This window comes from Curtobacterium sp. 320, from assembly GCF_031455235.1.
GTDB lineage: Bacteria > Actinomycetota > Actinomycetes > Actinomycetales > Microbacteriaceae > Curtobacterium.
On the sequence record NZ_JAVDSI010000006.1, the window covers coordinates 1 to 220,000 of the forward strand.

A 220,000-nucleotide genomic window follows, 5' to 3' on the forward strand; every position below is an offset into this window, starting at 1 on the left:
GGGGGCCGCGCCCCCCCCCTGTGACCCCCCCCCCCATCGGGGGGGGGGTTTTTTTGGGGGGGGGGGGCCGCCCCCCCCGCCCGGGGGGGGGGGGGGGGGGCCCCCCCCCCCCCCCGCCTCCCGAGCTGGGCACCTACGCCTCGCGCGTCTTCGGGCTGCTCTCCTCGGTCTTCGCCGGGTCGCGTTCGACCACCGAGCCGAGAGCGTCGTCGATGCGGGACAGCAGCTCCGCGGGGATCGTCACCCCGGCAGCGCCGGCGTTGTCGTGCACCTGCTCCGGACGCGAGGCGCCGATGATCGCGGACGCCACGTTCCGGTTCTGCAGCACCCAGGCGACCGCGAGCTGCGCCATCGACAGGTCCAGCTCGTCGGCGATCGGCTTGAGCTCCTGCACGGCGGACAGCACCTCGTCGCGCATGAACCGCTCGATCATCTTCGCGCCGCCCTTGTCGTCGGTGGCGCGGGAGCCCTCCGGCAGCGGCTGACCGGGCTGGTACTTCCCCGTCAGCACACCCTGCGCGATCGGGGACCAGACGATCTGCGAGATGCCGAGTTCCTCGGACGTCGGGACGACCTCGCCCTCGATGACCCGCCAGAGCGCCGAGTACTGCGGCTGGTTCGAGATGAGCTGGACGCCGAGGTCGTCGGCGATCTCGTGTCCCGCGCGGAGCTGCTCCGCCGTCCACTCGCTCACGCCGATGTAGAGCGCCTTGCCCTGCCGGACGACGTCGGCGAACGCCATCATCGTCTCTTCGAGCGGCGTCTCGTAGTCGAACCGGTGCGCCTGGTAGAGGTCGACGTAGTCGGTCTGCAGTCGCTCGAGCGAACCGTTGATCGACTCGAGGATGTGCTTGCGGCTCAGGCCGGTGTCGTTGTGCCCCTTGGGTCCGGTCGGCCCGAACACCTTCGTGGCGATCTCGAGCGACTGGCGTCGCTCCCCCTTCAGTGCCTCGCCGAGGACGGTCTCGGCACCGGTGTTGGCGTAGACGTCGGCGGTGTCGAACGTCGAGATGCCGACGTCGAGCGCTGCCCGGACGCAGGCGATCGCCGCGTCGTTCTCGACCTGGGAGGCGTGGGTGAGCCAGTTGCCGTAGGTGATCTCGGAGACCTTGAGGCCCGAGTTGCCGAGGTAGCGGTACTCCATGTGCGTGTCACTCCTGTCGTGGCCGCGTCGGTGCGGCTCCGTCGGCGACGGTAGTCCCGAGGCGGCACACGGACCTGGAGGTGCAGGATCGGAAGAGTTGCGGTGCAGTGGTGCACCGCCGGGAGCGAAGGAGCGTCCATGTCGGGAGCCAGCGTGCTGTTCATCGGCGGCAGCGGGGTGATCAGCGCCTCCTGTGTCCGCGAAGCCGTCGAGCAGGGGTTCGACGTCACCGTGCTCAACCGGGGGACCACCGGGGGCAGGCCGATCCCGGAGGGTGTGACGCGCCTCCAGGCCGACGTGTCGGACCGGAGCGCCCTGGCGGAGGTGGTCGGCGACCGCCACTGGGACGTCGTCGTGAACTGGATCGCCTTCACGCCGGACCAGGTGCAGGCCGACGTCGACTTCTTCGCCGGGCGGACCAGGCAGTACGTGTTCATCAGTTCGGCCTCGGCGTACCAGACCCCGGCGACGCACCTGCCGATCACGGAGTCGACGCCGCTGAAGAACCCGTACTGGCAGTACTCGCGGGACAAGATCGCGTGCGAGGAGCTGCTCATGGCGGCGTACCGGGAGCAGGACTTCCCGGTGACGATCATCCGGCCGTCGCACACCTACGACGAGACGAAGCTCCCGTTGACGGGCGGCTGGACCGCGGTCGCACGGATGCGGGCCGGCAAGCCGATCATCATCACGGGCGACGGCAGCTCGCTGTGGACGATCACGCACAGCCGGGACTTCGCAGTCGGGTTCACTGGGCTGCTCGACCGGGCCGAGGCGATCGGCGAGGCGTTCACGATCACGAGCGACGAGGCGCCGACCTGGAACCAGATCGCGCACGAGATCGCAGCGGCAGCAGGCGTCGAAGACCTGAAGATCGTGCACGTGCCGGTGGATGCGATCAACGCCGTGGACCCGGAGTGGGGTGCGGCGCTCCTCGGCGACAAGGCGAACAGTTCGGTCTTCGACAACAGCAAGGTGCGGTCGCTCGTGCCGTGGTACCGGCCGCGGACGCCCTACCGGCAGGGCGTGCGCGAGGTCATCGCCTGGTACGAGGCGAACCCCGACGCGCAGGTCGTCGACGAGCGGCTCGACGCCCTGATGGACGAGCTGGCGGCGCGCTGGGCGGTGTGACGCACGGGGCGCTGCGGCGCCGCCGTGCTTCGTGAGCAGAGATGGTCGGGTCGCCCGAGGGCACCCGACCATCTCTGCTCACGAAGCGAGCGCGGGGCTCAGGACCGCGCGCGCAACACCTCGGCGAGGGTGCCGATCGCCAGGCGCACCTCGTCGTCGGTCACGACGAGCGGCGGCGCGAAGCGGATCGTCGACCCGTGCGTGTCCTTCACGAGCACCCCGCGGTCCGCGAGGTCCTGCGCGATCTGCTTGCCCGTGCCGAGCGCGGGGTCGATGTCGATCCCCGCCCAGAGCCCGGCGACCCGGTGCGAGACGACCCCGGAGCCGACCAGGTCGTCGAGCAGCCCGCGCAGCAGCGGTTCACCCTCGAGCGCCCGCTGCTGGAACGTGCCCTCGCCGAGCATCGCCACGACCTCGGAGCCGACGGCCGCCGCGAGCGGGTTCCCGCCGAACGTCGACCCGTGCTCGCCCGGACGCAGGACGCCCAGCACGTCACGCCGACCGACCACGGCGGACACGGGGACGATCCCGCCGCCGAGCGCCTTGCCGAGCGTGATGAGGTCCGGGCGGACCCCGACGCGCTGCACGGCGAGGGTGTGGCCGGTGCGGCCGAGCCCGGACTGGATCTCGTCGGCGACGAACAGGGCGCCGAACTCGTCGCAGATCGCCCGGACGTCGGGCAGGTAGGACGGCGGCGGGATGACGACCCCGCCCTCGCCCTGGACCGGCTCGAGCAGCACCGCGACGACGGTCTCGTCCATCGCCTCGCGCAGGGCAGCGGCATCGCCGTACGGCACGGTGCGGAAACCGGGCGTGAACGGCCCGAAGTCGTCGTGCGCCGACGGGTCGTCCGAGAACGAGATGATCGTCGTGGTGCGGCCGTGGAAGTTCCCCGAGGCGACGATGATCGTGGCGCGCTCAGCGGGGACGCCCTTGACGCGGTAGCCCCAGGCACGGGAGACCTTGATCGCGGACTCCACCGCCTCGGCACCGGTGTTCATCGGCAGGACCATGTCGGTCTCGGTCAACGCGGCGAGCGCCGAGGCGAACGGCCCGAGCTGGTCGTTCACGAACGCGCGCGAGGTCAGCGTGACCCGGTCGAGCTGCGCCCGCGCGGCGTCGAGCAGCCGGGGGTTGCCGTGACCGAAGTTCACGGCGGAGTAGGCGGCGAGGCCGTCCAGGTAGCGCTTGCCGTCGACGTCCGTGACCCACGCGCCGTCGCCCGATGCGATGACGACGGGCAGCGGGCTGTAGTTGTGGGCGAGGGAGCGTTCCTCGACGGCGAGCGCCGCAGCGGTCCGCGAACCGAGCGACGAGGCCGTCATCGCGCGACCGAGGTGCCGGTGCCGACCGGGTGCAGGTCGAGCGTGCAGCACTTCACGCCGCCGCCGCCGAGCAGCAGCTCGGACAGGTCGACGCCGATCGGGTTGTAGCCCTTCTCCTGCAGCTGCTCGGCGAACCGAACAGCCCGGGCGGCGATCACGACGTTGTACCCGTCGGAGTAGGAGTTGAGGCCGAGGATCGCGGCGTCCTCCTCGGTGGCGATGATCGCGTCCGGGAAGCGCTCGCGCAGGATCGCCAGCGACTGCTCGTCGAAGGCGCTCTCGAGGTACGCGATGTTCGACGTGCCGTCCGCGGCGGGCTCCGGGTCGAGGACCGCGATCGCCGTGTCGAGGTGGTAGAAGTTCGGGTTGATGAGCTTCAGGGTGACGACCTCGCGGCCGTAGATCCGCGCGAGCTCCTCGTGCGAGGTGCTGTCCGAGCGGAAGCCGGTGCCGGCGAAGATGGTGTTCCCGATGAGCAGGAAGTCGCCCTCGCCCTCGTTCGTCTCCTCGGGCTCGGCGACGGTCAGGCCCGCGCTGCGGAACCAGTCCATGTACGCCGGACCCTCGGGCTGACGCTCGGGGTACTGGAACTTCGCGCCGTACGCGACGCCGTCGAGCACGAACCCGCCGTTGGCCGCGTAGACCATGTCCGGCAGGCCCTCGATCGGCTCGATGTACGAGATGTCGAAGCCGAGCTGCTCGTAGACGTCCACGAGGGACTGCCACTGCTCGACGGCCTTCGACGTGTCGGTCGGGTCCTCGGGGTGCATCCACGGGTTGATCCGGTAGCTGACCGTGTAGTGCGTCGGCTTGCACATCAGGATCGTCCGCTTGGTGGCGGTACGGGCCGGTGCATCGGTGGTCGAGGGTGCGGTGTTCGACATCAGTCCTCCTGGAGGGACCGGGGCCCGAGCCTGCCAGGAACCACCACTGAAGAAGAGCTCCGGTGAGATGCAGGCTCACTCACCGCAGCGGACCAGGTCGACGCCGCGTCGATCCTCGCACACACCGTCCAGCACGTGCAGTCCCCCACGCTGCGGGTCAGTGGCACCCGTTCGGGTGACGCACGTTTCGTGCGCAGAACCCACCGGGCGTGCAAGAAGTCCGCGTACCATGGGTGCAATGGATTCGCTCGACCACCGCATCCTGGATCAACTCCGGGAGAACGCCCGCGCCGGCTACGGCGACATCGGGTCGGTGGTCGGACTCTCGGCCTCCGCCGTGAAGCGTCGCGTCGACCGGCTGGTGGGCGACGGCGTGATCCAGGGCTTCACGATCAAGGTCGACCCCGCCGTCGAGGACCGCGGCACCGAGGCCTGGGTGGAGCTCTACTGCCGCGGCACGGTCTCCCCCGACGAGCTCCGCACCCTGCTCGACAGCGTGCCGGAGGTCATCGACGCCGGCACCGTCACGGGCAGCGCCGACGCCGTCGTGCACATGCGCTCGAAGGACCTCTCCGCGCTCGAGGAAGCCCTCGACAAGGTCCGCCTCGCACCCCAGGTGGACCACACGCGGTCCGCGATCGTGCTCTCCAAGCTGGTCAGTCGCGAGACCGCGTAACGTCCCGCACATGGGATTGACGGCGGCCAGGAGGCGCGGATCGCCTCCCACGGGTTCGCGCACCGCCCGCCGTCTGGTCACCGCTGCGAGCGTCGCCTACGTCGCGAACTGCGCCTGGGGCACCGCCGTCGCCGTGCGGCTCATCCGGACGAGGAAGCTGCGCGTCGTCCACCACGGCCTGTTCGTCGTGACCGCCACGCTGACCGGTGTCGCGGCGACCACCCCGGTCTGGACGCGATCCCGATCGGCGCTCTTCCTGCTCCCGGCGCTCGTGCCGCTCGCGGTCGCACCACGCACGAACCCGCGCTCCGGAGCACACTGGCAAGTCGCGGTCGCCGCGGCGCCGTCCTACCTGGGGGCGTTGCTCGCGGGCCGCCGAGCAGAGAGGTGAGCAGTGGAGCTCTTCGAGGCGATCAGACGCCGGCGGACCACCAACGGACCGTTCCTCCCCGACCCCGTGTCGCCCGAGCACCAGCGGCTGCTCATGGAGCTGGCCGGCCGGGCACCGTCGCAGCTCAACAGCCAGCCGTGGCGGTTCGTCCTCGTCGAGGAGCGCGACACGATCGACCGCGTCGCCGAGATCAGCGGCTCGTCGATGACCCGGACCATGGCCGAGGGGACGTTCTTCGAGCGGTACAAGCCGTACTTCCGGTTCTCCCAGGCCGAGATGGGCGAGCGGCGCGACGGCATGCTGTTCGACAAGCTCCCCGGCCCGCTCAAGCCCTTCACGAAGCAGGTGTTCACGAAGCGCGGTCAGCTGCTCATGAACACGCTGCGGGTGCCGCACACCCTCGGTGAGGAGAACCGGAAGCTCGTCGCCGGGTCGCCGCTGCTGCTCGGCGTGCTGCTCGACCGGCACGAGTACCGGAAGGAGGAGCTCTCCGGCTTCTACTCGGTGTTCAGCATGGGTGCGGCGATGGAGAACATCTGGCTCGCCACGACCGAGCTCGGCCTCGGCATCCAGTTCGTGTCCTTCCCGATGGAGACCCCCGGCGCGTGGGAGCAGATCGAGGGACTGCTCCACGTCCCCGAGTCGCTCGAGCTGATGGCCGTCTACCGGATCGGCTACCTGCCGCCCGAGCGCCGGCGTCCCGCGATCGACTGGACGTCGAGCGAGCGGAAGCGGCCGTCGCAGTACGTCTTCCGGGGGACCTGCGACACCCCGCAGCAGGGGTGGGACGACGCGCCCGTGGCGGGGCACATCGCCCCGGAGGCGACCACCTCGTGACCGCGGCCGTGCCCGCCGGGGGCGACCCGCGCCTCCAGGCCGTCGCCCCCGGACTGACCGGACGCCCCTGGATCTCGCAGGACTGGCTCGACGTCGTCTTCGTGCACTGGCGCGTCGACGTCTCGGCGGTTGCGCCGCTGCTCCCCGCCGGGACCCGGCCGGACACCCTCGATGCGGACGGCACCGACGACGGGGCGACCACGTGGGTCGGCCTCATCGCGTTCCGGTTCGAGGACACCCGGTTCCCGCCGATCTCGACGGGGAGGATCGGGGACTTCGTCGAGGTGAACGTCCGCGTCTACACGATCGACGACGAAGGGCGGCACGGTGTGGTGTTCCTGTCGCTCGACGCCGGCAAGCTCCTGCCGACGATCGGCGCGCGCGTCGCGACCGGTCTGCCGTACTGGTGGGCCGTTGCCGAGACGCGGAACGGCGACGGCCGCGTCGGGTACGCGATGCGACGACACGGGACGCACCTGCGGTCCCTCGTCGAAGTGCGGGTCGGTGCGGAGGTGACCGAGCCGACGGCCCTCGAGACCTTCCTGACCGCGCGGTGGGGCATGCACGTGCACCGAGCCGGCCGGACCCGGTTCTGGCCGAACGAGCACGAGCCGTGGCCGCTCCACCGGGCCTCGGTCGTGTCGCTCCGGGACGACCTGATCGGTGCCGCGGGGCTGCCGTTCGCACTGGCCGAGCTCGAGCCGGACTCGGTGCTCTACTCGCCCGGCGTCACGACGCGGTTCGGTCTCGGGCGCTGAGCGGGTCGTCGCTCGGCGGTTCCTGACCGCGGACGTCCGGCTCCGTGCCGTCGAGGTCGGCGTCGGTGGCCTTCGATGCAGCGCGCCAGTGCAGCACCGCGAGGATGACGGTGAGCGGGACGATCACGACGCTCCACCCGACCCACCGCGACGAGTACGTCTCGTCGACGGCCGGGACCGTCAACGCCACGACCGCGAACACGGTCGAGGCCACCGCGACACCGGCGACCGCCACGGAACGGCCCCGCAGCTCGAACCGCGTCGGCTCGGACTGTCGTGCGGACCGGAGGCCGATCTCGACGGCCCCCAGCGCGAACAGGAGGGCCTGCGCCCCCACCGCGAGCGCGAACGCCGCCAGGCAGACCCCGGCGGCGCCCCACACGGTGACGCGCGTGCGGTGCAGGCGCCACGCGGCTGCACGACTCGGGTACCAGTACGCCCGCCGTCCGACGGCTGCGAGCACCACCGCGCCGGCCAGCACGACCACGCTGACGAGGATCGCCACGGGCAGCGCCGCGCGCTGCAGCCAGATGCCGATCGCCAGGACGACCAGCACACCGGCCACCTGTGCCGCCGGAGGACCCCACCACTGTTCAGGGAGGATCGGCGTCCGTCGGACCCAGCGCGGCTCCGGCTCCTGCTCCGCGTCCGGCCCGGGCTCCGCGGGGTCGACTCGGATGTCCACCCGCCCATCATGCTCGGTCCTCGGCGACAGTGCTGGCTGGGAGGACCGGGTGACCGGGTCGGTACGGTGCGCTTCGTGACTGCTGCACCTCGTGACGTCCGCCGCCGTGCCGGCTGGCTCCCCGCCGACCAGGCCCACCTCGAGTCCTGGTTGCGGGGCCGCCGCGAGCGCCTCGACCAGCGCGATCCCGACCAGGTGCTGCACCCGTCGGTCGCCGCGTTCCGGGACGTCGTCGAGGGCGACCCCGTGCTCCGGCTCGAGGCGCACGAGATGATCGCGCAGGTCCCGTCGTCGGGGGACTACGCCGAACGCCACCTCGAGAGCTTCGACGAGCTGCTCCTGCTCATGGACGAGGTCGTCCGCAGTGCGCCCGAGTACGGCGAGCAGATGGTGATGACCCCGCTCGACGGGATCCTCGACTGGACGAAGGCAACCCCGGCGGGGTTCGCGTTCTACCGGGACCCGCGCGTCAACGCCGCGCTGCGCGACGTCCTCGACGCCTGGTGCACGTTCCTGTCGGCCGAGCAGTCCCTCGAGGTGATCGTCGACGCGCCGGGCGGCTGGCGGAGCGATGCAGCTCGACGTGCTGTGGGCATGGACCAGTTCGAGCACGACCCGGACGACGAGCACTGGGGCTTCACCTCGTGGAACGACTTCTTCACGAGACGGTTCCGGGAGGGCGAGCGGCCGGTCGCGTCGCCGGACGACGACGCGGTGGTGGTCAGCCCGTGCGAGGCCACGCCGTACCGGATCGCCCGGGGCGTCCGACGCCGCGACGACTTCTGGGTGAAGGCCGAGCCGTACTCGCTCGACGAGCTCCTCGCCGGGGACGAGTCGGTCGACGGATTCGTGGACGGCACCGTGTTCCAGGCCTTCCTGAGCGCCCTGGAGTACCACCGCTGGCACAGCCCGGTGGCCGGGACGATCGCTCGCGCCTGGGTGCAGCCCGGGACCTACTACTCGGAGGCCGACTCGCAGGGGACCGAGGCCTGGGAGCCGACGGTCTCGCAGGGGTACCTGGCGCACGTCGCCACGCGTGCCGTGGTCGTCATCGACGCCGACGATCCGGCGATCGGCCAGGTGGCCGTCGTCTTCGTGGGCATGTCCGACGTGTCCTCGTGCGTCATCGGGGACGGCATCACCACCGGCACGCACGTGGGCAAGGGCGACGAACTCGGGTACTTCCAGTTCGGCGGGTCCTCGGTGTGCGTGTTGTTCGGCCCGGACGTCGTCGAGGCGTTCGCACTCGGAGCGATCCCCCAAGCCCCGGACGAACGCCCCTCGGTGCTGCGGGTCGGCTCGCACCTCGCGACGGCCCGTCGGGGGACAACTGCTGGGTGAGCGGCTCGAGCGCCTGCGTACAACTGGGCGCATGACTCGAGTGGCAGTGGTGACCGGTGGTTCCGCAGGACTGGGACGGGCGACGGTGCGGGAGCTCGCCGCACGGGGGTGGGACGTCGCCGTGCTCGCGCGGGGGCGGGACGGGGTCGAGGCCGCGGTCGCCGAGGTCGAGGCGGCCGGACGACGAGGGCTGGCGCTGGTCGCGGACGTGTCCGACCGGGAGGCCGTCGAGGCAGCCGCCGACCGTGTCGAACAGGAGCTCGGGCCGATCGACCTCTGGGTCAACGGCGTGATGGTCGGCGTGTTCGGACGGTTCATGGACACCGCACCCGAGGACTTCGAGCGCGCACTGCACGTGACCTACCTCGGCTTCGTGAACGGCACCCGGGCAGCGCTGTCCCGGATGGTCCCGCGCGACCGCGGGCAGGTCGTCCAGGTCGGTTCGGCCCTCGGCTTCCGGGGCATCCCGCTGCAGGCCGCGTACTGCGGGGCGAAGCACGCGATCGTCGGGTTCACCGAGTCGGTCGTCTCCGAGCTCCTCGAGCAGGGCAGCAAGGTGCAGGTCTCCCGCGTCGACATGCCCGCGCTCAACACCATCCAGTTCCAGTGGGTGAAGTCGAAGCTGCCGCACCAGCCCCAGCCGGTCGCACCGATCTACCAGCCGGAGGTCGGCGCACGGGCGATCGCCGCCGTGGCCGAGCGGCCCCGTCGCCGCACCTGGGTCGGGGAGTCGACGGTCTACACGATCCTCGGCAACCGGATCAGCGGGCGGTTCGCCGACTGGTACGCCGCGAAGACGCTGGTGTCCGGGCAGCAGGACCCCGAGAAGGACGGGTCGGCGATCGGCGTGAACCTCTACGAACCGGTTCCAGGGGACCACGGGGCGCACGGGGTGTTCGACGACACCGCGCACGCCTGGTCGCCGCAGACCTGGTGGGTGGAACACCGCCGGCTCGGGAACGGGCTCGTCGGCGCGGTGCTGGCCGGTGCGGCGGGAGCCGTGGCGCTGGCGGCGGGACGACGACGATGACGTCGGGCTCCGGTGTCGAGGCCGTCCGGGCCGCCGTGGGGATCGGGCACGCGGTCCGGGCCGCACGGGGCGGTGGGCAGCCGGTGCTGGACGTCGTGCTCGCGGCGCGGCAGCTCGCCCAGGCGGGGCTGGTCGGTCGCGCCCGGACTCCCGACGCACACACGCTCAGCGCGGTCGTGGACACCCTCCACGGCCTGACGATGGTGCCGCTGGCCGTCGCGGACCGGCGGCGGCGCCGGTTCGCCCTCGGCCAGCTCGGGATCTCCCTGGTGTTGGTGATCGCCGAGTGTGCGGCCGTCGGCAGCAGACGACGTGCTGTCGGAGGTGCTCGGTAGCGTCCCGGGCATGAGCACGACCTACTCCGTCGCGTCCTCGCTGGACGGGTTCGTCGCCGCGCCCGGCGACGACCTCGACTGGCTGCTGCAGTTCGGCTTCGAGCCGTTCCAGGAACACCACGACCGCTTCTTCGCGGGCGTCGGTGCCCTCGTGATGGGTTCGACCACGTACGAGTGGCTGCTCGCCCACGACGACACCTGGGCGTACCCGGACCTGCCGACCTGGGTGTTCACCACGCGCGAGCTGCCCGTGCCGGACGGCGCCGAGGTGCACTTCGTCTCGGGATCGGTCGCGGACCACCAGTCGGTCCTCGAGCGGGCGGCGGGCGAACGCGACGTGTGGGTCGTCGGCGGCGGCCTCCTCGCGGCGCAGTACCAGCAGGCCGGGCTGCTCGACGAGCTCCGGGTCACGGTGATGCCGATCGCGCTCGGCGCCGGTGCGCCCCTGCTGCCGGTGGCCGCGCCCACGCCGGTGTACGAACTGGTCGGCACGACGCCGTTCGTGGGCGGCGCGGTCGAACTGCACTACCGGTCGACACCGGCGGCCGGTGACACGGACCCGCACTCCGTCGGCCAGGATGCGCGCACCGACGCCTGACGCCCACCAGCCGCGGCGTAGCGTCCGTGCCATGAGCGACAACGAACAGACCGAGCCCGTCATGGACGGCGCCACCGAGGCGACGAACCACGAGAAGCTGCACGGCCTCATCGAGCAGGTCGACCACGACCACGCCGGCGAGGGCGCCGGAGCGATGGCCGACCACCTCCGTGACCGGATGGACGAGACCGGCGTCGTGGACGAGGAAGCCGGAGACACCGAGGACTGAGCCCCGCCGGACGCCACCGCGCGCGTCCGCGGACGGTCCCCGTCGGTCAGGCGACGTCCGCGCGGAAGGTGCGCAGCGCCTCCAGGTCGTCCGCGTCGAGACCGGCACGCTCGACGAACCGGTCGACGTCGAACGCGGCGAGGGCCGCGCGGAACGCCCCTTCGACCGTGGTGCCGTGCTCGGCGCACAGCGCCTCAATCTTCGCCTCGTTCGAGGGGACGCCGATCGAGGCGAGCAGCGCCGGGGCGTTGTCGACCGTGACGAGGTGGTCGGCGACGATCGCCTCGGGTTCGACGCCGGCGAGGGACAGCAGGACGAGCGCGATGATCCCGGTGCGGTCGCGTCCGCCCGCGCAGTGGAAGAGGACACCGCCCGGTTCGGCTCGGGCGATCGCACGCAGGACGGAGCCGGTGCGCTCCGGCAACTCGGCGAGGTGCGGGCCGTAGTACAGGGGTGTACCGACGAGCCCGGTCTCCCAGTACGCCTGCCAGAACGCGGGAGCCGCGTCGAGTCCGTCGTGGTCGATCACGACGGTCGTCACCCAGTCCGGACGGGTACCGGTGTCCTTCTCGGTCTCCCACGGCGCGCGCAGGTCGACCACCGTGCGGACCCCCGCGTCGCGCAGCGCCTGCCAGCCGGCGGGGCTCACGCGGTCGACGTTCTCGGACCGGAAGACCTGCCCGGACGGGGTCGCCCCGCCGTCCCGCAGCGGGAGCCCGCCCAGGTCGCGGGCGTTGAAGAGCCCCTCGGCGTGCAGGGTGCGGTCGACGTCAGACATGCAGCTCCGCGAGGTCGGGGTCGAGGTCACCGAAACGGTGCGCCGTGATCGACACGGTCTGTTCGCGCAGGAACGGGAGCATCTCGATGATCCCGGCCTCGACCACGGGGGCGTCGTGGATGGCGACGTCGACGCTGGCGCCCAGGGCTTCCTCGAGCGCGAGGGGGTCACCGCCCACGAGCCGGATCCGGGCGCCGGGTCCGCCGAACGCTGTGTGCGCCGGGCGGTCCTGCCCCTGGGCGAGCACGGCGTCGAGCGCGTCCTGCTCGACCTCGTCGCCGGAGGACCAGTCCGGCCGGAACAGGTCACCGGAGGCGGCACGGCGGAGGAACTCGTCGTCCGACTCGACCAGGTGGTCGACGACGTGCAGCGGCGATCGGCTCGACGCGAGCAGCTGCGTGAGCGGTCCGGGGAGCGGCCGAGCCGTGCTCACGAGCAGGTCGGCCCGGGCGGCGGTCGCGGCGGCGAGCACGCGCACGAGGTCGCCGGACGAGGCGCCCTCGGCCTGCCGGACGATGACGGACTGCGGCCGCCAGCGCAGCACGTTCCGCTCGACGACGAGCCCGGCCGGGTCGTGCGCCACGCCGAACTCGGACTCGCGTGCGCGGACGTCGCTCAGTGCACCGGCGCGCACCTGGTCGAACTCCTCGAACGACAGGCCGCTGCGGGCCGCCTCGATCACGGCGGTGACCCGCGGCGGCAGGCCGTGCAGCTGGATGCTCTTGTGCACGGTCCGGGGCGTGGGCTCCCACCGACCGAGCGTCGCGACGGACATCGAGCCGCCGGGCTTCGTCCCGGTGCCGACCGACGAGCGCTTCCACCCGCCGAACGGCTGCCGGTGGACGATCGCGCCCGTGGTGCCGCGGTTGACGGACAGGTTGCCCGCGCGGACCCCGGCGATCCAGTCGGCGACCTCGTCGGTGTCGAGAGAGTGGAGGCCGGCGGCGAGACCGTGGTCGGTGCCGTTCTGGATCGCGATCGCCTGGTCGAGGGTGTCGGCGCGCATGATCCCGAGGACCGGGGCGAGGTACTCGGTCTGGTGGAAGTCGCTGCCGGGCCGGACACCGTCGCGGATCCCCGGCGACCACAGCCGGCCGGAGTCGTCGAGCGGGACCGGCTGCACCAGCCAGGACTCCCCCGGGCCGAGCTCGGTGAGCCCGGCGCGCACCGTGCCCTCGGGCTCGGCGATCAGCGGCCCCACCTGCGCCGTCGGGTCGTCCGGCCAGGCGACACGCAGGGTGCGGGTGGCGTCGACGAGCTGTCGGCGGAAGCGCTCGCTCTCGCCGACCGCCCCCACGAGGATCACCAGCGAGGCCGCGGAGCACTGCTGCCCGGCGCGACCGAACGCCGACCGGACGATGTCCTGCACGGCGAGGTCGAGGTCCGCGCTGGGAGTGACGACGATCGCGTTCTTGCCGCTCGTCGCACCGGTGAGCGGCAGACCTGCACGCCACCAGCGGAAGGAACGTGCGGTGTCGGCCGAGCCCGTGAGGACGATCCGGTCGACCGCGGGGTGCGCGATGAGGTCGCGGCCGAGCTGGTCCTCGTCGAGGTCGACGAGCTGGAGCAGGGAGTGCGGGACCCCGGCGTCCCAGAGCACGTCGGCGAGCACCGCCCCGGAGCGCTTCGCCTGGGGCGCGGGCTTCAGGACTACCCCGCTGCCCGCGGCGAGGGCGGCGAAAACGCCCTCGGCCGGGTTCGCGACGGGCGACGTCCACGTCGGCGCCACGATCGTGAGGCGCGGCGGCACGTACCGGGCACCGTCGCCGTCGAGCACGGCCAACCGCCGGGCGCTGTCGGCGGCGTGGTGGGCGGAGTCGATCGCGGCGCTCACGTCGGAGTCGGCCTCGCTGAAGGTCGTGCCCGTCTCCGCCGCCGACACCTCGATGAGGTCGGCACGCCGCGTCTCGAGCTCGTGCGCGATGAGGTCGAGGAGCTCGGCACGGTCGGACGGGTCCTGCCGTCCCCAGTTCACCCCGGCCTGCGCCGTCCGGGCGACGATTCGCTCGAGCTTCGACCGGTCGGCGACCTTCGAGCCGCGGATCGTCTGCGCACCGAGCTGCGAGCGCGGTACCCGCCGGAGCACGTCGATCGCCCACTCGCGGTTCGCTGCGGTCGACGGGTCGGTGTCGGGTGCGTTCGTGAAGGCGTCGCGGTGCACGGGGTCGCCGATCGGGGCACGGCGGTCCTGCGTCCGGTTCGTCGCCGGCACCGGACCGGGAGCGTCGAGGGCCGCGACCGCCGCGAGCCACCGGCCGCGTTCACGCTCGAAGACGCTCTCGTCCTGACCGATGTCGCCCGCCGAGGCGACGAAGCCGTCCGGACTGGCGCTCTCCTGCAGCCGCCGGGCGAGGTACGGGATCGCGGCGTCGAACTGGTCGGGGTGCACGACCGGGGTGGAGACGACCACCCGTCCGACGTCGGCACGGACGGCGTCGGCGGACGCGGACGCCATCCCGAGCAGCACCGCGACGTGCACGCCGTCGGTGACGCCGCGGCGCTGGGCGAGGGTCCACGCCGTCGCGAGGGTGAAGAGGTTGTGGCTCGCGACCCCGATCCGGACCGCGTCGATGCGCTCCGGCGTGAGGGCGGCGTCGAGCAGCCGGAGGTGGGCGGTGTCGGTCTCCTGCTTCGACCCCCACGTGGCGAGGGGCCACCCGTGCAGGATCGCGTCGACCCGTTCCGTCGCGAGCGAGGCGCCCTTGACGAGTCGGACGGTGATCGGCGCGCCGCCACGGGCACGCCGCTGCTGCGCCCAGGCGGTCAGGGAATCGAGTGCGCCGGCGGCGTCGGGCAGGTACGCCTGCAGCACCACACCGGCGTCCAGCCCGAGGAACTCGTCGCGGTCGAGGAGCGTCCGGAACGCAGCGAGCGTGACGTCGAGGTCGCGGTGGTCCCCGGCGTCGAGCGTGACGGACTTCGGGGTCGGGGACGACGCGGCGAGCCGGTACAGGGGGACGAGCCGGTCCACCACCCGTTCGACGGTCTGGTCGAACGCCCACGCGGACATCTGCGGCACGACCGACCGCACGCCGATCGACACGTGGTCGACGTCGTCACGCGCCAGCAGGTCCATCGTCGCCTGCAGCCGTCGGTCGCTCTCCGCGCTGCCGAGCACGGCTTCGCCGAGCAGGTCCACGTCGACGACCACACCCGGGCCGCCGACCTTCGCGAGCGCGGGCCCGAGCTTCGCGTCGGTGGCGTCGACCACCAGGTGCCCGGTCATCCGCCGCAGGATCTTCCGCGCCGTGGGCACCACGGCCCACGGAGCCATCGTCGCGAACCCGCCGCCGAGCGTCACCGCGCCGCGCAGGGACCAGGACAGGAAGTCCGGGACGTCGCGGCTGACCTGCTCGAGGTTGCGGGCCACGACGCGTGGGTCCTCGGGGCGGATCACCTTGTCGACGAGACCGCGCGTGAAGTCCAGCCCCCGGTCGTCCCGCAGGGCCTCGGCGAGGCGGACCGCCCCCGCGTCGGGCTTCGTCCCCGCGGACGCCGCCAGCCACCGCCGCACGAGGGCGACGGCGTCGTCGGTGCAGTCCTGCAGTCGGGCGCTCGGCATGCACCGATCGTATGCTGCGCCACCGACCGCACCTCGGAGCGAGCCGTGCGCCACCGGCGAGTCATCCGAGCGGATGATCATGCCGTCGAAGCGTCCGGAGGTCGATACGCTGACGCCATGTCGAACGAGGGCGCCGAGGGCCACGACTGGGCGACGTGGGACGCCTACCACGACGTCTGGCGACGCCTCGACCGCGCGCTCGACCATGCCGTCCAGCACGGCGCAGGCATCTCGATCCCCGAGTTCGAGATCCTCATCGGACTGCACCGCGAACCGGACCACCGGTTGCGGGTCCGCGACATCGCGGCCGGCATCGGCTGGGAGAAGTCACGCGTCAGCCACCAGGTCACGCGCATGGTGGCGCGCGGCCTCGTCGAGCGTGCGGACTGCCCCACCGACGGACGGGGCAGCTGGGTGGAGATGACCCCGGACGGTCGCCGCGCGGTGCTCGCCGGCATCCGTGCGCACACCGGTGCGCTCGAGGACCTGTTCTGGAGGCCCGTGGGGACCGACGCGGACACGCTGCGGTCCGTCAGTGCTCGCGTCGAGGCCGCGATCGGCCCCGACGAACCGGATCCGGACAGCGCCGACTGAGACGACGAGCACTGAGACGACGAGCACCGAGACGACGACACCCCCGCCCAGGGACGGCCGGGACGGGGGTGCGACGTGCGGGGGGTGTTACTTGATCTTGGCGGTGATGGTGGCGGTGCCGACGAGGAGGCCGGACTTCACGGCGTCGGTCTTGAAGGTGCTGTTGAGCAGCTTCGCGGCGTCACCCGAGACGTGCACCGTGGTGCCGGTCAGGATCGCGTTGTCACCCTCGAGCTGGAGGGGCTTGAGCGTGCCACCGTGCAGCGAGAACAGGTACGCGTTGTTCACCGCGACCTTGCCGTTGACCAGCACGTCACCGTAGAGCTTGGACGAGCCCGGGTTCACGACGAAGTTCTCCAGCGTCACCGTCGTCGAACCGGCGGTGAGGGTCAGGCCCGAGTCGTCGTGGTTCAGCAGACCCTGCACGTACGGACGGTAGTCACCGTCCGGCGACCAGTACGTGACCGAACCGGACGTGATCGGGAACGACACGGACCCGTCGGCGAGCTTGGCGTCACCGGAGACACCCGGGGTGAGCTTGAGCGCGGTGAGGGCGTCGGTGAAGCCGGAGTCGAGCTTCACGGCGGTGTCGCCACCGAGGACCTCGGGCACCGATGCGACGGGGCCGGGGATCTTCGACGAGGACGACGACACGGTGTGCACCGACGGGGTCGAGGCCTGCGCCGAGGTGATGCCGAACGCGGCACCACCCAGCACGAGCGCACCCGTCGTGGCGAGCGTGATGGAGGTCTTCAGGGACTTGCGCATGGTGATCGTTCCTTTGCTGTAGTCGCGCTCGGCGCGGGCTGCTGTGTGCGCGCCGAACACACCCTGGTGCAGGGTGGAGAACCAGCGATCTGCGGCTGGTGAGCGCCTCCGGGGTGTTCCCCGGTCGATGTCAGTGATTCGGCACCCTCGCCCAGCCGGATTGGTCCGGATCGGGATCCGTCAGAGATCGACGTCCGCGAGCACCCGATCGTCGCCGCGGAGCCGCACCTGCACGCTGGCGATGTCGTCGCGCTGCACGTCGGTCGAGGCGGACAGCCCCCGGGCGTCCTCGCCCGCGGCCGACCACGACGCCACGGTCTGCACGGACCCGTCGTCGCGCACGACCACGAGGTCGTACATCACGGACCCGTCGGCGGCCCAGGACTTCCCGCCGTAGGAGCAGCCCCAGTCGAAGCGGGTGCCCCACGGCTCGCCGCTGACGGACAGGTCGACGTCGAGGCCGCGCTCCCCCACGAGCGCGTACCGGTCGGCCGACGCCGTGGCCGGGCCGGCCTGGACGGACGGGTCCACCCGTGCGGTGCCGACCGCGAGTCCGCCGAGGACCGCGGCGACCACCGCGGCGGCGGCCGTGGCCGCGACCCAGATCCGGCGGCGACGACGGCGGTGTCGAACGCGGTGCGCGACGGAGGCGAGGGTGCTCTCGGAGCCGGTGTCGCGCCTCCCGTCCGGGTCCGCGATCTCGACCGCCTGGTCGGCCGGGAGCTTGGACAGCAGGCCCGGGAGACCGACCAGCTCGGCGACGGCTGCCGCACAGCGGTCGCACGTCTCGAGGTGCCGCTCGTACTCGAGCCGCTCGTGCGGCGGCAGGGAACCGAGCACGTAGGCGGCGTCCCACTCGGCGTAGCGGTCGTCGCTCATCGCGTCACTCCTCGTTCCTGCAGTGCGAGCCGGAGGGCCCGCAGCCCGTAGTGCAGCCGCGACTTCGCGGTGCCCTCGGGGATGTCGTGTCGTCGGGCGATCTCGGGGACCGTGTGCCCGAGCCAGTAGGCGTCCACCACCACCCGACGGTGGTCGGGGCTGAGGGAGGCGAGGGCGTCCGCGACGACGATGCGGTCGAGGACGGCATCGGTGCGGTCCGCCTCGACCCGGTCGACGGGGGACTCGGTGCCGTGCTCACGGCGGTTCCGCGCGGACCGGGCATCGTCGACGACGAGGTTCCGGGCGACGGTGAAGAGCCACGCTCGAGCGCTGTCCGGAGCGCGTTCGAGCACGGCCGGCCGCTGCCACGCGCGGACCATCGTCTCCTGCACGACGTCCTCGACCGTGTGGCCGTCCCGCGTCAGGTGCCGGACGTACCGGGTGAGTGCGTCGCCGTGCTCCCGGTAGAGCGTCGCGAGCAGCTCGTCGGCGGATCGGCCCGTGGCCATCACTTCGCCAGGTCGAGGGAGAACTCGACGGACCCCTTCGGATCCACCGTGACGAAGCCGAGGGACGGTGCTTCGACGCCGTAGTCCTCGAAGGTGATCGGGATGCTGCCGGCGACCTGCACGGTGCCGTCCTTCGCGACGGCGACCTGGGCGTCGGCGGTGACGGGCTGCTCGACGCCGTGCAGGTCCATCGTGCCGGTGAGCGTGACGTCCTGCGTCGAGCCGTCGAGCGCCCCGGACACGTCGACGGGCTTCGTCAGCGTGAACGTCGCCGTGGGGTGCTGGTCCGTCTGGAGCGCGGTGTCGCGGAAGTAGGCGTCACGGGCGGACTCGGGCGTGGTGATCTTCGCGACCTCGACCGTGACCGTCGCCTTCGTGAGGGAGCCGCCGCTGACCTCGGCGCTGCCCTCGACGTCCTTCGTGCGTCCGACCACGTTCACATCCTGCCCCTGGAGCTTCTCGTGCACGCGGTAGCCCGCGAACGAGTCGCCGGTGCTGGTCCAGCTGCCGTCGGCCTCGGCGGCGGTGAGGGTGCCGGAGCCGCCGGACGGCGCGGCGCTGACGGAAGGGGCCGCGGCAGCCTGCCCGTTGACGGTGTTCGCGTAGATGGTCGGTCCGGCGATGGCTGCGGCCGCGCCGACGACCACGACGCCGGAGGCGATGCCGATGATGACCTTGGTGCGTGTGCGGAGTCCCATGCCCTGACGACGAGACAGCGGGCCGGATCGTTCACCGGCGTTCGGCATGATGGGACGGTGGACATCGTCATCGCCGGCTGCGGCGACCTCGGGATCGAGACCGGCCTGCGCTTCGCCGCCGCCGGGCACCGCGTGGTCGGACTCCGGCGGCGGGGCGAGCTGGTCCCGGCCCCGCTCACCGGGCGGAGCGTCGACCTGCGCCGGTCGGCCCCGGAGATCCCTGCGAGCACGGCGGTGGTGGTCGTGGCCGTCGCCGCGGGGAGCCGCGAGGTGGACGAGTACCGCGCGACGTACGTCGACGGGCTGCGGAACGTCCTGGACGGCATCGACGCGTCCGGAGCGAGCCCGCGCCTGGTCGTCGTGTCCTCGACCGCGGTCTACGACGTCGACGACGGCGGCACGGTCACCGAGGACACCCCCGCGGACGGCGGTTCCCCCACCGCGGACGTCCTGCTGGAGGCCGAGGCGCTGCTCCGCGAGCGAGCCCCGGGGGCGGTGCTCGCTCGGCTGTCCGGTGTGTACGGTCCCGGGCGGGAGCGCCTCATCGACCAGGTCCGGGGCGGAGGGGCTCGGTCGGCTCCGGCCGACGGGTCGTCCCCGCACACGAACCGCATCCACCGGGACGACGCGGCCGCGGCCCTGGTCCACCTCGCGACGCTGGACGACCCCGCACCGACGTACCTCGTGACCGACGACGAACCGGCTCGGCTCGACGACGTGTACGCGTTCCTCGCCGCCGAGCTCGGGGTCGCGGTGCCGCCGAGGACCGAGGCCGGCGCCGGCGCCGCCGGCCGGCAGGGTGCCGGTGACAAGCGCCTGTCGAACGCCCTGCTCCGCTCGACGGGCTGGGCACCGCGGTACCCGACGTTCCGCGAGGGCTACCGCGCCGTCCTCGCCGGCGTCGGCACCCGGCATCCCTGAGCCGCCGCGCTCGGTACGATCCGGACGTGCACGAACTCGCCGTCCGGCCCCACGCCACCCCCACGCTCGTCGTCGCCGTGGCGATCCTGTCCATGTCCGGGACGGCGTTGGCGTTGCTCTGGTCGGTCATGTGGGTGCCGGTGCTCGTCACGGGGACGGGGGCGTCGCTCTTCCTGTGGCCCCTCGTGCTGGCGTCGTCGCTCCTCCCGTGGGGCGGGGTCGTCGTGGCGCTGGTGCTCGGTGTCGTCGCGCGCCGGCGTGCGGAGACCCGCGGGTCGACCGCCGTGGTCGTCACGAGCGCTGTGCTGTCGGGGGTCGCGCCGATCGCGCTGTGGTTCGGCGGACCGTTCTCGGCGGTGGCCTGACCCGCGGAGCGGCCGGGCGCCGGCGCGGCGCGGCGCTCCGCACAACCAAAGGCACGTTGCACCACGCGGATGCACGGCTCGGGCGCACTTTGGTTGTGCGAACGCCTCCGGCGCCAGCGGCCCGGCGGCGCGCCAGCGCGCGGCGGCGGCGCGGCGGCCCGCCGGAGCGCGGCCGCGGCGCCACGCCCCGCGGCTCAGTGGTACCGGTGGTCCTGGATCGTCAGGCGCGGCCCGAACGACGGCTTCCGGAAGCCCGACCCGCCGATGAGCCGCACGACCCGCTCCCGGTGCCCCCGCCACGGCTCCAGCAGCTCGAGCATCCCGTCGTCGTCCACCGGTCCCCCGGTCAACGCCCACCCGACGAACGCCGGCACGTGGAAGTCCCCCACGCTCGGGGAGTCCGGATCGCCGTGGGCGCGCTGCGCGGTCTCCGCCGCCGTCCACTTCCCGATGCCGGGGACCGACTGCAGCCGCGCGGACACGAGGGCCCCGCCGCGGCCGAGCGTCAGCGTCCGTTCGAGCGCCGGAGCCACCCGGACCGCCCGCATCACCGTCGCCGATCGACCGGGCTCGATGCCGGCGCGGTGCCACTCCCAGCTCGGGATCGCACCCCACCCGGCAGCGGTCGGCGGGACGAACATGTCCCCCGGGGCCGGTCCGGGCGCCGGTGTTCCGTACCGCCGCAGCAGGTACCGCCAGGCGCGCCAGGCCTGGCGCGAGGTGACCTTCTGCTCCATGATCGCGGGCACCAGGGCCGCCATCACGGTGTTGGTGCGGAGCAAGCGGAGGCCCGGTTGCCGATGCCGGGCGTCGACGAGGAACGGATGCCGGGACACGTCGAGGTCCGACCAGTCATCGCCCCGGCCGAGCAGTTCGGGAGCGTGCGACACCGCCCACTCGGCACCGTCGCCCCACGCCGAGACCGCGATGGCGTCGGGACCGGCACGGCGCACGAGCACCGAGGCCGGACCCTCCGGCGTGCGGAGCGCGAGCCACGTGTCGGAGCCGACCACGCGGAAGGCGGGGTCGCCGGAGCCGCGCTGCAGGGGCCGAAGGGTCGCGCGGACGTCCACCGCGCCTCCTGGCCGGTAGACGGTGTCGACACGCGACACGGCCTCGCCGACCCGCGGCACGGCCTCGCCGACCCGCGCCGCGGCGCCCTCGACGCCACCAGCGGCCGAGGACGGAACGGTGAGGGACACACGCAGGATGGTAATGCGGAACCACCGTCAGTCATGATGGGCGTGTCCCACTGCACCCCGACGACGGAGTTCCCCATGCGCATCGGCATCCTCACCTCCGGAGGCGACTGCCCCGGCCTGAACGCGGTCATCCGCGCCATCGTGCTGAAGGGCATCGCGATCTACGGACACGACTTCGTCGGCTTCCGCGACGGGTGGCGCGGCGTGGTCGACGGCGACATCGTCCCGCTCGGCCGCAAGGACATCCAAGGCATCGCCAAGCAGGGCGGCACGATCCTCGGCACGAGCCGGACGAACCCCTTCGAGGGCCCGAACGGCGGGGTCGAGAACATCGAGCGCACTCTCGAGCGGCACGGCATCGACGCCATCGTCGCGATCGGCGGCGAGGGCACGCTGGCCGCCGCGAAGCGCCTCACGGACGCCGGACTGAAGATCGTCGGTGTCCCGAAGACCGTCGACAACGACCTCGGCGCGACCGACTACACGTTCGGCTTCGACACCGCCGTCGCGATCGCGACCGAGGCGATGGACCGCCTGCGCACCACGGGCGAGTCCCACTCGCGCTGCATGGTCGCCGAGGTCATGGGCCGGCACGTCGGCTGGATCGCCCTGCACTCCGGCATGGCCGCGGGTGCCCACGCGATCCTCATCCCGGAGCAGAAGACGAGCATGGAGCAGATCGCCGCGTGGGTCCGGGCGGCCTACGACCGTGGTCGGGCGCCGCTGGTCGTCGTCGCCGAGGGGTTCGTGCCCGACCACGAGGACAACGCGCACACCGAGCGCGGCCTCGACGCGTTCGGGCGTCCGCGGCTCGGCGGGATCGGCGAGCGCCTCGCACCGCTCATCGAGGAGATGACGGGCATCGAGACGCGTGCCACCACGCTCGGCCACATCCAGCGCGGCGGCACCCCGACGGCGTACGACCGGGTCCTCTCGACGCGGCTCGGCCTGGCGGCCATCGACTCGGTGGTCGAGGAGCGCTGGGGCCGCATGGTGGCGCTCCGGGGCACCGACATCGAGCACGTCTCGTTCGAGGAGGCGCTCGGCGAGCTGAAGACCGTGCCGCAGGCCCGGTACGACGAGGCCGCCATCATGTTCGGCTGACACGCGTCCGCAGGTCGGCCGGTCGTGGTCCTGGAGGCGCGGGTAGCGTCCGACGCGTGACCCGCGCAGTCCTCGTCTCCAGTTCCGCCCCGCCCACCGTCACCGAGGTCGACGTCGCCGACCCGACCGAGGGCGAGGTGCTCGTCGACGTCACGTACTCGAGCGTCAACTACAAGGACGGCCTGGCGCTCGCCCGGAACCCCGGCGTCGCGCGGGTCGACCCGCTCGTGCCCGGCATCGACGTCGTCGGCACCGTCTCGGCCCTCGGACCGGGCGTGCACGACGTCGCGATCGGCGACCGGGTCGTCGTGAACGGCGCCGGGCTCGGCGAGACCCGGCACGGCGGCTGGGCGGAGCACGCGGTGGTGCCGTCGGGGTCGCTCGTCGTGCTGCCCGGTTCGATCGACGACTCCTTCGCGGCCGCGATCGGGACCGCGGGGTTCACCGCGATGCTCAGCGTGCTCGCTCTCGAACGGTTCGTCGAACCGGGCAGCGGTCCCGTCCTCGTGACGGGTGCGTCCGGCGGCGTCGGCACGGTCGCGATCGCCCTGCTCGCCGCCCGTGGGTACGAGGTCACTGCCTCGACCGGACGCGCCGCGAACGAGGCCTCGCTCCGGGCACTCGGCGCGACCGACGTCATCGACCGCGCGACCCTGTCCGAGCTCGGCCGGCCGATGCAGCGGGCGCACTGGGCGGGCGCTGTGGACAGCGTCGGGGGTGCGACCCTCGCGAACGTCCTCGCGGCGACCCGGTGGGGCGGGGCCGTGACGGCGTGCGGCCTGGCGCAGGACTCCGCGCTCCCGACCTCGGTGATGCCCTTCATCCTGCGGGCGGTGTCGCTGCTCGGCATCAACTCCGTCGACGCCCCGCTGCCCCTTCGTCAGCAGGCGTGGCAGCGGCTCGCGACCGATCTCGACCCGGCGCTCCTGGCGGGCGTGACGCGGGTCGCCGGGCTCGAGGAGGCCATCGCCGTCGGACCCGAGGTCGTCGCCGGCAACGTGCACGGGCGCACGGTCGTCGCGGTCGATCGCTGAATACTAAGATTTCACAAGCGTTTGCATATTGACACGTTAGGATTTGAGTACAGAACACCTGAGCCTGTGAGGAGTCCGGCATGCCGGTACCCAAGTCCACCGTCGAGAACTCGCCGCGGAAGCTCCTGCGCGACGTCGTGCTCGAGAAGATGCTCGCCGCGATCCAGGACGGCACGCTCCAGGCGGGCGAGCGCCTCAACGACGACGAGCTCGTGCAGTGGCTCGGGGTCAGTCGCACCCCCATCCGTGAGGCGATCGCCAAGCTCGTCGACTACGGCCTGGTCGAGATGGAGGCGAACCGGTACACCCGCGTCGCCACCCCGACCGGCAAGCAGGCCGCCGACACCACCCAGGTCCTCGGCGGGTTCGTCGAACTCGCTGCGCGCTGGGGCGTGCCGAAGCTCGACGCCTCCGCCGCCAAGGCGCTGACCGAGCACCTCGAAGCCGTGCGCTCGTACTCCGAGCAGCAGGACAAGCGCATGGACGCCGAGCTCGAGACGGTCATCTCGCTGCTCGTCGACGCCGCCGACAACGAGCTGCTCGACAAGTTCGCCGAGTCGCTCCTGCCCCGCGCACGGTTCCTCTCGCTCGCCCAGGGTGCGTGGCAGTTCTGGGACTACAAGCACTCGGTCGACCCGCTGCGTGCGGCCATCGCGAAGCGTGACGGTGACGCCGCCGCGGCCGCGATCCGTGCGCTGACCGCGACCGCCGAGCAGCAGGCGGACGAGCTCCGCGCCGCCGGGACCGCCGCCGCCGGCTGACCCGTCCAGCGATCCCCGGCCGCCTGGGCCACGATGGACCCGTGAGCAGCAACGACGACGTCCTCATCCGAGCGGCCGGGGTCCGGGTGACCCGGTCCGGCCGGGACCTCCTGCACGACATCGACCTGACCGTCCGGCGCGGGGAGCACTGGGCGCTCCTCGGGCCGAACGGTGCCGGGAAGTCGACGCTGCTCGCGGTCCTCGGCGCCACCGGTCACCCGACGGCCGGCACGGTCGAATTGCTCGGCCGACGACTCGGACGCGTCGACGTCCGGGAGCTCCGCGAGCACATCGGCCACGTCGACCCCCGCCACCGGATGCTCTCGCCGTTGACCGTCCTCGAGACCGTGCTCACCGGGCTCACCGGCACGACCGACCTCATGATGCGGTGGGAGCCGACGCCCGCGCAGGTGGCCACCGCCGAGCAGCACATCGCCGACGTCGGGCTGACGGCGCGTCGGGACGCCCGCTGGCCGGTCCTGTCGCAGGGCGAACGCGGACGGACGCTCATCGCCCGGGCGCTCATGTCCGAGCCGCAGCTGCTCCTGCTCGACGAACCGGCGACCGGGCTCGACGTCGCCGCGCGCGAACACCTGCTCGAGACCGTCGACGCCCTGCGCCACCGGCACCCCGAGCTCGGGAGCGTGATGGTGACGCACCACCTCGAGGACCTGCCCGCGTCGACCTCGCACGCGATGCTGCTGCGCGACGGGGTCGCGGTAGCCCAAGGCACCTCGGACGAGGTCATCACGTCGTCGGCGGTCTCGCACGCCTTCGACTTCCCGCTCGCGATCCTCCGGGCCGAGGGGCGCTGGGCCGCCCGCCGCGCGTCCTGAGCCGCGGCGCCCGAGCCGCAACCGCGCAGCCCGACGACGACTGCGCGCGCTGCACCACGAGCACTCGTCGCTGCGCTGTGCACGTCGCGCCGCACGTCCCCGGGGGCGGCGGACGGGAGGCGCGGGTCGGGCCCGACCCGCGCCTGGCGTCAGGCAGGTGGTGGCGTCACGCCGTGGCGCGCGCGGCCGCCTTCGCCGCGGCCGGCAGTGCGTCGAGCACCCGTCCGACGGCCCGGTCGTCGTGCGCCGCCGTGACGAACCACGCCTCGAAGACGCTCGGGGGCAGGGTCACCCCCGCGTCGAGCATGGCGTGGAAGAACGGCGCGTACCGGAACGCCTCCTGCGCTCGGACGTCGTCGTAGTTCCGCGGGGCGGTCTCGGTGAAGGCGAACGAGAAGAGGTTGCCGGCGTGCTGGACGGTGTGGGCGACGCCCTCGGCGGACAGCGCGTCGCTCGTCGCCGTCGCGATGGTCGCCGCGGTCCGGTCGAGGTGCGCGTAGACCTCGGGCGTCGCGGCCCGGAGCGTGGCGATGCCCGCGGCGACGGCGAGCGGGTTCCCCGAGAGCGTGCCCGCCTGGTACACGGGGCCGAGCGGGGCGAGGTAGTCCATGACCTCGCGCCGACCACCGAGTGCTGCGAGGGGCATGCCGCCGCCGATGACCTTGCCGAACGTGACGAGGTCGGGCTTCCACCCGGCGCCGTCCGGCACGACCTTCGACGCCTCGAGGCCCCACCACCCGGCGGAGCCCACCCGGAAGCCGGTCAGGACCTCGTCGACGATGAGCAGCGCGCCGTGCGCCTGCACGATCTGCGCCAGGGCCCGGTTGAACCCACGCTCGGGGGCGAGGACGCCCATGTTCGCGGCCGCAGCCTCGACGATCACGCCCGCGATGCGCTCGGAGTGCTCGTCGAACGCGCGGCGGACGGCGTCGAGGTCGTTGTAGGGCAGCACCAGGGTCTGCGCGGCGGTCTCGGCGGTGATGCCGGCACTGCCGGGGAGCGCGAGCGTGGCCACACCCGAACCGGCCTCGGCCAGCAGGGAGTCCGAGTGGCCGTGGTAGTGCCCGGCGAACTTCACGAGCAGGTCGCGACCGGTGTACCCGCGGGCGAGCCGGATCGCGGTCATCGTCGCCTCGGTGCCCGTGGACACCATGCGGAGCTTCTCGATCGGGCCGTCGCCGCCCACCGACACCCGCTGCTTCACGAGCTCGGCGAGCTCGGTCTCGCCCGGGGTCGACGCCCCGAAGCTCAGCCCGTGCGCCGCCGCCTGCTGCACGGCCTCGACCGTGGCAGGGTGGGCGTGCCCGAGGATCGCGGGCCCCCACGAGGCGACGAGGTCGACGTACTCCCGCCCCTCGGCGTCGGTGACGTAGGCGCCCGTCGCGCTCGTCAGGAAGCGGGGCGTCCCGCCGACGGAGCCGTACGCCCGGACCGGCGAGTTGACCCCGCCGGGGATGCTGTTCTTCGCACGGCCGAAGAGCTGGTCGTTCGTGGTCATTCTGGGGCCTTCCCGGTCGAGGCGATGCCGTCCACGGCACTGGTGCTGCCGGAGGTGCGGAGGCCCGCCTCCTCGTTGAGCTTGCGAGCGATGTCGACCGCGAAGTAGGTGAGGATCGCGTCGGCGCCGGCGCGCTTGATGCCGACGAGCGCCTCCATCGCCGCGGCGTCGCGGTCGATCCAGCCGTTCTGCGCGGCTGCGGTGATCATCGCGTACTCGCCGGAGATCTGGTACGCCCAGACCGGCACCGGCGAGGTGCGTGCGGTCTCGGCCAGCACGTCGAGGTAGCTCATCGCCGGCTTCACCATGACGATGTCGGCACCCTCGGCGATGTCCTGCTCGACCTCGCGGAGGCCCTGCCGACCGTTCGCGGCGTCGATCTGGTACGTGCGACGGTCGCCCACGAGCGAGGAGTCGACGGCCTCGCGGAAGGGTCCGTAGAACGCGCTCGCGTACTTGGCCGCGTACGCCAGCAGCGCCGTACCGCTGTGCCCGGCCGCGTCCAGCGCGTCCCGTGCGGCGGCGATCTGGCCGTCCATCATGCCGCTCATGCAGACGAGCTCGGCACCGGCCTCGGCCTGCACGACCGCCATGTCGCGGTACCGCTCGAGCGTGGCGTCGTTGTCGACCGAGCCGTCCGCGGCCAGGACGCCGCAGTGCCCGTGGTCGGTGAACTCGTCGAGGCACAGGTCGGACTGCACGACGAGAGCGTCACCGACCTCTTCACGGGCGACGCGGATCGCGACGTTGAGGATGCCGTCCGGGTCGGTCGCGCCGGATCCCTGCGCGTCCTTCGACGTCGGCACGCCGAACAGGTTCACGCCGCCGATCCCGACCGACGCCGCCTCGTGCAGGGCACGGCGGAAGGAGTCGAGCGAGTGCTGCTGGACCCCGGGCATGCTCGTGATGTCGATCGCCTCGGTCGCCCCCTCGCGGATGAACATCGGCAGCACGAGCTCGGCGGGGTGGAGCCGGGTCTCGGCGACGAGTCGACGCATCGCGCCGGTCGCGCGGAGTCGTCGGGGGCGGACCTGGGGGAAACGGCCGGTCACTTCGGTGCCTTCCTGTTCGGGGCGGTGGGGTTCAGGGACTCGACGACGGCGTCGAGCAGGGCTTCTGCGGATCGGGTCCGGGCGACCACGTGCACGGGCAGGTCGGCGGCGCGGGCTTCGGCAGCGGTCCCGGGTCCGATGCACGCGATGACGGTGCGGGGGTCGAGCGGGGTCATCCGCCGGGCGATCTCGCGAGCGACGCTGCCGCTCGTCACGAGCACGGCGGCGGGCGGGGAGTCGAGGACGACCGGCTCGTCGCCGGTCCCCACGGTACGGTACGCGACCACGTCGTCCACGTCGATCCCGCGGGCGCGCAGGGCGTCGACGACGGTCGGGGCAGCGAGGTCCGAGCGTGGGAAGAGGACGGTGCCGGAGGTGTCCGGCAGCGCGTGGGCGAGCGCGGCGCCCGAGGACTCGGACGGCACCAGGTCGACGACCCAGCCCGCGGCACGCGCGGCACGGGCGGTCGGCTCGCCGACCGCCGCCACCCGCAGGTCGGACGGGAGGCGCGCCACCCGTTCCGCGACCACCCGCACGGCCGTCGCACTGGTCACCACCATCCACGCGTACCCGGCCACGTCGGTGCCGTCGGAGCGGGCGGCGCCGTCGGTGCGGTCGGTGCCGTCGGTCGCGGGTCCCGAGCGGGCACGATCCGGCCCGGTCGACCCGGCCGGGTGGCCGGTTCCGCCCGCTCGCCGGCCGGCGGACGGCGTGTCCTGCCCGCTCGTCGACGGCGCGTCCTGCCCGCCCGCCGGCGGCGGACCGGACCCGGCCGGCGGAGGTGCGTCGTGCCTCCTGGACCCACCGGACGCGATCAACCGGTCGACCGCAGCCTCGAGCGCGGACCGATCCGTGGGTGCCGCGTCCGCGATCAGCGGGACGACGAGCGGGTCGAGCCCGCGCTCGCGAGCGGCCGCGGCGACCCGGTCACCCCACGCCCCGCCGCGCGGGACCAGGACGACCGGCTGTCGTGCCGCGTCCGCGGTGCTGACGTCGGGGTGCGTGGCGACCGCCTACTCCGCCGAGGTCGCGAGGTCCGCCAGGTCGGCCGCACCGTTCTCGAGCAGTTCGGTGGCGACCCGGCCACCGAGCTCGAGCGCCTCGGTCAGGCGGTCCTGTGCGGAGCCGTCGAGCACGGCGGCGTGTGATGCGGTGCGGTACTCGGAGCCGTCGGGCCGGTAGACCGTCGCGGAGACGAGGAGCATCTCGGCGTCGACGATCGCGGTGGCACCGATCGGGGCGGAGCACCCGGCCTCGAGCTTCGCGAGCACCTCGCGCTCGGCGGACACGGTCAGGCGGGTCGGCGCGTGCTCGATCTTCCGCAGGGCGGCGAGGAGGTTCCGGTCCGTCTCGTCGGCGCGGGTCTCGATCGCGAGCGCTCCCTGCCCGGGGGCACTCGGCCAGAAGCCGAGGTCGAGCAGTTCGGTCGCCGCGTCGAGCCGGTCGATGCGCGTCAGGCCGGCGGCCGCGAGGACCACCGCGTCGAGGTCGTCGTCCACGCGTCCGAGGCGGGTGTCGATGTTGCCGCGGATGTCCACCACGTCGAGGTCGGGACGCTTGGCCCTGAGCTGCGCGACGCGGCGGGGCGAACCGGTACCGACCTTCGCGCCCTCGGGCAGGGTCTCGATGGTCGCGGCGTTCCGGGCGACGAGGACGTCTCGGGCGTCGGCACGCTTCGGCACCGCGGCGATCGTCAGCCCCGGGTACGGCGCGGTCGGGAGGTCCTTGAGGGAGTGCACGAGGACGTCGACCTCGCCCGCGACGAGTGCTTCGCGGAGCGCGCTGGCGAACACACCCGTGCCGCCGAGGCTCGCGAGGGAGGCGCGGTTCGTGTCGCCCTCGCTCGTGACCGTGACGAGCTCGACCGGTCGACCGGATGCCGTCGCCAAGCGGTCGGCGACGTCCTGCGACTGGGCGACCGCGAGCCGGCTGGCACGGGTGCCGAGCCGGATCGGAGCCGGGCCGTCGGGGCTGCCGGTCGGCGCGGACGCGTCGGTCACGGGGCGAGCCCGGCCGCGGCGGGCTTGAACCCGGCGCGCACGTTCTCGCAGCACCCCGGACGGCAGACGTCGTACCAGGGACCGAGGTCGGTCAGGTGCGGGCGCTCGCTCGTCGGGGTGCCGTTGACACGCTCGAGGACGAGGTCCACCAGACCGGAGACGTAGGCCGGGTCGACACCCGGGGTCTGCGTGCGCACCGACCAGAAGCCGAGCTCCTGAGCGGTCTCGGTTGCTTCTTCGTCGAGGTCCCACATGACCTCCATGTGGTCGCTCACGAAGCCGAGCGGGACGATGAGCACGGCACGGGTCGGGCCGCCCTTGAGCTCCTCGTTCATGTAGTCGTTGATGTCGGGCTCGAGCCACGGCTGCGTCGGGGGGCCCGAGCGCGACTGGTACACGAGCTTCCACGGCGGCGTGCTGGTGCCGCGGAGCGACGCGTGCTCGGGCTGCTCGAGCAGCTCCGCCCACGCCTGGTCGAGGACGACCTGCGCGACGGCGAGGTGCTGGGCCTCGTACGCGCCGTGCTCGTCGAAGCCCCGGTAGTCCGGGCCGGACTTGGCGGCGTCGGTCGACGGGATCGAGTGCGTCGAGAACAGCACGTGCAGCTCGGTCGCGACGTCGAGGCCGTCGTTCTCGGCGATCGCACGCGCCATGCCGTCACGGACGCCGTCCACGAACGGGCGGACGAAGCCCGGGTGGTCGAAGAACTGCCGGACCTTGTCGATCTGGATGGTGTCGATCAGACCGGTCTCGGACAGCACGCGGGCGTAGTCCTCGCGGTACTGGCGGCAGCTCGAGAACGACGAGTAGGCGCTCGTGGCGATCGCGATGAGCTTGTTGTAGCCCTTGTCGGCCGCCTCGGTGAAGGCCTCTTCGAGGTAGGGCTCCCAGTTGCGGTTGCCCCAGAGGACCGGCATGTCGATGCCGCGCGAGGCCAGCTCGGCCTCGAGCGCGGCCTTGAGCGCACGGTTCTGCGCGTTGATCGGGCTGACGCCGCCGAAGTGCCGGTAGTGGTGGGCGACCTCTTCGAGGCGTTCGTCCGGGATGCCGCGGCCCCGGGTCACGTTGCGCAGGAACGGGATGACGTCGTCCTGGCCCTCGGGTCCGCCGAAGCCGGCGAGCAGGATCGCGTCGTACGCGACCGGGACCTCGACGTGCTCGGGACCGTCGGCGGCCGCGGGGGTCGCGGCGAGGACGGCCTGACCGTTCGTGATCATGCTGGTGTCGGTCACGAGAGCACCTCCGGCAGCTCGGTGGTCGTCACACGACGACCGGTGAAGAAGGGCACCTCTTCCCGCACGTGCATGCGGGCTTCGGTGTAGCGCAGGTCGCGCATGAGGTCGACGAGGTCGACGAGGTCCGGGCTCTCGAGCGGCAGGATCCACTCGTAGTCGCTCAGCGCGAAGGTGGCGATCGTGTTCGTCAGCACGCGGCGGTACTTCGCCCCGGCGATGCCGTGGTCGCGGAGCATCTTCGAGCGCTCCTCTTCCGGCAGGAGGTACCACTCGTAGGACCGGACGAACGGGTAGACCGTGATCCAGGCCTCTGGCTCCTTGCCGCGCAGGAAGGCGGGCGTGTGCCGCTTGTTGAACTCGGCTTCGCGGTGCATCGCCATGGCGTGCCACACCGGCTCGGCGTCCTGGAAGAGTGCCGTGCGGCGGATCTCGCGGAGCACCGCCTGGATCGCCTGCGCGTCGTCGCCGTGCAGCCAGACCATCACGTCGGCGTCGGCGCGGAAGCCGGACACGTCGTAGAAGCCGCGGATCGTCACGCCGCGCTCGGCAGCGGCGGCGATGACGGCGTCGAGCTCGGCCACCGCGTCGTCGCCGACGGTGTGGATCGGGCCGAGCGGACGGCGGAAGACGGCCCACAGGGCGTAGGCCGTCAGCATGTTGGGGTCGATGCCGTCGGGGGAGGTCTCGTGTGCGTCGTGCGTGGGCACGGTGGAACTCATGTGTCCATTGTCCTATCGGTCACAAAGGTGACGCCGCTCCCCTTTCGACGGCGAGCGCTACCGCCGTCGGAGCACCGCTACGACGATACCCCCGACCACTGCCACGCCCGCTGCGAGCCCGGCCAGGTACGGCACCGGCTTCTCGTCGATCCCGCGCTTGACCTTCGACGCGGCGATGCCGATCTGCTTCGGGACGTTGAGCTTGTCCTCGATCGCGTCGAGGGTGTCGAACAGCTGGGCGCGGGTCGACGCGACGCGGTCGGCCAGGTCGTCGTGCTGATCGGTCACGTGGGTCCTCCGGGGTGTGGGGTGGTGGACGGGGCGGTCGTCGCTAGAAGCGGCCGCCGACGTCGGGCTTGCGGGTGCCGTACTGGGTCGGCGGGGTCGGCTTCTTGCCGAGGCCCTTCACCGCGTTGACGTCGTTCTTCACGCTGTCGATGGTGCGCTTCGGCGTGATCGGGAGCCCCTTCTTCAGGCGCTTCCAGCCGAGCAGGCCGAGGATGCCGGCGACGATGAGCATCACGACGGCGATCACGAGTGCTGCGAGCCACGCGGGCATCACGGTCGCGAGCCCCATGACGGCGGCGGTCAGCAGCACGCCGATCGCGTAGAGGACGATGACGAGCGCGCCCACGAGCAGACCCGCGGCGAGGCCGAAGATCTTCGCCTTCGTCAGCATCTCGGCCTTGAGCAGGTTCAGCTCACCCGTCACCAGCTCCTTGACGAGCTTGGGGACGTCGCCGACCAGGCCGAACAGCGAACGCGGCTTGCGGTCGCGGGTGTCTGTCATGAGGCCTGGCTGTCCTTCTTCTGCCCGACCTTGCGGACGACCTTCTTCGTCTGCTCACCGACGAACTCGGCGACGTCGGGGGTCTTGTCGGCGATGAATTCCTCGGCGACGTGGACGCCCTTCTGGACGCCGTTGCTGTTCCAGATCTTGCCGCTGACGGTCTTGATCTGCTCGTACCGCGCCCGTCCGGCTCGCGATCCCAGGACGTACCCGAGAGCGGCGCCGGCGACGAACAGGAGCTTGCCTCGCATGTGCGATTCCTCCGTTGGGTCAGTGTGCGTGGTCATGCGCCGATCGGAATACGTCCGGCGTTCCTGCAACAGTAGCCCTCTCCCAGTGTGCGGTCCGCTCAGGAATCCAGGATGTGCTCAGCGGCGGTCCGTGCGGCCGCGACGATGCCGGCCAGCCCTCGGCCCGTCGACGCCTCGCCGATCCCGACGACCCCGTCGGCGAGCCCCGCGGCGGTCGTGTCCGGACCGTGCCACCGGACACGTGCGGCACCGACCACGGCGGACGGCGCGATCGGCACGCCGAGCAGGGCGGAGGCGTCCTGAGCGGCGCGGGTACCGATCGCGTCGTACGGGTCGACCGGGAGGCTCCTCCCGGTCTCGACCGCGTCGACGGCGGCTCCAGGGGTGGTCGCCGCGACCCCCGTATCCGTCGTCGCGTAGCTCAGCCGCAGGACGTGCCGGCCCCCGGCCGCCTCGGCCAGCCACGGCCACTTCACCGTCGCGTGCGTGATCGCCTTCGCCCGGACCCCGGGAGCGTCCGGGTGCACGAGCATCCCGGTCCCGCGCGGCGCCGCGTCGAGCTCGTGCTGGTCGACCACGAGCGTCACGAGCTCGATGCCCGTGCGCACGGGGCCGGCCGTGCGGGCGGGGTCCGCCGTCGACGCGAGGACGTGCTCGGCCACCAGTCGCTCGGTTTCGCCGTCGTCGGTGCGGACCTCGACGGCGTGCTCCTCGATCGCGGTGGCCCGGGTGTGCAGGCGGACGTCGACCCGGTAGGTCTCCATGTCGGCCACGAGCTCGTCGACGAGCCGCACGGTGCCGCCGCGGATGCCCTGCACGGCGGACCCGGCCGTCGCACGGGCCCGGAGTGCGAGGACCGCACGGGCGAGGGAGCCCTCGCGCAGCAGCGCCGCCCGGAGCCCGGGAGCCACCCGGTCCGGGTCGAGGTCGTCCGGGTGCGTCGAGTGCACGCCGGCCACGATCGGGACCACCAGGTCGTCGAGGACCTGCTCGCCCATCCGCTTGCGGACGAGCTCGCCGAGCGACGGCGCCTTCGACCCGACGAGGGACGGCAGCAGGGAGTCCATCTGCGCGCGGAGCGCCGCCTTCTGCCCGACGACCGCGAGGACGTCGGCCGCCATCGGGCTCCCCGGGATCCCGAGCAGTCCGGTCTGCGGGATCGGGGACGTCCGACCGTCGCGGGTCATCAGCCACGCACCGCGCAGGTCCGGCGTGGTGACCTCGTTGCCGAGGCCGAGTTCGATCGCCAGCCGACCGACGGCGTCGTTGCGGGTCGCGAACGAGTCCGCCGCCATGTCGAGGTCGAGTCCCGCGACGGTGTGCCGACGGACCATGCCGCCGAGCACGCCGGAGCCCTCGACGAGGACGACGTGCGCGCCGCCCTTCGCCAGGTCCCGCGCCGCGACGAGTCCGGCGACCCCGCCGCCGACCACGACGACGTCGGTCACGCCCGCACTCCGGTCGCCGCGGCCGTCCCGTCCCCGAGCTCGTGGACGAGGGACACGATGCGGGTGAGCACGGTCGGATCGGTCTCCGGCGGCACACCGTGCCCGAGGTTGACGACGTGCGCCCGGGCCGCACCACCGCGGCGGACGACGTCACGCACGTGGGCCTCGAGCACCTCCCACGGGGCGGAGAGCATCGCCGGGTCGATGTTGCCCTGCACGGTGACCCCGGTGCCGACCCGGCGCACGGCCTCGTCGAGCGGCAGCCGCCAGTCGACGCCGACCGCGTCGACGCCGACCCGGTCCGTGCCGAAGGTCGTCATGTCGCGCAGGACCTCGCCGCTGCCGACGCCGAAGTGGATGCGCGGGACGCCGAGGTCGGCGACGTGGGCCAGGGCGTCGGCCGAGTGCGGTGCGACGCGGGTGACGTAGTCCTCGCGGGAGAGCGAGCCCACCCACGAGTCGAACAGCTGTGCGGCGGAGGCCCCGGCGAGCACCTGGGCCCGGAGGAACGCCCCCGACACCCCGGCGGCCCAGGCGAGCAGGCGCGACCAGGTCTCCGGGTCCGAGTGCATGAGCGTCCGGGCGCGGATGTGGTCCTTCGACGGTCCGCCCTCGACCAGGTAGGCCGCGAGCGTGAAGGGCGCCCCGGCGAACCCGATGAGCGGGGTGTCGCCGAGCTGTTCGACCGTGCGCGCCACGGCGTCGGTGATCGGGGCGAGGGCAGTCGCGTCGAGCTGTCCCAGTGCGTCGACGTCGGCCGGGGTGCGGATCGGGGACGCCAGCACCGGCCCGCGCCCGGGGACGATCTCGACGTCGACGCCCGCGAGCTTGATCGGCACGACGATGTCGCTGAAGAAGATGCCGGCGTCGACCCCGTGCCGTCGGACCGGCTGCAGCGTGATCTCCGACGCCATGGCCGGGTCGAGGCAGGCGTCGAGCATGGCCGTGCCGACGCGCAGTTCGCGGTACTCCGGCAGGGACCGGCCGGCCTGGCGCATGAACCACACCGGCAGGGTCTCGGGCCGGTCACCGCGCAGCGCCCGGACGAGGGGCGATCCCGACGTCCGCCCGGAGACGAGCGGGTGCGAGGCGGGGAGGGCGGTCGTGGATGCGTCGGTCACCGCACGATTCTCCCATCGGCGAACGGGACGTATCCCGAGCACGCACGATCCGAGCAGGAGCCCGGCGCAACGCGAGTTACCATGGAAGACGTGCTCATCTGTCTGACGGCGTCGCATCGCAACGCCAGCTTCGATCTCCTGGAGCGACTGAGCATCGGCGCACCGACCGCCGCGAGCCGTCTCGTCACGGACTCCGACGTGCTGGACGGGGCCGTCGTCCTCGCCACGTGCAACCGCTTCGAGGCCTACCTCGACATCGCCGGCGACGACCGCGACTCCGCCGTCTCGGCCACCGTCGACGCCGTCGCCGCCGCGAGCGACCTCGACCCCGCCGAGGTCCTCGAGTCCGTCAACGTCCTCGGCGGCAAGGACGTCGTCCAGCACCTCTTCGCCGTGTCGAGCGGCCTCGAGTCCGTCGTCGTCGGCGAGACCGAGATCTCCGGGCAGGTCCGCCGCTCGCTCGAGGACGCCCGCTCCAACGGCACCACCACCTCGGACCTCGAGCGGCTCTTCCAGGAAGCCGCGCACACCTCCCGCGGCGTCAAGACCCGCACCCGCATCGGCGCCGCCGGCCGGTCGCTCGTGCGGCTCGGCCTCGAGCTCGCGTCCTCCCGCGTGACCGACTGGGGCCGGACCCGGGTGCTCCTGATCGGCACCGGCAGCTACGCCGCGACGACCATCGCCGCCCTGCGCGACCGCGGCGCCGACACCATCCAGGTCTTCTCCCCCTCCGGCCGGGCGCCGTGGTTTGCCGCGAAGCACGACCTCGTCGCCGCGCACGACCTCCGGCAGGCCATCGGTTCGAGCGACGTCGTGATCACCTGCACCTCGAGCGAGGTCCCGGTCGTCGAACCGGCCGACCTCGACGACGGCGTCCGGCGCATCGTCATCGACCTCGGACTCCCCCGCAACGTGGACCCCGACGCGGCCGACGTCGACGGCGTCGAACTGCTCGACCTCGAGACCATCAGCATCCACGCCCCGATCGCCGAGCTGAACGCCGAGTCCGAGGCCCGCGCGATGGTCGAGGACGCCGTGTCCCGCTTCCGCGCCCAGGCCCTCGAGCAGTCGACGACGCCCGCGCTCGTGGCCTTCCGCAAGCACGTCTTCGACATCCTCGACGACGAGATCGACCGCGCGAAGCGTCGTGCGGACGGCGACGACGCCTCGGCCGAGCAGACCGAGCGCGCCCTGCGGCACCTCGTCGGCGTCCTGCTCCACCGTCCCTCGGTGCGCGCTCGCGAACTCGGTCGCGCCGGTCGCGGCGAGGAGTTCGTCGGGGCGCTCGACGCCCTCTTCGGTGTCCGTCCCGAACCCGAGGCGGAGCTGCCGTCGCCGGTGGTGCCGCTCGCGGAGCGCACCGCGCCCGAGCGGATCGACCGCGACCGCACCGACGAGGCGGACGCGAGCTGAGCCTCCAGGGCCACCCCGCGACCCTGCGTGTCAGTGCACTGCTGCTGGTGCGCGACCGCCGCGTGCTCATGGTGCGCGCGCGGATGCGCGACGTTCTCTACCTCCCCGGGGGCAAGGCGGAGCCGCACGAGAGCGACGTCGAGGCCGTCGTCCGCGAAGCCTTCGAGGAGACCGGCCTGCGGCTGACCGCCGACGACGTCGAGCCGTTCGGCACCGTCACCGAGCCGGCACACGGGCAGGCCCCGGGCACGATGGTCGCGATGGCGCTGTTCCTGGCACGCCCAGGAGGCGCGCTCGACTCCGCCACGCCGGTCGCCTCGGCAGAGGTGGACGAGGTCGAGTGGGTCACCTCCGCGGACGCGGACCGGTGCCCGCCGGCGGGCGTCGAGACGCTCCGCCGCCTCGTGGCGGCGGAGCTGGTCGACTAGGTCAGACCTGGTCGCGGTCGGTGTAGTGCCCGACCTCGCCGTCCGGGGTGGGCTCGGCCTCGCCGGGGATGTCCGACTCGACGTACTCGCCCTCGCCGTCGCCGCCCTCGGGACGGGTCTCGCCGGGGATGTCGCTCGAGACGAACTCGCCCGCGGGCTCGTTCGACGCCACGGGGGGCTCGCCCGGGATCTCGCTGTCCGTGAAGGAGCCGGCACGGGGCTCGACGCCGTCCGACCTGCCCTCGTCGCCGCGTGCCTGTTCGTGCTTGCCTGCCATGTCGACCTCCGTTGCTCGTGCGCTGGCGCGTGCCCTGGAGTGTCCTCGGGGCGGCTGGGCGCCACCCGAGTCGTGTACCCCGGGGCGGTGGTTGCGTTGGCTCATGCAACGTCGCGCTGGTTCCCCACTGCTCGTCGCCGTCGGCATCGTCGCCGTCGGTCTGCTCGCCGGCTGCTCGTCGGGCGGCGCCACGACCCCGTCGGCCACGACGACGGAGACCGTCACGGCGACACCGACGTCGGCACCGACGCCGTCGTCCGCGTCGTCCGGCTCGGCGTCGTCGCCGAGCGCGTCGGGCGGATCGTCCGGTGGTTCCTCGGGTGGTTCCTCGGGTGCAGGGTCCTCGGGCGCTGGGTCCTCGGCGTGCGCGACGTCCTCGCTCGCCGGGAGCATCGAGGCCGGCAGCGGTGGCGCTGCCGGGAGCACGTACGTCCACCTCGTCCTGCGGAACACCGGGTCGTCGACCTGCACGCTGCAGGGGTGGCCGGGGGTGTCGTTCGTCGGCGACACGAACGGCACGCAGATCGGCAACGCGGCGACGCTCGACCGGGCGGCACCCCACCCGACCGTCACGCTGGCGTCCGGGCAGGAGGCAGTGGCGCCGCTCAAGGTCACGAACTCGGAGAACTACCCGGAGTCGACGTGCGACCCCACGTCGCCCGACGGCTTCCGGGTGTACCCGCCCGGGTCGAAGGAGTCCCTGTTCGTCCCGTACACCGCGTTCGCCGCGTGCCGGTCGGAGGACGTGACGGAGCTCGACGTGCAGGCATTCGTCCCCGCGGGGCAGGCCGCCGACTGACGTCTGCCACGATGGGACCGTGGTGGTGATCGCGGAGGAACGACCGGGCGGGGACGAACTCCTGGCGCTGTACCGCGACGTCGGGTGGACGGCGTACACGCGGGACCCGGAGACCCTCGTCGCCGCGGTCCTCGGGTCGCACCTCGTGCTGACCGCCCGGGACGCGACGGGCTCGCTCGTCGGGCTGGTCCGGACCGTGTCCGACGGCGTGACGATCGTGTACGTGCAGGACGTCCTCGTCGCACCCGAGCACCACCGGGCAGGCATCGGCGGGGCCCTGCTCGACGGCCTCCTCGAGCGGTACGCACACGTGCGCCAGACCGTGCTGACGACCGATGCCGAACCGGGGCAGCGGGCGTTCTACGAGTCGCGGGGCTTCGTCGAGGTGCACGACGTCGCGTCGGCAGCGCTCCGCTCGTTCGTCCTGCTCCGCTGACCGGAGTCGCTCAGGACTCGGGGTCGTCCATGAACGCGCGGACCTCCTGCGCGCACCGGCAGGCCGCTGCGAACCGGGCAGCCCACACCAGGGCGTCGTCGCGCGTCGGGACGTCGAGGATGCAGAAACCCCCGATGAAGGTGTCCTTGCCGGGGCGGACGGCCGGGTCGTGCACGGTGCCGTCGGTGTCGACCAGGGCGCCGGTGTCGGGTGGGAGGAGTCCCCCGCCGAACACCCACACGCCGGCGGCCTTCGCGTCGCGCAGCACCGCGTGCGTCGCGTCGGAGACGGCCTGGAGATCGGCCACGGGGAACACCATCGTGCCCTCGTCGAAGGAGATCAGGTACTCGGTCACGAGCGTGAGGGTACGCTCAGCGGGCCGCGGGCTCGTGCACCGTCTCGAGCACCTCGGTGCCCATCGTCCGCAGGGCGTCGATGACCGCCAGCCGCCGCTGCAGCGAGTCGTCGTCGAACGTCACCGTGACGGCGTAGCTCACCGACGACCCGGGCCCGCGCAGGATGCCGGCCTCGGCCCGCACGCCCGTGCTCGACCCGGTCGCCGAGACGACCTGCAACCCGTGGTCCAGTGCCCGGTGCGCGAGCGGGTCCAGCCCGAACGACCCCGCGACGAGGCTGAGGTCGGACGCGAGGGACAGCCATCCGAGCACCCGGTTCGACACGGCCTCGTCGACGACCTCGCCGAGTGCCAGGCCCCGCATGAGCCAGGCGAGCTCGCCCGTCGGCGCGACCGAGGCGTCCGGAGCGTCGTCCGGCCCGCGACGGTCCCGCACCCGGTCGATGAGGGCAGTCCGTTCGATCCCGAGCGACTCGGCGCGCTCGCGGACGGCGTCGATCCCGACGGTCGAGAGCAGCGCGTTCATCGCCCAGGCGTCCGCACCGGCACCGACGAGGGTCGCCAGGTCGGACACCTGCATGGTCGGCTCCTGCAGGAACTGCCAGAGCCCGGCACCGGTCGCGGTGTCGCGCGCCATGCGCTGGAGCCGGTCGCCGTGCAGCCCGCCGTCCTCGAGCCGCGCCGCGACCTCGACGAGGAGCAGCACGCGGCCGAGGCTCGCCACCGGTTGGACGAGTGTGTCGTCCACGGCCAGCAGGGCCTTGCCCGTCGAGGTGTCGATCACCGAGGCGCTGACGGAGGCGCCGTCCCGGGCGATGGCGCCGAGCGCCTGCAGCGTCGCGGCGAACCGGTCGTCGGCACCACCGCGGTGCCGCCCGCGAGCACGCCCGTCAGCCCCGCCGGCATGCTGCCGTCGCCGCGACCGGCGAGCCGCTCCCGGCTCCGACGACGGAGCCGCGTCCGGCTCGGCCATCACCAGATCGAGACGCGCTCGGCCGGGTCGAGGTACATCGCGTCCCGCTCGGTCACGCCGAAGGTGTCGTAGTAGACGTCGATGTTGCGGACCACCTGGTTGCAGCGGAACTCGGTCGGCGAGTGCGGGTCGATGCTCAGGAGACGGGCGGCTTCCTCCGGACGGATCGCCATCCGCCAGGCCTGCGCCCAGCTGAGGAAGAAGCGCTCGGCACCGGTGAGGCCGTCGACCACCGGCGGCTCCTGCCCGTCGAGGGACAGCAGGTACGCCTTCCACGCGATCGAGAGCCCGCCGAGGTCGCCGATGTTCTCGCCGATCGTCAGGGCACCGTTGACGTGGCCGTCCGGGACCTCGGTCGGGACGAGCGCGTCGTACTGCGCGATGAGGGCCTTCGTGCGCTCCTCGAACGCGGTGCGGTCCGCCTCGGTCCACCAGTTCTCGAGTCGGCCGTCGCCGTCGTACTGGGAGCCCTGGTCGTCGAAGCCGTGCCCGATCTCGTGCCCGATGACGGCACCGATCGCGCCGTAGTTCGCGGCGGCGTCACGCTCGGCCTCGAAGAACGGGAACTGCAGGATCGCCGCCGGGAACACGATCTCGTTGAACCCGGGGTTGTAGTACGCGTTGATCGTCTGCGGGGTCATGAACCACTCGTCGCGGTCGATCGGCTTGCCGATCTTGCCGAGCTCGCGGTCGACCTGGAAGCTCGCGACGGCACGGACGTTGCCGATGAGGTCGTCGGCGGACACCGGCAGCGCGGAGTAGTCCCGCCACTTGACCGGGTACCCGATCTTCGGCGTGAACTTGTCGAGCTTGTCGAGGGCCCGCGCACGCGTCTCGTCGGTCATCCAGTCGAGGGCGGTGATGCTCTGCCGGTAGGCCTCGACCAGGTTCGCGACGAGGTCGTCCATCGTCGCCTTCGAGGTTTCGTCGAAGTGCTCCTGCACGTAGATGCGGCCGACCGCCTCGCCCATGGCACCCTCGACCAGCGAGACCCCGCGCTTCCAGCGCTCGCGCTGCTTGGGCGCACCGGTGAGCGCGGTGCCGTAGAACGAGAAGTTCGTCGCCGAGAAGGCACTCGTCAGGTAGGCCGCGGAGGCGCGGATCACCTGCCAGCGCAGCCAGTCCTTCCAGACGTCCAACGGCTGGTCGCGGAGCAGCTCCGCCAGACCGGTCACGAACGACGGTTCGCGGACGACGACGGTCTCGAAGGCGCCGGCCGGCGCGTCGATCGCTTCCCACCAGAGGCGGAGGTCGATGCCGTCGGCGAGCGCCGCGACCTCGGCCCACGGCAGCTTGTTGTAGGTCTTCTGGCTGTCGCGGGTGGTGACGTTGTCCCAGTGCTTCGACGCCAGTGCGGTCTCGAGGGCGATGACGTGCTCGGTGCGGTCGCCGCCGTCCTCGAACCCGGCGAGCGGGAACATCGCGGCGACGAACTCGCGGTACTTCGTGCGGATGTCGGCGAAGCGGTCCTCGCGGTAGTACGACTCGTCGGGCAGCCCGAGGCCGGACTGTTCGAGGAAGACCACGTAGGACTCCGGGTCGCCCGGGTCGTTGTCGACGAAGAGCTGCAGGAAGCTCGGCAGGCCGAGGCGCTCGAAGCGTCCGACCATGCGGATGACGTCGTCGACCGAGTCGACGGCGGCGATCTCGGCGAGCAGGGGCTCGATCGGCGCGGTGCCCAGGGCCTCGAGCCGGCCCTCGTCGGTGAAGGAGGTGAAGAGGTCGCCGACCTTGCGGTCCTCGGTGCCGGGCGCGGCCTGCTGGGAGCGCTCGATGATGTCCCGCACGGCGATCTCGGCGGCCTCGGCCAGCACCGTGAACGAGCCGTACCGCGCCTTGTCGTCGGGGATCGGCGTCGATGCGATCCACGAGCCGTTCACGTGGCGGTACAGGTCGTCCTGCGGGCGGACCGCGGCGTCCAGCTCGTCGGTGTGGATCCCGGAGGTGCTTGCGACGTCGGTCATGCGGTCAACGATAGCCACCGTCGCCCTGATCGAGCAGGACGGGTGCCGTCACCTGTGGACGGCTGCCGGTACGGTCGTCGCATGGGACTTCCGTGGAAGCTGCACGGGGACGGCGCGACCGTCTCCGCGACGACGATCGTCGCGCCGGACGAGCGCCTCACCTGGGGCCGGACGATCGGCCTCGGCGTGCAGCACGCCGTGGCGATGTTCGGCGCGACCTTCCTCGTGCCGCTGCTCACCGGCTTCCCGCCGGCGACGACGCTGCTCTTCAGCGGCATCGGCACGATCCTGTTCCTGCTCATCACCGGCAACCGGCTGCCGAGCTACCTCGGGTCGTCCTTCGCCTTCATCGCCCCGATCGCAGCCGCGACGAAGATCGGCGGCATCCCGCTGGCGCTGTCCGGGATCATCGTCGTCGGGGTACTCCTCGCGGCCGTCGGCGCCGTGGTGCACCTGGCTGGCGCCGGGTGGATCGACCGCCTCATGCCGCCCGTGGTCTCCGGCGCGATCGTGGCCCTCATCGGCTTCAACCTCGCTCCGGCCGCCCGCGACAACTTCACGAAGGCCCCGGTCGTCGCGGTGATCACCCTCGCCGCGATCATCCTCGTGACCGTGCTCTTCAAGGGGCTCATCGGGCGCCTGTCGATCGTCATCGGCGTGGTCGTCGGGTACCTGGCGGCACTGATCGCCGGCGAGGTCTCGTTCGACGCCGTCGGCAAGGCCGCCTGGATCGGTCTGCCCGAGTTCACCGCGCCGGCGTTCGACCCGTCGCAGCTCGCGATCTACCTGGCGTTCGTGCCGGTCGTCCTCGCGCTCATCGCCGAGAACGTCGGCCACGTGAAGGGCGTCGGACAGCTCACCGGTCGTGACCTCACCCCGCTCACCGGGCGAGCACTCTTCGCCGACGGCATCTCCACCGTCCTCGCGGGCGTCGGCGGTGGCTCGGCGACGACCACCTACGGCGAGAACATCGGCGTGATGGCCGCCACCCGGGTCTTCTCGACCGCGGCGTACTGGGTGGCCGCGATCGTGGCCGTCCTGCTCGGCCTCTCCCCCAAGGTGGGCGCCGTCATCTCGTCCGTCCCGCCGGGGGTCCTCGGCGGAGCGACCACCGCGCTCTACGGGCTCATCGGCGTCATCGGCATCCGGATCTGGGTCGAGAACCGCGTCGACTTCGCGAAGCCGAAGAACCAGCTGACCGCGGGCATCGCGCTCATCATCGGCATCGCCGACTTCACGTTCTCGTTCGGTCAGGCGAGCTTCGGCGGGATCATCCTCGGCACGGTCGCGGCGATCGTGGTCTACCACGTGATGGACCTCGTGGGCCGTGCCCGCGGGACCGACGAGGCGACGCCCGAGGTTCCGGACGCGGCCCACGCCGCCACCGGCGGGGTCCCCGCCGAACCGCGCGCTGACTGACGCGGGTACCCGCCGGACGGGAGGCGCGGGTCGGCGCCGACCCGCGCCTCCCGTCCGACCCGTCACCGGTCCGGGCGTGCGCGCACCACGCGTGGTCCGCTTCGCCGCCAGAATGGGTCGGTGCCCGGACCGACGCGACCCGCAGTGACCACCGAGCGGCGCGCGGTCGACCGCGACATCGTCCGCCTCGCGGTGCCGGCGCTCGGTGCGCTCGTCGTCGAACCGCTGTTCCTGCTGACCGACACCGCGCTCGTCGGGCACCTCGGTGCGACGTCCCTCGCTGCCGTCGGCCTCGCCGGCGCCGTCCTGCAGACCGTCACGGGGCTGCTCGTCTTCCTCGCGTACTCGACGACCCCGGCCGTGGCCCGCGCGCTCGGCGGAGGCGACCGACGCGGGGCCGTGCACGCCGGCATCGACGGGATGTGGCTCGCGCTCGTGCTGGGCGTGGTCCTCGCGCTCGTGGGCTGGCCGCTCGCCGGACCGCTGGTCGACCTGTTCGGCGCGTCGGCCGACGTGTCGGCGGCGGCGACCGCCTACCTGACGGTGTCGCTCATCGGGCTGCCCGGGATCCTGGTCGTCACCGCCTCGACCGGGTTGCTCCGCGGACTGCAGGACACGAGGACGCCGCTCGTCGTCGCCACCGTCGGGTTCGTCGCGAACGGGCTGCTCAACGCCGTCCTCATCTACGGCGCCGGCTGGGGTGTCGAGGGGTCGGCCGCCGGCACCGTCATCGTGCAGTGGGCGATGGCGATCGTCTACGTCCGGATCGCGGTCCGCGCGGCGCGGGCCTCGGGGGCACCGCTGCGGCCGGGCGCCTCGGGTGTCGCGCGGGCGCTCCGGTCCGGTGCCTGGCTGTTCCTGCGGACGGCCTCGCTGCGTGTGGCGATGCTCGCGACGGTCGGCGCCGCCGCGGGGCTCGGGACGACCGGGCTCGCGACCACCCAGGTCGGGTTGACCGTGTTCTCCACCCTGGCGTTCGCGCTCGACGCCCTGGCGATCGCCGGGCAGGCACTCGTCGGACACGGGCTCGGGGCACGGGAACCGGCGCGGGTGCGGCTGGTGACGCGGCGGCTCGTCCTGCTCGGGATCGCCGGCGGTGTGCTGCTCGGGGTGCTGACCCTCGCCGTGAGCGGGGCGCTGGGGCCGGTGTTCTCCGACTCGTCCGCCGTGCGTGGCGCGCTGCCCGTCGTCCTCGTGCTCATCGCCGTGGGGATGCCGGTCGCGGGCTACGTGTTCGTGCTCGACGGGGTGCTGATCGGCGCCGGGGACGCGCGGTACCTGGCGATCGCGGGTGGGGTGAACCTCGTGGTGTACCTGCCCCTGCTCTGGTGGGCGGGTGGGACCCTCGCGGGGCTGTGGGCCGCGTTCGCGCTCGGGTACATCGGGGTGCGGGCGGTGACGCTCGGGATGCGGGCGCACCGGCGTGGATGGGTCGAACAGGCGTTGGCGCGGTGAACGTGCGTCCTGCTGCCGCTCCGGCCGCGGCCTCGTCCGTCGCGTCGTCGGCCCTGCTCGCCACCGTCGGCATCGGGGTGCAGGGCGTCGCGAAGCTGCTCGTGACCGTCGTCGTCGGCCGGGTGTTCGGCACCGAGACCCTCGGGCAGACCACCGCGCTCCTGTCGCTCTCCGTCTTCGTCGCCCTGCTCTGGCCGAACGCCGCCGGCAACACAGCCTCGCGGTACCTGGCGATCGCGCTGCGCGGACGGCACTCCGACGCCGCGGTCAACCGGCTGCTCGGGTTGTCGATGCTCGTCTCGACCCTGGTGCTCGCCGCCGTCACCGTGCCGGTCGCCCTCGCATGGGGCAACGGCCCGGGCACGGTGCTCGGCGGGGTCGCGGTCGTCGTCGGCTACGGGCTGTACTGCTACGCCCGCGGAGCGCAGCTCGGGTACGGCCGTGCTCCGAAGGTCGCGCTGTGGGACGGCGTGACGAGCGTGCTCGCGCTCGGGCTGCTCGTGCTCGCCTGCGTCGCCCGGCTCGAGCCGTTCGTGCTGCTGCCGCTCGCGATCGGGTACACCGTCTTCGCCGTCGCCTGCTGGCCGCGGGGGAACGGGTTCGGGCCTGCTGCTCGCGAACCCGTCGGCGGGGTGCTCGGGTTCGCGGGGTGGAACGTGCTCGCGGTGGTGACATCGAACGGGTTGCTCCAGCTGACGATGATCTCTGCGCAGGTCACCGTCTCCGCCCACGACGCCGGCGTCTACGCGGCCGCGTTCACCCTGGCGACCCCCGCGTCGATGCTCGGGCAGGCGCTGGGGCAGGTGCTCGTGCCGGCGTTCGCCCACCGGACGGACGGCGGGTCGCTCCGGTCCCGCGGGGCCGTCCTGTTGGTGGTCGGCTTCGCTGCCGGCACCGCCGTGGTGTTCGGCCTCGTGGCGCTGCTCGCCGGGTGGTTCCTGCCGATCGTCTACCCGGCCGAGGGCGCTGCGGCCGTGGCGGACCTGCGGTACCTGATGGTCGGAGTGTGGGTGTTCACCGTCGGGCTCGTGCCGGCGGCGCTGTTGCTGGCGGCGGGGCGGTCGCGGCAGGTGGCGCTGGCGTCGGTGGCCGGGTTCGTCGTCGGGGCGGTGCTCATGGCGGTGCTCGGGCCGGTCGCGGGGGGGGGCCGGGGGGACGACGGGGTTCCTCGTGGGGAGTGCGGTGAACCTCGTGGCGGTGGTGGGGCTCGGGATGCGTCGAGGGAGTCCGTAACCTGCCGTCGGCGACTCGTACCGTGGGCCGATGGACCTCGAGCGAATCTGGCCGCTGTTCGGATTTCGGCTCACCACTCCGCGGCTGGAGCTCCGGCCGCTGCGCGATGACGACCTCCCGGGCCTCGTCGACGCAGCCCTGTCCGGCGTGCACGATCCCGCTCGCATGCCGTTCGGTGTCCCGTGGACGGACGCCGAACCGGACGCCCTGGCTCGTTCACTCGCGCAGTACCACTGGAAGCTCCGGTCGGGGGTGACCAGCACCGCGTGGGGCGTGAGCTTCACGGTGCTCCACCACGGCACACCCATCGGCGTGCAAGAGCTCCACGGCCGTCGCTTCGCGGCGCGGAAGACCGTCGAGAGCGGTTCTTGGCTCGCGCGGCCTCATCAGGGCCTCGGATTCGGCACGGAGATGCGGGCTGCGCTCCTGCTGTTCGCGTTCGACCATCTCGGTGCCGAATGGGCGGAATCGAGCGCGGCGGCGTGGAACCACCCGTCGCTGCAGGTCTCGGAGAAGCTCGGCTACCTGACGAACGGTGTGACTCGTGCGCAGACGCGCGACGACGAAGTCGTGGACGAGGTCCGGGTCCGGCTGAACCGGGACGAATTCGTCCGCCCGCACTGGACGCTGCGGACTGCGGGGACTTCAGCCGCGATCGAACTGCTGCGGTAGCCTTCCGTTAGGACGACGGAGGTACGGCCGCCGAACCGGAGGTCCACTCGCGGGCGAGTGCCGACATGATCACCTCGTCGTGGAAACGGCCGTCGTGGAAGGTGGCGTCGCGGCGCACTCCCTCCTCTTGGTAGCCGAGCTTGCCGTACACCGCTCGCGCCCGGTCGTTGAACGTGTGGACCCGGATCTCGATGCGGTTCAACCCCATCTCGCGGAACCCGTACGCCGTCAGGAGACGGACCGCGTCGGTCCCGTACCCGCGTCCGACGTGCTCACTGCCGATCATGACGGCCAACGTCGCAGCTCGGACCGGGAGCGTCGCGCCGAAGAGCGTCACGTGCCCGACGAGCTCGCCCGAGGTGCGGTCGACGACGCTGAACCCCACCTCTCCGCTGCCTTCGCTCCTGCTCCAGCCCCGGAACACGTCGACGACCGTCTCTTCCGGTCTCGGGCGAACGATGAGCTGCTGCAACACGGCCCACTCCGGCTCACGCCACCAGCGGACCAAGTCGGGGAGATCTGCGTCGTCGAGCGCGCGGAACCGGACCCGTTCCCCTTCGAGCAGCGTCTGTCCGTAGCGTTGTGCGTCGGCGGCCCCGGTCCACGTCATGCAGCGACTCTCTCACGAGCACCGCGTGGCGGTGTCCGGGCTCAGGATGTGTCGCTCTCGACGGGCGCGGGTGTGGCGGCAGGACCGAGACGTCGGGCTCAGCGCCGCCGGAGGTCCCGCAGGACGACGACCAGGGCGAGTGACATCACGACGAGGAGCGGGAGCCACGACCCCACCCGCTCGGTGTTCACCACGAGGTTGACGAGCGCGAGCGCGATCATGAGGCCGGCCACGACCACGAGGGACCACCCGAAGGGCGCGGAGAGCCTCGAGGTCCTCCCGAGGCGAACGGGTGGGACGTCGGTGGCCGTCTGCCGGTCCGGATCCCGACCGTTGCCCGGTACGGCGTCGTGCAGGAGACGGATGTCCCGTTCCCCCTCGCCCCAGTTGAAGAGCGTCAACGGCATCACGGGGCGCGTCTGCACGACCACGTCCGTCCCACCACCGGTCGGTGTCAGGACGATCGAGATCCGCTCGCCCCACGAGAACGCGTTGCCCTGCACCGACGCCTCAATCGTGTCGCCAGGAGCCGACGTCAAGCGGGCCCGGGACGACTGCGCGATCTCCTCGAGCAACCGCGCACGCACCGCGTCGACGGGTGCTGGGGCTGTCCACCGAGCTGTGGAGCGTGCGGCGCGCGTCCTGACTTCGAGCATGGCCCCATCCAACCGGCTTGTCGGCAGCACCGGCCGGATCAGTGCGAGCCCCGGAGCGACGACCATGACCTCATCGAGGCGACGGCGATTCCGCTCGACCAGGGAGACCTCCACCGAGGCGGTCGTCATCCGGTCGGACTCCCAATGGTCGCTCGAAGGGATGGTCGGCACCCACCGAGCAGTCGCACCGTACGAACATCCGCTCGGCGGTCCGGGTCAGGACGAACACCTCCACGTGCTCGACCACGTCCTCTCCACGTCGATCCATGCGCCACGCTCCTGCCCTCGAACCGGCGTCACGGTGGCCTTCCCCACCCGAAGGGAAAGGCCACCGCTCCCGCACCGGCGCACTGCACCGGCGGGATCGACGGTAGGCAGCCCGGTCAGCCGACGCCATCCACCGGACGCGGTGTCACCGTCGATGAACGCGGAACCGCGCACGAGCGACCGGATCCTGCCCGGTAGAGTCGCGCCATGACCGGGGCGCCAGCGGAGATGTTCGCATCGCACCCGGTCGCAGCCAGCACGACCGCGGACGAGGCCGCAGCGGTGCTCAGCGAGGTCTTCCTCCCGATGGACATCGCCCCCGCGGACGGATCTCCCGACGTCCGCATGCACCTCAACGCGCTCACGCTCGGACGGATCACGTTCGGGTACATGCACTTCCGCGAGGCCGTCCAGATCCGCACGACGGAGCCGGTCGACTACCACCTCGACATCCCGGTGCGTTCGCGGATGACCGCGCGCGCAGCCGGGAGCGCACCGGTGCGCGGCACCGCACAGACCGCCGGGGTGTTCATGCCCGGCCGACCGGTCGATCTCGACTGCGGCGACTGGTTCGCGCAGGTCTCGGTCATGATCCCCCGCCGCGACCTGCAGACCGAGCTCGAGCTGTTGCTGGACGCGCCGGTGTCCGAACCCGTCGAGTTCGACGCTGCCTTCGACCTCGAGACCACGGGCGGTCGAGCCGTGTCGCAGGCACTCCGACTCGTGGACGAGGGATCACGGCAAGCGCGAGGTCCGCTCACGCATCCGCTCGCGGTCCGCAGCCTCGAGCAGGTGTTCCTCCACAGCCTGCTGCTCGGACAGCCGCACAACCACTCGGCAGCGCTCGACTCGCCGCGAGGCGGAGCCGGTTCGCGATCCGTGTCGCGAGCCGTCGAGCTGCTCCGCGACGACCCTGCGCGGCCGTGGACGGTGGCCGACCTGGCGTCCGCCGTGTTCACGAGCGTCCGGAGCCTCCAGGAGGGCTTCCGCCGAGCGCTGGACACCACGCCGACGGCCTACCTCCGGCGCCTCCGGCTGGAACGGGCACGCGAAGACCTCCTCGCCGTCGGACCCCAGCGCGTCTCCGTGAGCGAGGTCGCGGCTCGCTGGGGGTTCCTCCACGTCAGCCGGTTCGCTGCGGCGTACGCCCAGCGGTTCGGCGAGTTGCCGTCGGAGACGCTGCGGCGCACGCAGCGACGCTGAGTCACGGTGCCGGCCGGCAGCTCGATGTCCGGGCGCGAGCACGTGCCCGCGCTCCGACCTGCAACCGGCCTACGAGCCGGCGGTCTCGATCATCGCGAGCACGTGTGGGGCGCTCCAGCGCAGGAGCGCCTCGGACGGTGGCGCTCCGAGGTCCTCGCCCCAGATCGCGACGGCCGCCCCCGACATCGGACCCGCCAGACGTGCGCCCGAGTTCCCGTCCCAGGCCCGGAGCGACCAGTGCTCGCGGAGATCGGCGACGGTGTACTCACTGTCGGCCGGATCGAGGTCCCTCGGCACCTCGTACAGGTAGTACGAGTCGTAGTTCAGCAGGTCGATACCGGCCGCGTACAGGTCGTTCGCACCCGCCCGTCGCTCGCGGCGCTCGCGGCGTTCCGTCGCGTCCTCGGTGTCGCCGTCGAAGCTCCAGTAGGTGACGTGGATACGCGGATCCAGTCGCCCGATCGCAGCCCGATCGATCCCGTCGTTCCACGCCCACACCGCACGGTTGCCGACGGCCGCCGCCATCGTGTTCAACCATCGGACGCGTTCGTCGGCGGTGACGTCGTCGCCCCACTCGTCGCCGCCGATGTGGACGGTGCGGCTCGACGGGAAGGTCCGCGTGACCTCCTGCAGGAGTCGTGCGGCCAGCGCGGAGCTGCCGGGCGCCGATGTGTCGAGTTCGCTCTCGCCCGAACGGATCTGGTCCACCCACTTCTTGCCGTGTCCGGCCTCGAGGAGAGCGAACGCCGCAGCCATGTGACCGGGGGTGTCGATCTCGGGAACGATCGCGATGCCTCGCTGCGCGGCGTACCGGGAGATCTCTCGCGCTTGTGCCGCGCTGAGGAACGGCCGACCGGTGATCCGACTCGTGTAGACGCCGTCCCGGAGATCGGCGTTCGCGAGGGTCTGGCCGAGGACCTCGCTCTCGATGCCGACGTTCTGGTCGTCGGTGAGGTGGAGGTGCAGGAAGCGACCACCGTGATCCGCGAGGAGCGCGATGTACCGCTTGATCAACGCCACCGGGTAGTAGGCGCGAGCGACGTCGAGCATCACGCCGGTGTCGGGACGAGCTCGGGTCGCGCGGGCGGTGGTGACGGTCGTGGCCGAGGTGCCGCACTTCGACAGGGAGAACGCTCCCGTGCACGCGAGGACCACGTACCTCCCGGCCGGCGCACGAGGAGGCGCGGTGTGCGTCGCGTGGATCGTCGCGCTCGCACCGGCAGCGAGTGACTGCACCGAGACGTGTCCGAGCGTGTACCGCTTGCTCCCGGCCGTCAGCGAGAGCCACGCGTCGGCTGCCGGCTTGCGCGCCACCGAGGTGTTCTCGACCGTCAGCGTCGTGCGCACCGTGGTGCGTGTCGACGTGGTGGTGCTGCTCGCGGTGACCTTGGTGACCACCAGCCGGGGAGCTCCGGACGTGACGGCCGCCCGGGCTGCGGGTGCATCGGGTACGGCAGGCACAGCCGATCCGCCGAGCGCATCGCCGATCAGGACTGCCGCGCAGATCGCGACTGCCAGACCGACGACGAGGTTCCGCGCCACGGGCCGGGATCCGCGGTCGCGCATCCTGCGCGTCACCGTCCACCGGATCCGGTGGGACGCAGCCCGTCGACGACCAGGTCGAGCAGGTGCGGCACCCGATCCGCGGCCGACGCCCCGAGCCGCCAGAGGAACGCGACGAGCGCCAGGAGGTCCGCCGGCTCGACGTCGGGTCGGAGTACCCCGTCCCGAGCGCCGGCCTGCAGCAGCGCCCCGATCGCACTGCTGATCTCGTCGTACTGCTCGTCGTGCAGCTGCTGCCGGGTCGCCGCGTCGAGCACGTCCGCCAATGCGTGCTTCTGGTACCCGAAGGCGGCGAGCTCGTCGAGCCACGAGCGGAGCGCGCCGTCCTGCGACGGTCGGGCGGCCAGCTCCCGCGCCGAGGCGACCAGTCCCAGGAAGTCGGCGCGGTAGACCTCGGCGAGCAGCGCCTCCCGGGTGGGGAAGTGCCGGTAGAGCGTCCCCTGGCCGACCCCCGCGAGTCTGGCCAGCGACTGCATCGTCGTGGCGGCGTCGGAGCGCAGCGCGTCGCGCGCAACGTCGACGAGGCGAGCGCGGTTGCGCTCGGCGTCGGCGCGACGGGGCGATTGCGAAACGGACATGTGTCCGCTAGCCTCCTCGATGAATCGGACGGGTGTCCGTTTCAGACTACAGGAGGCATGCACATGGACGGCATCGCAGGGAAGGTCGTCGTGATCACGGGCGCGTCGAGCGGGATCGGCGAGGCGACGGCGCTGCACCTCGCGGCGCGCGGCGCGAAGGTCGTCCTGGCCGCGCGTCGCGCGGAGCGGCTGACGTCCGTCGTCGCGCAGATCACGGGCGCGGGTGGCGAAGCGATCGCGGTCGAGACCGACGTGCGCAGCCGGGAGGCGCTGCACGCGTTGGTCGCGTCGGCGCGGTCGCACTTCGGTCGCCTCGACGTGCTGCACCAGAACGCTGGCAGCATGGCCGTCTCGCCGTTCGACGCCCTCGACGTCGACGGCTGGCAGCAGATGGTCGACGTGAACCTGGTCGGCGTGCTCAACGGGATCGCTGCGGCCCTCCCGGTGTTCCGCGAGCAGGAGTCGGGGCACTTCGTGCACACGGCGTCGACCTCGGCGCACCGCATCGTCCCCGCACAGGGGGTCTACGCGGCGACGAAGACGGCGGTGCGGGTGCTCAGCGAGGCACTGCGGCAGGAGGCAGGTCCGGGGCTGCGCGTGACCGTCGTCTCGCCGGGGTTCACCGCGACCGAGGGGGTCACCAAGACCGACGACCCCGAGCAGCGCGCGGCGCTCGAGGCTCGTCGTGACGCGATCGCGATGCCCGCCGACGCCGTCGCGGTCGCGGTGGCGTACGCGATCGCGCAGCCGGCCGGGGTGGACGTCGGCGAGGTCGTCGTCCGACCGACGGCGCAGGACTGACGCGTCCCCTCAGCGGCTCCGACCACGTGCCCGCCGGAGGGCGGACAGTCCGGCGATGCCCAGGACGAGGCCCACGACGCCGCACAGCATCCCTCCGAGGTACACCGCCGCGGCACCGAAGTTCACGCCCCCGCCGATCGGACTGAGGATCACCCAGACCGACCCGGCGGCCGTCGCGACGAAGCCGATCCCGAGGACGATGACCCCAGTCATCACGAGTCTCCGGCCGTCAGTCACGGTCGGCTTCACGAGCTGCACGCTTGGCAGCGCGACGGGCTCGCGCCTCGGCGTCCTGTTGCTCCTGGAGCGGGCTCTTCTGCATCGATCCCCGCGCTGCGAGCACGATCATCACGACGACCAGCACGAGCACGACCGGGACCAGGAAGGTCAAGAACACGCAGCGCCCCCATCGATCACGAGGCCCGTGGTCGAACCCCTCGACAGGAGCGTAGTCCGGCCGGGAACACCGACACACCGTTGTCGCGCAGCCGTCCGAGGGTGGGTACATGACCGACAACGACACGCACGACGTCCAGGCCCGCACCGCCCTCGACCAGTGGCTGGTGATGTGGAACTCCGACGGGGAACTCGCCCGACAGCTCTGCGCGGACGACTTCCGCATCCGGTTCGCCGTGACCGAGCCCGACGGATCCACCCCGGCCGACGACATCCGGAGCGCCGACGACTTCGCCGAGTACCTCGACTGGTGGCGCGGGCAGCACCCCGACGCGGTCTTCACCAGCATCGGTGACGCACTCGACGGCGACCACGGGCGGCTGATCTGGGACATGGAGGCCGGCGACGTCCACGTGGGCGGCGTCGACGTCTTCGACTTCGACGACGCGGGACGCGTACGGCGGGTCTGGTCGGCGGGTGGCCAGCGGAGCATGCGGAGCTGAGCCGCCCGGTCGACACCGGCATCTGTGAGGATCGGACCATGAAGCGAGCCGAGCGGCACTACGCTCTCGTCGACCTGCTCCGCGGGGTGCGACGGCCGTGGTCCGCCGCTCGGCTCGCCGCCCACTTCGAGGTGTCGCCACGGACGATCGAGCGCGACGTGGCCGCGCTCCAGGCCGCCGGGGTGCCGCTCTACGCGGACCACGGTGCCGCGGGCGGGTACTCGATCCTGCGCGAGTACTCGCTCCCGCCGCTCAACCTCACCGCGGCCGAGTCCCTCGCCGTGCTGGCCGGGCTCGGCCTGCTGGAGTCGTCGCCGTACCAGGCGGCGGCGCTCCGCGCGTCGGCGAAGATCCACGCGGTCATGCTCGACGAGCACCGCGCGCCGGTGCTCGAGACGCTCGGCATGATCCGCGTGATCGACGCCGTCGCGCCGTCGGACACGGAGCCCGTCCCGCTCGGGATGCTGTCGGACGCCATCGCGGCCCGCCGCGTCGTGCGGCTCCGGTACCCCGGCGAGGACGCCGACGGCCAGCCGGACCGGGCCACCAGCACCGTGCGGGAGGTCGAGACGATGGGCCTGCTCCGAGCCGGCGACTCGTGGCTGCTGGCGGGGTGGTGTCGGCTCCGCGATGCGGTCCGCGGCTTCCGCATCGAACGGATCACCGAGCTCGAGATCCTCGACGAGGTGGCTCCGCCCCGCGACCCGTCCGTCTGGGAGGACGACCTCGCCCGCTGGCCCACCCGACGGCTCGGGTGACGCCGGCCCGTGCGGGTGCACCGACCCGACGCCGGCCGCCGGGCACCTACGCCTGCGGCGGCCCCGTCGTGTCACCGATGCGGAGCTCCGATCGGAACGCCGCCGGCTGGGGCTCAGCCCCTTCGAGCATCGCCAGGGCAGCACGGGCCGCCGCCTGCCCCTTCTGCACGAACGGCTGCACGAGCGTGGTCAGCTGCCGGATGCGCGTGCGGTGGAACAGGCTGTCGTCCACGGTGATGCCGTCGAACCCGACGACGCTGACGTCCTCGGGCACACGGAGTCCGGCGTCGAGGGCGGCCGAGATCACCCCGACGGCGAGGACGTCGCTCTGCGCGATGACCGCGGTCGGCCGGGGTCCGTCGACCGCGAAGAGCGCGGTGCCGGCGATCCGGCCTTCCTCGACCGAGCTGCCGGCAGCCTCGATCGCGACCGAGTCGGGGTAGACCCCACGGACCCCGCGCAGGCGTTCGAGGGACGTGAAGGCGATACCGGCGGCCTCGCGCTCGGCGTCGATCGGCCCGCGGCGGCGCGCACCGTCGAGCGGCAGCGACACGATGGTGACCGCCTCGTGCCCGAGGTCGCGCAGGAATGCTGCCGCGCGGCGGGAGGCCTCGCGGTTGTCGAGCTGGATCGGAACCGCACCCTCGATGTCGTCCGCCTCGATCGCGACGACGGGGATCTGCCGGCGCCGGAGCACGGCGACCGCGGGATCGATCCGCACGTTGCACCCGACGAGGACGACGGCGTCCATGGGGGCGTCGACGAGGGGGACGGCACCCTGTTCGTCGTCGAGGGGGCTGCGGACGAGCAGCAGCGAGGCACCGGCGGCACCGGCCACCTCGGCGATGCCGTCGAGCGTCAGGACGTTCACCGGGTCGCGGAAGGCATCGCTCAGCCGTTCGTCCATGACGACGCCGATGACGCCGGAGCGACCGCGGCGCAGCGAACGGGCACGCGGATCGGGCCCGCCGTAGCCGAGCTCGGCGGCGGCGGCCAGCACACGGGCCTTGGCGTCCTCGGAGACCGGGCCGCTGCCGCTGAACGCGAGCGAGGCCGTCGAGGGCGCGACCCCGGCAGCGCGGGCCACCGCGGTGAGGGTCGGACGTCGGGGGCGGACCGGGACGGGCCCGGCCGGGACCGCACCGGCGCGCGGGGCATCGGCGGCGTCCTCGCGGTGGTGCTCCGTCCGCGACGCGCCGGGTCCTGTTGCCGGTTCGTCCATCGCCCGTTAGCGTAGCCGGAAACAGCGGTCGAATCGATTCGACCGAGCCGCGACACGCACGGCAGCACAGCAGCGAAGCACGATGGGACCAGCCATGACGACGACGTCCGCCCGCACCACACCCTCGACACGGGCCTGGATCACCGCGGTGTTCGTCGTGTTCACCCTGTCCGGCCTCGACATCGCGACCTGGCTCGGTCGGATCCCGAGCGTCCGCGACTCCCTCGGAGCGAGCACCTTCGAGATGGGCCTGCTCGTGCTCGGCATGGCGGTCGGCTCGATCGGCGGCCTGACCTTCGCCGGGCACATCGTCGCGAAGCTCGGGGCTCGCCGGGGCGTCCAGGTGGCCGCAGCGTGCCTGGCCCTCGGGATGGTCTTCGCCGGGCTGGCGGTGAGCCTCGGGTGGGGCTTCGCCGCCATCTGGATCGCGCTCATCGCGTTCGGGTTCGGCAACGGCCTGTGCGACGTGTCGATGAACGTGTCCGGCGCCGCGGCGGAGAAGGCCGGCGGCCGCACGATCATGCCGCTGTTCCACGCCGCGTTCAGCCTCGGCACGCTCGCCGGTGCCGGCCTCGGAGCCCTCGCCGAGGCGCTCGAGGTCCCGGTCGCGTGGCACTTCATCGTCCTCGTCGTCGTGACGAGTGCCGCGATGCTCGTCGCGGTCACGCGCTTCCAGGACGAGCACCGCTTCGAGGAGCACGTCGCCACCGACACCAGCCCGGTGCCGACGCCGGTCAGCCGCTGGCAGGTCTGGGCCCAACCGTCGACCCTGCTCATCGGCGTGATCGTGCTCGGCATGGCCCTGGCCGAGGGTTCGGCGAACGACTGGCTGCCACTGGCCATGATCGACGGGCACGGCCTCGACAACGCCGCGGGCGCCGCCGTCCTCACGGTGTTCCTCGCCGCCATGACCGTCGGCCGGGTGGCCGGCAGTCCGCTCATCGACCGGTTCGGGCGCGTGCCGATCCTCCGCATCAGCGCCGCCGTGGCGGTCGTCGGCCTCGGCATGCTCATCTTCATCCAGGACGTGCCGCTCGCGATCGTCGGGGTCGTGCTCTGGGGTCTCGGGGCGAGCCTCGGCTTCCCGATGGGCATGTCCGCCGCGGCCGACGACCCCCGGACCGCCGCCGCCCGGGTCAGCGCCGTGGCGACGATCGGGTACGTGGCGTTCCTCGCGGGACCGCCGCTCATCGGGTTCCTCGGCGAGCAGGTGGGGCTGCTCGGTGCGCTCCTCGTGGTCTTCCTGTTCATCATCGCGGCGGGACTCGCGTCGGGCGCTGCCCGTGAGCGCGGCGCCGCCGCCCGGCCGACCCGGCGGGGCGGCGACGTGGACGGCGGGGGCGAGCCGCGCCTCCAGGCCCAGCGCGCCGACGCGGCGACGAGCGCCGACAGCACCACGGGCGGTCGCGACGCCGGTTAGGCTCTCCGGGTGCGTCTCGTCATCGCCCGCTGCTCCGTCGACTACGCGGGCCGGCTCTCAGCCCACCTGCCGCTCGCGACCCGTCTGCTCATGCTGAAGGCCGACGGTTCGCTGCTCGTCCACTCCGACGGCGGCAGCTACAAGCCGCTCAACTGGATGAGCCCGCCGTGCTCGATCGAGATCACCGAGCCGGACGAGGAGCAGTCGAGCGCCGGCATCACACAGGTGTGGACGGTCACGCAGAAGAAGACGCAGGACAAGCTCATCGTCTCCCTGTACGAGGTCGTCTCCGACGAGTCCCACGACCTCGGCGTCGACCCGGGCCTCGTGAAGGACGGCGTCGAGGCGCACCTGCAGCAGCTCCTCGCGGAGCAGATCGAGCTCCTCGGCGACGGCCACACGCTGGTCCGCCGCGAGTACATGACCGCGATCGGCCCGGTGGACATCCTCGCCCGCGACGAGGCCGGGGCGAGCGTCGCCGTCGAGATGAAGCGGAACGCCAACATCGACGCGGTCGAGCAGCTCACCCGGTACCTCGAGCTCATGAACCGCGATCCGCTGCTGCGGCCGGTGCAGGGTGTGCTCGCCGCGCAGACGGTGGCGCCGCAGGCACGCACCCTCGCCGAGGACCGCGGGATCCGCGTCCTCGTGCTCGACTACGACGCGATGCGGGGGATCGAGGGCGGCCACACCCGCCTCTTCTGAGCGGTCGGACTGGAGGCGCGGCTCGCGTCCGCCGGTGCCGTCGCGCCCGCCGGGCGGTCGCCACCAGGGCCCCGGCTAGGCTGAGTGGGACATGACCAGCCCGTTCTCCGCCATCCTCTTCGACCTCGACGGCACCATCAGCGATTCCGCGCCGGGCATCCTCGAGAGCCTCACCCACACGTTCCGGAAGGTCGGGGTCCCCGTGCCGGACCACGCGACGCTGCTGTCGTTCGTGGGCCCGCCGATCATGGACACCTTCACGACGGCGATGGGCATGGACGCCGAACAGGCCGAGCACACGCTGTCCGTGTACCGCGAGCACTACTTGTCGCACGGTGCCCTCGACTCGGCGATGTTCCCCGGGATCGACGTCGTCCTGCGCACCTTGCACGACGCCGGGCTGCCGATCTCGACCGCGACGAGCAAGCCCGAGACACCGGCGACGTACATCCTCGAGCACTACGGCCTCACCGGCGACATCGACATCATCACGGGTGCCAGCGACGACGAGGTCCGCTCGTCGAAGGCCGACGTGGTCGAGGAAGCCCTGCGCCGCCTCGACGCCCGCGGGTTCGACACGAGCCGCCCGGTGCTGATCGGGGACCGCCTGCACGACGTCCAGGGGGCGGCCGTGCACGGTGTCCCGACGATCTTCGCCGAGTGGGGCTACGGCTCCCCCGCCGAGGCCGAGGGCACCATCGCGCAGGCCGCGACCCCGCTCGACCTGCTCCCGATCCTGCTGCCGTCCTCGTGACGACGGGGGCGGGCGGCCGGGCGGCGGCGGGACTGCGCGGTGCCGCCTGGCTGCTGCCGGCAGCCATCGTCCTCATCGCGCTGAACTTCCGCGGGCCGATCGTCGCGACGGCCCCGGTCATCGGCGACGTCCGCGTGGACCTCGGCCTGACCGCGACGGTCGCCGGGCTGCTGACGACGATCCCGGTCCTCTGCTTCGCGCTCGCGACGCCGTTCGCCAGCTGGGTCATCGCGAAGGCCGACCCCGAGCGCGCGGTGTCGCTCTCCCTCGTCATCGTGCTCGTCGGCACCGTCGTCCGCTCGATGCCGTCGTCCGCGGCGCTGCTCGTCGGCACCGCCGTGATCGGCATCGGCATCACGATCGGCAACGTCGTGATCCCCGTCGTGATCCGGCGGGACACCTCGCCCGAGCGGGTCGGCCTGGTCACCGGTGTGTACACGTCCGCGCTCAACGTCGGGTCGATGATCACCTCGCTCGGCACCGCGCCGATCGCCGCGAGCTGGGGCTGGCCGGTCGCGATCGCGGTCTGGGCGGTGTTCGCCGTGGTGGCCGGTCTCGCCTGGACCTACGCGGTCGGTGCCCGGGCCGCGTGGCGCCGCCCGACGGCGTCCGAGCCCGTCGTCGAGACGGGACCGATCGACCAGGTGCTCGGCACGGGTGCGATCCGGACGGTCGACGGCGGTGCGGGGTCCGCGCAGGTGCGCCCCGCTCGTCGGCTCATCACCTGGGGGCTGACCCTCGCGTTCGGCGGCCAGGCGTTCTCGTACTACGCCCTCACGGCGTGGATCCCGACGCTGCTGCACGACGAGATCGGCTTCTCGAAGGCGTCCTCCGGGGCGAGCTCGTCGGTGTTCCAGATCCTCGCGGTCGTCGGGGCGCTCGGTGTCCCGGTGCTCGCGGCGAAGTGGCGTCCTCGCGCGATCATCGCCCTCGTCGCGTTCCTCTGGCTCGCGATGCCGCTCGGGCTGCTGTTCGCCCCGCAGCTCTGGCTGCTCTGGTCCGTCCTCGGCGGCGCGGCACAGGGCGGCGGCATCACGGTGATCTTCATCGTGATCGTCCGGATCGTGTCGAGCGACGCCGACGCGCGGCGGATGTCCGCGTTCGTGCAGGGTGGCGGGTACCTGCTCGGTTCCGCGGGGCCGCTCGTCGCCGGTTCGTTGCACGGGATCACCGGAGACTGGACGGCACCGTTGCTCGTCGTGCTCGTCGCCGTGCTGACCCTCGGGATCGTGGGGACGTTCGCGGCCCGACGGGTGGCCTGAGACAAGGTTCCGGCTCGACCGGGGATCCGCTGGTGCGGCCCGGTCGCACCCGCACGTCGTCTCAGCGCCGCGCGTGACTTCGGGGCGAGCTGGCGGCACCGTCCCGGCCCACCGTCATCCCGGGCGGCCAAGGTCCGGAGGGTGGACACTCGACGACCCGCACGGTGGCGGGACCAGCCGCTCGCGGCACGCTGCGCCCTGCTCCTGATCGCGGCGGGCATGACCGTGCTGCTCGGGTGGAACCTGGCCCGCGGCGGTGACTCCGGGTTCTACGAGGCGTCCGCCCGGTCGATGTCCGAGTCGTGGCCGGCGCTCTTCTCCGGCGCGTTCGACCCCTCGGCGACGGTGACCCTCGACAAGCTCAGCGGGTTCGCCGTTCCCCAGGCGCTCAGCATCCGGCTGTTCGGTGACTCCACCGCCGCACTCGCACTCCCCCAGGTCGTCGAGGGTCTGGTCACGCTCTGGGCCTGCTCGCTCGTCGGACTCCGGTGGGCCGGGGTCGGGACGGGGCTCGTCGCCGCGGCGGCAGCGGCGACGACGCCGATCTTCGTGTCGATGTTCGCCCACCCGATGGAGGACGGCATGGTCACGGCGGCCCTGGCGGTCGCCCTGCTCTGCTGGCAACGGGCGGCGATCACGGGCCGGTGGTGGTCGCTCGTCGCCGCCGGGCTCGCGGTCGGCGTCGGGTTCCAGGCGAAGATGCTGCAGTCGTGGTTCGTGCTGCCCGCGCTGGTGCTCGGGACCCTCGTCGCCACGGCCGGCCGGGACGGCACCCGGCTCGGCACCGGCGCCCGCATCGGTCGCGCGGTGGTCCTCGGTGCGGTGTCGGTCGCGGCGTCGCTCGCGTGGGTGGTCGGGCTGGCCCTCACCCCGGCGGGCGCCCGGCCGTGGATCGACGGCTCGACCGACGACAGCCCGTTCGCGATGGTGTTCGGCTACAACGGCATCGACCGGTTCCTGCCGGGAGCGGTGCCCGGCTCCGTCAGCACGACCGAGGGTCCCGCCGCCCGGCCGGCACGCCTCGGCGGTCCGGGCGGTGTGACGAAGCTCCTCGAGCCGCACCTGGCGTCGCAGGTGGCCTGGCTCCTCCCCGCAGCCGTGTTCGCCGTCGTGCTCGCGGCCGTGCTGCTCCTCGTCCGCCGGTCCGGCACGCGGGTCGGCAGCGTCTTCGGTCGGGCGTTCGACACCCGTGCCGGTTCGGCCACGCTGCTCGTCGTCACCGTCTGGCTCGTGACCGCGGCCGTCGTGCTGTCGGTGGCGAAGGTGCCGCACACGGCGTACGTCGCTGCGGTCGGTGTGCAGCTCGCCGTCCTCGCAGCCCTGGGGTGGCGCGGCGCCGTCGGCCTGGTCCGGGCGCAGTCGGCGTGGCTCCGGGTGGTGCCGGTGCTCCTGGCGACCGTGCAGCTCGCGTGGTGGGCGTTCCTGGCCCGAGGTGCCGCGATGCCGGCGGTGCTCGCGACGCCGGCCCTCGTCGTCGGGGTCGCGGCCGTGCTCGCGACGGTGGTCGCGTTCCTGTGGCGACCACGCTGGGAGGGGACGCGCGGGCCGGGCCGGCACCGCGCCTCCCGGGCCGCGATCGCCCTCGCAGCCGGACTCGCACTCGTCGCCGGCCCCGCGGCCTTCTCGCTGCAGGCGCTCGACGCCGCACGCGACGGGAGCGGGAGCGACGCCTCGGTCGGCTCGTGGGTCCCGCGCTGGCGGGTTCCGGACGGTCGGGCCGAGGCCTTCCGGGTCTCCCGGCCGGACTGGTGGGGCGGGTCCTCGGCGCCGTACCCGGTCGTGTTCCGGCACCTCGTCCGCACCGCGCGGCGCCTCGACGGGTACCGCGACAGCGTGCCGCTCTTCCTGACCGACACGTGGCGCATCTCGTCGCCGGTGATCGACGCGACCGGGCTGCCGGTGCTGACCGACGGCGGGTTCTCGGGGACGGTGCCGGTGTTCACGGCGCGGCAGGTGCGGCAGCGGATCGCCGGCGGGCTCCGGGTGCTCGTGGTGCAGGCCGGGGCGCCCCGGACCGATCCGGTGCTGCGGGCGGCGCTGGCGGGTGGATGTCGGGCGGTCGCCGACGTCGACCCAGGGGCGCGGGTGCCGGCGCACCCGTGGGCGGTGACGGGCATCGGGTGGACGGTGTGGCGGTGCGGGCTGCCTGGCGCGTCCGTGGACCGGCTGGGCGGGCCGGCGGCGCCGCGGGCGGGGGCGCGGTCGGCGGGGTCGCGGGCGGGGTCGAACCACGGTTACGACATCGAACCGCGCCGATCACGTGGTTCGGTGTCGGGATCGTGGTTCGACACCCGACCCGCCGCCGCCGGCGCGGGCACCGTCAGCCGGCGAGCAGCACCTCGCGCAACGACATCGGCCGGCGCCCCGTGACCCGCTCGACATCGCCCGACACCCGTGCGAGTGCCCCCTCGGCGATCGCCGTGTAGGTGCTCACCCATGCGTCCGCCTGCCACGGCTCCGGGTTCCACTGTGCGCGCGAGGCGTACGCCTCCTCGAGCGTCTCCGGGTGGTACGTGACCTCGCGCCCGCGCACCTCGGACACGGTGGCAGCCGCCTCGTGCAGGGTGATCGCCGCGGGCCCCGTCAGCTCGTACGTCCGGTCGAGGTGCGCCGCCGGGTTCCGCAGGACCTCGGTCGCGACCCGGGCGACGTCGGCTCGCGCGACCGCTGCCATGGCCCCGTCGCCCGCCGGTCCCCGGATCACGCCGTCCTCGCCGACGAGGTCCTCGACGAAGTCCAGGTAGAAGGAGTCCCGGAGGAACGTGTGCGCCATCGAGGTCGCCCGGATCGCCTCTTCCGTCGCCCAGTGGTCGCGACCGAGCGTGAAGGTCGCGTCTGCCGCCGCGCCCACGAACGACGTGTAGACCACGTGCCGGACGCCGGCCGTCGCGGCAGCGGAGACGAACGTGCGGTGCTGGGCGAGACGGTCCACCGCCTCGGCGCCGGAGACCATGAGCAGCAGGTCGATGCCCTCGAGCGCCGCGCGGCTCGCCTCGGCGTCACCGAACGACGCGACCGCGACCTCGGCTCCGGGGAGATCCGGCGCCCGGGAGGCGTCCCGCACGATCATCCGGAACGGCACACCGCCGTCCGCCAGGGCGCGCGCCACGGCGCCGCCGATCTTGCCGGTCGCGCCGGTGAGTGCGATGGTCATGGTCGCTCCTGTCGTGGTCGTCGCTGGGGTCTCGTGGTCACGTCCGCACGGTCCTGGAGGCGCGGATCACCGTGGGTGCGACCCGCACCGCGTTCACACCGTCGACCTCGACCGCCCAGGTGCGGGCCGCCTCGTGGTCGCGGCCGTGCCGCATGTGCCGGCCCACCAGACGATCGACGCGCACGGTGTCGTCCACAGCGCAGAACCACGTCTCGGTGAAGAGGTCGGCGAGCGCTGCCCAGGGACCGCTGTCGTCGAGCAGGTAATTCCCCTCGGACACCACGAGCCGGGTGCGCTGCGGGACGGCGATGCTGCCCGCGACGGGTTCGTCGACGCGCCGGTCGAAGTCGGGTGCCCACACCACGGCCTCGTCGCCTGCGACCAGCCGACGGACGAGCGCGACGTAGCCATCACCGTCGAAGGTGTCGATCGCGCCCTTGCGGTCGTGGCGGCCGAGGGCGTCCAGCGCCGTGTTCGCCAGGTGGAACCCGTCCATCGGGACCTGCACGGCGGTGCCGGCACCGAGCGCTGCGTCCACCCCCGCGACGAGCCGGCGGGCCAGCGTCGACTTGCCGGCACCGGGAGCGCCGGCGATGCCGAGCACGGTGCGCTGCCCGTCCGTGGCGAGCCGGATCGCGCGGTCGACCGCGTCGTCGACGGACATCTCGGGCGGGAGCACGGCTTCATCCTGGCAGAGCGCGCCGACACCGGTCCCGGGTGGTTCACTTGCCGCATGGTCGATGCGACGAAGGCGTTCAGCGGGTTCTCGGTGCGTGACGTGCCCGAGGCGAAGGCGTTCTACGAGGACGTCCTGGGGGTCGAGGTCACCGAGGACCACGGCATGCTCTTCCTGCAGCTCGGCGACGGGCACGGCGTGCTCGTCTACCCCAAGGGTCCCGCGCACGAGCCGGCGTCCTTCACGGTGCTGAACTTCCCGGTGCCGTCGGTCGACGACGCCGTGGACGAACTCGCGGCGAAGGGTGTGACCTTCCTGCACTACGAGGGGATGACCGACGAGAAGGGCGTGAACCGCAAGGGCGGCCCGCTCATCGCGTGGTTCACCGACCCCTCGGGCAACGTGCTGAGCGTCCTCGAGCAGTAGCGGGAGTCGCGCGACATTCTGTATGCAGAAAGCTCGCGCCCTCGTGCGTGGCTGTCCTACGCTCGCTCTCCCGACGAAGGAGAGAGCCGTGGAGATCCGGATCGTCAATCGCGACGAACTGCGTGCTGAGCGCGCGGAGTTGTACCGCAAGTGGAACCTGGACGAACGCGAGTTCGCCCCCGTCGAGGCGTGGCGCGACCTCGACGAAGACGAGTACTGCGCTCGTGAGGCCCTCGCTGACATCTCGTTCGTGTTGGGCGACCGATGATCGCCGAGTTCGTCGACGCTGCGACGCTGCAGATCGATCGTGCTCAGGTACTGCTCGACGCGGTCCTGCCGGACCACGGCGCCGAGCTGAGCGTCATCCACGAAGTACCGAGCAACTCGATCATGCTCGGAACCGGCGATGAACGCGGTGCCGCCGCGATGCTCCACGCGGGGGGCGAGCACGTCGCCCGGCTCCGGATCTTCTTCAGGTACCGCTGGCACCCGCATCATGCCGTGCTGGCAGTGGAGGAGAGCCGGTTCACGCTCTTCCTCACGACCGACCGGCAGCCGCTCGTCCGCTTCGAGTTCCAGGACGCCCTGACCAACACGCCCCCGTCGCACTGGCACCTCCATGCCGAACGTGGGTCGTTCAGCGCTCTCCTGTCGCGCACCGGCGACCGCGGGGCCGGGCGTCGTGATCCGGCACGGCTCTCGTCGCTGCACTTCCCGCTCGGCGACCCCCACTTCCGGCCGAGCCTCGCGGACGTCGTCGAGTTCGTGGTGACGGAGTGCGGCGTCGACGCTCGTCCGGGCTGGGAGCGCGCCGTGCACGAGTACCGGAAGCACTGGCGGCGAGACGAAGCCGCTGCGACCGCTCGGCAGTTCTCGGCCGAGACGGCAGCTGCTCTCCGGTCGCTCGGGTGGCAGGTGCGCCCACCCGTGCCGAACCACGTGCCGGCGCCGTTCGTGAGTCTGCTCGCGAGCTGACGAACGGGCGGTCAGCGGGGCAGGACGCCGGCCCAGCCGAGGGCGATCGGCACGACGAGCCCGTGCCGACGGAGCGGCAGGTCCGCGATCGGGATCCACGCGGCCTCGTCGGTCGACCCGTCCTCCTCGGAACGCAGCGCTCCGCCGGTGATCGACGCCCGGAAGACCACCTGCACGGCCTTCATCGCCCGGCCGTTCGCGTGGATGCGGCGCTCGGCCGGCACGATGTGGTGCCGCACACCGAGCAGTTCCCCGACGGACGCCTCGTACCCGGTCTCCTCCCGGATCTCGCGGACGACGGCCTGCTCGACGCTCTCGTCGAACTCGACCCCGCCGCCCGGGAGCGTCCACGTCCCCGCCTCGGGGATCCGGAGCTTGGCGAGGAGCACCCGGTCACCGTCGGTGATCACGCCGTAGGCGGCGAGCCGCGTGTCGTAGTCCGTGTACTCCATCAGCCGACCATGCCAGGTGCGTGCGCCGACGTCGGCGAGCCGCGCCGCGCCTCCAGGACCGACGCGCCGGGACCGGACTACCGTGCCCCGTACCGACGCTCTCCCGGACGGTGACGATGACGACCTCGACCCCGACGCCCCTCGGCGCGATCACCTGCCTGCCCGCGAACGAGGCGGCGTGGACGGACCTCGAACTGGTCTTCGGCGAGCGCGGCGATCCGGCGCACTGCTGGTGTCGGTGGTTCAAGGCCTCGGCGGCGGGGTTCCGGGCGATGCCGAACGACGAACGCCGCGAGCGCTTCCACCGGGAGACCGGCTGTGACGACTCCGCGGCACGCACGACGACCGGAGTGGTCGCCTACCGCGACGGCGAACCGGTGGGGTGGGTGGCGGTCGAACCCCGGCCTGGGCTGGTGCGGCTGCGCGGCGCGAAGGTGCCGTGGAGCGGGCGTGACGAGGACCCCGACGACCCGGCGGTCTGGGTGGTCTCGTGCTTCGTCGTCCGGCGGGGCTTCCGTCGGCAGGGCGTCAGCCGCGCGCTGCTCGGCGGGGCGGTTGACCACGCGCGTCGATCGGGTGCGACGGCGGTCGAGGGGTACCCGACGGAACCTGCTCCGGGTGCGACGGACGGCGGCGGCGCGATGTTCGTCGGGCCGCGGTCGGTGTTCGAGTCGGCGGGCTTCACCGAGGTGTCGCACCCGACGCCGCGTCGCTGGGTTTACCGGAAGGACTGCTGACGACCAGGCCCGTGTCCGCTCAGACGGTCGCGGCGGCAGACGCCCAGCCGACCCGCATCCGTGCGACCGCGCGGTCGAACCCGGCGAGGGGATCGGCGTCGTCGCGCAGGAGCGACTGCAGCTGCAGCCCCTCGTAGAGGGCGACGAGCTGCTCGGCGGCGTGCCGGGGCGAGGTGCCGCGCGGCTCCCGTCCGGCGACGACGTCCCGCACGAGGGCGAGCGTCACGTCCTCGAACGAGCGGGTGTACTGCCCGCGGAACCAGCCGGCGGCGGGGTGGTCGGGGCTCGAGGCGGCGCTGAGCAACGCGACCCGGAGCCGGACCAGTGCGGGGTCGTCCCGGCCGACCTCGAGTCGCGCGCGGAGGTACGCGACCGCGCCCGAGCGCTCGGCGACGACCCACAGCGCACGACGGCTGCCGTTGTTCCACCGGTCCATGACGGCGACGACGAGGAGCTCCCACAGCGGGTAGACGCGTCGGACCTCGGCTTCGGGGACCTCGGCGTGGGCGGCGACCTCGGCGGGACCGACGGTGTGGAAGTCCGACGCGCGGTACGCCTCGATGGCGCCCGTGACGATGCGGGCGCGCAGGTCGGCGTCGGACTCGGGCATGCCGTCGATTCTCCGGGGGACCCGGCGGCCCCGCGAGCCGCCAGTTCAGGGGTGGTACCAGGCGCACCGCGCCAGCCCCGCCGGAGGGGCAGGTACCAGGCGCACCGCGCCAGCCCAGCCAGAGGGACAGGTACCCGGCGCCCCGTCAGCCCCGGTCGAACGTCAGCGTCTCGTCGTCCGCCGCGGTGACCCGGCCGGTCCGCGCGAACTCCGCCCAGATCGCCCGGAAGGCCCGCCCGCGCCGCTCGACCTCGGGCCAGTCCCGCTGCGGCACGAAGCGCGAGCCGGCCCAGGCCTCGCGACCGCCGAGCAGCAGCGGCAGGTCGCTCATGTGCACGGCCCCGGTCGGCTGCACGGTCACGCCGCGGTGCAGCCGGTAGGAGGTCGCCCGACCACCGGCGGCCCGGTGTCGCGCCGCGAACCGACGGACGTCCCGCCCGTAGATGACCTCGGACAGCGGGCGCACGAGCAGCCAGCGCAGCAGCGGTCGCACGGCTCGCACCCGGGCGAGTGATCGCAACCCGGGGATCAGCGGCACGTACATCGCGGTCTCGTCCGCACCGGAGCCGATCAGGACGTCGACGTCCGGAGCCGCGGCGCGCCAGGCCTGCCCGGTGTCACGCTCGGCGGGGAGCGGCGCGAACCCGTACTGGGTGCCGTAGGGCATGCCTCCGGGCAACCCGAAGGGCGCGGCGGCCCGGCTGCCGAGGGCCTGGCGATCGAGCACCTCGTCGAGCGGGGTGTCCGGGAGCACGGCCCCGACGGCCCGGACCATCGCCCGGTTCATCCGCGCCCGACCCCGCGACAGCCCGAGCGGTGCACTCTGGACGATCACCCGCCGGAAGAGGCCGGCTGCTCCGTCGCTGATCATGAGGTGGGCCGCGGCGTCGCCCCCGGCGGACTGCCCAGCCACGGTGACGAGGTCCGGGTCGCCACCGAAGGCCGCGATGTTCGCCTGCACCCACCGCAGCGCCTCGACGAGGTCGAGCAGACCGAGGTTCGCCGGGACGGTCTCCCCGTCGCCGAGGAACCCGAGCACACCGAGCCGGAACGTCACCGAGACGAACACGACCCGCTGCTCCGTGACGAGGTCGCGCGCGTCGTAGATCGGCAGATCACCGCCGCCGATGACGTAGGAGCCGCCGTGGATCCAGACGATGACGGGCAACAGCTCGCCCGGCCGGGCGTCGGCGGGCAGCGTGATCGACAGCCGCTGGCAGTGCTCGTCGACGGCGAGGCCCGCCACCGGGTGGAGCAGCTGGTCGACGAAGGTCGCCTGCGGCTGCGGGGCCACGGGCGACGGGGTGGTCGCCGGGAACGGCTCGGCGAACGCGGGGGCCGGCTCAGGGACGGCGAAGCGATCGGCGCGGGCGTAGGGGATGCCGAGGGCTCGGACGACACTCCCGTCCGCGACGCCGGTGATGCGTCCGGCAGGTGGGTCCCAGGTCAGCGAGGCGGCGTCGAGCATCCGTCCACGCTAGCCAGCGTGACCAGTGGACGGCCTGGAGGGACGGTGCGGGCCCGCACCGCGCCTCCCGTCCCGCAGTCCCTCCGTCACTCGCGGCGCACGACGGGCCGCAACGAGCCGGACGCGGCGAACGCCGCGACGAACAGCACCGCCACCAGCCAGAGCGCGCTCAGCGCGCCGACGTGCTCCGCGATCGCACCGATGACGGGCGGCCCCGCGAAGTTCGCGAAGTACCCGATCGAGGCGACCACGCTGACACGGGCCGCCGGGTTCGGACCGCTCTGCGCCGCCGCCGACATCCCGAGCGGGAAGCCCATGGAGACGCCGACCGCCCAGAGCACGACGCCCACGAGCGTGAGCCACCAGCTCCCGCCGACGATGAAGAGCACGGCGCCGACGATGCCGAGCGCGGTCGTCCACCGCACGGTCCGCACACGTCCGAGCCGGTCCACGACGGGTCCGGCGAAGACACGGGTGGCCGCCTCGGAGACGGCGAACACCGTGAAGAACAGCGCACCGACGGCGGCGGTCTGCCCGTGCCCGTCGGTGGTGGCGAGGGCAAGCCAGTTGTTCGCCGAGCCCTCACCGAGTTCGACGCCGAGCATGACCACCCCGATGAGGAGCAGTCGGACGTCCGCCCACCCTCGTGCCCACTGCCGGAGTCGCTGCCGGGGTGTGAGCGTCGTGTCGTGTTCCTCGGCACGGGTACCCTCCGGGATGCCCCGCATCGCGAGCACACCGACCACGAGGATGACGACGGCCTCACCGAGGAGCTGCGCCGACGGGGTGATGCCGAGCCACGCGCAGAGGGCGGCGATCCCGGCGCCGAGGGCCGCGCCTCCTGACCAGGCCGCGTGCATCAGCGGGAGCAGCGTGCGACCGGCGAGCGCCTCGATCGCCGTGCCCTCGACGTTCGCCATCACGTCCAGCGAGCCGATGCCCGCGCCGGCGACCACGAACCCGACCGCTGCCAGCGCGACGGAGTGGAGCGCGGCTGCCGTCCCGATGACGGCGATCGCGACCGGGACCAGCACGACCACCGCGGTGAGCGCCCGGCGCCCGCCGAGTCGGCGCAGCAGCGGGGCCGCGCTGAGCAGGCCGCCGATGGACCCGATCGTGACCCCGCCGAGCATGAGCCCGATGGTCCCGACGTCCACACCGAGCTCGAGCCGGAGCTCGGGCAGCCGCGGACCCCACGCTGCGAGGCTCACCCCACCGATCGCGAAGGCGATGACGATGGCGTTCCGCCACCCGGCGAGCTGTCTGCGGTCCTCGTCGACCCCGAGCTGGTGCATCCGGCTATCGAACCCGCTTGATGGGGATCACCACAAGGGCGCCGAGGAGTGCGACGACACCCGCGGCCCAGCACATGAGGACGTAGTTGTCGGCGTGCGAGCTGCCGATCGACAGGAAGAAGAGCGAGATCGCCGGCGCGAGCGACTGGGGCAGCGCGTTCGCGATGTTGATGACGCCGAGGTCCTTGCCGGGACGGTCGGCGTTCGGGAGCACGTCGACGACGAGTGCGGTGTCGATCGCGGAGTAGATGCCGTAGGCGAAGCCCATGATGACCTCGGCGACGTAGAAGCCGTTCACGGTCTCGGCGTGCGCGAGGACGACGAGGCCCACCGCGAAGAGGGCCGTCGAGCCGCCGACGAACACCTTGCGGCGACCCAGCTTGTCGGACGCCCACCCCGAGAGCGCCGCGCTGACCAGGAGCGCGATCGTGTAGAGCAGCACGCCGAACGCGACGGCCTCGGTGGCCTGCTTCGCGTCCTCGATGCCGATGTGCTCCTGCATGTAGAGCAGCCGGTACGTCGTGAACATGAACGTCGCGAGGATGATCAGGAAGCGCGACCACCACGCGAACGCGAAGTCCGGGTTCTTGATCGGGTTCGTCCAGAACGACGAGATGAGGTTGAGGAACGTGAACTTCTTGAGCGTGTACGTCGGCAGCTCGTCCCGGGCGACGACCGCGTAGACGGCGACCAGGATGATCGCCAGGATGCCGGGCGCGATGAACAGCACGGGCAGGTTCGCGACGAAGAACACCGACAGGTAGGTGCCCGCGAGCACGGCGAGGTTCTGCGCGAGCGCGATGATGCTCGACGACCGGCCGCGCTGGAGCTGCGGGACGTTGTCGGCGAAGCTCGCCAGCAGGGTGGCGAGGGTCGCGTTGGCGGCGAGCTGGGCGAGCAGCCACGCGAGCGTCAGGTTGAGCACGTCGGGTGCGTAGGCGATCCAGGCGAGTGCGATCGCGAAGACGACGACACCGCTCATGAGCCACGGACGACGCCGGCCCCAGCGGGTGCGGGTGCGGTCGGACAGCGCGCCGGCCAGGGGGTTCATGATGAGCGCGCCGAACGCACCGATCGGCAGGACGGAGCCGATGACGTTCGCGGCGTCGTCCCCGACCAGGGCCTGCGCCTTGAGCTGCATGCTCACGTAGACCGGTGCCATGAGCGCGACGAAGAGGCCGAACTGTCCGAGGAACAGCGCGATCTGGTAGCCGATGCCCACCCGCATCGTGCTGACCGGCTGCGTGATGCCCTCTTCGGGGTTCAGCAGTGCCGGGCTGCCGGGTTCGGGTGTGCTCATGACGCCTCCTTGAGTCGATGCTTCGCCGTCCAAAACCGTCTTGCGCACGGTTTTGACTGGCTGAGCATACATCGACAGGTGTCGTTCATGCAGCGGCGTGCGTCACGGAGCGCAGCAAAAACTACACACCGGGTGGTTTTTGGGGTAGCGTCGTCATCGATCTCGCCGTGGAGCATCGCTCCTCGACGGACTGCGACACCTGGTGCTGCGACACCCGGTGCCGCGACACCCAGTCAGGACCGAAGGAGCCTCACGCAATGCCCACCACCTCTGTGCAGCTGTACTCGCTGCGCGACGCCATCGCGGAAGACCTCGACAAGGCGATCGCCCGTGTCGCCGAGATCGGGTACGAGAACGTCGAGCCCTACGCGTTCGTCGAGCGTGCCGCGGACCTCGAGCGTGCCTTCGCCGCCACCGGCCTGAAGGCCCCGTCCGGCCACGTCGCCGTGATCGACGCCGAGGACACCGCCCCGATCTGGGACGCGGCCGAGCGCCTCGGCATCCAGACCGTCATCGACCCGTTCATCCCGACCGACCGCTGGCAGACCGCCGACGACGTCGCGAAGATCGCCGAGCGCGTCAACGTCCTCACCGCCGAGGCAGCCTCGCGCGGCCTCAAGTTCGGCTACCACAACCACCAGTGGGAGTTCACGAACAAGGTCGACGGCCGCACGGTCTACGACCACTTCGTCTCGCAGATCAGCCCGGAGACGGTGCTCGAGCTCGACACCTTCTGGGCGACCGTCGGTGGCGCGGACGCCCCCGCCGTCCTGAAGTCACTCGGCGACCGCGTCGTCGCGATCCACGTCAAGGACGGCAAGGTCGACGGCGACATCCTCACCGCGCTGCCCTCGTCCGAGAGCGCACTCGTCGTCCCCGAGGCGCTGCAGCGTGCCTTCGAGAACCAGACCCCCGCCGGTCAGGGCGACGTCGACGTCCCGGCCATCCTCGCCGCGGCGCCGCAGGCCATCCGCGTCGTCGAGTTCGACGCGTACTCCGGCGACGTCTTCGAGGGCATCACCGAGTCCCTCGCCTGGCTGAAGGACAACGACAAGTGACCCGTGTCGGGATCGGCATCATCGGTGCCGGCAACATCTCCACGCAGTACCTGGAGAACCTGACCAAGTTCGCCGACGTCGAGGTCCGGTTCGTCGCCGACGTGCTGCTCGACCGCGCAGCGGCCCAGGCAGCGGAGTACGGGGTCGGCGCGTCCGGCTCGGTCGAGGAGCTCCTCGCCCGCGACGACATCAGCATCGTGATCAACCTGACGATCCCGGCGGCCCACGCCGAGGTCGACCAGCAGATCATCGACGCCGGCAAGCACGTGTGGAGCGAGAAGCCGATCGCGACCGACCACGAGTCGGCTGCCGCGGTGCTCGCCTCCGCTGCGTCGAAGGGACTCCGGGTCGCGACCGCTCCGGACACCGTGCTCGGCGCGGGCATCCAGACGGCGCTCCGTGCCATCGCCCGCGGTGACATCGGCGAGCCGCTGACCGCGACGACGCTGTTCCACGTGCCCGGACCCGAGGCGTGGCACCCGAACCCGGACTTCCTGTTCGCTGAGGGCGCCGGTCCCCTGTTCGACATGGGCCCGTACTACGTGACGACCCTCGTGCACGCGTTCGGCACCGCCAGCCGCGTGCAGGCCGTGTCCTCGAAGTCGCTCGACCGTCGCACGATCGCGTCCGGCCCCCGCGCCGGCGAGACGTTCCCGGTCGAGGTCCCCACGCACCACGCCGCCCTGATCGAGTTCGCCGGCGGGCAGTCCGCCCAGTCGACGTTCTCGTTCCAGCACGCACTGCCGCGCATGGGCTTCGTCGAGATCAACGGCACGCTCGGCACGATCTCGCTGCCGGACCCGAACACGTTCGAGGGCTCGTCGCAGCTCTGGCGCTACGGCCAGGAGGAGCCCGAGACCCTCGAGGCGATCGGCTCCACCTGGGGCCGTGGCACCGGGGTCGTCGAGCTCGCCCGCGCCATCGCCGAGGACCGTCCCGAGCGCGCCTCGGGTGCGGTCGCGCTGCACGTCCTCGACGTGCTGCTCGGCATCCGCGACGCGGCGGCGTCGGGTTCCGCCGTCGACATCACGTCGACGGTGGACCGTGTCCCGCCGCTGCCGGAGGACTTCGATCCGTCGGCTGCGGTGCTCACCGCGTAGCTTCTGCGCTCCGCAGGACGGCCGGCTCCGACAGGGGCCGGCCGTTCTGCGTGCTGGGGCCGGGAGGCGCGGCGCGGCTCCGGTGCGTCGGCTACGGCCGTGCGGTCGCGAGCCGCTCGTGGAACGTCGGGCCGGAAACCGGCAGAACTCGGCCTCCGGCGGTCTGTATCGACGACTCACACGAGGTCCAAGAGGTCTAAGCGCGCGCCACCACAGGAATGCGCGTCGCGAGCAAAGTACTCGGCCTCGTGTCGATCGTGTTCGGCTTCACGTTCGTGCTCCCCCTGATCGATTTCATCCTCGGCATCGTAGGGCTCCGCTGGAAACCCCTCTGAATCAATTCATCGCCAACTGAAAGATGAAAGCTGTCGCCGAAAGTGCAATGACTAGGCCGAGAACAACCCAAGTGCCCGGAGTGACTGGCTTTTGCGGTTTACCCTCGACGCGATCTCGTGCAGCATTTCCCCATCGAGTTGCACGAAATGTTATCAAAGCAGCAACTATCACCAAAACGATGATCCCAAGGACAGCGGTCATCGAACAGCCTTTGCGATTTTGCCAACGGTGAGGAGGAAGTCTCCATAAGCCACACCATTTCCCGCTCCTACTGAAACGGTGTCACTAATATATTGAGTGCCTACATTGATCGCACAACCCACGGCCGCCTCGCCAAGTGCTGTGGCAGGCGTGTAAGAAGTTCCCAATGCAAGGCCGATCCCAAAGCTGGTCGTCGCTCCCAACGCACATCGTAGTCGTGCGTGACGGCAGCCATGCTGCGAACGGCCTGGTCCATCGCCCGCGCACGCCATCAGCGCCGTGCAAATACGGAACGCTCCTCCGCGCAGCCTCGCGCGGCCCACACTCCCAATGCACTCATTCTTTTCCTAGATTGCGCCGACGCACGAACAGGAAAACCGTCCCCCAGATTGCAAATACGAAAGCAAGAATAAAGGAAATTACTGAGAATCGCGCCCAGTTTGCGTTCACAAGCGGCAGGACAATAAATAGAACGGATAAGAAGTATGTGCATATGGTCACAAGGAGACTCAGAGAGGCCCTTCGATCCATCGCTGATTTTGCCATATATTCCCCTTACAGGAAGAGAGCTGCTCCGCCGACTGCAATGCCGCCCGCAAGGGCGCCGATCGCGGCACCTTGCCAGAGTCGAGTCCCGACTTGCCCAGCACTCTCACCTTCAAGCACGCCCACTGATGCGTTCCCAACGGCCGTTCCAACGGTAGAGCCTGCGACCGCACCCAGTGCGCAACCAGTGCCGAGCGTCTCCGCACCCGTCGCTACGCAGATACTTCCTGCGACAGCTACTCCGACTACTCCACCAATGACGGTACTTGCAAGATCTTCACCGAACCCACGGCCCGTTGGATCCGAGGAATTGATCGGGTCATCGCCTGCAAACGCGTAGCGGTTCGCGTTGGATGGGCTGAGGGGTGCGTCGAGGGTGTCGCGTTCAATCCACCCGCCAGTCGCGCTGTTCTGCCACCGGTACCCGAACTTGGTGAGCCCGTTCTCGGTGCTGCTTGAGCGGAGCCCGGCCTTGAACCCGTACGGGTTCTGCAGCCACTGCGCACTCGTGCCGCCGTTGACGGTTTCGGCGCCGTAGGGGTCGTAGGAGACGGTGTACGCGGTGTTTCCGGTGTCCGCGATCGCTGCTGCGGGGTTCCCGACCCCATCGATGACCCACATGCTCGTGACGCCATCGGTGGTCTGCAGGTCCATCGGCTGCCCGGTCGTCGGGTCGCTGATCACCGACGCAGTCCCCGTGCCGGCGACGGTGCGGCTGGTGATCACTGGGACGCCGTTCTGGTCGGTGGTGCCATACGTGTAGTCGTACTCCGCTCCTCCGTCCGTGGACTGCTTGAGGAGCTTGTTCATGTCGGCGCCGGCGTACTCGTACCGGGTCGTGACGCCGTTCTTCGTCGAGGTGGTCAGCTGCTGCGCGTCGTTGTAGGTGAACGTCTCACCCGGTGCTGCGGTGAGGTTCCCGACCCCGTCGTACGCGTACCCGGTCGAGGTGATCTGCCCGACCGCGTTGTACGTCAGCGTCTGCGAGCTCGTGCTGACGCCGGTCTGCTTCGCGGTGAGCCGGTTCCCGGCCGCGTCGTACGTGTACGCCCACGTGACATTCGTTGCGCCCTCGGCCTGCGTTGCCTTGGTGAGGCGACTGTTCGAGTCGTACGTGTACGCCGTCGTCTGCCCGGTGGTGTTGTCCTTGACCCACTGGATCTTGTCCGTGTCGTTCGCGCTCTTCACTGCGGAGCAGTCGCCACCGACGGCAATGCCGGTGATGTAGCAGTACGAGTCGTCGACGACGGCGGTGGTCTTGTCGCTGCCCTGCCACGCCTGAATACGGGTGATCTTGTTCGACGCACCGTAGGTGATGTGCTGGTGGGCCTGCCACGACGTCGGATCCTTGGTCGGGTCCGCATTGGCGGTCGCGTTCAACCACACGTCGGTGCGGCGGCCGTGGTCGTCGTTGGTGTACAGCTGCTTCGCGGTACCGCCGTCGCCGGTCGGGTACGTCGTCGCGGTGAGCACGTTCGCGGCGTCGTAGTCGTGCGTGACGGTGCCGTGCTGATCCGTGACCCGGACCGTGTTCCCGGCGAGGTCGTACCCGTACGAGACGGTTCCGCCGCCGGCGGTGTTGACCGTGGAGATGAGGCGGTTGCGCTGGTCGAACGTGTTCGTCACGGTGCCGGTCGCGGACTGCTGGGTGAGCTGGTTGCCGTTGCCGTCGTACGTGTTCGTCACCGTCAGAGCGCTGTCGGCGAACGTCGTCGTGAGGAGCCGGTCGTCGTTGTCGTACGTGTACGAGGTGACGCCGCCACCACCGTCGGTGTGGGACGAGACGCGGCCGAAGTCGTCGTAGGCGTACTTCTGCTGTCCGACCGTGTTCGCCGGCGCGTCGATGGTGAACAGCTGGTTGTACTGGTCGTAGCCGTAGGTCGTCTTGACCGTGTTCCCCGGTGCGGTCGCGGACTTCACCGCACCCCAGGCGTACTTGTCGACGTCCTTCTTGTTGTACTCAAGCTTCGCCTCGGCAGCTTCCGGACCGCTGCCGGTGCCGGTCGAGGTCTGGTTCCCGGGGCCGTCGTACCCGTACGTGGTCTTGTTGCCGGAACTGTCCGTCGTGGAAGCCGGCAGGTACGCCGTCGGCGACTCCGTCCCGTACGTCGCGGTGTTCGTGCTGCCAGAGGCAGACTGCGACTGCGTCAACGACTGCCCGTTGTTGCCGTCGAACTTGTTGTTCGTCGTCGACGCGCTCGTCCCGGACCCGACCGTGGAACTCAGCACGCCGTTGTTGGTGGACTTGTACGTGCGCGACTGATCCCGGCCGGCAGCGTCCTTGACGTCGGTGACGAGGTCGTTCACGTCGAGCGTGTACGTGGTGTGGTCCGCGGTCGCGACGGGCTGCGACTGGTTCGAGCGCGGGTCGGCGACCTGCGTGGTGTCACCGTCCGTGTACGCGAAGCGGGTCACCGCGGTCCCCGGGGACCCGGCGGTGGTGTTCGCCTGCGACACCTTCGTGACCCGCTTGGTGGAGTCGTACGTGAACGAGGTCACCCCGCCGGTCGGTGCGGTGATCGAGGTGAGGTCCCCGCTCGTGTACCCGAACGTGGTCGTCGCTCCGGTCGCGTCCGTGTACGTCGTGATGTCACCCGCGGCGTTCTTCGTCCACGAAACACTCCGCGACGACGAGCCGGACGTCTGCGTGAACGTCGTCGTCCCGTTCGCGTACGACACGTTCGCCGTCTTCGCGCCATCGGTGCCGGCAGTGGAGACCAGGGTGCCGAGCGAGAACTTGTCCGCCGCCACGTTGAAGCTGACCTGGTTGCCGTTGCGGTCGTTGACGCTCTTCGGCTGGCCGCCGAGGGTGAAGTGGATGACCTGGTTCGTCGTCCACGACGTCAGCGTGTACTCCCGCGTGTCCGCGTTCGCGACCCGCGCCAACGTCATCTGCAGGCCTGGCGGGGACGTGAACGCACCAGCGGTCCCGGTGGGCTTGAACTGCCATGCCGTCCCGACCGCGTCCGTGTAGACCACACCCGCGGCGTTCGCCGACAGGTCCCCGGCACCAGCGAGGGCGTACTGCCACCGGTTCGCTTCCATCGTGTTGCTGTTCGCCGTCGTCGTCGACCGCGAGTTGTACGCAGCACCGATCGTCGTGCTCTGCGTCACACCCGGCAGCGTCAGCGCACTCGTGGTGACCAGCAGGTTGCCCGTGCCGACGTCGACGCTTGCGTTGGTCTGGTCCGAGATCGGGAACGGCAACGTCGTCGCGGACGTCCGCTGCCCGGTGACGTTCGTCGACACGGGTCCACCCGGCAGCCAGTTGTAGGTGCCCTGCAGGTCGAGGACGAAGTCCGTGGTCCCCGAGGAAACGTTCTGGATCCGCACCTTCCCGTTCGACCCCACGGGCAGGATCGCCGTCGTCGTCCGGATCGACGACGTCGGCGCGTACCCGATGACCGCCCCGGTGGGCTCGGAGGAACCGTCCGCCCATGCCTTCGCGTACCCGCCGGTCGTGCCCGAGTGGATCGCCGTGACCGTCACCGCGACCGCCGACAAGCCACCCTCGACCGTCCCGATCCCAGCAACTCCCGCGACCTGCACCGCGACCGACGCATTCGCCCCGACGCTCGAGGACGTGCGGGTGTCGACGATGCGGCCCGTTCCCGGAGTGAACCCGCCACCCGGATTGCTGGGGACGAAGTACCCCTGCACGTCGACCTGGATCTGCACCGTGCCACCGTCGGGAGCGTTGTCGATCGTGACCTTCCCATCGGAGCCGACGGCGACCTGCGCGCTCATCGCCGTGGTCAGCTTCGTCGACGGGTAGTTCAACGACCCCGTGCTCTTCGGCCCATCGGACGGCGACGGACGCACCCACCCGGCCCCACCGCCGGTGTTCTGCACCACGACACTGACCGCCACCGCGGCCGCGTTCGTCGGAACGCCACCCTTGCCGGTGACCTGGAACGTGATGCTGTCCCCACCCGACAGGGCACCCTGCCGCACGTTCGTGCCGTCCGCCGTGTTCGCGATCCGGGTCCCGGACAGCGGAACGAACCCGCCAGCGCCGACACCGTTCGCCGTGGACGTGTAGTAGCCGGTCACGTCCAGGATCACCCGCGACTGCGCAGTCGTCGTGTCGATCCGGATGGATCCGTCGTCCCCGACCGCGAGCAACGACGTGTTCGACGTGTTCCCCGCCACTCCGCTGCCGTAGATCATCAGCAGCGTCGGCCCGTCGCTCGACTCCGCTCGACCCTTCAGCTGCCCGGTGCCGTTCGCGTCCGCGACCGTCGCCAGCACACTGATCGCGCCGACACCGTCAGCGGGGATCCCCTTCACCCCGGCTACCGGCACCGTCGTCGACGAGCCGGCAGGCGTGGCGCCGTCGAAGATCCTGGCGTTGGTCGGCAACGGCACGAACTGCCCACCCGTACCCGTCGCGACCGCCTGTGCCGGAGCAGGTGGCGAGGCCACCGCCAACAACGACCCCAGCAGCGCCACCAGCGTGACGACGGCCAGCACGACCCAACGAGAACGAACAGACAACGGCGACGTCGCGAACACGCGCAGAACCCCTCAACAGGTCACCACCAGCGAATCCGCCCCCATGACGGCACTGTGCAACCACACAGAACGCTACGGAGCATCCCTCACCACTGCTCCCCCACTACAGGGGGTAGAAAGTTCCGCGTCCGAACCGATAGGGCTCCGGCCCTACCGGATCACGAGGTCGTCGAGCCGAGCACGAGTGTCCGTGATCCGGACACCGCTCCTCGTGGCGGACCCGTTGAAGCCGTCCGCGCTGGAGTACACGGCGGGACCGTCGACGTAGACCTTGATCTTCGCGCCGTCGGCCCTGACCCGCACGGTCGAGCCGGGCTTGACCTCGCGGCTCAGCGCCTTACCGATCTGGATGAACCGCCCGTTGACCCGCTTGTAGACCTTCGCGTTGCCCGTGCCCGACCCGTGGACGTCGAGCACGAAGTAGTCCTTGGCGCTGCTCAGTCGCCACACCGGCCCCGCACCCTTCGCGGAGATCGCGGTCATGGTGAGGCTGATGTCGACCGCAGCTTTCTTCGTGTCGACGGTGGCCGCGGATTCACGAACGGCTCCGCTGCTGGCTCGGTAGGCACGGCCACCAGAGATGCCGTACTTCACTCCGCCGACCGTGGAGTAGGACCGGCCGTGCAGGTCCTTGCCGAGTCCGGTGACCATGTCGGGCCGGTTGAACGAGTCGTAGCGAACCGCCGGCGCCGGCGTCAGGACGTTCTGCCCCTCACGGAGCCGCACCCCGCTCAGTGCTGAGGTGATCGTCTCCGTGATGTGCGCCTGCCCGACGTCGTTCGGGTGCTGCCCGTCGGGCCCGATCATCGTCGCCTTGTTCCATCCGGTGAAGGCATCGGCGATGATGACCGATCCGTCCTTCGGGTACGCCGCGACGACGCTGCGGAGGTAGCGGTTGTACCGGACGACGTCAGCGTCGGTCGGGGGTGACGGGTACCACGCGTAGCCCTTCGTCGTCGACGGCGTGTCGAGCACGATGACGATCGTGGGTGGGAACGGCCCGGTTCCCCGCACCCAGTCGATGAAGCCCCGGACGTTCGCCTTGAACGTGGCCTCGGGGACGTGGCGGCCGACGTCGTTCTGGTTCCCGAGGTACGAGACGACCCCGTAGTCGCCGCGGTTCCACGTCGAGCGCGCGCGGTCGAGTATCTGCGCCGTCGAGGCCCCGCTGATGGTCTCGTTCGACCAGAGCGTCGGATCCGCGCCGAGGCTCGTCCGGACCATGGACGGGTACATCCGGCTCGGCACCGAATCGGAACCGAGTTGGACCTGTCCGAACGAGTGACCGTACGCGGCGTACCGCACGCCACGCAGCGCGTCGTTGCCGGGCGACGGAGCGGCCTGCACACCGCTCGGTAGGAGCGCACCGATGACCGCGAGGACGGCAGTGGCCGCCGTCATCACGGCAGAGCGGTGGCCTCGGGTCGTGCGCATGTTCGTCCCCCTCCGGACGCCCCATGCGCCGCGACAGATACGGGCGCATCGATCGCACCCGCGCCCACGCTAGGGCAGAAACAAGCTCACCTTCTGCTCCCCGTTCGCGTGACACGCAGAGGAACGGGGCAACGCACCGCCTAGAGATGACGACCGGACCGGACCGTTCGGTCGGGCGAGCGCTACTGGCCCCGGGCTGCGAGCCACTCGTGGAACGTCGGGCCGACCACCTCGACGTCTCCCGCGGGCAGGAGCGCTCCGTCCCGGAACGCCCGGCCCGTGCGGCCCGGGATCAGCATCGGGACGGGCGCCACGCCCGGATGCGGCAGCGCCGTCGTCATCGCCCACAGGGACGTCGTCTCGGGCCCGGCGACCTCCACGACCGGCGCGGACCGCCGGCCCGTCGCGACCTCGGCCACCACCGTCGCCACCGCTTCGAGCGACACCGGGGCGATGGTCATCCGCGGCACGAGCGCGATCGGCCCGACGCGCAACCGCTCGAGGTTCTGCGCGGCGAACTCGAACCACTGGGCCGAACGGACGATCGTGGCGCCCCGGCCCGCCGCTCCCGCTGCCTGCTCCTGTGCGGTCTTGCCGGCGAAGTACCCGTAGCCCTGCACCTCGGACCTGGTGCAGTTGAGGATGGACAGCAGCACGTGTCGCGCCCCGGACCGTTCGGCCGCCGCGCCGACCACCGCCGTCGAGCGCGTGAAGAAGTCCGTCGCACGCCGCCGACTCGTCGTGAACCGCCCGGTCGCCTCGACGATGACCTCCGGCCGGACCGACGCCAGCCGATCGACCGCGTCGTCCGCGAGCACGTCGAACCCCGATGACCGGGACAACCTCGTGACCGAGCAGCCGTGTGCCCCCAGCGCTGCCTCGATCGCGACTCCGGAGATCCCGCCTCCGACCACTGCAACCCGCATCCTGCCCCCTTCGGCTCTACATCCGTAGAGAACACTACGATGGTAGAGGCGAGAGGGGAAGAGCATGGGGCGACGCGAGGACCTGGCGGACGCGGGAGTACGGCTCACTGCTCGCGGTGGGGTCCGAGCCCTGACGCACCGGGCAGTCGACACCGAGGCCGGCGTGCCCGCCGGGTCGACGTCGTACTACGCGTCGACGCGGCGCGAACTGACCGCGCTCGTCGTCGCGCGCATCACGGAGCAGCTGTCGACGGAGCTGGGCGCGTTGCGTCTCCCCGAGCCGCTCGACGACGCGACGGTCGTCGAGGTCGCCGCCACGTTCCTCCAGGGCCTCGCAGAGCGGGCGGAGGCGCAAGCCGCTCGCCTGGCCCTCCTCCTGGAGCTCCGGGACGACGAAGCGCTCCGCGCACCCCTCACCGGCGCCGACCCGGTGCGCGCCGCGCTGCTCGCCACGGCGGAGGACCTGCTCGTCCGCATCGGCGTCGACCACCCCCGGCGATCCGCGGTCGACCTCGTCGGACTCGTCGATGCACTGCTGCTCTACCGCGTCGCGGGGGTCGCGCCCGTGGACGACCGAGCGGTGCTCGGCGCGTACCTCGCAGGGCTCCCGCGCAACTGAACGCCCCCTCACCGACTCGCAGCTGCACCGGGCGATCGGCGGGTCCACCCCCTGCCAGGATGAGCGCCGTGGGGAGACGTCGGCTCGTGCTCGGAGGGGTGGTCGCCGCCGTGCTCGTGGCGGCCGGCACGGCGACGGTGGTGTCGGTGACGCACGCGCAGACGTTGGCCGCGCGACTCCCGCCCGCGAGCGCGTCCTCCGAACAGGTCCTCCGCGTCTACCTCCGGGCCGCGAAGGCCCACGACTGTGCTGTCACCGAGGCCCTCACCGACGACAGCGGCGGTCCGGACGCGGCCTGGTGCGGCGGACGCACCCCGTCCTCGTGGTTCGACGACCACCCCGACCTGCTCGGCTACCGGCACATCGGGGCGGTCTCGCGACTGAGCGCGAAGGAGACGGGCCGATCCGCGGAGGAGTGCATCCCGGTCGACGTCACCGAGACGAACATGACGGGCGCCGAACCGGGCGACCTCCCCGGGTGGGGGTTCTGCTTCCGCCACACGCCGGCCGGCTGGCGCCTGACCGACGAAGGCTACGGCTGACCCGACGACGTCGCCGGTTCCCGAGAGCCTCAGTCGGGGCGGACCGGTCCCGCCGCGAGATCGCCCACCACGGTCGTCCACGGTCGCGCGGTCCACGACGTCACGAGTCCCCCGGTCACGTACGGGTCCGTCGCCGCGAACGCCCGCGCACGCTCGAGCGCGTCGTCGCCGACGAAGACGATCAGCGCGGTGAACGGTCCGGTGCCCTCGCCGACCGCACCGCCGAGGAGCAGCTCGCCGCGCTCCGCCGCAGCCCAGGCCGCCCGGAGGTGCTGCTGGCGGAACGCATCTCGGCGCTCGAGGTAGTCGTCGACGTAGGTGTACTCGAGTACGGCGTGCATGGTCCTGCTCCGATCCGGTCGTGCGCGGGACCCACGGCCCCGCTGACACGAGTGTGGCAGGACCGGCGGGTCCGGTCAGCCCGCCGGCGGCACGATCTGCTCGAGCAACCGCAGCACCCGCTCGCCGTCGACCGCGTCGGGGTCGAGCAGCCACTGCACCTGCAGTCCGTCCGACGCCGCGATGCTCAGGGACGCCAGGTCGACGGGGTCCAGGTCGGCCCGGATCCGCCCGGACGCCTGGTCCGCCTCGATCAACTCCGCCAGGTCCGCCCGCAGCCGGGTGAACCGTTCCCGCATGAACTCCCGCGTGGCGGGGTGCCCCTCCTGCACGGCATCGGCCGCCAGGGTCGTGTACAGCTGCACCAGCCCCGGGACCGCGCGATTCCGCGAGGCGCTCTCCCGCATGTCCCCGATCGCGGACTTCATCCGGTCCGGTGCCCCCTGCTCGCGGACCTCGTGCTCGCGGTAGACCGCGAGCAGCAGTTCGTCGCGGCTCGGGAAGTAGTGCCGCAGCGCCGCGTGGGTGATCCCGAGGGCGTCCGCGACGGATCGCAGCGAGGACGCGTCGACACCCTGCTCGGCGACCATGCGGATCGTCTCGTCGAGGATCTGCGTCCGTCGTTCGGCACCCTTGCGGTAGCCGCGTCGCGGCAGGGCCGCGTCGTCGTCGGCAGGGTGCGTCATGCGCCCAACTTACCGCTGGAAGGTTTTTTCCGGGAGGCGCGGCTCGGCGCCGCTACGGACCGCCCGGTTCAGGAGTCGTACGGCTCCGCGTCGCCGTCCGGGTCGACCGTGTACTCGTCGACGGGAGCGTGCGCGCCACCGACGAGGGCCTCGGTGATCTGGACGAGGCAGCGTGCGAGGACGTCGTTCTCCTCGGAGGACAGGTGGTCCATCACCTCGACCACGGCTTCGTGGAAGCGTGCGTAGGACGCGTCGATCTTCTTCGCCGCCTGCACCGTGGGCTCGAGCACCTGTGCCCGACGGTCGGTGGGGTGCGGGGCGCGGACGAGGTCGCCCTTCTCGACGAGCCCGTCGACGATCTTCGTCACCGACGCGTTCGAGACGTTGAGCATGACGGCGAGGTCCTTCGGGCCCATGGCCCGGCCGTCCCGGTGCGCCTGGAGCATGTACCGGACGGCGAGGAACTCGTTCTTGGTGAGACCGCTCTCCGACCGTGCCTGTTCGAGCTGCTGTTCCTCGGCGTGCTGCAGGCGGAGGAGCGCGTCCACGGCGCCCTTCGCGGCGCGCGACCGGGGTTCCCGGGCGTAGAGGTGCATGTGCTCGCGGCGGACGACGGTCAACGGCATCTGGTCGGGTGTGCTCTCTGCCTGGTGCGGATCGGGGGTGCGGGGCCTACGCCGCCGGGACCGAGAAGAAGTCGGCGTAGGACGGTTCGGAGCGACCGGACAGGAGCGACGGGTCCTGGATGCGGCGCTCGACGTAGGCGTCGATGATCGCGGGGTCGGTCAGACCGACGCGCGTGTGGGTGCCGCCGAGCCGTGCCTGTCGCGGCATCCCGGTGTACGTGCTGTGCATTGCGATACCGCCCCTCGTCGTCGTTGCTGTCCCCATCGGACGCCCGAAGTCTTTCACAACGTGAACGATCAGCAAAACGAACAATTCGTGTTCTGTACGGTTCACGCACTGAACAGTCAGCCCAGCCGAACTACATCTCTGTCATTCACCGTCGCCGGGGATCCCCGGCTCCGAGGGGATTCCGAGCGTTCTTTTGGCACTCGCCAGGCTTGAGTGCTAAAACATGTCGCAGTTGAGTCGAGGGGACTCAACACCAGACACGAAGGAGTTGACACCGATGACGATGAACTTCGATCCGTTCCGCGAGCTGGACCGTCTCGCCGGCTCCCTCCTCGGCACCGCGGGCCCCCGCTCGATGCCGATGGACCTCTACCGCACGGGTGACCACTACGTCCTCGACGTCGACCTGCCCGGCATCGACCCGGGTTCCGTCGACATCGACGTGGACGGCTCGGTCCTGACCATCCGCGCCGAGCGCACCCTCGGCGCTCCCGAGGGCTCGCAGTGGCTCACCCGAGAGCGCCAGCCGGGCACGTACGTCCGTCAGCTGACGCTCGGCGACGGCCTCGACGCCGAGCGCATCACGGCCGGCTACGACAACGGCGTCCTGAGCGTCACGATCCCCGTGAAGGAGTCGGCGAAGCCGCGCAAGATCGCCGTCACGACGGGTGGCGGACGCGAGCAGCTCGCCGTCGGCAGCGGGGAGTAGGAGCGGCAGCCGTGTTCGACCTCGTCAACGCCCTGGCCGCGCTCGCCGCCGTGACGGTCGCGCTCGCGCTGTCCAGTCTCGACCGACGGACCGCGGTCCTGCTCGGGGCGACGGGTGGCCTCGCGGGGAACTTCCTGACGTGGCTGGCCGTCCCGTCGCTCTGGGACCGGTGGGCCGTGGTGCCGTGGGTCGCCGCCGTCGCCGGCACCGTCCTGCTCATCGCGGGGTGGAGCGCCGTCCGGGCGTACTCGGGCCTGTTCGAGCCGCCGCGTGCGGACGAGACCGACACCGGCGCGCTCCTGACGGTCGGCGGGAGCGGCCACCGCAGCTGATCGAACCGACGACGCCTCGGGCTCGGTGCACGACGTGTGCCGAGCCCGAGGCGTTCCGGGCGTAGCGTGACGGCGTGGACCTCGAACTCAAGAACCGTGTCGCGCTCGTCGTCGGAGGGAAGGGGTACATCGGCGCCGCCGTCGCCGATCGACTCCGGGCCGAGGGTGCGACCGCCGTCGTGGCCTCGCGGAGCGCCGGCGACTCCCCCGACAGCGTCGCGATCGACACCGCCGACCAGGCCTCCGTCGACGCCGGAGTCGCGCGGGTGCTCGAGCAGCACGGCCACATCGACGCCCTCGTCGTGACCGCGGCCCCGAGCGCCGGCACCCTCGACCCGGCGAAGAAGTCCGACCCCGAGCAGGTCCTCACCGCGATCGACGGCAAGGCACTCGGGTTCCTCCGTGTCGCCAACGCGGTGCTGCCGGCCCAGCGCGAGGCCGGGTTCGGACGCGTCGTCGTGATCAGCGGACAGAACGCCTACCTGTCGGGCAACATCACCGCATCGCTCCGCAACACCGCGGTGAGCGTCATCGCGAAGAACCTCGCCGACGAGGCCGCCGGCTCCGGCGTCACGGTGAACGTCGTCAACCCGGGGCTGGTGACGGACACCCCCAGCACCGAGGTCCGCCCCGGCCGCCCCGGCGACTCGAGCCCGCAGCAGATCGCGGACCTCGTCGCGTTCCTCGCGTCGCCGCTGTCGGTGGTGTCCGGTGAGTCGATCTCGATCGCCCACCGCGTGCTGGGCCAGATCACCATCTGACCGACGGGCGGGTCCGACAGATCGGTGCGGCCTGCGGGCCAGGAGGCGCGGTGCGGGCCCGACCCGCGCCTCCTGGCCGCCACCCGGCACCACCCGCACGGAGCGACGTCCGTCGTGCGTCAGCAGGGTTGGTCCTTCCGGGGGATGCGTAGACATCTGATGTTCTACATTCTGAATGGATGCAGACGTTCCGTTTCCGGCTCACCGGCGCCGCACTGGCGGCGACCGCAGCCCTCGTGATCTTGACCGGGTGCGCCACCGACCCCACCGATCCTGACCACCGCGCCGACGGGTCGACGACGTCGATCCGTTCAGCTGCTGACGAGTCGTTCGGTGTCGGCGGACAGGTGGTCACGGCGGAGGACGGTCACATCGCCGACAGTGCGCCGATCACGGTCCTCGCCGACACCCCGGCGATCGCGAACCTCGATGCCGACCTCCGCGACGCGGTGACCCGCGCCAGCGAGGCCGCGGCGAACGAGGGCATCGAGGTCCTGGTCAACTCCGGGTGGCGCTCGAAGCGCTACCAGCAGGCCCTGCTCGACCAGGGCGTGGAGGAACACGGATCGCTCGCCGAGGCACGCCGGTGGGTGAACACCCCGCAACGGTCGACGCACGTGGTCGGTCGCGCGGTCGACCTCGGGGCGATCGACGACGTGGTCTGGATGCAGGAGAACGGCCGCGAGTTCGGGCTGTGCCAGACGTACGAGAACGAGTCCTGGCACTACGAGCTGTCGACGACGACCGGTGGCGAGTGCCCGGAGATGCTCGCGGACAGCAGTGCCGGGTGAACGTCGGTTCAGCCGAGGGGATGAAGCGGTTCAGCCGTGCGCCCGATGCCCGGCGCGCGCCGCTCGGCGAGGCTCGGAGCATGGAGTCCTCGACGAAGCACACGATCGCCACCCTGCTGGTCTGCGCCGCGATCGTCACGGTCACGGCCACCGCCCTCATCGCGATGTCGCCGGTCCCGTGACCGGCGGACGACGCCCCCGTGCGATGATCGTGCCGTGACGGAACGGCGCACGTTCATCCGGCCGCTCGCCACCCGCTCGATCATCATCGACGTGGCATGGGCGGTCTTCGCGGCGTTCGTCTTCCTGCTCCCGATCGACCTCGAGCTCGAACACGCGAGCTTCTTCGCGGTCCTCGCCGCGGCCGGGGCGATCGCGCTCCGACGGGTCTCGCCGTCCGCGGCGATGACCATGGTCGTCGTCCTCGGCATCGTCCAGGTCGGCGGCGGCGAGCGGCCGTCGCTCGTCGACGTCGCCATCTTCGTGGTCATCGGCACGGCGGCGGTCGTCGGCACGCGCGGTGAGGTCATCGTGTCCGGCCTGCTGGCGTTCGTTGCCGGCATCAGCGCGACGCTCTACCTCGCACTCACCGGCTTCCGGTTCCTCGTCCTCATCAACGGCCCGCGCGACCAGGCGTTCCTGGCGATGGCCGCACCGGTGACGGCGCTCCTCGGGGTCTGGGCGGGCGGGGTCGCCGTTCGGGCCTTCCGTTCGCGGGACCGCGAGTCCGAACGCCGGGCGGACGCCGAGGCCGCGGCGTCCCGAGCCGAGGCCGTCGCCACCGAGGCCGAGGCCACCGCCACCCGGGCCATCGACGTCGCCGAGTCCGAGCGTATCCGCGCGGACATCGCCCGCGACGTGCACGACGTGGTCGGCCACTCCCTCGCCGTGATCATCGCGCAGGCCGACTCGGTGCCGTTCCTCGCCGACGAGGCCCGCATCCGCGAGGTGAGCGCCACGATCGCGAGCACTGCCCGGAGCTCTCTCGTCGAGGTCCGCCAGGTCCTCGGGCACATCGACGGCTCCGGCGCCTCGACCGACCCGGGGTCGCTCGAGGAGATCGTGCAGGGCATCCGCGAGGCCGGGGTCGACGTCGACCAGGCCGTCCGCGGGGTCCCGGTGGTGCTCGGCCCGGAGAGCGGGACCGCCGCCCGCCGGGTGCTGCAGGAGATGCTCACGAACGCGCTCCGACACGGTGCCCCCGGGATGCCGGTGACGGTGCGGGAGACGTGGCGGTCGGCCGACCTGGTGCTCGAGGTCGAGAACCTCGTCCCGACCGCCGGCACCGTCGGGACGGCCGCGCCCGGCGCCGGCACCGTCGGGACCGGCCCGGTCGCCGTCCCGCCGGTGAGCACCCGCGGGTCCGGCCGTGGCCTCGCCGGCATGCAGTCCCGGCTCACCGCACTCGGCGGGTCCTTCGACGCCGCCGTCCTCGACGACGTGTTCGCCGCACGTGCCCGCATCCCGTTCGACGTCCTTGGGGGGACCAACCGATGACCGATCCGATCCGCATCCTGCTCACCGACGACCAGGCACTGTTCCGAGCCGGCCTCCGCGTCGTGCTCGACGCCCAGGACGACATGGTCGTCGTCGGCGAGGCGTCCGACGGTGCCGAGGCCCTGGCGCGCATCCCCGAGCTGCGACCGGACGTGATGCTCCTCGACATGCGGATGTCGGGCATGGACGGGGTCGAGACCGTCCGGCAGCTGTTCTCCGGCGCGGTCGAGGGGCCGCTCCCCCGCGTGGTCGTGCTGACGACGTTCGGCCTCGACCCCGCTGCCGCCACCGCGATCCGCCTCGGCGCGAGCGGGTTCCTGCTGAAGGACACCACGCCGCCGTTCCTGTTCGCGGCCGTCCGGGCGGTGCACGAGGGGAGCTCGGTGATCGCGCCGAACGACCTCTCGCAGCTGTTCGGCGCCGACGTCGAGCGCGCGCCGGCTCCGCAGCCCGAGGCGTTCCAGTCGCTGACGGACCGGGAGCGCATCGTGTTCGGCTGGGCCTCGCGCGGATTGTCGAACGCGGAGATCGCGGCGAAGGAGTTCGTCACGGAGTCCACGGTGAAGACGCAGATCTCGAGCATCCTCGGGAAGCTCGCGCTGCGGGACCGGGTGCAGCTCGTGGTCTACGCGCACGACCACGGGCTGGCGGGCGCTCGCGACGCCTGAGCGGCAGGACGGCTCAGCGCCCGTCGAGCGCCGCCACCTCGTCGAGGATCGTGGCGATCGCCGCCGGGTCGTGCGCGAACCGCCCCAGGAACAGGCCGCCGATCCGCCCCTGCCCGCGGGTGAGCAGCCCCGGCCCGGCACTGCCGCCGTAGATCACGACCGACCCGGCGAGTTCCGGCCGCGTGGCCAGGTGCTCCTCGATCCCCGCGAGCACCCCCACGACGTGCTCGTCGGGCGCCGGTGCCGGGGCACCGATGGCCCACACCGGCTCGTACGCCACGACGAGCGGCCCCGCCAGTCCGTCCGCGACCGCCGTCGAGACGGCCCGGTCGAGCTGCGCGGTCACCTCGGCGACGGTCTCCGCTCGGGAGGCGCGACTCGCCTCCCCGACGCAGACCAGCGGCCGCAGGTGGTTGCGGAAGGCGGCGTGCACCTTCCCCGCGACCTCGTCGTCCGTCTCGTGGAACAGGGAGCGCCGTTCGGCGTGGCCGATCTCGACGAGGTCGACGCCGATCTCGCGCAGCTCCGCACCCGTGACCTCGCCGGTGTACGCCCCCGCGTCGGCCCACGACAGGTCCTGGGCGCCGAGCAGCACGCTAGCACCGGCGTCGGTCAGGATGCGGCGGACGGGGACGAGCGCCGGGAACGTCGGCACCACGAAGAGCGACGCGGCACCGGACGTCACCGCGGGGTGCCGCCGGGCGACTTCCGCGACCTCGGCCGCCCACGACAGGGTCCGGGCGTGCGAGAAGTACGTCTTGAGCGACACCCCGATGGTGATCACAGCGCGACGGCCTCCACGATCAGCGCGAAGGACGCCGCTCCCGGGTCGACCGTCCCGACGGCGTGCTCGGCGTGGGTCCTCGCCCGGCCCTTCCTCGGCAGCAGCTCGGCGGTGCCCTGCGCAGCGTCCTGCGCGGCGGACACCGCCGCACGCCAGGCATCGGCGAGCGCCGCATCGTCGTCGACCCGCGAACGGAGGGCCTCGCGGAACGGGACGAGCGCGTCCACCATCGTCTTGTCCCCGGGCACCGCGCCGAAGGCGAGGACCGCCTCGGTCGCCGCACCGACGGCCTCGACGACGTCCGCACCCGTCGGACGCGAGTCGTCCCCGAGCACGCGACCCAGTGCCTCCAGGGCCGCGCCCCAGATCGCACCGGATGTGCCACCGGCCTTGTCGGACCAGGCGTCGCCGGCGATCCGCAGCACACTGCCCGCACCGGCTCCACGCGCGACGGCGTCGGACGCGGCCTCGGCAGCGGCGTGCGATCCCCGCTGCATGCCGATGCCGTGGTCCCCGTCGCCGGCCACCGCGTCGATGCGGCCGAGTTCGTCGGCGTGCTCGTCGATGACCGAGCGGACCGCGGCGAAGCCGGCGGCGACCTGGACGGCGACGGCCCGGGAGTCCTCGCTGGCCGGGCCGACCTCGTCGGGTGCCGCGTCGGCCGCCACCACGGAGGGTGCGACACGCTCCGCGGGGACGGCACCGCCCTTGCGGTACGCGGGGGTGTCGGCCGAGGCGGCCCAGAGCTCCTCGAGCTCCGCGTCCAGCCAGAACAGCGTCAGTGAGACGCCGGCCATGTCGAAGCTCGTGACGAGCTCCCCGACCTCGGGCTCGACGATGACGACGCCCGCGTCGACGAGCCGGCGTTGCACCGAGCGGTAGACGACGAACAGTTCCTCGTACTTGACGCTCCCGAGCCCGTTGAGGATCGGGACGACGCGGGAGCCGGCGGCGGTGACCCCCGCCGGCAGTTCGTCGAGCAACCGGTCGACGAGCAGCGCGGCGAGTCCGTCGGCGCTCGGGACGTCGGTCTCGTCGATGCCGCGTTCGCCGTGGATGCCCATGCCGATCGCCATGCGGCCCTCGGGGACGGTGAACAGGGGTTCCTCGGCGCCGGGCAGCGAGCAGCCGGAGAACGCGACGCCGAAGCTGCGTGTGCGGTCGTTCGCCCGCTCCGCGATCGTCGTGACCGCGTCGAGGTCGTCACCACGCTCGGCGGCGGCTCCGGCGACCTTGAACACGCAGAGGTCCCCCGCGATCCCGCGCCGTTCGTGCGCGCGATCGGCGGGTGCGCTCACCACGTCGTCGGTGACCCGCACCGTGCGGACGCTGATCCCAGAGGCCTCGAGCGCGCGTGCGGCCGCGTCGAAGTTGAGGACGTCGCCGGCGTAGTTGCCGTAGCTCAGCAGCACCCCGCCGCCGTGCTCGGAGGCCGTCGCCACCGACGTGACCTGCTGGGCGCTCGGGCTGGCGAACAGGTTCCCCATCGCCGCACCGGCCGCGAGCCCGTGCCCGACGAGTCCGCCGAACGCCGGGTAGTGCCCGGATCCGCCGCCGATCACGAGCGCGACCGTGCCGTCCGGCGACGTGGTCGACCGGGCGACCCCGCCGTGGACCTTCCGGACCCACCGCTCGTTCGCGGCGACGAACCCGTCGGTCGACTCGTCGGCGAAGTCTGCCGGGTCGTTGAAGAGCCGGGTCATCGCTCGTCCCCCTGGGTGCGCACGTGCGTCGTGTCGAGCAGCTCGTCCGCCTTCGCGCCACGGAAGTACTTCGTGCAGAAGATCATCACCGCGGCCACGAACGCCAGGACCCCGAGCGACACGATGCCGAACGCTCCGCTGTCCGTGGGCACCACGTCGTTGATCGCCGTGCGCATGATCGGCGCCACGAACCCGCCGAGGTTGCCGAGCGAGTTGATGAGCCCGATGCCCGCGGCCGCTGCGGCCCCGGTCAGGAAGGCCGTCGGGTACGCCCACGTGATCGGTCCCACTGCGAGGAAGCTCGCGACCGCCAGCGTGATGAACAGGATGCCGAGGATCGGCTGCCCGTTCGCGCCGGCCCAGGCGGACCCGAGGATCGACAGGCCGGTGGTGATGTAGAACCAGGTGCCCCAGCGTCGACGACGCCCGACGGTGTCCGCCCGCGAACCGACGAGGTAGCAGGCGACGAGCCCGACGAGCCACGGGATCGCCGCGACGAGTCCGACCTGCCAGCCGACGTCCTGCCCGAGCAGCGACGAGACCTGCTGCGGCAGGTAGAACGTCGTGCCGTACACGGCGACCTGCAGGCAGAAGTAGATGATCGTGAAGTACCAGACGCGGCCGCTGGCCAGCGCCTTCCAGATGCCCGTCGGGCCGTCCTCGCTGCGGGCGGTGTCCTCGCGGGCCATCGCTGCCGTGAGCGAGTCCTTCTCCCCCGGCTCGAGCCACTTCGCCTGCTGCGGACTGTTCGTCAGGAACACCAGGGCCGCGATGCCGGCCAGGACCGCGAGGAGTCCCTCACCCGCGAACATCACCTGCCAGCCGTGGAACGGGGTGGCCTGGTCGCCGAAGCTGATCAGTCCGCCGGACAGCGGTGCGCCGATCATCTGCGAGAACGGCTGCGCCAGGTAGAAGATCGCGAACATCCGCACGCGGACCTTGTTCGGGAACCACTCGGACAGGTACATGATCACGCCGGGGAAGAGCCCCGCCTCGGTCACGCCGAGGATGAAGCGCAGGATGATGAACATCGTGTCGTTCGTCGTGAACGAGAACAGCGCGGCGACGATGCCCCACGTGATCGCGATGCGGGCGAGCCAGAAGCGTGCACCCAGGCGCTTGAGCAGCAGGTTCGACGGGATCTCGAAGATCGCGTAGCCGATGAAGAAGATGCCGGCACCGAGCGCGAAGGCGGCGTCGGAGATGCCGCGGTCGACGCTCAGGGCCTCCTCGGCGAACCCGACGTTGGTGCGGTCGAGGAACGCGACGAAGTACAGGATGACGAGCATCGGCATGAGGTGCTTCGTCGCCTTGCCGATCGCCGACTTCAAGGCCGGGTCGTGCGTGGACCCGAGCGCGGGGGCAGGGGGAAGTGACACGGGTTCGCTCCTTTGCGAGCACGGTGCGGTGGTTGGGAGGGGACGGTGCGGTGGGTTGGGAGGGGACGGTGGACCCGTCAGTGCATGTACAGGCCGCCGTCGACGTTCAGCGTCTGGCCCGTGACGAACCCGGCGTCCTCGCTGATGAGGTAGGCGATCGCGGCGGCGATGTCCCTCGGGGTGCCGATCCGCGGCAGCACGCCGTCGGCGGCCATCGCGGTCTTGCGCTCCTCGGTCAGGGTGCCGCCCATGATGTCGGTGTCGATCGGACCGGGGGCGATCGCGTTGACGGTGACGCCCTGCGGCCCGAGCTCGCGGGCGAGGCCACGGGTCAGACCGATCACGCCGGCCTTCGCGACCGTGTACGGGGTCTTGCTGAACGTGCCGCCGCCGCGCTGGGCGGAGACCGACGACAGGTTCACGATGCGGCCGTAGCCGTTCCGCACCATCGACTCCGCCGCCCGCAGGCTCGCGAAGTGCACGCCGTCGAGGTTGATCGACAGCACGCGGTGCCACTCCCCCTCCGGGAGGTCGAGGTACGCGTGCGCCGAGGACACCCCGGCGAGGTTGACCAGGGCGACGATCGGGTCGAGCTCGGCCTCGATCGTGTCGAAGGCGGCCCGGACGGCGGTCTCGTCGGCGACGTTCGCGCCCACGCCGACGGCCCGGACGCCGTGCTGCTCGCGGATCTCGGTGGCGACCGCCGCGCTGGCGTCCTGGTCGAGGTCGATGATGCCGATGTCCCACCCGGCCTCGGCGAGGTGGTGGGCGGTGGCGCGGCCGATCCCCCGGGGCGATGCGGCCCCGGTCAGGACGGCGGTGCGGTGCTGCTGTTCGTTGTCCATGGTGTTCCGCCTCAGTGGATCGGGGCCGGGCCGAGCTCGTCGAGGAGCTTCTGCATCGCGACGTAGGCCTTGTTGCGGTAGGCGACGAGTTCCGGCGTGCGGTCGGCGGGCACCTCGAGGTACCCGGCACCCGACTTCGTGCCGAGCTCGCCCGCATCGACGTGCTGCTGCAGGGACGGCGGGGTCGCGAAGCGCTCGGGCCAGCGGGTCTGCAGCGACTCGAAGCAGAACGCGTACACGTCGAGTCCGGCCATGTCGGCGATCGCGAACGGGCCGAAGAACGGCAGGCGGAAGCCGAACGTGGTCCGCACGATGGTGTCGATGTCGTCGGGGGTCGCGATGCCCTCGTCGGCGATCTTCGTGGCTTCCTCGAACAGTGCGTACTGCAGGCGGTTCAGCACGAACCCGGTCGAGTCCTTCACCCGCGCGGACTGCTTGCCCGTGGCCGCGACGACGGCCTCGCCGACCGTGATCGCGTGCTCGTTCGTCGTCGGGTGCGGGATGAGCTCGACGCCGGGGATGAACGGCGCCGGGTTCGAGAAGTGCACGCCGAGGAACCGCTCCGGACCCACGACGGCCTCGGCCAGCGACTCGATGAGGATCGTCGACGTGTTCGAGCCGATGACGGCGTCCGGGCGGGCGGCCTCGCTGATGCGCCGGAGCGTCGCGTGCTTGATCTCGAGCTTCTCGGGGACGGCCTCCTCGATGAAGTCGGCCGAGGCGACCGCTTCCTCGATCGAGGCGGCGGCGCTGAGGTGGGCCTCCACCCGCGACACGGCATCAGCGGGGAACAGCCCGTCCGCGACGAACTGCTCCGTCTCGGTGATGAGCCGGGCGCGGTTGGACGCGGCGATCTCCGCCGAGACGTCGGCGATCCGGACGGTGTGACCGGCGAGGGCGAGGACCTGGGCGATCCCGCCGCCCATGTAGCCGGATCCGACGACGGCGATGTCGAGGGTGCTCATCGGGTGACTCCTTGCTTCGTCGCCCCGACCACCGAGGTGGCGAGGACGGAACGGATGTACTGCTGGTTGGTGGCGCAGACGCCGAGGCTGTCCCCGCCGTACTGCTCGGTCATGACGATCCCGCGGAAGCCGTCGACGACCGCGTCGCGCAGGACCTGGCGGTAGTTGATGAGTCCGGCCTCCATCGTGCTCGGCGCGCTCGTCGCCCAGCTTCCGTCGCCGGCCTCGTCCCGCGTGTAGTTCTTCACGTGGAGGTAGTTCGTGTACGGCAGGGTCTTCGCGAACAGCTCCTTCCAGTCCTCGACCGGACGGTGGAGGCGGATGAGGTTCGCGACGTCGGCGTTCAGTCCGACGTTGTCGAGGCCGATCTCCTCGACGAGTCGGACGGCGCTATCCGCCGTGCCGAGGTAGGTGTCCTCGTACAGCTCCAGCGCCATCGGGAGTCCGACGCTCGCGGCGTGCTCGCCGAGCTCACGCAGACGGGACACGGCGGCGGCACGGACCTCCGCGTCGTCCGGGTCCTTCGGGCCCTGCGCGGTCCAGAACCAGAGCGCCTTCCGCTGGGCCTCGTTGAACGGCTGGTGGAGCCCCGTCGAGAACACCTGCATGCCCCACTCGGCCGCCGCATCGATCGTGCGGTGGGCGTAGGCGAGGTTGTCCTCCTCGTGCCCGGGCTGGACTACGCTCTTGCGCTGCAGGTGCACCGACGGGATGCCGACGCCGTGAGCCTTCGCGATCGCGAACAGCTCGTCGCGGCGGGACCGTTCGAGGTCGGCGGGCCGGATGTGGCTGTCGGCGAGTTCGGCGAGCGAGAACCCGACGGCCTCGATCTGCGCGAACACGTCGTCCCACACGGCCGGGTCCGCGTCGTGGAAGGCGACGCCGTCCCGCGTGACCGGCGGGAACCCGTGCAGACACGTCGCGATCGGCCAGGTGTCGGCCGTCCAGCTGCTGGAGTCCCAGTCTTGGTCGACCCAGTCCTGCGGTGTGCTCACGGGATGCTCCTTCGCATGTCGGGGTTCATCGTCGAACCTCTTTCCTATAGGAAAGATACTCCGTCGTCGGAGATTCGCAACCGATCGGACCAAACCCCTCGTCCGGGGGGCTCCGAAGGAGGGCGGGCACGGAGGATCAGGACGCCCGTCCCGTTGACCCGAACCTCGGGACGGGCGTCCGCCCGGGCCGGATCAGGCGGTGTGCGACGCGTCCGCTCGCGACCGGAGCCGCACGGCGTCGATGTGGTGCCGCATCGCCGCGACCGCCGATGCGGGGTCCTCGGCCAGTGCGTCGAGGACGGCGCGGTGCTCCTGCACGGCACGGTCGGTGTCGTCGCCACCACCCTCGACGATCTGCCGCATCCGGTGGACGCGGGTCGTGATGATCTCGGACATCTCCTCGAGGAACGGGTTGCGCGTCGCGTCGAAGACGACCTGGTGGAACTGCCAGTCGGCACGGAAGAACCGCGCCATCAGCTCCTCGGACGCCGCACCCGCACCGATCGCGGCGATCTCCTCGGCCACGGCCGCCTGCTCGGCGAGCGCCGTCGCCAACCGTGACCGCAGGGCGGGGACGTCGCCGCACGCAGCCAGCTCGACGGCCCCCGACTCCACGATGAGTCGGGCGTCGAAGAGGGCCTCGAGCTGGTCGCCGGCGAGCGGCGGGGACACCCGGTACCCCTTGTTGGCCTCACGCGTGACGAGCCCGGTGCGTTCGAGCTGCACGAGCGCCTCGCGCACCGGGGTCGGCGAGACGCCGAGGGAGCGGGCCAGTCCGTCGATCGACAGGCGCATGCCCGGTTCGACGTCGTGCCCCATCAGGACCTCGAGCACCCGGTCGTAGACGCGGTCGCGCAGCCCGAGCTGTGTGATGCGCTCGGTCCCGAAGCCCGGCATCGTGGTCGACATGCATCGATCCTAGAGAATCCAGGATCACGGGCGCCTCGCCCCGGTCCGGATCAGTAGAGCGCGTCGATGCCGATCAGGTCGCCGAGGCCGAGGGTCCGCTGGCCGGTCTCGCACGTCGTCGACGCGGGCTTCATCACGAGGCCGCTCGTCGCCGCGGTGTGCCCGAGGCCGTACGCGTGCCCCCACTCGTGCGTGGCGACCCCGCGCAGGTCGAAGCGCTTCCCCGAGCAGGTCGACGCGGCGGACCAGTCGACCGACGTCGAGTACCGCTGATCGGCCTCGACCGCGACGCCCGAGCGCGACCAGACGCAGGTCACCGCGAGGGTCCCGGCGCGCAGCGATCCCCACCCGACCATGTTCGAGCCGTCGGACGCGCCGCAGCCACCGGTGGCGGTGACGCCCATCGCGCGCTTCCGGCTGCCGAGGGGCGTGTCGTCCGCCGTCGACTTGACCGTCCGGCCGCACGCCGACGTGGTCCCGGTCCAGGCGTCGGCACCGGCGCCGATGGCTGCTGCGCCGGACACCTTCTGGTTGTTCGGGTTGTAACTCCACTCGACGGTGTTGGCCCAGCGGAACCCGAGCTTCGTGTACGCCGTCGCGGAGCAGCTGGACGACTTGCCCGTGGCCGCCGTCGACGATGCCGCTCCGCCCGTGGCCCGGAGTCCGGAACCGCCCGGGAGCGTCCGGTGCGCGAGGGCGGCACGCTCCTGGCGGATGGCTGCCGGCGCCCCGGACCACTGGTCGTGCACGAGGACCGCGACGCCCGCGCGGCCGGTGTTCGTCACCGACACGTCCTCGTCGTCGGCACTGCCCGCTGCGCCGACCGGCATCGCGGAGACCGTCGTCCCGACCGGCGGCACCCGGAACTGCCGACCGTCCGGCAGCACGACTGTGCCGGACGACACGGCACACCCCGACGACAGCGCGGCGACGGTGATCCGGTCCCCGCGGCAGGACGGTGCGGCATCGGCGTGCGGGACGCCGACCGACGTGGTGACGACCGCGGCGAGCGCGATCCCGAGCACGACCGCCCCTGCGGTCACGGTGGACATCCGCACGTTGTCGACCCTCCTGGTCCCCTGTACCGGCAGCCCCCTGCCGGGCGCAGTCAGTGTGCGGAACGGGCTGCGGTGCGGTCAACCCCCCGAACTGGCCGTGCACGACGACCGAGGTCGTGCGCACCCCGCGCGACGATCGCGATCAGGGCACCTGCACGAACCGGAGTGCACCGCTCTCCCGCAGCCGGAACCCGAGGCGCTGGTACAGACGGATCGCCCCGGTGTTGCCGGCGGCGGCGTGCAGGAGCGGTGCTTCGTCCCGCGCCCGGATGCCGTGCACCACGTCGAGCACCAGCCGCCGTCCGAGCCCCTGCCCGCGGAACGCGGCGTCCGTGCACACCGCGCTGATCTCGGTCCAGCCCGGCGGGTGCAGGCGCTCCCCGGCCATCGCGACGAGGCGGCCCTCGCGCCGGATGCCGACGTAGCGCCCGAGCTCGATCGTGCGGGGCAGGAACGGCCCGGGCTTCGTGCGGGCGACGAGCTCGAGGATCTCAGGGACGTCGTCGGGAGTGAGTTCCACGGCTTCGGCGTCGGCCTCCCCCTCGACGTCCTCGCCGGTGAGCTGCACCCCACGCATGCCCTCGGCCGCGGGCCAGCCGTCCGGGACCGTCGCCGAGGTCCCGACACGGACCACGGCCCCGGGTCCGAGGAGCGCGCGCACGTCCTCCCAGTCCGCGGCAGTCGGTCGCTCCGGGATCCCGGTCCAGACCGACACGTCGGGCAGGTACCTCGCGATGTCGCCGCGACGCTCGGCGAACCGGGCGTGCTCGCCGTTCAGGGACGCGAGCGCGGGGTTGTCGAGCAGCCGGGTCGGGGTGCCGTCGTCGGCGATCGTGAGGTCGAGCGTCCGCACCGCCGCGCCGCGGGGGTCGCCGCCGCGGAAGCCGAGGTCCTCGAGGCGACGCCGGTCCCCGTCCTCCCAGCCGGCCGTGTCCGCGACGACGACGGCGGCGTAGGTGTTGCGGGCGTGGTCGACGACGGCCTCGACGTCCGTCGCGGTGGTCAGGACGACCGCTCCGGGTCGGGTCAGGTCGGTCGTCGGGGCATCGGTCGTCATGGGTCCATCCTGCGACGCCGGGGACACCGACCGCACATCGTTGCACCGCGTGACGCGGCGCCCCGGGGCCGGCGGCCGACGGCCGGCGGCCGGCGGCCGGCGGCCGGCGGCCGGCGCTACGCCAGCCGCGCCGCTACGAACGCCACCATCCGCCGCACGAGCTCCGCGCGCGACGTGGCCCGGCGGTACTCGTGCCCCTCGCCCGCGAGCTCGAGGTACTCCACGTCGTGCGACCTCGCCGTGAGCGCCTCGACCACCTGGTGCGCCTCACCGATCGGCACGTTGGTGTCGAGCTCGCCGTGCACGACGAGCAGCGGCGCGGTGAGGTCGTCGATCGCTCGCATCGGCGACAGCGAGTCGAGCAGCGCGGCGTCGTCCACGGGGTGCCCGTACTTCGTCGCGGCCGCCGAGGCGATCCACGGCTCGGTGTCCCGGTAGAAGGTCGCGAAGTCGCTCATCCCGCACACGGCGACCCCGGCCGCGAAGACGTCCGGGGTGAAGGCCAGGGACGCGAGCGTCGCGTACCCGCCGTACGAGCGGCCCTCGACAGCGACGCGGGAGCGGTCCGCGTACCCGTTCGACACGAGGAACCGCGCGCAGTCCACGACGTCGGCGAGCGCGTTCCAGCGCAGCCCGAGGTCGTCCGCGTGCACGAAGTCGCGCCCGTACCCGCTGGACCCGCGGATGTTCGGCGCGAACACGGTGATGCCCGCGGCGGCGAGCGCCTGGTGCTGCGGGGAGAAGGTGGGTCGCTCCTGCGACTCCGGTCCGCCGTGCAGGTGGACGAGCGCTGCGCGCGGCTCGGGAGGCACGGCACCGACGTCGGGACCACCGCCGGTCGACGGCGTGGCCGGCTCCACCGCCCGGTACAGCCAGCCGGTGATCTCCAGTCCGTCGCGCGCCGCGAAGCGCTCGAGCGTCGGCTCGACCAGCGGCACCTCCGGCAGCCCGGGGACGCCGGTGACCCGGCTCCACGTCAGCGCGTTCGTGTCGAGGCGCCAGAGCTCCCGGGGCCGCAGGGGTCCCTCGACGGCGAGGAGCACACTGCGCCCGTCGCGGCTGAGGACCGGGTCGGTGACGACGTACCCGGGCAGGTCCGGCACGGGCGTCCGCGAGGCGTCGTGCGTGTTGATGAGGTCGAGTTCGCTCCGGCCGTCGACGTTCCAGACGAGCAGCAGGGTCCGGCCGGCGTCGTCGGCGTCGAGGTACTCCAGTTCGGCGTCGTCGCGCTCGGTGATCCGCCGGGGTGCGCCGCGCCAGCCGTGCGGGCCGACCGGCTGGGCGACGAGCCCGCGGCGGGGCAGCCCAGCCTCGGTGGCGACGTAGGCGACGAGCGGACTGGTCTCGCTCGCGGGTGCCGGCCGGAGGAAGGCGATCTCCGCCGAGCCGTCCGGCGAGTCGGCGAGCAGCGCGTGGCTCTCGTCGGTGAGCCGGTCGACGACCACGACGAACTCGTGGCCGCGCTGCCCGTCCCGGAGCACGACGAGGCGCTCCTCGACGCTGAGGTCGAGGATGTGGATGAGCTCCCCCACCGCGAGGTCGTCGCGGTCGCCGGAGACGGGGTCGACGAGGTACGAGCGGGCGGGCTGGTCGGCCTCGGTGGACGGCAGGGTGATGACGACCCGGTGGCCGCTGCGGCTCCACGGCCCGAGTTCGGCGTGCTGGTACCGCGACCCGGCGATCTGCGCGGCGTCGGTGCCGTCGGGTCGGACCACCCAGACCTGCTGCTTCACGCCGCCGTCGGTCGCGATGGCCACGGCGAGCCACTCCCCGTCGGAGGACCACGTCACCCGGATCACGGGGTCGTCGGACAGCCGGATCCGCACGGGCTCGGGTGCTTCGTCGCCGACGACGACGTCCTGCACGAAGACCTCGGGGGTGCCGTGCCGGTCGCTCACGAACGCGACGCGGCGGGCGTTCCGCGTCATGGTGGGCCCCCACGATCCCCACGCCGCGACGAGGCGCTCGCCCAGGTCGGCCGCCTGCCGGGCGCGTGCCGACGGCTCGAGGTGGGTCGCGCCTCCTGGCCGCACGGCGGGCCCGCTCACCGCACCCCCTGCTGCTGCAGCCACATCTCGATCAGGCCGAGCTGCCAGAGCGCGTTCGCGCCGATCTCGGTCCGCGTGCTGTTCGGGTCCTGGAGCATCCGCTCGACCGTACCCGGATCGAAGAGCCCGCGCTCCCGCGCCTCCGGGGCGTGCAGCGCCTGCCGGACGCGCTCGAGGTACGGACCCTCGAGCTGCCGGATCGCCGGCACCGGGAAGTACCCCTTCGTCCGGTCGATGACGGCGTCGGGGACGATGCCGCGGGCCGCGCGCTTCATGACGCCCTTGCCGCCGTCCGCGAGCTTGAGCTCGGGTGGGATCGCGCCGGCGAACTCGACGAACTCGTGGTCGAGGAACGGCACGCGGGCCTCGAGTCCCCACGCCATCGTCATGTTGTCGACGCGCTTCACCGGGTCGTCGACGAGCATCGTCATCGTGTCGCTGCGGAGCGCGGCGTCGACGCTGGTCTCGGCGCCCGGCACGGCGAACGCGGCGTCCACGAACGCCGAGGGCGTGTCGTCGTCGCTCCGCCAGCGTTCCCCGAGCAGGGGTTGGAGTGCCGGCCACCGGCGGTCCATGAACACCGAGCGGTAGACCTCGGCGGCCTGATCCCGCGGGACGGACGCGAGCGGCGGGTACCAGCTGTAACCGCCGAGCACCTCGTCCGCACCCTGCCCGGACTGCACGACCTTGACGTGCTGCGACACCTCTTCCGAGAGCAGGTAGAAGGCGACGCAGTCGTGGCTGACCATCGGCTCGCTCATCGCGCCGATCGCGCCGTCGATGCCGTCGAGCAGGCGGGACGAGGGGATGCGGATGCGGTGGTGGTCGGTGCCGAAGTGGCGCGCGACCTCGTCGGAGTACTCGAACTCGTCGCCGGACTCGCCACCGGCCGACTCGAAGCCGATGCTGAACGTGGCGAGGTCCTGCTGCCCGGCCTCGGCGAGCAGTGCCACGACCAGCGAGGAGTCGATCCCGCCCGAGAGCAGCACGCCGACCGGCACGTCGGCGACCATGCGGCGCTCGACCGCGGTGCGGAGCTTCGCGGTGAAGGCCTCCTGCCAGTCCTGGTCGGTCCAGTCGGCCTTGTCCGGGTCGCGCTCGAAGCGGGGCTCCCAGTACGTCTCGTCCCGGGAGGTCCCGTCGCGCTCGATGACCCGGACGGTCGCGGGCGGCAGCTTGCCGACGCCGGACAGGATCGTGCGGGGCGCCGGGACGATGGAGTGGAAGGTCATGTACGACGCGAAGGCGACCGGGTCGATGCTCGTGTCGACGCCACCACCGGCCAGGACAGCGGGCAGTGAGCTCGCGAACCGCACCCCGCCGGGGACCTCGGCGACGTAGAGCGGCTTGATGCCGAGCCGGTCGCGGGCGAGCACGAGCCGGCCGCTGGCGTGCTCCCAGATGGCGATCGCGAACATCCCGACCAGGTGGTCGACGAACCGGGTGCCCCACTCGGCGTAGGCGGCGAGGATGACCTCGGTGTCCGAGGTCGAGAAGAACTCGTGGCCACGGCCGCGCAGCTCGTCGCGGAGCTGTCGGTAGTTGTAGACCATGCCGTTGTAGGCGATGGTCAGTCCGGCACGGGGGTGCACCATCGGCTGCGCGCCCGCGGTGGACAGGTCGACGATCGACAGCCGTCGGTGCCCGAGCGCGACCGGTCCGCGTGCCCACAGCCCGTCGCCGTCGGGGCCGCGGTGCACGAGGCAGCCCGTCATCCGCGCCACGGCCGCGACGTCCGGCGCCGTCCCGTCGAACCGGAGTTCTCCCGCGAGTCCGCACATCAGCTGTCCCCTGCCGTTCCGGTGATCCAGGTGTCCTTGGCGCCGCCGCCGCGCGAGGAGTTCACGACCATGCTCCCCTCCGGCGCGACCCGCGTGAGCGCGACGTCGGCGAGGTGGGTGTCGTCCGGCCCCGTGCCCGTGACGTAGACGAAGGCACGCAGGTCGACGTGCCGGGGGTCGAGGCCGGCCGGGCCGATGGTCGGGTGCGACGACAGCTGCACGACCTCCTGCCCGACCCAGCGGTCGGGGTCCGCAGCGATCGCCCGGCGCCGCTCGGCGACCTCGGGAGCGCTCGCGCTCGGACCGATCAGGACGTCCCGACCGCCCTCGCCGTCGACGGGCTTCGTCACGAGCTCGCCGACGCGGTCGAGCACCGAGAGCCGTTCGCCCTCGATGCTGGTCCGGTACGTGGGGACCGAGTCGAGCAGCGGCTTCTCGTCGAGGTAGTACCAGATGAGGTCCGGCACGCTGACGTACATCGCCTTGTCGTCGACGAGCGCGTTGCCCGGCGCGTTCGCCAGGTGCACACCGCCGGCCTCGGCGACGTCGAGGATGCGCGCGCCGAGGTCCGGTGCGTGCTCCGCCGCGAGCGCGCTGACGTCGCGGTCGATGCGCAGGTACAGCCCGTGCAGCACGTCACCCGTCCGCGCCTCGACGACGTGTCCGTCGCGGACGTCCAGGTCCGAGCCGGCCAGGAGGCGCAACCCGGCCCCGTCGGCCAGCCTGCGGTGCTCGAACCACGCGCCGGCGGCGGGGCCGTCGCTGATCAGCGCGATCACCGGGTCCGGTTCGCCGGTCACGGCGGTCGCGTTCGTGCGGAGCGTGTCGCGGAGGCGGTCGACCACCCCGTGCGGGTCGAGCAGGTGCTCCGGCCGTGGGGCGTCAGGCACCACCTCGTCCATCAGCTCGCGGAGCGCGATGCCGTACGCGACGCCGGAGGGCGACCGGACGTTGTCCTCGAGCACGCGCCACCCGCCGAACTCGTTCCGGACCAGGTCGAACCCCATCACCGGCGCACGCACGGCGTCCTGCGGCAGCCGGGCGGCCGCCGGGTCCCACCCGTTGGCCCCGACGAACTGGCGCTCGTCCATCGCGCCGTCCGCCACGATCCGCCGGCGCCCGTAGGCGTCGCGGAGGAACAGCTCGATCGCGCGGGCGCGCTGCCCGAGGCCGGCGGCGAGCTGGCGCCACTCGTAGGCGCTGACGGTCCGCGGGACGAGGTCGCAGCCGAACGCCTGGACGCCGCCGTCGACCACGAAGCCGACCTCGTGCTCGCGGGTCCAGGTGTCGCGGGCGGCGCAGCGTTCGATGGTGGTCTCGGCGTCCCACCCGCGGAAGAACACCGCGAGGTCGCGGAACGCGGGGCGGGGCCGGGCTCCCGGTCCGACGGCCTCGTCACCGGCGCGGACGCGGTACGACGGCAGCGTCACGGTCGGGTGCTCGGTGCGGCCGGAGGGCGTCCCGGCGGTGTCCTCGACGACCGAGGCCACGACGTCGTCGAGCTCGCCGCGCTCGGCGTACGCGGTGCGCTGCCGGTCCGTGGAGTTCCCGCGGGCGAGGGTGTCCTCGACGAGCTCCGCCACCGTGCCCCAGTCGCCGAGCTCCTCGAGCTCCGGACGGAGCCGTGAGACGAGCTGGCGGACGGCGGTCTCGGCGGGCAGCCGCTCCGGGTGCTGCCCGAGCCCGAGCAGTTCGCCGGTCAGGCCACCGCGGGCGGCCTGCCACATCGCCGCCCGGTGCAGGGGCTCGCTGCGCGGTCGCCACTCGGCACCGGACTCGACCGCCTTCTCCGCCTTGCGGACGGCGGCGCGGAACAACCCGGCGATGAGCACGGCGTCGTCCACGATCGGCGTCGCGTCGCACACCCGGAGCTCGAGCGTCGGGGCGTGCGAGGACGGCCGCACGTCGAAGTACGCCATCTTCTTGTCGGCGATCACCCCGGACGCGATGAGGTCGTCGAGCATCGCGTCGTACTCGGCGGCGTCCTTGACGCGCCCGAAGCTGCCCGCCGAGGGCCACCGCTGCCAGATGATGCTGCGGAACGACGAGTAGCCGGTGTCCTGCCCGTTCCAGAACGGACTCGAGGCACTGAGCGCCAGCAGCACCGGCAGCGCCGGGGCCACCCGCTGGGCGATCTGCACCGCCAGGTCGCGGTCGCTCACGCCGACGTGCACCTGCAGGCCGCAGATGAGCTGTTCGTCGACGAGCATCCGGTACTGCTCCTGCATGCGGCCGTACCGTCCACCGGAGGTCAGCTCGAAGTCGGCGTACTCCGACCGCGGCGCGGTGCCGGCAGCCGCGATCGTGACCCCGGCGGGGGCGATCGCGGCGCTCAGCTCGCTGCGCAGGTCGACGATCACCCGTCTCAGGTCGTCGAGGGTGCGCACCACGGGGGTGTTCGTCTCGATGGTCGTGCGCTGGAGTTCAGCGCCGAACCGGTCGGCGGGCAGTTTGGGCAGAAGGCGCGGGGCCTTCGCGGAAAGTCGTCCGGAATCGAGGTCGATGAGGTGCAGTTCTTCCTCGGCGCCGAGCGTCAGCTCTGCACTCATGGGCCGAACCTATCGCCGCACCTTGTGGAAGGCCCCGCCCGACGGCAGATCGTCGCATGCTCGAAACAATGCCGCACGGGGTACACCCCGCTGGGAGCGCCGGCGCCGCGGCACGTAGGAACGAAGGATGCCCACCACCGTGTTCTGCCTGCACGCCCTCGGATCGAGTTCCGAGGAGTTCGTCGGGCTGCGGTCCCGCCTCGCCGGAACGCTCGACCTGGTCGGCATCGACCTGCCCGGGTTCGGCACCAGCACGGCCGCGACCGGCACCACCGTCGAGGAGATGGTCGTGCTCGTCGAGCGTGCGATCGGCCGGAGCGGCGTGACCGACTGGGCGCTGATCGGACACTCGATGGGCGGGAAGGTGGCGTCCGTCGTCGCCTCGCGCACCGTGGACGGCAGCAACGGCCTGTTCGGCCTGCGCGCCGTGGTGCTGCTCGCCGCGTCGCCGCTCTCCCCGGAGCCGATGGACGAGGAGCGCCGGCAGACCATGCTCGACTGGGCGTCGGACGGCGAGATCGGCCCCGACGAGGCCGATGCGTTCGTCGACGCCAACACCGCGTCCCGCCTCGACCCGGAGCCGCACGCGATCGCCGTGCACGACGTCGAGCGCGCCGTCCCGCAGGCCTGGACCGACTGGCTCGTCCGCGGCAGCCGCGAGGACTGGTCGACCGTCTTCCCGCCGAACCCGGTCCCCGCCCTGGTGCTGGCCGGTGCCGAGGACGGCGACCTCGGTCCCGAGGCCCAGCGGACGCTGAACCTGCCGCACTGGACCGCGGGCGAGTTCGACGCGGTGCCGGACGCCGCGCACCTGCTGCCGTGGGAGCAGCCCGACGCGGTCGCCGACCGCATCCGCGACTTCTGGCACCGTCGGGTCGACCACGGTCCGCTCGTCCCCGCCGAGACCGCCCGCGTCATCGCCTCCCCCCGCGTGAGCACACGGACCCGCGGCATCCTCGCCGTCCGAGCACTCCCGGACGCCCCGGACCGCGAACCGCGCGCCCTCACCCGCGAGCAGCTCGACACGTTGCGCGCCGTGGCCCGCGCCGTCGTCCCGCAGCCGGGCGACCGCCACCTCGACCTCGCGCTCCGCGTCGACGACCAGCTGGCCGACGAACTCGGCGACGGCTGGCGACCGGACGGCCTGCCCGCCGACGTCGAGGCCTACCGTGCCGGACTCGACGCACTCCGCAGCGAGGCCGCGCAGGGCGACGAGCACCTCGTCGGGGTGCTCGACGCGGTCACCGCGGGCGAGTACACACCGACGACGGGTCCGCTCGACGGTTCGCAGCTGCGAGCGTGGCTCGAGGACGCCAGCGTCGACCTCGCCAAGCAGTGGATGGCGCACCCGGCGACGATGGCCGCGATCGACTACGACGGCTTCGCCAACGGCGGCGACGGGCTGCGCAAACAGGGCTTCCTGCTCCTCGGAGCCGGCGAGCGCGAAGCATGGGAACCGACGGGAGCCGGACGATGAGACTCGACCACCAGCGCCACCACAGCGAGGACGAGGTCGTCGACGTCGTCGTCGTCGGGACCGGCGCGGGCGGCGCACCGCTGCTCGCGACCCTCGCCCGCCGCGGCCTCAGCGTCGTCGCGCTCGAAGCGGGCCCGAACACCGACCCCGAGCAGTACACGCCCGACGAGGTCGAGGCCCCCGGGGACATCAACTGGATGGACGAGCGGATCAGCGGCGGCAGCGCCCCGACCGCCTTCGGCCCGAACAACAGCGGCACCGGCGTCGGCGGCTCGACCCTGCACTGGGGCGCGTTCACGCCGCGGCCGAACCAGCACGACATCCGGCTCCGCACCGACTCCGGGCAGGGCGAGGACTGGCCGATCGACCACGCCGAGCTCACCCGCTGGATCGAGCAGGCCGAGCACGACGTCGGCGTCGCCGGACCCGCGCACTACCCGTGGGACCCGGAGCGCCGCTACCGCATGGGCCCGCCGCCGCGGAACGCCTCGTCGGACATGATGATCCGGGGTGCCGCCGCCGTGGGCATCACCGCCACGGACGCCCCCGTCGGCCTCACCACCGAGGACCGGCACCAGGAACACCACGGGCTCCGCCAGGCCTGCGTGTCCTGCGGTTCCTGCCACCAGGGCTGCCGGAACGGGGCGAAGGTGTCGATGGACACCACCTACCTGCCCGCCGCCGTCGCGTTCGGTGCGGAGATCCGCGCCGAGGCGTTCGTGCACGGCATCGAGCTCGACGCCAGGGGCCGGGTCGAGGCCGTCGTCTACCGCCAGGACGGCCGCGACCACCGGCAGCGCTGCCGCACGCTCGTCCTCGCCGCGGGTGGCATCGAGACTCCGCGCCTGCTGCTGCACACCGGGATCGCGAACAGCAGCGGCCAGGTCGGCCGGAACTTCACCGCGCACGGGGCCACCCAGGTCTGGGCGACCTTCGACGAGTCGATGCGGTCCTACCGCGGGTACCCGTCGTCGATCATCACCGAGGACTTCGTCCGCCCCGCCGACGCGGACTTCGCGGGCGGCTACCTCATCCAGAGCCTCGGCGTGCAGCCGCTGACGCTCGCCACCTCGCTCGTGCGGGGCGGTGGGCTCCGCGGTGCCGCGCTCGTCCGGGCGCTGCAGGACTACCCGCGCATGGCCGGCGTCGGCATCAACGCCGAGTGCCTGCCGTACGACGACAACCGGCTCGTGCTCGCCGACGAGGTCGACGCGAACGGGGTGCCGAAGGCCCGCGTCACGTTCTCGCCCGGGTCGAACGAGGAAGCGATCACCCGCCACGCGGTGCGCACGATGACCGCGATCGTCGAGGCAGCGGGCGGCACGGACGTCCGGGTCCTCGACCGCACGGCGCACACCGTCGGCACGGCGCGGATGGGCACCGACGCGGGGAACTCGGTCGTGGACGCCGCCGGCCGGTCGTGGGACGTGCCGAACCTGTGGGTCGTGGACAACTCGGTGTTCCCGAGCTCCCTCATCGCGAACCCGGCGCTGACGATCATGGCGCTGTCGCTCCGCACCGCCGACCGGCTGCTCCGCGACGACGCATCGGCCGACCGCGAGCAGGCCGCGACCGCCGTCGCCTGACGCGCGAGCCGAGGGACGGGAGGCGCGGTGCGGGCTCGCACCGCGCCTCCCGTCCGTCATCGGTGGCGGTCAGGAGTCGGCGGGTGCCCGGTCCTCGACCGGCACCACGACCGGATCTGCCCGCCGCGCACGCATGCGCGCACGGCGGTCGACGTCGAGGTCGTCCTCCGGAGGGTCGTTCGCGTCCGAACCCACGAGCCAGGTGAGCCCGCGCAACCCGCGCCGGTCGTCGGAGACGAGTGCGATCGACCAGAGCGCGCCCTCGTGCTCGGCGGCGCGGCGCTGGGCCCAGTCGACGACCTGCAGGACGTCGGCCTCGAGCAGGTCGGTCGTCTCCGTCGCGAACACGTCGCCGTCGGGGCGTTGGACGTACACGCGGAAGCGCGGGCGCGGGTCCTCCCACGTGCTGTCGCGCTCGTCGACCTCGATGACGTCCATCCGCCGAGCCTACGAGTCCGGGTCAACCGCGGGTACGCGCCAACCGCCGGTTCAGCGCCCCGTTCAGCAGCGCCACGAGCAGCCCCACCGCGAACACGAGCGTGCCGAAGCACAGCACCTGCGGCGGCATCCCGGCCTTGGCGGCGCCGTACACGAACAGCGGGAACGTGACCGAGGGCCCGGCGACGAACGAGGTGATCACGTAGTCGTCGATCGACATCGCCAGCGCGAGCAACCCCGCGGCCAGCATGCCCGGCGCGAGCAACGGCAGGGTCACGAGCCGGAACGCCTGCAGCGGCGTCGCCCCGAGGTCCCCCGCGGCCTCCTCGAGCGCCCGTGACGTCCCCGCGATCCGCGCCCGGAGGACCACGACGACGTAGGCGACGTCGAACGCCACGTGCGTGAGCAGGATCGTCAGGAACCCGGTGCCGAGCCCGACCGACAGGAAGAACGACAGCGACGCGGACCCGACGACGATCGACGGCGCCGCGATGTCCGCGAAGACCACGGCGTTCACGGCACCGCGCCCGGGGAACCGGTAGCGCTCGAGCGCCAGGGCCAGCGGCAGGCCGATCGCGACCGAGATGATCGCGGCGAGGAACGCGATGACGACCGAGGTGACGAACGCCTGTCCGAGGCCGGAGACGTTCACGAGGTTCGCGTACCAGTAGGTCGTGAACCCGTTCCACGCGAACGACAGCCGGTTCGTCGGGGCGTCGTTGAACGAGTACACGATCATGTAGACGATCGGCACGAGGGTGATCGCGATGGTGACCCAGTAGACGATCGCGAGCCACGGCCCGCGGCGGTTCACCCCGTGCCGACCGGGTCGGCGCGCGGCCGTCCCGGCGGCGGGTGCGGCGGGAGCGGTGGCGCGGGGCGGTGCGACGGCGGTCATACGAGGTCCTCGAGGTCGTCGGTGCCGGAGACGCGGGCGTAGATGAACAGGATGATGCCGAGCACGACCATGAGCACGGTCGAGAGCGCCGCGGCGACGTTGTACTGCTGGTTGCCGGAGTAGGCGTCCTGGATCGCCTGCCCGATCGTGTACGTGTTCGTGCCGCCCAGGAGCGCCGAGTTCACCGGGTCGCCCACGCTGTCGATGAAGACGAGCAGGACACCGGCGAAGATGCCCGAGCGGGACAGCGGCAGCGTGGTGTGCCAGAACGCCCGGACCTTGCCGGCGTAGAGGTCGTTCGCCGCCTCGCCGAGTCGGGGGTCGATGCGTTCGAGCGCGGCGTAGATCGGCAGCACCATGAACGCCAGGTCGTTGTAGGCGTCGCCGAAGATCACCGCGCCACCGGTCCCGAGGACGTGGAAGTCCTTGCCGGCCAGGCCGATCGCCTGCAGCGCCGTGACGACCGGCCCCTGTGAGGCGAGCACGAACGCCCACATGTCGGTGCGGATGACGAACGACACGAGGAAGCTCACGAACACGAGCATGAGGAGCGGGTTCTTCCACCGTGGCGACACCCGGAAGGCGATGAAGTACGCCACCGGGTACCCGACGATGATCGTCACGACGGTCGCGGCCGCGCCGTACCAGAGCGACCGGCCGAGGAACGTCAGGTACGGCACCTGCGGGTCGATGAACAGCGAGCCGTAGATCCCCCAGTTCCACGTGAACGTGTAGCCGTCGTCCGGGTTGCCCGACATGAGCGAGACGATGAGTCCCGACACGAGCGGGATGACGAAGAACACGGCCAGGTACGCGGTGCCGACGACGGCGAGCAGGAACGGCACCCGCAGGCGACGACCGTGCCGCACGGGCGCGGGTCCCGGTCCGGCCCCGAGACCGGCGGTCCCGGCCGTCCCGACGGCGCTCACGACTGCACCACCGCGTTGAAGATGCCGTTCCACTCCGAGTACTCGTCGTAGTTCTCGAACACCCGGAACTCGTGCGACTTCTCGAGCACCTCGGCCGAGGGGAACACCAGCGGGCTGTCCGCCACGGTGGGGTCGTCCAGCTCGTCACGGACGTAGTCCTCCGCGGCGGGCACCGGGCAGACGTAGTTGACGTAGTCCTCGACGATGCCGGCGATCTTCGGCGTGTAGTAGAAGTCCATCCACTCCAGGGCCGACACCGGGTTCGCCGCCTGCCGGGGGATCATGAGGTTGTCGTGCCACATCATCTGGCCTTCCTCGGGCGTGACGAACTTCAAGTGCTCGAACCCGGACTGCTGCGCCTGGAACACGTCGCCGGACCACGCCTGCGTGATCCAGGTGTCGCCGTTCTCGAGCTTGTTGATGTAGCTCTGGTCGTAGAACCCGGTGACGCTCGGACGCAGCTTCCGCAGCCAGTCCTGGGCCGTCCGCCAGTCCGCGGGGGTCGAGGTCTCCGGGGCGATCCCGTTCGCGAGCAGCCCGAGGGACCCGAGCTCGGTGTTGTCGCTCATCAGTCCCACGCGGCCCTTGAACGCCGGGTCGAGCAGGTCCTGGAACGACGTGATCTCGCGGTCGACGTACTTCGGGTTGTAGGCGATCCCGGTGAACCCGGTCTGCCACACGACCGAGTGCTTGTTCCCGGGGTCGTAGGTCGGGTCCTTCACGGAGTCGCCCGCGTTCGCCGCGAAGTTCGGCAGCCGCGAGTGGTCGAGCTCGCACACGAACCCGTTCTTGATCATCTGCGTCAGCTCGAAGCCGTTCGTCATCACGACGAGGTCGTAGCCGGTGGCCCCCTGCGCGCGGAGGATCGGCGACACCGTCGCGTAGAACGTCGCGTTGTCCTGGATCACGGCCTGGTAGTCGACCGAGATCCCGGTGGCCCGCTCGAACAGCTGGATGGACTCGGACTTCCCGTGGTCGGAGTCGATGTAGAGCGGCCAGTTCGCGAAGTTGAGCTGCTTCGTCGCCTGCTGGTCCTTCCAGAACCGCTCCCAGTCCACCGGGTGTTCGGCGAGCGACGCCGCCGACCCCTTGATGCTGCAGCCGGCGAGCAGGGCGGCGACCGCGGCGGCCCCGCCGCCCGCGAGGAACCCGCGACGGCTGACGCGTGCGGACGTCAGTCCGCGCACCAGGTCCGGCCGCGGACTCACGCGACGACCCCCGCGGTGGCGGGTGCGGACTGGAGGCGCGGGTCGGCTCCGGCGGTGACGGTCACGTCGGACGCGGGGTGCGCCTCCAGGCCGAAACCGTGGTCGACGCCCCACGTGAGCCAGACCTCGGTACCGGTGGCGATGCGCGGTCCGCCCTTGGAGTTCTGCGCGAAGACGGAGACGCGGCCCGCGCCCGGCACGTCCACGAGGTACTGGGTGCTGACGCCGGAGAACGACACGTCGACCACACGGCCGGGGCCGAGGATGTTGCGACCGGCCTCGGGTGCCGGCTCGGCGGTGCGGATCTTGAGCTTCTCGGGACGGACGCCGACCACCACGCGTCCGGTCGTCGCGACGGCCCGGTCGGTCGGGACGGCGATCGTGCCGGCCGCGGTCGCGACGACGAGGAGGCCGCCGTCGGTGCCGCGGACCTCGCCCTCGAGCAGGTTCGACTGCCCGAGGAAGTTCGCGACGAACGCCGTGCGGGGCAGCTCGTACAGGTCCTGCGGGCTGCCCATCTGCTCGATGCGGCCGCCGTTCATGACGGCGACCGTGTCGGCCATCGTCATCGCCTCCTCCTGGTCGTGCGTGACGTGCAGGAAGGTGAGACCGACCTCGGCCTGGATCGTCTTCAGCTCGAGCTGCATCTGGTGCCGCAGCTTGAGGTCGAGGGCGCCGAGGGGCTCGTCGAGCAGGAGCAGGGCCGGGCGGTTCACGATCGCGCGGGCGAGGGCGACGCGCTGCTGCATGCCGCCGGACAGCTGCGCCGGACGCTTCGACGCCGAACCCTCGAGCTCGACGAGCCGCAACGCCTCGGTCGCTTTCGTCATCGGGTCCGGGATGCGCCGGCGCTTCAACCCGAACGCCACGTTCTCGAGCACGCTCATGTGCGGGAACAGCGCGTAGTTCTGGAACACCGTGTTGACCGGCCGCTGGTACGGCTTCGTGTCGGTGACGTCCCGTCCGCCGATCGTGATCGTGCCGCTCGTGGGCTCCTCGAGGCCGGCGACGAGCCGGAGCGTCGTCGTCTTGCCGCAGCCGGACGGCCCGAGCAGCGCGAAGAACGAGCCGGCCGGGACGGTGAGGTCGAGGGCGTCGACCGCGGTGTGGCCGGGGAAGGACTTGGTGATCCGGTCGAGCCGGAGATCGGCTCCCGATTCGGCGAAGGTGCCGGTCATTGCCATGGTGCCTCCTGCTGCTCGTGCTGCTCGGGTTCGGGTTCGGGCTCAGCCGATGTAGGACATGACGTGCTTGATGCGGGTGTAGTCGTCGAACCCGTACTGGGACAGGTCCTTGCCGTAGCCGGAGTGCTTGAAGCCGCCGTGCGGCATCTCGGCGACGATCGGGATGTGGGTGTTGATCCACACGCACCCGAAGTCGAGGTCGCGGGCGAAGCGCATCGCCCGCGCGTGGTCCGTCGTCCACACCGAGCTCGCCAGGCCGTACTCGACGCCGTTCGCCCACGCGAGGGCCTGCTGCTCGGTCGAGAAACGCTGGACGGTCTGCACCGGGCCGAAGATCTCCTGTTGCACGGCGCGGTCGTCCTGCCGGAGCCCGGAGACGATCGTCGCCTCGTGGTGGAAGCCGCGGTCGCCCAGACGGTGTCCGCCGAGCTCGATCGACGCGTGGTCGGGGAGGGTGTCGATGAACGACCGGACCTGGGCGAGCTGGGCCGCGTTGTTCACCGGGCCGAAGTACGGGGTCGGTGCGTCCGGGCCGGTCAGCGCGTCGGTCCGCGCCGCCTCGGCGAGCGCCGCCACGAACTCGTCGTGGATGCCGTCCTGCACGAGCAGGCGGGTGGCGGCGGTGCAGTCCTGCCCGGCGTTGAAGAAGCCGGCGGCGACGATGCCGGCCACGGCGGCGGGGACGTCGGCGTCGTCGAACACGATCACCGGGGCCTTGCCGCCGAGTTCGAGGTGCGTGCGCTTGAGGTCACCGGCGGCGGCGCGGGCGACCTCGATGCCGGCGCGGACGGAGCCGGTGATCGACACGAGCTGCGGCGTGGGGTGGTCGATCATCGCGGCACCGGTCGTCCGGTCCCCCACGACGACGTTGAGGACGCCGGGCGGCAGGAACTCCGCGGCGACCTCGGCCAGCAGCAGGGTCGACAGCGGGGTGGTGTCGCTCGGCTTCAGCACGGTCGTGTTCCCCGCGGCGAGCGCCGGCGCGGCCTTCCACACCGCCATGTTGAGCGGGTAGTTCCACGGGGTGACCTGGGCGACGACACCGATCGGCTCGCGCCGGACGAACGACGTGTGGTCGGTCATGTACTCGCCGGCGCTCCGCCCCTCGAGGTTCCGGGCGGCGCCGGCGAAGAAGCGGATCTGGTCGACGGAGAGCAGGATCTCGTCCTCGACGAGGGTGGCGCGGGGCTTCCCGGTGTCGAGCGACTCGAGGTCGGCGAACTCCTCCGCCCGCTGCTCCATCGCGTCGGCGATCCGGAAGAGCGCGAGCTGTCGTTCCGCGGGTGTGGTGCGGCCCCACGTCCCGAACGCGGTGCTCGCCGCACGGAAGGCCGCGTCGACGTCGGCGGCACTGGACACCGGCGACGTGCCGTAGACGTGCTCGTCGGTCGGGTCGATCAGGTCGAAGGCCGCGTCGGCACGGACCTCGACGGACGCGCCCCCGATGAAGTTCCGGACCTCGCTCGTCTTCGTGGTCTCCCGCATGGCGGCGATACTGGCACGGAAAAAGCCGGTTCGGAAGACTTGTAACAACGGAAATCGTCGTGAAACACGGTGTTCACAACGGATTCCCTTGCTTTCTGGGCGATGGCGCTGCAATGCTGTCCGGCATGGCGGCAGCACCACGACGTCCGGGACCGATCGACGACACCTCGAAGCGGATCATCGAACAACTCCAGGCGGACGGGCGCCGTCCGTACGGCGAGATCGGCAAGGCGGTCGGTCTCAGCGAAGCGGCGGTCCGGCAGCGCGTCCAGAAGCTGACCGAGACCGGCGTCATGCAGATCGTCGCGGTGACGGACCCCCTGCAACTCGGGTTCCACCGCCAGGCGATGATCGGCATCCGGGTCAGCGGCGACACCCGAACCGTCGCCGACGAACTCGAACGGCTCCCGGCGGTCGACTACCTCGTCATGACCGCCGGGAGCTTCGACCTCATGGTCGAGGTCGTCTGCGAGGACGACGACGACCTGATCGAACTCCTGAACGGCACCATCCGGGCGATCCCGGGCGTCGCCGGCACCGAGACCTTCGTCTACCTGCAACTCCGCAAACAGCTCTACGACTGGGGAACGCGATGACCATCTCCGAACGACCCACCACCCGTCTCGGCTCGTACGACCCGTTCGCACCGGTGGACGACGCCGCGCTGCAGCAGAAGTCGCGCGACCACCTGTGGATGCACTTCGCCCGGCACGGTGCGAACCAGGCCGGTGCCGACGTGCCGATCATGGTGCGCGGCGAGGGGCACCACGTCTACGACAGCCACGGCAAGGAGTACATCGACGGGCTCTCCGGCCTGTTCGTCGTCGCCGCGGGCCACGGCCGGAAGCGCCTGGCCGAGATGGCCGCCAAGCAGGCCGAGACGCTGTCGTTCTTCCCGATCTGGTCGTACGCGCACCCCGCGGCGATCGAGCTCGCGGACCGGTTGGCCGACCACGCCCCCGGCGACCTCAACAAGGTGTTCTTCTCGACCGGTGGCGGCGAGGCCGTCGAGACCGCGTTCAAGCTCGCGAAGTACTACTGGAAGCTCCGCGGCAAGCCGATGAAGCACAAGGTGATCTCCCGCGCGGTCGCGTACCACGGCACCCCGCAGGGAGCACTCGCGATCACGGGCATCCCGGCGATGAAGCAGATGTTCGAGCCGCTCGCGCCGGGTGGCTTCCGCGTGCCGAACACGAACTACTACCGCGCCGCCGAGATGGGCTTCGCCGGCGAGAGCGAGGAGGAGTTCGGCTTCTGGGCGGCCGAGCGCATCCGCGAGATGATCGAGTTCGAGGGACCGGACACCGTCGCCGCGGTCTTCCTCGAGCCGGTGCAGAACTCCGGCGGCTGCTTCACCCCGCCGCCCGGGTACTTCCAGCGGGTCCGCGAGATCTGCGACGAGTACGACGTGCTGCTGGTCTCCGACGAGGTGATCTGCGCGTTCGGTCGGATCGGCACGATGTTCGCGTGCGACACCTACGGCTTCGTACCGGACATGATCACGTGCGCGAAGGCGATGACCTCGGGCTACTCCCCCATCGGCGCGACGATCATCAGCGACAAGCTCTTCGAGCCGTTCTCCACGGGCGACACGACCTTCTACCACGGGTACACGTTCGGCGGGCACCCCGTCTCCGCCGCCGTCGCGATGGAGAACCTCGACATCTTCGAGGAAGAGGGGCTCCTGCAGAACGTCCAGCAGAACGCCCCGCTCTTCAAGGCCGAGCTCGACACGCTGCGCGACCTGCCCATCGTCGGGGACGTCCGTGGTGACGGGTACTTCTACGGCATCGAGCTCGTGAAGGACAAGGCCACCAAGACGACCTTCGACGACGCCGAGTCGGAGCGCCTGCTCCGCGGGTTCCTGTCGAAGGCGCTGTTCGACGCCGGGCTGTACTGCCGTGCCGACGACCGCGGCGACCCCGTCGTGCAGCTCGCACCGCCGCTCACCATCGGGCAGCCGGAGTTCCGCGAGATGACCTCGATCCTGCGGAGCGTCCTGTCCGAGGCCTGGACGAAGATCTGACCGTGACCGGCTACCGGGGCGTCTCGTTCTGGCTCGACGCGCTCGTCACGAGTGGCCGCGACGACCTGACGCCCCGGCCGCCGCTCGACGGCGACACCACCGCGGACGTCTGCATCGTCGGCGGTGGACTGACGGGTCTCTGGACCGCGTGGTACCTGCACCAGGCCGACCCGCGCCTCCAGGTCGTCGTCGTGGAACGCGAGATCGCGGGCTTCGGCGCGTCCGGACGCAACGGCGGCTGGTGCTCCGCACTGTTCCCGCGGTCCGCCGAGGCGATCGCCCGCGAGCACGGCCGAGACGCGGCCCTCGCCCTGCGTCGGGCGATGCGCGACACCGTCGACGAGGTCGGGCGCGCAGCGTCCGAGGCCGGAGTCGACTGCGACTACGTCAAGGGCGGCACCGTCCTCTACGCGCGCTCCGCCGTGCAGGAACGCGCGGCCCGCGACGAGGTCGCCGCCTCGGCCGCGTGGGGCGACGACATGACGTACCGCGACGCACGCCCCGGCGATGCCGCCGGATCGGCCGGTGTCGCGTGGACGCCGGACTGCGCGCGGGTCCAGCCCGCAGCGCTGGTGCGCGGCCTGGCGGCGGCCCTGGAGGCGCGGGGCGTCCGGATCGCGGAGCACACGCCCGCCGTCTCGTGGGGTCCAGGGCACGTGGTCACGTCGCGCGGGACCGTCACGGCCGGTGCCGTGGTCATCGCGGTCGAGGGCTACGGCGCGCAGCTCGAGCAGACGAAGCGGCGCATCCTGCCGCTGTACTCGCTCATGATCGCGACCGCTCCCCTGCCGGCCGCGGTGTGGGACCGCATCGGCCTGGAGCACGGCCAGACCTTCTCGGACTACCGGCACCTGCTCGTGTACGGGCAGCGCACGGCGGACGACCGACTGGCGTTCGGCGGACGCGGAGCCCGCTACCACTGGGGGTCAGCGATCACCCCCGGCTACGACCGGGTACCACGCGTGTTCGAGCACCTTCGGCGGTCCCTGGTCGAGCTGTTCCCCGCCGTCGCCGACGCACCGGTCACGCACACGTGGGGCGGACCCCTCGGGGTGCCCCGTGACTGGTGCGCCTCGGTCACGTGGGACGGCCACGTCGGGACCGCCGGCGGCTACGTCGGCGACGGCCTGTCCACGACGAACCTCGCCGGACGGACGCTCGCCGACCTCGTGCGGGGTGTGTCCTCGCCGCTGACCGCGCTGCCGTGGGTGAACCACCGGTCGCCGGACTGGGAGCCGGAGCCGCTGCGGTTCCTCGGGGCGAACGCCGGGCTCGTGGCCACCGACCTGGCCGACCGCGAGGAAGCACTGACCGGGCGGCCGAGCCTCGCCGCCCGCCTGATGGCACCGCTGACCGGAGGACACTGATGGCTGCACGCGATGCCGACGTCGTCGTCGTGGGGGCCGGGGTCGCCGGGCTCGCCGCTGCTCGAGCGCTCGTGCAGGGCGGGCAGCGCGTCGTCGTGCTCGAGGCCCGCGACCGCATCGGTGGCCGCACCTGGACCGACGACGAGATCGGGGTGCCGGTCGACCTCGGCGCCTCGTGGATCCACGGCATCGAGGGCAACCCGCTCTGGTCGCTGGCGTCCGCGTTCGGGATCGAGACCGTCGAGTTCACCGTCGGCAGCTTCCAGTTCGACGGGCGGCCGATCGGCTGGCACGCCCCGTCCGGACGGCGGTTGACCGCGCCCGAGGCCGCGTCGTTCGTCGCGGACCTGCACACCGTCGACGCGGCACTCGCCGCGGTGGTCGCCGACGCCCCGCCGCCGGCGACCTACGCGTCCGCCGTCGACACCGCGCTGCGGTCCCTGCAGTGGCAGGGCGACCGGGCCGCACGGATCCGCGAGTACACGGCGCACCGCTCCGAGGACCTCTGCGGCGCCCCGGTCACCGTGCTCGACGCGCACGGGCTCGACGAGGAGCACGTCGCCGGCGACGAGGTGGTGTTCCCCGGCGGCTACGCCCAGTACGCGCACGCCCTGGCGGCCGGGCTCGACGTGCGCCTGTCCGCCGTCGTCGCCGCCGTGCGCTCGTCGTCCTCGGGCGTGGTCGTCGGGCTCGCCGACGGGACGACCGTGTCCGCTGCGGAGGTCGTCGTCACGGCGCCCATCGGCGTGCTGCAGGCCGGCGCGATCACGTTCGAGCCACCGCTCGAGCCCGCGGTGCTCGACGCGATGGGCCGACTCGGGATGGGCGTCTACGACAAGGTGTTCCTGCGGTTCGCCGAGCGGTTCTGGGGTGACGACTGGGTGGTGCGGCAGCAGGGTCCGGCCGGGGTCGACTGGCACTCCTGGTACGACATGTCCCGGGTGACCGGCGAACCGGTGCTCGCGGCGCTCGTCGGCGGTGCCGGCGCGCGCCGGATCGAGTCGCTGCCCGATGCCCTGGTCGTCGACGAGGCGGTCGAGGCGCTGCGTCGGATGTTCGGGCCCTCGGTCCCGGAGCTGGAAGGCGTGCGGATCACCCGGTGGGCGGCGGACCCCTTCGCGCGCGGGTCGTACTCGTACCTGCACGTGGGGGCGTCACCGGACGACCACGACCTGCTCGGCACCCCGTCGGGGCGGGTGCAGCTCGCCGGTGAGGCCACGTGGGGCGAGGACCCCGCGACGGTGCACGGGGCGCTGCTCTCCGGGCTGCGGGCGGCGGGGCGGCTGCTCGGGCACGAGGTGTCGGCCGGGTCGTTGGCGGGGCCGCTGCCCGGCTGACGGGCGGGGCCGGAGTCGGCCGCATCCGGCCGGCACCCGCCGCCCGGTCGGGCGTGACGCTCCGTCAGTCGAAGGCGGGGGTGTCCGCCGAGCACCGCACCGCGTCGCCGGGCCGCGCCGACGTCTCGCTCGCGATCTCGCGCTTCCCGTCGAGCAGGATCCGGCACGTCGCCGTGGCACCGGCGCCCGGCGTCGCCCGCACCGACGCCCGCTGCTCGGCGAGGACGATCGCGTCGTGCTCCCAGCGCGACCCGTCGCCGTCCGAGGACCCGGTCTCCTGCGCGTCGAGCCGGTGCACCGCGGGTGCTTCGCCGCGCCGCTCGGCGCCCTCGACCCGCACGTCGGCGAGGGCGGCCCCGCTCGGCTGGTCGACGCGGACCTCGTAGGTCACGGACCAGGCATCGCCCGTCTGCTGCTGGACGAAGCTGCACCCGGTCGCGAGCACCGCGACGGAGCCGGCGACCACGGCGGCGGCGAGGAGACGGACGGTGGGACGGTTGCGTTCGGACATGCCACCAGCCTGCGCACCGACCGCCCGCGGATCGTCCCCCGGGCGACGCGACCCCGTGCGACATCGGATCGATCCCGGGTCCTCCGAGCGGTTGACATCGGCTCCGTCCGCCCGCGCGGTCAGTACCGTCGACCGCATGGGAACCGTGCTGCCAGGCGTGATCGCGTTCGTCGTCGGGGTCGTCCTCGCCGTCGGGGCGCTCGTGCCGTGGACGGCGTGGGAGTACCGCCGTCACGGGCAGCTCGGCTTCCGACGCTCGCTCGTCGCGTTCGGCACGCTCGTCTACGCCCTCGCGCTCGTCACCTACACGCTGCTGCCCCTGCCCGACGACGTCGCGACGATGTGCCGGAACGCGGCCTCGCCGCAGCTGACGCCGTTCGCGTTCCTCGGGGACGTCGCGAAGGAGGGCGGGATCTCCGGACCCCGGTCGCTGTTGTCCAACCCGGCGTCCGCGCAGGTCCTGTTCAACGTGCTGCTCTTCGTGCCCCTCGGTGCACTCGCCCGGCACGCGGTCGCCCGGAGGCGCGTGTTCGCCGGCCTGCTCGTCGGGCTCGGCGCCGGGTTCGTGGTGTCCCTGCTCATCGAGACGACGCAGCTCACCGGCGACTGGTTCCTCTACCCGTGCTCGTACCGTCTCTTCGACGTCGACGACCTGCTCGCGAACACGACCGGCGCCGCGGTCGGCACGTTCCTCGCCCCGCTCGTGGGGCTGCTCGCGGGGTCCGGGCGGACCACCGACGCGGACGCCCCGCGCCCGGTCACCGCGGCACGACGGTTCTCCGGCCTGCTCGCCGACGTGCTGGCGATCTGGCTCCTGTCCGGCACGCTGAGCGTCGGGACCGCCCTGGTGTGGGCGATCGCTGGGCGGGACGACCAGGACCCGGTGCTCGGCACGCTCATCACCGCCGGTGCACTGGTCGCCCCGTTCGCACAGCTCGTGGTCGTGCTCGCGACGGGCCGGACCCTCGGTGAGCACGTCGTCCGGCTCCGTCCGGTGCCGACACCGGGGACCGGGAGGCGCGTGGTGCGCTGGGCGCTCGGCTCCGGCGGGTGGGCGGCACTGCTCGCCCTGGACGTCCCGTTCTCCGCGTTCCTCGCGTTCGTGCTCGCGGTGACGTCGGTCATCGCGGTGTGGGCGACCCGCGGCCGGCGCGGGTTCGCGCTCGCGGTGATCCGGGCGGAGGTCGAGGACGACCGCGTACCGGCGCGCGTCGGCTGAGCGGGTCCCGACGGGTGTCGTACTGACCGGACGCTCACGGGTCGCACGGGCCCGGAACGGTGTTCGAGTGCCACACTCGGAGCCGTGACGACGACGCGGACCACACCCCGGCACGAGCACCGCGGGCCGGTCGCCGTCGCCGTGCTGGTGAACCTCGCGCTGAGCCTGTTCCTGCCCGACGAGGTCCTGTTCTTCCCGTCCTGGGTGGTCCCGCTCCTCGGGGTGCTGCTCCTCACCCCACTCATCGTGTTCAACCCCCGGCGGCTGACCCGTGAGACCACCTGGTCGCGGTGGCTGTCCACGGGCCTCGCGGTCCTGCTGACGGTCGCGAACCAGTTGACCGTCGTCCGCACGATCGACGAGCTGCTGCACGGGCACCCCGACGGCGGCGCGGTGCTCCTGACCGCCCTGCAGGTCTGGGTGAGCAGCATCATCGCGTTCGGGCTCGTGTACTGGGAGCTCGACCGGGGCGGCCCCGTCGCCCGACGGCAGCCGGGGCTGTGGGTGACCGACCGCGCCGACTTCCAGTTCCCGCAGGAGACCGACCCGAAGACGGCGGCCTGGCGGCCGGTGTACCTCGACTACCTCTACGTCGCGCTGACGAACATGATGGCGTTCAGCCCGACCGACACGATGCCGATGACCATCCGGGCGAAGATGATCATGGCCTACCAGTCGATCGGCGGGTTCATCCTGCTGGCGCTCGTGATCTCGCGCGCGGTGAACATCATCAGCTGACCGAACTCCCGACGAGCGACTCCGACACGTCCCAGAGCCGAGCGGCGTCCTCGTCACGGAGCAACGGTGCCCACGGCTTCCGACGGCCGGCCGGTCCGCCGAGCTGCCCGGGTCCGGTCGGACCGACGAAACCGCCGTCGAGGTCCGCGTCGGTCGCCGCGAGCAGGGCCGGCTCCGCCGCCGAGGCCGGTGTCCCGACGAGGAGCCCGCGCGCCGACAGCCAGCGGATCAGCCGGACGGCCACGGTGTCGCCCGAGCGTCCGATCTCCGGGCGTGCGGCGAGCAGGCTCGTGGGTGCGACGCCGGGGTGGCTGACCGCACTCGTGATCCCCCACCCACCGGCCCGGCTCCTCCGACCGAGCTCGAGGGCGAAGAGCGCGCACGCGAGCTTCGACTGCCCGTACGCCCGCGCGACGTCGTAGTCCCGCTCGGACTGCAGGTCGTCCCACCGGATCGAGGCACGCTGCGCCGCCACGCTCGACTGCATCACGACCCGACCGTTCGCGGCACGGAGCAGGGGGAGCAGGGCCGCGACGAGTGCGACGTGCCCGAGGTGGTTCGTGCCGAATTGCAGCTCGAAGCCGTCCCGGGTCGTCTGCCGCTCCGGCGGGTTCATCACGCCGGCGTTCCCCACGAACACATCGATCGGCATGCCCTCGGACCGCATCCGCTCCCCGAGCGTCGACACGGACTCCAGCGAGGACAGGTCCAGGTCCTCGAGCAGCACGGAGGCTCCCGGGTGCTGCGCGGTGATCCGGGCGACGGTCGCCGCTCCCTTGTCGCGGTTGCGCACCGGCACGACCACCTCCGCCCCGGCGCCGGCGAAGCGCGCGGCGATCTCCAGTCCGATGCCGTCGCTCGCTCCGGTCACCAGGACCCGGCGTCCGCCGAGGTCCGGGAGGGTGAGTCGTTCGTTCCGTGCCATGGTCTGCCTCTTCCGTCGTGGTGAGCACCCGATCCGGCACCCGAGACGATCGTCGCTGCGTCGTGCACGCGCAACCACGGCCTGACGATCCGTGGCTGCGGTCGACGCCCCGGGAGAGGATGGGCGCATGATCGACCGAGCGTCCCTCGCGGACTTCCTCCGCAGCCGTCGGACGGCCCTGCAGCCCGAGGACGTCGGCCTTCCCCGGGGCCAGCGCCGTCGCACGAGCGGGCTGCGGCGCGAGGAGGCGGCGCTGCTGAGCAACATGTCCGTCGACTACTACGCGCGGCTGGAACGGGAGCGCGGACCGCAGCCGTCCGACCAGATGCTCGCGTCGATCGCGCAGGGTCTGCGCCTCACGATCGCGGAGCGCGACCACCTCTTCCGCCTCGCCGGACACGAGCCCCCGACCGCGGCGTCCGGCGGCGACCACGTCAGCCCCGGCATGATGCGCATCTTCGACCGGCTCGCCGACAGCCCGGCCGAGATCGTCACCGAGCTGGGCGAGACGCTGCGGCAGACGCCCCTCGCCGCCGAACTCACCGGTGACGCCAGCGGCCGACGGGGCGACGACCGGAGCATCGGGTACCGGTGGTTCGCCGACCCGGCGTCCCGGGACGTCCACCCGGTCGAGGACCACCCCTTCCTGTCCCGGATGTACGCCTCGGGTCTCCGCACCGTCATCGCTCGCCGCGGTCCCGACTCCCGGGCCGCACACCTGGCCGAACGGCTCCTCGCGACGAGCGAGGAGTTCCGCGAGGTCTGGGCGCGCCACGAGGTCGGCATCCGTCCGCGTGACGTGAAGACCTACCGCCACCCCGAGGTCGGGCTGCTCACCCTGCAGTGCCAGGTGCTGCAGGACCCGGACAGCTCGCAGAACCTGCTCGTGTACACCGCCGAACCGGGCAGCGAGACCGCCGAGCGACTCCGGCTGCTCGCCGTGGTCGGCTCGGCGGTCGGTCGCGCCTGACCTCGCAGGTCGTCAGGCGCCGTGTGCCTCCTCGGCCACCGGCTGCCACTCGCGCCAGGTCGCCAACCGCGATTCGTAGTCACGCTCCGCGATGCCGAGCGGCGCCTTCCCGAAGAACACCCGCAGCGGCGGCTCGTCCGCGTCGACGACCTTGAGGATCGCCGACCGGGTGGCCTCCGGCTTGCCCGGGTCGGCAGCGGACGGGCGCCTGGACGCTGCCTCGCGCACGTCGGCGTACGCGGCGATCTCCTCGCTGTGCTTCGAGGACGGACCGGACCAGTCCGTCGAGAACCCACCGGGCTCGACGAGGGTGACGTGGATGCCGAAGCCCGCGACCTCCTGGGCCAGCGACTGCGAGATCCCCTCGAGCGCCCACTTCGACGCGTGGTACGCCCCGACCGTCGGGAACGCACTGATCCCGCCGATGCTCGACACCTGGACGATGTGTCCGGACCCCTGCTCGCGCATGATCGGCAGCGCCGCCTGGGTGACCCAGAGCGCACCGAACAGGTTCGTCTCGAGCTGCGCGCGCACCTCGTCCTCGGTGAGCTCCTCGACCATGCCGAAGTGGCCGTAGCCGGCGTTGTTGACGACGACGTCGAGGGAGCCGAAGTGCTCGGCGGCACGCTGGACCGCGGCGATGTCGGCCGCACGGTCGGTGACGTCGAGCTGCAGCGCGAGGAACGTGTCCGGGTACTGGTCGACGAGGTCGTGCACGTCGTCGGGGTTGCGGGCGGTCCCGGCGACGGAGTCCCCGCGCTCGAGTGCCGCTTCCGTCCACTCGCGGCCGAAGCCCTTGGACGCGCCGGTGATGAACCAGGTCTTGCTCATGTGTCCTCCTGTTGTCTGACCGGATCAGCCAACGCCCGGGGCACGGGTGTCACCTCGACGCCCGGGGGACGCGCGCGCCGACCGGACAGTCAGGACCGGGTCCAGCTCCGCGTCGCGTACCAGGCGATCACGCCGAGGAACGGTGCGACGAACACCGCGATCATCCACCCGACCTTGCCCTCGTCGGACAGGTACGGGTCACGGAGGATGGACCGGACCGCAGCCACCCACAGGCACACCAGTGCGACGAGCAGGGCGACGAGGGAGAGGGAGGCTCCGGTCCCCATCAGGTTGTCGAGCATGCCGTGATGCTCCCAGGACGGCGACGGCGCGGACAGCCCCTCTTGCGTGACACACCCGCCGAACGACCGTCAGGGTCGGGGCGCCGCGAATTCCAGGTTGACGTCGTCCGGGTCCTGCACGGACAGGATCACGAGCCCGAACGGCGGCAGGTCGGTCACCTCGCCGTGCTCGATCCCCGCCGCGTCGAGCCGGCCCACCGCGGCGTGCAGCTCGTCGACCGATGCCACTCGGAACGACACGTGGTCGAGGCCGACGCGGTCCGGGTCGAACCGGTCCCCCGCCGGCGCGACCGGCCGCAGGCCCAGCGTCTGCCCGCCGAACGTGAAGGAGCACCCGCCGTAGGTCCGCCACGGGTCGTCGTGGATCGTCGGGTCGTCGATCTGGTGGCTGAAGTCGCTCCCCGGTGGCATCCCGAACAACTGCTCGTAGAAGGCCTTGCTGTGTCGGATGTCGGTGACCGTCAACCGGACGTGCGAGAAGCCGAGCGGCGTGACGATGGGTTCGCTCATGCGTCCACACAACACCTCGAGGGGGTTGCGCTCGTTGATCGCGCGATCAACAATGGCGTCATGGACGTCATCACCGGCACACCGCAGCCGTCTCCCCTGCACGAGGACACCGGCCGACCCCGACGCCGGGTGCACGTCGGCCTCGTGCAGTCCCGGTGGCTCGAGGATCCCGCTGCCCACCGTGCCCAGCTCGCGGACGGCATCGCGACGGCAGCGGCGAACGGCGCCACCGCGGTGTTCCTCCCCGAACTGACGCTCTCGCGCTACCCGGGCGACACCCCCGCGACCGGCGCACCGAAGGAGTCGGCCGAGTCGCTCGAGGACGGCCCGACGGTCGCCTTCGCCCGCGCCCAGGCGGCGGAGCACGGGATGTTCGTGCACGCCTCGCTGTACGAGCGCCCGGCCGCCGACGACCGGCCCGAGGACCCGCGCGGCTACAACACGGCCGTCCTCGTCGCCCCGGACGGCACGCTGGTCGGACGGACGCGCAAGACGCACATCCCGATCAGCGCCGGCTACTACGAGGACACCTACTTCCGCCCGGGCACCGACGCCGACGCCTTCCCGGTGTACGAGCCGGCCGGACTCGGCGCCCGTGTGGGCCTGCCGACCTGCTGGGACGAATGGTTCCCCGAGGTCGCGCGGTCGTACGGTCTCGCCGGCAGCGAGGTCCTCGCGTACCCGACGGCGATCGGGTCCGAGCCGTCGTTCCCCGCGTTCGACACCGCGCCGATCTGGCGGCAGGTCATCGTGGCGAACGGCATCACCTCGGGGCAGTTCATGGTGGTCCCGAACCGCTGGGGCGACGAGGGCGACATCACCTTCTACGGCTCCTCGTTCATCTCCGACCCGTTCGGCCGCGTCCTCGTCGAGGCACCGCGGGACGCGAGTGTCGTGCTCGTCGCGGACCTCGACCTCGACGCCCGCACGGAGTGGCTCCGGCTCTTCCCCTTCTACGTCACGCGCCGTCCGGACCTGTACGGCACGCTCGTCGCCCCCGTCGACGAGGAACGCCACGCGTACGGCGCACGCGACGCGATCGACGCGGCCATCGCCGTGGCGGCGACCCCCACCGGACGCGAGGTGCGCGCATGACGTGGGCCATGCCTCCCGAGACCGCCCCGCAGGAACGCACCTGGATGGCGTTCCCGCGGCCCGGGCTGACGCTCGGTGACGACCCGGCGAGCGCCGAGGCGGCGCGTGCCGTCTGGGCGGCGACCGCGAACGCGATCAGCGAGTACCAGGCCGTCACCGTGGTCGTCGACCCGGTCGCGCGCGACGACGCCCGACGCCTCCTGTCCGTCGCCGTGGACGTGCTCGAGGCGCCCCTCGACGACTTCTGGATGCGCGACATCGGTCCGACGTTCGTGGTCGACGCCGTGACCGGGGCCCGTGGCGCGGTGGACTGGGTCTTCAACGGCTGGGGTGCGAACCCGTGGTCGACGTGGACGCGCGACGCCGAGGTCGCCGCCACCGTCGCCGCGGCCGCCGGTGTGGAACGGATCCCGTCGCTGCTCGTGAACGAGGGCGGGGCGATCCACGTCGACGGCACCGGACGCGTCCTCGTCACCGAGACGGTCCAGCTCGATCCCCGCCGGAACCCCTACGCCGACCGCGCGCGGGTGGAGCAGGAGCTGGCACGGACGATCGGCGCGACCGACGTGGTCTGGCTGCCCCGTGGCCTCACCCGCGACTACGACGGCTTCGGCACCCGGGGGCACGTCGACATGGTGGCGACCTTCGCCGGCGCCGCGATGGATACCGTCCTGCTGCACGCCCAGCCGGACCCCGGCCACCCGGACCACCTCGTGATGCCGATCGTCCGACGGGCGATCGAGGAGGCGACGGACGCCACCATCGTCGAGCTGCCCGCACCCGCGACGCTCGCCGACCCCGACGGACCCGTCGACTGGAACTACGTGAACCACGTCGTGGTGAACGGCGCGGTGATCGCGTGCGGCTTCGGGGAGCCGGCGGCGGACGAGCGGGCGCGGGGGATCCTCGCGGACGTGTACCCGGGGCGGGAGGTGCGGACGATCGATGCGCGTGAGGTGTTCGCGCGGGGCGGTGGGCTGCACTGCATCACGCAGCAGGAGCCCTCGGCTCGCTAACGATTACTCTGGTAGCCAGTAAGCACCGTAATGCGTACTGTAGTGACCATGAGTGACCAGGATCCGCGACTCGCACAATCCTTCCCGGCAGCCGTCACGCGTTCCGCGCGAGCGATCGGAGCGGACCTCGCGGGGTGGCGGAAGATCCTCGGGCTGACGGCCGAGCAGGTCGCCGATCGCGCCGACATCACGCGGGCCACGCTCAGGAAGCTCGAACACGGCGACCCGTCGGTCGGATTCCACGTCGTCCTGCGGACAGCACGTGCGCTGGGGGTGCTCGACACGCTCACCGAGGCGCTCGACCCGTTGCAGACCGACCTGGGACGAGCGCGGGCGGACATGCTGCTCAGGAAGCGGATCCGGTGAGCGCCCGCGACGGCGTCGAGGTCCACGTCGAGCTCGACGGGTCGACCGTCCTCGCCGGGCGGGCACAGTTCCAGCGGAGCCGCGGTCGACTCCAGGGGACGACCTTCCAGTACGAGACGGAGTACCTCGCCCGGCCGACGTCCTACGCGATCGACCCAGCACTGCAGCTGACCTCCGGCACGCAGTACACGGCCGGACTCCCGGGATCGTTCGCCGACTCGGCTCCCGATCGGTGGGGACGCAACCTGATCCGCAAGCAGGAACGAGCACTCGCGGACGGATCAGCGCGCGCTGCGCGGGTCCTCGACGACGTCGACTACCTCATCGGCGTCAGCGACGTGACCCGACAGGGGGCTCTCCGATTCCGGGGGGACCCGGACAGCCCGTTCCTCGACCCCGATCACCAGGTCCCCAAGCTGCTCCACCTCCCGGAACTCCTCCGTGCTGCGGACAGCGCCTCCGGGGACGCGGACGACCACGCGGCGGTGAAGGCGCTCCTCGCGGCGGGGACCGGTTCCCTCGGCGGCGCACGACCGAAGGCATCGGTCCTCGGTGACGACGGTCGACAGCTCATCGCCAAGTTCCCGCACCAGACCGACGAGTGGGACGTCATGGCGTGGGAGGCAACGGCCCTCGATCTCGCTTCGGCAGCGGGCGTCAACGTCCCGCCTCACCGGCTCTCCCGCGTCGACGGACGCCATCTGGTCCTGCTCGACCGATTCGACCGCTCCTCGACCGGCAGGATCGGGTACGTCAGCGCGATGACCGTCCTCGAAGAACGCGACGGAGCCTCCGCGGACTACGAGGACATCGCCGAACGGATCCCGGAGATCAGCGAGCAGCCGAGCCGGGATCTGCGTGAGCTCTTCCGACGAGTCGCAGTGAGCGTCGGCATGAACAACACGGACGATCACCTCAGGAACCACGGTTTCCTCCGCCGGCGCAGCGGCTGGGTGCTCAGTCCGGCCTTCGATCTGAACCCGAACCCCGATCCCGAGCTCCGGCAGACGTCGCTCGCCGGCGCAGCATCACCGATCGACGAAGCCGACGGCCTCGTCTCACTTGCTGCGTCGTGCCGCCTGTCGGCACAGCAGGCGCAGGACGAACTCCGCGCTGTCATCGCAGCGCTGGAGGGGTGGCGCGAGGTCGCCCTCGCGAACGAGGTCCCGGCGTCGCAGACCAAGCGGTTCGAACGCTCCTTCTCGGAGGGCCTCGACACCCTTCGTCGAGCCTCGCGGTGACTGCATCACGCAGCAGGAGCCTGCGGCTCGGTAGACATCAGGCCGCCGGCGCCCCGAGCCCCACCCGCGGCTGCAACCAGTCGAGCCCCGCGGCGAGCGCCGCCCGCGCCGTCACCCAGCTGTGCCGCCCACCCGGCACCACCCACGTGGCGACGTGCATCCCCGCTGCCCGCGCCCGCTCGGCCATCACGGGCATCACGGGCCCGTAGGTGGTGTCGAGGGCCCCGGCCGCGAAGAACGCGTTCGAGTCCTGGAACGGCGCACCGGCGCGCAGCAGTGCCGCCGGCTGCGCAGCCGCCCACGCCGCCCGGTTCCCGGCGAACCCCTCGTCGACGGTCTTCGTCTCGCTGCCGAGCGTGGGACCGTCCTCGCCGGAGACGTCGATGAGGTTGCCGAACCGCGAGGGGTCCCCCGCCCCGAGCTGGATCGCGCACGTCCCACCCTGCGAGAACCCGCCGATGGTCCACGCGGAGGCCGCGGTCTGCACCCGCAGATGGCTCGTCACCCACGCCGGGACGTCCTCGGTGAGGTAGGTCCGGCTGTTGCCGAGCGCCCCGTCGACGCACATCGGGTTCGCCGACCGCGGGCCGAGCTGGTCGGGGACGACCACGATCGGTGCGAGGCCGCGGTCGACGGTCGCGAGTGCGTCCATCGTCTGCTCGATCGACCCGCCGGTCTGCACGTCCTCGGGACCGGCCCCGCGGGACTGGCCGGACAGGAGCACGTCGACGGGCAGCGCCGGTGGGTCGGCGGTGAGCGCGGCCGGGGGCAGGTACAGCAGGGCCTGGCGTGCGACGAAGTGCGATCGCGTGGCCGGGATGGTCACCCGGAGCAGCCGCCCCTGCGTCGGCAGGTCGGCCGGTGCGGTCCACGTCCTCGCCAGGTCGACGCTCGCCGGCGCGGGAGTGGACCCGGGCGCCTCGGCAGCGGGGATCCCGCCGGCCGCGGTCGCGATCGGGGCGTGCGCGGAGGGGCGGACGCTCGGCACGGTCGTCGCGCGGGCCGTGGAGGCGCGGCTCGGCTCCGCAGCGACGGGCCGCCCGGCAGCGGCGGAGCCCGTCCCACCCGCACCGGTCGCGTGGGCGACGCCCCACCCACCGGCCGCACCGAGCGCGAGGCCGACCACCAGCCCCGCGGCGATCAACCCTCGTGTCCGTGTCATCGGTCGTCCTCGTCCGTCGGCGTCCGGCCCGGTGCCGGTCGTGCCGAGCCGATCGTAGGGAGCCGTGCCGGGAGTGCGCCCGCGGTTCCGGCCCCGTGGCTGAGCATCTTCCCGGCCGGTCCCAGGCTCCGATCGGCAAGCGACACCGCGTACAGCCCTGCGTCGCATCGTGTACTCCGTGGCGGGTCCGACGCTGCCCGCGGCGTCGGTATCGTCAGCGGATCGGTCCACCCGATCAGGTCCGCGCACCGCCGCGCGGACCCCGGCCCCCGCAGCTCCGGCTGCGAGCAGGAGGGAACCCCCATGGCGTCACCGACCATCGTCACCGCCCCACCCGGCACCGCGCGTGGTGGGTCCCTGAAGCGGAGTCTCGGGTTGTGGGCGATCGTCGGACTCGGCCTCGGGTACATGACGCCGACCGTGGTGTTCGACACCTTCGGCATCGTCTCCGGCGAGACGAACGGCGCCGTGCCGAGTGCGTACCTCATCGCCCTCGTGATCATGCTCCTGACGGCGATCAGCTACGGGAAGATGGTCCGCGTCTACCCGGCCGCGGGTTCGGCCTACACGTACGTGCGGGAGTCGATCCACCCGAACGCCGGCTTCATGGTCGGCTGGGCGTCCCTGCTCGACTACCTGCTGCTGCCGATGGTGAACGCGCTCATCATCCGTCTGTACCTCGAGCAGGTCTTCCCGGCACTGCCCGCGTGGGTGACGGTGGTCGTCTACACGCTGTTCGTCACGACGGTGATCTGCCTGTCGATGCGCGGGACGTCGAACCTCAACATGGTCCTGCTCATCGGGGCGATCCTCGCGATGATCGCGTTCGTCGTCTTCGCCGTGATCGAGCTCGTCGAGGGTGCCGGTGCCGGCACGGTGGTCAGCGCCGAGCCCTTCGTGCACGACGGCGTGACGATGTCGGCGCTCCTCACCGGCGCGACCGTCGTGTGCTTCTCGTTCATCGGGTTCGACGCGGTGACGATGTACACGGAGGAGGCGAAGAGCATCCGCATCATGCCGAAGGCGATCCTGCTGACCGTCCTCATCGGCGGGCTCATCTTCCTCGTCTCGGCGTACTTCGCCCAGCTCCGCTTCCCGACCAACGCCCCGTTCGGCGAGTTCACCGACGACCCGCTGCCCCAGATCGGGCTGCTCGTCGGCGGCAAGGTGTTCCAGGCGATCCTCGTCGCCGCCGGGTTCGTCGCCGCACTCGCCTCGGGCCTGGCCTCGCACGCCAGCGTCGCCCGCATGCTGCTCGTGATGGGCCGCAACAACGTCCTGCCGAAGAAGGTCTTCGGGTACGTGAGCCCGAGGACCCGCACACCCATCCCGAACGTCGTCATCGTCGGGGCGGTCACGCTCCTCGCGATGACGTTCTCGCTCGACACCATCTCGGCGTACATCAACTTCGGCGCCCTCATCGCGTTCACGTTCGTCAACCTGACGGTCATCGTGCACTTCGCCTGGCGCGAGGGCCGCCGGCACACCGCCCGCGACCGGTTCACCTTCATCGTCCTCCCCGGGGTCGCGATGCTGCTGACCGGTGTTCTCTGGTCTCAGCTGCACGCCGACGCCCTCATCGCCGGCGGCGTCTGGGCCGCGATCGGCTTCGTGTACCTGCTGGTGATCACGAAGGGGTTCCGGATCCAGCCGAAGGGCTTCGACGAGAACCAGCCCGTCACCGGCGTCAACAAGCAGCTGACCGACCAGGTCTGAACCACACAGGAGACACGATGAACGACACGGGTACCGTCTACGCGGTCACCGACCCGGCCACCGGCCAGACCCTCGCCACGTTCCCGACGATCACCGACGAGGAGCTCCGCGCGGCGATCGACACCGCCGACCGCACGCACGCCCAGTGGTCGCGCACGAGTACCGTCGCCGACCGCGCCGCGCTGCTGCACCGCGTCGCCGAGCTGTACCGGGAGCGTCGGGACGACCTCGCCGCCACGATCGTCCGCGAGATGGCGAAGCCGATCGACCAGGCCGTGGGCGAGGTCGACTTCTGCGCCGACATCTACGACTACTACGCCGACCACGCCGAGGAGTTCCTCGCCGACCAGCCGATCACCCTGGCGGACGGCAGCGAGGGCAGCGCGTTCATCCGGAAGTCCTCGATCGGCGTCCTGCTCGGCATCATGCCGTGGAACTTCCCCGCGTACCAGATCGCCCGGTTCGCCGGTCCGAACCTCGTCATCGGCAACACCGTCCTGCTCAAGCACGCCCCGCAGTGCCCGGAGTCCGCACTCGCGATCGAGCAGGTCTTCCACGACGCGGGCTTCCCCGAGGGCGCTTACACGAACGTCTTCGCCACGAACGACCAGGCGGCCGACGTCATCGCCGACCCGCGCGTCCAGGGCGTCTCCCTCACCGGCTCCGCACGCGCCGGTGCCGCCGTCGCCGAGATCGCCGGCCGCAACCTCACCAAGGTCGTCCTCGAGCTCGGCGGCTCGGACCCGTTCATCCTGCTGTCGACCGACGACCTCGACGCCGTGGTTGAATCAGCCGTCGCCACCCGCCTCGAGGGCAACGGCCAGGTCTGCAACGCCGCGAAGCGCTTCCTCGTCGCCGACCACCTTCACGACGACTTCCTGGCGAAGTTCACCGACGCGATGGCCGCGGTCTCGCCCACCGACCCGACGACGCCCGGTGCCGAGCTCGGTCCGCTGTCCTCCCCCGCCGCAGCCGACCGGTTGCAGGAGCAGCTCGCGGCCGCGACCGCCCAGGGCGCCACCGTCGTCACCGGCGGCCAGCGTCAGGGGAACGCGTTCACTCCGACGATCCTGACCGGCGTCACGCCCGACAACGACGCGTACCGCGAGGAGTTCTTCGGCCCCGTCGCCGCCGTCTACCGGGTCGAGGACGAGGACGCCGCGATCACGATCGCGAACGACACCCCGTACGGCCTCGGCTCGTACCTCTTCACGACCGACGCCGAGCAGGCACTGCGGGTCGCCGATCGCATCGAGGCCGGGATGGTCTACGTGAACATCGTCGGCGCGGACAGCCCGGAGCTCCCCTTCGGCGGCGTCAAGGCGAGCGGCTTCGGCCGCGAGCTCGGCCCGCTCGGGGCCGACGAGTTCGTCAACAAGAAGCTGATCCGCATCGGCGGCTGACACCCTGGACCCGGCCCACGGACGGACGGGAGGCGCGGTGCCAGCCGGCACCGCGCCTCCCGTCCGTTATATAAGCGGGTGTATAGTCGTGGTCTGCACGCACGGAAGGAGCGGACACGATGACCGTCACGACGATCGACCTCGACCAGGCGGTGCTCGACACCGCCAAGGAGCTCACGGGCGCACGCACGAACCGCGACGTCGTGAACCGCGCGCTGCAGACGCTCATCGCGGTGCGGCGCCAGCCCGACGCCGTCGAGCGGATCGTGGGCCGGACGTTCACCGACGAACAGACGGGTGCCCCCGTCGAGCACTACTCCGCACCGGGAGTGCCCTCGGACGAGGCGTGAGCGCGTACATCGTCGACAACTCGGTGTGGTGGAAGGCCGGGCGTCATCCCGCCATCGCGACACGACTCCGTGCGGTGTCGACGCAGGACCTCATCCTCACGTGCCCGCCGCAGGTGCTCGAGTACTGCTTCTCCGCACGCGATGCGGCTGAGCACGCGGAGTTCCGACGCGACATGGAGGTGTTCTTCCCCGCCGAGGAGCACCCGAGCGCAGCCGACGTCCTCACGCTGCAGAGCGCACTGTGGAACGGCGGGTACGTCCGTGGCGCCGGAGCGGTCGACTCGCTGATCGCCGCGTACGCGATCGCGAACGAGGCGATCGTGCTCACGGCTGACCGCGACTACGACCACATCGCTGCCGTCGTGCCGGACTTCCGGCACGAGTACCTGCCGGAGCGGTGAGCGGGCGCGACCGCACTGCTCCCGCATGACGGGAGGCGCGGTGCCAGCCGGTACCGCGCCTCCCGTCCGCCGCCTGGTCTAGACCAAGGCCGTGAACGACGCGTCGCGCACCAGCACGGTCGACGCGTCGTCGCCGACGGCCTGGTCCGGGTCGCTCGACAGCCCGAGGGACCAGCGCCCGCCGCCCGGCTTCTCCGGCAGGGTGAACTCGACGGTGGTCTCCGACGCGTTGAGCAACACCGCCACGGTGTCGTCGCCCTGCTGCAGCACGAGCATGACCGCCCGGTTGCCGCCGTCCGCCCAGTCGGCGTCGTCGAACCCCTTCGCGTCGGCACGGAGCACGTCCACCGTGCACGCCGAGTCGCTCGGGGCCGTGCGGTACCACTCGGGACGCAGGGACACGTGGTCGCGGCGGAACGCGATGGCCTCGGTCGTGAAGGCCAGCAGGTCCCGGTCGGCCGCGGCCCAGTCGAACCACGAGATCTCGTCGTCCTGGCAGTAGGCGTTGTTGTTGCCGCCCTGCGACCGGGCGATCTCGTCGCCGCCGAGGATCATCGGCACGCCCGCCGACAGCAGCAGCGTGCCGAGGAAGTTCCGGCGCTGCCGGTTGCGGTAGTCGTTCACCACGCCGTCGTCGGTCGGGCCCTCGACACCGCCGTTGAACGAGGTGTTGTCGCTCTCGCCGTCGTTGTTGTCCTCGCCGTTCGCCTCGTTGTGCTTCTCGGCGTACATCGTCAGGTCCGCCAGGGTGAAACCGTCGTGGGCGGTGACGAAGTCGACCGAGCACAGCGGGGAGCGCCGAGAGCCCTCGTAGACGTCCGGGCTGCCGAGCACGCGCTGCACGGCGTCACCGAGGGTGCCCGCGTCGCCGCGCCAGAACGCGCGCAGGTCGTCGCGGTACTTGCCGTTCCACTCCGACCAGTCCGCCGGGAATCCGCCGACCTGGTAGCCGGCGGTGTCCCACGGCTCGGCGATCATCTTCACCTCGCGGAGCACCGGGTCCTGGTGGATGATGTCGAGGAACGCCGAGTGCTTCTCCGCCTCGCCGTCCTGGCGGGTGAGCGTCGTCGCGAGGTCGAAGCGGAAGCCGTCCACGTGCATCTCCTCGACCCAGTAGCGCAGCGAGTCGGTGATGAGACCGAGTGCGGACGGGTGCGACACGTTGAGGCTGTTGCCCGTGCCGGTCGTGTCGAAGTAGTTCGCCTCGTCGCCCTCGACCAGGCGGTAGTACGACTCGTTGTCGATGCCCTTGAACGAGAGCGTCGGGCCCATGTGGTTGCCCTCGGCCGTGTGGTTGTAGACGACGTCCATGATGACCTCGAGGCCGGAGGCGTGCAGGGCCTGCACCATCGCCTTGAACTCGGCGACCTGCTGGCCGGCGGTGCCGGACGACGAGTACTCGTCGTGCGGGGCGAAGAACCCGATGCTGTTGTAGCCCCAGTAGTTGCGGAGGCCCTTGTCGGCGAGGGTCGAGTCCTGCACGAACTGGTGCGTCGGCAGCAGCTCGACAGCGGTCACCCCGAGGTCGGTGAGGTGCTTGATCGCCGCCGGGTGCGCGAGTCCGGCGTAGGTCCCGCGGATCTCCTCGGGCACGTCCGGGTGCTGCTTCGTGAAGCCCTTGACGTGGACCTCGTACACGACCGTGTCGGCGAGGGCCGTGCGGGGCCGCGCGTCGTCGCCCCAGTCGAAGTCGCGGTCGGCGACGACGGACTTCGGCATCGCAGCGGCCGAGTCGGTCTCGTCGATCTGGTCCGGGTGCTGCATGTCGTGGCCGAACAGCGCCTGGCCCCACTCGTACGTGCCGTCGACGGCGGTGGCGTACGGGTCGAGCAGCAGCTTCGCCGGGTTGTGACGGAGGCCCTTCGCCGGGTCCCATGCGCCGTGGACGCGGAAGCCGTAGCGGGTCCCCACGGTCACGTCCGGGACGACGTCGTGGAAGGTGTAGCCGGTGCGGTTCGTGAGCTCGGTGCGGTGTTCGGTGCCGTCCTCGTCGAACCGGCAGAACTCGACGCGCTCGGCGGTGCTGGAGAAGAGAGCGACGTTCGCGCCGCCGTCGACGAGTGTCACGCCGAGCGGGGTGCGGGAAGAAGTGGTCATGTCGTCGTTCTACCGGTCGGCGACTGTGTCCCCGGCTCGCCGACGTACCCCGTCGCCGAGCGTGGTGCGCAGCGCAACTCCGGTCCTAGGATCACCACGTGACCACCGGTGTCCCGCGCTCCCGCCCCGTCCTCGTGACCGCTGCCGTCGTGCTGTGGCTCGTGCTGTTCGCGTGCGACCTGGTCACACGGCTCGTGGACCTGCCCGGAACGGTGTCGTCCGGTGGCCCCTGGGGCTTCGTGCCGGTCGCCATCGGCCTGGCGATCCTCGGCTGGTTCGTGTTCGGTGCACTGCGCGTCGGCCGCGGCTCCGGACGCGCACGGTTCTGGATGGCGGTGCTCGGTGTGGTCGGAGCCATCAGCGCCCTCCTGCCGCCGTACGGACTCACCACCGCGAACGGCGTACTGGGTGCCGTCGCCGCGTTCTTGCCGTACCTGCCCGCTGCCCGCGGGTACTTCCCGCCACGCCAGCGCCCTGCTGCCCGGGTCGCGCAGCCGCGGGTGGTCGGTTGGGACCCGGACACCGGTGAACCCATCCGCGCCGCAGACTGACGAGGGCGCGGACCAGACGCTGTCCTGCTCCGGGTCCTTCGTGGCGACTGGACGAGGCGCAGGAGGACTGGAGGCGCGGTGCGCGCCGACACCGCGCCTCCCGTCCGTCAGCTGGTCGCGTCAGACCGCGATCCGGCCACCGTCCACCGGCAGGACCGCGCCGTGCACGAAGGAGGCCGCGTCGGTGGCGAGGAAGACGATCGCCTCGGCGATCTCCCCGGCCGTGCCCGGCCGTCCGGCCGGACCGGCAGCGGCGAGCTGGTCGAGGCTCTCGCCCATCGCCGCCGTGCCCTCGGTGCGGGTCGGACCGGGACTCACGGCGTTGACGCGGACGCCAGCGGGGCCGAACTCCGCCGCCCACGACTTCGTCAGCAGGACGAGCGCCGCCTTCGTCGAGCCGTACAGCCCCATGCCGGCCGCACCGAACTCGGCGACCATCGTCGTGACGTTCACGATGGCGCCCGTACCGCGCTCCACCATGCCCGGAGCGAGAGCAGCGACCAGGAAGTACGGCGCCTTCACATTGACGTCGTAGACCTCGTCGAAACCTTCCGAGGTGGTGTCAGCCGTCGCGCCGAAGGGGAAGATCCCGGCGCTGTTGACGAGCACGTCGACCCGGCCGCCCCCGATCGCGAGTGCCGCCTCGGCGAGCTCCTTCGCGCTGGTGGCGTCCCGCAGGTCTGCCCGGGCGAAGTCGGCCGTGCCGCCGGCAGCGCGGATCCCCCGCACGACCTCGTCACCCCGCTCGGTGTTCCGGCCGGAGACGACGACGTGAATCCCCTCCGCGGCGAGGCGTTCGGCGGTGGCGCGGCCGATGCCGCTGGTGGACCCGGTGACGAGGGCGGTGGTGGTCATGGTCGATGTCCTAACTGAACAGATCGGTTTGGTTGAATCGCTGGTAACTGTACAGATCAGTGCAGTAAAGTCAAACCATGTCCGACACGTCGACTTCCCGAACCCGCCGCCGACCCGCGTACGAGCGCGCGGTCGCCACGGCCGACCGGCTCTTCTACGAGCAGGGGATCCACGCGGTCGGGGTGGACCAGGTCGCTGCCGAGGCGGACATCTCGAAGGCGAGCCTCTACACGCACTTCCGGACGAAGGACGACCTCGTGCTCGGCTACCTGCAAGGACGGAGCCGGTCGTGGCAGGAGCACGTCGCCGCCGAGCTCCCCGGGCGCGGGAGCACGCCGCGCGACCGCGTCCTGGCGGTGTTCGACCTGCTCGGGGAGTGGTTCGTAGCCCCGGGCTACCGGGGCTGCCCGTTCATCAACGTCGAGGCGGAGTACGGCGCCGGGCACCCCACGCACGAGGTGACGCTCGAGCACCGCACGTGGGTCCGGGGACTCTTCACGTCACTGCTCGCGGAGGCCGACGCAGCCGATCCGGACGGCACGGCGCTGCAGCTCTGCCTGCTCTACGACGGCGCGATGGCGAGCGCGCAGGCTGATCCGTCGCGGCCCTGGGCAGCGGCGGCGCGGGCGGCTGCCGAACGGCTCGTCGGCGCCTGACCGGGCGGGATCCGCCGGAAAGTACCCGGCGTCAGAGTCGACCCGGCACGAGACGCAGCCTCGGCGGCCGGAGCTGTGCCAGCGTGCTGTCGGCAGCGCACCGGTACCGGATGACGTCGTCGTCGATGGGGGCGGAAGCAGACCCGGCCGGAACCCACAGCAGCTCGTCCCGGTCGTCCCGACCGCACGGCCGGACCGCTGGGCGCTCGAGGATCGCCGTCCAGACCTCGGAGACCCGCTCGGCGGCCCGACTGTCCAACACGACGCGGAACCCTCCGGACTGCAGCGAATCCGTCCGCCCACGGCGCCGGAGCCGGATCGGCACGTCGAAGGCCGGCCACCAGTCGGAGGCGGCGAGGTGCTGCAGCCAATCGTCCACCGGGAGCCGGTCGATCCACCGGAAGGCGATGGTCGAGTTCGCAGCGACCACGGCCTGGTGGCGGTCGACGCCGTCCACCAGGAACACCCCCTGGTTCCGCAACGGGAACCGCACCTGCCGACGACGAAGTGCGTGTGCGGTCGCCAGCACCTCACGCGATGAGTGGTTGACGAGGCGTCCCGAGACCACCACCTCGACGTGCAGGCGCTCGTCGCGTGCTCGTTGCGGTGAGACGCCCTCGCCCTGAACGAGGCCGGGGTCCGTCGCGGCGCCGGACTCCCAGACCTCGGTGTCGGTTGCCCACCGGTACGTGACCGCGTCGAGCACCATGTCGACGGTCGGTTGCCAGGAGCCGACCCACGCAGCGTGCCCGAGCTGGTTCTGCTGATCCGCCGCGCACTTGGCCGCCCGACCCGCCCGCCATGCGACGACGGCAGACGCGACCGCCACCGGGACACTCACCGCCGCGGCCACCGCACTGATCGCCGCAGCGGTCGTCTCGTCCATGCCACGATCATCGCAGGGGCCGCCGACGCCGCGCGAGACGACCAGGGCGGACTACTGCGGGTCCGCCGGCTCGCCGCCCGAGTCGTGGTCGCTGTCCTGCTCCGGGTCCTTCGTGGCGTCGCCCGAGGGCGAGCCGTCCGGCAGGTCCTCGGTGTACTGCCGCTCGGCGTCGGTGGGGTCGCTGGTTCCGCTGGTGTCGCTCATGTCCCGGACCGTACGCGCGCTGCATCCGGTGTCCGTCCAGGACGGCTACCCGGCCAGTGTCCGGACGAGGATGAGACTCGGCCCCGACCAGTCGAGTCCGTCGTGTTCCTCCAGCGGTGTGAAGCCGACCCGTCGGTAGAAGGCTCGCGTCCGGGCGTACGGCATGTTCTCGAACGAGGGGCCGACCGTGTGGACGGAAAGCATCGCGCAGCCATCCGCGGCGAGGTCTGCCGCCACACGCTCGACGAGGAGCCGGCCGACGCCGCGTCGGTGAGCGGTGGGATGCACCGCGAGGAGGTGGAGCTCCGCGGACTCGGGGAAGTGTCGTCGCGTGAGTGCCACCCCCACGACGACACCGTCCTCGACAGCGAGGAGGCTTCCGTGACGGCCGTCCTCAGCGGCCGCCACGTAGTTGTCGATCGCTTCCGGGTCACCGAACCAATCGGGCAGGGCTTCGAGGATTCGATGCACGTCGCTTCCGCTCCGGCCCGCAGTGATGGTGACGGCCATGACGACGAGGCTGCCACACGCTCAGCGGACGAGCCGCACGGTGGAGCCGATCGGGCCGAAGCTCGACGTGGCGCCGTCCGGGACGAATCCGTTCCGTCGGTAGAAGGAGTGGGCACGCGGGTTGTCCTCGGCGACCCACAGGGATGCCGGACGGTCACCGAGGACCGCGTCGAGGAGCGCTTGACCGCTGCCGTCGCCGTGGGCGCGCCCGAGCACGTACAGCATCGTGAGTTCCTCGGGTCGGACGGCATCGGGCTCGGTCGTCGCCTCCACCGCGGCGAAGCCGACGATCCCGTCAGCGCTGTCGGCCACCACGGTCGCGAACGTCCCCTGGGCGAGGTTTGCGCGCCACATGTCGAGTCGCCGGCCGAGGTCGAACCACGGGTCGGTGTCCGGGTCGTCCACGAACCGGCCGTAGGTCTCGCGCCACGATGTGGTGTGCACCCTGGCGATGCCCTCGGCGTCGTCGGCGGTCGCCGGGCGGATCACCACGGCCTCGTCGTGCTGGTCTCCCATGGGACGACCGTACCGGCCGAACCCACACCGATGACGGACGGGAGGCGCGGTGCCAGCCCGCACCGCGCCTCCCGTCCGTCTCGGCGTGGGCCTACTGCACCGCCGGCTGCGGCAACGAGGCGAGGATCTCGGCCGCCGCTTCGCGGCCCATCCGCACCGCCCCGTCCACGTGCTGGTACCCGTGCCCGGCGAGGTCGCTCGACGCGAACCGGATCGGGCCGACGGCAGCGCGCTGGTCGGCGCCGTACCGGACGAGCCCGCCCAGGTCGAAGCTCGCCGCGTAGGCGCCACGGGTCCACTCCTCGGTACCCCAGTCGCTCTCGTAGTAGACGACCGGACGGCGTGCCTCGTCGCCGTAGTAGTGCGCGAGCGAGTCGAGCACCCGGGCCTTGCGCTCCTCGGCGGAGAGGGCGAAGACGTCGTCGGCGTGCTGGTCGGACACGAACCCGACGAGCGTGCCCTGCTCCTGCCCGTACGAGGTGTTGTCGTACGCCTCGTGCACGAGCTCGTACGGGCTGAACGCGGTGCCGGACAGCCCGGCGCCGCGCCAGAACGGCCGGTCGTAGACGGCGTGCACCTTGATGACGAACCCCATCGACAGGTGCTGGTGCAGCTGGTGCTGGCGACGCGGTAGCGGCGGCTCGTACGAGATGCGGGAGTACAGGGGCGGCGGGACGGCCACGAGTGCCTGGCGGGCACGGACCTCGATGCCGCCGTCGGCGAGCGCTGTGACGCCCTCGTCGTCCCAGCGCAGGGTGCGCACCGGGGCGTTCAGGTGGACGTCCGCACCGAGCCGGGCGGCGAGCCGCTCGGACACCTGCTGCATGCCGCCGACGACGCGCTTGTCGAGGATGAAGTCGGCGTCGACGAGGTTCGAGAAGCTCCCGGCCGAGGCGGCCATGAGCAGGGCCTGCAGGGCCGAGAAGGCGTGCGCGGGCTTGGTCAGCATGGCGCCGGCGATGAAGAGCTCGACGTTGTCGGTCGCGACCCGGTCGTCGCTCAGCGTGTGCAGCCAGGCGCGGAACGAGGTCTCGTCGAGTGCGGCGGCGTGGGGTGCTTCCCAGGGGCGTGCCGGGTCGACCGTCGCCACGTACTCGTCGACGACGGCGACGAGCCGTTCGATCTCGGCGGCGGTGGCCTCCGGCAGCGGGAAGATGTCGCCGGTGTACTCGGTCCGGGTGCCGTGCTCGTCGATGTAGACGCTGGAGCCCTCGCGGTAGCGGTCGTACGTCTCGAGTCCGAGTTCGTCGAGGGTCTCGAGCAGGGCGGTCTGGTCCGGGGAGACCCACTGGCCGCCGATCTCGAGGGTGACGCCCTCGATGTCGTTCGTCCACGTGCGGCCACCGACGCGGTCGCGGGCCTCGAGCACGGCCACGCGCTTCCCCTCGGCGACGAGGCGGTTCGCGGCGATGAGGCCGGTGACCCCGGCGCCGATGACGACGACGTCCTTCTCGATGGTCATCGCTGCGCTCCCTTCGTGCGCCCGAACGGGTCGGGCGTCAGCGTGTACATGGTCTCGAGGTACTCGGCGATGCCCTCGCCGCCGCCCTCGCGTCCGAGGCCGGACTGCTTGACCCCGCCGAACGGTGCCGACGCGTTCGAGACGACACCGGTGTTGAGCCCCAGCATGCCCGTCTCGAGCCGTTCCGTGAGGCGCTGTCCGCGCGCGGGGTCCTCGGTGAACGCGTAGCCGACGAGCCCGTACTCGGTGTCGTTCGCCGCCGCGACGGCCTCGTCCTCGGTCGAGAACGTCCGGATCGCCAGGACGGGTCCGAAGATCTCGTCGCGGAGCAGGTCGCTGCCGGGCTGCACGTCCGTGATCACGGTGGGCGCGTAGAACGTGCCGGGGCCGTCGACGGGGTGGCCGCCGGTCCGGAGGGTCGCACCGCGGTCGAGGGCCTCGGTGACGAGCCGGTGCGCCTTGTCCACGGCGCGCTGGTCGATGAGCGGGCCGATGGCGACGCCGTCCTCGGTCCCGCGGCCGACGGACATGGCCGCGACGCGGTCGGTGAGCCGGCTGGCGAACTCCTCGGCGACGTCCTCGTGCACGAGGAACCGGTTGGCCGCGGTGCACGCCTGCCCGGTGTTCCGGAACTTCGCGGCGAGCGCCCCCTCGACGGCGAGGTCGAGGTCCGCGTCGGCGAACACGAGGAACGGGGCGTTGCCGCCGAGCTCCATGCTCGTCCGCAGCACGTTCTGCGCCGCCTGGGCGAGGAGGGTCCGGCCCACCGGCGTCGATCCCGTGAACGAGAGCTTCCGGAGTCGCGGGTCGGCGATGATCGGCTCGGACAGCGCACCGGCGTGCGTGGTCGGCACGACGTTGACGACCCCGGCCGGCACGCCCGCCTCGACCAGCAGGTCGGCGAACAGCAGGGTGGTGAGCGGGGTGAGTTCGGCGGGCTTCACGACGACCGTGCACCCGGCGGCGAGCGCGGGGGCGATCTTGCGGGTGGCCATCGCGAGGGGGAAGTTCCACGGGGTGATGAGGAACGCCGGGCCGACGGGCTTGTGGCTGACGATCGCACGGCCGGTGCCCTCGGGGTTGGTGCCGTAGGAGCCGCCGATGCGGACGGCCTCCTCGGAGAACCAGCGGAGGAACTCACCGCCGTAGGTGACCTCGCCGTTCGCCTCGGCGAGCGGCTTCCCCATCTCCAGCGTCATGAGGAGGGCGAAGTCGGCGCGGCGCTCCTGGAGCAGGTCGAAGGCGCGGCGCAGGACCTCGGCTCGCTCGCGCGGCGGGGTCGTCGCCCAGCCGTGCTTTGCCGCTTCGGCGGCGTCGAGGGCCGCGACACCGTCTTCGGGGGTTGCGTCGGCGATCTCGAGGAGCGTCTCGCCGGTGGCGGGGTCGACGACGCCGAACGTGCCGCCGTCGGCTGCCGGTCGCCAGGTGCCGTCGACCAGGAGGCCCGTGGGGACCTTCGCGAGCAGCTCGCGTTCGGCGTCGGTGCGCTGGGTGATCTGCTGGCTGGTCTGCTGGGTGTCGGTCATGCTGCTGCGAGTCCTTCCAGGACGATGTCGAGCCCCTCGTGGAGCAGGTCGTCGTCGATCGCGAGCGGGGGGAGGAAGCGGAGGACGTTGCCGTACGTCCCCGCGGTGAGGGCGATCACGCCGTGCTCGTACGCGTACCGTACGACCCGTCCGGTGAGCGCGGCGTCGGGTTCCCCGGTCGCCGGGTCGACGAGTTCGATCGCGATCATGGCGCCGCGGCCACGGACGTCGCCGATGCGGGGGTCGGTCGCCTGTGCGGCGCGGAGTCGTCCGAGCAGCACCTCACCGATCTCGGCAGCGCGCTCGACCAGGCCGTCGTGCTCGAAGGCGTGGATCGCGACGAGTGCTGCGGCGCACGCGACGGGGTTGCCGCCGTACGTGCCGCCGAGTCCGCCGACGTGGGCGGAGTCCATGATCTCGGCGCGCCCGGTGACGGCGGAGAGCGGCATCCCGCCGGCCATGCCCTTGGCGGTGGTGACGATGTCGGGCACGATGCCCTCGTGCTCGCTCGCGAACATGGCGCCGGTGCGGGCGAACCCGGTCTGCACCTCGTCGGCGATGAACACGACGTCGTTCGCGGTGGTCCACTCCGACAGGGCGGCGAGGAACCCGGGCGCCGGGACGACGAAGCCGCCCTCGCCCTGGATCGGCTCGACGAGCACCGCGGCGGTGTTCTCCGCGCCGACCTGCTTCTCGATCTGGCTGATCGCGCGCTTCGCCGCCTCGGCACCGGACAGTCCGCCGTCGCGGAACGGGTACGACATCGGGACGCGGTACACCTCGGGCGCGAAGGGACCGAAGCCGTTCTTGTACGGCTGGTTCTTCGCGGTGAGCGCCATCGTGAGGTTCGTCCGCCCGTGGTAGGCGTGGTCGAACACCACGATCGCCTGCCGACCGGTGTGCTTGCGGGCGATCTTCACCGCGTTCTCGACCGCCTCGGCCCCGGAGTTGAAGAGCGCGCTCCGCTTCTCGTGGTCGCCGGGGGTGAGCCGGTTGAGCGCCTCGGCGACCTCGACGTACCCGTCGTAGGCGGCGATGGTGAAGCAGGTGTGCGTGAACGCCTGGACCTGCTGCTGCACGGCGTCGACCACGCCCGGGTGCGCGTTGCCGACGCTCGTCACGGCGATCCCGGAGCCGAGGTCGACGAACGAGTTGCCGTCCGCGTCGACGACCACGCCGCCACCGGCTGCGACGACGGCGATCGGTACCGCGACCCCGACGCCGGACGCCACGGCGGCGGCCTTGCGTTCGAAGAGCGCTCGGGAGCGGGGGCCCGGCACCTCCGTGACGAGCCGCCGTTCCTGGGGCAGCGAGGGGCCGCCCGCGGCGGCGCTGGTCGAGGGTGCGACGGTGGAGGACATGCCGCGATCGTAGGAGCCACTCCCCTGTGGCGCCGCTGTCCACCGTGTACACCGGCGGCCACCTCGATCGACGCAGCGGATAGGATGCACCCATGCCCGCGACCCTGCGCTCCCTGCTCCACCGCGCCGACCTGCGGCTCCGGCTCCTGACGGCCACCGATGCAGCCCTCGATGCGCCGCTCTCCTGGTTGCACAGCTCCGACCTCGCAGACCCGACGCCGTTCCTCGCCGACGGGCAGGGGCTGCTCACCACCGGCACGCAGTTCGGCGACGACACCGAGGTCACGGCGGCGGTCGCGGACGCATACGTCGCCCGACTGCTGCGCCGGGGCGTCGTCGCGCTCGGCTTCGGGGACGAGGTCGTGCGCACCGGCACCCCGCCGCAGCTCGTCGACGCCTGTACGGAACAGGGACTCGCACTCTTCGAGGTCCCGTACGAGACCTCCTTCATCGCCGTCGCGCAGGCGAACGCGGACGCCGTCGCCCGTGACGCCAACGCCCGCAACGCCTGGGCCCTCGCCGCGCAGCGGGCCATCTCGCTCGCGGCCATGCGCCCCGACGGCCTCGGGGCGACCATCGCCGAGCTGTCCCGGCAGCTCGACGGGTGGGTCGGCCTCTTCGACGTCTCCGGACGACTCGACCGCGGTCACCCGGCCGACGGTGTCCCCGCCGAGGACCTCGAGGTGCTCCGGACCGAGGCGCTCCGGCTCCTCCGGGCCGGCCAGCGGGCGAGCCTGCCCGTGACGACCGAGCACCGCACCGGGTTCTCGCTGCAGACCCTCGGCAGCGGCGGCCACCTCAGCGGCGTGCTCGCCATCGCGAACGGCGGCGCGCTCGACCGGGCCGGCCGCGAGGTCGTCACCGCCGTGATCGCCCTGGCCGGACTCGCACTGCAGCAGAACCGCGAACTCGCCCGCGCGCGCGGGCTCCTCCGCACCGGGCTCCTCACGATGCTGTCGGTGGGCGACCCCGCCGTCGTGGACACGACCTCGCGCGAGGTGTGGGGACCGCTGCCGGCCGAACCCGTCCGGATCGCCGCCGTCGACGTCCCCGACCAGGACCTCGACACCGTGGTCGACTGGCTCGAGCTGTGGGTGCAGGACCGCCCCGGCCGGCTCTTCTTCGCGGCGGACGACGAGCTGTTCCTCTGCGTCGGCGCGGAGGACACCGCGATCGTCGAGGAACTCGTGGACCGCTTCGACCTGCACGCCGGGCTCTCCGACGGTGCCTCGTACCGGTACTTCGGCCGTGCGCGGACCGAGGCGGTGCAGGCTCTCGACCGCCGGCGCGAGGGGCGACCCGGCACCACCGAGTTCGGCGACCTCGCCCGCGAGGGGGTGCTCGCCCACCTCGCCCACGTGGACGTCGACGCCGGTGCCGTCGCCCGCGCGTTCCTCGCACCCCTGCTCGACCACGACCGGACGGCCGGCACCGAGCTGACCCGCACAGTACGCACCTGGCTCGAGCAGAACTGCGAGTACGACCGCACCGCCCAGGCACTCGGCATCCACCGGCACACCGCCCGCGCGCGGGTCGAGCACGCGGGACGGCTGCTCGAACGGGACCTGTCGGTGTTCGCCACCCGCGCCGACCTCTGGGCGGCGTTCGTCGTCGAGGGCGCGTGAGGCGCGCCTAGGCTGGCGTCGTGCCGACCACTCCGACCCGCCGGCGCCTGAGCCCGGCCGAGCGGGAGGCCCAGATCGCCGACGCGGCCGTCGCCGTCGCCCGCGCCGAGGGCCTCGCCGCCGTGACCCTGCGCGGTGTCGCCGCTGCGATCGGCGTGGCACCCTCGCTCGTGGCGCACTACCGCCCGGTGATGGAGGACCTCGTCGGCGACACCTTCCGCACCGTCGCGAGCGCCGAGGTGGCCGAGGTCCGCCGGATCGTCCACGAACGGTCCGACTCGACCGCACGCCTGGAGGCCCTGCTGGCCTGCATCGCCGACCCCACCCGCGACGACGTCGCCGCGCTCTGGGCCGACGCGTGGAGCCTCGGCCGGACCAACGGTGCACTCGCCACCGCCGCGCGCGACGTCATGGACGACTGGCAGGCGCTCGCGACCCGCGTGGTCCGCGACGGCGTCCGCGACGGGGTCATGCGCACCGACGACCCGGACGCGGTCGGCCGGCTGCTGTTCGCGCTCGTGGACGCCACGAACGGGTACGCCCTCGTGGACTACCTCGACCGGCCGACGCGCGAGGGTCTCGTCCGCACGACGATCGCGCACGCCGTCGGGCTGGACGCCGCTGCCCTCAGCGCTGCAGCGCCGCCCACTGCAGGAGCATGATCGTCTTGCCGTCGGCGATGCGCCCGTCGGCGACCATCGCCAGGGCCTCGTCCAACGGGAGCTCGAGCACCTCGATGTCCTCACCCTCGTCCTCCAGCCCGCCGCCGGCGTGCACGAGGTCGGCGGGCGTGTAGGCACCGACGTACCCGTGCACGCGCTCGGTCACGGACCCGGGGCTCATGAACGCGTCGAACACCTTCGTGAGGCCGCCGAGCCGGATGCCGAGCTCCTCCGCCGCCTCGCGCCGCACGGCCGTCTCCGGGTCGTCCTCGTCGAGGAGTCCCGCCGCCGCCTCGACGAGCATCCCGTCCGGGTGGCCGTTGACGTAGGCGGGCCAGCGGAACTGCCGGGTGAGCAGCACGGTGTCGCGCTCGGGGTCGTGGGGCAGCACGGCAGCACCGTTGCCGCGGTCGTAGGTCTCGCGCTGCTGCCGGTCCCAACGACCGTCACGGCGCCGCACGTCGAGCGTCGTCCGGCGGAGCACGTGCCAGCCGTCCGAGACGACCTCGACGTCACGGACGACCACGTCCGGGTTGCGGTCGAGGTCGCGGCCGACGGCGTCGAGTCCGGTGCGACCACGGGCGTCCGGGACGGTGGTGCCGGGTCGGGGTTCGGTCGTGCGCGCGTCGTCCACGTCGTCACGCTAGCGTCCCGCCGGCGCGGGCGGGCCGCCGGTACGATCGTCACGCCGCACCAGGGAGCGGCGGGGACGGGGAGCACATGACGACGACGGACGACCTGCGACGTTCCCGACCGACCCCGCCTCCGGTCGTCCGGACGGCGGTCGTCCTCTGGGCCGTCTGGCTGGTCGTCGGCGTCGTCTCCACCGTCGTCGTCTCGGCGTCCGGGTCGGGACTGACCGGGGTCGGCGGCGTCCTCGCACTCGTGCTGTCGTTCGTCGTCTGGGCCGCCGTCGCCGCTGCGACGATCCTGGTGCTCCGCGGCTCCGCGGCTCCGCGGTGGCCCGTATCGTGCTCGTGGCGATCGCAGCGCTCCGTACCGTCCTGAGCATCACCGACGGGGGCCTGTCCACCGTCCTGATCCTGGTCTCGGTCGTCGCCGCGGTGCTGCTCTTCCTGCCCAGCGCACGCCCGTTCTTCCGGCGCGCCGACGGTGTCGAGCCGAGCCGCGCCTCCAGGCCGACGAATCCCGACCACCCTCGGAACTGACGCCGCTGCGGAACGCGAAGAGGCCCCCGGATCTCTCCGGGGGCCTCTTGCGTTGTCTGGTGCGCGAGGGGGGACTTGAACCCCCACGCCGTTTCCAGCACACGGACCTGAACCGTGCGCGTCTACCAATTCCGCCACTCGCGCCAGCCCGAGAACACTACCACGCACAGACGCTGCCAGACGCCAACCACTACCATGCAGAGGTCGACGACCGAGAACACTGGAGACCCATGGGCCTGTTGGACAGCTTCGAGCGAGGGCTGGAGCGCGCCGTGAACGGCGCGTTCGCGAAGACCTTCCGCTCCGGCGTGCAGCCCGTCGAGATCTCGAGCGCCCTCCGCCGCGAGCTCGACACCAAGGCAGCCGTCGTCTCCCGCGAACGCATCCTCGTGCCGAACGAGTTCACGGTGCGACTCGCGCCGCCGGACTACACGCGCATGAACGACATCGGTCGGCCGCTCGTCGACGAGCTCTCGCAGATGGTGCAGCAGCACGCGGTCGCGCAGAACTACTCCTTCTCCGGACCGGTGACGATCCGCCTGCAGCAGGACGGCACCCTCTCCACCGGGATCCTGCAGATCGACTCGACGACGGTCCAGCGCGACGTCGCCTGGGTCGCGGTGCTCGACATCGGTTCGCAGCGGCACAAGCTGCAGCGCGGTCGCACCGTGATCGGTCGCGGGACGGACGCCGACATCACCGTCGCCGACACCGGCACGAGCCGCAAGCACGTCGAGGTCATCTGGGACGGCAAGCACGCCCAGGCCAACGACCTCGGGTCGACGAACGGCTCGAAACTGAACGGTGAGCGCTTCCAGCAGGCCATCGTGGAGCCGGATTCCACGATCGAGATCGGTCGTACCCGTATGGTGTTCCGGGTGATACCCGAGAACGACGGAGGTACCAGGTGACCACAGGGCTGACCCTGCTCGTCCTGCGCTTCGCGTTCCTCGCGGTGCTCTGGCTGTTCGTGTTCGTGATCGTCTTCGCCCTGCGGAGCGATCTGTTCGGCCAACGCGTGCGCACGATCCCCACCGATCCGAAGGCCGGTGCGTCGGGTCCGACGACCCCCGCGGTGCCGGCAGCAGCGGCCCCGGCGGCCGCGTCAGCCGGTGCCTTCACGGACCTCATCGGTCAGGCGACGGGGGCGCAGCAGTCCGCCACGCCGGCTGCGACCCGCCTCGTGATCACCGAGGGCTCGCGCGAGGGCATGGAGATGCCGCTCGGTGGCGGCCCGATCACGATCGGCCGGTCGAGCGAGTCCAACGTCGTCATCCGCGACGACTACACGTCCACCAACCACGCCCGCCTCGACCTCCGGGCCGACGGCTGGCTCCTCACCGACCTCGAGTCCACGAACGGCACGTTCGTCAACGGTCAGAAGGTGACCGTTCCCGTGATCATCGCGGAGCGGACGCCGATCACGATCGGGACGACGACGTTCGAGCTGCGGCGGTAACCCGGGATGACCGCTCGCACGCTGAGCGCCGCTGTGTCCCACGTCGGACGCATCCGCGCGAACAACCAGGACTCCGGCTACGCCGGACAGCACCTGTTCGCGGTGGCCGACGGCATGGGCGGGCACGCGGGCGGTGACGTCGCCTCGGCGATCGCGATCCGCCGCATCCGGGAGGTCGACCGCGAGTTCCCGTCGGCGCACGACGCCGAGTTCGCACTGCAGTCAGCGCTGATCGCGGCGAACCAGCTCATCACCGAGACGGTGTTCGAGCACCAGGAGCTCACCGGCATGGGCACCACGGTGTCCGCGATGATCCGGGTCGGCGAACAGATCGCCATCGCGCACATCGGCGACTCGCGCATCTACCGGCACCGCGACGGCGAGCTCCAGCAGATCACGTCCGACCACACCTTCGTGCAGCGGCTCGTGGACAGCGGCCGGATCACGCCTGAAGAGGCCGCGGTGCACCCGCGACGCTCCGTCCTCATGCGGGTGCTCGGCGACGTCGACGCCGCGCCGGAGGTCGACACCGCGATCATGGACATCCAGCCGGGCGACCGCTGGCTGCTCTGCTCCGACGGACTCTCGTCGTACCTGGCCGAAGAGCGCATCCGGCACGCGCTCGCGTCGAACATGGACGCGAACCAGGTCACGCAGCGCCTCGTGAAGGAGACGCTCGACCACGGCGCGCCCGACAACGTGACGGTCGTCGTGATGGACGTCACCGACACCGAGCCCGACGACGATGACGACGCGGCCACCACGGTCGGCTCCGCGGCGGCACCGCTCACGTTCGAGGCGTCGACCGGCCGCAAGCCGATCCGCCTCCCCACGATCCTGCTCCACCCGCTCAAGGTCACGACCGCCCCCGAGGACTCGCACTTCGAGCCCGAGTCCGACCAGTTCTTCGCCGAGCTCATCGCCGAGGACCGCCGTCGCCGGATCCGCCGTCGTGTCTCGTGGACCATCGCGCTCGTCGTGGCCGTCGCCGCACTCGTCGGCGCCGTCTTCCTCGGCTGGCGGATCATCCAGGACCACTACTACGTCGGGACCGACCGCGGCACCGTCGCGATCTACAAGGGCGTGCAGCAGTCGATCGGGCCGATCGCACTGTCCGACGTGTACGAGGACACCGACATCTCGGTGTCCGGGCTGCCGGAGTACACCCGCGAGAACGTCCGCTCGACGATCAACGCGCAGTCGCTCGACGATGCCCGTGACATCGTCGACCGGCTGCGGAAGGCCGCCGAGACCGGTCAGGACCAGGCGGGCACCGGCGGAGACGGCGGATCACCGTCCCCGACGCCCTCCTCGTCCCCGACGAAGTCGCCGTCGCCGTCACCAGGGGCGAAGCGATGAGCAGCGCCACCGCCCAGTCCTTCACGCAGGCGATCACGATCAAGCTGCGGGAGCCCGCCCGCGCCCGCAACCTCGAGCTCGTGCTGCTCGTCATAGCGTGTGGCATCTGCGCCGGCGCGATGGTCCTCGTGCAGCTCGGCACGAAGGGCAAGCTGTTCGACACCTCGGTGCTCTGGGTCGGCGCCGGCATCCTCGGGCTCGCGCTCGTGATGCACGTCGTGCTGCGCATCGTCGCGAAGAACGCCGATCCGTTCATCCTGCCGGTCGCGCTCGTGCTGAACGGCATCGGGATCGCCGAGATCTACCGCATCGACGTCCACAACGGCCTGACCGGCTGGGGCGCGATCGGCGTGAAGCAGATCGTCTGGACGATGCTCGCGATGGTCCTGGCGATCATCACGGTCTCCGTCGTCCGGAACCACCGGTTCCTGCAGCGGTACCGCTACATCTTCATGTTCCTGACGATCGCGCTGCTGCTCCTGCCGATGCTGCCGGGCATCGGACTCAACGTGAACGGCGCGCGGGTCTGGATCAAGCTCGGCTCGTTCACCTTCCAGCCGGGCGAGCTCGCCAAGATCACGATGGCGCTGTTCTTCGCCGGCTACCTCGTCACCGCACGGGACTCGCTGTCGATCGTCGGCCGGAAGTTCCTCGGCATGACGTTCCCGCGGGCGCGCGACCTCGGTCCGATCCTCGTGATGTGGGCCGCTGCCATGGGCGTCCTGGTCTTCCAGCGCGACCTCGGCACCGCACTGCTCTACTTCGGCCTGTTCCTCGTGATGATCTACGTCGCGACGGCACGGCTGAGCTGGGTCCTCATCGGGCTCGTGTTGTTCGTCGGCGGCGCGCTCGTCGCACAGTCCGTGCTCGTCTACGTGCACGGTCGGTTCGAGCAGTGGCTCGACCCGTTCAACCAGGAGATCTTCACCAGGCAGACCCAGGGCAGCTACCAGCTCGTGCAGGGCCTGTTCGGCTTCGCGAACGGCGGGATCACGGGCACCGGTCTCGGCCAGGGGCGTCCGTACATCACCCCGGTCGCCAACGCGGACTACATCATCGCGTCGCTGGGTGAGGAACTCGGCCTGATCGGCGTCTTCGCGATCCTCGCCCTGTTCATCATCCTGGCGTCCCGGGGCCTCCGCGTCGGGTTCATGGCGCAGGACGACTTCGGCAAGCTGCTCGGCGTGGGCTTCGGCTTCATCATCGCCCTGCAGGTGTTCGTCGTCGTCGGCGGCATCACCCGGGTCATCCCGGTCACCGGCCTCACCACGCCGTTCATGGCGGCCGGTGGTTCGTCCCTCGTCGCCAACTGGATCATCGCCGCGATGCTGCTGCGCCTGACCGATGCAATCCCCGCCGAACAGCGCGTGCAGCAGGGTGCGATCCCGGCTGCTCGTGGTCGCGGGACGACCAGGAAGGAGCGCAGCCGGTGAACCGACAGCTCCGCGGTGTCTCGACCGTCATCGTGCTCATGTTCGTCGCACTGTTCGTGTCGACGACCTCCATCCAGTTCTTCTCGGCCGACTCCCTCCGCGCCGACTCGCGGAACTCCCGGACGATCCTCGCCAGCTACTCCACGAAGCGCGGCGCGATCCTCGTCAACGGCAGTCCCATCGCCGAGTCGACCCCGGTGGACGACCAGTACCAGTACCAGCGGAAGTACACGAACGGCGACCTGTACTCGGCCGTCACCGGGTACTTCACGATCGGCCAGGGCAACTCCGGCATCGAGGGCGCCGAGAACACCGTGCTCTCCGGCAACTCCGACGCCTCGTTCTTCCAGAACCTCAACGCGATCCTGACCGGCCAGGACGTCCAGGGCGACAACGTCAACCTGACGATCGACCCGGACGTCCAGAAGGCCGCGTACGACGCGCTGGGCGACAACACCGGTGCCGTCGTCGCGATCCAGCCGAAGACCGGCAAGATCCTCGCGATGGTGTCGAAGCAGAGCTACGACCCGAACACGCTGACGTCGCACGACACGCAGAACGTCATCGACCAGTACAAGGCGCTCGAGTCGAACGCCGCGAAGCCCCTGCAGAACCGGGCCATCGGCGGCGACCTGTACACGCCCGGGTCGGTCTTCAAGCTCGTCGTGGCGTCCGCGGCGCTCGAGGGCGGCAAGTACAACCTCGACTCCGAGTTCCCGAACCCGTCGCGGCTGCAGCTGCCCGGGACGAGCACGTACATCAACAACGCCGAGGGCGGCTCGTGCGGCGGCGGCGACAAGGTCAAGCTGCGCACGGCGATCCAGTACTCGTGCAACATCCCCTTCGCGGAGCTCGGCCAGAAGCTCGGCTACGACGCGATCAAGAGCATGGCCGACAAGTACGGCTTCGGCGACGCGATCGAGGTCCCGATGCGCGCCACCGCCAGCCAGTACCCCGACGTCAGCGACGACACCGCACAGCTCATGCTGAGCTCGTTCGGCCAGGCCAGCGTCCGGGTGTCCCCGCTGCAGATGGCCATGGTCTCCGCCGGCATCGCGAACGGCGGCAAGGTCATGCAGCCCTCGCTCGTCGACTCGATCACGACGAGCGACCTGAAGACCGTCGAGTCCTTCTCCCCGAAGCAGTACAGCGACCCGCTCTCGGCCTCCGAATCGAGTGACCTCACCGAGGCCATGCAGAGCGTCGTCAGCTCGGGGACCGGCACCAATGCCAAGATCGACGGTGTCGACGTCGCAGGGAAGACGGGCACGGCCGAAGGCGGCACGGGCGATCCCTACACACTCTGGTTCACGGGCTTCGCCCCGGCGAAGGACCCGGAGGTGGCCGTCGCGGTCGTCGTCGGGAACGGCGGCGGACTCGGGCAGTCCGGAGTCGGCAACACGGTCGCGGCCCCGGTCGCGAAGAAAGTCATGGAGGCGGTGCTGAACAAATGAGACCCACCAGCGGACTCACCTTCGGTGGGCGGTACCAACTCTCGTCCCGCGTCGCCATCGGCGGCATGGGAGAGGTGTGGCAGGCCACCGACCTCGTCATCGGCCGGACCGTCGCACTCAAGATCCTCAAGGACGAGTACCTCGGCGACCCGGGCTTCCTCGAGCGCTTCCGCGCCGAGGCCCGTCACGCTGCGCTCGTCAACCACGAGGGCATCGCCAACGTCTTCGACTACGGCGAGGAGGACGGCAGCGCCTACCTCGTGATGGAGCTCGTCCCGGGCGAGGCGCTCTCGACCATGATCGAGCGGGAGCACACGCTGCCGGTCGACAAGGTCCTCGACATCGTCGCGCAGACCGCGAACGCCCTGCAGGCCGCACACGCCGTCGGTCTCGTGCACCGGGACATCAAGCCGGGCAACCTGCTCATCACGCCGGACGGCCGCGTCAAGATCACCGACTTCGGCATCGCGCGCATCGCCGACCAGGTGCCGCTCACCGCGACCGGACAGGTCATGGGCACCGTGCAGTACCTCTCGCCGGAGCAGGCGAGCGGGCACCCGGCGTCGCCGTCGACCGACATCTACTCGCTCGGCATCGTCGCGTACGAGTGCCTGGCGGGCCGTCGTCCGTTCACGGGCGAGTCGCAGGTCGCGATCGCCATGGCGCACATCAACGAGCAGCCGCCGGCGCTCCCGGGGGACATCCCGGAGCCGGTCTCCGCCCTCGTGATGTCGTGCATCGCCAAGAAGCCCGCCGACCGTCCGGCGACGGCGGCGAACCTGGCCCGTGCGGCGCAGGCGCTCCGCCGTGGGGACGTCGCGGCCGCCACCGTCGCCGTCCCGGCCATCGCGGCCGGCGGAACCGTGGCGTTCAACCCGCCGCAGACGCCGGGGAACGACGCCGCGACGGCGCTCATCGGCACACAGGCCGGTGCGGTCGCGGGCGGTCCGGGCACCCCGGGCTCGCCGGTCGACGGCGAGGACGAGGAGCCGAAGAAGAAGCGCGCCTGGATCTGGTGGGTCGTGGGCATCGTCGCGGTGCTCATCATCGCCGGTGTCGTCGGCGCGTTCGCCCTGAACAGCAACGGTCAGCCGGAGCCGACGAAGTCCGCGACGTCGCGCAGCGCGACGCCGAAGCCGTCCAACACCCCGACGCCGTCTCCGACCGAGACCCGCGTGACCGTGAACTCGGCGGACTTCGTCGGGCTTTCGGTCGCCGACGCGCAGGCCAAGCTCGAGGCGCTGAACCTCACCTCCCGCGTCGAGGACGGCGACCCCGCCCCGAAGCCCGAGCAGGCGAACACCGTCCAGTCGATCAGCCCCACCGGCAGCCTGGCTCCCGGCTCGCTCGTCGTGCTGCAGCAGTACACGGCGCAGCCGACGGTCAACCAGCCGAACTCGGCGTCCCCGGGTGCGGTGTCCGCCGACGGCGTGGTGACCTTCAGCTGGGCGGCGGCGACGTGCCCGACCGGGTACACCGTGTCGTCGTACGCGTACACGATCACCGGCGGCAAGGACGCCTCGAGCCAGACCTCGGGCACGCTCGACGCCGACCACCGATCGGTCACCGTGCAGATCGACAAGATCGACACCTCGGCCTCGCTGAGCTACACCGTGACGTGCGGCAACCTCGCGGCGTCCGCGGCGTCCGAGGCCGCGTCGAGCGACGCCTGGCAGGCCACGGACGAGCCGACGACCGACCCGACCGACGGCAACAACCCGAGCCAGGCACCGCAGGACGGCAACTGATCGACCCCCGGACGGGGGCTCGCGACACCGTTGCGTAACGGTTCGGTCGAGCCCCCCGTCACCAGCGTCTCACCAGCGAAGCCTGCCGTACACTTGCCCGGACGGACATTCGGAGGAGTACGTGCCAGAAGGTGTGACCGCGGGGATCACCCTCCTCGCCAACCGCTACGAGATCGGTGACGTCATCGGTCGGGGCGGCATGGCCACTGTGCATCTGGGCAACGACACCCGGCTCGGACGCAAGGTGGCGGTGAAGCTGCTGAAGCCCAGCCTCGCCAACGACCCGGCGTTCCGCACGCGCTTCCGGCAGGAAGCCCAGGCGGCCGCCCGCATGGCCCACCCCACCATCGTCCGCGTCTACGACGCCGGCGAAGAGACGGTCACCGAGACCTCTGGTGCCGAGGTGCAGGTGCCCTTCATCGTCATGGAGTACGTCGAGGGCCGTCCGCTCTCCGACATCATCGGCGAGGGCCCGGTCGCCCCGGACGAAGCCGTGCGCATCACCGAGGGCATCCTCACCGCGCTCGAGTACTCGCACCGTGCCGGCGTCGTGCACCGCGACATCAAGCCCGCGAACGTCATGGTGACGCACTCCGGCCAGGTCAAGGTCATGGACTTCGGCATCGCCCGCGCCATCACCGACACCTCCGCGACGGTCGCCCAGACGACCTCGATCCTCGGTACCGCGTCGTACTTCTCCCCGGAACAGGCCCGCGGCGAGACCGTCGACGCCCGTACCGACGTCTACTCCACCGGTGTCGTGTTCTTCGAGCTGCTCACCGGCCGCCCGCCGTTCCTCGGGGACACCCCCGTCGCCGTCGCGTACCAGCACGTCAGCGAACAGCCCGTCGCGCCGTCGTCCCTCACGCCCGAGGTCTCGCCGGCGCTCGACGCGGTCACGCTGCACGCCCTGGTGAAGGACCGCACGCGCCGCTACCAGAACGCGGCGGAGTTCCGGACGGAGCTGCAGCAGGCCGCGGCGGGCAAGGTTCCCGCGTCGACCCGCAAGCTCCAGCAGCAGGCCGCCCACGACGCCTCGACGGTGCTGTTCGGTGTGAACCCCCGGACGACCTCGAACCCCGCGGTGGCCTTCCGCGAGCTCGACGACGACACCGCCGAGCACCGTCCGCAGCGCACTCAGAACCGTCCGCCCGTCGCCTGGATCTGGGTCGGCATCATCCTGACCGCGGCGGTCATCGTGGCGGTCGTGTTCTTCGTCGCGAACCTCGGTCCGGGCAAGCCTCCCGTCACGTCCTCGGTCAGCGTGCCGAACGTCGTCGGTGCCACCTACGACTCCGCGGCCTCCGCGCTCGGCAAGAAGGACCTCGTCCCCGTCAAGGTCGAGGAGAACTCCGACGACGTCGACCGGGGATCGGTCATCCGCACCGAGCCCGGCTCCGGCACGAACGTCGCGCGCAAGCAGAACGTCCGCGTGATCGTCTCGCTCGGCCCCGAACAGGTCGCCGTCCCGGACCTCGCGGGGCAGGCGCAGGACGCAGCGCAGAAGACCCTCGAGCAGGCGGGCTTCGCCGTCGGTGCGATCAACTCCGACTACTCGCCCGACGTGCCCGAGGGGACGGTCATGAGCACCGACCCCGCCGCCTCCTCGCAGCACACCAAGGGCACGGTGGTGAACCTGACCGTGTCGAACGGCAAGGTCGAGTTGCCGAACGTCACCCAGCAGCCGTTCTCCACGGCGAACGCGACCCTCGCACAGCTGGGGCTGAAGGTCACGCCGGCGCCGTCCTACTCGTGCATCGGCGGTACCGTGACGCAGCAGAGCGCCCCCGCCGGCGACATCGCGCAGGGCAGCACCGTGACGCTCACGTACTGCGCCGGCTCCGCGCAGCCCTCGCAGCCGCCGGCGACGGATGCACCCGCCGATGGTGGCAAGGACGGCGGCGACGACGGTCAGTGACCTGACCGCGTCCTGACGGATGCTCCGTGACGGGGGTGCGCCGCGCCTCCCGTCCGTCGTCGTGTCGGCCTGCGTTCCCGGAGGCGCGGCTCGACCCCGCCACGTCCCCACCGTCCCGCAGGGCGGTCGCGTCAGTGGCGCGCCGCTGTCAGGCCCGGTGCGCCGCGATGAGCGGGTTGAGGCCCGCAGCGCGTTCCGCTGCACCGGCGAGGCCGGTCGTCTCGAGCCAGTTGCCGACCATCCGGTAGCCACCCTCGGTGAGGACCGACTCCGGGTGGAACTGCACGCCGTACACGGGGTGCTCGCGGTGCTGCACGCCCATGATGACGCCACCACCGGTCCGGGCCGTCACGGTGAGCTCGTCGGGGACCGTGCCGTCGACGATCGCGAGCGAGTGGTACCGCGTCGCCGTGAACGGGTGTGGGACGCCCGCGAAGAGGGGGCTGTCGTCGTGGTCGACCTGCGAGGTCTTGCCGTGCATGAGTTCCTCGGCGTGGGTGACCGTCGCACCGAGCGCCTCGGCGATGGCCTGGTGGCCGAGGCACACACCGAGCAGGGGCTTGTCCGCGGCGATGGCGGCGTGCACGGTCTCGACGGAGACGCCGGCGTCCGCGGGCGTCCCGGGGCCGGGAGACAGGAGCACACCGTCGTACTCGGCGATGCGGTCGGCGATCTCGGACGCGGGGAAGGCGTCGTTCCGGACCACGTCGGTCTCCGCCCCGAGCTGCTGCACGTAGCCGTTCAGCGTGTAGACGAAGCTGTCGTAGTTGTCGACGACGAGGATCTTGGTCATGGTCGGTTCACCGTACTCGTGGGGGATGTGTGCGGCGGGCTGAGAGGCTTCCCACACCCGCGGTCACGGTAGGATACCGGCCATGGCCAAGGACAAGGACCGCACCAAGCCCGCCCGGACGACCCGAGCCGACTCGGTCGACACCGCGGGGGACCAGCCGAACCCCGTGTGGTTCAAGCCGGTCATGTTCGGTTTCATGCTCATCGGCCTCGCCTGGGTGATCGTCTTCTACATCTCGAACACGACCCTGCCGGTGCCGTCCCTCGGCTCGTGGAACATCCTGATCGGCTTCGGCATCATGTTCGTCGGCTTCCTGATGACCACGCGCTGGCGGTAGCACCCCGGCCACACACCTCCCGACGCCCGTCGCACCTGCTGGTGCGGCGGGCGTCGTCGTACGTGCCGTTGTCCACAGCGCACTCGCCCCGCCGTAGCCCTTGTCCCCGCCTCGGCGTGCGTTCTCCACAGTTCTCCACACTCTCCACACACCCATCCACACCCTCGTCCCAGAGTTATCCACAGCGAAGTCCACAGTGGGGATAATCACACGCGTGTAACTCACCGCGTTCTCCACAGCTGTGGACAACTTGGTCGTGCACGTGTGGAAAAGCCCCCGCGGACGCACGAACGCCCCGCCGCTGAGCGACGGGGCGTTCGGTGGTGCTGCTGTGCGGCTGTCAGCCGATCGTCACCGCGTACCCGACCGCGGTCAGGGCGATGCCCACGACCGCGGCGGCCACGAGCAGTGCGATCTGCAGCGGACGCTGGCGGATGTTGCGGGTCCGTGCGAACACGAACCCGACCACGAAGCCGCCGATGATCCCGCCGACGTGCGCCTGCCACGAGATGTTCGTGCCGGGCAGGAACCCCACGACGAGGTTGAGTCCCATGATGACGAGCAGCTGCACGGCGTTGTTGCCGAGACTGCGCTGCAGGACGAAGAACGCCGCGAACAGCCCGAAGATCGCGCCGGACGCTCCGACCACCCACGTGCCGGGGGCCAGGAACGTCACGAGCATCGACCCGAAGATCCCGGTGATGAAGTAGAGCGCCAGGAACCGCCACGCCCCGAGCATGTTCTCGAGCATCCGGCCGAAGATCCACAGCGCCCACATGTTGAACAGGATGTGGAAGAGGCCCGAGTGCACGAAGAGCACCGTGACCGCTCGCCACGGCTGCGAGGGCAGGAGCAGCGAGTTGTAGGCGAACAGGTTCGTGAAGAACCCGCCCGAGACCTGGTCGAGCAACCAGATCGCGACCGAGACGGCGACGATCACGACCGTCGCCTTCTGGTCGAGCATGGCGAAGCGCCGCCGGGCGACCGTCAGGCCGCTGGGGCCTCCGGACGCCCGACGGTTCGCCTGGAACTGCGCACGCTGCTCGCGCACGCACTCAGGGCAGTGCACCCCGACCGCCGCCGGCGTCTGGCACTCCGGGCAGATCGTCCGCCCGCAGCGCTGGCAGAGCACGAAGCTCTGCCGGTCCGGATGCCGGTAGCAGGTGTTGTTCGGGTTGTGCGCCTGATCGGTCACGTGGAGGCTCAGACGTCCTCGACGTCGATGCTCTGGATGACGACGTCCTCGAGCGGCTTGTCACGGCCGTCGGTCGCCACGCCTTCGATCGCGTCGACGACCGCACGGGACTCGTCGTCCGCGACCTCGCCGAAGATGGTGTGCTTGCCCTGCAGCCACGGCGTCGCCACCGTGGTGATGAAGAACTGCGAGCCGTTGGTGCCGCGGCCGCCCTGGATGCCGGCGTTCGCCATGGCGAAGATGTACGGGTTCTGGAAGGTGAGCTCCGGGTGGATCTCGTCGTCGAAGCGGTAGCCCGGTCCGCCGATGCCCTGACCGAGCGGGTCGCCGCCCTGGATCATGAAGTCCTTGATGATGCGGTGGAAGACGACACCGTCGTAGAGCTTGTCGGTCGAGACCTTGCCGGTACCGGGGTGGGTCCACTCCTGCTTGCCCGTCGCGAGGTCGACGAAGTTCTTGACGGTCTTCGGTGCGTGGTTGCCGAACAGGTTGACGCGGATGTCGCCCTTGTTCGTGTGGATCGTTGCGACAGCGGTGTGCAGAGACATGTTCCGATTCTCGCATGTACTGCTGACGGTCAGACGGATCACACAGGTGAGGCTCCGTGACCTGTCAGGCACTGCGGTGGCAGGATGGGGGTCACGCCGTTCCGATGGAGGTACCAGATGACGACGATCGAGATCCCGCGCAAGCGCCGGAAGCAGATCAAGAAGCTCAAGGGCCAGACCGCCTCGCTCCTCGGCGAGCAGCGCAAGGTCCTCGAGCACGCGAACGCGATCCTTGCGGAGGCGCGGTCCCACGCCGTGGACACCGCTCGCAAGGACATCGCTCCGCGAGTGCAGAACGCGATCGACAACGGCATCCGTCCGGCTGTCGCCACGGGGGTGCACGCTGCCACGAGCGCAGCGCAGAGTGCTTCGCACCGCTTCCAGTCCGAGGTCGTCCCCGGACTCGTCGCGACGGCAGGCTCGGTCCTCAGCGTGGGTGACCTCGCGAAGGACCCCCGCGTCAAGAAGATCGTGAAGAACGCCCAGAAGAAGGGCAAGAAGGCCAAGAAGGCTGCGGAGAAGTACGTGCCGCACCAGAAGAAGGGCATCGGCTTCGGCGGTGTAGCGCTGATCGTGGTCGGCGTCGTGGCCGTGGCGGGCGCCGCCTACGCCGCGTACCAGACGCTCCGCGCGGACGACGACCTCTGGGTCGCCGACGACGCTGACACGGCGGAGAAGCCTGCCGCCTGACCTCCCGGTTCGCACGAAGGGCCCCGGCACGCGCCGGGGCCCTTCGTCGTCCGTGGGCCAGCGGCCCGCGGCGAGCGGGCAGAATACGTCCCGCTCACCGCGCCGAAACGGCAGTTCGTGCCCACTCGGCGCCCCGCGCACGGCATGTCGTGCCCGCTCACCGGCCCGGCGACGGACGGGAGGCGCGGGTCGACCCCGCCACGCGCCTCCCGTCCGTCGTCGCGTTCAGCCCACCCCGCCACGCGGCGCGGTCGCACGACCCGCCACGCACGTCCGCCGGGTCCACCCGGAGCCGTGTCGCGGTCGCACAACGCGCCGCTCACGCCCGCCGAGGTCTCGCGAACTGCCGGCGAACCGGCGCGAGATGCCACAATCGGCAAACCTCGAGCGCGAAACCGACCGATCGCGCGACGCAAGAACGTCGCGCAACGGAACCGATCGCGGAGCGGCGCGCCGAAAGCGCAGACGAACACGACGACCGCGCGAGGCGAAGCGAAGAACGGGCGGAGCATCACTCACGCCGAGGGAGTGGAGCCTGGGAGAATCGAACTCCCGACATCCTGCTTGCAAAGCAGGCGCTCTACCAACTGAGCTAAGGCCCCGTGACACCCATCGTACGGAGTGTCGGAGGAAGTGGTGGGGCTACAAGGACTTGAACCTTGGACCTCTTCGTTATCAGCGAAGCGCTCTAACCGCCTGAGCTATAGCCCCTCAGACCGGATGAAAGCCTACCGTACGGATCTCGCAGAACGAAATCGAGACGGTCGGCCCAACCGGCCCGGGTGTGTCAGTTGTTCGTGAAGCCGACGAGCAAGCCGCCGGTGATCCGCACACTGAGGTTGTAGAGGACACTCACGATGGCGCCGAGCACGGTGCCGACGACCACGTTGAGGATGCCCACGACGATGGAGAACCCGAGCACCTGGCCCAGCGAGAACTGGTCCATGATCGAGTAGTTGTTCTGCCCGGTGACGTCCTTCAGCAGGGCGTCGATCTGGGTGAAGACACCGGTCTGGTTCAGGATGACCCACACCAGCGCGGTGGCGACGACGATCACGATCGAGCCGGCCAGGGCGATGAGGAAGCTGAGCTTCACCATCGACCAGAAGTCGACGTACACGAGCCGCAGCCGCACCTGACGGGTGCCGACGGGCCGCTTCGCCTTCTTCTGGAGCTTCTCGGCGACACTACTCATTGCTTGACTGGTCCTCTCCGGCCACGGTGTCCGTGGGCACTGTGTCGGCGGAGTCGGCGGCCGCTTCGTCCGGGCTGACCGTCTCCACCGGGCCCGCAGGCTCGATCTCGGCGTCGTCCTGGTCGTCCAGGTTCCGCTCTGTGTTCCGGGCCACCGCGATGATCCGGTCGTTCTCCGCGAACCTCGCGAAGACCACACCCATCGTGTCGCGACCCTTGGCGGGCACCTCGGCCACGGCAGACCTTACCACCTTGCCCGATTGCAGCACGACGAGCACCTCGTCGTCCTCGCCCACGATGAGAGCACCCACAAGGTCGCCTCGGTCAGCGGCCAGCTTGGCCACCTTGATGCCGAGACCACCACGGCCCTGCACGCGGTACTGGTCGACCGACGTGCGCTTGGCGTAGCCGCCCTCGGTCATGACCCACACGTAGCCGTCGTCCGAGACGACCCGGGCTGCGAGCAGCGAGTCGTCGTCGCGGAAGGACATGCCCTTCACGCCGGAGGTCGATCGACCCATCGGGCGCAGGGTGTCGTTCGTCGCGGTGAAGCGCAGCGACATGCCGTGCTTCGACACGAGCAGGAGGTCGTCGTGCTCGTCGACGAGGAGCGCCTGTACCAGGGTGTCGCCGTCGCGCAGGTTGATCGCGATGATGCCGCCGGTGCGGTTCGTGTCGTACTCGGTGAGCGGGGTCTTCTTCACGAGACCGTGCGCCGTGGCGAGCACGAGGTACTGCGCCGCCTCGTAGTCGCGGATGTCGAGCACCTGCTGGATCTGCTCGTCCGGCTGCATGGCGAGCAGGTTCGCCACGTGCTGACCCTTGGCGTCGCGGCTGGCCTCCTGCAGCTCGTAGGCCTTCGCGCGGTAGACCCGCCCCTTGTCCGTCAGGAAGAGGAGCCAGTGGTGCGTCGTCGTCACGAAGAAGTGCTCGACGATGTCGTCGGCGCGCAGCTGCGCACCCTTGACCCCGCGGCCGCCGCGGTGCTGCGAGCGGTAGTTGTCGCTGCGCGTCCGCTTGACGTACCCGCCGCGGGTGATGGTGACGACCATCTCCTCTTCGGGGATGAGGTCCTCGATGGACATGTCGCCGTCGAAGCCGAGCAGGATCTCGCTGCGGCGGTCGTCGCCGAACCGCTCGACGATCTCCTCGAGCTCGTCGCCGATGATCGTGCGCTGACGGGTCTCCGACGCGAGGATGTCCTGGAAGTCGGCGATCTTGCGCTCGAGCTCCTCGGCCTCGTCGTGGATCTTCTGCCGCTCGAGGGCGGCGAGACGACGGAGCTGGAGCTCGAGGATCGCGCGCGCCTGGATCTCGTCGACGGACAGCAGGTCCATCAGGCCGGTGCGGGCCTCTTCGACGTCGGGCGACCGGCGGATGAGCGCGATGACCTCGTCGAGGGCGTCGAGCGCGGCCAGGTAGCCACGGAGGATGTGGGCGCGCTTCTCGGCCTCCCGCAGCCGGAACTGGGTGCGGCGGACGATGACGTCGATCTGGTGGTCGACCCATGCCGAGATGAACCCGTCGAGCGCGAGGGTGCGGGGCACGCCGTCGACGATCGCGAGCATGTTCGCGCCGAAGTTCTCCTGCAGCTGCGTGTGCTTGTACAGGTTGTTGAGGACGACCTTGGCGACGGCGTCGCGCTTGAGCACGATGACGAGGCGCTGACCGGTACGACCCGAGGTCTCGTCGCGGATGTCCGCGATGCCGGCGAGCTTGCCGTCCTTCACGCCCTCGGCGATGCGGATCGCGAGGTTGTCGGGGTTCACCTGGTACGGGAGCTCGGTGACGACGAGGCAGGTGCGACCCTGGATCTCCTCGACGTTGACGACCGCACGCATCGTGATCGAGCCACGACCGGTGCGGTAGGCGTCCTGGATGCCCTTCGTGCCGAGGATCTGCGCCCCGGTCGGGAAGTCCGGGCCCTTGATCCGCTGCATGAGCGCGCCGAGGAGCTCTTCACGCGTGGCGTCGGGATGCTCGAGCGCCCACTTGGCACCCGCAGCGACCTCGCGCAGGTTGTGCGGCGGGATGTTCGTCGCCATGCCGACCGCGATGCCGACGGAGCCGTTGACCAGCAGGTTCGGGAACCGTGCCGGCAGGATCGCGGGCTCCTGCGTGCGACCGTCGTAGTTGTCCTGGAAGTCGACGGTGTCCTCGTCGATGTCCCGGACCATCTCCATGGCGAGCGGCGCCATCTTGGTCTCGGTGTACCGCGGGGCAGCGGCGCCGTCGTTGCCCGGGGAACCGAAGTTGCCCTGGCCGAGCGCGAGCGGGTACCGGAGCGACCACGGCTGCACCAGGCGGACGAGGGCGTCGTAGATCGCGCTGTCACCGTGCGGGTGGAACTGCCCCATGACGTCGCCGACGACGCGCGAGCACTTCGAGAAGGCCCGGTCGGGACGGTAGCCGCCGTCGAACATCGCGTAGATCACGCGGCGGTGCACCGGCTTCAGTCCGTCACGGACCTCGGGCAGGGCACGACCGACGATGACGCTCATCGCGTAGTCGAGGTACGAGCGCTGCATCTCGAGCTGCAGGTCGACCTGCGAGATGCGGTCACCGGAGACGACGATGTCCCCGCTGTCGCCGTGGACGATCTCGGGCTGCTCGTCGGCGCCGTTCTCGTTGTCGTCAGCCATGTGGCTTCGTTCCCTTTCTGGACAGCCTGGAGGCTGTGGTTCCGTCAGTCGCGCCGGGCGCGACCACAGGTGGTCAGGACTGGTCCGCGCGACTCACGCCGCGCCTCCAGGCCAGGATCAGATGTCCAAGAACCGGACGTCCTTCGCGTTCTGCTGGATGAACTGGCGACGGGACTCGACGTCCTCACCCATCAGCGTCGCGAAGACGCTGTCCACCGCGGCGGCGTCCTCGAGCGTGACCTGCAGGAGCGTCCGGGTGTCCGGGTTCATCGTGGTGTCCCACAGCTCCTTGTAGTCCATCTCGCCGAGACCCTTGTAGCGCTGGATCCCGTTGTCCTTCGGGATGCGCTTGCCGGCGGCGAGGCCGGCCTGCATCAGGGCGTCGCGCTCCCGGTCGCTGAACACGTACTCGTGCGCCGAGTTCGACCACTTCAGGCGGTAGAGCGGCGGCTGCGCGAGGTACACGTAGCCGCGCTCGATGAGCGGCCGCATGTAGCGGAACAGCAGGGTGAGGAGCAGGGTCGTGATGTGCTGGCCGTCGACGTCGGCATCGGCCATCAGCACGATCTTGTGGTACCGGGCCTTGTCCGGATCGAAGTCCTCGCCGATACCGGCGCCGAACGCCGTGATCATCGACTGGATCTCCTGGTTGGCCAGGGCACGGTCGAGGCGGGCCTTCTCGACGTTGAGGATCTTGCCGCGCAGCGGCAGGATCGCCTGCGTCATCGGGTTGCGACCCTGCACGGCGGAACCACCGGCGGAGTCACCCTCGACCATGAAGATCTCGGAGACCGTCGGGTCCTTCGACTGGCAGTCCTTGAGCTTGCCGGGCATGCCGCCCGACTCGAGGAGGCCCTTGCGACGGGTGGTCTCGCGCGCCTTGCGTGCGGCGAGACGGGCCTGCGAGGCCTGGATCGCCTTGCGCACGACGTCGCGGGCCTGCGTCGGGTTGCTCTCGAACCAGTGGGTGAGCTCGGTGCCGACGACGCGCTGGACGAAGCCCTTCGCCTCGGTGTTGCCGAGCTTGGTCTTCGTCTGCCCCTCGAACTGCGGCTCGCCGAGCTTCACGGAGATGACGGCCGTCAGCCCTTCACGGATGTCGTCACCCGTGAGGTTGTCGTCCTTCTCCTTGATGATCTTCGCCTCGCGCGCGTACTTGTTGACCAGGTACGTCAGCGCCGCGCGGAAGCCCTCTTCGTGGGTGCCGCCCTCGTGCGTGTTGATCGTGTTCGCGAAGGTGTGGACGCTCTCCTGGTAGGAGGTGTTCCACTGCATCGCGACCTCGAGCGCGATCTTGCGCTCCGGGTCCTCGGCCTCGAAGCCGATGACGTCCGGGTGCACCAGGTCGGCCTTCTTCTGGGCGTTGAGGTACTCGACGTAGTCGGCGAGCCCGCGCTCGTAGAGGAAGGAGTCGTGCCGTGCCTCTTCACCCTCGGCCGGGGTGCGCTCGTCGGTCAGGGTGATCCGCAGGCCCTTGTTGAGGAAGGCCATCTGCTGGAAGCGCGTGCGCAGGGTCTCGTAGTCGAAGACGACGGTCTCGAAGATGTCGGCGTTCGGCCAGAAGGTGATCGTGGTGCCGTGGCCGTCGTCTTCCTCGTCCTTCGACAGGGGCGCGACCGGGACGCCGTCGGTGTAGCTCTGGCGCCAGACGTGGCCCTGCTGGCGGACCTCGACGTCGAGCTCGGAGCTCAGCGCGTTGACGACCGACGAACCGACGCCGTGCAGACCACCGGACACCGCGTACGCGCCGCCGCCGAACTTGCCGCCGGCGTGCAGGACGGTGAGCACGACCTGGACGGTCGAGACGCCCTCGGCAGCGTGGATCCCGACGGGGATGCCACGGCCGTTGTCGACCACTCGGACGCCGCCGTCTTCGCGGATGGTGACGTTGATCGTGTCGCAGTAGCCCGCGAGTGCTTCGTCGACGGAGTTGTCGACGATCTCCTGCACGAGGTGGTGCAGACCGCGGGGACCCGTCGACCCGATGTACATGCCCGGACGCTTCCGGACGGCTTCGAGTCCCTCGAGCACCTGGATCTGGTCTGCGCCGTACGCTGGATCGCTCTGCGGGGTCGCCTCGCCGGACGAGTTCTGTCGGTCGTCGTCAGATCCGGATGTCATTCGAAGGTGCTCCTGCCTGCGCGCGGAACACCCGCGCACTGCACCTCTCAGTCTACCGCAGGACCCCCTCCTCCGAGGGCGGATTCCGGCCGTGGACGGCCTTTTTTCGTCCTCCCGGACGATTTCGTCGCCCTACCCGTAAGTGTCGCGGGGACCGCGCCCCTGAACCGTCCTGGGACCGCGTTTCCAGGTGGGGGCGTCGGGGCCCGAAACCCGGATCGACTGGACCCCCGCCTCGGGGTGCCGCTCGGCGATGGTCGTCGTGACGGTGCTGCGCATCAGTCGGAGCTGGGTCGCCCAGGCCGTCGAGTCGCACCGGATGACGAGTGCACCGTCGTCGATGGTCACGGGTCGGGAGTGCTTCGCGAGTTCCTCGCCCACCACGGCGGGCCAGTCCACGAACAGCTCGGACCGGGCGAGGGGCTCGGTCCAGCCCAGTTCCTGCGCGAGCGAACCGACGACGTCGCCGAGTCCGGCGGGCTCGCGACCGCGACCGTAGGGCACGGAGTCGGGATCGAGTCCCTTCATGCGGCGCCGGCGCGCGTCGACGCCGCGCTTCGAGGGGTCGCCGAAGACGGCGCGGAGGTGCCGGTAGACCCGCGAGGGCTCGGTCGGCTTCGACGGCTTCGGCATCAGACGCCCGCTCCGGTCGGGTCGGCTTCCGCCCGGTGGTCTTCCGGTTCTCCGGTCGGACTGGAGGCGCGGCTCGGCTCCGCCTCGTCGGTCACGATCGTGCCCGATTCGATCCGGACGGTGTGCGCGGCCAGCTGCTCGGGCACGTCACCGAACACCGCCGCGGTGATGAGCACCTGCTCGTAGTCGGCGACCGCCCCGGCCAGGCGTTCCCGGCGGGACTCGTCGAGTTCGGCGAACACGTCGTCGAGGATGATGATCGGATCCCCCAGGCTCGACTCGGCGCGGAGGATCGAGGCACTGGCCAGCTGCACGGCGAGCGCGAACGACCACGATTCCCCATGACTGGCGTAGCCGCGGGCAGGTAACCCGTTCAGCTGGAAGAGGACGTCGTCGCGGTGGGGACCGACGAGCGTCAGGCCGCGGTCGAGCTCGTCGCGTCGACGCCGTTCGAGTGCCGCGCGGAACGCATCTGCTGCTGCGGTGACGGTGACCGGCTCGTCGGGTGTCCCGAGGACGGGATCCGTCGCGGCCGCGTCCTCCGGGTCGCCGCCGCGGACGCTCAGGACTCCGGTGATCGACGCCTCGTGCCGTTCGCCGGCGACGGTCGCGTAGGCCTCGGCCACGAACGGGGCGAGCCGCCGGGTGAGGTGGTCACGGGCGGCGATGATCTCGGCGCCGAACGCCACGAGCCGCTCGTCCCAGACGTCGAGCGTCGCGAGCGAACCCGCCTTCGCACCGGTCGCCCGGGCCGACTTCAACAGGGTGTTCCGCTGCCGGAGCGTCCGGTCGTAGTCGGCGAGGACGCCCTGCATGCGCGGGGCGATCTGCCCGAGGAGCTCGTCGAGCATCCGGCGTCGGCCGGCCGGTTCGCCCCGGACCAGCGCGAGGTCCTCGGGAGCGAAGAGGACGCTCGTGCAGTAGCGCGGGAGCTCGCGGGGCTTGATGGCCGAGCGGTTCACCTGCGCCCGGTTCGCGCCGGTGCGGTTGATCTGGACCTCGGCGAGGATGCTGCGGTCCTCGTGCGCGAGCCGAGCGCGGACGATCGCCGCGTCGCAGCCCTGCCGCACGAGTGCCGCGTCCGTCGGGACCCGGTGCGATCCCAGGGTGGAGAGGTAGCCGATCGCCTCGACGAGGTTGGTCTTGCCCTGTCCGTTCCGGCCGACGAACAGGTTCGGCCCGCGTGCGAGGTCGACCTCGGCCTCCCGGTAGTTCCGGAAGTCCGTGAGTTGCAGGTGGTCGACGTGCACGCGGGCCGTGGCCGGGTTGCCCCGGTTGGACTACGCCTTCTTGACGGCGTGGCCGCCGAACTGGTTGCGGAGCGCCGCGACGGCCTTCATCGTCGGGGACTCGCTGCCCTGACGCGAGACGAAGCGGGCGAACATCGCCGCGGAGAGCGCGGGCATCGGCACCGCGAGCTCGATCGCCTCTTCGAGGGTCCAGCGACCCTCGCCCGAGTCGTCGACGTAGCCCTCGAGCTCGTCGAGCTTCGGGTCCTCGTTGATCGCGAGGACGAGGAGGTCGAGCAGCCAGGAGCGGACGACCGTGCCGCGCTGCCATCCGGCGAAGACCGCCGGGACGTCGTGGACGATGTCCTTCGCCTCGAGGAGCTCGTAGCCCTCACCGTACGCCTGCATGATCGCGTACTCGATGCCGTTGTGGACCATCTTCGCGTAGTGACCAGCGCCGACGCCGCCGGCGTGCGAGAAGCCCTCTTCGCGCGGGCCCTCGGGACGGAGCGCGTCGAAGACGGGCATGGCGAACTCGACGTCCTCGGGGGCGCCGCCCACCATGAGGCCGTAGCCGTTCTCCTTGCCCCAGACACCGCCGGAGACGCCGGCGTCCATGTAGCGGATGCCCTTGGCGTCGAGCTGCTTGGCGTGCACCTCGTCGTCGAGCCACTTCGAGTTGCCGCCGTCGATCACGAGGTCGCCCTCGCTCAGGACGTTCGACAGGTCGGTGATCACGTCGTCGGTGATCTTGCCGTGCGGGACCATGACCCACACGAGCTTCTTGCCCTCGGGGAGCGCCGCGGCGAGTGCGCCGAGGTCGGCGACGTCCGAGACGGCGGGGTTCGCGTCGTAGCCGGTGACCTCGATGCCTGCGTTGCGGAGACGGGCACGCATGTTGTTGCCCATGCGACCGAGGCCGACAAGACCGATGTGCATGATTTCCTCTTCTGTTCGTCGTCGCGCTGATGCAGGGATGGCGCGTCAGCGCAGTGTTCGGCTGTTGCGCTTACCGCAGCAGGAGATTGGGCTGCAGCAGGTACCGGTATCCGTCCGCGGCCGGGGCCTCTTGCGAGGTCTGGCCGGTGATGAGCACCGGGCCCGGCTTGTTGGGGTTCTCCGTCTTGGTGAAGGAGATCCGGACGAACTCGGAGTGCACCGCGTTCAACCCGTCCAGGAGGAAGGCGGGCTTCAGCGAGACCACCGTTTCCTCACCGGTTAGCAACGCACTGATCGACTCTGACGCCTGCGCTTGTTCGGAACCGATCGCTTCGAGCGTGAGCCCGTCGACCGTGAAGGAGAACCGGAGGGCGGCTTCGCGCTCCAGGACGAGGGAGACCCGTCGGACCGCCTCGACCAGTTCCGCGGTGTTGATCACCGCGTGGTCCTGGACGGTCTCGGGGAAGAGCCGGCGGACCGGCGGGTAGTTGCCCTTGATGAGCAGCGACGTGACGGTCTTGTCGTCCGCGTGGAACGCGATGAGCTCGCGATCGGACGAGCCGCTGATCGACACCGAGACGGTGGACGCCGAGCCGAACGTGCGGCCCACCTCTTGCAGGGTGCGGGCCGGGACGAGCGCGTGCAGCGGGTCCGACCCGACGCGGCCGGAGTCCCACGCGATGGTGCGGACGGCGACGCGGTAGCGGTCCGTCGCGATGAGCGACAGGTCGTTGTCGCCGACCTCGAGCTGGACGCCGGTGATCACCGGGGTGACGTCGTCGCGGCTGGCGGCGACGGCGACCTGGGACACGGCTTCGGAGAAGGCGTCGCCGGGGATGACGCCGGTCTGCTCACCGATCTCCGGGAGCGTCGGGTACTCCTCGACCGGCATGGACAGCAGCGTGAAGTGCGCCGAACCGCAGGTGACCGAGATCTTCGAGTCCTCGGTGGTGAAGGTGACCGGGGCGTTCGGCAGGCGACTCGCGATGTCGTTGAGGAGCCGGCCGGAGACGAGCACCGTGCCGGGGTCGTCGATCTGCGCGGCGATGGACGTCTGCGCCGAGACCTCGTAGTCGAACGACGAGAGCGTGAGTCGATCGCCGTCGGCGTGGATGAGGACGCCCGAGAGGATCGGGAGGGTCGTGCGCTGTGGGAGGAGCTTCACCGCGAAGGAGACGGCTTCGGAGAAGACGTCCCGGTTGACCTCGAACTTCACAGCTGGAACCCCTGTCGATCGGTTGGACTGTCCGGCCGCCCCATTGTGGCACAGCCCGGCGAGGCCCGGATTTCTTGTCATCCCGCCGTCCACAAGGTTGGCCCGCTGAGATCAATCGTTAACCAGGAGTAATGGTGTTAACGCCTGTGCACACTGTGGATAACCCTGTTAACACCGCTTGTCCACAGGGAACTACACACGTGTGAGTTGTGAGTGGTGTGTGGGCGGCGTCTGGATGAATGAATCTCATCTATCCACTTCCATCCCCAGTCTCCACAGGTGGCCCCTCCGCTGTGAACAACCGACCGGCGTGTCCTCCACAGTTATCCACAGGCTTTCCACACTGTGTGAAGTCCGGCGCATGGAACCGTCTCAGATGGTGGATGCGCGCGGAAGCAGGCCGACCCGACGGTCGTCAGCCGCGCCTCCAGGGCCGTACCAGATGTGCGCAGCGCGACGCAACGCGACGTGCGTCAGCGGTAGCGGCGGTCCTGCTTGATGCGGCTGGTCAGCTCCGTGACCTGGTTGTAGATCGAGCGGCGCTCCTTCATGAGCTCCGCGATCTTCTTGTTGGCGTACATGACCGTGGTGTGGTCCCGGTTGCCGAAGAGCTGTCCGATCTTCGGCAGCGACAGGCTCGTCATCTCACGGCAGAGGTACATCGCGATCTGCCGTGCCGTGGCGATCGCCTGCGAGCGGGAGGACCCGTAGAGGTCGTCGACGGAGAGCTTGAAGTACTCCGCGGTGTGGTTGATGATGTCCGTCGGCGCGATCACGTTGTCGTCGTCGAGCGTGATGAGGTCCTTGAGGACCGTCTGCACCAGGGCCATGTCGACGGCCGTCCGGTTGAGGCTCGCGAACGCCGTGACGCGGATCAGGGTGCCCTCGAGCTCGCGGATGTTGCTCGACACCTTCGACGCGATGAACTCGAGGATGTCGTCCGGCACCTGCAGGTGGTCGGACTGCGCCTTCTTGCGGAGGATCGCGATGCGGGTCTCGAGGTCCGGCGCCTGGACGTCGGTGATGAGGCCCCACTCGAAGCGGGAGCGCATCCGGTCCTCGAACCCGGTCAGGTGCTTCGGCGCGACGTCCGACGTGATGACGACCTGCTTGTTGTGGTCGTGCAGCGTGTTGAAGGTGTGGAAGAACGCCTCTTGCGTGGAGTCCTTGCCCTGCAGGAACTGGATGTCGTCGATCAGCAGGATGTCGATGTCGCGGTACCGCTGCTGGAACTGGTTCGACCGGTTGTTCGCGATCGAGTTGATGAAGTCGTTCGTGAACTCCTCGCTGGACACGTACCGCACCCGGATCCCCGGGTAGAGGCTCTCGGCGTAGTGGCCGATCGCGTGCAGGAGGTGGGTCTTGCCGAGGCCTGAGTCGCCGTAGATGAAGAGCGGGTTGTAGGCCTTCGCCGGCGCCTCGGCCACCGCGACCGCCGCCGCGTGGGCGAAGCGGTTCGACGAGCCGATGACGAAGTTGTCGAAGTTGTACTTGGGGTTGAGCCGGGACTCGGGGCGACCGCTGGTCCCCGGGGAGTCGATCTGGCTCGGGACGAACGGCGCCTCGATGTACTGGCGGGGTGCCGCACTCTGCTCGACGGCTTCCTGCACCGGCTCGGCGTACTCGGGGACGTTGCTCGTGACCTGCGTGTCGACCCGCGGCTCGGACGCCATGTCCGGGTTCACCGTGATGGCGAAGTTCGCGACCGTGTCGTCTCCGATGCGGGAGACGGCCTCGGTGATCGGGATGCGGATCCGCTGCTCGAGCATGCCGCGGGTGAGGTCGTTCGGCACCTCGAGGTAGAGGGTGCCGGCGAGCACGCCCTTCGGCTCGACCAGGTTGAGGAAGCCGTGCAGCTGCGGGGTGATGCGGTCGTCCTCCGAGAGGAGTCCGAGGACGGATGACCAGAGGTCCTCGACGGGGTCGGCCGGCATCGTCATGTCGCGCTCGTCTCCTGATGTCGTGTCGTGCTCGTCGCTGGTGCTCGTCTGCACTGGGTGTCCACCGCCGCCGGACGGACCGGCGCAGCGTCGACCGCCGGAACGTTCCTGGCGAGTCGTCGTGAGTCCGGGTGGCATCGTCGACGTCCCGGACGCGTGTCGTCCCGCATGGTGGTCCACAGGGTTGTCCACAGTCTTGTCCACGACCGGCGCGAGCCGCACGACGAGGGGAATCCCCCGTCGTACCGGGCCGCTGGCCGGTCGATCACCCCACTGTAAAGGACTCGAGCGCGTCGTACCGAACGCACGTTTTCCCCAATGTGGATAATGAACGTGCGCACCGCTCCCGCGGTCGGGTCGACGACGGCGTTTGACCTGCTCGCCCCTGTCACGTACCGTTAACCAGTTGACTGCGGCCGTTCGGTCGCGCCCATCTGCGTCGTTCGGCACCGAGCGACTACACATACGTGACGGCTCGCCGCGAGCAGCCGTGTGGAGAACATCATGAGCAAGCGCACCTTCCAGCCGAACAACCGCCGCCGCGCCAAGAAGCACGGCTTCCGCGCCCGCATGCGCACCCGTGCCGGCCGCGCCATCCTGGCCGCACGTCGCGCCAAGGGCCGCACCGAGCTCAGCGCCTGATCAGGCTCCCCGCCTGATTTCGTCCTCCGGTACCGACTCGTGTTGGCCCGCGCCAACCGGATCGTCCGAGGTGACGACTACCGGTCCGTCGTGCGTCGTGGTCGCAGAAGCGCCACGGCGCACGCCGTCGTATCGGTGGTCCGTCGCACCTCGGACGACCCATCGAGCGGTACCGGTCCGACACGGTTCGGGTTCATCGTCGCGAAGACGGTGGGCAACGCCGTGACCCGGAACCTGGTCAGGCGTCGCCTCAAGGCGATCGCGCACGGGCTGCTCGCCGACATCCCCGTCGGCTACGACGTGGTGGTCCGCGCACTGCCAGCCGCTGCGCAGGCCGGATGGCCTACCCTGCTCGAAGACGTCTCGCGCTCCTGTGCGCGTGGTGTGGAGAAGGCAGCATGAACCGCAACCTGTGGACCCGGCTCGCCTGGGCCGTCGCGTTGCTCCCGCGCAACGTGTGCGTCATCGTGCTGCGCGCCTACCGTGCCGTGATCTCACCGCTCTACGGCAACGTCTGTCGGTACCACCCCTCGTGCTCCCGGTACGCGCTCGAGGCGATCCAGCAGTACGGCGTCGTCCGCGGATCGGCCATGGGTGCATGGCGCATCGCACGGTGCAACCCCTGGGCAGCCGGGGGCATCGACGACGTCCGTGCACGGCGTCGCCCCTACGACGTCAACCGGTTCGGGTTCGTGCTCGCACCGACCCAGCCGCAGCCGCAGCCCACGGGTGGTTCCACCCTGCCGGTCCTGCTCCCCCAGCGCACTCGAAAGGCGTGACAGTCCCCATGGACCTCGGATTCATCGGAACGATCCTCTGGCCGCTCAAGTGGGTGGTCTCGGCCATCCTCGTGGGCTTCCACTGGATCTTCGAGAGCATCGGCATGGACCCCGGAGCCGGCATCACCTGGGTGCTCTCCATCATCTTCCTGACCTTCGTGGTGCGCGCCGCGCTCATCCCGATCTTCGTGCGCCAGATCAAGTCGCAGCGCCGCATGCTCGAGGTGGCGCCGCAGCTCAAGAAGATCCAAGAGAAGTACAAGGGCAAGAAGGACCAGTTCTCGCGTGAGGCCATGAGCCGCGAGACCATGGCGCTGTACAAGGAGACCGGGACGAACCCGCTGAGCTCCTGCCTGCCGCTGCTGATCCAGATGCCGATCTTCTTCTCGCTGTACTCGGTGCTGCACGAGGCGCAGATCAACAAGACGGGCATCGGCCTGCTCACGAACGACCTCGCCGCGTCGTTCGGCAACGCATCGCTCTTCGGCGCTCCCCTGCACGAGACGTTCACGAACGCCTCCGGCTGGGAGGTCCGGGTCATCGCCGGCGTCATGATCGTCGTGATGACCGCCTCGCAGTTCATCACCCAGCTGCAGCTCGTCGCGAAGAACATGTCGCCGGAGACCAAGGAGTCTCCGATGTACCGCCAGCAGAAGATGATGCTGTACATCCTCCCGCTGGTCTTCGTCATCTCCGGTCTGTCGTTCCCCCTCGGCGTCATGTTCTACTGGCTCGCCTCGAACGTCTGGACGATGGCGCAGCAGTACTTCGTCATCCGCAGCATGCCGACCCCCGGTTCCGAGGCCGCACTCGCTCGTGAGGCACGTCTCGCGAAGAAGGCGCAGCGTCGTGGTGCCGCCACCCCGGTCCTCGCCGAGGCTGGCGCCGGGGCCGGTGCCGCCGAGATCGAGGCCGTCCGTGTGACGACCCAGCGGCAGCAGCCTGTCGGCAAGAACCGTGCCAAGAAGAACGGGAAGAAGTAAGTGACCGAGCAGGACACCGCGGACGCCGTGGACACCACCGTCGACACCTCGACCGCGACCGTGGACGACGACGCCCGCGACGAAGCCGACATCGCGGCGGACTACATCGAGGAACTCCTCGACATCTGCGACCTCGACGGTGACATCGAGATCGAGGAGCGTGCGGGCCGCGTGTACCTCTCCGTCACGGACGAGGGCGACGCGCTCCGCGTGCTGTCGAAGCCAGACACCGTCTCGGCCCTGCAGGAGCTCACGCGCATCGCCGTCCAGGCGGAGACCGGCGAGTTCAGCAGGCTGATCCTCGACGTCGGCGGCTCACGCGATGCTCGTGCGTCCGAACTGCAGCGGCTCGTCGACACCGCCATCGAGCGCATCGAGGCGGGTTCGACCACGGCTGCACTCCCCGCGATGTCGTCGTACGAGCGCAAGCTGGTCCACGACCTGGTCGCCGAGAAGGGCTTCCACTCGGAGTCCGAGGGTGAGGGTCGGGACCGCCACACGGTCGTCACCCGATGACCGAGACCGCACCTCCCGTCCTCGAGACGGAGCCGGCGGCTGCTGCGACGCTCTTCGGCGATCGCCTGGATCTGGCGCGTTCCTTCACGAACGAGCTCGCTCGACGCGGTGAGGAGCTCGGCCTGATCGGCCCGCTCGAGCTGCCGCGCTTGTGGACGCGACATATCCTCAATTCTGCGGTGCTCGCTCCACTCCTGGAGGAACGGGGCCGGGTCGCCGACGTCGGTTCCGGTGCTGGACTCCCCGGCCTGGTGCTCGCGATCGCCCGGCCCGACGTGCACCTCACGCTCATCGAACCGATGGAACGGCGAGTGGATTGGTTGACGTCAGAGGCCTCGCGCCTGGGCCTCGACAACGTCGAGGTCGTCCGTGCCCGTGCTGAGGACGTCGCCGACGACATCGTCGTCGACCAGGTGACTGCGCGGGCCGTCAGCGCCTTGTCGAAGCTGATCCCCCTGACCGTGCCCCTGGTTCGATCCGGTGGCCAGCTCATCCTCATGAAGGGCGCCCGCGTCGAGGACGAGATGGAGAAGGCCCGAAAGGTCATCCTCCGGAAGCGTCTCGCCGATGTCGAGGTGCTCGAGCTCGGAGTCGGTGTGGTCGAGGAGACCACGCGCGTCTTCCGGGCTACAGTTGACTGACGCTGCGGCTCGGGCCGGTTCGACCGGCCACCAGTGGCTCCGCGTTCCACGTGAAACACCGAACCGGGGAAGAGGCACTCGTTGAGTTCATCGACCGATTACGACGCGTCGACACCGCTCGCCCGTGAGATCGCTGATCTGAACCGTCGTCGCCGTGCGATCGCGACGCAGCAGTTCCCGCTGCCGCCGAAGACGCGTGTCTTCACGGTGTCGAACCAGAAGGGTGGCGTCGGCAAGACCACCACCACGGTCAACCTCGCCGCTGCGTTGGCGCACGGTGGAGCGCGCGTGCTGGTGATCGACCTCGACCCACAGGGAAACGCGTCCACGGCGCTCGGCGTCAACCACCAGGCCGAGGTCCCGAGCATCTACGACGTGATCGTCGACGAGGCACCGATCGCCGACACGGTCCAGCGCTCCCCCGAGTCGGACACGCTCTGGTGCGTACCGGCCACGATCCACCTCGCCGGCGCCGAGATCGAACTGGTGTCGCTCGTCGCCCGCGAACAGCGCCTGCGGACCGCGCTGGACCAGTACCTCGAGTCGCTGGATGAGCCGTACCACTACGTCTTCATCGACTGCCCGCCGTCGCTCGGACTGCTCACGATCAACGCCTTCGTCGCAGCGCGCGAGGTCCTCATCCCGATCCAGTGCGAGTACTACGCGCTCGAAGGGCTGAGTCAGCTGCTCCGGAACATCGAGCTCATCGAGCGGCACCTGAACCCGAACCTCGCCGTGTCGACCATCCTCTTGACGATGTACGACAGCCGGACGAACCTCTCCAACCAGGTCGCAGCAGACGTGCGGGAGCACTTCGGCGAGCAGGTACTCGAGGCCGTGATCCCCCGATCCGTCCGCGTCAGCGAAGCCCCGAGCTACGGGCAGAGCGTCGTTGCGTACGACGTCAACTCAACCGGCTCGCTCTCCTACCTGGAGGCGGCAGCCGAGATCGCAGCACGAGGAGCGCAGCACTGATGGCACCGAAGCGAACTGGACTCGGACGGGGCATCGGAGCCCTCATCCCGACGGCGTCGGAGCAGCAGGACCGTCCCGTCGACGTGTTCTTCCCGACCGGTGGATCGCCGGCGTCCGCGCCGCTCGTCGACGGTGCGACCGCAGAGGAGCTCGTCGCGGTTCCCGGCGCGCGTCTGGCGAACCTGAACCCCCTCGACGTCGTGCCGAACGCGCACCAGCCGCGCAAGGAGTTCCGCGAAGAGGAACTGCAGGAACTCGTCCACTCGATCCGCGAGATCGGGGTCCTCCAGCCCATCGTCGTGCGCCCGATTGCCGGCGCCGCTGGGACGGAGCCGCAGTACGAGCTGATCATGGGTGAGCGCCGACTCCGCGCCACCAAGGAGCTCGGGCTCAGCACCATCCCCGCCATCGTCAAGGACACCCCCGACGATGCGATGCTCCGTGACGCCCTACTGGAGAACCTCCACCGCGCGAACCTCAACCCGCTCGAAGAGGCGTCGGCGTACCAGCAGCTGCTGGCGGACTTCGGGATCACGCAGGAGCAGCTCGCCCAGCGGATCGGCCGTTCGCGCCCGCAGATCACCAACACCATTCGTCTCCTGCGACTCCCCTCCCCCGTTCAGCGGCGCGTGGCAGCTGGCGTGCTCTCGGCCGGGCACGCACGTGCGATCCTCGCTGCGCCTGACGCCGAGGCCATGGAGTACCTCGCCGAGAAGATCGTCAACGAGGACCTATCCGTTCGGGCCGCCGAGTCGATCGCGCAGCAGCTCGCGGCGAAGACGCCGGTGAAGCCCAAGGCGGAGCCGTCGAAGCGGCAGGTGCATTTCAACGACCTGGCGGAGCGGCTCGGGGATCGATTGAACACGCGGGTCAAGATCGCTGTCGGGGCGCGGAAGAGCTCGGTGACGATCGACTTCGCGAACGGGGATGACCTCAACCGGATCCTCGGGGAGCTTGGGATCGAGGACGTCGCGGGCTGACGTTCGGCCGTCTTCTGCCGCGGAGGTCTCTGTACGGCGCTGTGCGGCCGCCTGCCGGCTCGACAGCGTCGTCGGGTCCGTGGGTTTGACGGCGGGTCTACTGGGCCCTGAGTGAGCCTGCTGTGGCTTCTCGCCTACCCCGTTGTTCAGGGGACTGATCGTGCAGGTAGCGTTTCACGTGGAACATCGAGTCGAAGCGCCGAGGGTGGTTCGTGTGGGCCAGCAGACGCCGCTCTGTCCGATCGTGGCGCCGTGCTCGCGCCCACCGGAGCCGTCAGACCGAGCGATCTCGCCTCTGCACGGAGCGACCAAAAGCGGCCAGGCATCGAAACCAGTGGCTCGCGTGTCTCCGCCGTGGCGGTGATCCGGGCCGCGCATTCGCGGTGGGGTGACCGAGCGGTTGCGGCGCGTTTCGATTCCGGCCTCGACCCCGGCTGCACGTTCGCACGCGTGTGGGTGGCGGGAGACGTTGAGGCGGAATGTCGGAAGACCCGCACGATACGAGGAAGAGTTGGTCCCCGCGGTTCCTTCGCGGCAACGGCGCGATCGGTGATGGGCGGGGCACTCGGGCCGGGCCGCTCCCCCGTTGGACGATGAGCTGCGAAGGATCTCCTCGGCGCTTGGCATGGAGCCCTTGGTCTGCGAGCCGCTGCGAGGGGCACCTGTTCGAGTGCGATGAAACGGGTGCGGGCTAACCGAAGGCGCCGTCTCCATCATGCATCACGGCCGCACGCAGGGATCCCATAGCGTCCCGGGATGCATGGAAGTGAGGGCTGTGGCTCCGGACCTGCTCGCTCCGCGATGTCTCTCAAGAGCCTTCCGCGCAGGTTTGGGCGAATGTTCCACGTGGAACGAGCGAACTAGGCCGGAGGTTTCACGTGGAACACGGCACGAAGCTTGCACAGCCCAACGGCAGCGAACACCGGCTTCAGCAGGCTCATCTCGCCGAACCGGTAGTCATCGGCAGCCACGAGCCGCCCAGCAAGCTCCGGTCGCTGACGCTCGAGGTAGACACGCGCCTTCTCAGCGTGCAACCCGTTCGATGCGAAGGCGACCCAGTCAGCGGCCTCGATCCACGGCAGCGCATTGCGCACGTTCTCCCACGTCGAACGACTCTCCGACTCGATCGATACCGGGCCATCCCACCCGATGCAGTTCTCGATGTAGTCGCGGAGGAGCACGGCCTCCGCGACCGTCCCAAGCACCGCTCCCCCATTGCAGAGGATCTGAGCGGAAGCGCCGGCAGCGCGAGCCGAGCGTGCTGTGCGGACAGCGATCCGGGCCCGCCATCGATTCACGACGTTGATGCGACGACCCCGATTGCCGAACCCCAGGACGACGACGAGCCCAGTGGAGCCCTTCGTTGGTCGTGGAAGCCGTCCTGCCCGACGAGCGGCCCGCCAGTGCACGGCTTCGCCCACGGCCAGTGTCCCGACGAGGCCCACGGCCGCCAGAACGGCGGCGAGGGATGTTCCACGTGGAACGTGTCGGCACCCCACGATCGCGGTGTCAGGCCCGGTGGTCGCGGATCGCCTGCTCCGCGAGCTCGGCGTAGGTCCACCCCAGGTCGAAGCCTGACGCGGAGAGGGCCTGCGGCACGAGGGAGGTCTCGGTGAGCCCGGGAAGGACGTTCGCCTCGAGGAACCAGGGCGTCCCAGCGGCGTCGACGATGAGGTCGACGCGCGAGATGTGTCGCAGACCGAGGGCCTCGTGGGCTGCCACGGCGGCGGCGGACGCGGCAGCCGCGAACTCCTCGGACAGACGGGCCGGCGTGTAGAAGGTGGTCTCGCCGGCGTTGTACCGAGCCTCAAACCCGTAGATACCGTTGCGGGGGACGATCTCGACGGCGGAGAGCGCCACCGGACCGTCGCCGGTGTCGATGATGCCGACCGCGACCTCGGTCCCACGGATGAGCTGCTCGACCACGACGTCGTCGCAGTACGTGTACGCGGTGACCATCGCGCGCGGCAGGTCGTTCACGTCGTCGACGAGTGTGACGCCCTGGGCGCTCCCGCCTCGGGCCGGCTTGACGGCGAGTGGGACCGGGTGCTCGACAGCGATGCTCTCGAGGACGCCGACCGCGCCGAGCTCCCGGAAGACGTCGTGCGAGAGCGTGACCGAGCGCGGGGTCCGGACCCCCGCCCGCGCGACCAGCGCCGAAGCGGTGGGCTTGTCCCATGCCAGCCGGGCCGACGTCGAACGTGAGCCGACGAACGGGATGTCCAGCGCCTCCAGGATGCCCCGCAGGGCGCCGTCCTCACCGGAGGCGCCGTGCAGAGCCGGCCACACGACGTCCGGGCGGCTCTCCCGCAGGGTCGGCAACAACGATGCGTCCGCGTCGCGGAGGTCCACCTGCCAGCCGTACCCGGTCAGCGAGTCGGCCACACGGCGACCGGACCGCAGGGAGACGTCACGCTCGTGCGAGATCCCTCCCGCGACGACGACGACGTGACGGCGGGTGAGCTCGGCCATGCGGATGGACCTCCGGTACTGCGGGTGGAACGGTGAAAAGTGCTGATCAGGAGATGTTCGGCGGCGGAGCGCTCACCGACGATGTCGGTCGGACGACCGCGTTGGGCCGCGTCGCGGACCCGAAGGTCTCGACCAGCTCGAGCTCGTCGTTGACGACGTTCGCGAGCCGCTTCACGCCGACGCGGATCTGCTCCGGCGTGGGGTAGCAGAACGACAGGCGGATGTGCCCGCCGCCGCGTCCGTCGGCGTAGAAGGCCGTCCCCGGGGTGTACGCCACGAGTTCCTTGACCGCTCGCGGCAGCATCCCCTTGGAGTCGAGCGACTCGGGCAGGGTCAGCCAGACGAAGAACCCGCCGTTCGGCTTCGTCCAGGACAGGTCCGGCAGGAACTCCCCCAGCGCGGACAGCATGGCGTCACGACGCTCGGCGTAGAGGCCCCGGAAGGTGTCGACTTGACCCTTCCAGTCCGCGGCGTCGAGGTAGGCGTTCACGACGTACTGACCGAAGGAGTTCGGCGCGAGGACGGCCGACTCGTTGGCGAGGACGAGCTTCTCGCGGATGGCGTGGGGGGCAAGTGCCCAGCCGACGCGGAACCCCGGCGCGAGCGTCTTGGAGAACGAGCCGAGGTAGACCACGCCCTCCTCGTCGATCGATCGGATCGCCTGCGGCGCCGGCTCGTCGAACCAGAGGAGGCCGTAGGGGTTGTCCTCGAGCACGAGGATGTTGTTCGACCGGCAGATGTCGAGGATCTCGATGCGACGCTCGCGGCTGAGGGTCACACCGGCGGGGTTGTGGAAGTTCGGGATCGTGTAGAGGAACTTGATCCGCTTGCCCTGGGTCCGCAGGTTCGCGATCGCTTCGCGCAGCGCTTCGGGGACGAGACCGTTCTCGTCGGTGGTGACGTGCACGGTCTCGGCCTGGTACGACCGGAAGACCCCGATCGCGCCGACGTAGGACGGCGATTCGGCGAGCACGACGTCACCCGGGTCGATGAAGAGCCGCGTGACGAGGTCCAGCGCGTGCTGCGAACCGGTGGTGACGACGACGTCCTCGGCGCTGGCACGGATGCCCTCGAGGCTCATCACGTCGACGATGTGCTCGCGCAGGGACCGCAGGCCCTGTCCCCCGCCGTACTGGAGCGCCATGGCGGCGTCCTCGGCCATGACACGGTCGAGGGAGCCCGTGACGAGCTCACGCGGCAGGGCGGAGACGTACGGCATGCCGCCGGCGAGCGAGACCACCTCGGGCCGCGACGCGACGGCGAACAGAGCTCGGACCTCGGAGGCGCTCAGCCCGGCGGTGCGCTGGGCGTAGGAGTCGTACCAGGGGTCGAGGCTGTTGCCGTTTGCCATCTTGGCTCCGTTCCAGCGGGACCTGCCCGCCACTCACATTCCCGCCACACTACGACATCCACCCCGGAAACCCGGGCCCCGCGACGGGGCCGATCCTGAACCAGTGGCCCGGGAAACGCGAGCGGCCCCGCACCCGGTGGGGTGCGGGGCCGCTCGGTGGGGCAGCTGCCTACGCGAGGAACTCTGCGAGGTCGGCCTCGAGCGCCGGCTTCGGCTTCGCACCGATGACGGTCTTGACGACCTCGCCACCCTTGAAGACCTTCATCGCCGGGATCGACGTGATCTGGTAGTTCATGGCCGACTGGGGGTTGTCGTCCACGTTGAGCTTCACGATCTCGATCTTGCCGGCGTGCTCTTCGGCGATCTGGTCGAGGATCGGCGAGACGGCGCGACACGGGCCGCACCACTCGGCCCAGAAGTCGACGAGGATCGTCTTGTCGGACTTGAGGACCTCGTCCGAGAAGGTGGCGTCGGTGACTGCCTTGGCGTTGGACATGTGTGCTCCTTCGAGAAGTCGATCAGTGGGTGCAACGCCCGGGGCGCTGCGGTATTCCGTGGATCAGGCGTGGGCGGCTTCGACGTCGACCGTGACGGGCGACTCCGGGGTCACGCCCTCGGCAGGGCCGGTCAGCGCGTCGTCGAGCTCGGCGAGGTACTTCTCCGCGTCGAGCGCAGCGACCGTGCCGGAGCCGGCAGCCGTGATCGCCTGCCGGTAGGTCGGGTCGATGACGTCACCGGCGGCGAACACGCCGGGCAGGTTCGTCTTCGAGGAGCGACCCTGGACCGCGATCGTGCCCTCGGGGGCGATGTCGATCTGGCCGTGGATCAGGTGCGTGCGCGGGTCGTTGCCGATCGCGATGAAGAGGCCGTCGAGGGCCAGCTCGCTCTCGGTGCCGTCCACCGTGTCGCGCAGCGTGACACCGGTCACCGCGGAGTCACCCGTGATGCCGGTGACCTCCTTGTTCCACGCGAACTCGATCTTCGGGTCGTTCATCGCCCGGTCCTGCATGATCTTCGACGCGCGCAGGGTGTCCTTGCGGTGGATGACCGTCACCTTGTCGGCGAAGCGGGTGAGGAACGTCGCCTCTTCCATCGCGGAGTCGCCACCGCCGACGACTGCGATGTTCTTCTGGCGGAAGAAGAAGCCGTCGCAGGTCGCGCACCAGCTGACGCCGTGGCCGGACAGCCGCTCTTCGTCGGCGAGGCCGAGGTGGCGGTACGCCGAGCCGGTCGCGTAGATGACCGCGAGGGCCTCGTAGGTCTCGCCGGAGCCGACCGTGACCTTCTTGACGTCACCGGTGAGGTCGACCGACACGGCGTCGTCGTACAGGACCTCGGCGCCGAACTTCTCGGCCTGTTCCTGCATCTTGATCATGAGGTCCGGGCCCTGGATCCCCTCGGGGAAGCCCGGGAAGTTCTCGACCTCGGTCGTCTTCGTGAGCTCGCCGCCGGTCTCGACGCTGGAGGCGACGATCAGGGGCTTGAGCTCCGCGCGTGCCGCGTAGATGCCGGCGGTGAACCCGGCCGGGCCGGAACCGATGATGATGAGCTGGCGCATGCCTCGCTGCCCTTCCGTAGATAGCTGACCGGGTCAACACATGCTACCGGCGTGGCATTCCGCATCGCCCGGGAGCGCGTCAGCGACCGAGCCGCTTCCGCAGGATGTCGACGGCGCCCCTGATCTCGCCGTTCTTCGCGACGACGAGCGCCCCGAAGTAGACGAGCACCATCACGGCACCGGTGAGGGCGATGGTGATCAGTGCGCCGGAGACGTCGGACATCGCGAACCCGTCGGCCGAGAAGCCGCCGAAGAAGTTGACGACGACGAGCCCCACGACGCCGGAGATGAGCGCGGCGATGACGAACTGCACGTGCGACCGCGTGACGATCGGCCCCTCGATGCCGTTCAGACGCTTGCGGACGAGGACGAGCGCGATGATCGTCTGCACGGTCCCCGCGACGGTCGTGCACACCGCGATCGAGACGCCGATCACGTTGCCGGGGAAGGTCGCGACGGCGAGGGCGCCGATGACGAAGAGCACCGACTGGACGCACTGCATCAGGAACGGCGTGCGGTGGTCGTGCAGGGCCCAGAACACCCGCTGGATGATGAAGAGCATGCTGAACAGCACGAGACCCGGCATGTAGGCCCACAGGACCTCGGCCATCGCCTGGGTGTGGTCGAACCGGTTCTCCCAGATCCGGGCGAACGGCATCGCGAGCACGATGAGCGCAACGCTCGCGAACACGGTGAACAGGCCGACGATCCGCAGCGAGAGCGAGAGGTTCCGGCGCACTGCTCCGAGGTCGCCGCGTTCGGCGTCGTGGCTCATCCGCGTGAAGTACGCCGTCGCGATGGAGACCGCGATGATCGAGTGCGGGAGCATGAACAGCAGCCACGTCGTGCCGAGGGTGGCGATGCCGGCGCCCCCGGCGAGCGAAGCGACGCGGGACTGCACGATGCCGGCGAGCTGCGTCACGAGGATCATCGCGAAGAGCCACCCGGCGGCCGTCCCGGTGGAGCGCAGGCCCACCCCGCGCCAGCGGAAGTCCGGTCGGAAGGTCAGTCCGGCACGCCGCCAGAAGAACGGCAGGAAGGCGGCCTGCGCGAACACGCCCAGTGACGCGCTGCCGGCGAGGACGGCGATCTTGATCGCCGTCCACCCCTCGGTGGAGGAGTTGACGTCGCGACCGCCGAACAGCGCGATGAAGACGATCAGTCCCGCGATCGCGATGACGTTGTTGAGCAGCGGCGCCCAGGTGAAGGGCCCGAACACCTGCTTCGCGTTGAGGACCTCGCCGAGGAGCGAGTACATCGCGTAGAAGAGGATCTGCGGCAGGCACCAGAACGCGAAGGCGACGGCCAGGTCCGTCTGGGCGGGCGTGAAGCCCTTGCTGTCGCCGGACGCCTGCTGGCTGTACACCCACACGAGGAACGGCGCCAGGATCGTCGCGACGACGGCGATGACGACGAACACCGACCCGCCGAGCGTCACGATCTTGTTGACGTAGGCCACGCCGCCGTCGGTGTGCTGTTTCATCGACCGCACGATCTGCGGGATGAGCACGGCGGACAGCAGGCCGCCGGCGATGAGCGCGTAGATGTTGTTCGGCAGCTGGTTCGAGATGCCGAAGGCGTTCGCGGCGTCGGAGCCGGTGTTGCCGATCGCGAAGGCGAGGACGAAGGTCTTCGCGAAGCCGAGGATGCGCGACAGCATGGTGCCGGCAGCGAGCATCGCACTGGCACGGCCGAGACTGCGCTCGGCGGCCGGCTCCGCGTCGACGGACGGCTCGGGCTGGGTGGCGCTGATGGTCGGCTCCTCGGGGTCGGCTGTCGGTGCGTCGCGCACCGCGGTCTCGGACTGGAGGAACGGTGCCCGCCCGTCGTGCGGCGATGCGGCGGGCACGGGGTCCCCACCGACCACCGGCTGGACCTCGAGCAGCCGGTTCGGGTCCTCGTCGTCGTCCTCGTCGACGTCGCCGTTCCGGCGACGGCGACGCTTCCGGATGCTCCGGAAGATGCCGAACCCGAAGATCGCGACGAGCGCCACTGCCGCGGCCGCGGTGATCACGGTCTCCCACTGCGCCTGGACGTTCAGCTCCACGGTGGCCGGGGTCGCGATCTTCACCCCAGTCGGACTCGTGAGGGAGAGGGTCAGGTTGACCTTGCCGTTCGCGACCGACTGGACCGGCACCGTCGTGCGGGTGGAGGAGTCCGGCTGGATCTTCACCTCGATGTCGTTCCGCACCACCCGCAGCGCGGAGTTGGATGGCTGCACGGACAACAGCACCGTGACCGGGAAGTCGGAGCGGTTCCGGATGGAGATCGGCAGCGAGGACCGGTCGCCGAGCAGGGTGAGGCTACTCGAGTCGGGGATGCTGATCTGCGAGGTCTTGCCCGCCCAGTTCGCGACCTGGGCGTCCACGGCGGTCGCGAGGCCGTCCGTGTCGGTGCGCCAGGCGTTCGAGGCCATGGCGAGCAGCCGGAGTCGGGCGGGCGCGGTCAGGTCGGTCGGGGTGTCCAGCGCGGACGCGAACCCGGCGAGGTCCTGCTCGCCGTCCACCAGTCGCTGCAGCTGGTCGATGCGGGCGTCGCCGTTCGTCCCGGCGGACAGCGTGAGGGAGCCGGCCGTCGCGGAGGCCGCGGTGGAGAGGTCCGCCGGGGCGACCCAGGCGGTGTCCTCGAGCGCGTCGAGGGCCTGGCTCAGCCGCGCGGAGTTCGTCGGCCAGTCGCGACCGAGGGTCAGCAGGATCGGTGCCTCGGCCGTGCCCGCCCGGGCGGAGGTGGCGAGCGTCGCGGTGAGCTCGGACATGGCCGTCGACCACTCCTGCTGGCTCGACGCGGTCGCCGCGGTGCGGAGCAGGGCGGACATCGACTGGTCGGACACGAGGACGTGCTGCCCGGCGATCTGCTCGGACGCGGCGATCGTCGTGTCCGCGCCGGCCGACGTGTTGCCGCTCGACACGATCGTCGTCCCGGAGCCGGCCTTCGCGAGCGCCGGCAGGTCCGCCGCGGTGACGGTGCCGTCCGACGGCCAGGCGATCCCGTCCATCGAGTAGGGGAAGTCGAGCAGGGAATCGGTGGTGGGCAGCGTCGCGGGTGCCTCGTCGTCCGTCCCGGGGTCGGCGGTGGCGTCGTCGGTCGGTGACGTCGAGGCGGAGGGGTCGGCCGTCGGGCTCTGCGGATCCGACGTCGGGGTCGGGGTGGACGCGCCGGGGAAGTTCTGCTGCTTGATCTCCTGGTCGAGGGAGATCGGCGAGAGGACCCCGTCGGCTCCCGCTTGCCGGAGGCCGGTGACGTCGGCGTCGGCGTACGGGAGCGCGAAGGTCTCGTTCCGGAGCGACTCGAGCCGGTCCAGCCACGCGGTCGCCGACGACGGTGCGTTCTCACCGAGGATCCGGATGGACGCGATGATCCGCGGGTCGATCGCGACGGCGACGTTGTGGTCCTCGGCGGCGTCGAGCTGCTGCGTGAGCGTGCCGTCGACGGCGGTCGCTGAGGCCAGGACGCCGGCCGTCAGGACGCCCTGGTTCGTCGCCGGGACGGTGATGGGCATCGCGACCGAGACGCTCACCGGTGTCTGGTCGGTCTCGGGGTACCAGGTGATCGCGGACCGCGCCACGGCGTAGGTGTCACCCGCCGTGTACTCGGCGGCGATGCGTCGGGCACCGAACGACGAGTACCCGCCGAGGGCGACGTTGCCCGAGACGATCTTCACCGAGCCGAGCGTGACGGATCGGTGTGCAGGGACCGCCGGGACGTCCACGGAGTCCATCGGGGCGCCGAGGTAACCGGTCGTGCTGGTGTCGGCGAGCCAGTCGGAGAGGACGTCGCGCGTGCTCACGGAGCGGAAGATGTCGAGCTCCGCGGTGCCGGCGGGGACGTCCGCGTCGGTGTCGTTCGTGACCGTGACGGAGAGCTCGAGGTCCTCGTCGCGCTGGACGATCCCGCGGTTCGCCGGCGCGATCGTGATCGTCGTCCGGCCCTGCTCGGCCGCAGCGGGGTGTGCGGCGTGCGTCGTGGTCGTGGAGGCCGTCGTGGCGAGTGCACCGTCGGCCGCAGCGGGCGCGACGACGAGGCCGAGCGCGACGAGGGCCGACGCGGCGGCGGCGAGCGTGGTGCGGAAGATCTGCATGCGGGAGGGGCCACGGGGTCGGTTCGGGCCGTCCACGAGTGTATGAGGCCCGACCATGAACGCTCCCGTGCGCGCGCACGTTGTGGAGAACTCAGGCCTGCGATCTGGGAGGATGAGGACCGTCATGCAGTCCGTTGCCCAGGCCGTCGAGCGACTCGACGCACTCGCCGCCACCGAGCCCGTCGCCATCCTCGCTCGGGCCTTCGCCGACGCCGGACACGAACTGGCCCTCGTCGGCGGGCCCGTCCGCGACGCCTTCCTCGGGCGAGCGGTCACCGACCTCGACTTCACCACCGACGCCCGTCCGGACGACATCCTGCGGATCGTCGGACCGATCGCGAGCAACACCTGGGACGTCGGTCGGCAGTTCGGCACCATCGCCGCGCGGGTGGCCGGCGAGCAGGTCGAGATCACCACGTACCGCAGCGACGTGTACGACGGCGAGACCCGCAAGCCCGAGGTCGCGTTCGGCGACACCATCGAGGACGACCTGCTCCGCCGAGACTTCACCGTCAACGCGATGGCGCTCCGGTTGCCCGCGCGGGAGCTCGTCGACGTGCACGGCGGCGTCGAGGACCTCCTCGCCGAGCGCCTGCACACGCCCCAGGCCGCCCGGGTCTCCTTCCGCGACGACCCCCTGCGGATGATGCGCGCCGCCCGGTTCACCGCGCAGCTCGGCTTCACGGTCTCGGACGAGGTGCGCGAGGCCATGACGGACCTGGTCGACTCGATCGACATCGTCTCCGCCGAGCGGGTCCGCGACGAACTGGTCAAGCTCCTGAACACGGACGAACCGGTGGACGGCGTGCGTCTGCTCGTCGACACCGGGTTGGCCGAGCGGTTCCTCCCCGAACTGCCGGCGATGCGGCTCGAGATCGACGAGCACCACCACCACAAGGACGTCTACGAGCACTCCCTCACGGTCCTGACGCAGGCGATCGGCTACGAGGCCGAGCGGCACCCCGGCGACGCCCCCGACACGGTGCTCCGACTCGCAGCGCTCCTGCACGACATCGGGAAGCCCGCGACCCGCAAGCTCGAGCCCGGCGGCGCCGTGAGCTTCCACCACCACGACCTCGTCGGCTCGAAGCTCGCGAAGAAGCGGCTCCGTGCCCTGCGCTTCGACAACGACACCATCGCCGCCGTCAGCCGCCTGATCGAGCTGCACCTCCGCTTCTTCGGCTACACGGACGGCGCGTGGACCGACTCCGCCGTCCGTCGCTACGTCCGGGACGCCGGCGACCAGCTCGAACGCCTGCACGAGCTCACCCGCTCCGACGTCACCACCCGGAACCGCCGCAAGGCCGACCGGCTCGCCTTCGCGTACGACGACCTCGAGGACCGGATCCGGGAACTCTCCGAGCAGGAGAAGCTCGACTCGATCCGTCCCGACCTCTCCGGCGACGACATCATGCGCATCCTCGACATCCCGCCGGGGCGTGCCGTGGGCGAGGCCTACCGCTTCCTCCTCGAGGTGCGGATGGACGAGGGCCCCCTCGGGTCCGACGATGCCGAAGCGCGCCTGCGCGACTGGTGGGCCGCCCGCGACGCGACCGCCTGACGGACGCGATCGGTTCTGCACAGCCGGTGGCGCGCCTCCAGGCCGTCCGCTAAGCTTGCCGGGTTGTCCGCACGCACTCTGCGTGGCAGGACACATGCATCAACCCTCCTGCCCCGAGAACTGCTCGGGGCCGCTGAGACCAGAGGAGGTGGGTTCCGCATGCACCAGTACGAACTGATGGCGATCCTCGACCCCGAGATCGACGAGCGCACCGTCGCTCCCAGCCTGGACAAGTTCCTCGCTGTGATCCGCAACGACGGTGGCACCGTCGACAACGTGGACGTCTGGGGCCGTCGTCGTCTCGCCTACGAGATCGCGAAGAAGTCCGAGGGCATCTACGCCGTCGTGGACTTCACGTCCACCCCCGAGGCCGCCAAGGAGCTGGACCGTCAGCTCGGCCTCTCCGAGGCCGTGCTCCGCACGAAGGTCCTCCGCGCCGAAGAGGGCATCGCGCAGGTCGCCGCCCAGAAGCAGCGCGACGAGGCCCGCGCGGCCCGCAAGGCCGCCAACGCAACCGCGACCGCGAGCGCCGAGTAACCCGTGGCCGGCGAAACCGTCATCACGGTGGTGGGCAACCTCACCGCGGACCCGGAGCTGCGGTACACGCAGAACGGGCTCGCCGTGGCGAACTTCACCATCGCGTCGACTCCTCGCACGTTCGACCGTCAGGCGAACGAGTGGAAGGACGGCGACGCGCTGTTCCTCCGTGCGAGCGTCTGGCGCGAGTTCGCCGAGCACGTGGCGGGCTCGCTGACGAAGGGCTCGCGCGTCATCGCGCAGGGTCGTCTCCGTCAGCGCTCGTACCAGGACCGTGAGGGCCAGCAGCGCACGAGCATCGAGCTCGAGGTCGACGAGATCGGCCCGTCGCTCCGCTACGCGACCGCGCAGATCACCCGTGCTGCGGGTGGCTCCGGCGGCGGTCGTGGCCAGGTCGGTGGCGGCAACGCCCCGGCGGGCAACGGCGGCAACGGCGGCGGCTGGAACAACAACGGCGGCGGTCAGTCGGACGCGCCCTGGTCCCCCCAGGGTGGCCAGCAGGGCGGCAACGCACAGTCGAACGACGTGTGGAGCACCCCGGGCGGCACGTACGACGACGAGACCCCGTTCTGATCCTCCGCGGTTCAACGGACACAACTTCCACTTCTTAAGGACAAACAATGGCTGGAAAGAGCACCGGCGATCGCCGGAAGCCTCGCGGTAAGGGCGGCAAGAACGCCGCTCCCGCGAAGTCGATCAAGGTCGGCGTCATCGACTACAAGGACGTCGCGACCCTTCGAAAGTTCATCTCGGAGCGTGGCAAGATCCGCGCCCGTCGCATCACCGGCGTCTCCGTCCAGGAGCAGCGCCTCATCGCCCGTGCCGTGAAGAACGCCCGTGAGATGGCGCTCCTCCCCTACGCCGGCTCCGGCCGCTGATCGGAGGTCGACACATGTCGAAGCTCATCCTCACCCACGAGGTCTCCGGCCTCGGTTCCGCCGGTGACGTCGTCGACGTCAAGAACGGCTACGCCCGCAACTACCTGATCCCGCAGGGCTTCGCTGTCGCGTGGTCCAAGGGCGGCGAGAAGCAGGTCGAGTCGATCCGTGCGGCACGTGCCGCACGCGAGCTCGCCACCATCGAAGAGGCACAGGACCTCAAGATGAAGCTCGAGAACGCGACCATCAAGCTGACCGTCAAGGCCGGCAAGGACGGTCGTCTGTTCGGCTCCGTCCGTCCGGGCGACGTCGCTGACGCCGTCCAGGCGCAGGGCGTCGGCTCGCTCGACAAGCGCAAGGTCGAGGTCCCCGCGACCATCAAGACCGTCGGTGACCACGAGGCCACCGTGCGTCTGCGCGAGGACATCACTGCCGTGATCTCGCTCCAGGTCGTCGCCGCCAAGTAACACTGGCTGCGGTCTTCCGCTCACGACGGGCGGGTCTCCTCCGGGAGGCCCGCCCGTCGTCGCGTTCCGGGGTCGTCGGTGGCGGTTCCGACCCAGGAGGCGCGGCTCGTCCCGCGCTGACCGGTTACTTCTCAGACAGGGTCGCGCTTGCTGGGAACGGCTTGGGAAAGTTGTCCTCAGGTTTCCGTTTGTCAACTGTTTTTACACAGGCGAAACGGTCGGATCGGCAACCTTCAATGCGTACTTGAACCCCACTTCTCCACACATGGTGTGGAACACGAAACCCCAGGTCAAGCGGTCGAAAGTGTGTTCCCCAGCGCACTTGTCCACACCCCTGTCCACAGTTGTCCACACAGCATCCCGGCGTGTTCCGCAGGCTCTCCACAGAGTTATCCACAGGGCCGTTTGCTGGGGATAACTCTGTCCCCGTAGCTTGGCCCAGCGACTCGGCGATGTCGGTCGCCCGGGGTAGAACAGGGACGTTCGGTTCGTGACGGCCGCCGTCGGGCGGACCCGTCGTAGCCACTGGACGAGCCGCCACTGAACAAAGAGGAGCAAGTGTGTCGATCGCGCATCTCGAACCCGCGCCGCAGGACTACGCGGATCGTGGTGGCGCGGAACGCACTCCCCCGCACGACATGCTCGCCGAGCAGTCGACGATCGGCGGCATGCTCCTGTCGAAGGACGCCGTGGCCGACGTCATCGAGACCGCTCGTGGCGTGGACTTCTACATCCCCAAGCATGAGGTCATCTTCGACGCGATCCTGTCCCTCTACTCGCACGGTGAGCCGACCGACGTCATCGCCGTCACCGACGAGCTGACGAAGACCGGCCTGCTGTCCCGCGCCGGCGGCGCCGAGTACCTGCACAGCGTGACGAGCATGGTGCCCACCGCGGCGAACGCCGGGTACTACGCGGCGATCGTGGCGGAGAAGGCCGTGCTGCGCCGCCTGGTCGACGCGGGTACCCGCATCGTGCAGATGGGCTACGCGTCCGAGGGTGAGGTCACCGACCTCGTCAACAGCGCCCAGGCCGAGGTCTACAACGTCGCCGGTGGTGTCCAGACCGAGGACTACGTCCCCCTCACTGACGCCATCTCCGCCGCCCTCGACGAGATCGAGGCCGCGAAGGGGCGCGACGGGCAGATGACCGGCGTCCCGACCGGGTTCGCCCAGCTCGACGGTCTCACCAACGGCTTCCACCCCGGGCAGCTCATCATCATCGCCGCCCGACCGGCCCTCGGGAAGTCGACGCTCGCGCTCGACCTCTGCCGCGCGGCCGCCATCAAGCACAACGAGACCGCCGCGTTCTTCTCGCTCGAGATGGGTCGCGCCGAGATCGCGATGCGTCTGCTCTCCGCCGAGTCCAGCGTGCCGCTGCAGAACATGCGCAAGGGCACCGTCGACTCTCGCGACTGGACGACCATCGCGCAGACCCGTGGGCGGATCAACGACGCCCCGTTCTTCATCGACGACTCCCCCAACATGACGCTCGTCGAGATCCGGGCGAAGTGCCGGCGCCTCAAGCAGCAGCACAACCTCCGCATGGTCGTCATCGACTACCTGCAGCTCATGACCTCCGGCAAGAAGGTCGAGTCCCGCCAGCAAGAGGTCTCCGAGTTCTCGCGTGCGCTGAAGCTCATGGCGAAGGAGCTCCAGGTCCCCGTCGTCGCACTGTCGCAGCTGAACCGAGGTCCCGAGCAGCGTGCCGACAAGAAGCCCCAGATCTCCGACCTGCGTGAGTCCGGGTCGATCGAGCAGGACGCCGACATGGTCATCCTGCTGCACCGTGAGTCGGCGTACGAGAAGGACAACCCGCGGCAGGGTGAGGCGGACCTCATCGTGGCGAAGCACCGCAACGGGCCGACGGACACGATTACGGTGGCGTTCCACGGGATGTTCTCGAGGTTCGTGGACATGCCGCAGTAGGCGGTTGTTGTCGTTCGCCAGCTAACTTGTCCGGCTGCGAGTCAACGTGTCTGAAACACGGATATCGACCAGGAGTCGACTCAGTGTTCGTGCGTCGTGAGGCGGCCGTATGGCGTGCGTGAACTGAGATAGTTCGCGGACCACCTATGTGAGACGGGTTCACCCCGGAGTAGGGCGGTAGGAGCCCGGGCAGTCGGCAAGCACTCGGGGTCCACTGGAGGACCGGTATACGGACACCGGGACCGAGGCGCCTCGAACGGACGATCACTTCGCGCGCATTGCTGATCGACGGCGGCAGCTATCGGGCAAGCTGGTGCGCATGAGTAGACCAAGGCAGGGCTCCAGGCTCACGTTCGCACTACATGCGGCCCTGGTTGTGCTCATCGGAGGCGCGGTCACGGTATTCCTCTTTGGTCTCGCAGATACGGATCGGTTTTCCTGGCTTGCCCCGTCTGCAACGGCTGTAGCTGCGTCAGTGGCTGCACTTACCGCGCTCCGTCTCAACGAATCGGCGGACGAGAGGCGCGCGGCGGCACTCGCCGCAAGTCAGCAAGATCGGCGAATCCAACAGCGTGATCGCTACGAGAAGTTGGTTCAGCAGCTCCTCACTCAGTTTCAACGTGCCGCGCCGGACGAGTCGGCCCGTCGCGCGGAACTCGCAGTGTGGGGATCCAGCGAACTCGTGGACGCGATGAATAGGTGGTACGAGTACGTCAGGCTGGTGCTCGCAAGCGGCGGAACTGTACCGCCCGACAAGATGAAAGAGATTCAGCAGCTAGTGGCGGATATCGCTCTCCTGGCGAGAGCCCTTTCCGGCATCGACCTTGACGGAACGGCGCCCTCGCGGAATGACATGGGAAGACTGCTTTTTGACGACTGGGTCCAGTGATATCGCGGCGAAGGCAGCTCCGATGAAGCGTCTGATGGCCGAGAGCTTGCCGGACGAACTACCTTGGGTTCAGCGCGCGGTGGGCGCGCCGAGCCTCAGGCCCGGGGCTTGGTGTTCATCCGCTCTTTGCATCCGTCGTGACTCCGGCTGCGATGTTCAGCAGGCTCGTCGCATCTCGGGGTGGAGTCGAAGGAGCATGTCTCATTCTCCTGCTGACCACGCATGATGCGCGCGGAGGTTTGTCTCTGAAGAGCGAAAGTCTCGCCAGCCGATCAGCTACGGGGGAAATTCCGCCCGCTGCGTCCAGGTTGCGGCAGGACTCCGCCGAGCGCCTAAAGATGGGTAGGGAAGGTGCCAGCGATACGCCACCGGTCATTTTCATCGTCGACGGCGAGTTCGCAGCTTTTGAGTCGGCCGATCAGCTGGCGTCGGGCCGAGATGTCATCCTCGAGCCAGACGTAGTTCAGTCCGTCAATATCGCTGAGGGGTCGGACGTCGCCAACTCGGACGAGGATCACCTTGGACTGGTTCAACGCCATCGCCCAGCCAGCCTCGAAGACAACATTCTGCCGCGCTTGCCCCGTTGGGGTCGCTTCTCGAGGGTCATCGCGGGCAGCGTTGTAAAAGTCGCTCTTGACTTGGCCGAGGTCATCTGGCGTCATCAAAACGACAACGGCGTCGGAGATCTCGATTCCGGCACGAACGACGTCGAGGGTGTGCGGGGTGCCGCCGCCAGCATGCCGGGCGGCGTCGTCCCAGGTCACCACTTTCAGGTCGAGGGCAAGGAGCAGCGCTACGAGGGCATCGTGTGCCGCTGTGTCGCGGCCGCGAACGATGAAAACGTGCCGCCTCGGCGCCGGCGCGGCAGTGGATGGCGCGGGCTTCGGTGCCGTTGTGCCCGGCCGCGCGAACTGTCGCGGAGTCTTCGAGGACGAGGCGGGGGTCGCGGTTGGTTGAGGCGATACTGCTCCGTTGCGGGCGAGATCTGCGTCGAAGCTGGCGTAGAGGTCGCTGGCTGCGATACTTCCGCGCTGGAAGGCGGGACCAAGGCCGACGCCGGGGCGGCCGATGTACTCGATTAGTTCCCGCAGCGATTTCCCGCCCTCCCGACCGTTCAGAGTTCGGGCGAGGTGAATGCCCTTGCGCAGCTTGTTTGTCTCGGTGGGCATTGGGTCGACCTCGTATCGCAGGAAGAGTGCGTCGATGTCTTTATGGGTGCCCTGGTGGTCGAGAAGCTGCGCGAGCGACTGTTGTGTGGCGCCACTGAACGCGGCCATGCGTTACTCCTTAACCCGGCAGATCGCCGGTGGTGCTCGAGAGTCGGTATCCACCGACCCGCGGCATACGTGATCCGTCAGCGAGGGCAGTTGCGGACGTCATGCCCCTGGAACCCACAGTTGCGACAGGTGGAAGCGTTGAACGGCACCGGGCAGGTGCGTCGGTCGTGTCCGAGCTGTCCGCAGTGGCTGCAGGTTCGGGTCCCGGAGGCGCTCATCGTCGGCTGCCCGTCGTAGTTGCAGGACGCGGGGACTGGCTCACGAAAGGGGCTTGCTGCTCGCTGTGAATCTTACTCATAGTCCACAACGTCTCAGTAGCGCCACAAGTCGAGTAGCCCCAAAGCGGGGGGCATCACTGCTGAGCCATCGGAGAATGTCGGGCAGACCATCCCCTGACGACGCCCTGCCGGCATCGCTCGCTTTGAACGCCAGCGCCGCGGCTCGGGCGGCCGCGTCCGCTGCCGTTCACACAGAGTAGCTGCGCGAAGTCATCCCCTGGCTTGAGGCATGGAAAGCCACCCTGCACTCACCCCAGGCGATCTCTGGAAGAGAAGACCGGTAGCCGATCGTGCCTCACACGCTTGTCCATGGCTCCGGATAAGGTTTCCTCACCAACCCGAAGGAGTCATCGTGGCAAGCCCGCTGAAGTCGTACACGCGGCACAAGACATTCATCTCCTACCATCACGCGGACGAGGCAGAGGTGAAGGCCTTCATCGACCGCTTCGACCACGACCACGACGTCCTGATCTCGCGCGGGATCGGTGCATCGATGGCCGGAGATGTCATCAACAGCACCAACGCGGACTACATCAAGCAGCGCATTCGTCAGCTGTACCTCCGAGACAGCTCGGTGACGCTAGTCATGGTCGGCGCTGAGACCTGGGGGCGACGATTCGTGGACTGGGAGGTCGCGGCCTCACTGCGGAACACTGCCACGTCGAACCGCAATGGCCTTCTTGCGATCACGCTGCCGTCGGTTGCGAACGAGTCCAGCCGTCAGCTTCCCGCTCGGGTGGATGACAACGTAGACGGAACGAATGGTTACGCGCGTTGGATGAAGTACCCGACGACCACGTTGGACCTGGGGCAGATGATTGACGCCGCTTACACCCGGCGGACGACGCACGCCGTGGTCGTAGACAACAGCCGCCCACTCCGCCAGCGCAATGCCAGCTGATTCGCTAAGGCTGGATGACGCGGAGCTACCCGGCTTCTTTCACGCGGCCGACACGGCATCTCTTCGCGGGCAGCGAACCGCGCTCTGGGGCAACCGTATTCGGTCAGCGGGTGCGGTTGCTGCCGCGATCGGCGGCGCGTTCACCCTGGTTGTCGGGGAGTTCGACCTCTGGGCACTTGTGACCCTCTTCGGGTTCATTACTGCGATTGGCGCAGAACTCGTCCTCGGTGTGCGGCCACCGGAGCGCAAGTGGTATTTGGCGCGAGCGGGCGCCGAGTCAGTGAAGACGTTGAGCTGGCGCTACGCGGTATGTGCTGATCCCTTCTTCGTCGACCTCCCCCCGGGTGACGCGGAAAACCTCTTCCGCAAGCGGGTCGGACAGGTTGCTCGCCAAGTCTCGGAAGCAGTCGCTCCCCCACAAGGCGACGGAGCTGCCCCGAGTGAGGCCATGGAAGCCCTTCGTGCGGCAACCACAGCGCAGCAACGCGAGGTGTACTTGCGTGATCGAACCAGGGCACAGCGAGACTGGTACAGCCGCAAGGCGACGTCCAACGCACGAGCGTCCTTCGCCTGGCGTGCAACGCTCGTCGGCGCAGAGCTTGTCGCCATCGCACTCGCGGCGCTCCGGTTTGCCGGTCTCTGGGACATCGACCTCGCTGGTGTCTTGGCAGCGTTCATTGGAGCCGGCGCGGCGTGGCTTGCGCTGAAACAGCACACCACCCTCGAATCCGCCTATTCGCTCACTGCGTCCGAACTGCAGAAGCAAGATGCGACACTCACGTCTGCCACGGAAAGAGAATGGGCAGCAGTCGTGGCCGATGCGGAAGAAGCGATCAGTCGCGAGCACACGATGTGGCTCGCCTCTCGAAGCGACGTCAACGAACAGATTGGCAAGTAGGCGCTCAGCACGGGTCCGGTGAGGGATCGGCTATCGGTACTGCTCGGAGACCAAAATCGAAAGGGATCGGGTTGGGCGTCTCCGTGGTGAGACGGAATCCGATCTCGCGGTAAAGCCCGCCAACGCATCTTCCAGTGAGGTCCCCGACAGGGCAGGGTCGACGCTCGCCCGGGGCGCGACGGACGGCGACTCTCGCGATGCGATGACGGCGGTACATTCTGCTCAGCAGACCATCGTTGAGAGGAGACCCTGATGAACGCGCGACTCCGGGGCGTCGGCCCGCGATTGAGCGCGCGGCTCTGCCAGCTCGGGGCCTACTGGTCATTCGGAATCGCGATGGTCTTCCTTGCGCTCTTCCTGCTCGGACTGGGTATCGCCCGCTTGGCCGGCGCGGATCTGGAATCCGACCGATCGACCGTCGGACCGTTCCTCATTAGATTGCCTCAGGTGACGATCGCGGCGATGCTCGTCCTGGCAGTCTGCACGGCGGCGGTCCATCCAGCGCTTGCGCGAGAACAGGCGCTCGGGTACACGACCTTGCCGTTCAGCGACCTGCCGCTCGAGGTTCGCGATTGGCGCAGTGGCGCGCTTCTCCGAGACGCGTCGGCCGATCCCTTGCGACGGCGGGCCGATCTCCGAGCCCGCCTGCGGAGAGTGCGAACTTCCGGTCTCCCGGCCACGCACGGACGCCGAGGGCCAGCAAGCCCCCTCCGGTCGCACGCGGCGCTTGGTTCGGACGAATCGGAAGCGACGCGGTGACGAACGAGCACGACGAACTCGAACGCCTCCGCCGGGGCATCGCGCTGGTCCTCGCTGCGATCGGACTGGCTGCCGCGGTCGCAGCTGTGCTCGGCTTCCCGCTCCTCTTCGTCGTCGGCCGGGGACCCTCGAACGTAGGCCGGTTCGCGGGCATCTTCCGGAGTGAGGTGTCGGCCTGGCTGCACCATGACGGCTGGGCCTTGTCGGGAGCGGCCTGGTTCTACATCGCTCTCGCACTCGCGGCATTCGCGAGCGCCGCGCTCGTCGCCGGCCTGATCCGGGCGCGCGGCGCGCGGGCGCTCGCTCTCATCAGCGGACCCGCGGTCCTCGTCCTCATGCTCGGCCCGCTCCTGCAATACGTCGTTGGCGACGGCTGGAGCAACTACAGCGACGTCGGCGATGACTTCTTGCCGCACAGCCCTGTCTTCGCTGTCGTACTCCTCACGCTCTGGTGCCTCGCCCTCGCCCCGAAGCTAGCCCGGGAGCACCGTCGCCCGCGGAAGGTGGGCACGCCGGAAGGAACAAGCCGCGGAGTTCGCGGGGCGGGACGGCACCGGATGTGACCGGTGGACGATCGGCTACCGAAACGGATTCAATGGCGGCTGTTGCGCGCTCAACACGAGGTGCACTGCCTGTCGCGCTTCGTCAGGAACAAGCCGTTCCTCGTCGAGTGACGTTGCGGCGATCCAGCTCGGGTCATACTCGTTATCTGCCGACGCACGGCGCAGCTCAGGCCCTCCGAGCGACACCTCCGCGGAGGTCACTCGCACCGCAAAGTAGGCGGCGGGCACGTCGCGGTCCACGGGAACGTCGAGCAGATCGCCCACGTCGCCTTCGAGCCCGGTCTCTTCGAGGAGTTCACGGAAGCAGGCCTCGCGCAGGTTCTCGCCCTCTTCGACGCCGCCTCCGGGGAGCACGCAGTAGCTCCGACCGTCCTTGCGTCTCTTGATCACCAGCACCTGCTCATCGAGCACGACGACTGCGGCTGACCGAATACGCATGATCTCAGTTCACCATCCACCGCCTCGATCCGGCAGGCGTCACGACGTCCGATCGGCCTCTGAGCGCTGGTAGCGTCCAGAGATGGCGCAAGCGATCGGGGGTTCGGCTCGCTCGAAGGTCCGCGAGCTGCTCGCGATCCCGGCGCCGGAGTCGATCCACCCGACGGCGGACCGCCGTTCGCTGCTCCGCCACGAGGGGTCGGTCCGGAGCGAGCGCATCGAACTCGACACCCTCGACGGCGACACGATCCCGTGCCTCCTCCTCACGCCGGACGATCCCGCCGGCGTGGACGTCATCGCCGTTCACCAACACGCGGGGGCGTTCACTGTCGGCAAGAGCGAGCCGGCGGGGCTGACGGGCGACCCGGCACTCGCCTACGGTGCAGCGCTCGCGAGTGCCGGAGCGCGAGTGATCCTGCCGGACCTCGTCGGATTCGAGGAGCGACGACGCGACTGGACCGACGACCCCGCCGCGGACGAACGGCTCGACGCATTGTTCCGGGTGTCGAACGGCAGCAGTCTGCAGGCGAAGCACACGCGCGACATCGCCACGGTGACGAGCTGGATGCAGGACACGGGTGCGGTCGGCACCGAGCTCGGGATCATCGGGCACTCGCTCGGCGGTCAGGTCGCGCTGTTCTCCCTCGCTGTTGACCCCCGCCTGACGCGGGGCGTCGTGAGCTGCGGGATCGGGACGCTGGCGTCATTCGAGTCGGAACGCATTCGCCACAATCCCGCGTGGTTCGTCCCGGGGCTCACCGCGGCCGGCGACGTTCCGCTGGTCGCCTCAGCCGTGGATCAGCCCGTCTTCGTCGCCGCCGGACGTGACGATCGCCTCTTCCCGCTCCACGGCGTGCAGCAGGTCCTCGAAGCGTTCCGCCCAGGCATCCTGACCACCGAGGTGTTCAACGGCGGACACGCGATGCCGGCACACGTCCTGGACGCAGCCGTCCGGCATCTGCTCCGAGAGCGGGTCGCCGACTGACCTGCTCGCACCGTCCGGCCGCTGATCGACCGGCCCTCCGTCACGCCCCCACCTGCACGACCCCGATCGCGGACAGCACGAACGCCACGATCGCCGCGCTCGACCGGAGGACGTCGATCCGTTCCCACCGCACCACGACCCGCTTCCAGTCCGCCGGCGGGTCGAGCGGATCCCAGTCGTTGACCCCGATGTTAATCGGGACCGTACCGAGGAACGACGCGAGGACGAACACCCCGAGCGCCACTGCGGCTGCCACTCGCCACCTGAGACTGTCGCCCGCGCCGGCGACGACCAGGACGGCGAGGGTGGCGAGCACTGCCGGCACCATCAGCATCGGCACGGCGACCTTGAGCGACTTGACGAGCGCGATCCGCGTGCGGAGGTGGGCATCGTCCGGCAGGGAGGCCATCGCGGGTTGGACGCCCCACCGCACGATGAACTCCTCACCGGCGAGGAGACCGACGAGGACGAGCTGCACGACCAGGACCACGTTCATGGACCACAGCCTCGTCCGAGCCACTCACACCACGCTGACGTGGCGCTCACACAGGTTCGACAGAACCGTCACCGGTGCCTGGGAGCCGCGACGGCGCGCATTCGACCACGAAACGGAACAGGAGCGGCCCCGCTGCCTGCGGGGTCGCTCCTGTTGACCGTGGCTCTTACGACTGCGCGACGCAGACCTGCTTGACGCTCGTGACGTGGCCCGTCGAAGCGCCGATCTGGAACGTGTACGTGTGGTACCCGGAGTTGTAGCTGTACGAACCGCTCTTCGTGACCACGCGGATCAGGTTCGTTCCGGCCGAATTGCGGTCTGGTGAACCGAAGATGTGGACTTCACCCGTGCTCGTCCAGTTCAACTGGGCGGTCTTGTTCCCGCACCCGATGGTCAGGAGTGACCCGATCTTCTCGGCGTGTGCCGGACCTCCGGTGAACAGGGTGGCGGTGACGAAGGCCACGGCGACCAGCAGGAGAGCGCCGAATCGCTTTCGACCGGTAAAGGTCGACGTCGTTTCTCGGGAGATTTGGCTGGTGATGTTCATGTTGCCTCGTTCACTTCCGCTCGGGGATTCCCCGAAATGCCTTCGGGATCCCGTTCGGACGCTAACACCGGCGAGATGCGGTCAACAGTCCGCTGTTCTGTGGACTGCAATTCCCGGAGCATTGCGTATAGGGTCTCCGCCACAGCCGCAGCAGTGTTCCTCGGGCACGCTGGAGCGGCACCGCTGACGATCGGGGGGACCGTGCAACAGTGCTGTGACCAGTGCCGACTGCCCATCCAGGGTGAGCCGGTCCGGACGGCTACGCGGACGCTGTGCGACGCGTGCGGGACGACCTTCCTCGGGCTAGCTGCCGGAACGATGGCCGGCAACGGCGACGTCGGGCAGTCGATCGCGACGGCCGGCTGGTTCGAGCGACTGCGCCGCCGGAAGCGGGACTGAGCACCGCGACCGAGGTCAGCGGACCGCTGCGAGCACCGCCGCCTCCTCGGCCGCCCCGAGCCCGGCCCGCCGCGGCCGCTCCACCCCACGCGCCCGCTCGTCGTCGAGCACCCCGGCGAGGGTCTCCGCCAGCGGACGACTCCGACCCCCGGCATTGCGGAACGCCCGCGCAGACCGGTGCATCAGCGCCGCATCGGAGTGCGGAAGCCACAGCGGCAGCGACCTCGGCCCCGCCCAGTACTGCACGTCGTGGGCGAGCAACACGTCGTCCTCGACCTCGACGAGCTCGCCGTCGAACCCCGTGGCCTCGACGGCCAGGCGGAAGAAGTCCCGCATCGGCACGACCTCGCCGACGGCGTTCACGACCCCGGTGTGACCCGTCCGCCAAGCACGTCCGACCCACGCGGCCAGGTCCGCGACGTCGATGACCTGCACGGAGCGCCCTTCCGACGTGGGGACCAGCACCGGCCCGGGTCGACTGAGTCGGGCGGGCCAGTACCCGAACCGGTCGCTCGGGTCGCCCGGGCCGACGATGAGGCCGGGTCGGGCGACCAGGAGCCGCGATCCGAGTCGGTCGGCGCTGCTCCGCTCGGCGGCGACCTTGGCGTCCGCGTACTGCGTCAGGTCGACGGGTTCGACGACCTCGGCGGTCTCGTCCGCGCCCGGTTCGTCGTTCCGGGCGTAGACGGACACGGTGGACACGAGCGTCCAGTGCGCGGCGGAGTCTGCTATCGCGTCGAGCGCGGGACGGACGAGCTCCGGGTCGGACGAGAGCTCGACCACCTCGTCCCACGCGCCACGCACGGGTTCGTACGCGCCCTCCGCGCGACGATCGGTGCGGACGAGTCGGGCGCCGTCCGGGACGTCACCCGTCGCACCGCGTGCGAGGCAGGTGACCTCGACGCCGTCCTCGAGGAGGTCCCGGACGATCGCACGTCCGAGCCATCCGGTCCCACCCAGCACCAGTGCCCGCATGGACCCATTCAACCGTGGTCGACCCCGAGCGTCCGGCTCGTCCACCCCGCCAGCGCGGCGGTCGCCGTCCTGGAGATCGTGGCGTCGGGGAGCATGCTCGTGAAGCCGTGGAAGGCTCCTGGCCACACGTGCAGCTCGGCGTCGACGCCCGCCGCCCAGAGTCCACTCGCGAAGGCCACGGTCTCGTCGCGGAAGACCTCGGCGCTGCCGCAGTCGATGTAGGTGCGCGGGAGTCTGGCGAGGTCCGTCGCCCGCGCGGGAGCGGCGTACACGGACACGTCGTCGGTGGCGCGTCGGCTGCCGAGGTAGGCGTCCCAGCCGAACCGGGTCAGCTGGCGGTCGGCGACGCCGACACCGTCGATCTGCACGGTGGAGACGGTCTCGTCGCGGTCGTCGAGCATCGGCGACACGAGGATCTGGGCCAGCAGCGACGGCCCGCGTCGGTCGCGGGCGAGCAGGGCCGTGCCGGCTGCGAGGCCACCCCCGGCGCTCTGCCCGGCGATGACGATGCGGTCCGGGTCGATGCCGAGCTCCTCGGCGTGCTCGGACACCCACACGAGCCCGGCGTAGCAGTCCTCGACCGGGTACGGGTCCGGGTACTCGGGCGCGAGGCGGTAGTCCACGCTGACGAGCACGACGTCGTGGACCAGCAGCCACTCGTCGTAGGAGTCGAGGTTCCCGAGGTGGTGGCCGAACACCATGCCGCCTCCGTGGATCGTGTAGACCCCCGTGGTCGCTCCGGTGCGACCGATGCGCTGGATCACCGCGAGGTCGATCGGGTCGCCCCGGTGACCGGGGACGGTGATGCGTCGACGCTCGTACCCGCGGGCGTGCAGCCGTGCATCGAGTTCGGCCTCGGTGACGTCGAGCTGCCGCATGTGCGGCAACACCTCCGGCGTGATGGTGACGGGACCGCGCGCTGCGAGGGCGTCGAGGAACGGCACGAGTTCGGGGTTGAACGGCGGGCGGGTGGTGACTTCGGACACGGGTGCACTCCTTCGATGAAGAAGTGGCGACCCCCGTGAGCCGCGTGTGAGTACCCGGCAGCCGATGGGGCGCGGGCCTTTTCCCTCTGCGCCCGACGATAGCGCATCCCCGACGGGCGCCCACCCACGCCGATCAGGTCGGTCGGTGCTGCTCCGCGTACCGACGCGCACGACCGATCCGCCGTACCGAGAGCGGGATCGCCCAGGCGAGCACGACGACCATCGCGACCAGGAAGACGACGGGCAGCAGCCCCAGGTCGCCTCGGACCGCGGACGACACGAACTGGAACGCGATGGCGACGTACAGCAGGCCCGTGAACACCAGCTGGAACTGCAGGGCCAGGGGGACGATCCGGGCGTACCGGACCGCTCCGGCGCGGTCGGCCTCGTCGAGCGGGAGCTCCTTGCCCCGCAGCACCACCTTCGCGTACCGCTGCAGGCGGCCGAGGTCCCGCCCACCGCTGTCGCGGAGCGCGCGGTTCAGCGGGAGCGCCACGACGATCGCGGCCATCGCCGTCGCGGTGAAGGTCAGCTGGCCGCCGAGCAGCACGACCTGGAGGAGCGCGCCGCCCCGGTCCGAGAAGGCCGCAAGGAGCGTCACCCCGATCGTGCAGACCACCGCAGCGATGACGAAGGTCGTCGCGATCGAGCGGATCGCGCGTCGGACCAGCCCGACGCCGGGGACGTCGTCGCTCAGGTCGCTGATGGGCGCCTCGGTGCTGCGGAACAGCGCACCGAGCGGGCGGGCGACGGCGAGGAGCACCCCGGCCCCGACGACGAGCAGCACCGGCACCCAGAGGGGCGCCTGCGCCGACAGAGCCGCCAGCACGAAGACCACGGCGGCCACGACGTCGACGGCGGCGACGACCGCCGAGACCCGGAACAGGGAGCGCTGGCTCTCGGGGGACGAGCGGTGGTCGTAGTAGCCGGCCAAGGCCCCGACGAGGACCGGTCCCATGACGACGAGCGGCGTGCAGACGGCCGCGGCGACGAGCCAGCCGTGCGCCGCGCTCCCGAGCTCGAGCGCCACGAGCAGCCCGCCGCCGAGGGACAGCGCCGTCGCGACGACGATCGTGGCGATGTACAGCAGGACCCGGATCACACCGTCGCCTCGGTCCCCCGGATCCGCCCGACGACGACGTCGACGATCCCCGCGAGCAACGCCGCCGCGACGAACCCGAGCGCCACGCCCAGTCCGAGCGGCAACCCCTGCGCGTAGTCGCCCTTCGAGCTCGCGAGCGCCGAGTAGAACACGCTGCCGACGGCGGCGATCCCGATCGCGGACCCGACGCGCGCACCGACCTGGATGAGCCCACCGGCCGAGCCGCCCTGCTCCACCGGCACCTCGGACAGCGTGAGCGTCTGGTTCGGCGAGATCGTCAGTCCGGAGCCGACACCGGCGACGAGGAGCGGCACGACGAGCCACCACCCGAGGTCGGACCGGTAGTGGTTCGCGACGACCCAGATCACCCCACCGAGGCCGATCAGGACCAGCACGGTCCCGACGACGATGAGCTGTCGGCCGAACCGCGAGACGACGCGACCGCCGATGGTCGACGCGACCCCGGACCCGATCGCGAACGGCACGGACGACAGGCCGGCGAGCAGTGCGGAGTACCCGAGGCCGGACTGCAGGGCCAGCGTCAGGACGAAGAACAGCGGCGTGAACCCGGCGAAGTACAGGGTCGCGAGGCCGACACCGAGCGAGAACGACCGGCGGCGGAACAGCCCGAGGTCGATGACGGGCTCCTTCGACCGCGCGTACCGCCGTTCCCACAGCACGAAGAGTGCGCCGAGCACGACGGCGGCGACCACGAGCCACCACTTCGCCGTGCCCTTCCACTCCTGCGACTGCACGAACGGCAGCAGCAGGGCGACCACCGCGGCGCCGAGCAGGACGATCCCGACCGGGTCGAAGTCGTGCTTCCGGCCGCGTTCCACCCGGCTCGCCGCCGGCAGGTAGCGGAAGGCCAGGAGGATCGTGACGAGTCCCACGGGCAGGTTCACGAAGAAGACGAACCGCCAGCCGTTCTCGGTGCCGAAGGCCGTGATGAGCAGACCACCGACGAGGGGGCCGATCGCGGTGGCGATGCCGACCGTGGCGCCGAACAGCCCGAAGGCGGTACCGCGCTCCTTCCCGCGGAACAGCTGCTGGATGAGCGCCGTCACCTGGGGTGTGAGCAGACCACCGGCGAGGCCCTGCACCAGCCGCGCGACGACCAGGACGATCCCGTTCGGGGCGAAGCCGCAGAGCGCGCTCGCGAGGGTGAACAGGCCGACCCCGATGACGAACATGCGCCGGCGGCCGGAGGCGTCGCCCAGTCGACCGCCGGGGACGAGCAGGAGCCCGAACGACAGTGCGTAGCCGGACAGGATCCACTGCACGGCCTCCGGGGTGGCCCCGGGGAGTCCGGACGAGATCGACTGCAGCGCGACGTTGACGATCGACACGTCGAGCAGGACGATGCCGCCGCCGAGCAGACAGATGACGAGGGCCTTCCACCGGTTCGGGTCCGGCTGGTCGCCGGATCCGGCGTCGGAGTGCTCGGATCGCTCGGGGGGCGCGGCGGTGGCCGCGTGGTGCGCATCGTGGTGCGCGACGGTGGGAGCCGCGTCGGGCTCGGCGGGGAGTCGGTGTTCGGGTGCCATGACGCTCTCACGCTAGGCCGCAGCGGAGGCGCTGGTCCGGCGAGCACGGATCTTGTCCACACCTTCAGGAGGCGCGGTGCGGGTCCGGTACGCCGGCTGGCAGCATGGCCTGGTGACGACCGATCCGGACCCCGCCCTCGTCCCCGAGCTCCTCGTCACCGACGTGGACGCGAGCATCGCCTTCTGGTCCGGCCTGTGCGGGTTCACCGTGGCCTACGCGCGTCCCGAGGAACGGTTCGCCTACCTGACGCTCGGGTCGGCGCACGTCATGCTCGAGCAGGCCGGGGTCGGTCGGAACTGGCTCACCGGGCCGCTCGATCGACCACTCGGCCGCGGGATCAACCTGCAGATCGGTGTCCCGGACGCGGACGTCGTCGCGGCGTCGCTCCGTGCCGGCGGTGTCGAGCTCTTCATGCCGCCGGAGACGCGCTGGTACCGCGTGGGCGACGAGGAAGCCGGGGTGCGCCAGTTCCTGGTCACCGATCCCGACGGCTACCTGCTGCGCTTCCAGTCGTCCACGGGGCGTCGACCGGTCGCGCCGTAGCGCGACTCACGCGTCGTCGCGCAGCGACCGCACCATGCTCCGCAGTGCTCGGAGCGCCGCGCCCTGCTCGTCGGCCGACATCCCGCTGAGCATCCGGACCTCGACCCCGCGGACGGCTGCCGAGGCCTCGGCGAGACGCTCCCGCCCGAGCGGGGTGAGCTGGACCGGCAGCGCCTTGCCCACCGGTGCCTCCGACGCGCGCGACACCGAGCCGTCCCGTTCGAGCGCCTGCAGCAGGACGTTCATCGACTGTCGTGTCACGAACGCCCCGCGAGCGAGGTCGGAGTTCGACGACCCCGGGCGCTGCGCGAGCAGCTCGAGGCACGAGTAGTGCGTGACGGTCATGCCGAGCGGGCGCAGGACCGACTCCATCGCGGTGCGGAGCGCGCTCGCGGCCTCCTTGAGCAGGTACCCGAGGGACGTGTCCAGGTCGATACCGTGTCCGTCTTGACGCATGTCAGTAGTCTGACATAGGTTCTTCTGTGTCAGATAACTGACACCAACGAAGGAGACCCCATGCCCGTCACCGGCCCCGACTTCATCTCGCTGCAGACCCGCGACCTCGACGCGTCGCAGGCGTTCTACGAGCAGTACCTCGGCCTCGTCCGGTCGCAGGCGGGTCCGCCGCACGCGGTGGTCTTCGAGACCACGCCGATCGCGTTCGCCCTGCGCGACCTCGTGCCCGGCACCGACCTCGACGCCGTGGCGCAGCCGGGGATCGGCGCGGCGATCTGGCTGCACGCGACCGACGTCCAGGCGATCCACGACGCCTTGGTCGCCGACGGCCACCGGATCGTGTCCGCGCCGATCGACGGCCCGTTCGGTCGGACGTTCACCTTCGCCGACCCGGACGGGTACCAGGTGACGCTGCACGACCGCGCCTGACGCCCTGGCACGGGCGGACCGGACGGTCTACGGTGTCGCCATGAGCGACGACGCCGGGGACGAGCAGCTGTGGCGGTCGATCGTCGGGCAGCCGGCGCTCTGGATGGCCGTGGCGTGGACCGCCCTGGGTGTGGTGTGGCTCGTGTTCGCCGCGGTCGAGGGCGGAGACGACGCGTGGCGGTGGATCATCGGTGCGGTCTGGATCGCGCTCGGTGTCGGCCGGATCGCCGTCGCGGTCTGGGACCGGCGGCATCACCGTGGGCGGTACGCCGGGCGCTGATCCGGCGGCGCGGCTCCTGTCAGTCGTCGTCGGGGGTGGTCCGGCGACGAGCGACCAGCAGGACGGCGACGAGCGCGGCGGCGACCACGACCGCGATCCCGCCGAGGACCCACGGCGTCGCCCCGGGCCCGGACGACCCGGCCGTGGCGCTGGTCGCACCGGCACCGGCACCGGCGGTGGCGCTCGGCGTCGGGGTGCCCGCGCTCGGGGTCTCCGTCGGTCCCGTCGCCGTCGGAGTCGGGGTCGTGGTCGGTGCTCCGGTCGACGTGAACCGGTAGCTCCCCGAGATCGGGTGTCCGTCCACCGAGACGCTCCGCCAGGTCACCGTGTACGAGCCGGCAGCCGTGAGGTCGGCGGCCGTGCGCAGCGTGCTGCCGTCGACGTCGACACTCCCCGCGCCGACCTCGGCGCCGTCCGGGCCGGTCACGCTGACGACGATCCCGGACTCGAGCCCGGCCAGCGGCGGCTCGGAGAACGTGAGTGTTACCTGGTCGAGGTCACCCCCGACCGTCGTGTCCGCAGCGGGTGCGGTCGAGGCGAGGACGTCGTGGGCGGAGGCGGGGGCCGCCGTGACGAGGACGAACGCCAGGGCGACGGCCGACGCGGCGGTGGCGAGGAGGGCACGGAAGGGCACGGTTCATTGTCGCCGATCCTGACCGGACGCACAGGACGTCGGCGTGGACGACGGACCCCGCGACGGCTCAGTCCATCGCGTCGTCGTAGACCCCGATCAGCCGGTCGAGGAAGGTCTGCACCGTCGCACGCTCCGCGGGGTCCAGGTCGTCGACGATGCCCTCGATGCCCTCGATGAGCGGCAGCACGAGGTCGTACGCACGGTCCGAAGACTGCTCCGCCGCCGTGACGACGAGCTTGCGTCCGTCGCTCGGGTGCCGTTCCCGTCGGACGTGCCCGGCGCCCTCGAGCCGGTTCAGGACGAGCGTCATCGCGGCGGTCGAGATCTCGAGCCGACGGGCGAGCTCGGTCGGGGTGGCCGGCCCGGTCGCGATGAGGTGGTCCATCGCCTCGAGTCCCGCCGCGTCGACCGACAGTGCCGCGGCGAGGTGCCGCTCGAAGCGCTGCTGCCGGACACTGACCTGCTGCACGCGGGACCGGATGTCGTCGTCGGGGAGCGATCGCCCGTCGCGTCGCGCCGTCGCCCGGTCGTGGCGGTCCTGCCGGTCGTCGGGGCGGTCGGTCGCTGGGTGCTGGTCGTCGTTCGGCACGTCCACCATGGTAGTCGTGTACATTGCCAATCTCATTGGTAATCAACGACGTGAGGGACCATGACCGACCACACCCGCGGACGCGTGCTCATCTCCGGCGCGAGCATCGCCGGCCCGGCGCTCGCCCACTGGCTCCACCGCTTCTCGTTCGAGACGGTCGTCGTCGAGCGGGCGCCGTCCCTCCGCACCGGCGGGCAGAACGTCGACGTGCGCGGAGCCGGGCGTGAGGTCGCGCGCCGGATGGGCATCGAGGACGACATCCGCGCTGCCACGACGGGCGAGGTCGGCACGCGGTTCATCGGTCCGAGCGGCCGGACGATCGCGGCGTTCCCGGCGGGGACCTCGGACTCCGGCGGGGCCACCGCCGAGCTCGAGGTCCTGCGCGGTGACCTCGCGCGGCTCCTCGTGGACGGGACCTCCGACGCCACCGAGTACCGCTACGGCGATCGGATCACCCGCATCGACCAGGACGACGACGGCGTGACCGTGGGGTTCGAGCACGGCCCGGACGACCGGTTCGACCTGGTGGTCGCGGCGGACGGCATCGGATCGAGCACCCGTCGGCTGGTGTTCGGCGACGAGCCGGAGATCCGGTCGCTCGGGCTCGAGACGACGTACGGCACGATCCCCCGGACCGCGGCGGACGACGACTGGTGGCGCTGGTACAACGCACCGGGTGGCCGGTCGATCACCCTCCGTCCCGACCGGCACGGGACCATCCGCGCGGCGATGTCGGTCGTGACGGACCGGAAGCGGGAGCGAGCCGGCTCCGAGCGCGGCGACCTCGATGCGGTGCGCCGCCGCCTGCACGCGGTGTTCGGCGACGCCGGGTGGGAGGCCGAGCGGGTCCTCGCGGGGTTCGACCACTCCGAGGACCTCTACTCCGAGGCGATCGGACAGGTCCACGCCCCGCGCTGGTCGGACGGCCGGGTGGTGCTCGTCGGGGACGCCGCGTACTGCGCCTCGCCGGTGAGCGGCATGGGCACGAGCCTCTCGCTCACCGGTGCCTACGTCCTCGCCGGGGAGCTCGCCGCCCACGTCCACCACCGTGACGCCCTGCGCGCGTACGAGCGCATCATGCGCCCGTACGTCGCGAAGGCGCAGCAGCTGCCGCCGGGCACGCCGCGGATCGCGAACCCGAGGTCCCGGCTCGGGATCGCGGCCTTCGGCACCGCCGTCCGCGTGGCGTCGCTCCCCCTCGTCGGGCGCCTCGGCGCCCGCTTCGCCACCCCACCGGCCGAGGCGATCGACCTGCCGGACTACGCGCACCTCGAGTGAGCCGGTGGCGGACGGGAGGCGCGGTGCGGGCCCGCCACGCGCCTCCCGTCCGTCCCGTCCTCCCGTCCCGCAGCGATGTGCGCTACGGTCCGGTCATGATCGTCTGGATCAACGGGACGCACGGCGTCGGCAAGACGACCACCAGCAGGCTGGTGCAGCCGCTCCTGCCGGACGCTCGCGTGCTCGATCCGGAGAAGGTCGGCGAGACCCTCATGGACGTCCGGCCCCCGCTGCCCGAGTCCGGCGACTTCCAGCACTGGGACCCCTGGCGACCGCTCGTCGTCGAGACCGCCCGGCAGGTCCTGGCCTTCGCGGGCGGCACGCTCGTGATGCCGCAGACGGTCCTCGTCGAGCGGTACTGGCGGGAGATCGCGGACGGGTTCGCGGCGCACGGGATCCCGGTCCGGCACTTCGTACTGCACGCGGAGGAGGACACGCTGCGGGACCGGATCCAGAACGACGCCGTGATGGGGCCGTCCACGTTCCGGTCCAGCCGCGTCGAGCCGTACGCCGAGGCGGCACGCACCTGGCTGCACGCCGCGGCCGAGGTCGTCGACACGACGGAGACCCCGCCCGAGCAGGTGGCACGGAACATCGCCGACGCGGTGCTGCAGGTCGCACGGTGAGCGCCTTCGTGCAGCGGTCGCAGTGGTCGGTCGTGACGTCCGAACCAGCGGACGCGGCGGAGCTCGTCACGCGCATCCCCGACGTCCGACGGGCCACGGTCGAGGGTGCGCCCTCGGGGTTCTCGTTCGAGGAACGGCGACGTGGCTCCGAGCTGCTGTCCCTCGTGTCGATGGCGAGCACCGGTGTCGTCGAGGGAACGGTCGAGGCCGAGTCCGCGATGGTCCTGTTCTGGCTGAAGTCCGGCAGCGGTGCGGTCGACGGCGACGGGGTGCCCACCGGCCGTCCGGTCCTGTTCCGCCACGACCCGCAGCAGGTCCGGTGGGACGGGTTCCAGCTCGACCTCATCCGCATCGACCGGACCACGGTGGAGCAGGTCGCTGCCGAACGCGGCGCCTGGCAGCCCGGGCCGATCGAGTTCCAGCCGCACCACATCCCCGAGGGGCCGACGCTCGCCGCCTGGTGGTTGATGGTGCGCGCGGTGGCGGCCGACGTGCTGCGCGGTCCGGAGGAGGTCACCGAGGAGCACGAGCGTGAACTGACCCGCTTCGCGGCGGGCGGCCTGCTCACCGCGGTCCCGCACTGGCCGGTCGGGCAGGACCAGCCCCGCACGGCAGCGGCGGCACGGTTCGCCCGGGCCGAGGCGTACCTGCTCGAGCACGCGACCGAGCAGATCACCGTCGAGGACGTCGCGGCGGCCGCGGGCCTGAGCATCCGCGGGCTGCAGGACGCGTTCCGGCGCCACCACGGCATCACGCCGACCACCTACCTCCGGCGCATCCGACTGCTGCTCGCCCGTGAGGGCCTGGAGTCCGGGGACGACCGGAGCGTCGGGGACGTGGCGCGGGACTCGGGCTTCGCGCACCTCGGACGGTTCGCCGGCAGCTACCGCGACGAGTTCGGGGTGCTGCCCCGCGAGACCTGGCAGGCCGCGCGCCGCCGCTGATCCGCGCGCCGCCGCTGATCCGCGCGCCGCCGCTGAACGCCGCGCCGGTCAGGCCGCCAGCGGCTGGTCCCGCAGCGCCGGGCAGTGCTCCGGCGTCGGGTGCTCGGTGATCGCGATGACCTCGTCGAGCCGGTCCCGCGCGGCCTCGAGCTCGGCGAGCTGCGCCGTGATCCGGTCCCGCTCGGCGACGAGGAGCGCGAACGATTCCGGCGTCGCCACCCCTGCGTCCACGCACGGCAGCAGCTGCACGATCGTGCGGCTCGGCAGTCCGGCGGCGAAGAGCTGCTGGATGAGCTGGACCCGCTCGACGGCGGGCACGGCGTAGGAGCGCTGGCCGCTCGCCGTCCGTCCGGCCGGCAGCAGGCCCTGCTCCTCGTAGTACCGGAGCGACCGCACGCTCACGCCGGTCGCCGCAGCGAGGTCTCCGATGCGCACGAACTCCTCCTTGCACCTGACATCGATGTGAGGTCTTAGCGTAGCCGAGCCGCTGCGGGAGGTGCCCGCTCGGCAGGAGGAACACCATGGACATCGCTGGATCGGTCGCACTCGTCACGGGCTCGAACCGGGGCATCGGACGACGGTTCGTGCAGCAGCTGCTCGAGCGCGGCGCCGCCAAGGTCTACGCCACGGCCCGGCGCCCCGAACTGGTCGACATCGAGGGGGTCGAGGTGCTCCCGCTCGACATCACCGACCAGGCGTCCGTCGCGGCGGCAGCGGCTGCGGCGTCCGACGTGACCCTGCTCGTCAACAACGCCGGGATCACCACGCAGGGCTCGCTGCTCACGGACGACCTGACCGACGTGCGGCGTGAGATGGACACGCACTTCTGGGGCAACCTCGGGATGGTCCGGTCGTTCGCGCCGGTGATCGAACGCAACGGCGGGGGCGCGATCGTGAACGTCCTGTCGGCGCTGTCCTGGTTCGCGTACCCGGGCTCGGGCGGGTACGCCGCAGCCAAGGCCGCGGAGTGGAACATGACGAACGCCGTCCGCCTCGAGCTGACCGGTCGGGGCATCAGCGTCCAGGGGCTGCACCTCGGAGCCGCCGACACCGACATGATGGCCGGGTACGAGGGGCCGAAGGTCGACCCGGCCGAGGTCGCCCGGCTCTCCCTCGACGGTGTGGAGCGGGGCGCGGCGGAGGTCGTCGTGGACGACTGGAGCGCCGGGGTCAAGGCGTCGCTCGCCGAGGCGCCCGAGCGGTTCTACGCGCAGTTCGCGTGATGCGACCAGCGTGACCCGGGGCGGACGGGAGGGACGGTGCGTGCCCGCACCGCGCCTCCCGTCCGCCGCTCCGCACGGTCCGCGCGCTCGTCGCGTCCTCCGCGCTCGCCGCGTCAGGACCGCGCACGGGATCGGACCGACGGCGTCAGCGATCCGTCAGGACGCTGTCCGCACGGCCGCCCCCGTCGGATCGTGGAGTGGTGACCCTGACCGCGATCCTCCCGACGCTCCGCGCGTCCCTCCCCGACCCCGTGGACCCGACCCTCTGGCCCGCCCACACCGAACCCACGACCGGCGACGTCCTGGTCGCCGCCGTGTCGATGGTCCGGCTGGCCGAACTCGCCGGCACCCCGTGCGTGCACACCGCCGAGCAGGCACCGCCCCGCTACCGACCCCGCACGTGGACGCCGGGCGAGGTGAGCGTCGCCGTGGCGTCGGTGCTGCGCGTGCGGCGCCCCCGGACCGGTGTCGTCCTCCTCGAACTCGACGCGGTGCTCCCCCGGTTCGCCGTCCTCGACCAGGTGCGGCTCATCGGCCGGGTGAGCACGGCGGCCCCGACCGGGACGTACGTCCTCACCCCGTGCGCCGGCGCGGAGGACGGTCCCTTCCACCGGCTCCCGGCGCCGTTGCCCGCGGACGTCCGCGAGGGCGACCTGCTCTGCTTCCCCTGCGTGACCGCGATCCGGCACCGCGACGTCGTGGTGCCGGTCCGCGCCGAGGTCGTCCGGTGAGCGCCGTCTCCGACCTGCGCACACGCGTGGTCGACGGCCCGCACGTGTGGGGCCGGTACTCGGTGCGCCCCGTCGACCGGACGATGTGGAGCACGAGGACCCTCGTCGTCTACCCGCCTGGTACGACCCGCCGCGAGCGTGCGGTGCTCCGCGCGTGGTCGGCGTGGCCGGCCGTGGGGGCACTGCTGGCGATCGCCGTGATGGCCGCGCTCGCTCCCCGCGCCGCCCTCGGGACCGTCGCCGCCGTCGGGGTGTACGCGGGCGGCTTCCTGGTGCTCGGGCGGGCCGCTCGTCGACTCCGTCCCGGTGTCCGGACGTTGACGGTGACGACCTTCCACGGCACCGGGCGACCCGAGGTGCACGGGGACGTCCGGTTGCTCGGCGCCTCGCTCGACGCGTTGACCGTGCCGGAGCGGGCGCTCCGTGCCGGTGCGATCCGACCGGTGGACTTCGAGTCGATCTGGGCCGACGTCTGGGACGACCTGCCGAGCGGCCCGCGGTCCCGGGTCAGTCGCGCAGGAACGCCTCGAGCTGCCGGGCCACGAGGTCCGGTCGGCTGATGAACGGGTGGTGCCCCGTCGGGAGTTCGACCGACCGGGTGGCCCGCGCCGCGTGTTCCCGCTGGAGTGCGACGGTCGTCGAGCGGTCCTCGGCGCACACCACCGCGGTGGAGTCCACGCCGGCCCACCCCTCGGCGCTCGTCGGGGTGCCGAACGCGCGGACGTCCTGCGAGGTGACCCGGTCCCACGCCGCCCGATGCGTGGCGGCGTCGGCGTCCTGCAGGAACCGGGCACCGAACGACCGCTCGTCGTACCCGTCGACGACGATCCGCCCGTCGGCGTCCGGACGCACCGCGACGGGGTCCGGCTCGCCGGACATGATCGACCCCTGCGATGCCCCGACGGGCGGCAGGTAGCTCGACACGAGCAGCAGGTGCCGGACCGCGGGGTGCGGGCCCGCCTCGGCGATCACGGTCCCGCCGTAGGAGTGTCCGACGACGATGGCGTCGGGGACCTCGTCGAGGGCGCGGCGCAGTGCGGCGGCGTCCTCCTGCAGGCCGCCGCCGGTGTCGGTCTCCCCGCACGACGGCAGGGCCACGGCGCGGCTGGCGATCCCGGTCCGTTCGCGCAGCAGGTCGCCGGTCGGCGCCCACCACCAGTCCCCGTCACGGACGAGGGCGCCGTGCACGAAGAGGACCGTCGGGCTCGTCACTCCATCACCATCGCGGACATGCGCGTCATCAGGCCACGGGGGACGAAGCGGTGCGCACTCGCCAGCACGGCGTTGCGCGCGCCGGAGACGACCGTGGGTCCGCCGGCACGGGAGAACGCCCGCAGACCGACGCGTGCGACCTCCTCCGCCGACTGCCGACCGCCCTCGAGGAACGACCCGCCGCCCGCGGCGTCGAAGAAGCCCGTCGCGGTCGGGCCGGGGCACAGGGCGAGCACCCGGACGCCCTGCCCGCGCGTCTCCTGCCAGAGGGCCTCGGTGAAGGACAGGACGAACGCCTTCGTCGCGCCGTAGAGCGCCATGTGCGGGGTGGGCTGGAACGCCGCGGTCGAGGCCACGGTCATCACGCCGCCGACGCCGCGGGCGAGCATGCCGGGCAGGAACGCCCGCGTCAGCCGGACCAGCGCGGTCTCGTTGAGCGCGATCTGCTGCACGATGCCGTCCTCGGGCTGCTCGGCGAAGGTGCCGTGCCACCCGACCCCGGCGTTCGCGATCAGGACGTCGACGCGGGTGCCGTCGAGCGCCGTGATCACCTCGTCGACGCCGTCGGCCGTGGCCAGGTCGGCCGGGAGCACCCGCACGCGCACACCGTGGCGCGCGTGGATGCCCGAGGCGACGGTGTCGAGCTTGTCGGCCGACCGGGCGACCAGGAAGAGGTCGGCGCCACCCGCGGCGAGGCCCTCCGCCAGCGACTCGCCGATGCCGCCGCTCGCACCGGTCACGAGGGCCAGTCGGCCCCGGAACGGTTCGGGGTTCCGCGCCACCGCTCAGCCCGCCGTGCGGAGGAAGTCGGCGATCGGGGTGGAGCCGGTGTTGAACCGGATCGTCCGGCCGATCGTCTCGTCGCCCTCGACCGAGTCGGCCACCACGTGCGCGACGTCGCCGCGCGGGACCTGCGTCGAGGAGCCGTCCCAGTCGACCGAACCCGTGGGCTCGTCGTCGGTGAGGGTGCTCGGCGCGACGACCGTCCAGCGGAGCCCCGAGTCGCGGAGCACGGCGTCGGCGATCATCTTCGACTGCGCGTACGCGAAGAAGTCGTCGTCCTGCGGCACCCCGTGGTCGAGGAGCGAGCCGGACCAGGAGACCATGACGTAGCGGTCGACACCGGCCTTCGCGGCACCCTGCACGGACAGGATCGCCGCGTCGCGGTCGATCGCCCAGGTGCGGTCCGCCGATCCGCCGCCGGCACCGGCCGACCAGACCACGGCGTCGTGTCCGTGGATGAGCTCGGCGAAGTCGGTGAGGGTCTGCTGCTGGATGTCGGCGACGTGCGGCTGCCCGCCGTGGGCGCGGATCTCGTCGGCCTGGTCGGGGTCGCGGATGACCGAGGTGACGGTGTGGCCGCGGTCGGTGAGGATGCGGGTGGCGAGGAGTGCGACCTTGCCGTGGCCGCCGAGGACGATGACGTTGCTCATGGGCCGGACGGTACTCGTGGTGGCTCAGCGCTCCGGGAGTAGCGTCCGAACCGACACGACAGGAGCACCGATGAGCACGAAGAACGAGCAGCACACCCTGGTCCGCACCCTGGTCCTGGGCATCCTCAGCGGCGGCCGGAGCGCCACCCCGCTCGCCGTCATGGCACTGAACCACGACCGCTCCTCACTGAAGGGCTCGTGGCAGGACTGGAAGGTCTTCAGCACGCCCCTCGGCCGTGGCGTCCTCGTCGCATCGGCCGTCGGCGAGCTCATCGGCGACAAGCTGCCGGGGACGCCGAACCGGATCTCCCCCGCGGGCCTCGCCGGGCGCGTGGCGTCCGGAGCGCTCGTCGGGGCCGCGCTCGGCACGACGGGCAGGCGCGACCTGCGCATCGAGGGCGCGATCCTCGGTGGCGTCGGCGCGATCGTTGGCAGCTTCGTCGGCTGGGGTGCGCGCAAGCTCGTCGGCGCCACGACCCGCCTCCCCGACCCGGTCGTCGCGCTCGCCGAGGACGCCGCGACCATCGCCGGCTCCGTCAAGGTGATCACCACCTCGTGACGGCACCGCGTCGAGCCCTCGTCACCGGCGGCAGCATCGCCGGGCTCTCCGCCGCCTACTGGTTGGACCGGACCGGCTGGGACGTCACCGTCCTCGAGCGCTCGGCGGGCTTCCGCACCGGTGGCCAGAACGTCGACGTCCGGGGCGTCGCCCGCGAGGTCCTCGACCGCATGGGGCTGACCGAGGCGATCCGCTCGGCCAACACGGGCGAGACCGGCACGGTGATCGTCGACGAGCAGGGGGGCACCATCGTCCGGCTGCCCGACGACGACTCCGGTGAGGGGGCGACGGCGGAGCTCGAGGTCCTGCGCGGCGACTTCGCGGACGCGATCCGGCAGGCGCTGCCGGACCGCGTGCGCCTCGTCTTCGACGACGCCGTGGTCGCGGTGGACGAGGACGGCTCGGACGGACGACCCGTCACCGTCCGCACCCGGAGCGGCGCGACGCTCCAGGCCGAGCTCCTCGTCGTCGCCGAGGGTGTCCGCTCGAGCACACGCGACCTGCTCTTCACCGTCGAGCCCCGGCGGCTCGGCATCACGATGGAGTTCGGGACGATCCTACGGATCCCGTCCGACGACGACACCTGGCGCTGGTACAACGCCGTCGAGGGTCGACAGGTGCACCTGCGGCCCGACAACCACGGCACGACGAGGGCGATGCTCGCGTACACGAACGACGACGGCGAGGTCCCCGACCGGCGCGACCGCTACGCCGGCGCCGGATGGCAGACCGATCGTGTGCTCGACGGGTTCGAGCATTCGGACGACGTCTACGTCGACGACCTCACGCAGATCCACGCCCCGACCTGGCACCGGGGTTCCGTCGTGCTGCTCGGCGACGCGGCCTGGTGCGTGACACCGATGGGCGGTGGCGGGAGTTCGCTGGCGCTCACCGGTGGGTACGTCCTCGCAGCGTCCCTCGCCGACGAGTCCGACACCACCGCGGCACTCGGGGCGTTCGAGGCCTGGATGCGGCCGCTCGTCGACCGGATCCAGACCATGCCGTCCGGGATCAAGCACTTCGCGTACCCGCAGACGAAGCTCGGTCTCGCGGCGCAGCGCGCCGCGCACCACGTCCTGACCTCGCGCCCGGTGGCGCCCCTGATGGCGCGACTGACGCACACAGCGGACTCGGACCAGCCGCTCCCGGCCCTGGAGCCGACCCGCTGACGGACGGGAGGCGCGGTGCCAGCCCGCACCGTCCCTCCCGTCCGTCACAGGGGTTCCGTCCGGGCCTGCCACGCCCAGTCGCGTGCGCCTAGCGTGACCGGCATGCGCATCGTCGTCATCGGAGCCACCGGCCACATCGGCACGTTCCTCGTCCCCCGTCTCGTCCGCGCCGGTCACGACGTCGTGACCGTCACCCGCGGCAGCAGCACCCCGTACGCCGACTCCCCCGAGTGGCAGCAGGTCGAACGGGTCACCGCCGACCGCGAGCAGGAGGACCGCGACGGCACGTTCGGCGACCGGATCGCCGCACTCCGCGCCGACGCCGTCGTCGACCTTCTCTGCTTCACGCCGTCGTCCGCCGAGGCCCTCGTCACGGCCCTCCGCGGCAGCGGCACCCACCTCGTGCACTGCGGGTCGATCTGGCGTGCCGGGGTCTCCCACGTGCTGCCCGTCACCGAGGAGAACGCGACCGAGCCGTTCGGCGACTACGGCGTGCAGAAGGACGCGATCGCGCGGATGCTCAAGCGTGAAACTGCCGACGGGGGTTTGGTGACGACCTCGTTGCACCCCGGTCACATCAGCGGACCGGGGTGGATGCCCATCGGTCCGCTCGGCAACCTCGACCCCACGGTGTGGACGAAGCTGTCCGCCGGCGAGCCCGTCGAGGTCCCCGGCCTCGGTGCCGAGACGATGGCGCACGTGCACGCCGACGACGTCGCACAGGCCTTCCAGCTCGCGGTCGAGCACCGGGACGCCGCGGCCGGCGAGGACTTCTTCGTCACGGCTCCGACGGCGCTCACGGCACGCGGGTACGCGCACCTGGTCGCGTCGTGGTTCGGCCAGGAGGCGCGGCTCGAGCCCGTCTCGTGGGACCGGTTCCGCGAGACCACGGCTCCGGAGCACGCCGGTGCGAGCTGGGAGCACCTGTCGCGCAGCCAGGTGTTCAGCACCGAGAAGCCGCGGCGGCTGCTCGGCTACGAGCCCGCCTGGACGGCGGAGGCGACGGTCCTCGACGCGTTCCGCTGGCTGGTGGAGCACGGCGAAGTGGACGTCGCGGGCCCCCTCGTCGTCTGAGGTTGTGCTTGCGCCTGTGATCAGTTGCGGCTAATATCAGCCTTGGCTAATGTGCGCTGCATGCAGATCGACTGGCCTCGAGAGTTCAACGCTCAGCTCGACCGCCTCGAAGCCGACACCACCGAACGGGGTCGGCGGCGGCTCGAGTTGCTCACGTTCCCGCTCAAGCGGCTGCGGGACCTGGATGCAGCGCCGACGCACGACACCGCAGTGATCAAGCGGGTCCGGCAGTCGAAGGAGCACGTCGTCTGGCGGGTGTCGCACCCGTACGTCCAGGGGATCGCGCTCCGGTTGATCTGCTGGTTCCCGCCGGGCACGGACCGTGTCGTCATCGCGCTGTTCTCCGGCGACAAGGCCGCGATGGGTGACGTGTTCTACGACACGGTCGGCGTCCGAGCCGACCGACTGATCGACCGATGGGTCGACGAGACGAAGGAAGCATGATGGGCGAGAAGGACTTCGTGCACGGCAACGACCGACTCGAGCGGATGCTCGAGCGCCCCGGCATGGCCGACGCCGTGGCGGCGCTCGAGACGGAGGCGGACGAGCTCGACCGGATCCACGCCATGAGCCTCGCGATGGTGCGGGAAGCCGGCAAGCGGACCCAGGTCGAGATCGCACACGAACTGGGGATCAGCCAGGGCGCGGTGTCCCAGATGGAGCGTCGGGAGGACATGCTCCTCTCGACACTCCGGAGCTACATCACCGCGGCGGGGGCACAGAACCCCCGGATCATCGTGACGGTCAACGGACACGACGTCGAGCTCGCGATCTGAGGTCAGGCGCGGGCGGTGACCACCAGCCCGCGGCGGCGGTGGACCGCCCAGACCGTCAGGGCGAACCCGACCAGGACCGCTCCGCCCACGGTGACCGCGGTCCAAACGCCGGCGTTCCACAGCACCGAGGCGAGTGCCGAGCCGATCGCCCCGCCGATGAAGTTCGCGGTGACGAACGCGGTGTTGAGTCGGCTGCGCGCCGCCGGGTCGATCGCGAAGAGCCGGGTCTGGTTGAGGACGTTCGTCGCCTGCACACCGACGTCCAGCAGGACGACCGCGACGAGGACGACCACGATCGACCGCGCTCCGAGGCCCGCGACCACGAGCGAGACGAGCACGACGGCGA

General features: G+C 71.1%; 229 protein-coding genes and 3 tRNA genes (1 of these 232 cut by a window edge). 115 read left to right on the forward strand and 117 right to left on the reverse strand.

Going from position 1 to position 220,000, the window contains the following annotated elements:
• Window positions 1–133 precede the first annotated feature (133 nt).
• Complete coding sequence (locus J2X60_RS09425) at window positions 134–1,144, reverse strand: aldo/keto reductase family protein (RefSeq protein WP_309887206.1); 1,011 nt, start codon at window positions 1,142–1,144, stop codon at window positions 134–136.
• A gap of 138 nt (window positions 1,145–1,282) precedes the next feature.
• On the opposite strand from J2X60_RS09425, the gene J2X60_RS09430 reads away from it, so the two are divergent.
• Entirely contained in the window at window positions 1,283–2,275 is a 993-nt protein-coding gene (locus tag J2X60_RS09430; protein WP_309887207.1) for an SDR family oxidoreductase, read from the forward strand.
• Window positions 2,276–2,373: 98 nt separating this feature from the next.
• Here the strand turns inward: J2X60_RS09430 and rocD are convergent, their stop codons facing one another.
• Together rocD and ddaH are read right to left on the reverse strand one after the other, a co-directional pair.
• A complete protein-coding gene (rocD, locus tag J2X60_RS09435; RefSeq protein ID WP_309887208.1) occupies window positions 2,374–3,600 on the reverse strand; it encodes an ornithine--oxo-acid transaminase in 1,227 nt (408 codons plus the stop codon).
• Window positions 3,597–4,484 carry a dimethylargininase gene (ddaH, locus tag J2X60_RS09440; protein ID WP_309887209.1) on the reverse strand — a complete coding sequence of 296 codons (888 nt, stop codon included), beginning with the start codon at window positions 4,482–4,484 and terminating at the stop codon, window positions 3,597–3,599. Before ddaH ends, rocD begins: the two co-directional genes overlap by 4 nt.
• A gap of 238 nt (window positions 4,485–4,722) precedes the next feature.
• On the opposite strand from ddaH, the gene J2X60_RS09445 reads away from it, so the two are divergent.
• The 4 genes from J2X60_RS09445 to J2X60_RS09460 are packed head-to-tail and all read left to right on the forward strand — an operon-like array spanning window position 4,723 to window position 7,146.
• Entirely contained in the window at window positions 4,723–5,160 is a 438-nt protein-coding gene (locus J2X60_RS09445) for an Lrp/AsnC family transcriptional regulator (RefSeq protein WP_070417337.1), read from the forward strand.
• Between the two features lie 10 nt (window positions 5,161–5,170).
• Window positions 5,171–5,551: a hypothetical protein gene (locus tag J2X60_RS09450; protein ID WP_309887210.1), complete on the forward strand. Its 381-nt coding sequence runs from the start codon at window positions 5,171–5,173 to the stop codon at window positions 5,549–5,551.
• Window positions 5,552–5,554: 3 nt separating this feature from the next.
• Entirely contained in the window at window positions 5,555–6,388 is an 834-nt protein-coding gene (locus J2X60_RS09455; RefSeq protein WP_309887211.1) for a nitroreductase family protein, read from the forward strand.
• Window positions 6,385–7,146: a DUF2071 domain-containing protein gene (locus J2X60_RS09460; protein WP_309887212.1), complete on the forward strand. Its 762-nt coding sequence runs from the start codon at window positions 6,385–6,387 to the stop codon at window positions 7,144–7,146. The genes J2X60_RS09455 and J2X60_RS09460 overlap by 4 nt, the downstream gene beginning before the upstream one ends.
• Here J2X60_RS09460 and J2X60_RS09465 read toward each other — a convergent pair.
• Window positions 7,118–7,831 carry a hypothetical protein gene (locus J2X60_RS09465; RefSeq protein WP_309887213.1) on the reverse strand — a complete coding sequence of 238 codons (714 nt, stop codon included), beginning with the start codon at window positions 7,829–7,831 and terminating at the stop codon, window positions 7,118–7,120. The two genes, J2X60_RS09460 and J2X60_RS09465, sit on opposite strands and share 29 nt — an antisense overlap.
• 75 nt (window positions 7,832–7,906) lie before the next feature.
• Between J2X60_RS09465 and J2X60_RS09470 the strand changes: the two genes are divergently transcribed.
• The 5 genes from J2X60_RS09470 to J2X60_RS09490 are packed head-to-tail and all read left to right on the forward strand — an operon-like array spanning window position 7,907 to window position 11,364.
• Window positions 7,907–9,172: a phosphatidylserine decarboxylase family protein gene (locus J2X60_RS09470; RefSeq protein ID WP_309887214.1), complete on the forward strand. Its 1,266-nt coding sequence runs from the start codon at window positions 7,907–7,909 to the stop codon at window positions 9,170–9,172.
• 31 nt (window positions 9,173–9,203) lie between these two features.
• On the forward strand, window positions 9,204–10,202 hold the full coding sequence (locus J2X60_RS09475; protein WP_309777838.1) for an SDR family oxidoreductase: 999 nt from the start codon (window positions 9,204–9,206) through the stop codon (window positions 10,200–10,202).
• Window positions 10,199–10,537 carry a hypothetical protein gene (locus J2X60_RS09480; RefSeq protein WP_309777837.1) on the forward strand — a complete coding sequence of 113 codons (339 nt, stop codon included), beginning with the start codon at window positions 10,199–10,201 and terminating at the stop codon, window positions 10,535–10,537. The genes J2X60_RS09475 and J2X60_RS09480 overlap by 4 nt, the downstream gene beginning before the upstream one ends.
• Before the next feature lie 10 nt (window positions 10,538–10,547).
• Window positions 10,548–11,135: a dihydrofolate reductase family protein gene (locus tag J2X60_RS09485; protein WP_309777836.1), complete on the forward strand. Its 588-nt coding sequence runs from the start codon at window positions 10,548–10,550 to the stop codon at window positions 11,133–11,135.
• 31 nt (window positions 11,136–11,166) lie between these two features.
• Window positions 11,167–11,364: a hypothetical protein gene (locus J2X60_RS09490; RefSeq protein ID WP_070417343.1), complete on the forward strand. Its 198-nt coding sequence runs from the start codon at window positions 11,167–11,169 to the stop codon at window positions 11,362–11,364.
• A 46-nt stretch (window positions 11,365–11,410) separates the two neighbouring features.
• Here J2X60_RS09490 and J2X60_RS09495 read toward each other — a convergent pair whose 3' ends face one another.
• Both J2X60_RS09495 and J2X60_RS09500 read right to left on the reverse strand, forming a co-directional pair.
• The gene (locus tag J2X60_RS09495) at window positions 11,411–12,142 is read right to left on the reverse strand and encodes a tyrosine-protein phosphatase (RefSeq protein ID WP_309777834.1); all 732 of its coding nucleotides are present in this window, start codon (window positions 12,140–12,142) and stop codon (window positions 11,411–11,413) included.
• Window positions 12,135–15,704 (reverse strand): bifunctional proline dehydrogenase/L-glutamate gamma-semialdehyde dehydrogenase, encoded by a 3,570-nt coding sequence (locus tag J2X60_RS09500; RefSeq protein WP_309887215.1) that lies wholly within the window; start codon window positions 15,702–15,704, stop codon window positions 12,135–12,137. Before J2X60_RS09500 ends, J2X60_RS09495 begins: the two co-directional genes overlap by 8 nt.
• Window positions 15,705–15,821: 117 nt before the next feature.
• On the opposite strand from J2X60_RS09500, the gene J2X60_RS09505 reads away from it, so the two are divergent.
• Window positions 15,822–16,298, forward strand: coding sequence for a MarR family winged helix-turn-helix transcriptional regulator (locus tag J2X60_RS09505; RefSeq protein WP_309887216.1), 477 nt, complete (start codon window positions 15,822–15,824; stop codon window positions 16,296–16,298).
• A gap of 87 nt (window positions 16,299–16,385) precedes the next feature.
• On the opposite strand, the gene J2X60_RS09510 is transcribed toward J2X60_RS09505, so the two are convergent.
• The 4 genes from J2X60_RS09510 to J2X60_RS09525 all read right to left on the reverse strand — a co-directional run bounded on the left by J2X60_RS09510 (window position 16,386) and on the right by J2X60_RS09525 (window position 19,200).
• Window positions 16,386–17,066 carry a hypothetical protein gene (locus J2X60_RS09510; RefSeq protein WP_309777829.1) on the reverse strand — a complete coding sequence of 227 codons (681 nt, stop codon included), beginning with the start codon at window positions 17,064–17,066 and terminating at the stop codon, window positions 16,386–16,388.
• A gap of 180 nt (window positions 17,067–17,246) precedes the next feature.
• On the reverse strand, window positions 17,247–17,945 hold the full coding sequence (locus J2X60_RS09515) for a zf-HC2 domain-containing protein (protein WP_309887217.1): 699 nt from the start codon (window positions 17,943–17,945) through the stop codon (window positions 17,247–17,249).
• On the reverse strand, window positions 17,942–18,454 hold the full coding sequence (locus tag J2X60_RS09520; RefSeq protein ID WP_071294337.1) for a sigma-70 family RNA polymerase sigma factor: 513 nt from the start codon (window positions 18,452–18,454) through the stop codon (window positions 17,942–17,944). Before J2X60_RS09520 ends, J2X60_RS09515 begins: the two co-directional genes overlap by 4 nt.
• The gene (locus J2X60_RS09525; RefSeq protein WP_309887218.1) at window positions 18,454–19,200 is read right to left on the reverse strand and encodes a YceI family protein; all 747 of its coding nucleotides are present in this window, start codon (window positions 19,198–19,200) and stop codon (window positions 18,454–18,456) included. The genes J2X60_RS09520 and J2X60_RS09525 overlap by 1 nt, the downstream gene beginning before the upstream one ends.
• 9 nt (window positions 19,201–19,209) lie before the next feature.
• Between J2X60_RS09525 and J2X60_RS09530 the strand changes: the two genes are divergently transcribed.
• Window positions 19,210–20,073 (forward strand): NAD-dependent epimerase/dehydratase family protein, encoded by an 864-nt coding sequence (locus tag J2X60_RS09530; protein WP_309887219.1) that lies wholly within the window; start codon window positions 19,210–19,212, stop codon window positions 20,071–20,073.
• Window positions 20,074–20,099: 26 nt separating this feature from the next.
• The gene (locus J2X60_RS09535; RefSeq protein ID WP_309887220.1) at window positions 20,100–20,438 is read left to right on the forward strand and encodes a hypothetical protein; all 339 of its coding nucleotides are present in this window, start codon (window positions 20,100–20,102) and stop codon (window positions 20,436–20,438) included.
• Between the two features lie 194 nt (window positions 20,439–20,632).
• On the opposite strand, the gene J2X60_RS09540 is transcribed toward J2X60_RS09535, so the two are convergent.
• Window positions 20,633–21,640: a DNA-3-methyladenine glycosylase 2 family protein gene (locus J2X60_RS09540; protein ID WP_309887221.1), complete on the reverse strand. Its 1,008-nt coding sequence runs from the start codon at window positions 21,638–21,640 to the stop codon at window positions 20,633–20,635.
• A 75-nt stretch (window positions 21,641–21,715) separates the two neighbouring features.
• Here J2X60_RS09540 and J2X60_RS09545 point away from each other — a divergent pair, with 75 nt between their 5' ends.
• From J2X60_RS09545 to J2X60_RS09560, 4 genes are all read left to right on the forward strand, one after another.
• The gene (locus J2X60_RS09545; protein WP_070419301.1) at window positions 21,716–22,744 is read left to right on the forward strand and encodes a 6-phosphofructokinase; all 1,029 of its coding nucleotides are present in this window, start codon (window positions 21,716–21,718) and stop codon (window positions 22,742–22,744) included.
• A 56-nt stretch (window positions 22,745–22,800) separates the two neighbouring features.
• Window positions 22,801–23,778, forward strand: coding sequence for an MDR family oxidoreductase (locus tag J2X60_RS09550; RefSeq protein ID WP_309887222.1), 978 nt, complete (start codon window positions 22,801–22,803; stop codon window positions 23,776–23,778).
• An 80-nt stretch (window positions 23,779–23,858) separates the two neighbouring features.
• Complete coding sequence (locus J2X60_RS09555; RefSeq protein WP_070417351.1) at window positions 23,859–24,539, forward strand: GntR family transcriptional regulator; 681 nt, start codon at window positions 23,859–23,861, stop codon at window positions 24,537–24,539.
• Between the two features lie 41 nt (window positions 24,540–24,580).
• A complete protein-coding gene (locus tag J2X60_RS09560; RefSeq protein ID WP_261645791.1) occupies window positions 24,581–25,375 on the forward strand; it encodes an ABC transporter ATP-binding protein in 795 nt (264 codons plus the stop codon).
• A 166-nt stretch (window positions 25,376–25,541) separates the two neighbouring features.
• Here J2X60_RS09560 and hemL read toward each other — a convergent pair whose 3' ends face one another.
• The 11 genes from hemL to hemE form a co-directional block, all read right to left on the reverse strand.
• Window positions 25,542–26,873: a glutamate-1-semialdehyde 2,1-aminomutase gene (hemL, locus tag J2X60_RS09565; protein ID WP_309887223.1), complete on the reverse strand. Its 1,332-nt coding sequence runs from the start codon at window positions 26,871–26,873 to the stop codon at window positions 25,542–25,544.
• A complete protein-coding gene (gene hemB, locus J2X60_RS09570; protein WP_071294368.1) occupies window positions 26,870–27,871 on the reverse strand; it encodes a porphobilinogen synthase in 1,002 nt (333 codons plus the stop codon). Before hemB ends, hemL begins: the two co-directional genes overlap by 4 nt.
• A 50-nt stretch (window positions 27,872–27,921) precedes the next feature.
• Window positions 27,922–28,479, reverse strand: coding sequence for a uroporphyrinogen-III synthase (locus tag J2X60_RS09575; protein ID WP_396127785.1), 558 nt, complete (start codon window positions 28,477–28,479; stop codon window positions 27,922–27,924).
• A 459-nt stretch (window positions 28,480–28,938) separates the two neighbouring features.
• Window positions 28,939–29,925, reverse strand: coding sequence for a hydroxymethylbilane synthase (hemC, locus tag J2X60_RS09580; protein WP_309887224.1), 987 nt, complete (start codon window positions 29,923–29,925; stop codon window positions 28,939–28,941).
• Complete coding sequence (locus J2X60_RS09585; protein ID WP_374930692.1) at window positions 29,922–31,157, reverse strand: ferrochelatase; 1,236 nt, start codon at window positions 31,155–31,157, stop codon at window positions 29,922–29,924. Before J2X60_RS09585 ends, hemC begins: the two co-directional genes overlap by 4 nt.
• Window positions 31,154–31,879, reverse strand: coding sequence for a hydrogen peroxide-dependent heme synthase (gene hemQ / locus J2X60_RS09590; protein ID WP_071294326.1), 726 nt, complete (start codon window positions 31,877–31,879; stop codon window positions 31,154–31,156). Before hemQ ends, J2X60_RS09585 begins: the two co-directional genes overlap by 4 nt.
• Window positions 31,880–31,936: 57 nt before the next feature.
• Window positions 31,937–32,167 (reverse strand): DUF3618 domain-containing protein, encoded by a 231-nt coding sequence (locus J2X60_RS09595; RefSeq protein ID WP_070417357.1) that lies wholly within the window; start codon window positions 32,165–32,167, stop codon window positions 31,937–31,939.
• A gap of 43 nt (window positions 32,168–32,210) precedes the next feature.
• The gene (locus J2X60_RS09600) at window positions 32,211–32,669 is read right to left on the reverse strand and encodes a phage holin family protein (RefSeq protein ID WP_071294325.1); all 459 of its coding nucleotides are present in this window, start codon (window positions 32,667–32,669) and stop codon (window positions 32,211–32,213) included.
• Window positions 32,666–32,920 carry a hypothetical protein gene (locus J2X60_RS09605; protein ID WP_070417359.1) on the reverse strand — a complete coding sequence of 85 codons (255 nt, stop codon included), beginning with the start codon at window positions 32,918–32,920 and terminating at the stop codon, window positions 32,666–32,668. The genes J2X60_RS09600 and J2X60_RS09605 overlap by 4 nt, the downstream gene beginning before the upstream one ends.
• Window positions 32,921–33,018: 98 nt before the next feature.
• A complete protein-coding gene (locus tag J2X60_RS09610) occupies window positions 33,019–34,368 on the reverse strand; it encodes an FAD-dependent oxidoreductase (protein ID WP_309887225.1) in 1,350 nt (449 codons plus the stop codon).
• Window positions 34,365–35,489 carry a uroporphyrinogen decarboxylase gene (hemE, locus tag J2X60_RS09615; protein WP_071294323.1) on the reverse strand — a complete coding sequence of 375 codons (1,125 nt, stop codon included), beginning with the start codon at window positions 35,487–35,489 and terminating at the stop codon, window positions 34,365–34,367. The genes J2X60_RS09610 and hemE overlap by 4 nt, the downstream gene beginning before the upstream one ends.
• Window positions 35,490–35,579: 90 nt before the next feature.
• Between hemE and J2X60_RS09620 the strand changes: the two genes are divergently transcribed.
• Both J2X60_RS09620 and J2X60_RS09625 read left to right on the forward strand, forming a co-directional pair.
• Complete coding sequence (locus J2X60_RS09620) at window positions 35,580–36,902, forward strand: glutamyl-tRNA reductase (protein ID WP_309887226.1); 1,323 nt, start codon at window positions 35,580–35,582, stop codon at window positions 36,900–36,902.
• Window positions 36,903–36,925: 23 nt separating this feature from the next.
• On the forward strand, window positions 36,926–37,330 hold the full coding sequence (locus J2X60_RS09625) for an NUDIX domain-containing protein (RefSeq protein ID WP_309887341.1): 405 nt from the start codon (window positions 36,926–36,928) through the stop codon (window positions 37,328–37,330).
• Between the two features lies 1 nt (window position 37,331).
• Here the strand turns inward: J2X60_RS09625 and J2X60_RS09630 are convergent, their stop codons facing one another.
• The gene (locus tag J2X60_RS09630; protein ID WP_071294322.1) at window positions 37,332–37,607 is read right to left on the reverse strand and encodes a hypothetical protein; all 276 of its coding nucleotides are present in this window, start codon (window positions 37,605–37,607) and stop codon (window positions 37,332–37,334) included.
• Window positions 37,608–37,710: 103 nt separating this feature from the next.
• Between J2X60_RS09630 and J2X60_RS09635 the strand changes: the two genes are divergently transcribed.
• Both J2X60_RS09635 and J2X60_RS09640 read left to right on the forward strand, forming a co-directional pair.
• Entirely contained in the window at window positions 37,711–38,406 is a 696-nt protein-coding gene (locus J2X60_RS09635; RefSeq protein WP_309887227.1) for a DUF4232 domain-containing protein, read from the forward strand.
• Between the two features lie 19 nt (window positions 38,407–38,425).
• Complete coding sequence (locus J2X60_RS09640; RefSeq protein ID WP_309887228.1) at window positions 38,426–38,842, forward strand: GNAT family N-acetyltransferase; 417 nt, start codon at window positions 38,426–38,428, stop codon at window positions 38,840–38,842.
• Window positions 38,843–38,852: 10 nt separating this feature from the next.
• Here the strand turns inward: J2X60_RS09640 and J2X60_RS09645 are convergent, their stop codons facing one another.
• Genes J2X60_RS09645 through J2X60_RS09655 form a run of 3 tightly spaced genes read right to left on the reverse strand, consistent with a single transcriptional unit; the run spans window position 38,853 to window position 42,134 of the window.
• Window positions 38,853–39,197, reverse strand: a complete 345-nt coding sequence (locus tag J2X60_RS09645; RefSeq protein ID WP_261645798.1) for a YciI family protein — start codon at window positions 39,195–39,197, stop codon at window positions 38,853–38,855.
• Window positions 39,198–39,213: 16 nt separating this feature from the next.
• Window positions 39,214–40,170, reverse strand: coding sequence for a serine hydrolase (locus J2X60_RS09650; RefSeq protein WP_071294319.1), 957 nt, complete (start codon window positions 40,168–40,170; stop codon window positions 39,214–39,216).
• On the reverse strand, window positions 40,170–42,134 hold the full coding sequence (locus J2X60_RS09655) for a M13-type metalloendopeptidase (RefSeq protein WP_309887229.1): 1,965 nt from the start codon (window positions 42,132–42,134) through the stop codon (window positions 40,170–40,172). The genes J2X60_RS09650 and J2X60_RS09655 overlap by 1 nt, the downstream gene beginning before the upstream one ends.
• An 81-nt stretch (window positions 42,135–42,215) precedes the next feature.
• On the opposite strand from J2X60_RS09655, the gene J2X60_RS09660 reads away from it, so the two are divergent.
• From J2X60_RS09660 to J2X60_RS09675, 4 genes are all read left to right on the forward strand, one after another.
• Complete coding sequence (locus tag J2X60_RS09660) at window positions 42,216–43,553, forward strand: solute carrier family 23 protein (RefSeq protein ID WP_309887230.1); 1,338 nt, start codon at window positions 42,216–42,218, stop codon at window positions 43,551–43,553.
• Between the two features lie 144 nt (window positions 43,554–43,697).
• Window positions 43,698–45,008: an MATE family efflux transporter gene (locus J2X60_RS09665; RefSeq protein WP_309887231.1), complete on the forward strand. Its 1,311-nt coding sequence runs from the start codon at window positions 43,698–43,700 to the stop codon at window positions 45,006–45,008.
• Complete coding sequence (locus J2X60_RS09670) at window positions 45,005–46,351, forward strand: hypothetical protein (RefSeq protein WP_309887232.1); 1,347 nt, start codon at window positions 45,005–45,007, stop codon at window positions 46,349–46,351. Before J2X60_RS09665 ends, J2X60_RS09670 begins: the two co-directional genes overlap by 4 nt.
• Window positions 46,272–46,913: a GNAT family N-acetyltransferase gene (locus tag J2X60_RS09675; protein WP_309887233.1), complete on the forward strand. Its 642-nt coding sequence runs from the start codon at window positions 46,272–46,274 to the stop codon at window positions 46,911–46,913. The genes J2X60_RS09670 and J2X60_RS09675 overlap by 80 nt, the downstream gene beginning before the upstream one ends.
• Window positions 46,914–46,920: 7 nt before the next feature.
• Here J2X60_RS09675 and J2X60_RS09680 read toward each other — a convergent pair whose 3' ends face one another.
• Window positions 46,921–47,523: a GNAT family protein gene (locus tag J2X60_RS09680; protein ID WP_309887234.1), complete on the reverse strand. Its 603-nt coding sequence runs from the start codon at window positions 47,521–47,523 to the stop codon at window positions 46,921–46,923.
• A 98-nt stretch (window positions 47,524–47,621) separates the two neighbouring features.
• Window positions 47,622–48,179 (reverse strand): hypothetical protein, encoded by a 558-nt coding sequence (locus J2X60_RS09685; RefSeq protein ID WP_309887235.1) that lies wholly within the window; start codon window positions 48,177–48,179, stop codon window positions 47,622–47,624.
• 474 nt (window positions 48,180–48,653) lie between these two features.
• On the opposite strand from J2X60_RS09685, the gene J2X60_RS09690 reads away from it, so the two are divergent.
• Window positions 48,654–49,649, forward strand: coding sequence for an AraC family transcriptional regulator (locus J2X60_RS09690; protein ID WP_309887236.1), 996 nt, complete (start codon window positions 48,654–48,656; stop codon window positions 49,647–49,649).
• A gap of 69 nt (window positions 49,650–49,718) precedes the next feature.
• Here J2X60_RS09690 and J2X60_RS09695 read toward each other — a convergent pair whose 3' ends face one another.
• Window positions 49,719–51,191 carry a family 20 glycosylhydrolase gene (locus J2X60_RS09695; protein WP_309887237.1) on the reverse strand — a complete coding sequence of 491 codons (1,473 nt, stop codon included), beginning with the start codon at window positions 51,189–51,191 and terminating at the stop codon, window positions 49,719–49,721.
• A gap of 32 nt (window positions 51,192–51,223) precedes the next feature.
• Complete coding sequence (locus tag J2X60_RS09700; protein WP_070417376.1) at window positions 51,224–51,790, reverse strand: TetR/AcrR family transcriptional regulator; 567 nt, start codon at window positions 51,788–51,790, stop codon at window positions 51,224–51,226.
• A 63-nt stretch (window positions 51,791–51,853) separates the two neighbouring features.
• On the opposite strand from J2X60_RS09700, the gene J2X60_RS09705 reads away from it, so the two are divergent.
• A complete protein-coding gene (locus J2X60_RS09705) occupies window positions 51,854–52,591 on the forward strand; it encodes an SDR family oxidoreductase (RefSeq protein WP_309887238.1) in 738 nt (245 codons plus the stop codon).
• 9 nt (window positions 52,592–52,600) lie between these two features.
• On the opposite strand, the gene J2X60_RS09710 is transcribed toward J2X60_RS09705, so the two are convergent.
• Complete coding sequence (locus J2X60_RS09710) at window positions 52,601–52,804, reverse strand: hypothetical protein (RefSeq protein ID WP_309777786.1); 204 nt, start codon at window positions 52,802–52,804, stop codon at window positions 52,601–52,603.
• A 16-nt stretch (window positions 52,805–52,820) separates the two neighbouring features.
• On the reverse strand, window positions 52,821–52,988 hold the full coding sequence (locus J2X60_RS09715; protein WP_309887239.1) for a hypothetical protein: 168 nt from the start codon (window positions 52,986–52,988) through the stop codon (window positions 52,821–52,823).
• 109 nt (window positions 52,989–53,097) lie between these two features.
• On the opposite strand from J2X60_RS09715, the gene J2X60_RS09720 reads away from it, so the two are divergent.
• Window positions 53,098–53,490, forward strand: a complete 393-nt coding sequence (locus J2X60_RS09720) for a nuclear transport factor 2 family protein (protein ID WP_309777784.1) — start codon at window positions 53,098–53,100, stop codon at window positions 53,488–53,490.
• Between the two features lie 38 nt (window positions 53,491–53,528).
• Window positions 53,529–54,248, forward strand: coding sequence for a WYL domain-containing protein (locus J2X60_RS09725; RefSeq protein ID WP_309887240.1), 720 nt, complete (start codon window positions 53,529–53,531; stop codon window positions 54,246–54,248).
• 46 nt (window positions 54,249–54,294) lie between these two features.
• Here the strand turns inward: J2X60_RS09725 and J2X60_RS09730 are convergent, their stop codons facing one another.
• The gene (locus J2X60_RS09730) at window positions 54,295–55,470 is read right to left on the reverse strand and encodes a LacI family DNA-binding transcriptional regulator (protein ID WP_309887241.1); all 1,176 of its coding nucleotides are present in this window, start codon (window positions 55,468–55,470) and stop codon (window positions 54,295–54,297) included.
• A gap of 94 nt (window positions 55,471–55,564) precedes the next feature.
• On the opposite strand from J2X60_RS09730, the gene J2X60_RS09735 reads away from it, so the two are divergent.
• From J2X60_RS09735 to J2X60_RS09755, 5 genes are all read left to right on the forward strand, one after another.
• Complete coding sequence (locus tag J2X60_RS09735) at window positions 55,565–56,890, forward strand: MFS transporter (protein ID WP_309887242.1); 1,326 nt, start codon at window positions 55,565–55,567, stop codon at window positions 56,888–56,890.
• Between the two features lie 9 nt (window positions 56,891–56,899).
• Complete coding sequence (gene nucS / locus J2X60_RS09740; protein ID WP_070417381.1) at window positions 56,900–57,595, forward strand: endonuclease NucS; 696 nt, start codon at window positions 56,900–56,902, stop codon at window positions 57,593–57,595.
• Window positions 57,596–57,686: 91 nt separating this feature from the next.
• On the forward strand, window positions 57,687–58,349 hold the full coding sequence (locus J2X60_RS09745) for an HAD hydrolase-like protein (RefSeq protein WP_309777777.1): 663 nt from the start codon (window positions 57,687–57,689) through the stop codon (window positions 58,347–58,349).
• Window positions 58,346–59,611 carry an MFS transporter gene (locus J2X60_RS09750; protein ID WP_309887243.1) on the forward strand — a complete coding sequence of 422 codons (1,266 nt, stop codon included), beginning with the start codon at window positions 58,346–58,348 and terminating at the stop codon, window positions 59,609–59,611. The genes J2X60_RS09745 and J2X60_RS09750 overlap by 4 nt, the downstream gene beginning before the upstream one ends.
• Window positions 59,612–59,752: 141 nt before the next feature.
• Window positions 59,753–61,981 (forward strand): glycosyltransferase family 39 protein, encoded by a 2,229-nt coding sequence (locus J2X60_RS09755; protein WP_309887244.1) that lies wholly within the window; start codon window positions 59,753–59,755, stop codon window positions 61,979–61,981.
• Here the strand turns inward: J2X60_RS09755 and J2X60_RS09760 are convergent.
• Window positions 61,932–62,765, reverse strand: coding sequence for an SDR family oxidoreductase (locus J2X60_RS09760; RefSeq protein WP_309777773.1), 834 nt, complete (start codon window positions 62,763–62,765; stop codon window positions 61,932–61,934). The genes J2X60_RS09755 and J2X60_RS09760 overlap by 50 nt on opposite strands.
• A 37-nt stretch (window positions 62,766–62,802) precedes the next feature.
• On the reverse strand, window positions 62,803–63,429 hold the full coding sequence (locus J2X60_RS09765) for a nucleoside/nucleotide kinase family protein (RefSeq protein WP_071294363.1): 627 nt from the start codon (window positions 63,427–63,429) through the stop codon (window positions 62,803–62,805).
• Between the two features lie 69 nt (window positions 63,430–63,498).
• Between J2X60_RS09765 and J2X60_RS09770 the strand changes: the two genes are divergently transcribed.
• The 3 genes from J2X60_RS09770 to J2X60_RS09780 all read left to right on the forward strand — a co-directional run bounded on the left by J2X60_RS09770 (window position 63,499) and on the right by J2X60_RS09780 (window position 64,842).
• Window positions 63,499–63,867, forward strand: coding sequence for a VOC family protein (locus J2X60_RS09770; RefSeq protein WP_071302231.1), 369 nt, complete (start codon window positions 63,499–63,501; stop codon window positions 63,865–63,867).
• An 88-nt stretch (window positions 63,868–63,955) separates the two neighbouring features.
• The gene (locus J2X60_RS09775; protein WP_070417386.1) at window positions 63,956–64,135 is read left to right on the forward strand and encodes a hypothetical protein; all 180 of its coding nucleotides are present in this window, start codon (window positions 63,956–63,958) and stop codon (window positions 64,133–64,135) included.
• Window positions 64,132–64,842, forward strand: coding sequence for a hypothetical protein (locus J2X60_RS09780; RefSeq protein ID WP_309777771.1), 711 nt, complete (start codon window positions 64,132–64,134; stop codon window positions 64,840–64,842). Before J2X60_RS09775 ends, J2X60_RS09780 begins: the two co-directional genes overlap by 4 nt.
• 11 nt (window positions 64,843–64,853) lie before the next feature.
• On the opposite strand, the gene J2X60_RS09785 is transcribed toward J2X60_RS09780, so the two are convergent.
• Complete coding sequence (locus J2X60_RS09785) at window positions 64,854–65,294, reverse strand: NUDIX hydrolase (RefSeq protein ID WP_071294303.1); 441 nt, start codon at window positions 65,292–65,294, stop codon at window positions 64,854–64,856.
• Between the two features lie 116 nt (window positions 65,295–65,410).
• Between J2X60_RS09785 and J2X60_RS09790 the strand changes: the two genes are divergently transcribed.
• A complete protein-coding gene (locus J2X60_RS09790; RefSeq protein WP_309887245.1) occupies window positions 65,411–66,031 on the forward strand; it encodes a GNAT family N-acetyltransferase in 621 nt (206 codons plus the stop codon).
• A 19-nt stretch (window positions 66,032–66,050) separates the two neighbouring features.
• On the opposite strand, the gene J2X60_RS09795 is transcribed toward J2X60_RS09790, so the two are convergent.
• From J2X60_RS09795 to J2X60_RS09810, 4 genes are all read right to left on the reverse strand, one after another.
• On the reverse strand, window positions 66,051–66,641 hold the full coding sequence (locus tag J2X60_RS09795; RefSeq protein ID WP_070417389.1) for a TetR/AcrR family transcriptional regulator: 591 nt from the start codon (window positions 66,639–66,641) through the stop codon (window positions 66,051–66,053).
• A gap of 145 nt (window positions 66,642–66,786) precedes the next feature.
• Window positions 66,787–68,109, reverse strand: a complete 1,323-nt coding sequence (locus J2X60_RS09800) for a carboxylesterase family protein (protein ID WP_309887246.1) — start codon at window positions 68,107–68,109, stop codon at window positions 66,787–66,789.
• Window positions 68,110–68,195: 86 nt separating this feature from the next.
• A complete protein-coding gene (locus J2X60_RS09805; protein ID WP_309887247.1) occupies window positions 68,196–69,404 on the reverse strand; it encodes an MFS transporter in 1,209 nt (402 codons plus the stop codon).
• 4 nt (window positions 69,405–69,408) lie between these two features.
• Complete coding sequence (locus tag J2X60_RS09810; protein ID WP_071294300.1) at window positions 69,409–70,704, reverse strand: MFS transporter; 1,296 nt, start codon at window positions 70,702–70,704, stop codon at window positions 69,409–69,411.
• A 257-nt stretch (window positions 70,705–70,961) separates the two neighbouring features.
• Between J2X60_RS09810 and J2X60_RS09815 the strand changes: the two genes are divergently transcribed.
• A complete protein-coding gene (locus tag J2X60_RS09815) occupies window positions 70,962–71,762 on the forward strand; it encodes a sugar phosphate isomerase/epimerase (RefSeq protein ID WP_175473648.1) in 801 nt (266 codons plus the stop codon).
• Window positions 71,759–72,862 (forward strand): Gfo/Idh/MocA family protein, encoded by a 1,104-nt coding sequence (locus J2X60_RS09820; RefSeq protein WP_071302235.1) that lies wholly within the window; start codon window positions 71,759–71,761, stop codon window positions 72,860–72,862. Before J2X60_RS09815 ends, J2X60_RS09820 begins: the two co-directional genes overlap by 4 nt.
• A 1,092-nt stretch (window positions 72,863–73,954) precedes the next feature.
• Here the strand turns inward: J2X60_RS09820 and J2X60_RS09825 are convergent.
• The 3 genes from J2X60_RS09825 to J2X60_RS09835 form a co-directional block, all read right to left on the reverse strand.
• Entirely contained in the window at window positions 73,955–78,418 is a 4,464-nt protein-coding gene (locus J2X60_RS09825) for an RHS repeat-associated core domain-containing protein (RefSeq protein ID WP_309887248.1), read from the reverse strand.
• Window positions 78,419–78,610: 192 nt separating this feature from the next.
• Complete coding sequence (locus J2X60_RS09830; protein ID WP_309887249.1) at window positions 78,611–79,894, reverse strand: SGNH/GDSL hydrolase family protein; 1,284 nt, start codon at window positions 79,892–79,894, stop codon at window positions 78,611–78,613.
• 182 nt (window positions 79,895–80,076) lie between these two features.
• The gene (locus tag J2X60_RS09835) at window positions 80,077–80,820 is read right to left on the reverse strand and encodes a hypothetical protein (protein ID WP_309887250.1); all 744 of its coding nucleotides are present in this window, start codon (window positions 80,818–80,820) and stop codon (window positions 80,077–80,079) included.
• 64 nt (window positions 80,821–80,884) lie between these two features.
• Here J2X60_RS09835 and J2X60_RS09840 point away from each other — a divergent pair, with 64 nt between their 5' ends.
• On the forward strand, window positions 80,885–81,439 hold the full coding sequence (locus J2X60_RS09840; protein ID WP_309887251.1) for a hypothetical protein: 555 nt from the start codon (window positions 80,885–80,887) through the stop codon (window positions 81,437–81,439).
• Window positions 81,440–81,507: 68 nt separating this feature from the next.
• Complete coding sequence (locus J2X60_RS09845; protein WP_309887252.1) at window positions 81,508–81,981, forward strand: hypothetical protein; 474 nt, start codon at window positions 81,508–81,510, stop codon at window positions 81,979–81,981.
• Window positions 81,982–82,010: 29 nt separating this feature from the next.
• Here J2X60_RS09845 and J2X60_RS09850 read toward each other — a convergent pair whose 3' ends face one another.
• From J2X60_RS09850 to J2X60_RS09865, 4 genes are all read right to left on the reverse strand, one after another.
• Window positions 82,011–82,322, reverse strand: coding sequence for a YciI-like protein (locus J2X60_RS09850; RefSeq protein ID WP_309887253.1), 312 nt, complete (start codon window positions 82,320–82,322; stop codon window positions 82,011–82,013).
• 75 nt (window positions 82,323–82,397) lie between these two features.
• Window positions 82,398–83,006, reverse strand: coding sequence for a TetR/AcrR family transcriptional regulator (locus J2X60_RS09855; RefSeq protein ID WP_071294276.1), 609 nt, complete (start codon window positions 83,004–83,006; stop codon window positions 82,398–82,400).
• 68 nt (window positions 83,007–83,074) lie between these two features.
• Window positions 83,075–83,632: a MarR family winged helix-turn-helix transcriptional regulator gene (locus J2X60_RS09860; protein ID WP_092385692.1), complete on the reverse strand. Its 558-nt coding sequence runs from the start codon at window positions 83,630–83,632 to the stop codon at window positions 83,075–83,077.
• 46 nt (window positions 83,633–83,678) lie between these two features.
• Window positions 83,679–83,861 (reverse strand): hypothetical protein, encoded by a 183-nt coding sequence (locus J2X60_RS09865; protein WP_070417401.1) that lies wholly within the window; start codon window positions 83,859–83,861, stop codon window positions 83,679–83,681.
• Window positions 83,862–84,138: 277 nt separating this feature from the next.
• Between J2X60_RS09865 and J2X60_RS09870 the strand changes: the two genes are divergently transcribed.
• The 7 genes from J2X60_RS09870 (at window position 84,139) to J2X60_RS09900 (ending at window position 88,619) form a co-directional block, all read left to right on the forward strand.
• Window positions 84,139–84,570 (forward strand): Hsp20/alpha crystallin family protein, encoded by a 432-nt coding sequence (locus tag J2X60_RS09870; protein ID WP_071294275.1) that lies wholly within the window; start codon window positions 84,139–84,141, stop codon window positions 84,568–84,570.
• 11 nt (window positions 84,571–84,581) lie between these two features.
• Window positions 84,582–84,902, forward strand: coding sequence for a hypothetical protein (locus J2X60_RS09875; RefSeq protein ID WP_309887254.1), 321 nt, complete (start codon window positions 84,582–84,584; stop codon window positions 84,900–84,902).
• A gap of 74 nt (window positions 84,903–84,976) precedes the next feature.
• On the forward strand, window positions 84,977–85,663 hold the full coding sequence (locus J2X60_RS09880; RefSeq protein ID WP_309887255.1) for an SDR family oxidoreductase: 687 nt from the start codon (window positions 84,977–84,979) through the stop codon (window positions 85,661–85,663).
• A 179-nt stretch (window positions 85,664–85,842) separates the two neighbouring features.
• On the forward strand, window positions 85,843–86,454 hold the full coding sequence (locus tag J2X60_RS09885; protein WP_309887256.1) for a M15 family metallopeptidase: 612 nt from the start codon (window positions 85,843–85,845) through the stop codon (window positions 86,452–86,454).
• On the forward strand, window positions 86,451–86,636 hold the full coding sequence (locus J2X60_RS09890) for a hypothetical protein (RefSeq protein WP_309887257.1): 186 nt from the start codon (window positions 86,451–86,453) through the stop codon (window positions 86,634–86,636). Before J2X60_RS09885 ends, J2X60_RS09890 begins: the two co-directional genes overlap by 4 nt.
• A gap of 34 nt (window positions 86,637–86,670) precedes the next feature.
• Window positions 86,671–87,951: a histidine kinase gene (locus J2X60_RS09895; protein ID WP_309887258.1), complete on the forward strand. Its 1,281-nt coding sequence runs from the start codon at window positions 86,671–86,673 to the stop codon at window positions 87,949–87,951.
• Window positions 87,948–88,619, forward strand: a complete 672-nt coding sequence (locus J2X60_RS09900; protein WP_070417406.1) for a response regulator transcription factor — start codon at window positions 87,948–87,950, stop codon at window positions 88,617–88,619. The genes J2X60_RS09895 and J2X60_RS09900 overlap by 4 nt, the downstream gene beginning before the upstream one ends.
• 13 nt (window positions 88,620–88,632) lie before the next feature.
• Here the strand turns inward: J2X60_RS09900 and J2X60_RS09905 are convergent, their stop codons facing one another.
• The 12 genes from J2X60_RS09905 to J2X60_RS09960 form a co-directional block, all read right to left on the reverse strand.
• Entirely contained in the window at window positions 88,633–89,403 is a 771-nt protein-coding gene (locus tag J2X60_RS09905; protein WP_309887259.1) for a triose-phosphate isomerase family protein, read from the reverse strand.
• Entirely contained in the window at window positions 89,400–91,106 is a 1,707-nt protein-coding gene (locus J2X60_RS09910) for a dihydroxyacetone kinase family protein (RefSeq protein ID WP_309887260.1), read from the reverse strand. The genes J2X60_RS09905 and J2X60_RS09910 overlap by 4 nt, the downstream gene beginning before the upstream one ends.
• On the reverse strand, window positions 91,103–92,485 hold the full coding sequence (locus J2X60_RS09915) for an MFS transporter (RefSeq protein WP_071294269.1): 1,383 nt from the start codon (window positions 92,483–92,485) through the stop codon (window positions 91,103–91,105). Before J2X60_RS09915 ends, J2X60_RS09910 begins: the two co-directional genes overlap by 4 nt.
• 77 nt (window positions 92,486–92,562) lie before the next feature.
• Complete coding sequence (locus J2X60_RS09920) at window positions 92,563–93,330, reverse strand: SDR family NAD(P)-dependent oxidoreductase (protein WP_071302253.1); 768 nt, start codon at window positions 93,328–93,330, stop codon at window positions 92,563–92,565.
• 11 nt (window positions 93,331–93,341) lie between these two features.
• Window positions 93,342–94,295, reverse strand: a complete 954-nt coding sequence (locus J2X60_RS09925; protein ID WP_071294267.1) for a 3-hydroxyacyl-CoA dehydrogenase family protein — start codon at window positions 94,293–94,295, stop codon at window positions 93,342–93,344.
• Window positions 94,292–95,290 (reverse strand): TIM barrel protein, encoded by a 999-nt coding sequence (locus tag J2X60_RS09930; protein ID WP_309887261.1) that lies wholly within the window; start codon window positions 95,288–95,290, stop codon window positions 94,292–94,294. Before J2X60_RS09930 ends, J2X60_RS09925 begins: the two co-directional genes overlap by 4 nt.
• Window positions 95,291–95,482: 192 nt before the next feature.
• Window positions 95,483–96,199, reverse strand: coding sequence for a GntR family transcriptional regulator (locus J2X60_RS09935; RefSeq protein ID WP_309887262.1), 717 nt, complete (start codon window positions 96,197–96,199; stop codon window positions 95,483–95,485).
• Window positions 96,200–96,249: 50 nt separating this feature from the next.
• Window positions 96,250–97,251 (reverse strand): matrixin family metalloprotease, encoded by a 1,002-nt coding sequence (locus tag J2X60_RS09940; protein ID WP_309887263.1) that lies wholly within the window; start codon window positions 97,249–97,251, stop codon window positions 96,250–96,252.
• 148 nt (window positions 97,252–97,399) lie between these two features.
• Window positions 97,400–98,314 (reverse strand): GNAT family N-acetyltransferase, encoded by a 915-nt coding sequence (locus tag J2X60_RS09945; protein ID WP_309887264.1) that lies wholly within the window; start codon window positions 98,312–98,314, stop codon window positions 97,400–97,402.
• Between the two features lie 116 nt (window positions 98,315–98,430).
• Window positions 98,431–100,362 (reverse strand): prolyl oligopeptidase family serine peptidase, encoded by a 1,932-nt coding sequence (locus J2X60_RS09950; RefSeq protein WP_309887265.1) that lies wholly within the window; start codon window positions 100,360–100,362, stop codon window positions 98,431–98,433.
• A complete protein-coding gene (locus tag J2X60_RS09955) occupies window positions 100,359–102,143 on the reverse strand; it encodes an N-acetylglutaminylglutamine amidotransferase (protein ID WP_070417418.1) in 1,785 nt (594 codons plus the stop codon). Before J2X60_RS09955 ends, J2X60_RS09950 begins: the two co-directional genes overlap by 4 nt.
• Entirely contained in the window at window positions 102,143–104,692 is a 2,550-nt protein-coding gene (locus J2X60_RS09960) for a carboxylate--amine ligase/circularly permuted type 2 ATP-grasp protein (protein WP_309887266.1), read from the reverse strand. The genes J2X60_RS09955 and J2X60_RS09960 overlap by 1 nt, the downstream gene beginning before the upstream one ends.
• Window positions 104,693–104,819: 127 nt before the next feature.
• On the opposite strand from J2X60_RS09960, the gene J2X60_RS09965 reads away from it, so the two are divergent.
• Window positions 104,820–106,169, forward strand: a complete 1,350-nt coding sequence (locus J2X60_RS09965; protein WP_309887267.1) for an alpha/beta fold hydrolase — start codon at window positions 104,820–104,822, stop codon at window positions 106,167–106,169.
• A complete protein-coding gene (locus J2X60_RS09970) occupies window positions 106,166–107,755 on the forward strand; it encodes a GMC family oxidoreductase (RefSeq protein WP_309887268.1) in 1,590 nt (529 codons plus the stop codon). Before J2X60_RS09965 ends, J2X60_RS09970 begins: the two co-directional genes overlap by 4 nt.
• A gap of 69 nt (window positions 107,756–107,824) precedes the next feature.
• On the opposite strand, the gene J2X60_RS09975 is transcribed toward J2X60_RS09970, so the two are convergent.
• Genes J2X60_RS09975 through J2X60_RS10000 form a run of 6 tightly spaced genes read right to left on the reverse strand, consistent with a single transcriptional unit; the run spans window position 107,825 to window position 113,897 of the window.
• Window positions 107,825–108,193 carry a hypothetical protein gene (locus J2X60_RS09975; protein ID WP_309777714.1) on the reverse strand — a complete coding sequence of 123 codons (369 nt, stop codon included), beginning with the start codon at window positions 108,191–108,193 and terminating at the stop codon, window positions 107,825–107,827.
• Window positions 108,194–108,215: 22 nt separating this feature from the next.
• Window positions 108,216–109,091 (reverse strand): ABC transporter permease, encoded by an 876-nt coding sequence (locus J2X60_RS09980; RefSeq protein ID WP_309887269.1) that lies wholly within the window; start codon window positions 109,089–109,091, stop codon window positions 108,216–108,218.
• The gene (locus J2X60_RS09985; RefSeq protein WP_309887270.1) at window positions 109,088–110,020 is read right to left on the reverse strand and encodes an ABC transporter permease; all 933 of its coding nucleotides are present in this window, start codon (window positions 110,018–110,020) and stop codon (window positions 109,088–109,090) included. Before J2X60_RS09985 ends, J2X60_RS09980 begins: the two co-directional genes overlap by 4 nt.
• On the reverse strand, window positions 110,017–111,228 hold the full coding sequence (locus tag J2X60_RS09990; protein WP_309887271.1) for a spermidine/putrescine ABC transporter substrate-binding protein: 1,212 nt from the start codon (window positions 111,226–111,228) through the stop codon (window positions 110,017–110,019). Before J2X60_RS09990 ends, J2X60_RS09985 begins: the two co-directional genes overlap by 4 nt.
• The gene (locus tag J2X60_RS09995; protein ID WP_309887272.1) at window positions 111,225–112,412 is read right to left on the reverse strand and encodes an ABC transporter ATP-binding protein; all 1,188 of its coding nucleotides are present in this window, start codon (window positions 112,410–112,412) and stop codon (window positions 111,225–111,227) included. Before J2X60_RS09995 ends, J2X60_RS09990 begins: the two co-directional genes overlap by 4 nt.
• Window positions 112,413–112,454: 42 nt before the next feature.
• Complete coding sequence (locus J2X60_RS10000) at window positions 112,455–113,897, reverse strand: aminobutyraldehyde dehydrogenase (protein ID WP_309887273.1); 1,443 nt, start codon at window positions 113,895–113,897, stop codon at window positions 112,455–112,457.
• 113 nt (window positions 113,898–114,010) lie between these two features.
• Between J2X60_RS10000 and J2X60_RS10005 the strand changes: the two genes are divergently transcribed.
• From J2X60_RS10005 to J2X60_RS10020, 4 genes are read left to right on the forward strand one after another with little or no spacing between them, the layout of a single operon-like run.
• Window positions 114,011–114,493 (forward strand): Lrp/AsnC family transcriptional regulator, encoded by a 483-nt coding sequence (locus J2X60_RS10005; protein ID WP_070417426.1) that lies wholly within the window; start codon window positions 114,011–114,013, stop codon window positions 114,491–114,493.
• Entirely contained in the window at window positions 114,490–115,923 is a 1,434-nt protein-coding gene (locus J2X60_RS10010) for an aspartate aminotransferase family protein (protein WP_070417427.1), read from the forward strand. Before J2X60_RS10005 ends, J2X60_RS10010 begins: the two co-directional genes overlap by 4 nt.
• A 2-nt stretch (window positions 115,924–115,925) precedes the next feature.
• On the forward strand, window positions 115,926–117,290 hold the full coding sequence (locus J2X60_RS10015) for an FAD-binding oxidoreductase (RefSeq protein ID WP_309887274.1): 1,365 nt from the start codon (window positions 115,926–115,928) through the stop codon (window positions 117,288–117,290).
• Window positions 117,290–118,627 carry an NAD(P)/FAD-dependent oxidoreductase gene (locus J2X60_RS10020; protein ID WP_309887275.1) on the forward strand — a complete coding sequence of 446 codons (1,338 nt, stop codon included), beginning with the start codon at window positions 117,290–117,292 and terminating at the stop codon, window positions 118,625–118,627. The genes J2X60_RS10015 and J2X60_RS10020 overlap by 1 nt, the downstream gene beginning before the upstream one ends.
• Window positions 118,628–118,691: 64 nt before the next feature.
• Here the strand turns inward: J2X60_RS10020 and J2X60_RS10025 are convergent, their stop codons facing one another.
• Window positions 118,692–119,138, reverse strand: a complete 447-nt coding sequence (locus J2X60_RS10025) for a hypothetical protein (protein ID WP_309887276.1) — start codon at window positions 119,136–119,138, stop codon at window positions 118,692–118,694.
• Between the two features lie 136 nt (window positions 119,139–119,274).
• Between J2X60_RS10025 and J2X60_RS10030 the strand changes: the two genes are divergently transcribed.
• Window positions 119,275–120,357, forward strand: coding sequence for a VanZ family protein (locus J2X60_RS10030; RefSeq protein WP_309887277.1), 1,083 nt, complete (start codon window positions 119,275–119,277; stop codon window positions 120,355–120,357).
• Between the two features lie 84 nt (window positions 120,358–120,441).
• A complete protein-coding gene (locus J2X60_RS10035; RefSeq protein ID WP_070417431.1) occupies window positions 120,442–121,095 on the forward strand; it encodes a DUF1345 domain-containing protein in 654 nt (217 codons plus the stop codon).
• Here J2X60_RS10035 and J2X60_RS10040 read toward each other — a convergent pair.
• A complete protein-coding gene (locus J2X60_RS10040) occupies window positions 121,088–122,020 on the reverse strand; it encodes an SDR family oxidoreductase (RefSeq protein WP_309887278.1) in 933 nt (310 codons plus the stop codon). The two genes, J2X60_RS10035 and J2X60_RS10040, sit on opposite strands and share 8 nt — an antisense overlap.
• Window positions 122,021–122,147: 127 nt before the next feature.
• Here J2X60_RS10040 and J2X60_RS10045 point away from each other — a divergent pair, with 127 nt between their 5' ends.
• Entirely contained in the window at window positions 122,148–122,990 is an 843-nt protein-coding gene (locus J2X60_RS10045; protein ID WP_309887279.1) for a helix-turn-helix transcriptional regulator, read from the forward strand.
• A gap of 12 nt (window positions 122,991–123,002) precedes the next feature.
• Here the strand turns inward: J2X60_RS10045 and J2X60_RS10050 are convergent, their stop codons facing one another.
• The 3 genes from J2X60_RS10050 to J2X60_RS10060 all read right to left on the reverse strand — a co-directional run bounded on the left by J2X60_RS10050 (window position 123,003) and on the right by J2X60_RS10060 (window position 124,633).
• Entirely contained in the window at window positions 123,003–123,821 is an 819-nt protein-coding gene (locus J2X60_RS10050; protein ID WP_309887280.1) for an SDR family oxidoreductase, read from the reverse strand.
• 89 nt (window positions 123,822–123,910) lie between these two features.
• Window positions 123,911–124,123 carry a PLDc N-terminal domain-containing protein gene (locus J2X60_RS10055; RefSeq protein WP_309777693.1) on the reverse strand — a complete coding sequence of 71 codons (213 nt, stop codon included), beginning with the start codon at window positions 124,121–124,123 and terminating at the stop codon, window positions 123,911–123,913.
• Window positions 124,124–124,192: 69 nt separating this feature from the next.
• Window positions 124,193–124,633, reverse strand: coding sequence for a VOC family protein (locus tag J2X60_RS10060; protein WP_309887281.1), 441 nt, complete (start codon window positions 124,631–124,633; stop codon window positions 124,193–124,195).
• A gap of 60 nt (window positions 124,634–124,693) precedes the next feature.
• On the opposite strand from J2X60_RS10060, the gene J2X60_RS10065 reads away from it, so the two are divergent.
• From J2X60_RS10065 to J2X60_RS10080, 4 genes are read left to right on the forward strand one after another with little or no spacing between them, the layout of a single operon-like run.
• Window positions 124,694–125,728: a nitrilase-related carbon-nitrogen hydrolase gene (locus J2X60_RS10065; RefSeq protein WP_309887282.1), complete on the forward strand. Its 1,035-nt coding sequence runs from the start codon at window positions 124,694–124,696 to the stop codon at window positions 125,726–125,728.
• Window positions 125,725–126,744 (forward strand): agmatine deiminase family protein, encoded by a 1,020-nt coding sequence (locus J2X60_RS10070; RefSeq protein ID WP_309887283.1) that lies wholly within the window; start codon window positions 125,725–125,727, stop codon window positions 126,742–126,744. The genes J2X60_RS10065 and J2X60_RS10070 overlap by 4 nt, the downstream gene beginning before the upstream one ends.
• Window positions 126,745–126,792: 48 nt before the next feature.
• A complete protein-coding gene (locus J2X60_RS10075) occupies window positions 126,793–127,110 on the forward strand; it encodes a helix-turn-helix transcriptional regulator (protein WP_309887284.1) in 318 nt (105 codons plus the stop codon).
• A complete protein-coding gene (locus tag J2X60_RS10080; RefSeq protein WP_309887285.1) occupies window positions 127,107–128,351 on the forward strand; it encodes a type II toxin-antitoxin system HipA family toxin in 1,245 nt (414 codons plus the stop codon). The genes J2X60_RS10075 and J2X60_RS10080 overlap by 4 nt, the downstream gene beginning before the upstream one ends.
• Window positions 128,352–128,388: 37 nt before the next feature.
• On the opposite strand, the gene J2X60_RS10085 is transcribed toward J2X60_RS10080, so the two are convergent.
• Window positions 128,389–129,513 carry an alpha/beta hydrolase-fold protein gene (locus J2X60_RS10085; protein ID WP_309887286.1) on the reverse strand — a complete coding sequence of 375 codons (1,125 nt, stop codon included), beginning with the start codon at window positions 129,511–129,513 and terminating at the stop codon, window positions 128,389–128,391.
• Window positions 129,514–129,816: 303 nt separating this feature from the next.
• Between J2X60_RS10085 and J2X60_RS10090 the strand changes: the two genes are divergently transcribed.
• The 4 genes from J2X60_RS10090 to J2X60_RS10105 all read left to right on the forward strand — a co-directional run bounded on the left by J2X60_RS10090 (window position 129,817) and on the right by J2X60_RS10105 (window position 133,383).
• Window positions 129,817–131,229 (forward strand): APC family permease, encoded by a 1,413-nt coding sequence (locus J2X60_RS10090; protein WP_309777684.1) that lies wholly within the window; start codon window positions 129,817–129,819, stop codon window positions 131,227–131,229.
• 17 nt (window positions 131,230–131,246) lie between these two features.
• On the forward strand, window positions 131,247–132,632 hold the full coding sequence (locus tag J2X60_RS10095) for an NAD-dependent succinate-semialdehyde dehydrogenase (protein ID WP_309887287.1): 1,386 nt from the start codon (window positions 131,247–131,249) through the stop codon (window positions 132,630–132,632).
• A 119-nt stretch (window positions 132,633–132,751) separates the two neighbouring features.
• Window positions 132,752–132,982 carry a type II toxin-antitoxin system VapB family antitoxin gene (locus J2X60_RS10100; protein WP_261645853.1) on the forward strand — a complete coding sequence of 77 codons (231 nt, stop codon included), beginning with the start codon at window positions 132,752–132,754 and terminating at the stop codon, window positions 132,980–132,982.
• Entirely contained in the window at window positions 132,979–133,383 is a 405-nt protein-coding gene (locus J2X60_RS10105; RefSeq protein ID WP_309777681.1) for a PIN domain-containing protein, read from the forward strand. The genes J2X60_RS10100 and J2X60_RS10105 overlap by 4 nt, the downstream gene beginning before the upstream one ends.
• A gap of 78 nt (window positions 133,384–133,461) precedes the next feature.
• On the opposite strand, the gene glgX is transcribed toward J2X60_RS10105, so the two are convergent.
• Window positions 133,462–135,480, reverse strand: coding sequence for a glycogen debranching protein GlgX (gene glgX / locus J2X60_RS10110; RefSeq protein WP_309887288.1), 2,019 nt, complete (start codon window positions 135,478–135,480; stop codon window positions 133,462–133,464).
• Between the two features lie 98 nt (window positions 135,481–135,578).
• On the opposite strand from glgX, the gene J2X60_RS10115 reads away from it, so the two are divergent.
• Window positions 135,579–136,031 carry a hypothetical protein gene (locus J2X60_RS10115; protein WP_309887289.1) on the forward strand — a complete coding sequence of 151 codons (453 nt, stop codon included), beginning with the start codon at window positions 135,579–135,581 and terminating at the stop codon, window positions 136,029–136,031.
• A 120-nt stretch (window positions 136,032–136,151) separates the two neighbouring features.
• Here the strand turns inward: J2X60_RS10115 and J2X60_RS10120 are convergent, their stop codons facing one another.
• The gene (locus tag J2X60_RS10120) at window positions 136,152–136,886 is read right to left on the reverse strand and encodes an SDR family oxidoreductase (RefSeq protein WP_309887290.1); all 735 of its coding nucleotides are present in this window, start codon (window positions 136,884–136,886) and stop codon (window positions 136,152–136,154) included.
• A 77-nt stretch (window positions 136,887–136,963) separates the two neighbouring features.
• Here J2X60_RS10120 and J2X60_RS10125 point away from each other — a divergent pair, with 77 nt between their 5' ends.
• Window positions 136,964–137,542, forward strand: a complete 579-nt coding sequence (locus tag J2X60_RS10125) for a TetR/AcrR family transcriptional regulator (RefSeq protein WP_309777670.1) — start codon at window positions 136,964–136,966, stop codon at window positions 137,540–137,542.
• 31 nt (window positions 137,543–137,573) lie between these two features.
• Here J2X60_RS10125 and J2X60_RS10130 read toward each other — a convergent pair whose 3' ends face one another.
• From J2X60_RS10130 to gabT, 7 genes are all read right to left on the reverse strand, one after another.
• Window positions 137,574–138,428, reverse strand: coding sequence for a hypothetical protein (locus J2X60_RS10130; RefSeq protein WP_309887291.1), 855 nt, complete (start codon window positions 138,426–138,428; stop codon window positions 137,574–137,576).
• Between the two features lie 51 nt (window positions 138,429–138,479).
• Window positions 138,480–138,632, reverse strand: a complete 153-nt coding sequence (locus tag J2X60_RS10135; RefSeq protein WP_175475652.1) for a hypothetical protein — start codon at window positions 138,630–138,632, stop codon at window positions 138,480–138,482.
• A gap of 45 nt (window positions 138,633–138,677) precedes the next feature.
• Complete coding sequence (locus tag J2X60_RS10140) at window positions 138,678–139,142, reverse strand: GNAT family N-acetyltransferase (protein WP_309887292.1); 465 nt, start codon at window positions 139,140–139,142, stop codon at window positions 138,678–138,680.
• Between the two features lie 21 nt (window positions 139,143–139,163).
• Window positions 139,164–139,658, reverse strand: coding sequence for a GNAT family N-acetyltransferase (locus J2X60_RS10145; RefSeq protein WP_309887293.1), 495 nt, complete (start codon window positions 139,656–139,658; stop codon window positions 139,164–139,166).
• A 91-nt stretch (window positions 139,659–139,749) separates the two neighbouring features.
• Complete coding sequence (locus J2X60_RS10150) at window positions 139,750–141,120, reverse strand: NAD(P)/FAD-dependent oxidoreductase (protein ID WP_309777661.1); 1,371 nt, start codon at window positions 141,118–141,120, stop codon at window positions 139,750–139,752.
• Entirely contained in the window at window positions 141,117–142,646 is a 1,530-nt protein-coding gene (locus tag J2X60_RS10155) for an NAD-dependent succinate-semialdehyde dehydrogenase (protein ID WP_309887294.1), read from the reverse strand. Before J2X60_RS10155 ends, J2X60_RS10150 begins: the two co-directional genes overlap by 4 nt.
• Entirely contained in the window at window positions 142,643–144,007 is a 1,365-nt protein-coding gene (gene gabT, locus J2X60_RS10160) for a 4-aminobutyrate--2-oxoglutarate transaminase (RefSeq protein WP_309887295.1), read from the reverse strand. The genes J2X60_RS10155 and gabT overlap by 4 nt, the downstream gene beginning before the upstream one ends.
• Before the next feature lie 92 nt (window positions 144,008–144,099).
• Here gabT and J2X60_RS10165 point away from each other — a divergent pair, with 92 nt between their 5' ends.
• Both J2X60_RS10165 and J2X60_RS10170 read left to right on the forward strand, forming a co-directional pair.
• The gene (locus J2X60_RS10165; RefSeq protein ID WP_309887296.1) at window positions 144,100–145,632 is read left to right on the forward strand and encodes a PucR family transcriptional regulator; all 1,533 of its coding nucleotides are present in this window, start codon (window positions 144,100–144,102) and stop codon (window positions 145,630–145,632) included.
• Between the two features lie 20 nt (window positions 145,633–145,652).
• Window positions 145,653–146,294, forward strand: coding sequence for a TetR family transcriptional regulator C-terminal domain-containing protein (locus tag J2X60_RS10170; protein WP_309887297.1), 642 nt, complete (start codon window positions 145,653–145,655; stop codon window positions 146,292–146,294).
• On the opposite strand, the gene J2X60_RS10175 is transcribed toward J2X60_RS10170, so the two are convergent.
• Window positions 146,260–146,928, reverse strand: a complete 669-nt coding sequence (locus tag J2X60_RS10175; protein WP_309887298.1) for an NUDIX domain-containing protein — start codon at window positions 146,926–146,928, stop codon at window positions 146,260–146,262. The genes J2X60_RS10170 and J2X60_RS10175 overlap by 35 nt on opposite strands.
• Before the next feature lie 86 nt (window positions 146,929–147,014).
• Between J2X60_RS10175 and J2X60_RS10180 the strand changes: the two genes are divergently transcribed.
• Both J2X60_RS10180 and J2X60_RS10185 read left to right on the forward strand, forming a co-directional pair.
• On the forward strand, window positions 147,015–147,302 hold the full coding sequence (locus J2X60_RS10180; protein WP_309887299.1) for a hypothetical protein: 288 nt from the start codon (window positions 147,015–147,017) through the stop codon (window positions 147,300–147,302).
• Window positions 147,272–147,463, forward strand: coding sequence for a hypothetical protein (locus J2X60_RS10185; protein ID WP_309887300.1), 192 nt, complete (start codon window positions 147,272–147,274; stop codon window positions 147,461–147,463). Before J2X60_RS10180 ends, J2X60_RS10185 begins: the two co-directional genes overlap by 31 nt.
• A gap of 57 nt (window positions 147,464–147,520) precedes the next feature.
• On the opposite strand, the gene J2X60_RS10190 is transcribed toward J2X60_RS10185, so the two are convergent.
• Window positions 147,521–147,607, reverse strand: a tRNA-Leu gene (locus J2X60_RS10190).
• An 86-nt stretch (window positions 147,608–147,693) separates the two neighbouring features.
• On the opposite strand from J2X60_RS10190, the gene J2X60_RS10195 reads away from it, so the two are divergent.
• The 7 genes from J2X60_RS10195 (at window position 147,694) to pknB (ending at window position 156,834) form a co-directional block, all read left to right on the forward strand.
• The gene (locus J2X60_RS10195; protein WP_070417451.1) at window positions 147,694–148,374 is read left to right on the forward strand and encodes a DUF3662 and FHA domain-containing protein; all 681 of its coding nucleotides are present in this window, start codon (window positions 147,694–147,696) and stop codon (window positions 148,372–148,374) included.
• Entirely contained in the window at window positions 148,371–148,922 is a 552-nt protein-coding gene (locus J2X60_RS10200; RefSeq protein ID WP_070417452.1) for an FHA domain-containing protein, read from the forward strand. The genes J2X60_RS10195 and J2X60_RS10200 overlap by 4 nt, the downstream gene beginning before the upstream one ends.
• Window positions 148,923–148,928: 6 nt before the next feature.
• The gene (locus J2X60_RS10205) at window positions 148,929–150,281 is read left to right on the forward strand and encodes a Stp1/IreP family PP2C-type Ser/Thr phosphatase (protein ID WP_070417453.1); all 1,353 of its coding nucleotides are present in this window, start codon (window positions 148,929–148,931) and stop codon (window positions 150,279–150,281) included.
• Window positions 150,278–151,714, forward strand: coding sequence for an FtsW/RodA/SpoVE family cell cycle protein (locus J2X60_RS10210; RefSeq protein ID WP_070417454.1), 1,437 nt, complete (start codon window positions 150,278–150,280; stop codon window positions 151,712–151,714). Before J2X60_RS10205 ends, J2X60_RS10210 begins: the two co-directional genes overlap by 4 nt.
• The gene (locus J2X60_RS10215; RefSeq protein ID WP_071294235.1) at window positions 151,711–153,168 is read left to right on the forward strand and encodes a penicillin-binding protein 2; all 1,458 of its coding nucleotides are present in this window, start codon (window positions 151,711–151,713) and stop codon (window positions 153,166–153,168) included. The genes J2X60_RS10210 and J2X60_RS10215 overlap by 4 nt, the downstream gene beginning before the upstream one ends.
• Entirely contained in the window at window positions 153,165–154,916 is a 1,752-nt protein-coding gene (locus tag J2X60_RS10220; protein ID WP_309887301.1) for a protein kinase domain-containing protein, read from the forward strand. Before J2X60_RS10215 ends, J2X60_RS10220 begins: the two co-directional genes overlap by 4 nt.
• Window positions 154,917–155,037: 121 nt before the next feature.
• The gene (pknB, locus tag J2X60_RS10225; protein WP_302847769.1) at window positions 155,038–156,834 is read left to right on the forward strand and encodes a Stk1 family PASTA domain-containing Ser/Thr kinase; all 1,797 of its coding nucleotides are present in this window, start codon (window positions 155,038–155,040) and stop codon (window positions 156,832–156,834) included.
• Between the two features lie 148 nt (window positions 156,835–156,982).
• On the opposite strand, the gene J2X60_RS10230 is transcribed toward pknB, so the two are convergent.
• Entirely contained in the window at window positions 156,983–157,627 is a 645-nt protein-coding gene (locus J2X60_RS10230) for an aminodeoxychorismate/anthranilate synthase component II (RefSeq protein ID WP_070417458.1), read from the reverse strand.
• Window positions 157,628–157,709: 82 nt separating this feature from the next.
• Here J2X60_RS10230 and J2X60_RS10235 point away from each other — a divergent pair, with 82 nt between their 5' ends.
• Entirely contained in the window at window positions 157,710–157,964 is a 255-nt protein-coding gene (locus tag J2X60_RS10235) for a cell division protein CrgA (RefSeq protein WP_070417459.1), read from the forward strand.
• A 340-nt stretch (window positions 157,965–158,304) separates the two neighbouring features.
• On the opposite strand, the gene J2X60_RS10240 is transcribed toward J2X60_RS10235, so the two are convergent.
• Both J2X60_RS10240 and J2X60_RS10245 read right to left on the reverse strand, forming a co-directional pair.
• Complete coding sequence (locus tag J2X60_RS10240) at window positions 158,305–159,159, reverse strand: rhomboid family intramembrane serine protease (RefSeq protein WP_309887302.1); 855 nt, start codon at window positions 159,157–159,159, stop codon at window positions 158,305–158,307.
• An 8-nt stretch (window positions 159,160–159,167) separates the two neighbouring features.
• Window positions 159,168–159,707, reverse strand: a complete 540-nt coding sequence (locus tag J2X60_RS10245; protein WP_070417461.1) for a peptidylprolyl isomerase — start codon at window positions 159,705–159,707, stop codon at window positions 159,168–159,170.
• A 117-nt stretch (window positions 159,708–159,824) separates the two neighbouring features.
• Here J2X60_RS10245 and J2X60_RS10250 point away from each other — a divergent pair, with 117 nt between their 5' ends.
• Window positions 159,825–160,397, forward strand: coding sequence for a hypothetical protein (locus J2X60_RS10250; protein WP_083295136.1), 573 nt, complete (start codon window positions 159,825–159,827; stop codon window positions 160,395–160,397).
• A gap of 529 nt (window positions 160,398–160,926) precedes the next feature.
• Here the strand turns inward: J2X60_RS10250 and J2X60_RS10255 are convergent.
• From J2X60_RS10255 to dnaA, 10 genes are all read right to left on the reverse strand, one after another.
• Window positions 160,927–160,999, reverse strand: a tRNA-Ala gene (locus tag J2X60_RS10255).
• Between the two features lie 32 nt (window positions 161,000–161,031).
• Window positions 161,032–161,108, reverse strand: a tRNA-Ile gene (locus J2X60_RS10260).
• Window positions 161,109–161,184: 76 nt separating this feature from the next.
• Window positions 161,185–161,592, reverse strand: coding sequence for a DUF3566 domain-containing protein (locus J2X60_RS10265; RefSeq protein ID WP_070417462.1), 408 nt, complete (start codon window positions 161,590–161,592; stop codon window positions 161,185–161,187).
• Window positions 161,585–164,233: a DNA gyrase subunit A gene (gene gyrA, locus J2X60_RS10270; protein WP_309887303.1), complete on the reverse strand. Its 2,649-nt coding sequence runs from the start codon at window positions 164,231–164,233 to the stop codon at window positions 161,585–161,587. Before gyrA ends, J2X60_RS10265 begins: the two co-directional genes overlap by 8 nt.
• 117 nt (window positions 164,234–164,350) lie before the next feature.
• Complete coding sequence (gene gyrB / locus J2X60_RS10275) at window positions 164,351–166,354, reverse strand: DNA topoisomerase (ATP-hydrolyzing) subunit B (RefSeq protein ID WP_070417464.1); 2,004 nt, start codon at window positions 166,352–166,354, stop codon at window positions 164,351–164,353.
• 132 nt (window positions 166,355–166,486) lie between these two features.
• Complete coding sequence (locus J2X60_RS10280; RefSeq protein WP_071294231.1) at window positions 166,487–166,987, reverse strand: DUF721 domain-containing protein; 501 nt, start codon at window positions 166,985–166,987, stop codon at window positions 166,487–166,489.
• On the reverse strand, window positions 166,987–168,237 hold the full coding sequence (gene recF, locus J2X60_RS10285) for a DNA replication/repair protein RecF (protein WP_309777631.1): 1,251 nt from the start codon (window positions 168,235–168,237) through the stop codon (window positions 166,987–166,989). Before recF ends, J2X60_RS10280 begins: the two co-directional genes overlap by 1 nt.
• Window positions 168,238–168,267: 30 nt before the next feature.
• Entirely contained in the window at window positions 168,268–169,155 is an 888-nt protein-coding gene (gene gnd, locus J2X60_RS10290; protein WP_092385584.1) for a phosphogluconate dehydrogenase (NAD(+)-dependent, decarboxylating), read from the reverse strand.
• Between the two features lie 70 nt (window positions 169,156–169,225).
• Window positions 169,226–170,371 carry a DNA polymerase III subunit beta gene (gene dnaN / locus J2X60_RS10295; protein WP_070417468.1) on the reverse strand — a complete coding sequence of 382 codons (1,146 nt, stop codon included), beginning with the start codon at window positions 170,369–170,371 and terminating at the stop codon, window positions 169,226–169,228.
• 473 nt (window positions 170,372–170,844) lie between these two features.
• Window positions 170,845–172,311, reverse strand: a complete 1,467-nt coding sequence (gene dnaA, locus J2X60_RS10300) for a chromosomal replication initiator protein DnaA (protein WP_070419317.1) — start codon at window positions 172,309–172,311, stop codon at window positions 170,845–170,847.
• A gap of 504 nt (window positions 172,312–172,815) precedes the next feature.
• Between dnaA and rpmH the strand changes: the two genes are divergently transcribed.
• The 8 genes from rpmH to J2X60_RS10340 all read left to right on the forward strand — a co-directional run bounded on the left by rpmH (window position 172,816) and on the right by J2X60_RS10340 (window position 177,827).
• On the forward strand, window positions 172,816–172,953 hold the full coding sequence (gene rpmH, locus J2X60_RS10305) for a 50S ribosomal protein L34 (RefSeq protein ID WP_058724833.1): 138 nt from the start codon (window positions 172,816–172,818) through the stop codon (window positions 172,951–172,953).
• 39 nt (window positions 172,954–172,992) lie between these two features.
• The gene (rnpA, locus tag J2X60_RS10310) at window positions 172,993–173,355 is read left to right on the forward strand and encodes a ribonuclease P protein component (RefSeq protein WP_070417469.1); all 363 of its coding nucleotides are present in this window, start codon (window positions 172,993–172,995) and stop codon (window positions 173,353–173,355) included.
• On the forward strand, window positions 173,352–173,732 hold the full coding sequence (gene yidD, locus J2X60_RS10315; protein ID WP_071294227.1) for a membrane protein insertion efficiency factor YidD: 381 nt from the start codon (window positions 173,352–173,354) through the stop codon (window positions 173,730–173,732). Before rnpA ends, yidD begins: the two co-directional genes overlap by 4 nt.
• Before the next feature lie 8 nt (window positions 173,733–173,740).
• Window positions 173,741–174,715: a membrane protein insertase YidC gene (gene yidC / locus J2X60_RS10320; RefSeq protein WP_070417471.1), complete on the forward strand. Its 975-nt coding sequence runs from the start codon at window positions 173,741–173,743 to the stop codon at window positions 174,713–174,715.
• Window positions 174,716–175,231 (forward strand): R3H domain-containing nucleic acid-binding protein, encoded by a 516-nt coding sequence (locus tag J2X60_RS10325; protein WP_175473651.1) that lies wholly within the window; start codon window positions 174,716–174,718, stop codon window positions 175,229–175,231.
• Window positions 175,228–175,872, forward strand: a complete 645-nt coding sequence (rsmG, locus tag J2X60_RS10330; protein ID WP_092385580.1) for a 16S rRNA (guanine(527)-N(7))-methyltransferase RsmG — start codon at window positions 175,228–175,230, stop codon at window positions 175,870–175,872. The genes J2X60_RS10325 and rsmG overlap by 4 nt, the downstream gene beginning before the upstream one ends.
• A gap of 81 nt (window positions 175,873–175,953) precedes the next feature.
• Window positions 175,954–176,847, forward strand: coding sequence for a ParA family protein (locus J2X60_RS10335; RefSeq protein WP_071294225.1), 894 nt, complete (start codon window positions 175,954–175,956; stop codon window positions 176,845–176,847).
• On the forward strand, window positions 176,847–177,827 hold the full coding sequence (locus J2X60_RS10340; RefSeq protein WP_309777623.1) for a ParB/RepB/Spo0J family partition protein: 981 nt from the start codon (window positions 176,847–176,849) through the stop codon (window positions 177,825–177,827). The genes J2X60_RS10335 and J2X60_RS10340 overlap by 1 nt, the downstream gene beginning before the upstream one ends.
• A gap of 860 nt (window positions 177,828–178,687) precedes the next feature.
• Here J2X60_RS10340 and J2X60_RS10345 read toward each other — a convergent pair.
• The 6 genes from J2X60_RS10345 to J2X60_RS10370 form a co-directional block, all read right to left on the reverse strand.
• The gene (locus J2X60_RS10345; RefSeq protein WP_309887304.1) at window positions 178,688–179,326 is read right to left on the reverse strand and encodes an ElyC/SanA/YdcF family protein; all 639 of its coding nucleotides are present in this window, start codon (window positions 179,324–179,326) and stop codon (window positions 178,688–178,690) included.
• Window positions 179,327–179,336: 10 nt separating this feature from the next.
• Window positions 179,337–180,299, reverse strand: a complete 963-nt coding sequence (locus J2X60_RS10350) for a D-alanine--D-alanine ligase (protein ID WP_071294223.1) — start codon at window positions 180,297–180,299, stop codon at window positions 179,337–179,339.
• A 46-nt stretch (window positions 180,300–180,345) separates the two neighbouring features.
• Window positions 180,346–181,650 carry a PLP-dependent aminotransferase family protein gene (locus J2X60_RS10355; RefSeq protein WP_309887305.1) on the reverse strand — a complete coding sequence of 435 codons (1,305 nt, stop codon included), beginning with the start codon at window positions 181,648–181,650 and terminating at the stop codon, window positions 180,346–180,348.
• A 169-nt stretch (window positions 181,651–181,819) separates the two neighbouring features.
• Window positions 181,820–182,146, reverse strand: a complete 327-nt coding sequence (gene trxA, locus J2X60_RS10360) for a thioredoxin (RefSeq protein ID WP_017887828.1) — start codon at window positions 182,144–182,146, stop codon at window positions 181,820–181,822.
• 63 nt (window positions 182,147–182,209) lie between these two features.
• On the reverse strand, window positions 182,210–183,208 hold the full coding sequence (trxB, locus tag J2X60_RS10365) for a thioredoxin-disulfide reductase (protein WP_070417477.1): 999 nt from the start codon (window positions 183,206–183,208) through the stop codon (window positions 182,210–182,212).
• Between the two features lie 79 nt (window positions 183,209–183,287).
• Window positions 183,288–187,286 (reverse strand): DUF6049 family protein, encoded by a 3,999-nt coding sequence (locus J2X60_RS10370; RefSeq protein WP_309887306.1) that lies wholly within the window; start codon window positions 187,284–187,286, stop codon window positions 183,288–183,290.
• 124 nt (window positions 187,287–187,410) lie between these two features.
• Here J2X60_RS10370 and J2X60_RS10375 point away from each other — a divergent pair, with 124 nt between their 5' ends.
• The 7 genes from J2X60_RS10375 to J2X60_RS10405 all read left to right on the forward strand — a co-directional run bounded on the left by J2X60_RS10375 (window position 187,411) and on the right by J2X60_RS10405 (window position 193,546).
• Window positions 187,411–188,847 carry a CCA tRNA nucleotidyltransferase gene (locus J2X60_RS10375; protein WP_261645873.1) on the forward strand — a complete coding sequence of 479 codons (1,437 nt, stop codon included), beginning with the start codon at window positions 187,411–187,413 and terminating at the stop codon, window positions 188,845–188,847.
• A gap of 159 nt (window positions 188,848–189,006) precedes the next feature.
• A complete protein-coding gene (gene rpsF / locus J2X60_RS10380; RefSeq protein WP_070417479.1) occupies window positions 189,007–189,384 on the forward strand; it encodes a 30S ribosomal protein S6 in 378 nt (125 codons plus the stop codon).
• A gap of 3 nt (window positions 189,385–189,387) precedes the next feature.
• Window positions 189,388–189,957, forward strand: a complete 570-nt coding sequence (locus tag J2X60_RS10385; protein WP_070417480.1) for a single-stranded DNA-binding protein — start codon at window positions 189,388–189,390, stop codon at window positions 189,955–189,957.
• A 47-nt stretch (window positions 189,958–190,004) separates the two neighbouring features.
• Complete coding sequence (gene rpsR, locus J2X60_RS10390; protein WP_017887834.1) at window positions 190,005–190,262, forward strand: 30S ribosomal protein S18; 258 nt, start codon at window positions 190,005–190,007, stop codon at window positions 190,260–190,262.
• 14 nt (window positions 190,263–190,276) lie between these two features.
• Window positions 190,277–190,729 (forward strand): 50S ribosomal protein L9, encoded by a 453-nt coding sequence (gene rplI / locus J2X60_RS10395; protein ID WP_069712629.1) that lies wholly within the window; start codon window positions 190,277–190,279, stop codon window positions 190,727–190,729.
• Between the two features lie 560 nt (window positions 190,730–191,289).
• On the forward strand, window positions 191,290–192,657 hold the full coding sequence (gene dnaB / locus J2X60_RS10400; RefSeq protein WP_070417481.1) for a replicative DNA helicase: 1,368 nt from the start codon (window positions 191,290–191,292) through the stop codon (window positions 192,655–192,657).
• Window positions 192,658–192,976: 319 nt separating this feature from the next.
• Window positions 192,977–193,546, forward strand: a complete 570-nt coding sequence (locus tag J2X60_RS10405; RefSeq protein ID WP_309887307.1) for a hypothetical protein — start codon at window positions 192,977–192,979, stop codon at window positions 193,544–193,546.
• A gap of 332 nt (window positions 193,547–193,878) precedes the next feature.
• On the opposite strand, the gene J2X60_RS10410 is transcribed toward J2X60_RS10405, so the two are convergent.
• Window positions 193,879–194,823 carry a TIR domain-containing protein gene (locus tag J2X60_RS10410; protein ID WP_309887308.1) on the reverse strand — a complete coding sequence of 315 codons (945 nt, stop codon included), beginning with the start codon at window positions 194,821–194,823 and terminating at the stop codon, window positions 193,879–193,881.
• Between the two features lie 630 nt (window positions 194,824–195,453).
• On the opposite strand from J2X60_RS10410, the gene J2X60_RS10415 reads away from it, so the two are divergent.
• The 4 genes from J2X60_RS10415 to J2X60_RS10430 all read left to right on the forward strand — a co-directional run bounded on the left by J2X60_RS10415 (window position 195,454) and on the right by J2X60_RS10430 (window position 198,222).
• Window positions 195,454–196,002: a TIR domain-containing protein gene (locus J2X60_RS10415; protein WP_309887309.1), complete on the forward strand. Its 549-nt coding sequence runs from the start codon at window positions 195,454–195,456 to the stop codon at window positions 196,000–196,002.
• Window positions 195,992–196,900, forward strand: a complete 909-nt coding sequence (locus tag J2X60_RS10420) for a DUF4231 domain-containing protein (protein WP_309887310.1) — start codon at window positions 195,992–195,994, stop codon at window positions 196,898–196,900. Before J2X60_RS10415 ends, J2X60_RS10420 begins: the two co-directional genes overlap by 11 nt.
• 252 nt (window positions 196,901–197,152) lie before the next feature.
• Complete coding sequence (locus J2X60_RS10425) at window positions 197,153–197,659, forward strand: hypothetical protein (protein ID WP_309887311.1); 507 nt, start codon at window positions 197,153–197,155, stop codon at window positions 197,657–197,659.
• Complete coding sequence (locus J2X60_RS10430; protein WP_309887312.1) at window positions 197,656–198,222, forward strand: hypothetical protein; 567 nt, start codon at window positions 197,656–197,658, stop codon at window positions 198,220–198,222. Before J2X60_RS10425 ends, J2X60_RS10430 begins: the two co-directional genes overlap by 4 nt.
• 15 nt (window positions 198,223–198,237) lie before the next feature.
• Here the strand turns inward: J2X60_RS10430 and J2X60_RS10435 are convergent, their stop codons facing one another.
• Window positions 198,238–198,660, reverse strand: a complete 423-nt coding sequence (locus J2X60_RS10435) for an NUDIX domain-containing protein (protein ID WP_309887313.1) — start codon at window positions 198,658–198,660, stop codon at window positions 198,238–198,240.
• Between the two features lie 82 nt (window positions 198,661–198,742).
• Here J2X60_RS10435 and J2X60_RS10440 point away from each other — a divergent pair, with 82 nt between their 5' ends.
• The gene (locus J2X60_RS10440; protein WP_309887314.1) at window positions 198,743–199,645 is read left to right on the forward strand and encodes an alpha/beta fold hydrolase; all 903 of its coding nucleotides are present in this window, start codon (window positions 198,743–198,745) and stop codon (window positions 199,643–199,645) included.
• A gap of 40 nt (window positions 199,646–199,685) precedes the next feature.
• Here J2X60_RS10440 and J2X60_RS10445 read toward each other — a convergent pair whose 3' ends face one another.
• The 6 genes from J2X60_RS10445 to J2X60_RS10470 all read right to left on the reverse strand — a co-directional run bounded on the left by J2X60_RS10445 (window position 199,686) and on the right by J2X60_RS10470 (window position 205,697).
• Window positions 199,686–200,141, reverse strand: coding sequence for a DUF1772 domain-containing protein (locus J2X60_RS10445; RefSeq protein WP_309887315.1), 456 nt, complete (start codon window positions 200,139–200,141; stop codon window positions 199,686–199,688).
• 166 nt (window positions 200,142–200,307) lie between these two features.
• Window positions 200,308–200,688 (reverse strand): hypothetical protein, encoded by a 381-nt coding sequence (locus J2X60_RS10450; RefSeq protein WP_139199247.1) that lies wholly within the window; start codon window positions 200,686–200,688, stop codon window positions 200,308–200,310.
• A 414-nt stretch (window positions 200,689–201,102) separates the two neighbouring features.
• On the reverse strand, window positions 201,103–202,062 hold the full coding sequence (locus tag J2X60_RS10455; RefSeq protein ID WP_309887316.1) for an NAD-dependent epimerase/dehydratase family protein: 960 nt from the start codon (window positions 202,060–202,062) through the stop codon (window positions 201,103–201,105).
• An 8-nt stretch (window positions 202,063–202,070) separates the two neighbouring features.
• Window positions 202,071–203,048 (reverse strand): alpha/beta hydrolase fold domain-containing protein, encoded by a 978-nt coding sequence (locus J2X60_RS10460; RefSeq protein WP_309887317.1) that lies wholly within the window; start codon window positions 203,046–203,048, stop codon window positions 202,071–202,073.
• A 133-nt stretch (window positions 203,049–203,181) separates the two neighbouring features.
• Window positions 203,182–204,150, reverse strand: coding sequence for a hypothetical protein (locus J2X60_RS10465; protein WP_309887318.1), 969 nt, complete (start codon window positions 204,148–204,150; stop codon window positions 203,182–203,184).
• The gene (locus tag J2X60_RS10470) at window positions 204,147–205,697 is read right to left on the reverse strand and encodes an MFS transporter (RefSeq protein WP_139201801.1); all 1,551 of its coding nucleotides are present in this window, start codon (window positions 205,695–205,697) and stop codon (window positions 204,147–204,149) included. Before J2X60_RS10470 ends, J2X60_RS10465 begins: the two co-directional genes overlap by 4 nt.
• Before the next feature lie 112 nt (window positions 205,698–205,809).
• Here J2X60_RS10470 and J2X60_RS10475 point away from each other — a divergent pair, with 112 nt between their 5' ends.
• Complete coding sequence (locus tag J2X60_RS10475; protein ID WP_309887319.1) at window positions 205,810–206,241, forward strand: VOC family protein; 432 nt, start codon at window positions 205,810–205,812, stop codon at window positions 206,239–206,241.
• Between the two features lie 6 nt (window positions 206,242–206,247).
• Here J2X60_RS10475 and J2X60_RS10480 read toward each other — a convergent pair whose 3' ends face one another.
• Window positions 206,248–206,697: a MarR family winged helix-turn-helix transcriptional regulator gene (locus J2X60_RS10480; protein WP_070417516.1), complete on the reverse strand. Its 450-nt coding sequence runs from the start codon at window positions 206,695–206,697 to the stop codon at window positions 206,248–206,250.
• Between the two features lie 60 nt (window positions 206,698–206,757).
• On the opposite strand from J2X60_RS10480, the gene J2X60_RS10485 reads away from it, so the two are divergent.
• Window positions 206,758–207,126 (forward strand): VOC family protein, encoded by a 369-nt coding sequence (locus J2X60_RS10485; protein ID WP_070417517.1) that lies wholly within the window; start codon window positions 206,758–206,760, stop codon window positions 207,124–207,126.
• A 40-nt stretch (window positions 207,127–207,166) separates the two neighbouring features.
• Window positions 207,167–207,406, forward strand: a complete 240-nt coding sequence (locus J2X60_RS10490; RefSeq protein WP_309887320.1) for a hypothetical protein — start codon at window positions 207,167–207,169, stop codon at window positions 207,404–207,406.
• Between the two features lie 19 nt (window positions 207,407–207,425).
• Here the strand turns inward: J2X60_RS10490 and J2X60_RS10495 are convergent, their stop codons facing one another.
• Window positions 207,426–208,040 (reverse strand): copper resistance protein CopC, encoded by a 615-nt coding sequence (locus tag J2X60_RS10495; RefSeq protein WP_309887321.1) that lies wholly within the window; start codon window positions 208,038–208,040, stop codon window positions 207,426–207,428.
• 67 nt (window positions 208,041–208,107) lie between these two features.
• Window positions 208,108–208,629: a MarR family winged helix-turn-helix transcriptional regulator gene (locus tag J2X60_RS10500; RefSeq protein ID WP_229084766.1), complete on the reverse strand. Its 522-nt coding sequence runs from the start codon at window positions 208,627–208,629 to the stop codon at window positions 208,108–208,110.
• A gap of 60 nt (window positions 208,630–208,689) precedes the next feature.
• Here J2X60_RS10500 and J2X60_RS10505 point away from each other — a divergent pair, with 60 nt between their 5' ends.
• The 3 genes from J2X60_RS10505 (at window position 208,690) to J2X60_RS10515 (ending at window position 211,477) form a co-directional block, all read left to right on the forward strand.
• On the forward strand, window positions 208,690–209,907 hold the full coding sequence (locus J2X60_RS10505; protein WP_309887322.1) for an FAD-dependent monooxygenase: 1,218 nt from the start codon (window positions 208,690–208,692) through the stop codon (window positions 209,905–209,907).
• 95 nt (window positions 209,908–210,002) lie between these two features.
• Window positions 210,003–210,533 (forward strand): AAA family ATPase, encoded by a 531-nt coding sequence (locus J2X60_RS10510; RefSeq protein ID WP_309887323.1) that lies wholly within the window; start codon window positions 210,003–210,005, stop codon window positions 210,531–210,533.
• Complete coding sequence (locus J2X60_RS10515; RefSeq protein WP_070417521.1) at window positions 210,530–211,477, forward strand: helix-turn-helix domain-containing protein; 948 nt, start codon at window positions 210,530–210,532, stop codon at window positions 211,475–211,477. The genes J2X60_RS10510 and J2X60_RS10515 overlap by 4 nt, the downstream gene beginning before the upstream one ends.
• 48 nt (window positions 211,478–211,525) lie before the next feature.
• Here the strand turns inward: J2X60_RS10515 and J2X60_RS10520 are convergent, their stop codons facing one another.
• The gene (locus J2X60_RS10520; RefSeq protein WP_070417522.1) at window positions 211,526–211,912 is read right to left on the reverse strand and encodes a MerR family transcriptional regulator; all 387 of its coding nucleotides are present in this window, start codon (window positions 211,910–211,912) and stop codon (window positions 211,526–211,528) included.
• 86 nt (window positions 211,913–211,998) lie between these two features.
• Between J2X60_RS10520 and J2X60_RS10525 the strand changes: the two genes are divergently transcribed.
• The 3 genes from J2X60_RS10525 to J2X60_RS10535 all read left to right on the forward strand — a co-directional run bounded on the left by J2X60_RS10525 (window position 211,999) and on the right by J2X60_RS10535 (window position 213,991).
• The gene (locus J2X60_RS10525; protein WP_070417523.1) at window positions 211,999–212,700 is read left to right on the forward strand and encodes an SDR family oxidoreductase; all 702 of its coding nucleotides are present in this window, start codon (window positions 211,999–212,001) and stop codon (window positions 212,698–212,700) included.
• 200 nt (window positions 212,701–212,900) lie between these two features.
• Entirely contained in the window at window positions 212,901–213,431 is a 531-nt protein-coding gene (locus J2X60_RS10530) for a hypothetical protein (RefSeq protein WP_071294344.1), read from the forward strand.
• A complete protein-coding gene (locus J2X60_RS10535) occupies window positions 213,428–213,991 on the forward strand; it encodes a DUF6611 family protein (protein WP_092385516.1) in 564 nt (187 codons plus the stop codon). Before J2X60_RS10530 ends, J2X60_RS10535 begins: the two co-directional genes overlap by 4 nt.
• On the opposite strand, the gene J2X60_RS10540 is transcribed toward J2X60_RS10535, so the two are convergent.
• From J2X60_RS10540 to J2X60_RS10550, 3 genes are read right to left on the reverse strand one after another with little or no spacing between them, the layout of a single operon-like run.
• Window positions 213,939–214,643: an alpha/beta hydrolase gene (locus J2X60_RS10540; RefSeq protein ID WP_309887324.1), complete on the reverse strand. Its 705-nt coding sequence runs from the start codon at window positions 214,641–214,643 to the stop codon at window positions 213,939–213,941. The two genes, J2X60_RS10535 and J2X60_RS10540, sit on opposite strands and share 53 nt — an antisense overlap.
• Complete coding sequence (locus J2X60_RS10545; RefSeq protein ID WP_309887325.1) at window positions 214,640–215,383, reverse strand: SDR family oxidoreductase; 744 nt, start codon at window positions 215,381–215,383, stop codon at window positions 214,640–214,642. The genes J2X60_RS10540 and J2X60_RS10545 overlap by 4 nt, the downstream gene beginning before the upstream one ends.
• A gap of 45 nt (window positions 215,384–215,428) precedes the next feature.
• Window positions 215,429–216,076 (reverse strand): SDR family oxidoreductase, encoded by a 648-nt coding sequence (locus J2X60_RS10550; RefSeq protein WP_309887326.1) that lies wholly within the window; start codon window positions 216,074–216,076, stop codon window positions 215,429–215,431.
• 70 nt (window positions 216,077–216,146) lie between these two features.
• Here J2X60_RS10550 and J2X60_RS10555 point away from each other — a divergent pair, with 70 nt between their 5' ends.
• The 5 genes from J2X60_RS10555 to J2X60_RS10575 all read left to right on the forward strand — a co-directional run bounded on the left by J2X60_RS10555 (window position 216,147) and on the right by J2X60_RS10575 (window position 219,654).
• Entirely contained in the window at window positions 216,147–216,635 is a 489-nt protein-coding gene (locus J2X60_RS10555; protein ID WP_070417531.1) for a DUF4126 family protein, read from the forward strand.
• Window positions 216,632–217,804 (forward strand): FAD-dependent monooxygenase, encoded by a 1,173-nt coding sequence (locus J2X60_RS10560; RefSeq protein WP_309887327.1) that lies wholly within the window; start codon window positions 216,632–216,634, stop codon window positions 217,802–217,804. Before J2X60_RS10555 ends, J2X60_RS10560 begins: the two co-directional genes overlap by 4 nt.
• Window positions 217,805–217,906: 102 nt before the next feature.
• Entirely contained in the window at window positions 217,907–218,878 is a 972-nt protein-coding gene (locus J2X60_RS10565) for an NAD-dependent epimerase/dehydratase family protein (protein ID WP_309887328.1), read from the forward strand.
• Between the two features lie 60 nt (window positions 218,879–218,938).
• Window positions 218,939–219,322, forward strand: a complete 384-nt coding sequence (locus tag J2X60_RS10570) for a hypothetical protein (protein ID WP_309887329.1) — start codon at window positions 218,939–218,941, stop codon at window positions 219,320–219,322.
• On the forward strand, window positions 219,319–219,654 hold the full coding sequence (locus J2X60_RS10575; RefSeq protein WP_309777554.1) for a sigma factor-like helix-turn-helix DNA-binding protein: 336 nt from the start codon (window positions 219,319–219,321) through the stop codon (window positions 219,652–219,654). The genes J2X60_RS10570 and J2X60_RS10575 overlap by 4 nt, the downstream gene beginning before the upstream one ends.
• Window positions 219,655–219,656: 2 nt before the next feature.
• Here J2X60_RS10575 and J2X60_RS10580 read toward each other — a convergent pair whose 3' ends face one another.
• Window positions 219,657–220,000, reverse strand: the end of a protein-coding gene (locus J2X60_RS10580; RefSeq protein ID WP_309887330.1) for an MFS transporter. The gene runs 829 nt beyond the window's last position; 344 of the gene's 1,173 nt are visible here — the last part of the coding sequence; its start codon lies off the right edge, out of view; it ends in the stop codon at window positions 219,657–219,659.

What these genes read in the sequence shown, in the direction of transcription:
- J2X60_RS10485 (WP_070417517.1), top strand. Translation starts at nt 206,758, where the DNA reads ATGCCCGTCACCGGCCCCGACTTCATCTCGCTGCAGACCCGCGACCTC.
- J2X60_RS09515 (WP_309887217.1), bottom strand. Translation starts at nt 17,945, where the DNA reads ATGAGCGACGACCGCTACGCCGAGTGGGACGCCGCCTACGTGCTCGGT.
- rpsF (WP_070417479.1), top strand. Translation starts at nt 189,007, where the DNA reads ATGCACCAGTACGAACTGATGGCGATCCTCGACCCCGAGATCGACGAG.
- J2X60_RS10265 (WP_070417462.1), bottom strand. Translation starts at nt 161,592, where the DNA reads ATGAGTAGTGTCGCCGAGAAGCTCCAGAAGAAGGCGAAGCGGCCCGTC.
- J2X60_RS10055 (WP_309777693.1), bottom strand. Translation starts at nt 124,123, where the DNA reads ATGCTCGACAACCTGATGGGGACCGGAGCCTCCCTCTCCCTCGTCGCC.
- J2X60_RS09505 (WP_309887216.1), top strand. Translation starts at nt 15,822, where the DNA reads ATGTCGAACGAGGGCGCCGAGGGCCACGACTGGGCGACGTGGGACGCC.
- J2X60_RS10445 (WP_309887315.1), bottom strand. Translation starts at nt 200,141, where the DNA reads ATGAACGTGGTCCTGGTCGTGCAGCTCGTCCTCGTCGGTCTCCTCGCC.
- J2X60_RS10020 (WP_309887275.1), top strand. Translation starts at nt 117,290, where the DNA reads ATGGCTGCACGCGATGCCGACGTCGTCGTCGTGGGGGCCGGGGTCGCC.
- J2X60_RS09790 (WP_309887245.1), top strand. Translation starts at nt 65,411, where the DNA reads ATGACGACCTCGACCCCGACGCCCCTCGGCGCGATCACCTGCCTGCCC.
- J2X60_RS09955 (WP_070417418.1), bottom strand. Translation starts at nt 102,143, where the DNA reads ATGTGCGGACTCGCGGGAGAACTCCGGTTCGACGGGACGGCGCCGGAC.
- yidD (WP_071294227.1), top strand. Translation starts at nt 173,352, where the DNA reads ATGAACCGCAACCTGTGGACCCGGCTCGCCTGGGCCGTCGCGTTGCTC.
- J2X60_RS10570 (WP_309887329.1), top strand. Translation starts at nt 218,939, where the DNA reads ATGCAGATCGACTGGCCTCGAGAGTTCAACGCTCAGCTCGACCGCCTC.
- J2X60_RS09960 (WP_309887266.1), bottom strand. Translation starts at nt 104,692, where the DNA reads ATGAGTGCAGAGCTGACGCTCGGCGCCGAGGAAGAACTGCACCTCATC.
- J2X60_RS10435 (WP_309887313.1), bottom strand. Translation starts at nt 198,660, where the DNA reads ATGCGTATTCGGTCAGCCGCAGTCGTCGTGCTCGATGAGCAGGTGCTG.
- J2X60_RS09725 (WP_309887240.1), top strand. Translation starts at nt 53,529, where the DNA reads ATGAAGCGAGCCGAGCGGCACTACGCTCTCGTCGACCTGCTCCGCGGG.
- J2X60_RS09810 (WP_071294300.1), bottom strand. Translation starts at nt 70,704, where the DNA reads ATGAGCACACCCGAACCCGGCAGCCCGGCACTGCTGAACCCCGAAGAG.
- J2X60_RS09735 (WP_309887242.1), top strand. Translation starts at nt 55,565, where the DNA reads ATGACGACGACGTCCGCCCGCACCACACCCTCGACACGGGCCTGGATC.
- J2X60_RS09835 (WP_309887250.1), bottom strand. Translation starts at nt 80,820, where the DNA reads ATGCGGGTTGCAGTGGTCGGAGGCGGGATCTCCGGAGTCGCGATCGAG.
- J2X60_RS10490 (WP_309887320.1), top strand. Translation starts at nt 207,167, where the DNA reads ATGAGCGACGACGCCGGGGACGAGCAGCTGTGGCGGTCGATCGTCGGG.
- J2X60_RS09865 (WP_070417401.1), bottom strand. Translation starts at nt 83,861, where the DNA reads ATGCACAGCACGTACACCGGGATGCCGCGACAGGCACGGCTCGGCGGC.
- J2X60_RS09900 (WP_070417406.1), top strand. Translation starts at nt 87,948, where the DNA reads ATGACCGATCCGATCCGCATCCTGCTCACCGACGACCAGGCACTGTTC.
- trxB (WP_070417477.1), bottom strand. Translation starts at nt 183,208, where the DNA reads ATGCGCCAGCTCATCATCATCGGTTCCGGCCCGGCCGGGTTCACCGCC.
- J2X60_RS10065 (WP_309887282.1), top strand. Translation starts at nt 124,694, where the DNA reads ATGGACGTCATCACCGGCACACCGCAGCCGTCTCCCCTGCACGAGGAC.
- J2X60_RS09815 (WP_175473648.1), top strand. Translation starts at nt 70,962, where the DNA reads ATGCCCACCACCTCTGTGCAGCTGTACTCGCTGCGCGACGCCATCGCG.
- J2X60_RS09970 (WP_309887268.1), top strand. Translation starts at nt 106,166, where the DNA reads ATGAGACTCGACCACCAGCGCCACCACAGCGAGGACGAGGTCGTCGAC.
- J2X60_RS10220 (WP_309887301.1), top strand. Translation starts at nt 153,165, where the DNA reads ATGAGACCCACCAGCGGACTCACCTTCGGTGGGCGGTACCAACTCTCG.
- J2X60_RS10050 (WP_309887280.1), bottom strand. Translation starts at nt 123,821, where the DNA reads ATGAGCAAGACCTGGTTCATCACCGGCGCGTCCAAGGGCTTCGGCCGC.
- J2X60_RS10450 (WP_139199247.1), bottom strand. Translation starts at nt 200,688, where the DNA reads ATGAACATCACCAGCCAAATCTCCCGAGAAACGACGTCGACCTTTACC.
- gnd (WP_092385584.1), bottom strand. Translation starts at nt 169,155, where the DNA reads ATGCACATCGGTCTTGTCGGCCTCGGTCGCATGGGCAACAACATGCGT.
- J2X60_RS09980 (WP_309887269.1), bottom strand. Translation starts at nt 109,091, where the DNA reads ATGACCGCCGTCGCACCGCCCCGCGCCACCGCTCCCGCCGCACCCGCC.
- J2X60_RS09920 (WP_071302253.1), bottom strand. Translation starts at nt 93,330, where the DNA reads ATGGACAACGAACAGCAGCACCGCACCGCCGTCCTGACCGGGGCCGCA.
- J2X60_RS10180 (WP_309887299.1), top strand. Translation starts at nt 147,015, where the DNA reads ATGACGACGACGGACGACCTGCGACGTTCCCGACCGACCCCGCCTCCG.
- J2X60_RS10280 (WP_071294231.1), bottom strand. Translation starts at nt 166,987, where the DNA reads ATGCCGAAGCCGTCGAAGCCGACCGAGCCCTCGCGGGTCTACCGGCAC.
- J2X60_RS09635 (WP_309887227.1), top strand. Translation starts at nt 37,711, where the DNA reads ATGCAACGTCGCGCTGGTTCCCCACTGCTCGTCGCCGTCGGCATCGTC.
- J2X60_RS09945 (WP_309887264.1), bottom strand. Translation starts at nt 98,314, where the DNA reads ATGACGACCGATGCCCCGACGACCGACCTGACCCGACCCGGAGCGGTC.
- J2X60_RS09660 (WP_309887230.1), top strand. Translation starts at nt 42,216, where the DNA reads ATGGGACTTCCGTGGAAGCTGCACGGGGACGGCGCGACCGTCTCCGCG.
- J2X60_RS09770 (WP_071302231.1), top strand. Translation starts at nt 63,499, where the DNA reads ATGGTCGATGCGACGAAGGCGTTCAGCGGGTTCTCGGTGCGTGACGTG.
- J2X60_RS09830 (WP_309887249.1), bottom strand. Translation starts at nt 79,894, where the DNA reads ATGCGCACGACCCGAGGCCACCGCTCTGCCGTGATGACGGCGGCCACT.
- J2X60_RS10250 (WP_083295136.1), top strand. Translation starts at nt 159,825, where the DNA reads ATGACGACGATCGAGATCCCGCGCAAGCGCCGGAAGCAGATCAAGAAG.
- J2X60_RS09995 (WP_309887272.1), bottom strand. Translation starts at nt 112,412, where the DNA reads ATGGCAATGACCGGCACCTTCGCCGAATCGGGAGCCGATCTCCGGCTC.
- J2X60_RS09510 (WP_309777829.1), bottom strand. Translation starts at nt 17,066, where the DNA reads ATGCGCAAGTCCCTGAAGACCTCCATCACGCTCGCCACGACGGGTGCG.
- J2X60_RS10135 (WP_175475652.1), bottom strand. Translation starts at nt 138,632, where the DNA reads ATGAGCGACACCAGCGGAACCAGCGACCCCACCGACGCCGAGCGGCAG.
- J2X60_RS10505 (WP_309887322.1), top strand. Translation starts at nt 208,690, where the DNA reads ATGACCGACCACACCCGCGGACGCGTGCTCATCTCCGGCGCGAGCATC.
- J2X60_RS10575 (WP_309777554.1), top strand. Translation starts at nt 219,319, where the DNA reads ATGATGGGCGAGAAGGACTTCGTGCACGGCAACGACCGACTCGAGCGG.
- J2X60_RS10525 (WP_070417523.1), top strand. Translation starts at nt 211,999, where the DNA reads ATGGACATCGCTGGATCGGTCGCACTCGTCACGGGCTCGAACCGGGGC.
- J2X60_RS09485 (WP_309777836.1), top strand. Translation starts at nt 10,548, where the DNA reads ATGAGCACGACCTACTCCGTCGCGTCCTCGCTGGACGGGTTCGTCGCC.
- J2X60_RS10140 (WP_309887292.1), bottom strand. Translation starts at nt 139,142, where the DNA reads ATGGCCGTCACCATCACTGCGGGCCGGAGCGGAAGCGACGTGCATCGA.
- J2X60_RS10350 (WP_071294223.1), bottom strand. Translation starts at nt 180,299, where the DNA reads ATGGCCGAGCTCACCCGCCGTCACGTCGTCGTCGTCGCGGGAGGGATC.
- gyrB (WP_070417464.1), bottom strand. Translation starts at nt 166,354, where the DNA reads ATGACATCCGGATCTGACGACGACCGACAGAACTCGTCCGGCGAGGCG.
- J2X60_RS09520 (WP_071294337.1), bottom strand. Translation starts at nt 18,454, where the DNA reads ATGGCCACGGGCCGATCCGCCGACGAGCTGCTCGCGACGCTCTACCGG.
- J2X60_RS10420 (WP_309887310.1), top strand. Translation starts at nt 195,992, where the DNA reads ATGCCAGCTGATTCGCTAAGGCTGGATGACGCGGAGCTACCCGGCTTC.
- J2X60_RS10005 (WP_070417426.1), top strand. Translation starts at nt 114,011, where the DNA reads ATGCTGTCCGGCATGGCGGCAGCACCACGACGTCCGGGACCGATCGAC.
- rpsR (WP_017887834.1), top strand. Translation starts at nt 190,005, where the DNA reads ATGGCTGGAAAGAGCACCGGCGATCGCCGGAAGCCTCGCGGTAAGGGC.
- hemQ (WP_071294326.1), bottom strand. Translation starts at nt 31,879, where the DNA reads ATGAGTTCCACCGTGCCCACGCACGACGCACACGAGACCTCCCCCGAC.
- J2X60_RS09860 (WP_092385692.1), bottom strand. Translation starts at nt 83,632, where the DNA reads ATGCCGTTGACCGTCGTCCGCCGCGAGCACATGCACCTCTACGCCCGG.
- J2X60_RS09745 (WP_309777777.1), top strand. Translation starts at nt 57,687, where the DNA reads ATGACCAGCCCGTTCTCCGCCATCCTCTTCGACCTCGACGGCACCATC.
- J2X60_RS09760 (WP_309777773.1), bottom strand. Translation starts at nt 62,765, where the DNA reads ATGACCATCGCACTCACCGGCGCGACCGGCAAGATCGGCGGCGCCGTG.
- J2X60_RS09675 (WP_309887233.1), top strand. Translation starts at nt 46,272, where the DNA reads ATGGACCTCGAGCGAATCTGGCCGCTGTTCGGATTTCGGCTCACCACT.
- J2X60_RS10555 (WP_070417531.1), top strand. Translation starts at nt 216,147, where the DNA reads ATGAGCACGAAGAACGAGCAGCACACCCTGGTCCGCACCCTGGTCCTG.
- J2X60_RS09795 (WP_070417389.1), bottom strand. Translation starts at nt 66,641, where the DNA reads ATGCCCGAGTCCGACGCCGACCTGCGCGCCCGCATCGTCACGGGCGCC.
- J2X60_RS10455 (WP_309887316.1), bottom strand. Translation starts at nt 202,062, where the DNA reads ATGCGGGCACTGGTGCTGGGTGGGACCGGATGGCTCGGACGTGCGATC.
- J2X60_RS09885 (WP_309887256.1), top strand. Translation starts at nt 85,843, where the DNA reads ATGCAGACGTTCCGTTTCCGGCTCACCGGCGCCGCACTGGCGGCGACC.
- J2X60_RS10090 (WP_309777684.1), top strand. Translation starts at nt 129,817, where the DNA reads ATGGCGTCACCGACCATCGTCACCGCCCCACCCGGCACCGCGCGTGGT.
- J2X60_RS09685 (WP_309887235.1), bottom strand. Translation starts at nt 48,179, where the DNA reads ATGCTCGAAGTCAGGACGCGCGCCGCACGCTCCACAGCTCGGTGGACA.
- J2X60_RS09780 (WP_309777771.1), top strand. Translation starts at nt 64,132, where the DNA reads ATGATCGCCGAGTTCGTCGACGCTGCGACGCTGCAGATCGATCGTGCT.
- J2X60_RS09600 (WP_071294325.1), bottom strand. Translation starts at nt 32,669, where the DNA reads ATGACAGACACCCGCGACCGCAAGCCGCGTTCGCTGTTCGGCCTGGTC.
- J2X60_RS10195 (WP_070417451.1), top strand. Translation starts at nt 147,694, where the DNA reads ATGGGCCTGTTGGACAGCTTCGAGCGAGGGCTGGAGCGCGCCGTGAAC.
- J2X60_RS10565 (WP_309887328.1), top strand. Translation starts at nt 217,907, where the DNA reads ATGCGCATCGTCGTCATCGGAGCCACCGGCCACATCGGCACGTTCCTC.
- J2X60_RS09965 (WP_309887267.1), top strand. Translation starts at nt 104,820, where the DNA reads ATGCCCACCACCGTGTTCTGCCTGCACGCCCTCGGATCGAGTTCCGAG.
- J2X60_RS09690 (WP_309887236.1), top strand. Translation starts at nt 48,654, where the DNA reads ATGACCGGGGCGCCAGCGGAGATGTTCGCATCGCACCCGGTCGCAGCC.
- J2X60_RS09940 (WP_309887263.1), bottom strand. Translation starts at nt 97,251, where the DNA reads ATGTCCACCGTGACCGCAGGGGCGGTCGTGCTCGGGATCGCGCTCGCC.
- gyrA (WP_309887303.1), bottom strand. Translation starts at nt 164,233, where the DNA reads ATGGCTGACGACAACGAGAACGGCGCCGACGAGCAGCCCGAGATCGTC.
- J2X60_RS09545 (WP_070419301.1), top strand. Translation starts at nt 21,716, where the DNA reads ATGCGCATCGGCATCCTCACCTCCGGAGGCGACTGCCCCGGCCTGAAC.
- J2X60_RS10045 (WP_309887279.1), top strand. Translation starts at nt 122,148, where the DNA reads ATGATCGACCGAGCGTCCCTCGCGGACTTCCTCCGCAGCCGTCGGACG.
- J2X60_RS10060 (WP_309887281.1), bottom strand. Translation starts at nt 124,633, where the DNA reads ATGAGCGAACCCATCGTCACGCCGCTCGGCTTCTCGCACGTCCGGTTG.
- J2X60_RS09525 (WP_309887218.1), bottom strand. Translation starts at nt 19,200, where the DNA reads ATGCCGAACGCCGGTGAACGATCCGGCCCGCTGTCTCGTCGTCAGGGC.
- J2X60_RS09555 (WP_070417351.1), top strand. Translation starts at nt 23,859, where the DNA reads ATGCCGGTACCCAAGTCCACCGTCGAGAACTCGCCGCGGAAGCTCCTG.
- J2X60_RS10130 (WP_309887291.1), bottom strand. Translation starts at nt 138,428, where the DNA reads ATGGACGAGACGACCGCTGCGGCGATCAGTGCGGTGGCCGCGGCGGTG.
- gabT (WP_309887295.1), bottom strand. Translation starts at nt 144,007, where the DNA reads ATGTCCTCCACCGTCGCACCCTCGACCAGCGCCGCCGCGGGCGGCCCC.
- J2X60_RS10405 (WP_309887307.1), top strand. Translation starts at nt 192,977, where the DNA reads ATGAGTAGACCAAGGCAGGGCTCCAGGCTCACGTTCGCACTACATGCG.
- glgX (WP_309887288.1), bottom strand. Translation starts at nt 135,480, where the DNA reads ATGACCACTTCTTCCCGCACCCCGCTCGGCGTGACACTCGTCGACGGC.
- J2X60_RS09425 (WP_309887206.1), bottom strand. Translation starts at nt 1,144, where the DNA reads ATGGAGTACCGCTACCTCGGCAACTCGGGCCTCAAGGTCTCCGAGATC.
- J2X60_RS09785 (WP_071294303.1), bottom strand. Translation starts at nt 65,294, where the DNA reads ATGGAGTACACGGACTACGACACGCGGCTCGCCGCCTACGGCGTGATC.
- J2X60_RS10370 (WP_309887306.1), bottom strand. Translation starts at nt 187,286, where the DNA reads ATGCAGATCTTCCGCACCACGCTCGCCGCCGCCGCGTCGGCCCTCGTC.
- J2X60_RS09450 (WP_309887210.1), top strand. Translation starts at nt 5,171, where the DNA reads ATGGGATTGACGGCGGCCAGGAGGCGCGGATCGCCTCCCACGGGTTCG.
- J2X60_RS10145 (WP_309887293.1), bottom strand. Translation starts at nt 139,658, where the DNA reads ATGGGAGACCAGCACGACGAGGCCGTGGTGATCCGCCCGGCGACCGCC.
- J2X60_RS09765 (WP_071294363.1), bottom strand. Translation starts at nt 63,429, where the DNA reads ATGTCCGTCGACGACGCGGTCGACCGCGCGATCCGGCTCGCCACGGAC.
- J2X60_RS09445 (WP_070417337.1), top strand. Translation starts at nt 4,723, where the DNA reads ATGGATTCGCTCGACCACCGCATCCTGGATCAACTCCGGGAGAACGCC.
- trxA (WP_017887828.1), bottom strand. Translation starts at nt 182,146, where the DNA reads ATGTCCAACGCCAAGGCAGTCACCGACGCCACCTTCTCGGACGAGGTC.
- J2X60_RS10120 (WP_309887290.1), bottom strand. Translation starts at nt 136,886, where the DNA reads ATGACCACCACCGCCCTCGTCACCGGGTCCACCAGCGGCATCGGCCGC.
- yidC (WP_070417471.1), top strand. Translation starts at nt 173,741, where the DNA reads ATGGACCTCGGATTCATCGGAACGATCCTCTGGCCGCTCAAGTGGGTG.
- J2X60_RS10550 (WP_309887326.1), bottom strand. Translation starts at nt 216,076, where the DNA reads ATGAGCAACGTCATCGTCCTCGGCGGCCACGGCAAGGTCGCACTCCTC.
- J2X60_RS09800 (WP_309887246.1), bottom strand. Translation starts at nt 68,109, where the DNA reads ATGCTCGACGCCGCCTCGCTGACCTGGGACCCACCTGCCGGACGCATC.
- J2X60_RS09730 (WP_309887241.1), bottom strand. Translation starts at nt 55,470, where the DNA reads ATGGACGAACCGGCAACAGGACCCGGCGCGTCGCGGACGGAGCACCAC.
- hemL (WP_309887223.1), bottom strand. Translation starts at nt 26,873, where the DNA reads ATGACCACGAACGACCAGCTCTTCGGCCGTGCGAAGAACAGCATCCCC.
- J2X60_RS10100 (WP_261645853.1), top strand. Translation starts at nt 132,752, where the DNA reads ATGACCGTCACGACGATCGACCTCGACCAGGCGGTGCTCGACACCGCC.
- dnaA (WP_070419317.1), bottom strand. Translation starts at nt 172,311, where the DNA reads ATGACGATGCCGGCCGACCCCGTCGAGGACCTCTGGTCATCCGTCCTC.
- J2X60_RS09910 (WP_309887260.1), bottom strand. Translation starts at nt 91,106, where the DNA reads ATGACCCGGCTCTTCAACGACCCGGCAGACTTCGCCGACGAGTCGACC.
- J2X60_RS09935 (WP_309887262.1), bottom strand. Translation starts at nt 96,199, where the DNA reads ATGTCGACCACGATGCCGGGCTTCGGGACCGAGCGCATCACACAGCTC.
- J2X60_RS09650 (WP_071294319.1), bottom strand. Translation starts at nt 40,170, where the DNA reads ATGGCCGAGCCGGACGCGGCTCCGTCGTCGGAGCCGGGAGCGGCTCGC.
- J2X60_RS10125 (WP_309777670.1), top strand. Translation starts at nt 136,964, where the DNA reads ATGTCCGACACGTCGACTTCCCGAACCCGCCGCCGACCCGCGTACGAG.
- J2X60_RS10155 (WP_309887294.1), bottom strand. Translation starts at nt 142,646, where the DNA reads ATGACCGACACCCAGCAGACCAGCCAGCAGATCACCCAGCGCACCGAC.
- J2X60_RS10410 (WP_309887308.1), bottom strand. Translation starts at nt 194,823, where the DNA reads ATGGCCGCGTTCAGTGGCGCCACACAACAGTCGCTCGCGCAGCTTCTC.
- J2X60_RS09840 (WP_309887251.1), top strand. Translation starts at nt 80,885, where the DNA reads ATGGGGCGACGCGAGGACCTGGCGGACGCGGGAGTACGGCTCACTGCT.
- J2X60_RS10440 (WP_309887314.1), top strand. Translation starts at nt 198,743, where the DNA reads ATGGCGCAAGCGATCGGGGGTTCGGCTCGCTCGAAGGTCCGCGAGCTG.
- J2X60_RS10480 (WP_070417516.1), bottom strand. Translation starts at nt 206,697, where the DNA reads ATGCGTCAAGACGGACACGGTATCGACCTGGACACGTCCCTCGGGTAC.
- J2X60_RS09475 (WP_309777838.1), top strand. Translation starts at nt 9,204, where the DNA reads ATGACTCGAGTGGCAGTGGTGACCGGTGGTTCCGCAGGACTGGGACGG.
- J2X60_RS10165 (WP_309887296.1), top strand. Translation starts at nt 144,100, where the DNA reads ATGCCCGCGACCCTGCGCTCCCTGCTCCACCGCGCCGACCTGCGGCTC.
- J2X60_RS09805 (WP_309887247.1), bottom strand. Translation starts at nt 69,404, where the DNA reads ATGCACCAGCTCGGGGTCGACGAGGACCGCAGACAGCTCGCCGGGTGG.
- J2X60_RS10470 (WP_139201801.1), bottom strand. Translation starts at nt 205,697, where the DNA reads ATGGCACCCGAACACCGACTCCCCGCCGAGCCCGACGCGGCTCCCACC.
- rsmG (WP_092385580.1), top strand. Translation starts at nt 175,228, where the DNA reads ATGACCGAGACCGCACCTCCCGTCCTCGAGACGGAGCCGGCGGCTGCT.
- J2X60_RS10245 (WP_070417461.1), bottom strand. Translation starts at nt 159,707, where the DNA reads ATGTCTCTGCACACCGCTGTCGCAACGATCCACACGAACAAGGGCGAC.
- J2X60_RS10085 (WP_309887286.1), bottom strand. Translation starts at nt 129,513, where the DNA reads ATGACACGGACACGAGGGTTGATCGCCGCGGGGCTGGTGGTCGGCCTC.
- rocD (WP_309887208.1), bottom strand. Translation starts at nt 3,600, where the DNA reads ATGACGGCCTCGTCGCTCGGTTCGCGGACCGCTGCGGCGCTCGCCGTC.
- J2X60_RS10070 (WP_309887283.1), top strand. Translation starts at nt 125,725, where the DNA reads ATGACGTGGGCCATGCCTCCCGAGACCGCCCCGCAGGAACGCACCTGG.
- J2X60_RS10150 (WP_309777661.1), bottom strand. Translation starts at nt 141,120, where the DNA reads ATGACCATCGAGAAGGACGTCGTCGTCATCGGCGCCGGGGTCACCGGC.
- J2X60_RS09495 (WP_309777834.1), bottom strand. Translation starts at nt 12,142, where the DNA reads ATGTCTGACGTCGACCGCACCCTGCACGCCGAGGGGCTCTTCAACGCC.
- J2X60_RS09925 (WP_071294267.1), bottom strand. Translation starts at nt 94,295, where the DNA reads ATGAGCACCCTCGACATCGCCGTCGTCGGATCCGGCTACATGGGCGGC.
- J2X60_RS09490 (WP_070417343.1), top strand. Translation starts at nt 11,167, where the DNA reads ATGAGCGACAACGAACAGACCGAGCCCGTCATGGACGGCGCCACCGAG.
- J2X60_RS10425 (WP_309887311.1), top strand. Translation starts at nt 197,153, where the DNA reads ATGAACGCGCGACTCCGGGGCGTCGGCCCGCGATTGAGCGCGCGGCTC.
- J2X60_RS09870 (WP_071294275.1), top strand. Translation starts at nt 84,139, where the DNA reads ATGACGATGAACTTCGATCCGTTCCGCGAGCTGGACCGTCTCGCCGGC.
- J2X60_RS09630 (WP_071294322.1), bottom strand. Translation starts at nt 37,607, where the DNA reads ATGGCAGGCAAGCACGAACAGGCACGCGGCGACGAGGGCAGGTCGGAC.
- J2X60_RS10075 (WP_309887284.1), top strand. Translation starts at nt 126,793, where the DNA reads ATGAGTGACCAGGATCCGCGACTCGCACAATCCTTCCCGGCAGCCGTC.
- J2X60_RS10010 (WP_070417427.1), top strand. Translation starts at nt 114,490, where the DNA reads ATGACCATCTCCGAACGACCCACCACCCGTCTCGGCTCGTACGACCCG.
- J2X60_RS09480 (WP_309777837.1), top strand. Translation starts at nt 10,199, where the DNA reads ATGACGTCGGGCTCCGGTGTCGAGGCCGTCCGGGCCGCCGTGGGGATC.
- J2X60_RS09700 (WP_070417376.1), bottom strand. Translation starts at nt 51,790, where the DNA reads ATGTCCGTTTCGCAATCGCCCCGTCGCGCCGACGCCGAGCGCAACCGC.
- J2X60_RS10040 (WP_309887278.1), bottom strand. Translation starts at nt 122,020, where the DNA reads ATGGCACGGAACGAACGACTCACCCTCCCGGACCTCGGCGGACGCCGG.
- J2X60_RS10030 (WP_309887277.1), top strand. Translation starts at nt 119,275, where the DNA reads ATGGGAACCGTGCTGCCAGGCGTGATCGCGTTCGTCGTCGGGGTCGTC.
- J2X60_RS10355 (WP_309887305.1), bottom strand. Translation starts at nt 181,650, where the DNA reads ATGGCAAACGGCAACAGCCTCGACCCCTGGTACGACTCCTACGCCCAG.
- J2X60_RS10095 (WP_309887287.1), top strand. Translation starts at nt 131,247, where the DNA reads ATGAACGACACGGGTACCGTCTACGCGGTCACCGACCCGGCCACCGGC.
- J2X60_RS09855 (WP_071294276.1), bottom strand. Translation starts at nt 83,006, where the DNA reads ATGACGCACCCTGCCGACGACGACGCGGCCCTGCCGCGACGCGGCTAC.
- rplI (WP_069712629.1), top strand. Translation starts at nt 190,277, where the DNA reads ATGTCGAAGCTCATCCTCACCCACGAGGTCTCCGGCCTCGGTTCCGCC.
- J2X60_RS10375 (WP_261645873.1), top strand. Translation starts at nt 187,411, where the DNA reads ATGCAGTCCGTTGCCCAGGCCGTCGAGCGACTCGACGCACTCGCCGCC.
- J2X60_RS10340 (WP_309777623.1), top strand. Translation starts at nt 176,847, where the DNA reads ATGGCACCGAAGCGAACTGGACTCGGACGGGGCATCGGAGCCCTCATC.
- hemB (WP_071294368.1), bottom strand. Translation starts at nt 27,871, where the DNA reads ATGCGTCGACTCGTCGCCGAGACCCGGCTCCACCCCGCCGAGCTCGTG.
- J2X60_RS10235 (WP_070417459.1), top strand. Translation starts at nt 157,710, where the DNA reads ATGGCCAAGGACAAGGACCGCACCAAGCCCGCCCGGACGACCCGAGCC.
- J2X60_RS10210 (WP_070417454.1), top strand. Translation starts at nt 150,278, where the DNA reads ATGAGCAGCGCCACCGCCCAGTCCTTCACGCAGGCGATCACGATCAAG.
- J2X60_RS09710 (WP_309777786.1), bottom strand. Translation starts at nt 52,804, where the DNA reads ATGACTGGGGTCATCGTCCTCGGGATCGGCTTCGTCGCGACGGCCGCC.
- J2X60_RS10510 (WP_309887323.1), top strand. Translation starts at nt 210,003, where the DNA reads ATGATCGTCTGGATCAACGGGACGCACGGCGTCGGCAAGACGACCACC.
- J2X60_RS09850 (WP_309887253.1), bottom strand. Translation starts at nt 82,322, where the DNA reads ATGCACGCCGTACTCGAGTACACCTACGTCGACGACTACCTCGAGCGC.
- J2X60_RS09975 (WP_309777714.1), bottom strand. Translation starts at nt 108,193, where the DNA reads ATGGACGTCATCGAGGTCGACGAGCGCGACAGCACGTGGGAGGACCCG.
- ddaH (WP_309887209.1), bottom strand. Translation starts at nt 4,484, where the DNA reads ATGTCGAACACCGCACCCTCGACCACCGATGCACCGGCCCGTACCGCC.
- J2X60_RS09720 (WP_309777784.1), top strand. Translation starts at nt 53,098, where the DNA reads ATGACCGACAACGACACGCACGACGTCCAGGCCCGCACCGCCCTCGAC.
- J2X60_RS09680 (WP_309887234.1), bottom strand. Translation starts at nt 47,523, where the DNA reads ATGACGTGGACCGGGGCCGCCGACGCACAACGCTACGGACAGACGCTG.
- J2X60_RS09430 (WP_309887207.1), top strand. Translation starts at nt 1,283, where the DNA reads ATGTCGGGAGCCAGCGTGCTGTTCATCGGCGGCAGCGGGGTGATCAGC.
- J2X60_RS10205 (WP_070417453.1), top strand. Translation starts at nt 148,929, where the DNA reads ATGACCGCTCGCACGCTGAGCGCCGCTGTGTCCCACGTCGGACGCATC.
- J2X60_RS09500 (WP_309887215.1), bottom strand. Translation starts at nt 15,704, where the DNA reads ATGCCGAGCGCCCGACTGCAGGACTGCACCGACGACGCCGTCGCCCTC.
- J2X60_RS09655 (WP_309887229.1), bottom strand. Translation starts at nt 42,134, where the DNA reads ATGACCGACGTCGCAAGCACCTCCGGGATCCACACCGACGAGCTGGAC.
- J2X60_RS10025 (WP_309887276.1), bottom strand. Translation starts at nt 119,138, where the DNA reads ATGTCCGAACGCAACCGTCCCACCGTCCGTCTCCTCGCCGCCGCCGTG.
- J2X60_RS09605 (WP_070417359.1), bottom strand. Translation starts at nt 32,920, where the DNA reads ATGCGAGGCAAGCTCCTGTTCGTCGCCGGCGCCGCTCTCGGGTACGTC.
- J2X60_RS10000 (WP_309887273.1), bottom strand. Translation starts at nt 113,897, where the DNA reads ATGCGGGAGACCACGAAGACGAGCGAGGTCCGGAACTTCATCGGGGGC.
- J2X60_RS10230 (WP_070417458.1), bottom strand. Translation starts at nt 157,627, where the DNA reads ATGACCAAGATCCTCGTCGTCGACAACTACGACAGCTTCGTCTACACG.
- rpmH (WP_058724833.1), top strand. Translation starts at nt 172,816, where the DNA reads ATGAGCAAGCGCACCTTCCAGCCGAACAACCGCCGCCGCGCCAAGAAG.
- J2X60_RS09705 (WP_309887238.1), top strand. Translation starts at nt 51,854, where the DNA reads ATGGACGGCATCGCAGGGAAGGTCGTCGTGATCACGGGCGCGTCGAGC.